The sequence below is a fragment of the Bradyrhizobium sp. U87765 SZCCT0048 genome (assembly GCF_018131225.1).
Taxonomy (GTDB): domain Bacteria; phylum Pseudomonadota; class Alphaproteobacteria; order Rhizobiales; family Xanthobacteraceae; genus Bradyrhizobium_A.
In genome coordinates, this window is the sequence record NZ_JAFCMM010000005.1 from 395,447 (window position 1) to 618,877 (window position 223,431).

Genomic DNA, 223,431 nt, shown 5'->3' on the forward strand with positions numbered 1-223,431 from the left:
CCCGCGCCGATGCCGATCGACGGCTTAAGACGAAACGGCATGAAAGCGATCTCCCGAAGTCAATTTCGCCGGCTGAATTCTGTGCAAAACCATTAAGATAGGCTGGCCATTCGACAGGCCGCCCGGCCGCCGGGAACTCGTTAGCAAGGCCAGCTTACACCCACCTTACAGGGCCCGTCCCCAGACCGGATTCGATGCCGGGCCTCGTTCGCTCATGCCCGCTCGCGCCGAGAACCGCAAGGGCTCTGGGCGCGGGCGGACGGGGGATGAACAAGCCTGAGCAGGGGTGTGACCCGCAGGTCACGTCCGCGGGCGGCGGTCAGGGCGTGACCGGCCAGCGCGGCTCCCGGGGGCCGCCATAATAGCGCAACTGGTCGTTGCTGATGGACGACGTCCCGAGCGGAATGCCGTCGCTGACACAGCCCGCCAGCAGGGCGGCGAGTGTCGTGGCGAGGAGGAGCAGGCCGAGGCGACGAGATGACGGTTTCATGACGATTCCCCCCTCGCTTCAGTCGCGCGCGATCACCGGCCCGCCAAACTTGTAGGCGAGGCCGACGGTGACGGTGGAGGCGGTGGCGCTGACGCGGTAGGGCAGCTGGCCGTTGGGCGTCAGCGGCGTGCCGTCGCGGCCGAAGCTGCCGAAATCATAGTAGCGATAGTCGAACGTGCCGATCAGTTGCGGGGTGAAGGCGTAGTCGAGGCCGCCGCCCGCGATCCAGCCGCTGCGGCTGGTCGTGAAGCTGTCCGTGCCGAGCACCGGATCGGTGTCGGTGTGGCGCAGGCCGCCATGGGCCCAGCCACCGGTGAAGAACACCAGGAAGCGATCGATCGCCCAGCCGGCGCGGGCGCGGACCGAGGCGGTCGAGCGCAGCGTGGTGGCGTCATTGGGGCCAAGCGCGAAGGCGTCGTTGCTGCGGCTGCTCGCCCAGGCACCATCGGCCTCGACGCCGAGCACCAGGCTGCCGAGCTGCCAGTTGGCGCCGATCGCGCCGCCGGCGGTGCCGCCGCTGCCGCCATAGTTCGCGCTGCCGCCGAAGTTGCTGATGTCGTGGTTGGTGAAACCGGCTCCGCCGAACACGCCGACATAGAAGCCGGACCAGTCGTAGGCGGGCGAGACCGGCGGCGCCTTGGTATAGGGCGCGACCGCGAGGTCCGCGGCGCCTGCCGACGTGGCCGCCGCAACGGCGAGCATGGCGGAGCTGAGAAGTGCGGTCTTCAGGATGTTCATGATGTCCTCTCGGGGCGCGAGGGACGCGCGCCCCCGAGGGGCGCGGTCCGGGCCGTCGTCAGAAGTGGATGATGGCGTCCATCGAGCCGATCAGCGCAAAGCTCTTGGTCGGGGCGATGCCGGCGTTGCTGTTGCCGTTGAACGCCGGTGCGTCGAGCGAGCGGTAGTAGCTGACCTCGGGGCGCAGCTCGATCTGCGGCGAGAACCAGTGCTGCAGGCCGATGCCGAACTCCAGATAGCGGGTCTTGACGCCGGTGCGCTGGCCTTCCTCGTCGTCGTAGAACTCGCCGCGGAACGACAGGTTGTCGAGCGGCGCGAACTTGTAGTTGAGGTAGGCGAGCGCGGCGAAGGCGCGCGCCGTGCACGTCACCGCCGTCGGATTGCTGCACACCGCAAGGCCTGGCGCGTTAAACGGCATCTGCTGTGGCGAGAACGGGAAGCCGTTGTTGGCGACGATGCCGAGCGGATCGGTGATGTTGAGCACGTTGCGCTGGAACAGCTCGTAGGCCTCGAACGAGATGTGCCACTGGTCGTTGAACTTGTGGTAGTACGTCAGGCCGTACCACTGCAGGTTGTTGTAGCCCCAGGTGCCGCTGTTGATGCCGTCGGCGACGATATTGATGTTGTCGTTGCCGCTGTCGCTGGTCAGGCGGATGCCGCCGGTGAAGGATGGAATGGCGCCCGGGTCCTTCTTCATCGTCGTGCCCGGGAATACCGGGTTCGGGAACGGGTTCGGAATGTTGGCGCCGACATGCCAGGGCATCGCCTCGGTGCCGACCGTGACGCCGAACTGCAGGATGACGTTCTTGTTCACCGCCAGCGTCGCCTGCACGCCGGTGTTGGTGTAGTTGTCGAACGTGTACGTCATCGAGTGCGAGTACATGTAGTTGTTGGGGGCGAGCTGGGCCTCGATATCGGGGATCGAGATGAAGCGGCCGACGCGGATGTTGAGGCCCTGCATCACCTGCGGGATGAATACCTCGCCATAGACCATCGGCATGTCGAAGCCGTTCACCGCGTTGCTCTTGAGCAACTGGTTGCTGAACAGGCCGTAGGCCGTGGTGTAGCGGTAGTTCTCGCCATAGATCGCCGAGACGCGGAAGCCCCAGTCGATATGGTCGCTCTGCACCGTGTCGGGCAGGCGCTCGAGATAGAGCACTGCCTGGTCGAGCTGCACGGTGTTCGGCGTGTAGCTGTAGGCCGCGGGCGCATTGCCGCCGGGTTTCACCGAGTTGGTGCTGAGGTTGCCGCCGACGTCGACCCAGCCGTAGAGCTGGATGTGGGCGTCGTTCATCACCCGCCCGAGCGGCGTGTTGGCGATGGCGGTCATCAGCGGGCTGTCGACCGAGCTCGGGCGCGTGACGCCGAGATTGGTGGTGCCGCCGTAGGGCCATTCGGTGAACGGCATCGGCGGCGTGGTTTGCGGCGTCGGCGGCCAGTCGGCACGCCGTCCTGCCGGCGCCTTCGGATCGGCCGGTGCTGCGTCGTGTCCCCATTCCAGCCGGTAGTAGTTCAGAAAGCGGCTGGCGACGTCGTCACCGAGATAGGCATCGAGACAGGAATAGTTCTTGTACGGATCGCAGCCTGCCGACGCTTTCGTGACAAGACTGTAGTCCGCCGCTCGTGCGCCGTCGATCAGGCCGATCGCGGCCAGCGACACACCTGCCAAAAGAATTCGTTTCATGACACGACCAACCCCGTTTGTCGCAGCGTCCCCAAGTTTGCGCTGCTCCGATTCCTGAACAATCGGTAACGAGGAGTTTTCCGGACCGCGTCGCAAAAAATCGATACGCGCTACGTTCGCAAAACATTAAGATAAAATAGCGCGCCGCGGCCGATGGCCCGCGTTTGCACATCAATCAGTCGATTGCCTGACGGTGTTGCCTGCTTTTCATGCGCCTGACGATGCGCGTTCGGCCTGCTCTCTTTCGCTTGCGCGCACAAACCTCGGCGCGTGGCGCACGCGCTTCACGCGTCGCGTCGAAAAGATATTTTATTTCTACGGTTTCGCGGCGCGATCATCATCGAAACCCTATCCCTTCACTCATTACATTGCGTGGTGCCGGGCTATCGAGACGACGCGCGTTCAGGACGTGCGTCTGCCACGAGACAGATTCATGCATGTGATATCGAACGCCGATCCCTGCGCACCGGACGCGGCGCGCGACGCCGTCGCCGCCGTGTCGTTCCCGTTTGTGCCTGACGCGCTGCGCGCGCAATGCCGCAACCTGGTGCAGACCTATCATGCGATGCACGGCCATGCGTGCCTGCCCGACATGCTGTGGAAGGCGGGGCTGCATGGCTTCATCGCCGCGCACGCCAATCTGCGCGATGCGCTGCGCAAGGCCTCGACGACGCGCAGCGCCCGCATCGCCAACGCGCTGTTCGCTGCGCTCGCGACCGAGATCCTGGCGCTGGAGGTGCTGGCCCGCGAATATGCGAGCTGGAGCGCGAGCCTGCCCGCCGCGAAGCTGAGGGCCATGGAGCTGCTCGAGCGCGGCACCCCGCCGGCGCGCACCTGGCTGATGGCCTACTATCTCTATCCACCGCGGTTCGACAGCCCGGCGGCGACCATCGTGCTGCCGCCGCCGGCCACCGCCGCGCCGGACGAGGTGGCGCGTGGCGGCGCGGATGCGACCGGCGCAGCGGAGGCGATGTCGTTCCGCGACATCGTGCTGGCGTGCCGCGCCGAGGATCTCGCGCGGCGGACGCGGCCTGCGATGGCCGTGGATCCGCACGGGTCGGCCGCGCGCTGATCGCGTGGCGCGCCGGCCAGGCGGCGAATGGCGGCCGTTCATGTTGGGCGCGGGCGCGCGGACTTATGGCATCCCTATATTTCAATGGCGGGGGGCGAATGGATTTCCTATGCTGTTCCGCGCAAGCGTTGCTTCCGCCGGGACAATTCGAGGTATCGTCGGAGCAGGAATCAGGTTCGCGCCGTAGGAGGAGCGCTGCGTTCATCGCAGCGCCCCGACGATGGCTGCGCCGCCGGGTTGCGACCGCGTTGCCACACCATGCTTGCTCCAGCGTCGCCCGTGTCGTCGCCATGTCGATGACGCGGCCGCGCCGTTCGGTTCTGAGCGTGCCGTTTCTTGGCGAGATCCCATTGACCAGCCTCGAGGTGATTGTGCGAAGTGGTAATGGCGGGGAAGACCCCGCCGGTGCCGCCATGTCGCCCGGCCGGCGCCTGCGCCGCTGGCTGGCCCTGCGGGTATCCGGTTTCATCCTGGCGGTGCTGCTGGCGGGGCTCGCCACGCTGGGGCTCTTGCTGCTCGACGCCGCGCTGTCGTTCAAGCTCAGTCCGGTGGTGTATCTCGTGCCGGTGGTGATCTCCGCGACGCGCTGGGGCTTCTGGCCGGCGATGGCGGCGGCGCTCACCGGCACGCTCGCGGCCGACTATTTCTTCCTGCCGCCGCTCTACAGCCTGCGCATCAGCGATCCGCAGGAGGGCATCAACCTCGCGCTATTCCTGCTGGTCGCCGTGGTCAGCAGCAATCTCGCCGCGCGGCTGCGCCGCGAGGCCGACCGGCTGCGCCAGAGCCGGCAGGCGGTGCAGGATCTCTACGAATTCTCGCGCCAGCTGGCGGTGTGCTTCACGGTGCGCGATCTCGTGGTCGCGATCCAGGCCTATGTCTCGACCACGCTCGGGCGGCACGCCGCGTTCGTCGCCGCGTCCGACGACGAGGACATCGAGGCCCTCGACGGCTCGTCGGTGCCGCCCGACATCCGCCGCGAGGCCCATGCCATGATCGCGCGTGGCGACCGCGACAGCCGCACCGCGTTCGACGGCGTCGGCAAGTCGTTCTGGATCATGCGCACGGTGTCGTCGGAGGCGATCGACCACGGCGTCATCGTGGTCGATATCGGCGGCCGCAGCACGGTGGCGATCGACGACGACCTGCGCCGCCTCGAGGCGGTGATCGACGAGGCCGCGGCGACACTGGCGCGAATCGATGTCGGCAAGGCGATGGGCGAGGCGCGGCTGCGGCTGCAGGAGGAACTGCTGCGCGACGCGCTGCATGGCGTGGTGTCGCACGAACTGCGCACGCCGCTGACCTCGATCCTCGGCGCTGCGAGCGTGCTGCAGGCCTCGCCCGGGATTGCCGCGGATGGTACCGTTCGCAGCCTGGTGGATGGCATTCACGAGGAGGCGGTGCAGCTCGACGGTTTCCTGCGCAACCTCGTCGATGCCTCCCGCGTTACCGCGCGCGGCGTACGGCCGCGGCGCGAATGGTGCGATCCGGCCGATATCGTCAATGCCGCGATCGAGCGCCGCTCGCAGCGCCTCGCGCGCCATCGCCTGCGCGTCGAGTTCGCGCCGCGGCTGCCGCTGATCCGGGTCGATGCCGTGCTTGTCGCGGAAGCCTGCGGGCAGTTGCTCGACAATGCCGCGAAATATTCGCCGGTCGGCAGCCAGATCATCGTCCGCGCCCGCGCCGAGACCGGCCGCGTGGTGCTTTCGGTGCTCGACGAGGGCGTCGGCCTGTCCGACGACGAGGCGCGCCAGCTCGGCCGCAAGAGTTTTCGCGGCGCGCGCCATGCCAATGTGCCGGGCTTTGGCCTTGGGCTGTGGATCGCCACCGCCTTCATCCGCGCCAATGGCGGCACGCTGGAACTGGCGAGCGGCGGCATCGCCGCCGGCACCGTCGCCGTGGTGACGCTGCCGGTGGGGCATGACGCCGATGTGCCGGCCGACGCAGCCGGCGACGCGTCATGAGCGAGCCCGTCAACACGGTCCTGGTGATCGATGACGAGCCGAAGATCCGCCGCTTCCTGCGCGCCGGCTTCGAGCTGCACGGCTATGCGGTGGTCGAGGCAGAGGCCGGCGAGGCCGGGCTGAAGGCGGCGATGTTCGATGCGCCGGACCTGATCATCCTCGATCTCGGGCTGCCCGACATCGCCGGCGACGAGGTGCTGGAGCGGCTGCGCGGCTGGTCGAACACGCCGGTGATCATGCTGTCGATCGAGGCGGACGAAGCCGAGAAGGTGCGGCTGCTGCGTGGCGGCGCCGACGACTATGTCGTCAAGCCGTTCGGCATCGCTGAGCTGCTGGCGCGCGGCGAGGCGGCGCTGCGCCGCTATTTCAAGAGCCGTACCGGCACGCCGGTGGTGACGGCAGGAGACCTGAGCATCGATCTCGTTGCCCGCAGCGTCACGGTCGGCGACAGCCGCATCAAGCTGACGCGCAAGGAGTACCGCCTGCTGCACGTGCTCGCCACCCATGTCGGCCTCGTGGTGACCCACGATCAGCTGCTGCGCGAGGTGTGGAGCGGGCGCCAGCGCGACAACGTGCAGTACCTGCGCATCCTGGTGCGCAAGCTGCGCCAGAAGATCGAGGCCGATCCCGACCGGCCGCGGCTGCTGGTGACGGAATCCGGCGTCGGCTACCGCCTGCAGGCCGACGCCGCGCCGCCACTTGCCGCGCGGCTGCCGAGCGTGTCGGACTCCTGAGAGGGCATCCGCCCACCATGTCGGCCGGCCAAACGCGAACGGGCGGCCCGAAGGCCGCCCGTCGACGAAGGCAGATGGCGCGTCGGCCTATTTCGAGGGCTCGAACGACAGCGGCGCCTGCTCGATGGTCGGGATCTCGATCTTGACCTTGGAGGTGTCGATCACCGTCTTGTCGAGCCAGTAGGTGACGGATTCCGGCCAGCCGATCACCACCACGACCAGGATGATCTGCATGAACACCCAGGGGATCGCGCCCCAGTAGATGTCCGAGCTCTTCACTTCCGGCGGCGCGATGCCGCGCAGGTAGAACAGCGCGAAGCCGAACGGCGGATGCATGAACGAGGTCTGCATGTTGACGCACAGCAGCACGCCGAACCACACGAGGTCGATGCCGAGCTTGCTGGCGACGGGCGCCAGCAGCGGGATGATGATGAAGGCGATCTCGAAGAAGTCGAGGAAGAACGCCAGGAAGAACACGAAGATGTTGACGAAGATCAGGAAGCCGATGGCGCCGCCGGGCAGGCCGGTCAGCATGTGCTCGATCCAGCGCGCGCCGTCCATGCCCTGGAACACGAGGCTGAAACAGGTCGAGCCGATCAGGATGTAGACCACCATCGAGGTCAGGCGCATGGTCGAGGTCATGCCCTGCTCGAGCAGCGTCCAGCTCAGGCGGCCGTGCATCGCCGCCAGCGCCATGGCGCCGACCGCGCCCATCGCGCCGGCTTCCGTCGGGGTGGCGAGGCCAAGGCCGATGGTGCCGAGCACCAGGAAGATCAGCACGATCGAGGGGATCATGCCCCACAGCACGCGGCGGATCAGCTTCCAGCTCATCGGCTCACGGGCATCCTCGGGGATCGGCGGCATCGCCTTGGGCCGCACGATCGACAGGATGACAATGTAGGCGATGAAGATCGCGACCTGCAGGATCGACGGGCCGATGGCGCCGAGATACATGTCGCCGACCGAGCGCCCGAGCTGGTCGGCGAGCACGATCAGCACCAGCGACGGCGGGATCAATTGCGTGATGGTGCCGGACGCCGCAATGACGCCGGTGGCGAGCTTCATGTCGTAGCCGTAGCGCATCATCACCGGCAGCGAGATCACGCCCATGGCGATGACCGAGGCGGCGACGGTGCCGGTGATGGCGCCGAGCACCGCGCCGACGATGATCACCGCGTAGGCGATGCCGCCGGGGATCTTGCCGAACAGCTGCCCGGTGCCTTCCAGCAGGTCCTCGGCGAGGCCGCAGCGCTCCAGGATCGCGCCCATGAAGGTGAAGAACGGGATCGACAGCAACAGGTCGTTGGAGATGATGCCGTAGAAGCGGAACGGCAGCGCCTGCAGGAACGACGGATCGAAGTGGCCGGTGGCGATGCCGATGACGCCGAAGAACAGACCGACGGCGGCGAGCGAGAAGGCCACCGGAAACCCGTACAGCATGAACAAGACCATGGTCCCGAACATGAGCGGGGGCATGATGCCGTGTGAAAACATGGAGCGTTATCCCGTCCCGAAAAGGATTGTGGCGCCTTACTGCAGCGGCGCTTCGTAGTGCGTGTCGATCTTCACCGCGCCGGTGAGGCCGGCGATGCGCTTGACGAGCTCGGCGGCGCCCTGCAGCCACAGCAGCACGAAGCCGGCGGGCAGCAAGAGCTTGGCGGGCCACAGAATGAGGCCGCCGGCGTTCGAGGAGTATTCCTGCGACACGTACGACTTGAGGAAGAACGGCCAGGTCAGGTTGATCAGATAGGCGGTGACCGGCAGCAGGAAAACGATGAAGCCGATGACGTCGATCCACAGCCGCGTGCGCTCGGAGACGGAGGAGTACAGGAGGTCGACGCGGACATGTTCGTTGAGGCGCAGCGTCTGCGCCGCGCCGAGCAGCACGATCCCGCCGAACATGTACCACTGGATTTCCAGCCAGCTGTTCGAGGAGTAGCTGAAGGCGTAGCGGACCATCGCATTGCCGGCGCTGACGAGGCACGCCAGCAGCACCAGCCATTTGGCGATAAAACCGGCGACGTCGCCGATGGCGTCGATGACGCGGGTCAGTTTGAGCAGCTGTTGCACGAGCCTGTCCTTGGATCCCTTGGGTCTGGGCGATCGGTGCCGGTTGGGCGGTTCTTCATTGCTTGGCGATTCACGCCGCTGCCGCGGACATTGCGGACGCGCCGTCAGCGGATGTTGACCGCGTCGGCGGGCCGTCCGGAACATGCGAAACTGAGGCCTAAAGTCGCAGAAACGTCCGTAAGCGGGTCGGACATGGCACAATTTTGACGCAAAAACAACACTGCGGGACCCTGTTGCAAGGGGTTGTGGACGCTACGAAAGTCTCATGCGGTCAACGGGTTGCGCAGCATCAGGGCCGGCGGCGGCCGCGCGCCTTTGCATTTATTGCGAGGCAGGCCGTGTTTTTGTCCGATCGTTGCGGCGGGCCGCTCTGGCACCCCGCCGGCCGCGCCGCGACAGCCCGCGCGGCGCCGCTTCGGTTCCGGCAACGGAACCCGCCAACCTTGATCCAGATCATGGTCGATTGTGACCGATGGATAAAATGACAGGCGGAATCGATCCCGTGCGCAGGTTGTGTCGTGGATCGCGCAAGCCCTTTGCATCAACCGCTTGGCCAGCATGTGCGCAGCTCATGGGGGATAGGATCATGTTGAGTTCGGTTCTCGACTGCCTGGACGTGGCCGTCGTGCTCACCGACGACAGTCGTGACCACATTCGTTTCGCCAACCGCGCGTTCCTGCGCCTCGTCGGCTGCTCCGCCGCCGAACTCGCCGACGATCACAAGTCGCTGCAGGACCTCGTCGACCCGGTGGACCGCGAACGCGAGGCGCCGCAGCGCGCGCTGCTCGCGCAAGGCAAGATCGACGGCTACACCATCCGCAAGCGCTACCTGCGCGCCGACGGATCGCGGGTGTGGGCCAACGTCACGCTGCGTGCGCTGCCCGGCAACGGCGCGGACGGCGAGAGCGTCGTGCGCACCATCGAGCCGGTGGCGCAGGACGACGGCGCGTGGCGCGACGGCCGGCCGCCGGTGTCCTCGATCGTGGTCGGCGAGGCCGTGTCCGACGGTTTCGCGCCGCTGGTCGCGATGCGCGACAGCGACGACGTGCCGCCGGCGATCCGCGCCGCGATCCAGCTCATCACCGACAACAGCGGCGGGCGTCTTGGCCTCTCGGAGGTGGCGCGCCGCTGCGGCACCAGCGTGCGGTCGCTGCAGCGCCACTTCGCGCGCCATGGCATGAGCGCGGCGCGCGTGCTCAAGCTGATGCGGTTGCGGCGGGCGCGCGCGCTGCTCGGCGGCAGCGAGGCGGCGTCCTCCGTCACCGGCGTCGCGTTCGCCTGCGGCTTTACCAATCTCGGGCATTTCGCCCGCGACTACCGCGCTGCGTTCGGCGAATTGCCGTCGGCGACGCTCGGCCGCGCGCGCATCGACGAACGCGCCGGCGTGTCGCGCGCTGAGTGCGCCTGACGCGAAACGGGCAAAACCGCGATTAAGCGCGGGCCGCTAACGATGGCTGCTGAAGATACCACACGGAGCGGCGCCGATGGCCGAGGCATCAGGAATTTCGCGTAGACTCGCGTTCAACATGATCGACGGCGAGATGCTCGCCGCGCTGCGCGAGGCGAAGCCGCTGATCGTCGCGCAGATGCCCGCGGTGCTCGACGATTTCTATGACCACGTCGCGCGGTTCGAGGAGACCGCGCGGTTCTTTCGCAGCCGCGAACACATGCAGCATGCCAAGACGATGCAGCTGCAGCACTGGGCGATCATCCTCGACGGCCGTTTCGACGATGCCTACGAGGCCTCGGTCACCAGGATCGGCGAGGTCCACAACCGGCTCGGCCTCGAGCCGCGCTGGTACATCGGCGGCTACAGTGTGCTGATCGCCGGCCTGCTGCGCGTCGTCGGCCGGCGCTCCACCGCCAATGGCCTGTTCGGACGGACCGGCGGCGATGCGCGCCGCAATGCGCTGCTGCAGCAGGCCATCGTCAAGGCCGCGCTGCTCGACATGGACATCGCCATCGACGTCTACATCGAGGCCGGCCGCCGCGACCGGCGCAGCACGCTGGACAAGCTCGCGGTCGATTTCGAGAAGACGATCGGCGGCGTCGTCAACATCGTGGCGTCGGCGGCGACGCAGCTGCAGTCGTCGGCGCAGGCGATGAGCCGCCTTGCGCAGCAGGCGACGTCGCAGGCGGCCGATGCCGACAGCGCCGCCAGCACCGCCAGCGCCAATGTCGAGGGCGTCGCGGTCGCGGCCGAGGAACTCACCAGCTCGATCCGCGAGATCTCGCGGCAGGTCAATGAATCGGCACGCGTCTCGACCGAGGCGGCGCGCGAGGCCGATCAGGCCGCCGACAAGATGCAGCGCCTGTCCGATGGCGCCGACCGCATCGGCGCGATCATCGAGCTGATCAACAACATCGCCTCGCAGACCCATCTGCTGGCGCTCAACGCCACCATCGAGGCGGCGCGCGCCGGCGAGGCCGGGCGCGGCTTCGCCGTGGTGGCGCAGGAGGTGAAATCGCTCGCCGAGCAGACCGCGAAGGCGACGTCCGATATCCGCGCGCAGATCGGCGGCATGCAGGGCGCGACCGCCGACTCGGTGTCGGCGATCGCCTCGATCACCTCGGTGATCCGCTCGATGAGCGACGTCTCGTCGGCGATCGCGGCGGCGGTCGAGCAGCAGGGCGCGGCGACCAACGAGATCTCGCGCAGCGTCCAGCTCGCCGCCAGCGGCACCGGCCAGGTGTCGCACAGCGTTTCCGGCATCACGGTGTCGGCGGGGGAGAGCGGCGCGGCCGCCGACGAGGTGCTGGCGGCGGCGTCCGAACTGTCGGCGCAGTCCGAGCAACTGCGGCTGGAAGTCGACACGTTTCTCGCCACCGTGCGCGCGGCCTGAGGCGCTGTCGGGCGAACGCGCCGCGTCGCGTGCGTGCGGCGCGTATGCGGGAGGCGCGCGCGGGACGCTGCCATTCGCCGTCCCTGTCTGGAAAAGCGCGCCGCGGCGGTGCATAGGCGTTGGCCTCGAGGCCAGGGAGTGCGCCATGACCGACACCGTCACCCGCCATTACGACACGCTGCTTGCGGAACACTACACATGGATGTTCGGGCTTCCGTTCGCCGCCAAGGTGGCGGAGCAGCGCGACACGCTCGCGGCCCTCGGGGTGGAAGCGGGCGTGCACGGGACGGCGATCGATCTCGGCTGTGGCCCCGGGTTTCAGTCGCTGGCGCTTGCAGACCTCGGTTTTCAGCGCGTCATCGCCGTCGATACCAGCCAGGCGTTGCTGCATGAGCTCGACGCCCACAAGGGCGATCGGACGGTCGAGACGGTGCTGGCGGACCTGCGGGATGTCGACCGCCTCGCCGGGCCGGGCAGCGTGGAGACGATCGTCTGCATGGGCGACACGCTCACCCATCTGGCAAGCCGGGCGGAGGTCTCCGGCGTTCTCGGCAAGGTGCGCGATCTGCTGCAGCCCGGCGGTCTGCTGGTGCTGACCTTCCGCGACCTGTCGGCCGCGCTGGCTGGCCTCGACCGCTTCCTGCCCGTCCGGGCCGATGCCGACCGCATCATGGTGTGCGTGCTGGACTACGAGCCGGAGACGGTCGTCGTCAGCGATCTCGTGCATGTGCGCACGGATGATGGCTGGACGCTGCGCAAGAGCAGCTACCGCAAGCTGCGCCTCGGCCCGGCCGCGCTCGCGGACGAACTGACCGGCCTCGGTCTTGCCGTCCGGCGCAACGAACCTGCGGGCCGCATGCACGCGATCGTCGCGGCACGATGACGCCGATGCGCCGGTGATGCCGGCGCCGGCCCGCGGGCGGCGCGCTCACACCGCGCGCATCGCCGTGGCATCCTCCGGCGCGACGATGCGGCGGTAGAGATGCCAGGTGGCGTGGCCGAGCACCGGCAGCGTCACCAGCAGGCCGAGGAAGGTCGGCAGCACCGACACCACCAGCACGACGATCACGACCAGCGCCCAGCCGAGCAGCGGCAGCGGATTGGTCGTCACCGCGCGCACGCTGGTGATCATCGCGGTGACGCAGTCGACATCGCGGTCGAGCAGCAGCGGGAACGACACCACCGTCAGCGAGAACAGCACGATCGACAGCAGCAGGCCGTCGAGATGGCCGATCAGCAGGAACAGCAGGCCCTCGCGGGTCGACAGCACCACGGTGACGAACTCGCTGAAGCTCGTGAACGAGGCGTTGACGCCGAGCAGCAGGGCGATCAGCAGCCGCACCTGATACATCCAGATCACGAACACGAACAGCGTCACGAATGCCATCCAGCCGATCTCGCCGCGGCTGCGCACCGTGCGCCAGACGGCGGCGAACGACAGCGGCTGGTCCTGCTCGATGCGGCGGCTGACGTCGTAGAGGCCGGCGGCGACGAACGGCCCGACCAGCGCAAAGCCGGCGGCGAGCGGATAGGCGAGATAGCCGAGGCCGAGCGCGCTGACGCAGGCGACGATGGCCATGCCGCCGAATGCATAGAGCGCGCCGAAGGCGAGGCCGAAGCGCGGCGCGGCCTTGAAGTCGCGAAAGCCGTCGCCAAGCGCCTCGGCGATGTCGGCGGCGCCGATCCTGCGCACCACCGGGTCGGTCTTGCCGGATATCGAGCTCATGCGTCGCCTCCTGCCGCCTGTTTTTGCCATTCCGGCCGACAACGGCAGGGCGCGCTTTGATCGATATCAATCCCCGGGGCTGCGCCCCGTGTCTTGGTTCCCGCCGCCGCGCACGACCGCGGAGCGCTCCGGATTGGAGCTGGGGGAAGAGGATGAAATGACCATTCAACGTCGTTCGATCTTGAAGGCCTTCGCCGGCCTCGCGCTGTGCCCGCTGTGCGCCACCGCAGGTCGCGCCGCCGACGGGCCGCACTGGAGCTATGAGGGAGCGGAGGGGCCCGGCCACTGGGGCGATCTCGACGCCGCGAGCAAGGTGTGCGGCGTCGGCGGCCAGCAGTCGCCGATCGACATCCGTTCGTCCGTGCGTGCGGAGCTGCCGCCGCTGGTCATCGACTGGAAGGGCGGCGTCGACACCATCGTCAACAACGGCCACACCATCCAGGTCAACGCCGCCGGTGGCAGCACCCTCAGGGTCGCCGACGCCACCTATCAACTGCTGCAGTTTCATTTCCATCGGCCGAGCGAGCACCTCATCGACGGCAAGAGCTATCCGATGGAGGTGCATTTCGTGCACCGGGACGCCTCCGGCGCGCTCGCGGTGGTCGGCGTGCTGATGGCCACGGGGGCGGCCAATGCGGCGTTCGCGGCGGTGACCGCGGCGATGCCGCAGGCGGCGGGGCCGGCGGTGAAGGCGCCGGCGGCGATCGATGCGGCGGCCTTGCTCCCGGCGGCCCGCAGCTACTACCGCTATCCCGGCTCGCTGACCACGCCGCCCTGCGCCGAGACCGTGGAGTGGCTGCTGCTGACGACGCCGGTCGAGGTCGCGGAGGCGGACGTCGCGAGCTTCGCCAAGCTCTACGCCATGAACGCGCGTCCCGCCCAGAAGGTGAACCGCCGCGACGTGCTGCGCTCGGGTTAGGGCGGTTGCGAAGCAACCATCGACCTTGATGTTTGTCGTGGCCGGGACAAGCCCGGCCACGACAGAGAAAGATAGAAAGCGCGTCTTTTCATGATGGCGTTACGTCGCGCGGCCCGTTGGTGACGGACCCGGAATCTTGACCTTTGATCTTGCTGAGCGCTGGAGATGGGATCGCCGCTTCGCGGTGTCCGGAATGACGTGGTGGATGATCGAGGCGCATCCGCCCCCATCGCTGTCGCGCGCGGGCATGACCTTCCTCATCCAGAGGAGCGGGCGCAGCCCGCGTCTCGAAGGATGAGGCCGGGGCGCCTCGCCCAGCGCGACGCGCGGGGCCTCATGGTTCGAGACGCGCGGCTTTGCCGCGCTCCTCACCATGAGGAGATGGGTTGGCGCCCACGTCTCAGTCCTTGCGGCCGTCGGCGTCGTAGAACGCTTTGGCGTCGGCGGTCAGCGCCGCGCGCGAGGCGGGGATGGTGTAGAGCATGTGGCCGCCGCGATAGAGTTTCAGCGACGTGCGGCCCTCGGCGAGCTCGCGCGGCAGGTGGTCGAGCACGTAGCGGCTGACGCCGTAGGGCGTGATCAGGTCGCTGTAGCCATGGGCGACCATCAAGCGGAACGAGGGATCGAGCGCCAGCAGTTCGCGGATGTCGTCGCTCGCATTAGCCTGGCGGCGCGAGCCGTCGCCGTCGCCCCACTTCCACTTGTTGTTCACCTCCATGCTGAGCAGCTGGTAGGTCATGTCGGTCTTGAAGCCGAGGGTTTCCCGGGCGTAGGCGGCGAACGCGCCGCCATAGGCGCGCGTGAAGCCTTCCAGCACGGGATCGGGGCCGCGGCCGTCGCTGTCGGGATAGGGATCGGGGGCGGCGAGCGCGGCGTCGTAGATGCTGACGACGGACTGGTCGCGCTCGCGCAGATGCTTGAGGAATGCATCACGCACGAAGCCGCGGGTGCGCGTCACCAGTTCCGGCGACAGGCCGCTGAGCGCGGCGACGCGGCCATAGAAGGCGCGCGCGGCATCGCCGGTCGGCGCCGCGCCGGCGAGGGTGGTGAGATAGTCGGTCATGGCGAAGCGCTCGGCATCGGCCTGCGCCTGCGGCGTGAACGCGCCGCGCCGCTCCAGTTCGGTGGCGGTGAGCGAGGGCAGCTGCAGCGCCGCGCCGAGCGGGTAGCGGTTGGAGCCGAAGATCAGCGAGCCGTCGATCAGCGGCGACAGCATGATCACGCCGGCGACGATCACGCCCTGGGACTGGCGCAGCGCCTGCGCGGTCTTGGCGGCGCGGAAGCCGCCATAGCTTTCGCCCAGCAGATATTTCGGCGCGCCGCTGCGGCCGTTGCGCGCCAGATACAGCGCGATCACCTTGGCCATCGCCTGGGCGTCGGGCTGCACGCCGAAGAAGCTGCTGTCGTCGGCCTTCGTGGTGCGGCTCCAGCCGGTGCCGACGGGATCGATGATCACGAGATCGGTGAAGGCGAGCCAGCTCTGCGGATTGTCGACGAGCGCGGCATGGGAGCCGTCGCGGCCGCTCGGGCCGAAGTCGAGCACCTTCGGCCCGACGAGGCCGAGATGCAGGTACGCCGACGCCGCGCCGGGCCCGCCGTTGAACACGAAGGTGATCGGGCGGTTGGCGGGCGCGTCCTTGGCGACATAAGAGGTGTAGAACACCGCCGCGGTGCGCTCGCCGGTCTGGCCATAGAGCGGGAAGGTGCCGGCGGTTGCGGTGTAGGCGAGGGCGCGGCCATTGATGGTGAGCGTATGGCTGGTCACCGCATCGGCGGGCAGCAGCGCCAGCACGCCCTGTGCGCCGGCGGCTTTGGTGTCGGCGCTCCTGGTGTCAGATGCCTTCGTGTCGGATGCCTTCGTCTCGGACGTCTTCGTCTCGGATGTTTTGGCGTCGCCGGTCCTGGCCTCGGCGGCCGCGGCATCGGCGGCCTTCGCCAGGGCGTCCTCGGCATGGACGGCGCGCGGCGTGCCGAGCAGCAGCGTGCTGCCGAGGGCGAGCGCGAGTGCGCCCGCGAGCCATCGATCTGCCTGGGTGCGGAGCGTCGTCGTCATGCCATGTCCTGTGCGGTCTTCCCGGGGATGCCGGGGCCGCCGCAACGGCGACGGCGCCGGCACCGTGGCGGCCGATTGCGGCGGATGTGGTGGCGCGGAACGGCCGCGGGAATCAGGGGCACGACCGGCGGTGCACGGTATCCCCGGCCGGCGCTTTCAATGACGGTCCGATGACGTGCCGCGGCCGGCGACAGGCGCCCCAAATTCATAAATTGTTAAATGTTATCAACGCCCAGCGAGTTCCATCGGCCGTTCCGAAACTGCGACGCTGTGGCGCAGCGGGCACAGCGCGCGGACGGCAATTGGCGTACGCTCCAGACACAGTGTTCGTCGACATTCGCTCATCAGTTCGGCCGGGATTGGGGGACCTTGTGATGAAAGCCGTGACGTCGACCCGCATCGTCGGGTCCGTGTTCGCCCTCGCAGGCGCCGCATTCGCCGCGGGTTCGGCGTCCGCCGCCGATCTGCCCGCCAAGGTCTACCGCAAGGCGCCGCCGATGGTGGTGCAGGCCTACAACTGGACCGGCTTCTACGCGGGCGTGAACGCCGGCGTCGGCTTCGGCCGCTCGACCACCCAGGCCGCGATCGGAGCGCCGCCGGTCGGCTTCCCGACCTCGCGCCTCGGCGGTCTCGGCGGCTTTGGCGGCGGCCAGATCGGCTACAACTGGCAGTACGGCGACCTGCTCGGCCTCGGCAACATCGTGCTCGGCGTCGAGACCGACATCCAGGGCGGCAGCCTCAAGGACAGCCGCACCTGCGAGGTGACCTGCCTCAACGGCACCGGCCTCGCCTTCAACCAGAAGCTCGACTGGTTCGGCACCGCGCGCGGCCGCATCGGCCTCGCCACCGGCTCGGTGCTGACCTACTTCACCGGCGGTTTCGCCTACGGCAACGTCAAGACCACGGTCACCGATCTCTCCAACCCGGCGCTCGCCACCACCTTCGGCAGCACCCGCACCGGCTGGACCGTCGGCTCCGGCGTCGAGGCCGCGCTCGGCGGCAACTGGACCGGCAAGATCGAATATCTCTATGTCGATCTCGGTACCCAGAACGGCGCCGCGCTGCTGCCGAACGCCTATGCCTACTCCTCGCAGATCCGCGAGCATATCTTCCGCGTCGGCCTGAACTACCGTATCGGCGGCGTCGGCCTGTACGCGCCGGAGCCGGTGGCCAACTGGTCGGGCGTCTATCTCGGCGGCAACGTCGGCGGCGCCACCGCGCTGAACCGCAGCACGCTGGCGGCGACCGCCCTCACCAACGAGAAGTTCAACCTGGCGCCGGACGGCTACCTCGGCGGCGTGCAGATCGGCTACAACTGGCAGGCGGGCGCCTGGGTCTATGGCCTGGAGACCGACATCCAGGGTTCGAGCCAGAAGGACGACAAGCCCTGCCAGCTCGGCTGCTTCCTCGGCATCCCGCAGCTCGCCACCTTCAATCAGAAAATGCAGTGGTTCGGCACCGCCCGCGGCCGCATCGGGTATTCGGTCGGCTCGACGCTGTTCTACGCCACCGGCGGCTTCGCCTACGGCAACGTCAAGACCGACGTCGCCGGCAGCTTCCTCGGCACCGCCTTCGCCCAGTCGTTCTCGCGGACCCGCACCGGCTACGCGGTGGGCGGCGGCATCGAATCGCCGTTCGATATCTTCGGCCTGTTCGGCAAGAACTGGACCTCCAAGACCGAGTACCTCTATGTCGACCTCGGCCGCTCGACCGATGTCATCACCGGCACCGGCCTGACCTTCTCGACCAAGGCCCAGGAGCACGTGTTCCGCACCGGCCTGAACTACCACTTCAACAGCCCGGTCGTGGCCCGGTACTGAGCCCTCCGGACCGTCGTTTGCTGCGAAAACCCCGGCCTTGCGCCGGGGTTTTTGCTGTTTTCAGCGCCCGGATGTTACGCCGCGACGTCTTTGTTGCGAGCTGTGTCGCCGAAACCACAGACAGCGCGGCCGGCAGCGGCTAGGAAAGTGGTCCGATTCCGTGAATTTGACCTCTGTTGGGGGCTTTGCCTTGAAATCCTACGCCATTGCCGCGGCCGTTGCTGTCGCCGCCGTCACCTCGGCCCAGGCCGCCGATCTTCCGGCCCGCACCTACACCAAGGCGCCCCCGCTGGTCGTCCAGGCCTATAACTGGACCGGCTTCTATGTCGGCGTGAACGCCGGCGTCGGCTTCGGCCGCAGCAAGACCGATATCAACGGCGGCATCTTCGATCCGCGCTCGCGCGTCGGTGGTCTCGGCGGCGTCGGCGGTGGCCAGATCGGCTACAACTGGCAGTACGGCAACTTCCTCGGCTTCGGCAACGTCGTGCTCGGCCTCGAGGCCGACATCCAGGGCGCCGGCCTCAACGACAACCGCACCTGCACGCTGGTGTGCGCGGCGGGCGCCGGCGTCAACGTCAACCAGAAGCTCGACTGGTTCGGCACCGCGCGCGGCCGCATCGGTGTCGCCACCGGCCCGGTCCTCAGCTACTTCACCGGCGGTTTCGCCTACGGCAACGTCAAGTCGCGCGTGACCGACTTCACCGGCGTGATCAACGACAGCTTCAGCAGCACCCGCACCGGCTGGACCATCGGCTCCGGCGTCGAGGCGGCGCTGGCCGGCAACTGGACCGGCAAGATCGAATATCTCTACGTCGACCTCGGCACCCAGCGCGGCGTCGGCACGCTCGGCGCCTACACCTTCAACTCGCAGGTGCGCGAGCATATCTTCCGCGCCGGCCTGAACTACCGCATCGGCGGCACCCCGTACGCGCCGGAGCCGGTCGCGAACTGGTCGGGCTGGTATGTCGGCGGCAACGGCGGCAGCGGCACCGCGCTCAACAAGAGCAGCATCCAGGGCGCCAACCTCGGCGAGCGCTTCAACCTCAGCCCCGATGGCTACTTCGGTGGCGTGCAGGCCGGTTACAACTGGCAGGCCGGCGCGATCGTGTACGGCCTCGAAGCCGACATCCAGGGCGGCTCGCTCAAGGACGACTATGCCTGCGGCGTGACCTGCACCGCGAATGCCTTTGTCAGCTACAATCAGAAGATGAACTGGTTCGGCACGGTGCGTGGCCGCGTCGGCTACTCGGTCGGCTCGACCCTGTTCTACGCCACCGGCGGTTTCGCCTATGGCGGCGTCAAGACCGACCTGAACTTCAGCAACGTCCTCGTTGCGTCCTACTCCAAGACCCGCACCGGCTACGCGGTGGGCGGCGGCATCGAATCGCCGTTCGACCTGTTCGGCCTGTTCGGCAAGAACTGGACCTCGAAGACCGAGTACCTGTTCATCGACCTCGGCAAGTCGACCGACACCGTCGCGGTGGGCACCACCTTCACCACCCGCGCCCAGGAGCACACGCTCCGCACCGGCCTGAACTATCACTTCAACACCCCGGTGGTGGCGAAGTACTGAGCCTTCCCCGGCACGCATCGCGTTCCGACAAAAACCCCGGCCTCGCGGCCGGGGTTTTTTGTTGCGGCGGTGGACGAAGCGGCCGGGTGTGCATCTTTGTCGCAGGGTGTGGCCCCGGTGGCACAGACAATCCTCCTGCCTGCGGATACGACTCCATCAACATTGCACAAGATTCAGTGTCCGGAATTGCAGGGGGGTCTTTTGAAGTACGTCATTGCCACGGCGCTTGCCGCCGCCACCGCCGTTTCCGCCGCCCAGGCCGCCGATCTTCCGGCCCGCACCTACACCAAGGCGCCGCCGCTGGTCGCGCAGGCCTACGACTGGACGGGCTTCTATCTCGGCGTCAACGCCGGCTTTGGCTTCGGCCGTGACAAGACCACCACCACCAGCGCCATCGGCGTCGGCGAGACCAACCGCCTGAGCCCGTTCGGTGCGCTCGGCGGCGGCCAGATCGGCTACAACTGGCAGGGTGGCAATTTCGGGCTCGGCAACGTCGTGCTCGGCGTCGAGGCCGACATCCAGGGCACCGGCCTCAAGGACGACCGCACCTGCGGCCTCGCCATCGCCGCGTGCACCCAGGCCGGCGGTCTGCAGTACAGCCAGAAGCTCGACTGGTTCGGCACCGCGCGCGGCCGTGTCGGCTTCGCCACCGGCCCGGTGCTCAGCTATTTCACCGGCGGTTTCGCCTATGGCAACGTCCAGACCGGCTACAGCAACGCGCTGCTCGGCAGCTCCAGCTTCAAGCAGTCCCGCTCCGGCTGGACGGTGGGCTCCGGCGTCGAGGCGGCGCTCGGCGGCAACTGGACCGGCAAGATCGAGTACCTCTATGTCGATCTCGGCAGCGTCAACAATCCCGGCATTCTGCCCGGGGCGGCCGGCTTTGCGTCGTCGTCGAACATCCGCGAGCACATCTTCCGCGTCGGCCTGAACTACCGCCTCGGCGGCAGCGGCCTTGTCGCGCCGCAGCCCGTGGCCAACTGGGGCGGCTGGTATGTCGGCGGCAACGCCGGCGGCGCGACCGCGCGCAACCCGAGCTCCATCGGCGGCATCCAGAACGGTGCGGCGCTCGCCGGTCCGGGCAAGCTCTTCCTCAGCCCCGATGGCTATCTCGGCGGCGCGCAGGTCGGCTACAACTGGCAGGCGGCCAACTGGGTCTATGGCCTGGTGGCCGATATCCAGGGGTCGTCGCAGCGTGACGACAAGCCGTGCATCCTGTGCAGCGCGCTGATCCAGACGATCACGTTCGACCAGAAGATGCAGTGGTTCGGCACCGTGCGCGGCCGGGTCGGCTATGGCGTCGGCTCGTCGCTGTTCTATGTCACCGGCGGTCTCGCCTATGGCGGCGTCAAGACCAGCGTGTCGCTGGTCAATGTCGGCACCGCGACCCAGTCCGACACCCGCACCGGCTGGACGGTGGGCGCCGGCCTCGAGTCGCCGTTCGAGTTCTTCGGCCTGTTTGGCAAGAACTGGACCTCGACGACCGAGTACCTCTACGTCGACCTCGGCAAGTCCAACGTCAACCTGCCGATCAACGCCAACTCCTCGCTGTTCGTGAACAGCCACGCCCAGGAGCACATCTTCCGCACCGGGCTGAACTATCACTTCAACACCCCGGTGGTGGCGAAGTACTGAGGCCCGCCGATCCCTTCGGGATCGCCCGCTCAAACCCCGGCCTCGCGGCCGGGGTTTTTGTTTGCGCGGCCATGCGCGTCCTGCACGGTTGCCGTTCCGGCGGCACGGTGCCGCCGTCAACGGAAATCGCTATAGTCCCGCGCGCATTGTTCGCACGTTGCAATCGCGCGTCGTGTGATGTCGATTGCGGCGGTGCCTCGGCGCTGCGCGGTCCTTGCGGTGGGAGTCCGGAATGCGATGGACGACGATGGTGGCTGCAGCCGCGGCGTGGCTCGCGGTGCTGGCGATCGCGCCGGCGTCGGCGCAGCAGCCGGCGCAGCAGAGCGAACAGGCGCGCCGCGCCGAAAGGGTCGCCGCCTGGCAGGCGGCGGAGAAGGCCGGCACCAGCGGCCCCGCCGACGTGATGCTGATCGACCAGGGCGTGCTGCAATTGCCGCGCGGCGAGCTGTTCGTGCCGAAGGCCGAGGCCTCGCGCGTGCTGCGCGCGCTCGGCAATCTGCCGGGTGACGCCACCCTGGTCGGCCTCGTGGTTGGCACCCATGCCAACGACCGCTGGATCGTCGTCATCCGCCACATCAAGGAAGGCTACATCAAGGACGACGAGGCGAAGACCTGGAATGCCGACGATCTCCTGAACAACATCAGGGATGGCGTCGAGGAGGCCAACAAGGATCGCGTCGCCCGCGGCTTTCCCGAGATGCAGGTGGTCGGCTGGGTCGAGCCGCCGGCCTATGACGCCAGGACCCACCGCCTGGTGTGGTCGCTGCTCGCCAAGGACAAGGGCACCCCCGACGGCGCGGCGACGGGCATCAACTACAACACCTACGCGCTCGGCCGCGACGGCTATTTCAGCCTCAACCTGCTGACCGGATCGGAGACCATCGCCACCGACAAGGCGGTGGCGCACGAGCTGCTCGCCGATCTCGTCTACAATGTCGGCAAGCGCTATGAGGATTTCAGCGCCGGCACCGATCGCGTCGCGCAGTACGGCCTGATGGCTCTGGTCGGCGGCGTCGCGGCCAAGAAGCTGGGGCTGCTCGCGCTGCTGGCGGCGACCGTGCTCAAGTTCGGCAAGATCATCCTGGTCGGCGTCGCGGTCGCCGGCGGTACCGTGCTGAAGCTGTTTCGCCGCAAGCCACGCCAGGACGGCGGCACGCCGGGCGGCACCGCCTGATGGCGCTGCGCCGCCGACTTGCCTGCGTCCGACGGTCGTTCGTCACAGCCGACTGTGCGCTGGACAACCGGTAATATGATAGCTATCACGCCCTCCTCTCAATCCAGAGGGGCTAGGGGAATACATGTTCATACGTCATGCACTGATGTCAGGGATCGCCGTCGGATTTCTGATGGCGTCTCTTCCGGCCGTTGCGGCCGACCGCAACGTCGATGTCGTCAACAACACCAAGAAGACGATCAAGGAATTCTACGCCTCGCGCACCAAGCTCGACAGCTGGCAGGAAAACATCATCAAGGGTGATCCGATCGAGCCGGGCGAAACCCAGCCGGTCGATATCGACGACGGCAGCGGCGGCTGCAAGTTCGATTTCAAGGCGGTGTTCTCGGACGGCGATGTCGCCATCAACGAGAACGTCGACGTCTGCAGCGTGAGCTCGGTCACCTACAAGTAACGCGTCCGAACAGCCGCTCGCATCACCAGCGGCTCGGCGAAAATTCCGGCCTCGCGCCGGAATTTTTGTTTCGGAACTGTACGATCTCCGGCGCGCGGCGGGGCCGTCACCATCCGAGGGGCGCGCGTCGATGGTTCAGAGCGGCCGTCGCGCGCGGCGCCGCGGCCTTGCAGCCCATGATCAGCAGCGACATCATCAGGACGTCGGCGGATTTCGTCGACAGCGCGTTGTTGCTGAGCGACAGGGTGAAGAAAATCACGGTCGCCGCGATCACGTTCCAGGGCGCATGCTTGAGCAGCGCCCGGAACAGGTTGGCCAGCAGCACGGCGAAGAGAATGGCGCCGACCAGGCCGAACTGCACCGTGAAGATCACCACCGAACTTTCGATGAAAGGCAGCCCGAACACGTCGAGCGCGATGCGCTGGATGCGCGTGATGTCGCCGCCGAACAGGAATTCGTTCCAGGTCAGGTAGTCGAACACGCCGTAGATGTTGACGCGGGCGAGGGCGCTCTGGTCGACGACGCCGCCGTCGAAACGACTGAGTGCGCCGGCAGCGAACATCACGGCAATCAGCGCCATCACCGCCAGCAGGCCGGCGAGCGCCAGCATGATCTTGCGCTGGAGCCCGTCGAGGGGCGTCGGTGCCGCCATCCGGACCGTGATCAGGAACACCAGGCACGACAGGCCGGCGAACAGCGTGGCGAAGCGCGCGCCGGAAGCCAGCACGCCGATCAACAGGACGGCGACAGCGGCGATCTTGAACGGCATGCGCCAGCGCGTCGCGCTGGCGAGGCAGATGCCGACCGCGCACCACTGGCCGAGCTCCAGCGGATGGTCGGACAGTCCGGTGGGACGAAACACCTCTTCGCCGCCGGGGTAGGGCAGCAGGCGCGTCTTCAGCGCGAACTCGGCGGTGCCGACCAGCGCGCTCAGCATCAGGAACGCGAGCAGCAACTCGGCGATCAGCGGGCGCCACGGGCGCGGCAGCGTGGTCATGATGAAGATGGCCATGCAGGCCACGATGTAGCTGTCGAGGATGTAGCCGAACGCAGCGTTGCGGCCGCCGACGACCAGCATGGTGGTCAACAGCACGATGCCGACGAGGAATGTCGCGATGGCCCGCAGCAACGATAGATCGACGGCATCGAGCTCGATGCGATAGCTGGCGAGCACCGTCGCCATGATCAGCACGATGCCATAGAACGCGGGATGGATCTTCTGGATCGTCGATCCCTCGAGCGTGGTGTAGTCCATGAACTGGTTGAGGATCAGCGAGTTCAGGCCGACGCGCAGCAGCACGAAAAACACGAAGGCCGCGTACAGCAGCCGCAGCATCAGCAGGCCGTCGTCCGATGCAGTGGCGTACGCGGGGCGGGTCATGGGTGGCTGGTGCTATTGCTCGGGGGCTTCAGCCTTAGCAGGGCAGTCTTAAGGTTTTGCTAACCTTGTTGCCACCGGCGGAACCGGCGATAGGCATGGAGCGTGCGGTATGAGTTTCATGCTTCACTAACCCCAGCCATGTCAGGGTCGGCGACAGGCGGCGCTGCCGCCGTCAGGTCACCACCCAGCAACATGCCGGCATCGGCCGCGTTGCCATGCGCCAGCAGAGATCGAGCCGTGACGGTCGCGAAATTCCGAGGAGGTGCCGAGAGCCTGTCGCGGGCGAGCTTCACCTATCTGCCGGCGCTCGACGGGATGCGCGCGGTTGCGATCCTCCTGGTCGTGCTGTCGCATTTCGGGCTCAACGTCGTGCTGCCCGGCGGCTTTGGCGTCACGCTGTTCTTCTTCATCAGCGGCTTTCTGATCACCCGTCTTCTGATCGCCGAGGTCAATGGTAACGGCGAGGTGGCGATCGGCGCGTTCTACGTGCGGCGCTTCATCCGTCTCGGTCCGGCGCTGCTGGTCAATATCGGCCTCGTGACGGTGCTCTACCTGCTGCTTGGCGAGCCGACCAGCAAATGGGAAGTGCTGGCCGGCCTGTTCTATGTCATGAACTACTATTACGTGCTCGGCGGCGCGATGCCGCTGCCGCTCGGCACGCTGTGGTCGCTCGCCGTCGAGGAGCACTATTACGCGGTCTATCCCTGGCTGTTCGCCCTCGGCTGGCGTCGGCCACTGCGCTTCCTGGCCGGGCTTGCGATCGCCTCGGTGGCTGTGCTGGCGTTGCGCGTTCTCTTTGCCGCGCTGTGGCCCGACACGATCTGGCAGCACTATTACCGCACCGATACGCGGATCGACTCGATCCTGTACGGCGCGATGTTCGCCTGCCTGCTCGAACTCGTGCGGTTCGATCGCTTCATTCGTGCGATCGGCGGCACCGCAGGTTTCGTCGCCGGCATCGTGCTGCTGCTGTTCACCTTCGTCTATCGCGATCCGGTGTTCCGCGAGACCGTGCGCTACTCCGTGCAGGGCGTGGCGCTGATTCCCGTGCTCTACGCCGTGCTGTTCAACCCGCGCTTTGCGCCGTTGCGGCGGCTGCTCGAGCTGCCGCCGATGGTGCTGCTCGGACGGCTCAGCTATTCGCTCTATCTGTGGCACGAGGTGGTGCTGTCGGTAATGCCGAAAGTCCTGCCGGATACGCTCTGGAGCCTCTATCTCGTCCAGTTGCCGCTGTGTTTTGTCATCGCCGCTGCGTCATACTATGGCGTCGAGCGTCCCTTCCTGACGCTGCGCAAGGCGTTTCGCCGTGAACGTCCGGCGCCGCCACCGCAGGCCGTGACCACCGCGGCGTAGTCCGCAGATGGGCCCGTGGCAACAGGCCGCGTGCGCTGTGGGTATCGGGGGCTCGCCGGCTTCCACTCCATATTGGCCGCTATCGTCTCAGCCCTTCTCACCATCAGGAAGAGGCGAAATATGGTCGATGTCAGTGCTTCGAGCTGGACGCAACTCACGACGACAGGCAGCGGCGGCACCGCGGCCCCCCCGCCCACCAGGACACTCAATCTCAACGACAAGCTGGCGCTGGCGGAGCTGAATTTCGGCGACTTCCAGGACCCGGATTTCCGCGGCGAGTGCAGCGCCATGCTGCAGGCCTTTCTCGACTACGCCGGCAGCTACGCGCTCGCGCTCAAGGAGCGGGGCCTCGACGATCAGAACCCGCGCAGCTACGTCCGCGCCAAGCTTCCACGCGGCTACGCATCGGTGGCCAACCAGATCGTCGTACCCGAATGGGTCGATCTCGACATGGAGGGCACGCTGATCCGCGCGCCCGGCGGATCGCTCGCCGCGAATCCGTTCCTGCCGATGATCGTCTACACGGCGAATGCCGGCGCCAGCCGGGTGAACCTGTACTGTGTGCTGGATGACGTCGTGCCCGGAGACGGATCGGGCGTTTGTTTCGGCAAGAGCTGGTCCATCGCGAGCGTCGCACTCGCTGCGGCGGGGCAGGGCTATCAGGTCGGCGATCTGATCTATCTGCCGCAGCCCTCCCGCAGCCCCTATCGGGCCGCGGTCGTGCGGGTCGATGCAGTCAACGGCAGCGGAGCGGTGACAGGATTCACCCTCACATCAGGCGGAGTCTACAGTCGTCGTCCTCCGACGGGCGTGACCGTGTCGGCCGCCGCCATCGCCGCGGTCGCACCGCAGGTGACGGCCCAGGTGCAGCCGACACTGTTCCCGCAGGCGTCGACGACTCATGCCAACGGCAACCCCGGGGCAGGGACTGGCGCGGCCTTCACGCCGACCTGGGAGGCCGACTTCAATGGCTCGGATGCCGACAACGGCATCTTCAACTACAACACCGGCGATGCCATCCTCACCGACATGGTCATCGGGCAGGTGCGGGTCAACGGCGTCGGGATCGACTTCGACGTGCAATATGGCGGCAAGTTCGGCGTGCTGTTGAACACCATCAACGCCGTGGTCGACAGCATCACCGTGAATGGCGGCTACTATGGTTTTCTCAGCAAGGCTGGCGACACGCGCATCAACTCGATCAATCCGGTGAATGCCATGATCGGGGTGATGATCGGAAACGGCAGTTCGCTCGAGTGTCCGAATGTCGTCGTTGATACGGCCTTCGGCGCTGCGATCCAGATCGACACCGGGTGCAGCGACATCCGACTCGGCGGCGTCTGCTTCTTCCCGGAGGGCAACAGCTATCTGCACAACGGGCTGGGGCCGACCAATACGGGCTATGCCATCATCGTCGGGCAGAAGGGCACCGACGCGGTGACCAGCAATCTTCATCTCGACTTCGTGCTGGATAACTGCGGCTCCGCCACCCAGAACGGCGGCAGCGGCGCGGGTGCGTTGTTCCTCGCCAACGTCAAGAACTCCTACTTCAACATCCTGGCTTCGAACCAGCAGACCAACCAGGGCGAGACGCACCGGCTAGCACTGCATACGGCCTACGGCCCCAACGTCGACGCGGCCTCGGTAGTTGTCCGCGGTGCCATCAACGGCACGACGACATCGCCCATCGTCGCCGGTGCCGCGATCACGGAAGTCAATATCGTGGCGGGCGGATCGGGCTATGCGCTTGGCGACGTGGTGCGGATCGATGTCAGCGGCCATGTCGTCGACGCGATGCTGCTGGTGGCGGGTGTCTCGGGCGGCGCGGTGACGGCGATCAAGGCGCTCGGACCGGGCCTCTATTCGACCCTGCCGTCGTCGACGGCGACCCTGCCGACAACGGCGACGTTCGGCAGCGGCACCGGCCTCACGGTGAAGGCGCGGACGATCCTGCCGGTCGGCAGCATTGCGGGCGGCCTTGCGCTCCGTGATGGCAGCCTGCCGGGCTGGCTCCGCGACTTCGGGGTTGCCGACGTCTACGGCTCCGGCGCACCGACCGCGGCGACGGGAGCGAAGAAGGCGCGGCCGGGAAGCCGCTACACCGACATCGGCTCCGGCGAGACCTACGTCAACAAGGGCACGGTCGCCGTGCCGTCGTGGCGCAAGATCACCACGGCCTGATCACGGCCGGTCGCCGCCGGACCGGGGGCTTGCCTCTGGTTCGGCGATGGCCACCCCCGCTGTCCCCGATGCTCTGTATTGGGACGATCGCGGCCGCCGCGATCTGTTCCGGAACGTGACACCGCTCCCCGGCACGGGCGCCGGCGGCCCAATACCGGGGTGGGAGCGGCGAAATACGCAGCCATCGGGCGGCTTGTGGCGCCAGCGCGGTCTGGCATCCGCCTTGCTTACCTGCCTGCGGTCGACCGTTCGACAGACAGGGGCATTCATGGCGCAGGCGCTCACCTACAAGCCGTTCGGTGCGTTTCGGCTGATGCTGGCGGCCTGCGTGGTGTTGCAGCACCTTCACCCCGTGCTGCCGTCTGCGATCGTCGCGCGCGAGGAGCATCTCGAGCTGGGATCGCTGGCGGTCGACGTGTTCTTTGTCGCCTCCGGCTACATCATCACCGAGGCGATCGCGCGGGTCTATCAGGGCCGTCCGTGGGCCTTTCTCGCCAACCGCGCGGTGCGGCTGCTGCCGGCGGTGGCGCTGGTGATCACGCTGACGGCGATGCTGTGGGCGGTGTTCATCGCGCAGGGCGATGATGTCTTGGCCCGCTCGGCGAAGCTGGTCGTCGTCTCGCTCGCCCATCTGTTTCCGCTGACCCGGGGCTTCACCTCGGAGTACGAGATCCTTGGCGTGATGTGGGCGCTGCGGGTCGAGTTCACGTTCTATCTCGTCTGCTTCCTGGCGTTGTTCGCGATGCCCTGGCTGGCCGCGCCGCGCCGCCAGGCCGCTGTCATCGTGCTCGGCTCCGTCGCGCTGACCGCCCTGTTCGTGTTCGACTGCCTGCGTGACACGCAGAGCATGCTGCGTTTCATTCCCTATTTCGTGTTCGGCGTCGGGCTCTATCTGGCATCGCACCTGGAGTCGCGCGCGCTGGCGCGCCTCGTCGGCGTCATCGCGGCGCTGGCGTTCGTCGGCATGCTGGTCGAGCAGACCAACCGCTCGGCCTTCCACGAGGCCGCGGGCTTCGCGCGGGACCGCCTGGCGCAGACCCTGATCCTGGTACTGCTGGTGGCGCTGTTCGCGGCGCTGTCGTTCATGCGGGTCGGCGGCCGGCTGGCGCGCATCGATCGCGCGCTGGGCGATCTGTCGTTCCCGCTCTATGTCGCGCATGATCCGGTGATCGTGTTCGCGGCGCTGTGCTGGACGCCGGGCGTGCCGGCCGCGATCGCCGCCGCGGGGCTGGCGCTGGTCGCGGCCTGGCTGCTCTATGTCGGGCTGGAACGGCCGCTGATGACCATGCGCACGCGCATCCGCAAGTCCGACATCCGCTTCGACGACGACGTCGCGCCGCGGGCACCGCCCGCCGTTGCGGCGACGCCGGTGGAGCTGCGGCCCCGCGCGGCGGCCTGAGCGGCGTTCGCCGACGGGCGGTGACGCAGGCGGTTGGCCGGCTCACGGCGATCTCTGGCGAAAGTTTTCGGGCGAAGCACCGCCTCAGGCGACGGCGGCTGTCCGCGCGTCGCCGGCCGCGGCGCGATCGGCATCGAGCAGGGCGCGGATCTCGGCAGACGGCCGGGCGGCGCTGAACAGGAAGCCCTGCATCTCGGTGCAGCCGAGGGTGCGCAGCAGCTCGCGCTGGCGCTCGGTCTCGACGCCCTCGGCAACCGTGGTCATGTTGCGCGAAGCGGCGATGTCGACCACCGCGCGCACGATCGACGACGAGGAATCGGCGCCGGTCATCTCGCGCACGAAGGCGCGGTCGATCTTGATCTTGTCGAACGGGAAGCGCTGCAGGTAGCTCAGCGACGAGTAGCCGGTGCCGAAATCGTCGAGCGCGATGCGCACGCCGATGGCGCGCAGGTGATGCAGGATCGACAGCGCGACGTCGTCGTCGCGGATCAGCACGGCCTCGGTGATCTCGAGTTCGAGGCGGCTCGCCGACAGCCCGGAGGTCGCGAGCGCGGTGGCGACGTTGAGCGCCAGGGTGTGGCTGCGGAATTGGATCGGCGAGACGTTGACGGCGAGGCGGATGCCGGCCGGCCAGTGCGCCGCCTCGCGGCACGCGGTCGCCAGCACCCATTCGCCGAGCGCGACGATCAGGCCGGTTTCTTCCGCCACCGGGATGAACTCCGCCGGCGAGATCGGGCCGCGCTGGGGATGATTCCAGCGCAGCAGCGCTTCGCAGCCGGTCACGGTGTCGCTGCGCAGGTCGAGCAGCGGCTGGTAGTGGATCTCGAAACCGCCCTCGGCGAAGGCATGCGCGCCGGCGATCTGGCGCAGGTCCTGCTCGATGAGCTGGCGCGCCTTGGCGCGGGCGTCCATCCGCGGCTCGAAGAAGCGCCAGGTGCGGCGGCCGTCGGCCTTGGCGGCGTACATCGCGAGGTCCGCATGCTTGAGCAACTGGTCGAGGTCGTTGCCGTCCTGCGGCGCGATCGCGATGCCGATCGAGGCGTCGGTGTCGATGCGGTGGCCCTGGCAGTCGCAGGGCCGGCGGATGGCGTCCTGGATGCGCATCGCCAGCTCGATGGCGTCACGCTGGGTGCGCACCGAGCTCTGCACCACGGCGAACTCGTCGCCGCCAAGGCGGGCGACAAAGTCATTGTCGCCGATACAGGCGCGCAGCCGCGCCGCGATTTCCTTGAGCAGCTCGTCGCCGACCGGGTGTCCCAGCGAGTCGTTGATGCTCTTGAACTCGTCGATGTCGAGATAGAACACCGCGAACTGATGCGATCCGGCGCGCCCCAGCTCAAGCTCCAGCCGCTCGCGGAACAGCACGCGGTTGGGCAGGTCGGTCAGCGCATCGTAGTGGGCGAGGTGGGCGATCTTGCGCTCGGCGTGGCGGCGCTCGGTGACGTCTTCCATGGTCGCCACCCAGCCGCCTTCGACCAGCGGCTGGTACTGGAACTGGATGACGCGGCCGTCATCGGTGTCGAGCTGCGAGTGGAAGGCGTTGCCCTGGGCGATGGTCGTGATGAAGGTGCGGCAGTATTCGTCGACGTCGCCGGTGAACGATCCCAGGTCCTTGCGGTGGGTGATCAGCTCGCGCAGCGTGCAGCCGGGCTTGATGACGTCGCGCGACAGCCCGAACATGTCGATGTAGCGCTGGTTGCAGACGATCAGGCGCTGGCTGCGGTCGAACAGCACGAGGCCGTGCTGCATGTTGTTGACGGCGGTGTCGAGCCGGCGCTTCTGCAGGGTGAGGCGGCGCTCCACCGAGTGGTGCTGGCGACGCATCTCGCGCACGATCATGGTCGCCATCACGGCAATGACGAGGGCGATGAGGCCGGCGGCGATGATCAGCGAGCGCATCTGCTCGCGCCAGTCGGTCAGCGCGGTCTCGACGGTGGTGGTGGCCATGATCACCAGCGGCGCCTTGCTGAGCGTGCGCACCGCGCCGATGCGATCCTGGTGGTCGACCGGGCTGTCGAAGCGCATGGTGCCGGCGCCGCCATTTTGCTCGGCGAGCGTCAGCAGCGGGCCGCCCGCGAAGTTGCGGCCGATTTGCGCTTCCATGTGCGGAAAGCGTGCCATCATGGTGCCGTCGCGGTGGAACAGCGAGATCGCCGACTTGTCGGCGAGCGACACCGAGGAGAAGAACTGTTCGATGGCGGCCGGCGCGACGCCGCGCGTCAGCATGCCGAGGAATTCGCCGTTGGGGCCCTCGATGCGGCGCGCCACCACGATCGCCCAGCTGCCGGACAGGCGGCTCTGCACCAGCTGGATCAGGGCCGGGTTCACGGTCGTGCCGGCCTTGAAGGCCTGGAAATAGCTGCGGTCGGTGACGCTGACGGGGCGCACCGGCCACACCACCGAGGAGTTGATCAGCGTGCCGCTGGCGTCGAACAGGTTGAGGCCGGCGACGTCGCCGCCGCCGTTGACCTTGGCCTTGAGCAGGTCATGCATCGCCTCGCTCGACATCACGGCGCGGAAGGTGTCCGGCGTGGTCAGCGCGACGGCGGGCAGGTGGGCGACGAGATCGGCCTGCAGGTTCTGCATGTCCTCGAACTGCTGGTCGAAATGGCGCGCCAGCAGCAGGATGGTGTTGTCGAGCTCGCGGGCGCTGTTGACCAGCGCGCGGTCGCGGAAGTGGCCGACGACCATGGTGGTGCCGAGCGCGATCCCGACGATCAGCAGGATGCTGCAGCCGACCAGCCAGTGAATCGGGCTGCGCCAGGCTGTGACGCGCGCGTCCGTCGCTTCGCTCGCGCTGGCGGCGTCACGACCTCTTGCTGCAGTCCCCGCGTTACGTCCCGAGAGCCGTTCCCACATAGCCCCACCTTGATCGCTACGTAGATACGCGGCAGTGATGGAGGTCCCGTTAGCAAGGTGGGTTACCCAAAGGTTTAGGCGGACGGCGCGATTGCACCAAAATGCGACAGGCCGTGGCTTCGGCTATGCGAATTCCACCATTCGGAAAATTCCGGCCGTCAGCCCGCCGCCTTGAGGCGATCGATCAGCGCGCGCAGGCCCGCCGACATGTGCCGGCGGCTGGGATAGTAGAGGTGGAGGCTGTCGTCCTCGGGACACCAGTCCTCCAGACAGCGCGCGAGGCGGCCGGCGGCGAGATCCGCTGCGGCCTGATGCTCCGAGACCATGGCGAGGCCGCAGCCGTCACGCGCGGCCTCGATCATCAGCGCCTGGTCGTCGAGGGTCAGCGGGCCGTCGACCTCGACCTGCAGCGCCTCGTCGCCGCGGGCGAACTCCCAGTTGAAGATCGCGCCGCTCGGGAAGCGATAGCGGATGCAGGCGTGATGGCGCAGATCGGCCGGCGTCAGCGGCGGCGGGTGCTCGCGAAAATAGGCCGGCGCGCCGACGACGGCGAAGCGCACCCGCGCCTTGAGGCGGACCGCCACCATGCCCTCGCTCAGCCGCTCGCCAAAACGGATGCCGGCGTCGAAACCGTCCTCGACGATGTCGAGCAGGCGGTCGGTGGCGACGATGTCGAGATGCAGCCCCGGGTTCTGCCGCAGCAGCGGCCCCATGACGTCGCGCATCACCACCGTGGCGAGCGAGCGCGGCAGCGTCAGCCGCACGGTGCCGAACGGCGTATCGCGGAAGGCGTTGAGGTCTTCCACCGCCTGGCCGATCTGGCCGAACGCCGGGGTGAGGCCGGCGAGCAGGCGCTCGCCCGCCTCGGTCAGCGACACGCTGCGGGTGGTGCGGTGGAGCAGCCGGACGCCGACGCGCGTTTCGAGGCTGCGGATGGTGTGGCTGATCGCCGACGGCGCGACGTTGCGGGCGATCGCCGCCTTGCGGAAGCTGCGGTGGCGCGCCACCGCGAGGAAGGTGGCGAGTTCGGCGAGCTCGGTTCCCTGCATGGCGTCGTCCGCAATTGATATTTTTAGTTCACTACTGTGCTCAGGATTGATTGTCTAATCTTATCTATCCCCCCGCCCCATATCCCGCCTGCTGGCCGTGCGCGGCAGGCGCGGCTCCCGCGCCGCCGCCGTCACCGCCTTCAGGCAACGGGAGATTCCATCATGACGGCATCACATGTGAGACGGCTCGGACGCGGCGGGCCCACGGTCTCGGCGCTCGGCCTCGGCTGCATGGGCATGAGCTGGGCCTATGGCCCCGCCGGCGACCCCGGCGAGATGATCGCGCTGATCCGCGAGGCGGTGGCGCGCGGCGTCACCCTGTTCGACACCGCCGAGGTCTATGGTCCGAAGATCAACGAGGAGCTGGTGGGCGAGGCGCTGGCGCCGCTGCGCGACGACGTCGTGATCGCCACCAAGTTCGGCTTCAGGCTCGATCCCGCCGGCGGTCCGTGGCCGATCGGCGTCGACAGCCGTCCCGCGCACATCAAGGAGGTCGCCGACGCGTCGCTGAAGCGGCTGCGCACCGATCGCATCGACCTGTTCTACCAGCACCGTGTCGATCCGGCGGTGCCGATCGAGGATGTCGCCGGCGCGGTGGCCGATCTTGTCCAGGCGGGCAAGGTCAAGCATTTCGGCCTGTCGGAGGCGAGCGCGGCGACCATCCGGCGTGCCCATGCGGTGCTGCCGGTGGCTGCGCTGCAGAGCGAGTATTCGCTGTGGTCGCGCGAGCCCGAGCACGAGGTGCTGCCGCTGCTGGAAGAGCTCGGCATCGGCTTCGTGGCATATAGTCCGCTTGGCCGCGGCTTCCTCGCCGGCACGTTCGATGGCGGCGCGGCGTTCGCGGCCGACGACTTTCGCGGCTCGCTGCCGCGCTTCCAGGCGCAGGCGCTGCAGACCAACCAGAGCGCGCTCGATCAGCTCAAGGCGATCGCCGCCGAGCACGATGCGACGCCGGCCCAGCTCGCGCTGGCGTGGCTGCTGGCGAAGAAGCCGTGGATCGTGCCGATCCCGGGCACGCGCCGCCGCACGCGCCTGATCGAGAACCTCGGCACGCTGGCGCTCGCGCTGACGCCGCAGACGCTGGCGGCGATCGAGGCGGCGGTGACGCCGGAGGGCATCGAAGGCCAGCGCTATGGCGAGCGCGAGCTGGGCCTGGTCAATCTCTGACAGGCCGGCGACTGCACGCGGGGCATGAGCGGTGACACGGTGCGGCGGCGCAGGGCCTGCGCCGCCGCGTCCCGTCAGGCGCCGGCCGTCTGCGGCACGGTCATGACCTCGATCTTGTTGCCGTCGGGGTCGCGAATGAAGGCGGCGTAGTAGGTCACGAGCGTCGCCTGCCGCGGGCCCGGCGCGCCGTCGTCGCGCCCGCCATGGGCAAGGGCGCGGGCATGGAATTCGTCCACCGCCTCGGCGCTGCGCGCCCGCAGGCAGATGTGGACGCCGGTGTCGTCGTCCACCGGCCGCATAGCCGGCCGGGCGTTGAGCCAGAACTCGGGATACTTCGTGCCGAAGCCGACGGTGGTCGGCCGCTCAGTGAGGCGGGTGAAGCCGAGCGGCGCCAGCACGGCCTCGTAGAACGCGGCGCTGGCGGCGAGATCGCGCACGGCGATCGAGATGTGGTCGATCATGGCCCCTCCGGAAACGGCATGCCGCGGCATGGTCCATCCAGCCGGGATGGACGGCGCATGATAGCGGGGCATGCGGGTGGCGACAGCCGGCAGGCTGGAGCAGACAGGCCGTTCGCCGGTTATTTTCATCCCGATCGGGATGATGGATCGCCGCCGGCGGAGGCTTCAGCGCCCGTCGACGGCCTCGGCCTGCGCCGCCTCCTTCAGCTTCTGCTTGGCTTCCGCCGCGGCCTTGGTCCATTCGGCGGTGAGGAAATCGATGAACGCCTCCCAGGCGTCCCAGCCGATCGCGGTGCCGAAGGCGAGCTTGACGAAATCCGTCAGCAACTCCTGGGCGTCCGGCCGCGTCGCCTCCTTGAGCAGTTTCTGGGCGTGGCGGATCCGCACCGGGTCCTCGTCCTTGATGGCGACCATCAGGCGATGCAGCGATTCCGAGGTGTAGAGCTTGAACTCGATGTCGGTCAGCTCCTTGCCCTTCCAGGCGATGTTGGCCAACGTCGCGCTGGTCCTGGCGGCGCTGAGCAGGCCCTTGGCGAGCGGCGCGAACACTTCCTTGGCCTCGGACTGCGCGACCTTCAGCGCGTCGGCCTCGAGCTGTTCGCTGACGCCGGCGATCTGCTTCTCCAGCGTCTTGAGGCGGGCCGGATCGCCGTTGACCAGCGACAGCTCGCCCTCGAGCTGCTTGAGCTCGCGCAGCTTGTCGCGCCAGAAGAACGACTCGTTGCGGTCGAAGCGCACGTTGATCCGTGCGTTGGGATACTTCTCCTGAAATTTCGCCTCCCACGCCTTCATCACCTGGTCCTTGCGGTCGAAGTGCTTGGCGCCGCCGTTGTCCGGGCTGGTCGAATAGTTGTCCATGCCGATCAGTTCGACCTCGGTAATCTTGCGGCCGGCCTTGGTGTAGCGCACGAACATCAGGTCGACATTGCGCTGGGCATTGATGCTCTCGCTGCCGACGATGACGGGATCGCCCGCCGCGGTGGTGCCGATCGGCTGGGCGATCCAGATCTCGGTGCCCTTGCTGGTCTTGAAGCCGTACTGGGCAATCTCCTCGCCAAGTCCCGTGGTCTGCATTTCCTTGGCCGCGCCGAGCGTGCTCAGCTTCTGCCACATCCCGACCTGGAACTGGTCGACGGTGAGGCCGGCCTTGGTCGCCAGATGCTTCTGCGCCAGCGCGTCGACTTCCATCATGGTTTCGAACGCACGCTCGGTGGCATTATCGCCCATGGTCCACTCCCTGACCTGTCCCGGTTCGGATCGGTTCGAGCGGCCGCAGCGGCCGGATGATCTCGACCCAGCTCTCCGCGACGACATGCCCGGCCGCGTCGACGGTGGTCTCCACCATCCACACGGCATGGTCCGCCGGCACGAAATTCTGCTGGGCGTCGAGGTAGACGGTGTGCGTGATCTGTCGTGGCATGGTCGGCCTCACAGCAGCTTGATGATCTCCTCGAGCTTCGCCTTCACGGCGGCGTCGAGCGGCTTGTCGTCGTAGTAGAGCTCGAAGCACACCGCGAATCCCTCGCCGGCGGTGTGGCCGGCATAGTCGTTGGGCATCTTGCCGCCCTTGGCCGCGGGCTTGCTGTTGGTGCCGTCGTTCCAGAACGCGTCCCACAGCGCCCGGCCGGTCTTGCCGTCGGCGTTGGTCTTGGCGGGATCGCCGAGCAGGCGCATCACGCGGTGGCCCATCTCGTGCTTGAGCAGCAGCATGAGCTCGGGCACGGACATCATGTCCTGCTTGTTGTTCCAGTCGTAGATGGTGATGACGTCCTGCTTGTCGTCGCCATCGCCCTCATAGACATAGGTGCCGCCGAGCTTCTTGTTCGGCTCGTAGGTCGGCGGCCGCGGCGGCTCCTTCGGGTCGAGCACGATCAGCGTGCCCCCCGTCGCCTTGCGGCCGAGCTTGAGCAGGATGGCGAGCGCGCGATACTGGCTGATGGTGAAGTCGTCGTCGGGATCGATCTGGATCTCGATGCCGTTGCCGAACGGCCAGCGATGCGTGCGTGGGCCGTCGCACAGCGTCTTGACCGCCTTGCGGGCCTTGTTGAAGGCGTCGTGCTTCTCCTTCACGTCGTTGCTGGCGGTCTCGATGCTGTCGGCGTTGCCGGAGGCGTCGGCGTCGATCAGCGCCTTGTACGCCTTGTTCAGTGCGATGATGGCGCTGGTCCAGACCAGCGCGGCCTCGTCGCAGGGATTCGTGGTGGTATCGCCGCCCATCGCCCGCCTCGCCAATCACTGGTCACAATCGCCGGTCTCAATCGCCGTTTTCGGCGGTTGCGGTTTCGCTCGTTGCCGTCGCCCGTGGTCGCTTCGCCCTTCGCCGTCCTTGCGCAGCCGTTTCGCGTGCTCAGCAGGTGCGCGGGCGCGGTAGAGTCGCGGATGCCGCAGTCGCACGCAGGCAACGACCTTTGGCGTCGCGCGCGTGTGACGGTCGCGTGACCCTGGTCGTCAGAACGGCGTGTCCTCTGCGAAAACGCGGAGCGTGCGGCTCCGAAAATCAATTCCGAATGAAATCACTGATCTGAAATATGAAAATGTGCCCGATCGATTGGCCGCGCCGTCGCGGCATCGCCGTGCGGCACGCACTCTAGCACATCGCCGCCGAGCGTGCATGTATCTTTGCGGATCGTGCGCGCGAAACGTCACGCGTCGCGGCTCACGGCGCGCGCGGCAGCGCCTTCAATGCGGCGAGCGTCTCGCGCAGGCCGCGATGCAGCGGCCGGTCGCGGCGGATGACGACGGCAAGCGTGCGCTGCAGTTTCGGCGACAGCGGCCGGATCACCAGCGATCGCGTCGCCGCGCTGCGCGCGCCGCCGTCGCGGCGCAGCGCCATGCCCGGCAGCACCGCGCAGCCGAGGCCCGCAGCGACCAGCTCCTTGATCGCCTCGACGCTGGCGAGCTGCATCACCGGGCGCAGGCTGACGCCGCTCGCCGCGAACCAGTCTTCCACCAGCCGCCGCGTGTTGCCGCCGGGCAGCAGCACCGGCAGCGCCGCCAGTGTCGCCGGCGTGACGCGTGCCGGCAGGGCCGTCTTCGGTGGCGCGATCACCATGAACGGATCGTCGAGCACCGGTGTCACGTCGAGGGCGCGGCCGGACGCCGGCAGGGCGACGAGGCCGATGTCGATGGCATTGTCCTCGACCGCCTTCACCACATCGCCGGCGTCGCCGGTGGTGACGGAGATGTCGAGGCCGGGCAGGCGGCGGCGCAGGTCGCGCAGCAGCGGCGGCAGCAGGAAAATGCAGGCGGTGGCGCCGGTGCCGAGCCGCACCCGGCCGAGCGCGCCGGTGGCGTGATGGGCCATCGCCTCGCAGGCGGCGGCGACCTCGGTCTCGATGCGCGCGGCGTGCGCCAGCAACTCCGCGCCCGCCGCGGTCGGCGTCGCGCGGCGGCCGACGCGTTCGATCAGCGTGACGCCGAGCCGCCGCTCCAGCGCGCGCACCTTGAGGCTCACTGCAGGCTGCGACAGCCCGGCGCGCTCTGCCGCGGCCGAGAAGCTGCCGAGCGCGACGACGTCGCGGAAGCTGCGAAGCTGGTCGAGGTTGAGGTCGGCGGCCGGAGCGGCGGGGCGGAGCGTGCGCATGCATAAGAATTTCTCATGCTGCGTATAATTTGGCAAAGCTTCATTTATGGCCGGGGTCGCGCCACAGTGGCGGCATGAACACGCCAACGCCCCCCGCCGCGCCGCACGCCGCCGTCACCGCCTCGTTGCCTGCAACGTTTCACCTCCGCGACGCCGTCGCGGCGGACATGGGGCAGGTCGCGGCGATCTACGCGTTTCACGTGCAACACAGCCTCGCCACCTTCGAGGAGACGCCGCCACCCGCCGCCGAGATGGCGCAGCGCCTCGCCGCCGTGCGCGCGCTCGGGCTGCCCTATCTCGTCGCCGAAACCGCCGACGGCATCGCCGGCTATGCCTATGCGTCGGCCTACCGGCCGCGCGCCGCCTACCGCTTCACGGTGGAGGATTCGGTCTATCTCGCCGACGGCCGCGGCGGGCAGGGGCTGGGGTCGGCGCTGCTGGCGGCGCTGATCGCGCGCTGCGAGGCGGGCCCGTGGCGGCAGATGATCGCAGTGATCGGCAACAGCGGCAACGCCGCCTCGCTGGCGCTGCACCGCCGCCATGGTTTTCGCGACGTCGGGACGCTGGCCGCGGTCGGCTTCAAGCTCGGCCGCTGGGTCGATACGGTGCTGATGGCGCGGGCGCTGGGCCCGGGCGATCGCGTCCTGCCGGACGCCGCCGGAGATGCACCGACGTGATCCCGCCCGTCACCGTCGTCTGCCTTGGCCTTGCGCAGCTGATCTCGTGGGGCACGTCGTACTATCTGATCGGCGGCTTCGGCGAGGCGATCGCCGCCGATCTCGGCATGTCGCGCGATCTCGCCTATGGCGGCTTCTCGGTGGCGCTGCTGGTGATGGGGCTGTGCTCGCCGCTGGCGGGGCGCCTGATCGACCGCCATGGCGGCCGCGCGGTGATGAACGCCGGTGCGCTGTTCAGCGCCGCCGGCTGCGTGATGCTGGCGCTGTGCCATGGCGTCGTCGTCTACCTCGCGGCCTGGATCTGCCTTGGCGTCGCGATGCGGCTGACGCTCTATGACGCGGCGTTCGCGGCGCTGGCGCGGCTCGGCGGCGTCGCCGCGCGGCGGGCGATGTCGCAGATCACGCTGCCAGGCGGGCTCGCCTCCACGGTGTTCTGGCCGCTCGGTCATCTCGTCGCCGACTACGCCACCTGGCGCGGCGCGGTGCTGGTCTATGCGGTGTTTGCGCTGCTGACCATTCCGCTGCATCTGTCGCTTCCTGCGGGCCGGCATGCGGCGGTCGTCGTGCCCGGCGCACCGCCGCCGTCCAAACCGCTGGCGCAGGGCGTGCGCGAGCGCCGTCTCGCCGGCGCGCTCTATGCGGCGATCGTGATGGGCACCAACGTCCTCAACGCGGCGATGTCGGCGCACATGATCGCGATCCTCGCCGGCCTTGGCCTTGCGGCGGCGACCGCGGTGTGGGTGGCGACGCTGCGCGGCATCGGCCAGTCGTCGGCACGTCTGATGGAGGTGCTGTTCGGCGCCGGGCTGCATCCGCTGGCGCTCAATCTTGTGGCCTGCGCGACGCTGCCGTTCGCCTTCGTCGCCGGGCTGTTCAGCGGCGAGGCCGGTCTCGCCGCGCTCGCCTTCGCCTTCGTCTATGGCGCCGCCAACGGCATCGTCACCATCACCCGCGGCACGCTGCCGCTCATGCTGTTCGATCCCGGCAGCTATGGCGCGCTGGTCGGCCGCCTGCTGGTGCCCGGCTTCATTGTCTCGGCCGCGGCGCCGCTCGCCTACGCCGCGGTGATCGGCCATTTCGGCGAGGCCGGCGCGCTGTGGCTGTCGGTCGCCGTCGCCGCCATCGTCGCCGCCGCCGCGGCCTGGCTGGTGGTCGCGTTTCGGCCGGCGCGGGCATGACCGCGATGCGGCGACCCTGAGCGGCGACATTTGCATTGCGCCCATGCAGGCAGTTGTGGTTTCCGGTGCGGCCGATCCCTTCTAGGTTCGTGACGGTTTTCGTTGGAGACCATGTGATTCATGCACTCCATTTCGTCCGGTCGCGCGCAGCTTGCGACCGAAGTCGTCGGCGGCGGCCGTGCCATCGTTTTTCTTCATGCCAATGTCTGCGACCGGCGGATGTGGCGGGACCAGTTGGACGGGATCGGCCCGGGCCACAAGGCCGTCGCCTATGACCGGCGCGGGTTCGGCGACACGCGCGCCGCGCCGGAGGATTTTTCCGCCCTCGCGGACCTCGTCGCCGTGCTGGACGCGACCGCGGATGGCCAGCCTGCCGTGCTCGTCGGCAGTTCTCTCGGCGGCCGCATTGCGCTCGATGCCGCCCTGCGGCACCCCGCGCGGGTGCGCGCCCTGGTCCTGATCGCGCCCAATGTGTCGGGGGCGCCCGATCCGGTTTATCCACCGGACGTCGCAGCCTTGATGGCGCAATCGCGGGCCATCGAGGCGTCCGGCGACCTCGACCGGGTGAACGCGATGAAGGCGCGCGTGCTGCTGGATGGTCCGCGGGCTCCCGAGGGGCGCGTCCCCGGCGCGGCGCGCGAGCTGTTCCTGGAGATGAACGGCAGGGCGCTGCGCGCGCCGCCGGTCGGCGCCGATGTCGACATCAAGCCGTTCTTCCATCGCCTCGGCGAGATCGCGGTGCCGACCCTCGTCGTCTGGGGCGATCTCGATTTTCCCCACGTCCAGCAGCGCTGCCGCGATGTCGTCGCGGCCGTGCCGGGCGCGGAGGGGCATGCCATGGCGGGCGTGGCGCATCTGCCGGGCCTGGAGCGCCCGGCGGAGATCACGGCCGTGATCGCCCGCTTCCTGGCGTCGGCAACCAACTAGGCGCGACGCGACAGGCTGGCGATGGGCTATGGCTGCCGGTCGCGCGATCGTCCAGGCAACGATGCCGCCATCGAATCCGCCGTCGCTGGTGATGGCCTCGCACTCGTCACGCGCGGATCCCGCGAGCGATTGGCCGGCGCCGAGATCGTCCCGCGTGGCGCTCGGCGCCGGTCGCGCGGCTCCCTCGCCGAAGCACGCCGCGCGACCGCGAGGCCATGGGCAAGACCGTGGCGACAATGTAGGATTCGGCCAAAAGATCGGACCGGGAGGAATTCATGAACGCCCCCTATGCGATGGAGGGGCTGGACCGGCTGCAGCTCGGCCATATCCGGCATTTCGACAACCTCTCGCGTCAGTTGCCCAATCAATGGCAGCTGATGAAAGGCAAGGGCTACGGGCAGGAGGATTTCGGCGGCTTCCGCTTTCAGCTCGCCTACATGGCCTATGCCCTGGCGCTGACCCACCGGCATCGGCTGCCGGCGGCTCCGGGGCTGTTCAAGCCGATCTTCGAGCGGTTGATCGACAAGATCCTGCTGCCGGAGGTGTGGATGTACTGGCGCGACGTCAGTCGCGGCGGCAGCATTTTCAACGCCCATCTGTCCGGCGACTATCAGGAGGAATGGAATCCGGTCGGCCGCGACAACATCATGTACAGCGCCTACGTCCAGTCGATGGCGCTGTTGTATCACTACCTCTTCGGCGACGATCGCTACGCACAATCCGGCGCGCTGACGTTCCGGTTCTGGTCCTATTTCTGGGGCGGCGAGGCGAAGAGTTTTGCGTACGACGAGAATTCGCTCAACGACCACATCTACTGGCAGATGGTGCAGTCCGGCTATCTCGGCGTTGCCTGCGAGCCGAACTGCATCTTCCAGATCTGCAATCAGCCGGCGATTCTCGGCTTCCGCATGCACGATCTGATCCATGGCGGATCGATTGCCGCGGAGGTGACGCGGAGCTACGAGCAGGCCTGGAAGGATTTCGGCCGCATCGGCGACAACGGGCACTATCACGTCATGCTGGCCCGGGACACCAGGGCGGTGCGCCAGAACATCGGCAAGGCCCCGTGGGTCGATGCATGGACGGGTGCGCTCCTCAACATGTGGAACCGTGATTTCGTCCACGCGCATTATCCCCGGCAGATCCGCGACCTCCTGAAGGCGGGCGCCGACGGCGCGCTGTCGATCAACGTGCCGGCGCGCCCTGAAGTCATGGGACAGCGCATCGTCACGGACGATTGCGATTTCGGCTGGGTCACCGCATGGGCGTCGGAAATGGGCGATGACGAAACGCTGCGCGGCCTGCTGGCGCACGCCGACCGCTACATGGCCCCGGCCTGGCTCGACGGCGGCTTGTATTACCCGCGCAACGATGGGGTCGAGAATGCGGACGGCATCCGGACGCTGGTCGAGCCGATGTCCGGCAACGTGCTCTTGGGATACGCGCGGCTCAATATTCCGGATGGGCTATGGCATCTGTACAACGAGCCCTGGGGGACGACGCATTTCGAGGAGCCGGCCATCGTCGCCATCGGGGCGGACATCGATCTCAGCCGCGCGGTCTTCGATCCGGCGCGCGGCAGGCTCGACTTCGCCATCGAGCGGCGGACGGATGTCGCTGGCGACGGCACGGTGCGGATCGCAAGGCTGCTGGGGCGCGGTCCGTGGGCGCTGAGCTGTGACGGAGCGAACATCGCGCAGGGTTCGGCAGCCGATGTGCAGATCGCGGGGGCGGTTGGCGTGGAGATCGAGGGCGATGACGTCCTCATTCACTGCCCGGAGGGCTTTGCCCATTCCTGCGTGATGACGTCCGCGGCCGCGGAGGCGCACCTCCGATGACACGCGTCGCGAACATGCCGCCGCCGGCGATCGGCGGCGCGTTCTCCCTGACCGATCATGATGGCCGCAGCGTTTCCAATGAAACGTATCGCGGCCGGCATGTGCTGATCTTCTTCGGCTTCACCCATTGCCGCGTGGTGTGTCCGCGCGCGCTCGCCAGGCTGTCCGCGGCACTGGATCGGCTCGGGCCGCTCGCCGACCGGATCCAGCCGCTTTATATCACCGTCGATCCGGAGCGCGACGCGCCGCATGTCATGCGCGCGTTCTTGCGATCATACCCCCGCTTTACCGGCCTGACCGGATCCCGTGCGCAGATCGATCAGGCCAAAACGGCCTTTCGTGTCTTTGCGGAGAGGGTGGATGATCCCGCCGGCGACGGATATGCGGTTCCGCACACCGCGATCGCCTATGTGTTGGACGGTGGCGGCGCATTTCGCTCCCACTTGACCGATGCGCTTTCGGCGGAAGAGATTGCGGTCCGTCTCGCGCAGCTTCTGGACGCTGACGGTGTGTCCCCGGGGGACGGCCCGATCAATCCCGCCTGACGCGGCCATGTCCGTCCGCCACCTCCCGGAGGCCGCAGGATGGCCACGAGAAATTTCGACACAATTGTGGTGTCGTCCTGGCGCGATGTGCCGGTGGCCAGATCCGCTCGCCATCGGGCTGCGCTGGCGTTGTCGCGTCCTGGAAGGTATAGTTTTTGAGCACTGGTCGGTCATGCGCATGTTCAGTTCCTCACGTTCCTCAGCTCTCGCCATCGCTCTTGCGGCGCTCTTCCTCGGCGGCACGGCGGCCCATGCCCAGACCGCGCCGCTGCGCTACTGGATTCCCGGCTGGCCGATCGGCTTCAGCGGGCTGATGCCGTCGGACAAGGGCGCCAACACCTACGGCAATTTCCCGAGCTTCGATTTCGGCAGCGCCGGCGGCGGGCTGTCCTACAGCCGGGTGAATTTCCCGACCGGCTTCTTCGCCGCCAGCGAGCGCGCGTCCTTGGGCTGGACCACCAGCGGCGCCGACCGCGGGCTGCTGCTCGGGCCGTTCAGCTCGTTCACCCACGACGCCGCCCTGGTCGGCTATGACCTGCAGGCCGAGCGCGGCGTGCCGCTGCAGTTCTATGCCGGCGTCAGCACGAGCCGGTTCCAGACCGGCGCGGGCGGCCCGTTCGCCGCCCTCGACCCGATGTCGGGCACGCTGCCGGTCTATACCGCGCGCGCCGGCGTCGCCTATCAACCGATGCCGAACCTCAATCTCTCGGTCGAGGTCGGCTACACCCAGCAGGGCGCGATCGAGAGCGACGGCAGCGCGCTGTCGGTGCTCGGCATGTCGCCGTCGGCGTTCGGCCCGCGGCGCTGAAACGTGGCCTGTGGCGAGGCCGCAGCAGCTTTTCATCCTGCCCTGGGCGCGCGCGTCCACAGCCAGTTCGACAGCGCAAGCGCCAGCGCCGCGCCGACAAGCTGGGCGGCGACGAACGCCGGCACGGCATGGGGAGCAATTCCGGCAAACGTATCGGACAACGATCGCGCGAGCGTGACCGCGGGATTGGCGAAGGATGTCGATGCGGTGAACCAGTATGCGGCGGTGATGTAGAGGCCGACGGCATACGGCACGGCTGACGGCGTGCGGGCCGCGACGCCGCGGATCGTCAGCATCAGGCCGAATGTTGCGACGGCTTCGGCAAGCCACTGTCCGGTCCCGGCGCGTTCCGTCCGGGACAGTTGCCAGATCGGAAGGTCGAACATGAGATGCGCCACCCAGACGCCGACAATGGCGCCTGCAAGCTGGGCGAGGACATAGATGGCCGTATCCGGCCGGCTCATCTCGCCGCGAACGGCGGATGCCAGCGTGACCGCTGGATTGAAATGGCCGCCGGAAACCGGCCCGAACAGCAGGATCAGGACAGGGAGGATCGCGCCGGTCGGCAGCGTATTGCACAACAGCGCCAGTGCGATGTTTCCGCCGGCCAGCTTCTGGGCCATGATTCCCGAGCCGACCACGGTGGCGAGCAGGAATGCCGTTCCCAGAAACTCGGCAAAGCCGCGTTTGGCGCGCTCGCCCATCAGCCGTTGCGCCCCAAGGAGACACGTTCGCCGTCTTCCTTGACGAACTCCCCCTGCTGCTCCGGCAGGAGCTGGAGGACGAGCTCCGAAGGACGGCAGAGCTTGACGCCCAGGGGCGTCACCACGATCGGCCGGTTGATCAGGATCGGGTGCGCCATCATGGCGTCGACAAGCTTCTCGTCGGGCAATGCCGGATCGTCGAGTCCGAGTTCGGCGTAGGGCGTTGCTTTTTCCCGGAGAAGCTCCCGCACCGATATGCCCATGCGCGCGATGAGCTGCAGCAGCAGCGCGCGCGCGGGCGGTGTCTTCAGGTATTCGATGACATGCGGCTCCAGACCGGCATTTCGGATCATTGCCAGTGTGTTGCGCGACGTGCCGCACTCGGGATTGTGATAGATGACGACGTCTGTCATCGCGGTCGCCTCAGCAGCAGGCCGAGGATGGTTTCGGCTCTGGACGCGGCGCGCAGCAGGCCGATCGCTCGTCATCGGCGGAAGGCTTGTCATCGGCAAAAGGCTTGTCATGGGCAGAAGGCCTGTCATGGGCAAGGCGCGCCTGGTTCTCACCGCTCCCGTCGCCATAGACAGTGCTTTCGCCGACGGTATGGAAGGTTTCCCAGGCGATGCCGGCCGGGTCATCGATCCATGATTTTTCCGATCTGGCGTAGCAGCATGTCGTCTGCCCCTGTTCGAGCACCGTGCCGCCGGCGCTGCGCAGACGGGCATAGATGTCGTGCAGTTCGTCGCTGCTTTCCGCCTGAATGCCGAGATGGTCGAGGCCGGGCGTCCGCCCGCGTGTCGAGATCGCAAAGTTCACGCGCGGGTCCTAGAGCATCCACTTCGCATAGTCGGATTTGATGACGGCGGGCTCGGCGGCAAACAGCGCCGAATAGAACCCGATCGATCTGGGAATATCGTCGACGGAAACATGGACGTGCAGGCGCTTCATGGCGGGTCCTCTCAGGCTGTGACGCTGGCGCGCTTGCGCGCCGGTTTGCAGGTCGGGGCGGGAGCGCATGGCGCTCCACCGCAACAGTTCTCGGTCAGAAAGCCGAGCAGTGCGTTCATGGTCTCGAATTGCGCCGTATAGATTTTCGAGCGGCCATCGCGCCTGACGGTCGCGAGGCCGGCAAGGCGCAGCCGGTCGAAATGAAACGTCAGCGTATTGGGAGGCAGATCCAGCGCCTGCGCGATCGCACCTGCCGTCATGCCTCCGGGGCCCGCCTGCACAAGCAGGCGAAAGACATCGAGGCGATTGTCCTGGGCAAGAGCGGCCAGCGCCGCGACCGCATCTGTCTTTTCCATATTTCAACGATTATCGAAATGAAGGGCTGTTGTCAAGATGCCAAGGCGCTGGGATCGCTCCGTGGCCGCCGAAACGTTCATCGACATCCGCGCGTTTCGCCGTGTTTCCATCGCCGGCAGCGAGGGGCCGGCGCGGGCGATCGCCTGGTGCTGGGGGCGTGGAATTCGTTGATCTGACGGCTGGGTACGGCTGTATGCTCATTGTCCAGCTTCGATCGGTGACGATCGCAGCTGCTGGCGGGGCGATGGCCGGTGCTGTTCATTTTCCGACACGCCATCCTGATATGTCATGACGATGGTCGATCGGCGTTGGTCCCGGCCGAAGTCGATTGGCGCGTTTGATGCATGAAAAGCCGCGGCGTCCAGTTCGACGGAAATACGACGTCTCGACGCGCCGAAGCATCCCGGACAAATCCTGAAATGCATTGAGGCCACAAGGGGCAGGTCGCAAATGGCTGAACTGGATGAGCAGAACCCGTCACCGGATCATGCGCGTCTCGCAGAAGTACTCAGTGCGCTTCTCGCCGCTGGACCCGACGAGAAGAAACGTCTGATCGAGGCCGAGCCCGATCTTCTCTTGGATCCCCTGGCGGAAGCCGCGTTGCGGGCCAATGCCGAAAGGCAGGGGCAGCCCGAGGCGAAGAGGTATTTTCTTGCTCATGCCAATATTCTCAGCGCTTGCCGCGAGCGCGGAGCGGCAACAGCATTCGCAGAGTTGCGAGCGCTTGCCGGCGCCACAAGAACGATCGAGGCGTTGAACGCCGAACTGCAGGTGCTGACATCCGAAGCCGAACATCGTCCGACCCGGGAAAACTTCGAACACCAGGTCGGGATCTGCGAGCGGATGCTGGACGTCGCGACTCCGGAGCGAGTTCCTGAAGCGTGGGCTGCGATCCAGGGGACACGAGGGCACGCGCTGGGAGGGCTGGGCACCCTGACACGGGACCCTGCGCGATTCGTGCAAGCGGAGGCAGCCTATCGCGAATCCCTGAAGATATTTACCCGTGAGCGCGCACCGACGGAATGGGCGACGACCCAGAACAATATCGGGACTATGCTGGCCATGCTCGGGGCGCTGACGGATGACCCGGTGCGGCTCGCGCAAGCGGAGATCGCCTATCGCGAGGCTCTGACAGAATTCACACGCGAGCGCGCGCCGGAACAGTGGCAGGCGATCCAGAACAAGCTCGGTACGTTGCTTGAGGCTCTCCGCGCGAGGACGGATGTGCCGGAAACGCCTGCACCGCCGTCTAACGATCAGAATCTCCTTCCCTTACCGGACCAGGAGCGCGTGGTCGCGCTCTTGAACGCGCTCATTGCGGCCGGGCGCGACGACAAGCGGATCTTGATCGAAACCGAGCAGGCGCTTCTGCTGCATCCTCTGGCAGAAGACATGTTGCGGGCCAACGCCGAACATGCCGCGTCCGGGAAACACGAGGAGGCGCGGCAACGCATTCTTGCCCATGCCGATCTTCTGGCCGCCTGCCGCGAACGCGGGATCGAGGCCGCGTTCGAAGAGTTTCACGCGCGCACCGGCTCCACCGTCGACATCATGGCTTTGAACGCCGAACTGCAGGCGCTGGTGGCCGAAGCCAAACGTCACCCGACCGGAGAGAATTTCGAACGCCAGATCGAACTCTGCGAGCAGATGTCGGAGATCGCGACCCGGGCAAGAGCGCCCGGAGCGTGGGCTGCCCTTCAGGGCATGCGCGGCGATGCGCTCGATGGGTTGGGTGATCTGACGAGCAGTCCGGCACGATACGAGCAGGCGGAAGCGGCTTATCGCGAAGCTCTGACGGAAATGCCCCGAGAACGCGAGCCGGCCGCCTGGGCGACGGCCCACAACAACCTCGGGCATGTTCTGGGAAAATTCGGTGAATTGACCGGTGACACGGCTCGGTTCGAGCAGGCGGAGGCGGCCTATCGCGAAGCCCTGAAGGAATTTACGCGTGAGCGCGAGCCGATGAAATGGGCGGAGATCCAGAACAGGATCGGTGTCGTGCTCGCGGTCCGTGGCGCGAGGACCGGTCAGCTCGGATGGCTCGAGGCGGCAGAGGCGGCCTGTCGCGAGGCTCTGCAGGAATTCACGCGCGAGCGCGAACCGATGTACTGGGCGCAGGTCCGGAACAATCTCGGCAGTGTGCTGAGGTCCATGGGGTTGCTGACGGGCGATCTGGCACGGCTCGCACAGGCTGAGGCTGCGTATTGCGACGCGCTGGAGGAACGTACGCGCGCGCGGGCGCCGAAGGAGTGGGCGACCACCCAGAACAACCTCGGCAACGTCCTCAAGGAAATCGGCTTGATGACAGGAGACCCGATACAGCTCGCACGGGCGGAAGCGGCCTATCGCCAGGCGCTGGACGAACGCACCAGTGAACGAGGGGGAGAGCGCTGGGCAACGCTGAACGATCTCGGGGATCTGTTGCAAAGGTTAGGCGGGCAAACGGGTGATCCGTCGCGGCTCGAGCTGGCGGAGGAAGCCTTTCGAGAAGCGTTGAAGGAGCGCACCCGCGAGCGAGCGCCGATGGATTGGGCGATGATCCAGAACAATCTCGGCAATGCATATTTTGTTCTCTGGCAACTGACCGACGACCCGGAGCGGCTGAGGCAGGCGGGGATGGCTTATCAGGACGCTTTGAGGGAGCGCACCCGCGAACGGACGCCGATGGAATGGGCGATGACCCAGACCAATCTTGGCAATGTGCTTCAGGACATCGGTGTTCTGACCGGTGACATCGCTCTGCTTGGACAGGCGGATGTGGTGTACCGCGAGGCGCTGGAAGAACGGACCCGCGAGCGGGCGCCGATGGACTGGGCGGCGACGCAGATCAATCTCGGAAATGTGCTTCGGCAACTCGGCAAACGATCCAGCGATCCGGAAGGCCTCGAACGGGCGGAGCTGGCGTACCGCGAGGCGCTGAAGGAGCGGACCCGCGAACGAGCGCCGATGGACTGGGCAGCGACCCAGGTCAATCTAGGCGGTGTGTTCGAGAGTCTCGGCACATTGACCGGCAATGCGGCAAGGTTCGAGCAGGCGGAAGCGGCCTATCGCGACGCGCTCGACGTGTATGCGGCGAGCGGCGATCTGAACACGCGCCAGGGCATCGCGGCAGCCCTGGCCTTGCTGCTCGTGCGCCTGAGCCGTCCTGACGATGCGATCGCCGTGATCGAGCCCGCGCTGGCGCTCAGCGATGCAGCGCTGATGGAGGCCTCACGCAGCCCTGCCGGGCGGGCTCGGGCGGTCGCGCAGGTCAGCGATCTCTACAGTCTGTTGAGCCTCTGCCGCTTGCGCCAGCCTGAGCCTGACGTGAGTGCCGCACTCATCGCCGCTGAGGCTGGCCGCACGCGGCTGCTGGCCGATGCGATGAACCAGTCCGCCGCGCGGCCGGAACAGCTCGACGATCCAGCGGCGCGCGAGTTGGTCGAGGCGGCGCGCGATCGTCGTCGCTTGCTCCGGATGCAGCTTGGCTTCGAGCCAGGCTCTGACACCATGCGCCGCGAACTCGAACCGGGAGAGCGCCAGCGTCTGCAGGCCGAACTGCAGAAGGCGAACGACGCTTATATCTCCCTTTGCCGGAAGCTCGGGCTTCTGCGCAGGCCCCAGCCCGCAACTGTAGCGGAAATCACCGCCGCCGTTCCTCCCGGTGGCGCCATCGTGCTGCCGGTTCTGACCCGGCGCGAGGCTTTTGCTTTTATTGTCGCGGACGGAGCCGCCGCGCCGGCTGTCGTCGCGTTGCCGCAGTTGAACCAGCAAGAGGTCAGTACGCATCTCGGCGGCGACAACGGCTGGTTCGGAGTTTACGACGATCACTTCCGTCAACATCGCGGCGAGGATCTCGCCGCCGCCGCCCGTTGGCGGACCCATGTGGTGGAAACGATGGCATGGCTCTGGGAGCGATTTCTGGCGCCGGTCGATGCTCATCTGCATGACGTTGCAAGACTGCAGTCCGATGCGCCGGTTGTTCTCCTGCCTTCGGGCCTGCTCGGTCTGCTGCCGTTGCATGCCGCGGGGCCAGGGCCGGATGGTCTGCATTTCGGCGATCGATGGATGGTGACCTACGCCCCGAGCGCTCGCACGCTGGCGGTCTGCCGGGATCGCACGCAGGAACGCGCAGGCCAGCCTGCCAGACTTCTTGCCGTGATCGATCCGGACGAAAGCCTGCCGGGGGCGCGTGCCGAAGCCGAGTTGCTCAGGCGACATCTCGTTCGTTCCGAGCCAGGGCCGGCGATCCTCGTCGGCAAGGAAGCGACGCTTTTCGCCGTGCTGGAGCAGCTGCCTGCGGCGAGCGTGTTTCATGTGTCGACCCATGGCCATCATCACGCACTACAGCCGGCGCTTTCCGGACTGAAGATGGCGGATGGAGAGCTGACGCTGGAGGATTTGCGTCACGCGCGCCTCGACAAGGCACGGCTCGTGTTTCTGTGCGCCTGCGAGAGCGGGCTGGCGGGCGTGTTCGATCTGCCGGAAGAGTTTATCGGCCTGCCCGTTGGCTTCGTGCAGGCGGGCGCGGCCTGTGTGATCGGAAGCCTGTGGCCCATCGAAGACGGTGCGAGCTTTCTGCTGGCCTCGCGCTTCTACAATGAATGGCTCGACGAGAAGGGCAACGAACGCACCAGGCCTGCCCATGCGATCCGTGCGGCGCTCGACTGGCTGCGGAACGTCACCTATGGCGAGCTGAAAGGCGCTTTTCCGGCGGGAACGGACGAGCAGGGCGCATTCCTGATGGTTGCCAACGATGCCCGGTCCATGAATGCGGCGGGCGATCCAGGCGCGCCGGCGCCTGTGTCCCCGGCTGTCGCAAGGTCAACGTCCGGCATTCGCCTTCCGCCGGGGTCTGACAATCGGCGTCCGTTCGAACATCCAGACTATTGGGCTGCGTTCACATGCTGGGGCGCCTGAAAGGGGAGGCGAGGCAGAACGTCTTTGATTCCACAGAACGTCTTTGACTTAACAGAACGTCCTGGATTTCGTTTGTCTCTGACGCGCTCAGCGCAGGTTCGTGTCGAAGAAGTCGCGCGCGAGGCGGATGGTCTCGTCGTGGATGGTGTCGCGGTCGACGCCGGTGGGATCGTTGCAGGCGGTGCGGAGAAAGAGGCGTCCCGTCGCGGTGCAGGCCGCGAAGAACACGAAGTGCCCGGCATCGCGAAACGTCGTGAGCGCGGCATGGGGGATTGCCCTGGCGAGCGCATCCGCGCCCGAGGCCGGCGGCGTGATGGCGTCGGCGCTGCCGATGGCGAGTGCGACGGGAATGGCGATCGCGCCAAGGCTTTCGGGGGTGAAGATCGGGCCCGGTCCCGGCGCCATGGCGAACACCGCGCGGATGCGCGGATCGCGATAGGAACGGCCGGCGTTGTCGTAGCGCTGCCGGAACGCGGGATCGGAGGCGAGGCGCGCGCGGCTCCGGTCACGCAGCTCCGCTGTTGCGCGCGTGGGCGTGCACAGCGCGTCGGCCGCAGGCGAGCGGCAGAACGCCAGCAGCCGTTCCGGATCGGCGATGCCGCCGGCGAGCAGGATCACGGTGTCGCCGCCATAGGAATGGCCGGCGGCGCCGATCCGCGCCGGATCGATCCGCGCACCGAGGGTGCCGTCGTCGCGCAGCGCATCGATGACCGCGGCGAGATCGACGGCGCGCAGCCACATCAGCGCATAACCCTCGACCGTTTCCGTCTCCAGCCCGTTGTTGCCGGGGTGGTTGACCGCCGCGACGATGAAGCCGTGCGCGGCGAGCGCGGTGCCGAGCCAGGCCAGGTCGGACGCGGTGCCGCCGAAGCCGTGCGACAGCACGATGAGCGGCCGTGGCGGCCCGGCCGCCGGCGCGGCATCGCGCGCGGCGCGGCCGGCATCGATGAACGGAAGCAGCGGTGGGCCGATCCATTGCGTCTCCTCGCGCGCATCGGCGGCGGCGGGGTACCAGACGGTCGTGCGCAGCGCGTGCAGCCCGGCGCCGCGCCAGTCGTAGGCGGCGGAGGGAACGAAATCGCGGCTGACGACGCCGACCTTGAACGCGGCCTCGTCGGCGCGGGCGAGGGACGCCGTGCCGAGAAGGAGCAGCAGCCACAGCATCTTCGCCCGGATGCCCGGTCGGGGGCGGGCGCGCGCGCATTCGCTGGTGATGGCATCGTGAACGCGCTTCGGCGTTTTGTCTGGACGCGACGGCGTCACCACGTCAACCGCCGCACGCTGCGCTCGAAAACGCCCTGGCGAGGAATCGCAACGCCGTGTCGGGTCACGCATCGTCGTTGTCGCCATCCACCGCACATGCGGCAAGAGGATAACAAGGGGGATGAGGCGGCAGGCGCCGCAACGTCAGGGGGAGCGCGTGGCGCAACGTGGCGCGCATGAACAGTGCGGCACGAGCGGCCGCCGCGATCGGGCAGGCGGGGCGCCTACCAGATCACGATCATCATGATCACCGCCAACGGCAGCACCGCGAGGCCGATATAGACCCAGCTCCGGTAGCCCTCCGCATCCTTCGGCAGGATGAACAGATGGACGAAGAACCAGGCGCACACCGCGAAGCCGATCAGCAGGCGGATGAGATCCGCCGGCGTATCGTACACCGACAGCAGCGTCTCGTTCTGCGGGCTGGCGACCCGCGCGGTGGCGACGATGAGAACGGCGATGAACAGGGTGCGAAACACCAGTCCCGCGATCCTGATGCCGATCGGCGTCTGGGTGCCGGCGGCCTGTTTGACCGGCGTGGTGTCCGGCTTGGTATTGACTTGCATGGCGTCGCTTCCGCTTCAGCCTGTGCGTCAAGCAGCGAGACCCGCGTTTGTCGTAAGCCCGAGTGCGAATCTCAAAGCCAACAATACAAGCAACTGGTGAAAAAGTTACCGCGCGTTGGGCAGGGCAGCAATGTCAGTTTCGCGTCAGTTTGTGCCCGAAAGGGCAGCACTGCTGGCTTGTCTTGCCGGTGGGCGCGGTCGACTGGCGACATCCGGCGGGAGCGGCGGGCGGCCCGGGGCGATGGCCGGGCAGGGCGCGCGGCGCGCGGACGGCACCGGGACGACGGGCCCGATGATCGATTTATGTACGGTACCGTACATTCACAAGATGAGGCGCCCGCGCGCATTCGGGCGCGCGGGCTGCCGCACCGGCCGTTCTGGAATTGGTCTAATCGCGCCCGGCCGGCGCCCTCAGCGCGGCGGCGGCGCCAGCGCCATGGCGAGGTCGATGACACGCCGCCGGTCGTCGGCCGACTGGATCCTGATGAACGCCTGCACGAGCTCAAGACTCTCCCCGGTGATGGCCGGACGCGCCGCCGGCAGCTCGCCGGATCCGCCATCAATCACTGTCAGTGACGCTTTTACGGAATCATCACCCATCACGCCCAACCCATGGTGATCCAAATGTCTGGGAATACGATCGCAATTGCCCCCGGGGATGCATGATCGATGCCGCCGGAGCCACGGCTTGCGAAGCTGGTCCTCCCCGACCGCTCCAGCGCACCGTAGGATTGAAATCTTGCAGCAAACGGGCCGAATACAAGCCCCTATTGCTGGTAACCGTATTCCCGCACCGGCGGTCCCTCGGCCATGCCGGCAGTTGCCCAATGGTGTCCAGTGTGTACGGTTGTTGACATAAGTTTTTATCGGCAGAACACTGCTCCTCAAACCGTAGCAGGCGCGTTCGCCCTCAAAAAATGCGGCGGAACTGCGGGTCTTCGCTTCCGGGTCGATTGGGCGCCTATGAACGGTTTCGGGCCGACATGAGATTGTCGCCACTCTAGATTGACAGGTCCCACAATCGCGCACCGCAGCTGCGCGTCTCATCAGCCTCGGGTGCAAGGCCCGCTCGATCGGACGAGGATCGACGTGAATTCGCCATCGTTGAGCCCCGTCGACAACAGGTTGCTCGCAGCGCTCCCCCGGGCGGACTTCGGCCTTCTGCAGCCGCATCTCAGCCTGCAGGTGCTCGATCAGGGCACGCGGCTGCTGGATGCCGGCGACGAGGTCGACGCGGTGTACTTTCCCCTCAACGGCATGCTGTCGCTGCTGGTGGTGATGCAGGACGGCCGCGCCATCGAAACCGCGACCGTCGGCCGCGAGGGTGTCGTCGGCGCCATGGCCGGGCTCGGGCTCTACGTCTCGCGGGTCAAAGTTGTCGTACAATTGCCGACAGTGATCGCGCGCGTCGCCGCGTCGCAGTTCCGCAAGGTGGTCGCGGCCAGCCCGGCGCTGCGCGACGTTTGCGTCCACTTCAACGAGGCGCTGCTGGCCCAGGCGCGCATCACTGCCGCCTGCAACGCGCTGCATCAGGTCGATGCGCGGTTCTGCCGCTGGCTGCTGCAGACCGTGGACCGCGCCGAGAGCGACACGCTGGCGCTGACCCAGGAACTGCTGTCGCAGATGCTGGGCGTGCGGCGCACCTCGGTCACCGAGGTCGCCGGCCGCTTCCAGGCGGAGGGGCTGATCAGCTACTCGCGCGGCGTCATCCGGATCCTCGACCGGCCGGCGCTCGAGGCGCGTAGCTGCGAGTGCTACGAGACCATGAAGCACGAGCTGAAGCCGCCGCGCCGCGGCTGACATTCGAACGCAGCGTGCGCGCGATTGGCGCGTTTCGGCGCGCGAGACGCTGAAAATTCACCACGGATTCGCCATCGCATGGTCGCAGGCCGGCGGAGGGACCGCGCGCGTTCGCGCCGACCGTTGCCGTGGACGATCAGATGGATAGGGGCAGCGGGCAACGCCGCCGAAACGTTTCCGGCGCCGTTGCGGCCACGCTGCCGCAGCGCCCCCAGAGCAGACCAGAGACAGACTCAGAGTCAGAACAGAAGCCGCGCGCGTTGCAGGCGCTGGCGAAGGGGGATTGCCGCGGCGGCGGGAACTTTCCGGTGGCGCCGGATGTTGGAGGGCGCAGGAGCGGGGTCCCATGCAGTCCACGAATGGTCGTTCGCGCGTCGTGCTTGTCACCGGCCTCGTCTGCGCGGTCCTGGGCCTTGCGCTCGCGGGCGGCGGGGTGTGGCTCGCCGCGCTCGGCGGCTCCCGGTACTACGTCCTGGCCGGCGCGGGCGTCATCGTCACGGGCGCGCTGCTGATTGCTCATCACCGCGCCGCGCTGTGGGTCTATGCCGCGGTGCTGATCGGTACGTTGGTGTGGGCGGTGGGCGAAGTGCGGTTCGACTGGTGGCCGCTGGCGGCGCGCGGCGACCTGCTGTTTCCGCTGGCGCTGTGGCTGCTGACGCCATGGGTGGCGGGGCGGCTGACGCGCGGCGGTGGCGTGCTCGCCCGTGCGCCGACTTTGCCGCTGTGGGCCGGCGTGGCGGCGAGCGTCGCGGTGCTGGCCGTCGGCCTTGCCTTCAATCTCGGCATCGGCGGCGCGCCCTATCACGAGCGCATCGGCGATCTCGCCGCGGCCGTCGCCGCGAAACCGGCCGCGCCGCAGGGCGAGGGCAGCCAGCCCGACGCCGACTGGCGCGCCTATGGCCGCGGCCAGGATGGCCTGCGCTACTCGCCGCTTCGCCAGATCACGCCGCAGAATGTCAGCCAGCTCAAGGTCGCCTGGACCTTTCGCACCGGCGACCTGCCGGGGCCGAACGATCCCGTCGAGACCACCTTCGAGGTGACGCCGATCAAGGTCGGCGACACGCTGTACCTGTGCACCCAGCACCAGAAGGTGTTCGCGCTGGATGCGGCGACCGGCAAGCCGCGCTGGACGTTCGATCCGCAGCTTAAGGATAACCCGACCTTCCAGCATCTCACCTGCCGCGGGGTGTCCTACGCGCAGACATCGCCGGGCGCGACCGACAGCGAAGGAAAGCCGGCGCCGGCGGAGTGTCCGCGCCGCATCTTCCTGCCGGTCAATGACGGCCGCCTGATCGCGCTCGATGCCGACACCGGCAAGCCGTGCGAGGGATTTGCCGACCATGGCACGCTCGACCTGCAGCAGGGCATGGGCATCAAGACGTCGGGCTTCTACGAGCCGACGTCGCCGCCGGTGATCGGCGAGCGCATCGTCGTGGTCAACGGCGCGGTGATCGACAACTACTCGACGGAAGAACCCTCGGGCGTCATCCGCGGCTTCGACCTCTACACCGGCCGCCTCGTCTGGGCGTGGGATTCCGGCGCGGCAGAGGAGAACGCGCTGCCGTCGCCGACCCACACCTACACCAACAACTCGCCGAACTCATGGATCACCGCGTCGTACGATCCGAAGCTGAAGCTCGTGTACATGCCGATGGGCGTGCGCACGCCTGATATTTGGGGCGGCAACCGCGATGCGCTGAGCGAGCGCTATGCCAGCGCGCTGGTGGCGCTCGACATCGACACCGGCAAGCGCGTGTGGTCGTACCAGACCGTGCACCACGATCTCTGGGACATGGACCTGCCGGCGCAGCCGAGCCTGATCGACTGGCCGGGCGAGGGCGGCGCGACGACGCCGGCGATCGTCATCCCGGCGAAGACCGGCAACCTGTTCGTGCTCGATCGCCGCACCGGCACGCCGATCGTGCCGGCGCCGGAGCGCGCCGTGCCGCAGGGCGCCGCGCCCGGCGATCATGTGGCGCCGACGCAGCCGTTCTCCGAACTGACGCTGCGTCCCGAAGAGCTGCTGACCGGCGCCGACATGTGGGGCGCCACCATCCTCGACCAGCTCGCCTGCCGCATCGTCTTCCACCGCCTGCGCTACGAAGGCACATTCACGCCACCGTCGCTGCAGGGCACGCTGGTGTTTCCCGGCAATCTCGGCATCTTCGAGTGGGGCGGCCTTGCGGTCGATCCCGAACGCGCCATCGCCATCGCCAATCCCATCAACATCCCGTTCGTGTCGAAGCTGATGCCGCGCGGGCCGGACAATCCGCCGGCGCCGACGGACAAGCATCCGCCCGGCAGCGAGGTCGGCGTGCAGCCGATGTATGGCGCGCCCTATGGTGTCGACCTGCACGCGTTTCTGTCGCCGATCGGCCTGCCATGCCTGCGCCCGCCGTGGGGCTACATCGCCGGCATCGACCTGCGCAGCCGCAAGGTCGTCTGGCTGCATCGCAACGGCACCATCCGGGACAGCGCGCCACTGCCGATCCCGATCCGCATGGGCGTGCCGAGCCTCGGCGGCCCGATCGCCACCGCTGGCGGCGTCGCGTTCTTCACCGGCACCGCCGATCACTTCATTCGCGCCTACAATGTCAACGACGGCCATCAGCTGTGGGAAGACCGCCTGCCTGCGGGCGCGCAGTCGACGCCGATGACCTATGCCGTCGGCGAGCGCCAGTTCGTCGTCACCGCTGCTGGCGGCCACGGCTCGTTCGGCACGCCGCCGGGCGATTACATCATCGCCTACGCCCTGGCGAAGTGACGTCTCCGCTGTGAAGCCTGCCGTATGTTCGCACCGCTGCATCCGGCGCATTGCTGGCTTGCCGCACGCGGGCGGCTGCATGGCGGACGGGACGATGTGTCTTTGAACGCAGGCGATTTTGCTCTGTCCGGAACCGACCTGCGCGCAGCGGTCGCAGGGCGCGCAACTCACGAAGCCGTGACGTTTTCTTGCATTTGCGAACAGCGTTCCGATGTCTGTCGTGTCAGATCTTCGAGCGCCCGGCCGGATACGCCCGATCACAACCACAAGGAATGGCATCATGTCCCGCAAGCCCGCCGCGACCGCCCGCGCCGCCGCCCTGCCGACCACTCATCACCGCCTGCTGCTGGCGTTTGCCGCCGCGCTCGCGCTGCTCGCCGCGATCCCGACCCTCGGCCATGCCGCGCCGGCGCCGGCCAGGGCGACGCCGGCGAAAAGTGTCATCGTCAAGCATGGCTATGCACGGTCGATGCCGACTGAATTCAGCAGCGCCGCGCGCCGCCATCATCATCAGCGTTATGTCGTGCGCGAGCGCGACAGCTTCCGCGGCGCCTATGGCTATGTCCCGGCCCCGGTGGTCACTGCGCCGTCCTATGGCTACGGCGGTTATGGCTACGGTTACGGCGACAACTCGCGCAACCAGACCTGGTAAGCGGCAAGCGTTCGACATGCGTGTGAGGGGCGTTCGTGTGTGAGTCGCGTTCCAGCATTGCGTTCGACAGTTGAGTCCCTGAGTTCAGTTCAAGCGTTTGGCGGCTGCGCCCTTCTTCTCGTTCCTCCCGAGACTCCCTGACGGGCGTGGCCGCCACCCTCTTGTTTCCCCCGTTTCGTGTTGCAGTCCTCCTCTCCGTGTCGCCTCCCGCCGCCGGCCTTCGTGCTGGCGGTTTTTTGTGTGCGCCTGGCCGGCGTTGTCTCCCTTGCGGTTTTGATCCAAGCTGCGGAGACAATCTGACAACGTCTGCCGGGAGAACGCTCATGTGTGTCGCCTGCAATCCCGGCCTGGCCGCGGTCCTGGAGTTCATGGCCTCGCGGCGCACGGTGCTGCAGACCAGTGCGGCATTGACGGCGTCGGCGTGGCTGCCATCGGTGCCGGCGCAGGCGCAGGGGGCCCACGCCGAGCTGCTGTTTCGCAACGGCACGGTGATGACCATGGATCCGGCGAAGCCGCGGGCGCAGGCCGTGGCGGTCAGCGGCGGCAGGATCGTGGCGGTCGGCTCCGACAGCGATCTCGACGGCTTGCGCAATGCCGACACGAAGGTGATCGATCTCGCCGGCGGCACGCTGCTGCCGGGCCTCATCGATCCGCACATGCACAGCGCGTTCGTCACCTTCGAGAGCTGGCTCGATGTCGGCCCGTTCGCGATGCGGAATATGGACGACGTGGTCGGCGCGCTGCGGACGGCGGCGGCACAAGCCGCGCCCGGGGCGTGGGTCAAGGCGTGGCAGTTCGATGCGACGATCACGCCGGGCACGACGGTGATCGACCTCGCGCTGCTCGACCGCATCGCGCCGGACCATCCGCTGTTCCTCTACGAGTCCAACGGCCACATCGCCCATGTCAACACCGCCGCGCTGAAGGCCGCCGGCGTCACCCGTGACACGCCGGATCCGCCGCAGGGACACTACGGCCGCGACGCCAATGGCGAGCTGACGGGCCGTGTCGACGAAACGCCGGCGCTGATGCCGTTCATGGCGAAGATCGGCATGCCGTCGGCCGACGAACTCGCCGCCGCGCTCGGACGCCTGTTCAGGACGGCCGCGAGCCGCGGCTGCACCGGCCTGTTCGACTGCGCGCTCGGCTTCCAGGGCCTCGGCGATCTCAAGCTGATCCAGAGCGTGATGGCGAGCAACCCGCCGGTCCGCTATGGCGGCACGCTGGTGTCGAGCCGCATGAAGGCCTGGCAGGACGCAGGCCTCAAGCCCGGCTTCGGCAACGACCGCTTCCGCGTCAGCGCGATCAAGGCGTGGGCCGACGGCTCCAACCAGGGCCGCAGCGGCTACCAGCGCCAGCCCTACCTCAATTCGGACAGCCGCGGCCTGCTGAACTACACCGCCGAGCAACTGACGCAGGCCATCCGCATCGCCCATGACGACGGCTGGCAGGTGTGCGTGCATGCCAATGGCGATGCCGCCATCGACACCACGATCGATGCCTATGACGCGGTGCTCAGGACGAAGCCGCGCGACGATCATCGCCACCGCATCGAGCACTGCTCGATCCTGCATGACGAGCAGATCGCGCGCATGAAGGCGCTGGGATTGTCGCCGTCGTTCCTCATCGGCCATGTCCATTACTGGGGCCGCGCGTTCCGCGACGACATCCTCGGACCCGAGCGGGCGAACCGCCTCGATCCCTGCGCCTCGGCGCTCAGGGGCGGCCTGCGCCCGACGCTGCACTCCGACTGGAGCGTCACCGAGATCGGCCCGCTGCGCATGGTGGAGAACGCGGTGACGCGGATCATGCGCGACGGCGGCGAGGTGCTCAATCCGGCGGAGTGCGTCCCCGTCGACGCGGCGCTGCGCATGGTCACGGCGGACGCGGCCTGGCAGTGCCGCTGGGATTTCACCGGCGTGCTGGCTGCGGGCAAGGCGGCCGACCTCGTCATCCTCGACAAGGATCCGACCACGGTCGACCCGACGACGCTGCGCGGCGTCCCGGTGCGCGAGACCTGGCTCGACGGCGAGCGGCGCTTTCAGGCGTAAGGGGCGGGGAGCGCCAGCGCGATGTGACGGCGCGGCGCCAGGCCGAATCCGTCACGTGACTGTTTGATCCGTCACGCCGAGCCTCTCACGCGTCACTCTGAGCCTCCAACCCGTCACCCTGAGGTGGCCATGCGAAGCATGGCCCTCGAAGAGCGACGGCCTGTGCGGTGGCGCCCCGGCGTTCATCCTTCGAGGCTCGCTTGCGCTCGCACCTCAGGATGAGGGGAGAGGAAGGCGGCGGAGGCGAATGACGCGGTGAGTGTGGTGTGCGTGAGCGCAGGTCCTTCATGCGCTGCATCCGCTCCGCGGCTCCCGGCTGTTTGATCCGTCCCCCGGAGTTTGCGTTTCCCCGAGCCTCCAACCCGTCACCCTGAGGTGGCCATGCGAAGCATGGCCCTCGAAGGGCGACGGCCTGGGCGGTGATGCCCTGGCGTTCATCCTTCGAGGCTTGCTTGCGCTCGCACCTCAGGATGACGGGAGGGGAAGGCGGCAGAGAAAAATGACGCGGTGAGTGTGGCGTGCGTGAGCGCAGGTCCTTCATGCGCTGCATCCGCTCCGCGGCTCCGGCTGTTTGATCCGTCCCCCGGAGTTTGCGATCCGTTACCCCGAGCCTCCAACCCGTCACCCTGAGGTGGCCATGCGAAGCATGGCCCTCGAAGGGCGACGGCCCGTGCGGCAACGCCCTGGCGTTCGTCCGTCGAGGCGCTCCGGCGCTTGCGCCTCGGGGGGACGGTTGGGCGCGCGCTTCGGCGCCATTGTCCGCCATCCGCTATCTGGTCCTTCCTCCCGTACCGCTTCCGACTGCGGAATGCCCGCGCCAACGGTTGTCCTGGTGGCCGGCCGCGTGGCCGGCCGCTGTCATGCGCTTGTCTTTTGTCGCGGGCAGGCTTTGGATAGAGGCGCGCGGCGCTGCCGCGTGATTGCCGACGATCCCTTTGACGATTTGTTTCAAGACATTCTTGGCGCCTTTTTCTCAAACCTGTTTCAATGACGGAGACGTTCGATGTCCAAGACGCTCGGGGCGGGGATCTATACCGCCTATCGCCAGAACGGAATCCTGCATGTGAAGGCCGTCGGCTGGAAGCCGACCGCGCAGACGAAAGTGTATCTCGAGCAATTGCCGTTCCTGATCTTCCCTCCGCAGGTGGCGCTGATCTTCGAGACGGAAGGCATCACCAGCCCCGTCGAGCTGCCGTTCGAGACCGAGAAGGCGTTTCCCGGTTATCCGGCATCGGCGAAGGTCGTCACCGTGGTCGATCGCAACGGCCATCATGCCATCCAGATCGACGAGCGGCCCGCGACCGCCGCGCCGCTGATGATTGGCAATCCGGCGGAGCCGCGTTTCGTGGTGTACCGGCAGATCGGCACCGATCTCTACCTGATCGCGCCGGCGGACGCGCCGGTGATCGCGATCTATGTCCGGGTGTTCGGCCCCGATACCTATGCCGCCTGCCAGGCCTATGTCGCGGCCCACAGTGCGCCGCCGCCGGTCGTCGAGCTGCTGCCGGGCTCGCTGCACGCCTGGATCGATGCGATGCCCGGCGGGCCGGCCCGGCTGGTGGTGACGGTCGACGCATTCGTCGAGGTCGACTGGACGGTGACGCTGGTCAGCGCAGTGCCGCAGGGCATCAATCCGCTGGTCAAGCTGTTGAGGCCCGAGGTGCAGCTGCCGCCGGGCCCGGTGCACAGCCATGCCATCGGCCTGCGCACGCTGCGCTACGAGGAGCCGCAGCCGCTCGCCTATACCGACGTCACCATCGAGAACGGACTGCTGTCGCTGTCGGCGAAGGTGACGACGACGCACTGACGGCGAGGGCCGGGGTTGCGCCGGGGCTGTTGATCCTTCGCGGCGCGCAACAGCGCGCACCTCAGAATAACGGGGTCAGCACAGCGCCGCTCCATTCTCTACGTCATCACCGGGCCGGCGCGCAGCGCCGTGACCCGGTGATCCAGCTATTGAGTTTCGTCGTGCGGTGAGCAAGCTGGATGGCCGGGTCGAGCCCGGCCATGACGCTGTGGGAGTGGTGCGTGCTGAAGACCAGACGCTCCGCTGTTTTTCCCCTCACGCCTTCAGCTGTGCCCGCACGGGCGCCGGCTGCAGCGCCGCGGCCCTGGCGAGGCGCGCCTGCCGCGCGTGCTCGAAGCCATGCATGCCGCTGTGCCACTGCAGCGCGACGATGGCGCCCTTGGTCGGTTGCAACAGCGCCAGCGACGAGAACAGCGTCAGCGGCAGCCAGATCAGAAAGTGCAGCCAGTACGGCGGCGTGTAGGCGACCTCGACGGCGAGGATCGCCGGCACGATGAGATGGCCGACCACCACGATGACGAGATACGCCGGAAAATCGTCGGCGCGCTGATGGGTGTAATCCTCGCCGCAGGCGCTGCAGCGGTCCACGACCTTGAGATAGCGGCCGAACAGGGCGCCCTTGCCGCAGCACGGGCACTTCATCGCGAAGCCGCGCAGGGTGGCCGTGGTCAGGGACACGTTCGGGTCCGTCATGGCGAAACCTCTTCTCGCTCTTTCCAATTGTTGATCCATACAATATGAATTAGCGACCTAACATTCAAAGACAATGCGCGCAATTGCATGGATTGGATCCCTACAATCTCGGAAGGCCACGGGCCGCTCTACCTGCGGATCGTCGAGGCCATCGCCACCGACGTCGCCATCGGCCGCCTGGTGCGCGGCCAGCAGTTGCCGACCCATCGCGCGCTGGCGAAGGCGCTCGGCGTCGACCTGACCACGGTGACGCGCGCCTATGGCGAGGCACGCAAGCGCGGCCTGATCGACGCCCAGGTCGGCCGCGGCAGTTTTGTGTCGGAGACGACAGCGCGCGCCACCGAGGGCCCGCCGCGCATCACCATCGATCTCTCCATGAACATCCCGCCGCAGCCGGTCGAGGCGAACCTCGACCTGCGCATCGCCCAGGGGCTCGCGGCGGTGCGCGGCGACGCCGGCTTCAGCGCCTTCCTCAGCTACGCGCGGCCGGGCGGCAGCGATGAGGAACGGCAGGCCGGCGCGGCGTGGCTGTCGCAACGCATCCCCGCAGCGCGCACCGATCGGCTCATCGTCTATCCCGGCGCGCAGGCGATCCTGTTCAACATCCTGCTGACGCGCACCTCGCCCGGCGACGTCGTGCTGACGGAGGCGGTGACTTATCCCGGCCTCAAGGCGGCCGCAGCGCGGCTCGGCGTGCGTCTCGTCGGCGTCGCCATGGACGAGGAGGGCGTGCGCCCCGATGCGCTGGCACGCGCCTGCGCGGCCCATCGGCCGAAGGCGGTGTATCTCGTGCCGACGCAGCACAACCCGACCACGGCGACGCTGAGCGCCGAACGCCGTCATGCGGTGGCGGAGATCGTCGACCGCGCCGATACCGTGCTGATCGAGGACGATGCCTATGGCGCGCTCGAGCCGCAGGTCGCGCCGATCGCCAGCCTCATTCCCGAGCGCACTTATTATGCCGCGAGCCTGTCCAAGGTGATCGCGCCGGCGCTGCGCGTCGCCTATCTCCTGGCGCCGCACGATGCCGCCGAGCAGGCGATGCGCGGCGCGCTGCAGGCGACCGTGCAGATGTCGGCGTCGCTGATGGTGGCGCTGGTGACGCAATGGATGACCAGCGGCGTCGCCGAGCAGATCATCCGCGCCATCCGTCACGAGGCGGCGGGACGCCAGCAGCTCGCGGCACGCTACCTCGCGGGCCTGCGCGTCGCGGCGCGGCCGCATGGCCATCACCTGTGGGTGCCGGTGCCGGCGCAGTGGAAGCGCGAGGATCTCATCGTGCACCTGCTGCGCCACGGCCTCGCGGTGGTCGGCGGCGATGCCTTCGCCGTGTCCGAGGATGCGCCGAACGGCATCCGCGTGTCGCTGGGCGCCGCCCGCAACCGCGCCGACCTTGCGCAAGCGCTGCAGGTGCTCGCCAGCGCGCTCAAGGCGCCGGGCAGCGGCGGGCAGATCGTGTAGGCGTGACGGGGAAGACGCGACGCGTCCACATTCTCGGCGTCATCACTGACGCTGCGTGCGCTAAACCCTCATGGTGAGGAGCGCGGCAACGCCGCGCGTCTCGAACCATGAGGTCGAGACGCCACGGCCTCATCCTTCGAAATGCCCGCGGTGCGGGCTCATCAGGATGAGGGGCAGGGTGTCGCGAATGAACCGTTGTGAGTAACTGAGCGCCATCCCACCATGCTGCGTCATCACCGGGCCGGCGCGTTAGCGCCGTGACCCGCTGATCCAGCTTCACAGCGCGCATGATGCGCGGCGCGTAAGCTGGATGGCCGGGGCTAGCCCACGGCTGTCCGGTTGGTTTTGGCGCCAACCACACCCACGCCGTCATTGCCGGGCGAAGACCCGGCCATCCAGCTTCCTCGCGACTCGACGTACGCTTTTTAAAGTTGGATCACCGGGTCACGGCGCTGCGCGCCGGCCCGGTGATGACGCTGAAAATATGGAAGCGCAGCGCGTCTCAGAGAACTGCTGCAACCATCGAGCTCAGCCTGTTCAAAGAGCTGTCGCTTCCACCTGCACGCTCAACCGGACAGCCGTGGGGCAAGCCCGGCCATGACGGAGCGAGTGAGGTTGGCATGCGTGGCGCGCCGCTGTCCTCACTCCGCTGCCTGTGTTGCCGGGCGCGGCGTGCCGAGCGGGCGGCGCAGCAGTTGCGCGCAGGCGACGCCGGCGAGGGTGATGCCGCCGCCGATCAGGTGATAGGCGCGGATCGGCTCGTGCAGCATCGCCACGGCAATCACGGCGGTGAGCACCGGCAGCAGGTTCATGAAGATCGCGCAGCGGCTTGGGCCGAGCTGCTCGACGCCGCGGATCCAGAAGAACGGCAGCACCACCGAGGCGAGGCCGCCGGCATAGGCGATCAGCGGCAGCGTCGTGGCGTCGAGCTGGCGCATCGGCACCGGTGTCGCGAGCAGCGCGGGGAACATGATGGCGAGCGCGCACAGCGCCTGCATGTAGGTCGACTGCCAGCCCGGCAGCGGCAGCGCCCAGCGCTTCAAGAGCACGCCATAGAGCGCGTAGACGAGGGCGGCGACGAACATCAGCGCATCGCCGAGATGCACGCCCTGCGCCAGCAGCGCTGAGGGATCGCCGCCGCTGACCAGCCAGATCAGCCCCGCGAATGACATCACGCCGCCGACCACCATGCCGAGCGTCGGTGCTTCGCCGAGCAGCGCGATGCTCAGCAGCACCGTAAGCAGCGGCGTCAGCGCGGTGAACACCGCCATGTTGGTCGCCGTGGTGCTTTCGGCGGCGAGATACGACAGGCTCTGGAACAGGCACATCGCGAGAAAGCCGAGGATCGCGAGCTTGCCGATCAGCGGCCAGATGGTGGCGCGGTTGCGCCACGCCGGCACCAGCACGAACGTGCTCATCAGCGCCACCGCCAGCACCAGGCGATAGAAGGTGATCGCCTGCGGCCCGATGACATGGGCCGACAGCCGCGAGGCGATGACATTGCCCGCCCACAGCACGATGGCGATCAGCGGATAGAGAAACGACAGGGCTTGCATGGTGACCTCTTGAGGGAAAGAGGCCGTTGCGTAGCGGCAGGCGCCGTGGTTTGTCTCTCGCACAAGATACGGGAATTATCGCGTTTGGGACATTTCGGTGCTGGACCGGTCGGAAGGGCCTCGCCGCAGCGGTGGTGGTCTCCGCCGATCGACCACAGGCGGGGACCGGAGCCGACGCGTCCAACAAAGGAAAGCCGAGCGATGGAGCAGGTGCCGACCGATGCGGCGATCGTCCGCAAGCATCTCGCCTATCACGCCACCGAGCGGCCGATCGCCGCGATGGAGGTCGACTATCGCCATGGCATGACCACGGGGCGGCACGCCCATCCGCGCGCGCAGCTGCTCTATGCCATCGCCGGCGTGATGATCGTGCAGTCCGATCTCGGCACGTGGGTGGTGCCGCCGAACCGCGCGGTGTGGCTCGCCGCCGGCGCCGAGCACGAGGTGCGGATGTGCGGCGAGGTCAAGATCCGCACGCTGTTCGTCGACCCCGCAGTGGCGTCCGGCCTGCCCGGCGAGAACTGCGTCATCGGCGTGTCGCCGCTGGTGCGCGAACTCCTGGTCGCCGCCGTGCGTATCCCGCGCGACTATGCCGCGGGATCGCGCGACGAGCGGCTGCTGCAGCTGCTGCTCGATGAACTCACCGTGCGCGACGTGCTGCCGCTGTATCTGCCGATGCCGGCCCATGCCGCCCTGCGGCGGGTGTGCGAGGCTTTGGTCGCCGCGCCCGACGACGACGCCACCGCCGCGCAATGGGGCCGCCGTCTTGGCGTCACGGCGAAGACCGTGCATCGCCTGTTCGCCAAGGAGACGGGGCTGACGTTCGCGGAGTGGCGTCGCCAGGCGCGTCTCCTCGCCGCGCTGGAGCGCCTCGCCGCCGGCGCGCGCATCATCGACGTCGCCCTCGATGCCGGCTACTTAAGCCAGAGCGCCTTCACCGCCATGTTCCGAAAACACTTCGGCATGCCGCCGAGCGCGTTCTACGCGGGGGAGTGAGGGGAGAGGCTGGCGGGTGACGGGGTGTTACCCATGTCCCCGACCTGTCGGCCATGTCCCCGAACGGGTGTCGGCGATGTCCCCGAACAGAGCGGCGGACCGATTTTCGACATCCACATTCGACGCCTGCAGCCGGTTTTCGACGCAGTCGGCGGTTGTTTATATATCGCTTATTTTGCTAAGTAATGCTAAGCAAAATATGGAATTTTCAAACTTGCATGAGGTTTGATATCTTGTTATTTTGCTCAGTATGGCTGAGCATTCCGGTGGAAAATTAAACCGACTGGAGCGGACCCTGCCGGCGGGGCTGCTGGTCGATGCCGCCTGGATGACGCGGAACGGTTATTCGACCAGCCTGCGCACGCAGTATGTTGCGGCGGGATGGCTGGTGCAGCCGACCCGCGGCACGTTCAAGCGGCCGCTGGGCTCCCTGACCTGGCAGAACGCGGTCGTCTCGCTGCAGACCCTGCTCGGTTATCCCCTGACGGTCGGCGGGCGAACGGCCCTCGAGCTGCATGGCTTCGCGCACTACCTGCGGGCCAATGGATCGACCGTCGTGCATCTTCATGGCGTCGACGCGCCGCCCGGCTGGCTGTTCAAGCTGCCGCTCGCGGAGCGGTTCGTCTTTCACAACAGCGGCGTGCTGTTCACGTCCGATCCCGTCACGTCCGATCCCGTCATGTCCGATCCCGTCATGTCCGATCCCGTCATGGCCGATGCCGGACAGCGCCTGCGCGAACACGGTGGTGTCACGGCCGACCTCCTGAAGTCGGGGGCGTTCAAATCGCTGCGGGAAGGCGAGTGGTCACTGGTCGTGTCGTCCCCCGAGCGCGCGCTGCTGGAACTGCTCGACGAGCTGCCGAACGATGAGAGCTTCCATCAGGTCGACATGCTGGTCGAAGGCCTGCGCAATCTCTCTCCCGGGCGGCTGCAGAGGCTGCTGGAAGACTGCAGGAGCGTGAAGGTCAAGCGGCTGCTGTTCTGGTTCGCGGAGCGTCACAACCACGCCTGGCTCGCCCGGCTCGATCGCAGCAGGGTCGATCTGGGCAAGGGCAAGCGCATGCTGGTGAAAGGCGGTAAGCTCGATCGCACGTACCTGATCACCGTGCCGGAGGACCTGAGTGCCCCTGTCTGAGCGGTTTCAGCGGCAGGTGACGCTGCTCATCGCGGCGATGCCGTTCGTCGCGGCGGAGCGGGACTTCGCCCTCAAGGGCGGCACCGCGATCAACCTGTTCGTGCGCGACATGCCGCGGCTGTCGGTCGATATCGATCTGACCTATCTGCCGGTCGCTCCGCGCGCAGCATCGCTGGCGGCCATCGATGCCGGGATGAAGCGCGTGGCGGCATCCATCCGGTCGGGATTGCGCAATGTCCGCGTTAATGAGGTCGTCAACCGGACGGAGGGCGTCGTCACCAAGCTGACGGTGCAGGGGCACGACGCGCAGATCAAGATCGAGGTGACGCCGGTGCTGCGTGGGTGTGTCTTCGATCCCGAGATCAGATCGGTCTCTTCCGCGGTGGAAGACTCGTTTGGCTTCGCCGAAATGCAGGTCGTGTCATTCGCCGATCTCTATGCAGGCAAGATCGTGGCGGCACTCGATCGCCAGCATCCGCGCGACCTGTTCGATGTCCGCGACCTGCTGGCGCGCGAGGGCATCGACGATGATCTGCGGCGCGCCTTTGTGGTCTATCTGATCAGCCATGACCGTCCAGTTGCGGAGGTCATCGCGCCGCGGCGCAAGGATATCCGTGGCGAGTTCGAGCGCGGCTTCGATGGCATGGCCGCCGATCCCGTCTCGCTCGAGGAACTGGTGGCAGCGCGCGAAGCGCTGATCGCCGAGGTGGCGGGCAGGATGCCCGAAGCGCATCGCGTGTTTCTGCTCGGCTTCAAGCGCGGTGAGCCGGACTGGGATCTTCTCGGCGTCGCCCACGCGGCCGATCTGCCGGCCGTGAAATGGAAGCAGCTCAATCTCGACAAGCTGGATGCGCCGGCGAGGGCGCAGCTCGTCGCGCGGCTGGAAGACATCTTCTCCCGATAGCGCGTTCTATGCCGGGGCGTGAAGGGAAGGCTGCGCAACGCTTTTGGCAAGAAGTTCGAGCGTTACCCTAATGAAGGAGCTTGGGCTTGCTGAGCGCTTGTGGACATTGCCGAGCTTGTTGACGGCACACGCTCTGTAACGCGCTTACCTGCCGTTGGTAGGTCCTCGGTAGTTTTCAAAGAGAGGCCGTGAGTCAAAATGACTCACGGGAGAAAGAAGGCTTCCTTAGCTTTATGATTCAGTTACTGTTTCTGATCGGAGGCCGAATCGATGGCAGACGCGACCTACAATCTGAACGGTGGGTTTAAACCCACAACGAAACGGTTCGCTGATCTTAGTGGGCCTGATTTTTTCCCGACGCCCCGGTGGGCGACGTTTGCGTTGATCGACAACGAAAAATTCAGTGGTGAGATTTGGGAAAGCGCGTGCGGCGACGGAACTATGTCGCGCGTTCTTGAGCAAACCGGCCAGCCGGTGCGTAGTTCAGATCTTTATGATCGCGGCTACGGTGAAGCGGGATACGATTTCCTTTCCCCACAGTGGAATGCCGAAAATATTGTGACCAATCCTCCCTACAATTGCGCAGAGGGATTTGTTGCTAGTGGCGTAAAGCACTCGCGGCGCAAATTTGCACTCTTGTTGAGGCTTGCCTTTCTGGAAGGAGCAAATCGAGCCAACACAATCTTTGCTAAAATTCCGCCGGCACGCGTCTGGGTCTTCAGCGAACGCATTACGTTTTATCCAAGCGGTGTCGAGCCGAAAGGCAGTGGCACGACAGCCTATGCTTGGTTTGTTTGGGACAAGGATGCGCCGACCTCAACCGAACTGAAATGGTTTAAGCCCGGCTATAAAGCGAAGTTCACTTAGAACCCCAATCGGGCCAAATAGGCAACGCCAGAGTCCGTTACGCGAATGCCATCCGGCAGGCGCACTGCGTATCCCATCGTAAAAATACTGGTCGACTGGTTTTGATGGGAAATAACGTTGCCCACTATCTGCCGCCACAAGGGCTCACCACCTCTGGTGTCTGACGGCTTCAAGTCCAATTCAGTCAGTTCAATGTAATCAGGTACGCGGTCCTTGATATAATCAGTCTCGGCTTCACGATTTGGCATGCTTGCCGCAATCCGCAAAGCCAAGATCCTAGCCTCGGGCTCCCTCAGTCGATCTCTTTCTCTTGGCATTTCAGCTCCACGCTTTTGACGGGAAGCGATTATGCAAAAGTAACCAAGGGTTGCAATAGAATGAACGGAGACCGGTCCCAGGCCGGTGCATTTTTTGCGCTCAGCGCGTCAGCACGACGTGGGTCGCCAGCTCCGTCGGGACCACTTCCGTCACCTTGTAGCCAAGGCCCGGCAGGTCGATGCCGGCGAACAGCGCTTCGCCGCGGCCGAGCACGATGGGCGACTGCACGAGGTGCAGCTCGTCGATCGCGCCGGCGAGCAGGTACTGGCGGACGGTGGCGACGCCGCCGCCGATCTTGACGTCGCGGTCGCCCGCAGCGGCCTTCGCCTGCGCGAGCGCCGCGTCGATGCCGTCGGTGACGAAATGGAAGGTCGTGCCGCCCTCCATCACGATCGGCGCGCGGGCATGGTGGGTGAGGATGTAAGTCGGCGCGTGATACGGCGGATTGTCGCCCCACCAGCCCTTCCAGTCGGGGCCGCCCCAGTTGTCGCCGGCGGGCCCGAACATGTTGCGGCCGAGGATGTAGGCGCCAAAGCCTTCCATGGCCGCGCGGGCGAAGCGATCGTCGGTGCCGCCGTCCTGCCCGATCATCGATCGAAAGGCCTTGGTCGGATAAAACCAGTTGTGCAGCTCCCGGCCACCCTTGCCGAGCGGATGCTCCAGGCCCTGGTCGGGGCCGGCCCCGAAACCATCGATCGACACTGCAAATCCCGCGACACGCACCTTGCCCATGACGATTCCATCTGCTTGTAAATTGCAACCAGTCGAGTGTGACTCAACTGATTTTGGTTTGCAACTGGTCAGGAGCGCGGCTCATCATTTTGGCAGCGTCGAACGCCTGCCCGCATGGCGCAGGCCGAATTGTCTGGCGGTGTGTTGATGAAATGGGTGTCGGGCTGACGGAGCATCTGGAGAAAGCGACACCGCTCGATCCCGGCGAACCCGGCGGCTCGAGGTTCAGACACATCACGTCCCCGGGAAGAACGCGACGAGTCGAACAGGCGAACCAGTCCAAGCGAGGAATACTTAACCATGCTCACCGTCTATGGCGAAGGTCGTGGCTTCCGTGTCGTCTGGCTGCTCGAGGAATTGGGGTTGGCTTTCCGGCTGCGCCCGGTCGATCTGCTTGCAGTCGAGAGCGATCGTGATTTCCTCGCGATCAACCCGGCGGGCTTCATTCCCGTCCTGCAGGACGGCGAGACGATCATGGTGGAATCGATCGCGATTCTTGAATATCTGCTCGCCCGCCATGACACAGGTTCGCTTGCCGTCGCTCCTGACGATCCCGCCTTCGCTTCCTATCTGCAATTTCTCCACCTGGGCGAGGCCGGACTTGCGGGGCCGATGAACGCCGTCTTTGTCGGTCGCGCACTGGCGCCCGAAGCCGAACGCAATGCGCGTGTGACCTGCTGGGCGCGCGGGACCTTCGAGAGCCGGCTGGGGTTGGTCATCCGCCGCCTCGCGGATTGCCCCTATCTCGCCGGCGACCGATTCACGGCGGCCGATATCTCGGTGAGCTATGCCCTCCTGCTTGGCCTGCGAACCGGCAACTATGTCCCGGGACCAGCCGAGCGCGACTATCTCGCCCGCACGACGGGACGCCCTGCCTACACCCGGGCGATGGAGAGCTGCCAGGCCACCAAGGCCTGGGCGGCGAGATCGCCGGGGTTGTGATGCCTGCTGCATCGAAGTGGGGCGGGGTCCTCGCCAGGGAAACGGTCAAGGCCGTCGCCAAGGAAGCAGCCAGGCGTTTGCCTTGGCCTGCGCACGACGTGATCCAAACTCATCACGCTCTCGCCGCTCTTTTCGCCGTCTCCGTGCCCGCCTTGGTCTTGGCCAGCCGCCGCTCGACCTCGCGCGCTTCGGCCTGCAGCAGCGGCACGAGTTCACGCTGGCGTTCGGGTGTCATGCGGTGCTCGATGGCGGCGATGGAGAGGGCGCCGATGGGGTGCTGGCGCGCATCGCGGATGGCGACGCCGATCGCCCACGAGCCGGCCAGCATCATGCCGGGGTTGAGGGCGTAGCCGCTCGCGCGCGTCTGCCGCACGAGGTCACGCAGCCGCGCCGCCGAATAGTTCGGATGGGGCTTGAGCGAGCCATCGGCGATGTTGGCGGCGATGATGGTCTCGACCTCGGCGTCGGTCATCGCCGCGAGCATGGCGAGGCTGCCGGCGCCGACGCCGAGAGGATGGCGGTCGCCGGCCTCCAGCGCCTGCACGCGGATGGGGTAGCCGCCGTCCTCGCGGTGCAGGCAGATGGCATAGACGTCGCGCGGCACCGACAGGAATGCAGTGTCGCCGGAATGCTCGCTGAGCCGCACCAGCGAGCGCAGCGCCGCGCCATGGATGCCGAAGCGCGTGCTCGCCAGCGTGCCCAGCGCATAGATCTCCGGGCCGATGTGATAGGCGCGCGTCGTCATATCCTGGTCGAGCAGGCCGGCGCGCACCAGCGCCAGCAGCATGCGCCGCACGGTGGGCTTGGCGAGCGCCGATTGCGCCACCAGATCGGACAGCCGCGCGCCCGCGCCGCCGGCGCGGCCGACCAGCAGCAACAGCGTCGCAGCGCGGTCGATGCTCTGCGCCCCGCCTTCGGAGGCGCGGGTCGAACTCTGCACCACCTTGCGGGCGGCGATCAGGCGCTGGTGATCCACCATATGGACCTCGTGATATCGTCCTGCCCCGATTTTGCCCGGATTCATGGGGTTTTCACAATGGGGTTGACGGGTACACACAAGCCTTTCCAATGCGGCCGCGATCAAGACAAAACAAGGTCCATTTGATGGACCGATTGGAAACGCTGACGTCAATGCCGGGAGAGCAATTCATGACACTGTCGCGCCGCACCTTCCTGTCGGGGGTGTCCACCGCCGTCGCCGCGGGCACGCTGGGAGCGCCGTTCGTCGCGCGCGCCGCGCAGCCCGATTTCACCTACAAGTACGCCAACAACCTGCCTGATACGCACCCCATGAACATCCGCGCCCGCGAGATGGCGGCGGCGATCCGCGCCGAGACCGACGGGCGTTTCGATCTGCAGGTGTTTCCCAACAACCAACTGGGCTCGGACACCGACACGCTGAGCCAGCTGCGCTCCGGCGGCGTCGAGTTCTTCACCCTGTCGGGCCTCATTCTCTCCACGCTGGTGCCGGCGGCGGCGATCAACGGCGTCGGCTTTGCCTTCCCCAACACCGACGCGGTGTGGAAGGCGATGGACGGCGCGCTCGGCGCCTTCGTGCGTGAGGAGATCGCGAAAGCCAATCTCGTCGCCATGGACAAGATCTGGGACAACGGCTTCCGCCAGATCACGTCGTCGACCAAACCGATCGTCGGCCCCGAGGATCTGAAAGGTTTCAAGATCCGCGTGCCGGTGTCGCCGCTGTGGACCTCGATGTTCAAGGCGTTCGAGGCCGCGCCGGCGTCGATCAACTTCAACGAGGTGTATTCCTCGCTGCAGACCAAGGTGGTCGAGGGCCAGGAGAACCCGCTGGCGCTGATCTCGACCGCAAAACTCTACGAGGTGCAGGTCTACTGCTCCGTCACCAACCACATGTGGGACGGCTTCTGGTTCCTCGCCAACCGCCGCGCCTGGGAGAAGATCCCGGCCGACATGCGCGCCGTCGTCGCCAAGCACATCAACGCCGCCGCAGAGCTCGAGCGCGCCGATGTGGCGGGCCTCAACGCCAGTGTCGAGAAGGAGCTGACCGCGCGCGGCCTCAAGTTCAACCAGCCCGATCCGGCGCCATTCCGCGACAAGCTGCGCAAGGCCGGCTTCTACAGCGAGTGGAAGGGCAAGTTCGGCGACAAGGGGTGGTCGACGCTCGAGGCCGCGGTGGGCCAGCTATCGTGAGCGTGATGGCCCACAGCCCGGGCCATGACGGCGTGCATGCCGGCGGCGCAGCCGTCGGCATCCGCGCCGTGCTCGCCCGGCTCGACGGCGGCCTCGGCCGCCTGGTCGAGCTCGCCGCCGCGGCGCTGGTGCTCGCCGAGGTGATCATCCTGTTCGCCGGCGTGGTCGCGCGCTATGGCCTGCAACGGCCGCTGATCTGGTCGGACGAGCTGGCCTCGATGCTGTTCCTGTGGCTCGCCATGCTGGGCTCGGCGATCGCGCTGCGCCGGGGCGAGCACATGCGGATGACCGCGCTGGTCGCGCGTCTCTCGCCGCCGGCGCGTGCCTTTCTCGATGTCGTCGCCATCGGCGCGGCGCTCGCGTTCCTTGCCTTCATCGCCTGGCCGGCGTTCGAATACGCCCAGGAAGAAACCTTCATCACCACGCCGGCGCTGGAGATCTCCAATGCATGGCGCGCCGCGGCGCTGCCCGTCGGCATCGGCGTCATGGTAATGTTCGCGCTGCTGCGCCTCGCCCGCGAGGCGAGTCTGATGCGCGTATTTGGTGCACTGGCGACGCTGGCAGCGATCGGCGCGGCGTTCTGGCTCGCCGAGCCGCTGTTCCGCGGCCTCGGCAACTTCAATCTCGTGATCTTCTTCGTCGGCGTCGTCGCGGTCGCGGTGTTCACCGGCGTGCCCATCGCCTTCGCGTTCGGCCTTGCGGTTTATGGCTATCTCGCGCTCACCACCCGCACGCCGATGATGGTGCTGGTCGGCCGCATGGACGAGGGCATGAGCCATCTCATCCTGCTGGCGGTGCCGCTGTTCGTGTTTCTGGGCCTGCTGATCGAGATGACCGGCATGGCGCGCGCCATGGTCGCGTGCCTTGCGAGCCTGCTCGGCCACGTCCGCGGTGGTCTCCAGTACGTCCTGATCGGCGCGATGTACCTGGTGTCCGGAATCTCCGGGGCCAAGGCCGCCGACATGGCGGCGGTGGCGCCGGTGCTGTTTCCGGAAATGATCAAGCGCGGGGCGAAGCCCGGCGATCTCGTTGCGCTGCTCGCCACCACCGGCGCGCAGACCGAGACCGTGCCGCCGAGCCTCGTGCTGATCACCATCGGCTCGGTCACCGGCGTGTCAATCGCCGCGCTGTTCACCGGCGGGCTTCTGCCCGGCGTGGTGCTGGCGCTGGCGCTCGGCCTCGTGGTGTGGTGGCGCGCCCGCCGCGCGGAGGTGACGCTGCCGCCGCGCGCCAGCGGACGGCAGATCGGCCGCGCGCTGCTGGTGGCCTTGCCGGCGCTGGCGCTGCCGTTCGTCATCCGTGCCGCCGTCGTCGAGGGCGTTGCGACCGCGACCGAAGTGTCGACCATCGGCATCGTCTATGCGGTGCTCGCGGGCCTTCTCATCTACCGCCAGTTCGACTGGTCGCGTCTCCTGCCGATGCTCGTCGACACCGCCTGTCTGTCCGGTGCGATCCTCCTGATCATCGGCACCGCCACCGGCATGGCGTGGGGGCTGACGCAATCCGGCTTCTCGCGCGCGCTGGCCGCGGCCATGACCGGCCTGCCGGGCGGCGCCGCCACCTTCATGGTGGTGTCGATCGCCGCCTTCGTGGTGCTGGGCTCGGTGCTGGAGGGCATTCCCGCCATCGTGCTGTTCGGGCCGCTGCTGTTCCCGATCGCCCGCGCGGTCGGCATCCACGAGGTGCACTATGCCATGGTGGTGATCCTCGCCATGGGCATCGGCCTGTTCGCGCCGCCGTTCGGTGTCGGCTATTATGCCGCCTGCGCCATCGCCCGCGTCGCGCCCCATGAAGGCATCAAGCCGATCTGGGGTTACATGCTGGCGCTGCTGATCGGCACGGCGGTGATCGCCGCGGTGCCGTGGATCTCCATCGGCTTCCTGCCATGACGTTTTCACTTTCGTAACGGAGAGACCTGATGACCCGCGCATCCATCGTCGGTTGGGCCCACAGCCCGTTCGGCAAGCTCGACGACCCCGATGTCGAAAGCCTGCTCGGCCGCGTCTCGACGACGGCCCTGGAGCATGCCGGCGTCGACGCCCATGAGGTCGACGGCGTCTATGTCGGCGTCATGAACAGCGGCTTCTCCAAGCAGGGCTTCGAGGGCGCGCAGGTCGCCTTGAGTGTGCCGGAGCTGGCCCATGTGCCGGCGACCCATCTGGAGAACGCCTGCGCCACCGGCTCGGCGGCGCTCTATGCCGCGCTCGACTTCGTCGACAGCGGCCGCGGCCGCATTGCCCTGGTCGTCGGCGCCGAGAAGATGACGGCCAAGCCCACCGCCGAGACCGGCGATATTCTCCTGAGCGCGTCCTACCGCAAGGAGGAGGGCGACATCCCCGGCGGCTTTGCCGGCGTGTTCGGCCGCATCGCCCAGAACTACTTTCAGCGCTACGGCGACCGCAGCGCCGAGCTCGCCCACATCGCCGCCAAGAACCATCGCAACGGCGTCGTCAATCCGTTCGCCCAGATGCGCCGCGATTTTGGCTTCGAGTTCTGCAACACCGTCAGCGACAAGAACCCCTATGTCGCCGCGCCCCTGCGCCGCACCGACTGCTCGCTGATTTCCGACGGCGCCGCCGCCATTGTCATCGCCGACGCGGAGACCGCGGCAACGCTGCAGCGTGCGGTGGGATTCCGCGCCCGCCAGCATGTCAACGACATCCTGCCGCTGTCGCGCCGCGATCCCACCGCGTTCGCCGGCGGCCGTCTCGCCTGGGACAAGGCGCGCGCCGAGGCCGGCGTCACCCTCGACGATCTCAGCCTGGTCGAGACCCATGACTGCTTCACCATCGCCGAGCTGATCGAGTACGAGGCGATGGGCCTCGCCGCGCCGGGCGAAGGTTATCGCGTGGTGCGCGACGGCATCGCCGAGAAGGGCGGGCGGCTGCCGATCAATCCGTCGGGCGGGCTCAAGTCCAAGGGCCACCCGGTCGGCGCCACCGGCGTCTCCATGCATGTCATGGCCTGTTTGCAGCTGATGGGCGAGGCCGGCGACATGCAGATCGATGGCGCGAAGCTCGCCGGCGTGTTCAACATGGGCGGCGCCGCGGTTGCCAACTATGTTTCGATCCTGGAGCGGCAGAAGTGAGCGGCGGCCTCGACCATTCGCCGAAGGGGGGTCTCGCGCCGGTGTCGCAGCGGGTGATGAACCTGTCGCATTTCGCGCGCCAGGCTGCCCGCCGCCACGGCGCCGACATCGCCTTCGTCTGGGGCGAGCAGCAGTGGACATGGACGGCGTTCGACCGCCGTGTCGACGCGATGGCGGCCGCGCTCGCCGCGCGCGGCATCGGCAAGGGCGACCGCGTGCTGGTGCAGTCGAAGAACTGCAACCAGATGTTCGAATCGATGTTCGCCTGCTTCCGCATCGGCGCGGTGTGGGTGCCGACCAACTTCCGCCAGACGCCGGATGACGTCGCCTATCTCGGCGCCGCGAGTGGCGCGGTGGCGATGATCTGCCACAGTGAATGCCCGGATCATGCCACGGCGGCGCGCGCCGCGGCGCCGGCGATCCGCGTGCTGATCGAGATCGGCGGGGCGACGTTCGGTGAGGATTACGATGCGCTGGTGCGCGCCCATGACGGCGCCGCCGTGACGGAAGCGGACGTGACGCGCGACGATCCCTGCTGGTTCTTCTTCACCTCCGGCACCACCGGCCGGCCGAAGGCCGCGGTGCTGACCCACGGCCAGATGGCGTTCGTCATCACCAATCATCTCTGCGACCTGATGCCGGGCACGACGTCCGCAGACGCTTCGCTGGTGGTGGCGCCGCTGTCCCACGGCGCCGGCATCCATGCGCTGGTGCAGACCGCGCGGGCCGTCAAGACCGTGCTGCCGGCGTCCGATCGCTTCGACGTCGACGAAGCGTGGCGGCTGGTCGAATGCTGTCGCATCACCAACATGTTCACCGTGCCGACCATCCTGAAAATGCTCGCCGAGCATCCGTCCGTCGACGCCTATGATCATTCCTCGCTGCGTTATGTCATCTACGCCGGCGCGCCGATGTACCGCGAGGACCAGAAGCGCGCGCTCGGCAAGCTCGGCAAGGTGCTGGTGCAGTATTTCGGCCTCGGCGAAGTCACGGGCAATATCACCGTGCTGCCGCCGGCGCTGCATGATGCGGAGGATCATCCGACCGCGCGCATCGGCACCTGCGGCTTCGCCCGCACCGGCATGCAGATTTCGATTCAGGACGATCAGGGGCACGAACGCGCGCCCGGCGAGACCGGCGAGATCTGTGTCTGCGGCCCGGCGGTGTTCGCCGGCTACTACGACAATCCCGAAGCCAACGCGAAGGCGTTCCGCGACGGCTGGTTCCGCACCGGCGATCTCGGCCATGTCGATGCGGAGGGCTTCCTCTACATCACCGGCCGCGCCTCGGACATGTACATTTCGGGTGGGTCGAACATCTATCCCCGCGAGATCGAGGAGAAGCTATTGACCCATCCGGCGCTCGCCGAGGTCGCGGTGGTCGGCGTGCCCGATCCGACCTGGGGCGAGGTCGGCGTCGCGGTGTGCGTGCTGGCGGAAGGGGCACAGCTCAACGAGCCGGAGCTGCTCGCCTGGGCCGACGGCAAGGTGGCGCGCTACAAGCTACCGAAGCGCGTGGTGTTCTGGGACGCGCTGCCGAAATCGGCCTATGGCAAGATCACCAAGAAAGCCGTCCGCGACGAACTCGCCGCCCGCGGCCTGCTGCCGCTCGACAAGCCGGCCGCGGCGGCGGGATAGCTTATTTCGTCATGGCCGGGCTTGACCCGGCCATCCACGTCTTTCTTGTTGCAAAGCTGCAAAGACGTGGATGCCCGGGACGAGCCCGGGCATGACGGAGAAGGTGGAACTGCCCTCTCCGCGGCTGCGCCTCTCTCCCCTCATGGTGAGGAGCGCGGCACGCGCGTCTTTTGCGTTTCGTCGTCGCCGGGCTTGTCCCGGCGACCCCGATCAGGAAGGCACTGCGTCCCTCAGCGGGGTGGCCGGGACAAGCCCGGCCACGACAGAAGAAGACCATGAGGCCGCTGCATCGCGGCCTCATCCTTCGAGACGGCGCGATGCGCCTCCTCAGGATGAGGCGTGAGGCCTGGACAGAGAATGGATCGGATGTTCGCACGTGTTATCCCCTGCCGCGCGCACCTCTCTCCTCATCGTGAGGAGCGCGGCACGCGCGTCTTTTGCGTTTTGTCGTCGCCGGGCTTGTCCCGGCGACCCCGATCAGGAAGGCACTGCGTCCCTCAGCGGGGTGGCCGGGACAAGCCCGACCACGACAGAAGAAGACCATGAGGCCGCTGCATCGCGGCCTCATCCTTCGAGACGGCGCGATGCGCCTCCTCAGGATGAGGAGTGAGGCCTGGACAGAGAATGGATCGGATGTTCGCACGTGTTATCCCCTGCCGCGCGCACCTCTCTCCTCATCGTGAGGGGCGCGGCACGCGCGTCTTTTGTGTTTTGTCGTCGCCGGGCTTGTCCCGGCGACCCCGATCAGGAAGGCACTGCGTCCCTCAGCGGGGTGGCCGGGACAAGCCCGGCCACGACAGAAGAAGACCATGAGGCCGCTGCGTCGCGGGCCTCATCCTTCGAGACGCGGCTGCGCCGCTCCTCAGGATGAGGGATAGCGTCGACCGGAGAGATGTGCGTCAACCGTTATCGATACGCAGCAACGCGAAGAAACTCGAAAACCAACCTCTGACCTGGAGACCTCCCACCATGACCCCCACCATTCTTGTCACCGGCGGCGCGTCCGGTATCGGCTTTGCGATCGCGCAGGGCATCGTGGCGCATGGCTGGCGCGTCGTCGTCGCCGATGTCGTCGAGACGAGCATCGCCAGGGCGCGCGAGGAACTGGCGGATGCCAAGGACCGCGTCCACTTCGTGCGCTTCGACGTCGCCGACGAGGCCGCGGTGGTCGGCGCCATCGAGGCGATCGAGCGTGATTTTGGCGCGCTCGACGGCGTCGTCAATTCCGCCGGCATCGGCCGCGACGTGCCGGCGCTGGAGACCAGTGCCGAGCTGTTCCGCAAAATTCTCGATATCAATCTCGTCGGCAGCTTCGTGGTGGCGCGCGAGGCGGGCAAGCGCATGGCGGCGCGCGGCCGCGGCGCCATCGTCAATATCTCATCGGTGTCGGGGCTGCGCGGCAATGCCGGCCGCGTCGCCTATGGCTCGTCCAAGGCCGGCGTCGTGATGATGACCCAGATCATGGCGGTGGAGCTTGCCGCGAAGGGCGTGCGCGTCAATGCGATCGCGCCGGGGCCGATCGAAACGCCGCTGGTCAAGGAGATGCACTCGGCGGGATCGCGCGCCGAGTGGATCGAGCGCGTGCCGCAGCGCCGCTACGCCGCGCCGGGCGAACTGGTCGGGGCGGCGCTGTTCCTGCTCGACCCGGCGCAGTCGAGCTTCGTCACCGGCCAGACGCTTGCGGTCGATGGCGGCTTCGTCGCCGGCGGCATGCTCGGCAAATGAGGCGCAACGCGCCGCGCGTCGCCGCGTCCGGCGTGCCGGCATCACCGCATCAGCAGCGGATCGACGGAGATGTCATGCTTCATGGCGCGCAGCGCGAACGTCGAGCGCGACTGGCGGATGCCGTCGATGCGGTACAGCGTCTCGCGCAGGAAGCGCTCGTAATGTTCAGTGCCGGCGACCGCGAGCTTGACCAGATAGTCGTAGTCGCCGGTGACGAGATGTGCCTCGATCACCTCCGGGCAGCGCGCCAGCGCGCTGCCGAATTTCTCCAGCACCTTGTCGTCGTGGCGGTCGAGCGTGATCTCGACGAATACGATGTTGGGCGCGCCGATCACCTTGTTGTCGAGCACGGCGACATAGCCGGCGATCGCGCCGGCCGCCTCCAGCCGCTTGACCCGCGTCCAGCACGGCGACGGCGACAGCCCGACCTTGTCGGCGAGCTCGCTCATGCTGAGGCGGCCGTCGGCGCGCAGCGCCGAAAGGATCTTGCGATCGATCAGGTCAAGGCCGTTGTCGGCGCCGGCTGTCCCGTTTTCGGATCGTTTATTCTGCCTTGCCATGTTCCGCCCATGAATCATTCTGTGATTGCTTGGTATGGCGGGTAATTCAGCAAGAAAATGCCCGTCGCGCCAGTAGAATGATCTGCAAGAGTGATGTCGGTGAGGAAACCGCTTCAGCAGGGAGGCCAGCCATGCTCGCGCTCGCAATGTCCACCGCGCCCCGTCCGCGCACCCTGATCCATCCCGGCCGCTTCGATCCCGTGCGCATCCGCAGCATGCATGCCGCGTCGGCGCGGCACTTCCGCCTCGCCTTGCAGCCCGGCCTCAGCCTGTTCGACGCGCTGGTGGGGCCGCTGGCGGCGGAAGGCGTCACCAGCGCCTCCACCACCATTCTCGGCGGCGCGTTCGCGCAGCTGCATTACTGCGTGGCGCCGCCGACGCCGGGGGGGCCCGCGGTGATCGCCTACAGCGCGCCGATCGACGCCGGTGCCGCGTTCCTGATCTTCGGCAACGCCACGCTCGGCAAGAGTATGCACGGCGCGCCGCTGGTGCATTGCCATGCCACGCTGCGCACCGCCGCGGGCGAGGTGAAGGGCGGCCATCTCATCCCCGAGGCGTGCATCGTCGGCGCCGAGCCGATCGGCGTGCTGGTGACGTCGCTCGATGCCTTCGAACTGCGCCAGGCGTTCGATCCGGAGACCAACATTCCACTGCTGCAGCCACGGGAGCGAGGCGATGACTGATACGATGAACGGAGCGACCGTGGTCGAGCGCGGCGCGATGGGCCGCGTCGCCTATGCGCGCATCGCGCCACACGAGGATCTCGTGCAGGGCGTCGAGAAGCTGTGTCTTGCTGAGGGCTTTCAGAATGCCTTCGTGCGCGGCGCGCTCGGCAGCCTGGTCGACGCCTGCGTCGGCACGCGCGACGGCCAGTATCGCCACATCCGCGGCCCGGCGGTGGAGATCGTCAGCCTCGCCGGCGAAGTCCGCGCCAGCGCCGACGGCTCGCTGAAAGCCGCGCTGACCGGCGTCGTCGCCGATCCCGACGGCAACGTCCATGGCGGCCCGTTCGTCGCCGGCCTCAATCCCGTGTGCATGACCTTCGAGGTCACGCTCGAGGAATGGCTGCCGGCGAGCTGAGGCTGTTTGTCGTCACGCCCGCCCGGCGATGAAGCGGTGGGCGTGGGACAGGAAGGCGATCGGGATCTGCAGCGTCAGGATGGCGTAGACCGCGAACAGGTCGTTCACGATGGTGCCGACGATGCCTTCATTGAGCGCGTCGGGGAGGCCCTGCAGCAGCAGCGGCGCGGCCTGTCCCAGTGCCCACGGCACGAGGCAGGCGGTGAGGCCGGCGAACAGTCGCCAACTGCTGCCGCGGCCGAATCGCCAGGCGCTGGCGATCGAGTGCGGGCGCTGGTCCGTCGCCAGGCCCGGCAGTGCGAGGCTGAGCCGCGCGCCGGCGAGCAGCGCGAGGCCACAGATCACCAGCACGCTTGCATAGACGCTCGCAGTGCTGACGGGATCCCACGAGAACAGGGACGGCGCGATCTTGATCGCAATCATGAACACGAGCGTGACGGCGACGCCGGCCGGCACGCACACGATGAGCGTGATCAGCAGGCCGGTGAGGATGTAGCGCCACAGCCGGCCGGACGCGAAATTGCCGGCGCTGAACGGCAGCATCCTGTCCAGCATCAGCAGGCGGTGCCAGGCGACAGCGATACTGGCGCTGCCCAGCAGCGCCACAGCCAGGAACGCCATCATGATGCGCCAGAGCGCAGACGCCTGATCCGGCGATCGTGCGGTGGTGGCCAATTCCTGTACGTCAGGAAGCCCGAACCATTGCCACAGCGGCAGCACCGCGATCAGCAGCCACACCCAGGAGATGCGCAGGAGGTCGACGAAGCGCGTGACGAACGAGGTGTAGGCGAGGGCGATGGTCGCGCCCAGCGGCATCTTGGCGGGAGTGGCTTCGGAGGTGAGGGCGATGCTCATGTCGGATGCCGGTCGATGCGTGTGTCAGGAAAAAGGTGACGGACAGTCTCACGTCCGCCCACTGAAATGGCGGTAGGCATGGGACAGGAATCCGACCGCGATCGGCAGGATGAGGAGGCCATAGACGGCGGACACGCCGTTGACGAGGGCGAACCAGACGGGATCGACGCCGTCGCCCCATGCGATGCTCAGGCTGGCCTTGCGAATGAACAGCAGCAAGGCCAGTTGCGCCAGCGCGGCGGCCGGGACGGTGCAGGCGAGGCCTCCCCAGAACAGCCGCCAGCTGTTGCCCTGTGTCGCGTTCCACGCAGCCTTGAGTGTCAGGCCGGTGTCGTCCACGGCCCGGGCCGGCAGCACCAGGCTGAGCCGCATGCCGACGAGCAGCGCCAGCAGGTAGACCGCCACGGTGACCACGAACAGCAGCGCCGGTGAAATCAGAAAGAACGGCACGATGACGAACAGCGACGGAATACCAAGCAACAGCACGATCAGCAGGGCATTACCGCAATAGCGCCAGAGGTTGCCGCTGGCGATGTTGGTGCCGCTCGCGCCGGGCGTTTCGTGCAGGATCAGGAGACGATGCCAGGCGACCGCGATGCTGAGGACGCCGAGAAGGGCTGTGATCGTCGCGAAGAAATCGGTCGCGAGCACTCCGACCGATTGGGGCGTGTCGTCGTCGGCGAGGGCAATGGCGGCGGTGACCGATGTCGCCTTCAGCCAGCCCGATGCGGCGCTGAGGAGGCCGGCGGCGACCAGCCAGACCCAGGAGATGCGCAGGATGTCGCCGAAGCGGTTGAAGAACGTCGCATAGGCGAGGTGGATTGTCTGGCGAAGCGGCAGCCTGGAGGGCGCGGCTTCGGACGCCGAGGAACTGGTCATGTCGAACCCGTAGTGGGACTTGATGGCTGGCGTGTTACGCCCGGCCGGTGAAATGGCGGTAGGCGTGGGACAGGAAGCCGATCGCGATCGGCAGCGTCAGCAGGTAGTAGGCGGTGAACACCACGCTGAGCACGGTTGCCTTGATGGCGAAGGAGCCGTCGAGCAGGGATTGCTGGTCCGGCACGCCGACAAGAAGCATGACCGCGAGCTGCGCCAGCACGGCGGTCGGTATGGTGCAGGCGATATAACCCCAGAACAGCCGCCAGCTGTTGCCGCGCGTGATGTCCCAGGCGGCTGAAAGCGTCATGGTACGGTCGTCGACTGCCTGCGCCGGCAGCATGATACTCAGCCGTCCTCCGACGAGCAGCGCGGCGATGTAGACACCGATCACGACGATCGCGAGCCAGCCCCAGAACAGCAGGAACACCGGTGCGATCGCGACCAGGGTCGGAACGAGAATCACGAGCGTGATCAGCAGCGCTGTGCCGAGGTAACGCCACACCCGGCCCGTCGTGATGTTGCTGCCGCTGGGCGGCGGTGCCTCGTGCAGGATGAGCAGGCGGTGCCAGGCGACCGCAATGCTGACGCCCGCCAGCAGGAAGGCAATGAAAAAGGCGCCATCGACCAGCCAGGATGTGATCGGCGTTCGCGGCACCATTTGATAGCGCAAGGTATCGACCGTCTGGTTCAGCTTGAGCCAGTTGGACATCGCGCCAAGCAGGGCGCAGGCCACGAGCCAGGCCGAGGAGATGCGCAGCACATCGCGGAAGCCATCGAAGAAGGTGGCGTAAGCGAGGCGGATGGTGGCGCGCAATGGCAGCTTCGGCAGGCGCGGCGCGGCGGTGGTCGCGAGGGTCATGGCAATCCTTTTGAGGCGGGGCGACTCACATCGGCGTGGCAGGGGGCCGGCGCGGGGTGATGGCGCGGGGGCAGGCGAAGTTGGAGCGCGCTCACGGCGCGAGCCTCCGACAAAGGTCTGTTGAAAAAAACACACGACGACAAAAGCAGCAGGTCACGCCGCAATCATATCGCGGATTCGCCTGCCGTCCATTTCATGAGCAACTGAGCGCACTCACCGCCCGCGATGCGCGCCACAAGGGTACTTCGGCACCGGTGGCGCTGGCGCCCGCGCAACCGCGCCATGCGTTTCCGGCCTCTCGCAGGTGAGTCCCCACACACTTATGTGATGCCGGCCGCCGTTGACTTGCCGCAGTGCCGCCTCGTATGTGAACGCATGTTTGCCAACACGCGTTTGCAGAAAGCGGAACGCCCTGAACCGCAAGGAGCGGGCATGCGACTGGACGACACCGCGGCGAGGCGGCTGGATTTTGACGACATCATGCTGCCTGAGCCGCAGGCCGCGACCATGCCGCTGGCGCTCGCCATCGGCGACCGGGTGCGCATGAGCGCGCTCGGGCAGGGCCGCCATCCGCGGTATGGCGACGTCGAGGGCGTCCTCATCCGCAAGGCCGCCGCCAGCGCCTGGCGCGTCAAGTTCGACGGACGAAACGCGCTGCAGACCATCCACCGCGATTATCTGGAAAAGGTGCCGGCCGACGAGTGAGACTGGGCGACGGGCCGTCGCCCTTCGAGGGCCGCTGCGCGGCTGCCTCAGGGTGACGGATCACAGCATGAACCATGCAAGATCGTGCGACACACTCTCTCCGTCATCCTGAGAGTCTGACCGAAAAAGCAATCACCGATCCAAATTTTTGTCGTCGCCGGGCTTGTCCCGGCGACCTCGATCAGGAAGGCACTGCGTCCCTAAGCGAGGTGGCCGGGACAAGCCCGGCCACGACAGAGAAATACGGAAAACGCCGTCACTTCACGGTCCCCTGACGCATTTTCGGTCAGACTCTGAGGTGCGTGCTCTTGGGCGCCTCGAAGGATGCACGGCCCCGGCGCTTGATGCCTGCGCGTCGCCCGCACGGGCCCGTCGCACGTGCCTCAGCGCCGTCCGCGCGGTGTCGGTCGAGCGGGTCGCTTGCGGGCTGCGGGCTTGGTCGGCGCGGTCTTGCGCGGCGGCGCGCGCTCGCCCGCCTCGACGCCGTCAGTCAGATAGGCCTGCAGCGTCGCGCCGACACGCTCGATCAGCGTGGAATGGGACAGCGCCGCCACCTGCGGCAGCACCAGCACGTAGCGTGTCATGGCAAGGCCGAGCATCTGCGTGCACATCAGCGCTGCGCGCTCGTCGGCGAGTGCCGGTCCGGTGATCGGCACGATCACCGGCAGCACCTGGGCGCGGAAGATTTCCTCCATCAGCTCGCGGCCGTCCTGGTGGGTGAGGCAGGCGCGCAGCAGTGCCGGCAGGTCGCCGTCGTCGGCTTCCCAGCGCTGGAGGAAGTGGCGCATCAGGGTGCGGCCGATCTCCGCGTGCGGCACCTGCGTCAGGTCCGGCATCGCGAGGTCGTAGGTCGCGGCGGCGGCGAACAGGCCTTCCTTGCTGCCGTAGTAGCGCATCACCATCGAGAAATGGATGCCGGCCGCGGCGGCGACGCTGCGGATGGTGGTGCGCTCGAAGCCCTCCTCGCCGAACAGCCGGCGCGCCGCCGCGAGGATGCGGTCGCGGGTCGGCTGGGAACGCAGCGGCTTGGCGGACGAGGCGGTCATGGCAGGAGTGTCGCTCATTCCCGTCGCAGGGTGCAAGCGGCGGATCGGGTCAAACGTGCGGCGATGCGCAGGTTTGGTTGACCTGACCTGTGTGCGATTTGTGCTGAGTGTTTCCTCACCTTCGGCCGCCACGCCTGGCGCGGCTTCGCCATGCACCGCGCGAACGATGGCGCGGCGATGCGCTGCATGCGGAGCGTTTCCTCGCCGCGACAGCGACGGCGGCGCATGCGGCGTGCACGACATCCGGTCCGTCACGCTGAGGCGGTCCCGCGCAGCGGGACCCTCGCAGGATAACGGTCCGCGCGATACGACGGTGATGGCGCGGAGCGCGTGGCATGAGGCCGAACATGACGATAGGCTCTGGAGTGTTTCCGCGGGAGTGCAACGATGACGCCTGATGCCGGTCCGACGATCTTTCTCAATGTCGATCTCGACCTGCGCTGTGCTGCAGGCCTCGACGACCTGCTGGCGGCGTTCGCGGCGGACACCATCGTTCTGAATCGCGCCGACGACTTCGCTTCGCTCGAAGCCGTCACGGATTCATCGACACTGGATGCCGCGGTGACGCGGCTGCTCGATGTCATCGCAGCGCTGCCGCCGGCGGCGCAGGCGCTGTGGCGCGCCTGCGAAACGCGGACCTTCAACATTGGCCTGCGCGCCGGCGTGTCGCCGGGCGGCATGATCTTCGATCTGCCGGCCGGCACGGTGCAGCGCCTCGCCGCTGCCGGAGCAGGCATCGCGATCACGGTCTATGCGTGAAGATTGCGCATCCCCGCGCGGTGGTGACGGACAGTGGGGCCACCGCGGCTGTCGCCGATGCCCGCCGCTTCATCGCCCGATGGTTGCGCTGCTCGCCTGGCACCTTGCTCCCGAATAATCCCGGCTCCTCTCTTTCTCTCCCGTTGCTGGGCAGACTTGCCGCCGTCTGCGCGGTCAGTGAATCCGGTTTCCGTCCTGGCGAGGGATCCCGGACGCCGAGCGGACGTGCTGCGCTGCGCCATAAATATGCATAAGCATATTATTTAATAGGCAATCTGCTGATGTGCGCTGCAGAAGCGAAAATTTTAGGTTTAAAGGATTGACAGGCATTCACCGAGAAATATGATTTTGCATATATCTCCCGGACAAGGGAGCAGAGACAGGGACGGGGAATGGCGGAGCGGTCGTTTGCACGCGAGGTCGAGGAGCTCAAGCTCGGCGCCGGCGAGGTGTTCCGCGGCGAGGGCATCCTCGCGCTCACCAAGGGTCTGCTGCAGGCCGGCGTCGCCTATGTCGGCGGCTACCAGGGCTCGCCGATTTCCCATCTGATGGACGTGCTCGCCGACGCCAAGGACGTCATGGCGGAGCTCGGCGTCCATTTCGAAACGTCCGCGTCGGAGGCGGCGGCCGCCGCGATGCTGTCGGCCTCGGTGATGTATCCGGTGCGCGGCGCGGTGACCTGGAAGTCCACCGCCGGCACCAATGTCGCGGCGGACGCGCTCTCCAACCTGTCGTCGGGCGGCGTCACCGGCGGCGCGCTGATCATCCTCGGCGAGGATTTTGGCGAGGGCTCCTCGATCATGCAGGAGCGCTCGCACGCCTTCGCGATGAAATCGCAGATCTGGCTGCTCGATCCCCGGCCGAACCTGCCGGCGATCGTACAGGCGGTGGCGGACGGTTTTGAGCTGTCGGAGGCCTCCAATACGCCGGTGATGCTGCAGGTGCGCATCCGCGCCTGCCATGTCCACGGCCAGTTCGTCGCCAAAGACAACCAGCGGCCGCGTCATACCCTGCGCGAGGCGCTGGAGAACCCGGTGCGCGACGTCAACCGCATCGTGCTGCCGCCGGCGAACTTCATGCACGAGAAGGACAAGCTGGAGCGGCGCTGGCCGGCGGCGGTGGAGTTCATCAGGGCGCGCAAGCTCAACGAGACCTTTGGCCCCACCGAGGGCGACGTCGGCATCGTCATGCTCGGCGGCCTCTACAACTCGGTGATGCGGACGCTGCAGCAGCTCGGCCTCGCCGATGTCTACGGCGTCTCGGCCATTCCGCTCTATGTCATGAACGTCGCCTATCCGCTGATCGACGACGAGCTCGTCACGTTCTGCAGCGGCAAGCGCGCGGTGCTGATGGTCGAGGAAGGCGCGCCGGAGTACATCGAGCAGGCGCTCAACACCCTGCTGCGCCGGCGCGATATTCAGACAGCGGTCGCCGGCAAGGACGTGCTGCCGCTCGGCGGCGAGTACACCGCGCCGGTGCTGCTCGACGGCGTCAGCCAGTTCCTGAAGCGATACGCGCCAACATTGCTCGGCAACCAGCCGCCGGTGCCTGACCCGCGCGCGGTGCTGAGCGATCCCAAGGTCAAGGCGCTCGCCGAAGTGGTGCCGCCGCGCCCCGCCGGCTTCTGCACCGGCTGTCCGGAGCGGCCGATCTTCGCGGCGATGAAGCTGGTGGAGAAGGAGCTCGGGCCCCACCACGTCTCCGCCGACATCGGCTGTCACCTGTTCTCGATCCTGCCGCCGTTCAACATCGGCGGCACCACCATGGGCTATGGCCTCGGGCCGGCGTCCGCGTCCGCCTTCAATGTCGAGGCCGGCAAGCGCGCCATCTCGGTGATGGGCGACGGCGGCTTCTGGCACAACGGCCTCACCACCTCGGTCGGCAACGCGGTGTTCAACAAGCAGGACGGCGTCATCCTTGTCGTCGACAACTTCTATTCGGCGGCGACCGGCGGCCAGGACGTCATGTCGTCGCGCGCGTTCAACCCGCGCCGCAAGACCAACAACTCCATCGTCAATGCGGTGCGCGGCATCGGCGCCACCTGGGTGCGCCAGATCGACCGCACCTATGACGTCGCGCGCATGCGCGACACCCTGCGCGAGGCGCTGACCACGAAGGACAAGGGGCCGAAGATCATCGTCGCCTCGTCCGAATGCATGCTCAACAAGCAGCGCCGGGTGAAGCCGCTGTTCGCCAAGGCGGTCAAGGACGGCCAGCGAATCGTCAAGGAACGCTTCGGCGTCGATGAGGACGTCTGCACCGGCGATCATGCCTGCATCCGCCTGTCGGGCTGCCCGTCGCTGTCGGTCAAGCACACGGACGATCCGCTCAAGGACGATCCGGTGGCGGCGATCGACAATTCCTGCGTCGGCTGCGGCAACTGCGGCGAGGTGTCGGAGGCCGCGGTGCTGTGCCCGTCGTTCTACCGCGCCGACATCATCCACAATCCGACGCGGTGGGACCGCCTGCTGCAGCGCGTGCGCGGCGCGGTGATCGGCGCCCTGCAGCGCCGCCGCGCGGCGCGCCGCATCGCGTTTGCGGAGTAGACCATGATGATCTCGCGTTCGATCTGCGTCATCGGTCTCCCGGAGAGCCTGACTGAACATGCAGTCCGCATTTTCAATGCCTTTGTTGGAGCGCGCGGCAAATCAGTTCTCTCCGTCATGCCCGGCCTTGTGCCGGGCATCCACGTCTTCACGGCCTGGCAATGCAGCAAGACGTGGATGGCCGGGACAAGCCCGGCCATGACGCGTTCGACAATGAACGCCCTGTTTCGTGGGCTTCTTTGTGAATCAAGCTCTGAGGTGGCCGCGCTCCTGCGCGGCCCTCGAAGGGTGGCGGCCCGAGCCGTGGCTCAGGGGCCGTTCATCCTTCGAGGCTCGCTGGGGCCGTCCTTGGATCGTGCTTCGTGCCCAGCCGTCCGCTCGCACCTCAGGATGACGGATGACTGCGCTCTTCAAACCCGTCACGCGTCAGGGGCGCGGCCATGAACCAGCACGTCACCAACGCTGCGCGTCTCGCCACCGTCAAGCCGCTGAGCATCGCCATCCTCGCCATGGGCGGGCAGGGCGGCGGCGTGCTCGCGGACTGGATCGTCGCGCTCGCCGAAGCGCAGGGTTTTGTGGCGCAGTCGACCTCGGTGCCCGGCGTCGCCCAGCGCACCGGCGCCACCATCTATTATGTCGAAATGCTGCCGGCCAAGGACGGCATCGCGCCGATCCTGTCGCTGATGCCGACGCCCGGCGACGTCGATGTCGTGCTGGCGGCGGAGCTGATGGAGGCGGGCCGCTCGGTGCTGCGCGGCCTCGTCACCCCGGACAGGACGCTGCTGATCGCCTCGACCCACCGCGCTTTTGCGGTCAGCGAGAAGGAGGCGCCGGGCGACGGCGCCGGCAATCCCGTGGTCGTCGTCGACGCCACCGACATCGCCGCGCGAAAAACCATCGCGTTCGACATGGAGGCGCTGGCGCAGCGCAATGGCAGCGTGATCTCGTCGGTGCTGTTCGGCGCGCTTGCTGCGTCCGGCGCGCTGCCGTTCGATCGCTCAGCCTTCGAGGCCACCATCCGCGGCGGCGGCAAGGGCGCGGACGCGAGTCTGAAGGCGTTCGCGGCCGCGTATGACCGCGCCCGCGACAAGCCGCGCGATGTCGTGGCGCTGCCCGCCAAGCGGCTCGATCCGCTGCCGGTGCGCGCCGGCCATCCGCTGCTCGACGCCCTCATCGATCGCATCCGCACGGGCTTTCCGGACGCCGCTCACGCCATGCTGTTCGCCGGCGTCAAGCGCCTGGTGGATTTCCAGGATGTTGCTTATGCGGACGAATATCTCGACCGCATGATGGATCTGCTCGCTTGCGACCGCGCTGGCGGTGGCGAGGCGCATGGCTTTGCCTTCACCACGCATGCCGCAAAGTATCTCGCGGTCGCCATGGCCTATGACGATGTCATCCGCGTCGCCGACCTGAAGGTGCGGGCGACGCGCTTCGCCCGGGTGCGCGCCGAGGTCGGCGCCAAGGACGATCAGATCGTCGCCACCACCGAATACATGCACCCGCGCATGGAGGAGGTCTGCGGCACGCTGCCGAAAGGCTTAGGTGAATGGATCGAGGCGCGGCCCAAACTGTTCGCGGCGCTCGACCGGCTGGTCAACAAGGGCCGGCGGGTGCGCACCAACACCATCTTCTGGTTCGTCGCGCTTTATGCCGTCTCGGCGTTGCGCGCGCGCCGGCGCGGCACGCTGCGCCATCATCGCGAAGGGCTCCACCGCGAGGCCTGGCTCGACCGCGCGGTCGCGCTGCTCGCCACCAACTACGACCTCGCGGTCGAGGTGCTGGATTGCCGGCGGCTGGTGAAGGGTTATTCCGATACCCACGCACGCGGACAGTCGAAGTTCGATCGCGTGCTGTCGGCGCTGCCGCAGCTCGCCGGCCGTGCCGACGGCGCGGCGTGGCTGAAGCGGTTGCGCCAGGCGGCGCTGATGGATGAAGGCGGCGTCGCGCTCGACGGCGCGCTGAAGACGATCGCGACCCTCTGAAGGCCGCCGCCCGCATGCACGGGCGGCCCCGGAGGGTGTGGACAGGACAACGTGAATGGACAGACTGGGAGGGCTGACATGACGAGTGTTGACGGAACGATGGCCAAAGCGGCGACAACGGCAGGCGGCTTTGCCGGTACGAGCGCGGTCTCGTCGCGTACCAGCGTGCTGGTGGTGGCGCTGTGCTGGATCGCGATCTTCTCCGAGGGCTATGACGTCGGCGTGCTCGGCGCCATCCTGCCGGCGCTGGCCACCGATGCCAGCTGGAAGCTGACGCCGCTCGAGCTCGGCGCGCTCGGCAGCTACACCCTGCTCGGCATGCTGGCGGGGGGCCTGCTCAGCGGCATGCTGAGCGATCTCTATGGCCGCAAGCCGCTGTTCGTCGGGTGCCTCACCCTGTTTGCCGCCTGCATGGTGGTCACCGCGTGGTCGCCGACGCCGGCATGGTTCGGCATCAGCCGGTTCATCGCCGGGCTTGGCCTCGGCGGCATCATTCCGGTGGCCGCGGCGCTGACCATCGAGTATTCGCCGTCTCACAGGAAGAGCCTGAACTACGGCATCATGTACTCCGGCTATTCCATCGGCATCCTCGTCGCCGCGCTAGTCGGCAAGGCGATACTGCCGGAGCACGGCTGGCGCCCGGTGGTGCTGGTTGGCGCGCTGCCGGTGGTGTTCGTGCCGCTGATGGCGTGGCTGCTGCCGGAATCGCTGGAGTCGCTGGTGGCGCGCGGCCGCACCGACGCGGCGCGCAAGCTCGCGGCCAGGCTCCGTGTCGCGGTGCCGTCGGCTCCAGCAAAAGTGCAGCAGGTCGGCTGGAAGACCGTGCTCGGCGAGATCTTCTCCCCGCGCAACGCCTTCGCCACCGTCTGCTTCTGGATCGCGCTGTTCATGGGCCTGCTGCTGGTCTATGGCATTGCGCAGTGGCTGCCGCAGATCATGCGCAAGAGCGGCTACAATCTCGGCGACGCGCTGCTGTTCCTCGCGGTGTTCAGCTTCACCTCGGCGATCGGCGGCATCGTGCTCGGCCAGTGGGCCGACCGCTTCGGCGTGCGTCTCACCGTGACGCTGGCGTATCTGCTCGGCGCCGTCGGCATCGCGGCGCTGGCGTTCAAGGGCCCGCTGTGGGTGAACTATGCCATGGTCGCGGTCGCCGGCTTCGGCACGGTGTCGGCATCGCTGATCCTCACCGGCTATCTCGCCGACTACCTCGCGCCGTTTGCGCGCTCCGCCGGCACCGGCTGGGCCCTGAGCTTCGCCCGCATCGGCGCGCTCACCGGCCCGCTGGTCGGCGGCTACATCGCCAGCCTCTCGGTCGGCCCGCAGTGGAATTTTTATGTGTTCGCGGTCATCGCGGCGATCGCGGCGGTGGCCACGGCGCTGATCCCGGCGAAGCGGGTGGGGTAGGGCGGCCGCGACAGTCTGTCCTCGTAGGCCCGCGAAGCTGCTTCATCCAATGCGTCATGGCCGGGCTTGTCCCGGCCATCCACGTCTTCCTTGCAGCGATACACTAAAGACGTGGATGCCCGGCACAAGGCCGGGCATGACGACGTTGGGTGGCGTGAGCGTCTCGACAAATACCGCGTCATTGCCGGGCTTGACCCGGCAATCCAGCTTGCTTGCCGCACGACGAGGAGTTCTTAAGCTGGATCACCGGGTCTCGGCGCTGCGCGCCGGCCCGGTGATGACGCAGAAAAGGACGAGGCGCCTCGTGTCTTTCGACGGAGACGACGCTATCACCAGTTCGTCCGGCGAACTTCGCCCCCGCCCTCACATATCGTGCTTGCGGATGTTGCGCAGGATCTTCTGCAGGGTGCCGAGGAAGGCGCGGTATTCGTCCTCGTCGACGCCGTCGAACATCTGGACGAGCATGCGGTACATGGTCGGCCATACCTTGTCGAAGGCGGCGCGGCCCTTGTCGGTGATGCTGACGTCGCGCACCCGCATGTCGTCGGGGCGGGGCTGGCGGCGGATGTAGCCCTGGTCCTCCAGCGACTCCACCGTGCGGCTCATGGTCGACTGCTCGGTGACCGCGAACACCGACAATTCATTGATGGTCATGCTCGACGACACGCTGAGCACCGCGAGCGCGCGCATCTTGGCGGTGGTCATGTCGAGGTCTTTCAGTTCCTCGGTGATGTTGGTGTTCCACCGCGCCATCACCCGGTTCATCAGGTAGGGCGCAAAACTGTTCAGCCCGATCTCGCCCATGCTCGGCAGATCGTCGTCGCCCGTGGCGCCGAACACGCTGCCCGCAAACCGCTCCGCCATGCCGTCTCCCGTGGTGTCGTCGGGGCGACTCAAACAGAAAAAGCCGCCGCGCCGCAAGCGTGGCGTGCGGGCGGACGGTTGGAAGAGATCACATTCCGCCGGCGCTGATCGGGTGCAAGTCACCACAGCTGCAGGCACGCTGCCCTTTCCCCGTCTTCCTGAGGTGCGGGCGCCAGCGCGCCGCGAAGGATGAACGGCAGGGTCGCTCGCGCCGCCTCGGTCAGCTCGCGGCGTGATGATGAGGCTGGAACAGGCGGCCCTTCTCGGCGACGGCGACGACGCCGAGCGCCGCGAGGGCGCAGATGAAGAAGCCGACGGCGAACGGCATCAAGGTGCCGTCGTAGCTCTGCCCGATGACCGCGCCGACGCAGATGCCGAGCAGCGTGGTGATCGAGCCATAGAACGACGACGCGGTGCCGGCGATGTGGCCCTGCGGCTCCATGGCGAGCGCGGTGAAGTTGGCGAAGGTGAGCCCGAAGGCGAACATCATGCAGGTCGACAGCGCCAGGAACAGCCACAGCGGCAGCGTGTGCAGCAGCTCGGCGCCGAGCATCACCGAGGAGATCGCGACGAAGCCGACCAGCGCGCCGTGGGACATCACGCGCATGCCGAGCCGGCCGACGACGCGGGCATTGAAAAAGCCGGCGCAGGCAACGCCCATGGCGCACAGCGCGAAGGCCAGCGGGAAGTAGTGGCCAAGGCCATAGATGCCGGTGAACACCTGCTGGGAGGCGAACACGAAGGCGAACAGCGTGCCCTGCACGCCGCCGGCGGCGAGCGCGTAGCCCAGCGTCTGGCGATTGGTGATGGTCTGGCGATAGGCGCCGAGCACCTGGCCGATCGCCAGCGACTTGCGTCGCGACGGCGGCAGCGTCTCGGGCATGCGCGCCGCGCTCCATGCCAGCACGAGCAGGCCATAGGCCAGCAGGATGATGAAGATGCCGCGCCACTGCGTCGCCAGCATCACCAATTGGCCGAACGACGGCGCCAGCACCGGCACGGCGATGAAGATCATGATGGTCAGCGACATCACGCCGGCCATGCGGCGGCCGGCATAGCAGTCGCGCACGATCGAGGTGGCGATGACGCGTGTCGCCGAGGTGGCGAAGCCCTGTACCGCGCGGGCGAGCAGCAGTGCGCCGAACGACGGCGCGACGATCGCCAGCACGCTGGCGATGGCATACAGCGTCAGCCCGCCGATCAGGATCGGGCGGCGGCCGAAGCGATCGGCGAGCGGCCCCATGATCAGCTGGCCGGCGCCGAAGCCGGTGAGGAACAGCGCCAGCACCGCCTGCAGATGGTTGCCGTCCGCGACCGCGAATGCCGCGCCGATGTTCGGCAGCGCCGGCAGCATCATGTCCATGGCGAGGGGGTTCAGCGCCATGACCGCGGCGATCGTCAGCACGAATTCGGCGAAGCCCATCGGCTGGTGCGCAGCCGACGCGGCGGCGTCGGCGTTGGTCTGGACATCGGTCACGTGCGGGGATCCTGTGAAACCCCAGAACTACGCCCATTCTGGTGCACCGCACAACCCATGTTCGGGCATGGACGGGCGCGGGAAACGCGGGGGACGTGCGTGCGGCGGGGCGGATTGTGTCGGCGCCGTGACGGCGGCGGCCGGGCGGGGCCTGGTGCTGCCCATGATGTGTGCGCCCGCGGTCAACGGCCGGGCAATGCGCGGCCTATTTCGTGGCCGAGGTGCGGATCGGCGTGTCCCTGAGGCCGTTGGCGTCGTAGGCGCGGCGCAGCAGGCCGTTCTGGATCGCGTCCCCATGAACTGCGTCACGAAGGCCAGCGCCCGGGCGTGGCCGGGTGGCACCGCCACCGCCGTCACCGTCTGCTTGAAGGTCTCGTCCAGCACCCGCGTGCCCGGGATCTTCGCCGCGATGGCGGTGAGCTGGTCGCGCGACAGCGCGAAGGCGTCGACCTTGCCGTCGCGGAGCAGGCCGAAGATCTCGTCATAGGTCGCATGGCCGGTGACATGGGCGGCCTTCAGATGGGCGACCGCGCCACGCATGGTCGTGGTGTTGTTGACCGCGGCGACCTCGACGCCGGGCTGGTCGAGCTGCGCGAACGTCGTCACGCGCGATCCCGCGCGCACGATGTAGGTGGCGTCGGCGACCTCGTAGATCGGGCCGAACGCCATCTTGGTCATGCGCTCGGCATCCTGCGGCAGGAAGGTGACATCCCAGGCGCCGCTCGCCGCAGCGTCGGTGATCTGGCCTGAGTTCTGGTAGGGGACATAGGCCACCGGCACATGCAGCGTCTCCGCCATGGCGCGGCCGAGATCGACCGGCACGCCGGCATAGCCGGTCGCCGTCTTCGTGCACCAGAACGCGCCGCCGGCAGGGCTGATGGCGATGGCGACGCGCAGCGTGCCCGTCGGCGCGATGTCGTCGCGCAGGGGATCGGCGGCGGCGGGCGTGAGGCTGGCCATGATCAATCCGTGAGGCAGGGGCAGGGGAAGGGCGATCAGCGCGGCGGCGCGCAGCAGCGAGCGGCGGCTCGGACGGGCGGAACGATGCGGCATGGCGAGGTCTCGCGGGGCGTGCAGGATGCTACACCATCCGCCCGCGCGCGCCATCACCGGCGACGCGCTCCGCGACAGGAGCGGGCGTGGCGACGTGCGGCAGGGCCGGCGTCGCGTCGCGCGCCGGGCGGCGCGGGGGCCGGTGTCGTGGCTCAGGCGGCACTGGTCGCGGGGGTGAACGCGGCGCGCTCCTGCGCCAGCACCGCGTCGGCATCGAGCGCGCGGATCGGAACCGACATGTCGGCGGGGATGCCGCCGGAGACCTGCAGCGACTGATAGCGCAGGCAGCACACCCGCAGGAACGAGGTGAAGTTGTCGATGCCGCCGCGCGCCTCGATGATCTCGTCGTAGAGCCTGGTGATCAGCTGGTTGACGCTCATGCCGTCGCGCCGGCCGATCTCGGCGAGCACCTGCCAGTACAGCTCCTCGAGGCGGATGCTGGTGACGACGCCATGCAGCCGCAGCGAGCGCGTGCTGGTGGCGTAGAGCGCGGGATCCGCGCCGATGAAGATCTTGCACATGGACACCTCGACGCAACGGCGGAGGACGCGACCGCCCGACGATAGCCGGGCCGCGCACGGGCGGCTACTGCTTTTGCGGCCGGGGGCTGGCGGTGACCACTGTTGCGTTCGTTCCGTCACCCTGAGGGGGTCCCGCGCAGCGGGACCCTCGAAGGGCGACGGCCCGGACGTCGATGAGCCCGGGCCGCTCATCCTTCGAGGCTCGCCTTGCTCGCACCTCAGGATGACGGGTTGAGAGGGAGCTGGTGATCGCGTGAGCCTTGCTGGGAAGCCGCGCAGCGGAGGCCCGATGCGTCGCGCGTCACGCTCGATCCGTCACCCTGAGGCGGTACCGCGCAGCGGGACCCTCGAAGGGCGACGCCGCTGCGCTGACGCCAGCAAACGCACGACTTCAGCGACAGACCTCCCTCCATTTTCAGCGTCATCACCGGGCCGGCGCGCAGCGCCGTGACCCGGTGATCCAGCTTTCTACTGACGCTCGTCGTGCGACGAGCAAGCTGGATGGTCGGATCAAGTCCGGCAATGACGCACTGGGTGTGGCGGGCTTCGAGCCCAGGTCGGAGCGGCGCAGCTTGTAGTAGTCCGCTACTACGCATGACGATCATCGTAGCACCCGGTTGTTACCCGCGGCGCGCCGGTTCGCCCTAGCGTGGCGTCATTCAACCAGCGCTGCGACCACGCGGCGCGTTCCGGGAGGCGGCCATGAATGCGACGACAAATCCGAAGACCACAGCGCTGGTGCTGATCGAATACCAGAACGACTTCACCACGCCGGGTGGCGTATTTCACGACGGCGTCAAGGATGTGATGGCGGACACCGGCATGCTCGCCAACACGGTGGCGACCGTGAATGCGGCCCGCGCCGCCGGCGTCGCCATCCTGCACACGCCGATCACCTTCGCGGAAGGCTATCGCGAGCTTACCGGCAGTCCCTATGGCATTCTCAAGGGCGTCGTCGACAATAACGCCTTTCGCAAGGGCAGCTGGGGTGCGGCGATCGTCGATGCGCTGACGCCGCAGGGCGACGACATCATCATCGAGGGCAAGCGCGGGCTCGATGCGTTCCCGAGCACCAACCTCGATTTCATCCTGCGCAGCAAGGGTATCCAGACCGTGGTGCTCGGCGGCTTCCTCACCAATTGCTGCGTCGAATCCACCATGCGCAGCGCCTACGAGCGCGGCTTCGACGTCGTCACGTTGAAGGACTGTACCGCGACGCTCAGCCGCGAGGCGCAGGAGATGGCGTTCGCACACAACTTCGGCATGTTTTCGCGCCCGATGGAGCACAAGGAGTTCCTGACGCTGCTGCAGTGAGACGGGACGGCGAGGCCCATTGCTAAACCTCTGTGTCATGGCCGGGCTCGTCCCGGCCATCCCGCTTAGGGGCGCAGTGCGTTCCTGATCGAGGTCGCCGGGACAAGCCCGGCGACGACAGTCGCTGAGATTGGTGACGACGTTTCAAGTGCGTAGCCCGGATGAGCGCAACGATATCCGGGGCCGTCCTCTCCGCCACTGTCGCCGCAGCGGCCTGCGTTTCCCCTCATGGCGAGGAGCGCGGCACCGCCGCGCGTCTCGAACCATGAGGCCGATGCGGTGCGGCATCGCCGTGTGCCATCGGTCACCGGCCTCGCTGCATCCGGGCCTCATCCTTCGAGACGCTCGCTGCGCGAGCTCCTCAGGATGAGGGAGAGGCGCGAGCCATGAATGAAGCTGGATGCGCGGGTCAAGCCCGCGCATGATGGTGGTGGGTGCCGCGACGAATCGCCCAACTCTGCGTCATGCTTGGACTCAGACAGTCTGCAGCCAGCCCCACCCCTCATGGCGAGGAGCGCGGCACGGCCGCGCGTCTCGAACCATGAGGCCGATGCGGCGCGGCGAGCAAAGCTGAATGAGCGGGGTCAAGCGCGCGCAGGACGGTGGTGTGTGTCGTGACGCACTACCAAACTCTGCGTCATGGCCGGGCTTGTCCCGGCCATCCACGTCTTCCTTGTTGAGACACCGCAAAGACGTGGACGCCCGGCACAAGGCCGGGCATGACGAGTTTAACAACAACTGCTCTGCTTCATGGGTTTCTTTTGGAGACAGGCTCCAGGATCGGGGGGAGGCGATATGCAGGAGGCGTATCGCCCTACTTTCTCACGCTCACATCCTTCACATCCGGCCGCGGGTCCGCGGTGAACCGCTCGCGGTTGGGCATGCGGATGGCGGCGAGGCTCTTGGCGTCGAGGCGGGCGTTGTCGGGCACGAGGCCGTTGAGGTTGAGCACATAGGCCGACACCGCATAGACCTCGTCGTCGGTCAGCGACTGCGGCGCGGTCAGCGGCATGGCGCGGCGGATGTAGTCGAACAGCGTCGGCGCGTACGGCCAGTAGCTGCCGACCGTCTTCACGGGCTTGGCGCTCGCCAGCGTGCCCTCGCCACCGGCAAGGCGGTCGCCGAGGCCGCCTTCGCCGCGGACGCCGTGGCATGACGCGCACTGTGCGTCGTACAGCGCGCGGCCCTGCGCCACCGTGCCGCCGCCGGGCGGCAGGCCCTCGCCATTGCGGCCGATGTCGATATCCCAGCCCTTGATCTCCTCGGCGGTCGCGGGATGGCCGAGGCCGTAGCGCCCCTGCTTTTGTCCTTGTTTTGGTTCCTGCGCTTGCGCCGGCATGACGAGCAGCAGCGCCAGCGCAGCGAGCGCCGCCACCACGAGCGCGGCGAAGATCAGCGCCGGCGGCGACTGCGACGGCGCGGGGCCCGGCCCGCGATACGGCCGCAAGCGCGTGGCGCCGTGCGACGCTCGATGCAGGCGCGGCGCGGAGGACGGCAACGCCGCGTGATGATCATGCCAGCGCATTGCTGATCTCCCCGTTCGCCGCGATCCGCCACGGCCAGATTGCGTTGTTGTGGTAGAACGAGTTGGTGCCTCGCACGGCGACGAGATCGGCGAGCGTCGGCTGCACATAGCCGGTCTCGTCGATTGCGCGGCTCTGGATCGTCGTCTCCTGGCCCTCCCAGCGCCACGGCATGCGGAAGCGGGTCAGCGCCCGTGTCAGCACCGGCGCCTGCAGCTCGGCGTCCTGCCACGATGCGCCGCCGTCCACCGACACCTCGACGCGGCTGACCTTGCCCCGCCCGCTCCAGGCAAGCCCGGTGATCTCGTGATAGCCGGTCGATGTCAGCCGCTGTCCGCCGGACGGGCGGGTGATAATCGACTTCGCCTCCATGACGAAGGTGAATTCGCGCGCGCTGCCGTCGGGCATCAGGTCGGTGTACTTCGAGGTCTCCTCGCGCGAGTAGGCCGGCTCGGCCACGGCCTTGAGCCGGCGCAGCCACTTCACGCTCATGTTGCCCTCGAAGCCCGGCAGGAACAGGCGCAGCGGATAGCCCTGCTGCGGCCGCAGCCGCTCGCCGTTCTGGCTGTAGGCGAGGAGCGCGTCGTCGAGGCACTTTTCGATCGGCACGCTGCGCGTCAGCGCGGCGGCGTCGGCACCCTCGGCGACGATCCATTTCGCCTCCGGTTTCAGCCCGGCTTCCTCGAGCACGAGGCGCAGCGGCACGCCGGTCCACTCGGCGCAACTGACAAGGCCGACGAGGTCCGACGCGGTCTTGCCATAAGGTTTGGTGTAGACCGGATTGCCCGAGCATTCGAGGAAGTGGATGCGCGACTGCGACGGAAAGCGGCGAAGCTCCTCCATGGTGAAGGTGAGGGGACGCTCGACGAGGCCGTGCAGCATCAGGCGATGCGTGGCGGGATCGATCGCCGGCACGCCGCCATGGTGGCGCTCATAGAACAGGCCGTTGGGCGTGATGATGCCATCGAGATCCTGCAGCGGCGTGCGGCTCGATGCCGAGATGTACTGTGGCAGGGTTTTGGAGATGTTTCTGACCACGTCCTTCTCGAACGGCGAGGGCAGGCCATAGGGCTGCTCGCCGGTCGGCGCGCCCGGCGCCTTCATCCATTCCGGCACATGCGGCGGCAGGTTGCCGGCGCCTTGCGCGGCCGGCTCTGCGGCGCGCGCGGTCGCGGCGAGGCTGCCAGCCGCAAGCCCGCCCGCCACCGCGCCGCGCAGCACGCTGCGGCGGGACGGCGCGGGATCGTCGGAGTGGTCGGCGCGCGGATGGTCCACGCCCGGGCGCGTGCGGATGCTCATGTCATCTCCTGTCGGATCGCGTCCTGTCGGATGACGGCGCCGCGGCACACGCAGCGTCGTCGCGGGCAGGCTGTCATGGCCCGCGCGGCGCACGCAAGCGGTGGCCGGTAGTTTGGAAGGCGTTGCTGGCCTGCCGGCCGCGCATGGCAGGAAATGGTCGGCGCTCGCGCCGGCGCAGGCAAATCATTTGTGCGTCATCGCGCGGGACCGCTGCAACGCAGCGCGAAGGTGCAGCGGTTGCGCGAAGATGATTCCGGTGCACGAGCGTCGTATCGTGACGCGGCACATCCTGCAGCTGTTCGGGTGGCTCAGCCCTTTGCCCTCATGGTGAGGAGCGCGGCACCGCCGCGTGTCTCGAACCATGAGGCCGGAGTGGTGCTGGGCGCGTGCACGTCGTCGGCACACGCGCCAGCGTTTGGGGCCTCATCCTTCGAGACGCGGCTTTCGCCGCTCCTCAGGATGAGGAGAGAGTACGCGAGGAAGAGGGAAGGGGCGCGCGGCCGACCAGATCGTAGCCCGGATGAGCGCAGCGATATCCGGGGCGATCCTCTCCGCCAGCTCTGCCGCATGGCGATCCCGTATGTCGCTTCGCTCATGCGCGCTACGTCGCTGCAGCTGTTCGGGTGGCTCAGCCCTTTGCCCTCATGGTGAGGAGCGCGGCACCGCCGCGCGTCTCGAACCATGAGGCCGGGGTGGTGCTGGGCGCGTGCACGTCGTCGGCACACGCGCCGGCGTTTGGGGCCTCATCCTTCGAGACGCGGCTTTCGTCGCTCCTCAGGATGAGGAGGGAGGGCCGCGCCGCGCGTTACGCCGCCCGCACCGTCGACAGGAAATTCTGCACCTCGCTCTTGAGGCGCTGGCTCTGCTGGGCGAGCGCCTGTGCAGACGCGTGGACCTGGGCGGAGGCCGCGCCGGTCTCGCCGGCGCCGCGGGTGACGTCGGCGATGTGGGCGGCGACGTCGGCGGTGCCGCTGGTCGCCTGCTGCACGTTGCGGGCGATCTCCTGCGTCGCCGCGCCCTGCTGCTGCACGGCGGCGGCGATCGAGGCGGCGATGTCGGACATCCGGCCGATGGTGCCGCCGATCGCCTCGATCGCGGCGACGGAGTCGCGCGTCGTGGTCTGCAGCGCGGTGATCTGCAGCGTGATGTCGGAGGTCGCCTGTGCGGTCTGGCCGGCGAGCTGCTTGACCTCGGAGGCGACCACCGCGAAGCCGCGGCCGGCGTTGCCGGCACGCGCCGCCTCGATGGTGGCGTTGAGCGCCAGCAGGTTGGTCTGGTGGGCGATCGCGGTGATCAGCCTGACGACGTCGCCGATGCGCTCGGCGGCGCGCGCCATCTCGGCGATGCGTGCATTGGTGTCGCCGGCCTGGCGCACCGCCTCGGTGGCGATGCGGGTGGATTCGCCGACCTGACGGCCGATCTCGCCGACCGACGACGACATCTCCTCGGTTGCCGCCGCCACCGAACGGACGTTGTCGGAAGCGAGCGTCGAGGCAGCGGCGACGGTGGTCGACAGCTGGCGGGTGCGGTCGGCGTTGTGGGTCAGCGTGTCGGCGGAGCCTTCGAGGCCGTCGGCGGCGTGCGACAGCGTCTCGATGACGTCGCCAACGGTGCGCTCGAAGCCATCGGCGAGGCGATCCATCTCGTGGCGGCGTTGGGCGGCGGCAAGGCGGTCCTGTTCGGCGCGCGCGTCGGCCTCGCGCTGCGCCTGCGCGACGACATGGGCCTTGAAGCCCTCGATCGCCTGCGCCATGTCGCCGATCTCGTCGTGGCGGCCAAGGCCCGGCAGCACGATGGAGAGATCACCGGCGGCAAGCTGCTGCATGGCGCGCGCCATCCGCGCGATGGCGCCGGCGACGCGGCTCGCCACCATGAAAATGGCGAGGCCCGTGACGAGGGTGGCGAGCGCGATGGTCCAGGTCAGCGTGCGGCGCAATTCCGCGGCGCTGCGCTCGGCGGCGGCGTAGCGCGCGTCGGCGGCGTTGAGCGCGGCCTGCAGCGCCGGGCGGTTGCGGCCATAGAGCGTGGCGAGGTCGTCGATCTCTTCCGTCAGCGAGCCCTGCGACACCAGCACCGCGGTGAAGGCGCCGTCGTAAGCCTGCACCAGCTTGTTCAGGTCGGCCTTGACGTCGTCGGGCAGCGCCGCGCCTGCGAGCTTGCCCTGGAACGCCTCGACATGGGCTTTCAGCGTGTCGCCGAACTTCTCGTTGCCGCTGAGCAGGAAATCCTTTTCGTCGCGGCGCATCGCCAGCATCTCGACCGCGAGCGCCGGCGCATCGAGCGGCGCGAGGCGGGCCTCGAGCGCGCGAGCCGCGGCGCCGAGCTTGCCGAGCAGGCCCTGCTCGGGCTTGAGGCCGAGCACGCGCTGTGCCGACACCACGTTCTGGAAGCGCACGGCATACTGGTTGATGCCCGGGCGCAGCATCGCCGCGGCCTTGAGCGGATCGTCCGCCGGCAGCGGCGCGATCGTCGCCTCGATGGTGGCGAGATCGTCGGCGGCGCGCGCCAGCGTGTCGGCATGGCTCTTGATGCGGGCGTCGTCGTGCTTGCGAAGGAATTCGTCGGCGATCTGCCCGGCCTCGAGATAGCTTTCCGACAGCCGCGTGACGGCGAGACGCAGCGCGACGCTGGACGCCGATTCGTCCTGCACGCGCGAGGCGACATGGAGGCCGGCGAGGCTGATGCCGCCGGCGATCACCGCGCCGGCAATGCCGAGGGTGACGATCTTCGAGCGCAATCCGAAGCGGAAGCGATCCGCGAGCGCGCGCGGGAAACGAGTCAGGCGCAGAAACTGGTGCATCGTACCAACGGTTGTTGTTGAAATGCGGCCCCCGCCACGCGCGCCGACTATCATTCGAGTCGTAACGAAAGCCTGAATATTGAATTCAGCATTGCATCTACGCTCAGAAAATCATGCGCGATGACTGCGACATGATCGCCGCGTGTCGCCGGCACGAAGCACGTGTGACAATACGATGAAGTGATGCGGCGTGCGTGCGCAATGGTGTCGGAAAGGTTGCAATGGCCGCTGTGATGTCGTGACACGTTGTGTGAGCTGATGATCGCGGAGTGTGCGATGATTTTGTGCTGATGTTCGGCGCGTCGACGCAAGATTCATTGCGCGCGGCGCGGTGTCAGGAGATGGTTTTCGCAGGCCTGGCTCAATCAAGTGATGCCGCGCCGCCGCCTCCGCATGTCGCTGCGTTCATTTGGGCGACGCGGGCGATGCTGTGGCGCGGATGATCCTGTGGCGCGGCTGAGCACGCACGACATGCCGACTCCACCCCGTCATCCTGAGGTGCGAGCGTCAGCGAGCCTCGAAGGATAAGCGGCCGAGGTGCCGCCGCGTGTGCACGCCTGTCACACACGGCGCCCCACGCGAGCTTTACCGCACGAACGAGAACAGCATGTGCCGGAGCATGCGCTCGACGCGCACGCCGTGGCGGGCGTGGTGGGCGTAGCGGCGGTGGCGGGAGGCGCGTGGCGCGGCGGCTTCGTCGGCATCCGTGCTGGCGGTCATGGTGCGCGGGCCGCCGAGGCTGTCGCCGATGGTGTCGAAGTTCGCCTTCTGCTCGTCGCTCAGCGTGCCATAGACGCTGTCGAGCGCGCCGCGCACGGTGGTCACCGCCTGCAGCATGGTGTCGAGCCGGCGGCCGATCGCGGCGAGGCGCGCCGGCGGCGTTACGGCATGATCGTCGGCGCAGGCCGATGCCTGGAGCAGGTCGGCGGCTTTCGCGGCCGCGGCCTGCAGGTCGTCGAAGCCCTTGTGCTGGGCGTCGGTCGGCTTGACGGTGGCGTTGATCTGCGCGGCGGGCCATGCGGTGAGGCCGGTGTCGGGCGCGGCGCCGGTGCAGCTCTTCGGTGCGGCCGGCGCGGCGGAGCCGACCGTGGTCGGCGTGCGGTGCCGGGCGGTGCGATCACCGGCGCCCGCAAGGCCAATGAGCTTCTCTTTCTGTTCGTCGCTGAGCTGGCCGTAGAACGCATCGAGCGGCGGCTGCACGGTCTTCACCGCGGAGACCATCGCCTCGATACGCTGCTGCATGATGGCAAGGCGGCGCGGCGCGGTGAGCGCGATGTCGGTGGGGCAGGCGGCCTTCAGCGTCTGCGCCGCCTGGGCGGAGGCGCCGGACAGCGTATCGAGCGCGCTCGCCTGCGTGTCGGTGAGCTGCAGGCTGGCGCGCACCTGGTCGAGCGGCAGGCCGGCGATGTCCCTGCTGTCCTCGCCGCACATCCGCGCGAGGCTCGCTTCGTCGTCGGCGGTCGCAGCGCCCGCGGCGTTGTTCGCCGCGGCCGTGGTGGCCGGCGTGCGCCGCGCCTGCGGCAGGTAGCCGGCATAGCCGGTGAGATCGTCATAGGCATAGGGCGAGAACAGCCCGGCATAGAGATCGGGATAGCCGTAGCCCCAGAAGGAATCGTCGTAGGTGTCGCCCCACAGCGCGTAGCCATAGAGATCGTCGTAGGCGAACGGCCAGAACAGCGGCCCGACCCAGCCATAGCCGCCATTGCCGTGGCGCCACCAGCCATGGCCGCCATGGTGCCAGGCGACGGTGGCGAGCGAGGACGCGATCATGGCGCGGGCGCGCGGATCGCGCAGCGCGCCGCCGGTGTGGAAGGCCTGATGAATCGGCTGCGACTGCAGTGCGCCGTGGACGGAAGCTGCGCTCCAGCGCATGTGCGTGGCCCGCATGTTCAGCGCCGCTGCGCCAGCGCCGCCGGCGATCGCCGCGGCGCGGCCGCCGTGGGCGGCGAAGCTTCGGGCGGTGCGGCCGCCGCGCGGGGCATGCACGGCGTGGCTGGCAAAGGCACGGCCGCCGCCCCGCGGGCCGGCGAAGCGCGCGCCGGGATGGAAGCCGCCACCACCGCGGAATCCGGCGCCACCGCGGAAGCCGCCGCCGGCGAAATGCGGCGCGCCGCCGCGGAAACCACCACCGCCGAAATGCGCTCCGCCGCCATGGAAGCCACCGCCATGGAAGCCACCGCCACCGCCGTGAAAGCCGCCACCGCCACCGCGGCCACCGCCGCCGGGCCCGCGTGGCGCGGCGCCCGCCGGCAGCGCGATCAGCGCCGCGGCGAGGATGGCCGCGAGCGTCCAGGTGACTGTCGATGTCCGTGAAACGGGCCGCATCAAGGTCAGCATGGCATCCCCCGCTGCGACATGGGAGTGCGACTTGGGAGACGGAAGCCTTTGAAGCGTGAGTCTCAATTCGTGGGGCGGAAAATGGTTCCGGGGTGCGCCGCGGGATCGCCGCAAAGATGGCCGGCGGGCGCCCCGGCGCCTTGCAACCATGGCCGTGCGGGGCCAAATGGCTGGAACCGGCGCATCATGCGCGACACAACCGGCCGCGATGACCGTGGCCGACAGGGGAGGTTTCGAGGTGGCTGACACGACCGGACTGCAACTGCGTTCGCTGATCACGACGGATGGCGAGCTTCAGCTCTCGCTGGCGCGCGTCGCCATTCCCGAGCCCGCCGCCGACGAGGTGGTGGTGCGCATCGAGGCGACGCCGATCAATCCCTCTGACCTCGGCCTGCTGATCGGTCCGGCCGATCCGGCGAGCTTCACCACCTCCGGCAGCGGCGACGACACCGTGGTGCGCGCGAAGGTGCCGCAGGCGGCGCTGGCCGGGCTCGCCGCGCGTCTCGGCGAGGCGATGCCGGTCGGCAACGAGGGCGCCGGCACGGTGATTGCGGCGGGCAGCAGTGCTGCCGCACAGGCGCTCAAGGGCAAGCTGGTGGCGATCATCGGCGGCGCGATGTACGCGCAGTACCGCGTCATCAAGGCGGCGGACTGCCTGCCGCTGCCGGCGGGCGCAAGCGCCGCCGACGGCGCGTCGTGCTTCGTCAATCCGCTGACCTCGCTCGGCATGGTCGAGACGATGCGCCGCGAGGGCCACACCGCGCTGGTGCACACGGCAGCCGCCTCCAATCTCGGCCAGATGCTCAACCGTATCTGCCTCAAGGACGGCATCGGCCTTGTCAACATCGTGCGCAGCGCGGAGCAGGAGAAAATCCTGCGCGACATCGGCGCGACGCATGTGGTGAATTCCACGGCGCCGACGTTCACGGCGGACCTGACACAGGCGCTGGTCGAGACCGGCGCGACGCTGGCGTTCGACGCCATCGGCGGCGGCCGGCTCGCCGGCCAGATCCTCAACGCCATGGAGACGGCGATCAACAGCCGCGCCAAGGCCTACAGCCGCTATGGCTCGAATGTGCACAAGCAGGTCTATGTCTATGGCAGCCTCGACACCGGCCCGATCGAACTGTCGCGCGGTTTCGGCATGGCCTGGGGCGTCGGCGGCTGGCTGCTGTTCCCGTTCCTGATGAAGGCCGGCGCGGAGACCGGCGCGCGTCTGCGCGCGCGGGTGCTGGCGGAATTGAAGACGACCTTCGCCAGCCACTACACCCGCGTGGTGTCGCTGCGCGAGGCGCTCGATCTCAACAACATCGCCGTCTACAACAAGCGCGCGACCGGCGAGAAATTCCTGATCGATCCGAGCAAGGGATAGTTCGCCGCGCGCGTGGTGATACGCGGGGCAGTCGATCGACCGTGTCACGCGTCACGTAAACCCTCATGGTGAGGAGCGCGGCACCGCCGCGCGTCTCGAACCATGAGGCCGTGGCATCGCGGCGACGATGCGATGGGGCCTCATCCTTCGAGACGCTGGCTGCGGCGCTTCCCAGAGTCTAGCCGGAAATGCAGTCGCCGACCTTAGTTTCGTCGTCGCCGGGCTTGTCACGGCGACCTCGATCAGGAAGGCAGCGGGGTGGCCGGGGCAAGCCCGGCCACGACAAGACAATGAAAGAGGGAGAGCGCTGTGGCGTCATCCTGATCTGAGTCTTAGTGTGCGATGATCCGGTGGCTGAAATGAGTGCTTGTGATGAGTTCCTGCAGTCCGTGCATGACAGCTTTCCGGTCGAGCCGGTGCCTGTGAAATTCTTCTGGCCGCAGAGCAAGCGTGCGCCGGGCGATGATCTGTCCTACGAACTGACGAGCCGGCTCGTCCTGCGTCGCTGGACCGACGTCGCGTTGCTGGACTGGACGATGATTGGGTCTCCCGGGGTGGCACGACAGTTCCTCGAACCGGCCGCGTTCGCCTACTATCTGCCCTCGGTTCTCGTCGGCGTCTTTTCGGATCTCGGCTATCGCGAGTTTGCCATCAATGCGGTGTTGCCGTTCAACCAGGATCGCCGCCCGCGGGACGCATGGTGGTTTGCGTTCGTTGCGTCGTTGTCGCCGGCTCAGCGCACGGCAATCGCACGGTTTCCTGCGGCCGCGCGCGAGGCGCTCGGTGCCACCCTCGACGAGTGGACCGAGATGGAATTGTCGACTGTGCAGGCCTTATGGCCGCGGTGATGGCGTGCCCTGTGCGTACCTGCCGCAACGGATACGCCGATATAGAGCGTGCGAGATCCCTCATGGTGAGGAGCGTGGCACCGCCGCGCGTCTCGAACCATGAGGCCGAGGCATCGCGGCGACGATGCGATGGGGCCTCATCCTTCGAGACGCGGCTTCGCCGCTCCTCAGGATGAAGGGCAGCGCTGTCGCGCCTGAGGCGTTGCCGCAGCTGAGAGCATATCGTTTTTCTCTCCGTCATCACCGGGCCGGCGCGCCAGCGCCGTGACCCGGTGATCCAACTTTAAAAAGCGTACGTCGAGTCGCGAGAAAGCTGGATTGCCGGGTCTTCGCCCGGCAATGACGGAGTGGGTGTGGTCGGCGCCAAAACCTACCGGACAGCCGTGGATCGAGTCCGGCAATGACGCTGAATGTGGAGCGGGTGGGGGCGCGCCTGACGCAGCGGGCGCCACGGATGCGCGCTGTGTTCATCCTCATGGTGAGGAGCGCGGCACCGCCGCGCGTCTCGAACCATGAGGCCGTGGCGTTGCGGCGACGATGGGATGGGGCCTCATCCTTCGAGACGCGGCTTCGCCGCTCCTCAGGATGAGGGGCAGTGCTGTCGCGCCTGAAGCGTTGCCGCAGCAGAGAGCATATCGTTTTTCTCTCCGTCATCACCGGGCCGGCGCGTCAGCGCCGTGACCCGGTGATCCAGCTTGCGGACGCCCGTCGTGTGGTGAGCCAGCTGGATTGCCGGATCGAGTCCGGCAATGACGCTGAGTATGGAGTGAGCGCGGTGCGATCCTGACAGCTGCCGACAGCGGCCGGCACACCCCTCAGCTCGCGCGCAGCACCGCGACGACGCCGCTGGCGAGCAGGCGCTCGTCGTGCTTCTTCCAGGCGAGGGCCCGCCGCTCGGGGGTGAGCAGACCGCGCGTCTCGGCGAGGATCATCCAGGTGAAACCCCACCAGTCGGACACCATGTCCTCGTAGTCGCCGAGGTCGTAGCCGTGCTTGAGCGCGAACACGTAGGCCTTCTTCGGCGTCAGCTTGTCCAGCCACTTGTGGTCGGCGGCGGTGAGATCGTCGTCGTCGAAATCGTCCAGCGTGTAGCCCCAGATGGTCTGGCAGACGCGATTGAACTCGCGGTCGATATCCTCGTCCGCGCCACTCCAGGCATGCACCCGCTCAAGCTCCCCGCAATAGAGACTGATACGCTTCAGGCATACAACATCTTGTTTCAGCGCGCCCATCGGTCCACCTGTGGTGTGAATCAGTTGAGAGCCCATCGTACATAAATCTTGATAATGTTCTATCTTTGTTCTTAAGTTCGGTTAACTTTTTTCAAACCTGGCGCCGGCGCGGACCGGCCCGCGGTTGCGGGCCGGTGGCGGGGCGCGGCAAGGAGACGGGCATGGACGGCGGCCACGACGGACGTCTGGCGAAACCGCTCGGGTTCAGGCTGCCGGTCACGGAGCGGCAGATCTCATCGCGGCGGCGCGACATCGCGCGGCTGCGCCATGACATCCGCCTGCAGCAGGCCGAGATGCAGCTGCTGATCGCCAACGATCTCGACTGCGCCAATGCTGCGACGCTGCTGCTGCGCATGCGCCGCCGTCTCGCCGATCTCATCGCCGAGCGCGACGCGATGATGATCGCTCTGCTGCAGCCCGGCGCCGGCGCGCCGCCGCGGCCGCATGGCTGATCGGAAACTGTGGCCGCCGCGCCTCTGGCGCTGCGGCGATCGCGCCCCTACATGCGCTCGCACCCGGTGGTGTCGAAGGCTGCGCCGTGCCGGCGCCGCGCGATCCCAATGCCGCCGAGGTCACAGAAACAGCCGGCCATGTGCCGGCGCAAGACGCAGGGAAACCCCATGTCGCTGTCCATCTACGATCTCACCGTGCCGACGCTGCAGCGCGGCCTGCGCACGCTGTCGTTCTATCTCGATCGCGCGCAGGCCTTCGCCGACGAGCGCAAGTTCGAGGTGTCGGTGCTGCTCAATGCGCGCCTTGCGCCGGACATGCTGCCGTTCACCGGCCAGGTGCAGCGCGCCAGCGACACGGCCAAGGGCGGCGTGGCGCGGCTCACCGGCGTCGAGGCGCCGGGCTTTCCCGACACCGAAACCACGGTAGCTGAACTCAAGGAACGTCTGGCGAAGACCATCGCGTTTCTCGATGGCGTGACGCGGGCGCAGTTCGAGGGCAGCGCCGAGCGCGTCATCGAGTTCCGCGCGCTGCCGACCATGCCGGGCGCGGCCCATCTCGTGGCGTTCGTGCTGCCGAACTTCTTCTTCCACCTCGCCACCGCCCACGACATCCTGCGTCACAATGGCGTCGCCATCGGCAAGCGCGACTATCTCGGCGCCAACAACCCTTGACGGGCGGGGCGCGAGCGCCGATAACGCCGTCATGATCGCTCGCGCCACCACCATGTGCCGCTATTACGCGCCCTCCCCATAGGAGCGGCGTGTTCGATCTGTTGTGACTGAACCATGCCGCCGCCGAGGCGGCATTGTTCTTTGTCCTCCGCCTCGTCGGCGGCGCCAATCGAGGTGCTGCCATGCCGACGCCGCCATCGCCTGTCATCGAAGTTCCACCACCGCCGCCGCTCATTCGCGCCGCGCGGCGCAAGGACATTGCCGCGCTCGTGGCGATGATCTCGGCGCTCGCCGCCCATCATGGCGATGCCTCGAGCATCGACGAGATGCGCCTCGAACGCGACGCGTTCTGCGCCACGCCATGGATTCATTTTCTGGTGGCGGAGGCCGATGGCGAGGTCGTTGGCTTCGCCGCGCTGCGGCCGTTCTACTCCGCGCCGCAAGGCGTGCGTGCCATGGAGCTGCACAATCTGTTCGTCGTGCCGTCCTGGCGCGGCCGCGCCGTCGGCCGCGCGCTGGTCGAGGCGGCGCTGCAGCATGCGCGCGGGCGCGGCTGCCGCAGCTTCAGCGTCGGCACGGCGACGGACAATGCGGCTGCGCGCGCATTCTACTGCCATCTCGGCTTCGAGGCCGCCCCCGTCCCGGGGCCACGCTTTCGCGTCGCCGTGGAGCCGGTGCCGCAGAAGGCGTGAAGCGTTCGTCGGATGGTGAGCAAGCTGGATTGCCGGATCGAGTCCGGCAATGACGCAGAACCTGGAATGGGCGCCGTGCACCGACCCCTCATGGTGAGGAGCGCGGCACCGCCGCGCGTCTCGAACCATGAGGCCGAAGCGTTGCAGAGACGATGCGATGGGGCCTCATCCTTCGAGACGCGGCTGCGCCGCTCCTCAGGATGAGGGGAGATGATGGCGCGCAAATAGTTGTGACGAGCGGAAGCGCCTCCACCCACTCTCCGTCATCACCGGGCCGGCGCGCAGCGCCGTGACCCGGTGATCCAGCTTTAACAGGCGCTCGTCGCGTGGTGAGCAAGCTGGATTGCCGGATCAAGTCCGGCAATGACGCAGAATATGGAGTGAGCGCCGTGCGTCTCTGATCCGATGTCATCGTCGACGCGCCGTGCATCCTCCCCTCATGGTGAGGAGCGCGGCACCGCCGCGCGTCTCGAAGCATCGGGCCGAAGCGTTGCGGTGATGATGCGATGCGGCCTCATCCTTCGAGGCGCGGCTGTGCCGCTCCTCAGGATGAGGAGGAAGGGTGTTGCGCATCAACCGTTGTGATGAGGGAAGCGCATCCCCTTGTTCAGCGTCATCACCGGGCCGGCGCGCAGCGCCGTGACCCGGTGATCCAGCTTTAACAGGCCCTCGTCGTGTGGTGAGCAAGCTGGATTGCCGGATCAAGTCAGGCAATGACGCAGAATATGGAGTGAGCGCCGTGCGTCTCTGATGCGATGTCATCGTCGACGCGCCGTGCATCCTCCCCTCATGGTGAGGAGCGCGGCACCGCCGCGCGTCTCGAACCATGAGGCCTAAGCGTTGCGGAGACGATGTGATGGGGCCTCATCCTTCGAGACGCGGCTGCGCTGCTCCTCAGGATGAGGATGATGGTGCAGAGGCGATTGCGGCGCGTGGTCCATAGCCAGCATGAGCGCAGCGACATGCGGGATGGGCGGTGTCGTGGATCCCGGGTGTCGTTTCGCGCTTCCGGGCGACCGTCATCCGTCGACGTCGCTATCCCGCCGGAGCGGGCACGGCCTTGGGCGCCGCAGCCGGCGGGGTCGGGGTCATGCCCATCAGCCAGCGTATCGGCGGCCACGGGCGGATCAGCCAGTGATAGACCACGAGCGAGATCACGGTCGACGACAGCGTGATCAGCGACACGGCGAGCCACACCGGCAGCGCCAGCGGCAGCAGCAGCGCACCGATGGCGAGCAGCGGCGCGTGGTGGACGATGTAGATCGGCAGCATCGCCTCGTTGATGTAGGTCACCGCCGGATGCGCCGGCGGCGCGAGGCGGGCGAAGCCGCCGAGGGCGGCGCCGACCGCGGACCAGCTGAGGATGCCGATGAACACGCGGCCCATGGTCGACTCGCCGCAGATCATGACGCCGATGAAGGCTGCGATCATCAGCAGCGCGAGGCGCGGCGCCTCGTTCTTCATCCCGGTCTCGAAGCCGGGCCAGGCGGCAATGCCGGCGCCGATGGCGACGCACAGCGTGAAGTAGGCGAAGTTGGTCCAGTCCTGGATCAGGTTCGGCAGGTACGGCCAGAAGCCGTTGAAGATCGCGAGCAGCGCCGCCATCGGCAGCGCCGGCAGGTAGACCATCCAGGCGGGCGGCACGCGCAGGTTCGGCGGGCGGCGCAGCAGCACCATCAAGAGCGGCAGCACCAGCACCGACATCAGGAACAGGTAGGCCAGGAAGTAGAGATGCGACCAGGTCACCTGCTTGATGAACTTGAGGTTGCGCGGGAAGAATTCGAAGAAGCTCTCCTGCAGCGGCTCGACGTAATGCAGCCCGGTGAGGCTGATGTCGCGGCCATGGCTGAGCTCGATGTACTTGATCATCGAGCCGAACACGACGACGCCGAAGATCAGCGGCACGAGGAGGCGCGTCGCGCGCTCGCTCAGGAAGCGCCAGGGGCCGCGTCCGCGCAGCGACTTCAGCGACGCCCAGCCGGCGAGCACGAACCAGCTCGTCATCAGGGTCGGGCGCAGGAATTCGTACATCGTCGAGGCCACCAGCGACGGCTCGGCGCTCTTGAGATGGTAGCGCGGCTCCACCGCGAAAATCAGCAGGGCATGGGCGAGGATCACGCCGAAGCACAGCACCACACGCAAGAGATCGATATCAGTCCGCCGCATGGGTCCCCGCATGCTGAAATCTGGAAGGCCGGAATCGCGACATTCCGGCGCGCCCCGGGCCGCCGACTAAGAGGGTGTTTGTGGCGGTCATGGGGCTGTCATCAACCTGCACCCGGAATGGGCCACACTGTCAAGCGGGGCGGGGCAGAGCCCGACGGGCGGTCTCGGGGCACGACGGACGCGTGTCCACGCGGCGGAGGGTGCGCGACCTGCTGTCGCGGGGCGCCCGGGGCTTGTGAACAGGGGTTGCAAACCGCAAAATTATCAGGTGATTCCGCGGCTCGACCCGACGGTATCGGGTGAGGGAAGAGCGGCGACGGCATGATCGCCGCCGGGTGACGCACAAAGCGACGGTTGAAGTTCGGACAATGGCGAAGTCGTCGAAACTGGTGGTGGCGAAACGGGGGCGGGTGCTGCTGGTGCGGCGCCGGCGTGATCGCCTGTGGATGTTCCCGGGCGGGCGGCGGCGGGGCACGGAGAGCGAGAAGGCCTGCCTGCGCCGCGAGATCAAGGAAGAGCTGCCCAAGCTCAAGCTGGGCCGGCTCAAGCTGTGGAAGGAAGTCACGACCCGCAACCGCATGTCCGGCCGCAAGATGAGCGATGCCATCTTCGTCGCCGACAAGGCGACGGGGGAGCTGGTCATCGGTGACAAGAAGGAAATCGATCGGGCGATCTGGCGCAAGCCGCGCGGCATCCGCCTGACGCCGACTTCGCGCTACATCCGCGACAAGCTGTTTCCCAAGCGGCCGAGCCGCTGAACGGCTGCGCCGGCCGGGCGCTGTTCGCCCCGGCAGGCGGGCCGCACCGGCCGCGCCGCGGCCGAAGGCGGATTCAGGGTTTCGCGGCCGCGTCGTCCTCGCCGCGCTCGCCGTCCGATCCGGCGGCAGGCTTGGTCTCGGACCTGGTCTCGGCCTTGCTTTCTATCTTGCTTTCCGTCTTGCCGGCCGGCCGGTCGCCGGCCCTGGCGGATTTGTCCGGGGCCTTCTCGGCCGCCTTGTCGCCGGGCTTGTCACCTGGTTTGGCCGGGCGCGGTGGCGTGTTCAGGTTCCAGATGTCTTCCGCCTTCGGCAGAACCTCGCTGGTTCTGGACATGGGTCGTCTCCTTCGCCGTCCCCCGGTGACCCCGGCGGTCCCCATAGCAAAGCCCAGTTTTGTTAAAGATCTTGTCCTTGTGCGGGCGGGAGGCTGGATCATCTCTCTGGATCATCTCTTGGGTGTACCGGCGATTTGTTCCCGAAAAGGTTGTGCCCGCGTCCCGCTAGATCGTCGCTGCGACGGCGCGCGCCACCTCCGCCAGCACCGCCTCCTGCGCCGCGGTCGTCCCCGGCGCGGCGGCGAGGTAGGCGGCGACCACGATCGGCCCGCGGCCGGGCGGCCAGATCACGCCGATGTCGTTGGTGGCCACACCCTCCCAGGTGCCGGGCTTGTTGGCGATGCGCCAGGCCGGCGGCAGGCCGACGCGCAGGCGCCGCGTCGCGGCGTCGCGCGCCGCGATCATCCAGCCGGTGAGGCGCGCGCGCGAGGTCGCCGACAGGGCGTCGCCGAGCACGATGCGCTGCAGTGTCCGCACCATCGCGGCCGGCGAGGTGGTGTCCCTGACATCGCCGGGCGCGACACGGTTGAGGTCGAGTTCGACACGGTCGAGCCGGGTGACATCGTCGCCGAGCGAACGCAGATAGACGGTGAGCGCCGCCGGGCCGCCAAAACTGTCGAGCATGAGATTGGCGGCGGTGCTGTCGCTCACGGTCACCATCACCTCGCAGAGTTCGGCGACCGTCATGCCGCCGGCGCCGGCGTGGGGTTTCGTCTCCGTGAACGGTGGCACCAGATCGCTTTCGCTGAAGACGATGCGGCGCTCCAGCCGCTCCTCGCCGCGATCGACCCGCGCCAGCACGCACGCCGCCGCCAGCGCCTTGAACGTGCTGCACAGCGCAAAGCGCTCGTCGATGCGGCGGCCATGGACCTCGTCGCTGGCGACATCGAGCACGGCGACGCCGAGCCGGCCGCCGCTCGCCGCCTCGATCTCGGCGAGGCGCGTGTCGAGCGCGCGTCGACCGGCCTCGGCGCGCGCGGGCGCCGGCAGCATCGGCGCCGCCAGCAAAGCCGGGGCCGCCAGCAGCGACGCGGCGAGCGCCCGGCGCGTGAGTGCGAGTGGCATGTCGTGAAGGTCTCCAGGCGGATGTCGGATCGATCAGTGGACGCTATAACGCCGCGCGTGCCGCATGGCCGAATGCGAAGATCTCGGGGCATGCCCTAGAAAATCTGATGGGTCGACCGCGGTGTTGGCTCCGGGCGCGCGTCAGCGGAAAAGCGCGCGGGGCCGTGTTTCCCGTTGCGGCGTTCCGTGCTGACGTCGGCACGGTGTTGATGTCCGTGTGATCGATATGATGTCTCGCTGCGTCGCCTGCGTCGTCGCCGGCATTCTCGCGCTCATGCCTCTTGCGGTCCGGACCGAACCAAGAGTCGCAGTGTGCATCCGTACGCTGCATCCGCAGGAATGCCGGCAGCGCTGCGGTGCAGACAACGAGTACCTTTCAGCGTGCATGCGAAGCATATCGAACGACGATGCGCGAGGCTTCGACAAGCCGCAGCAAGCCGAAATAACCGAAATCGAATCGTCTGCTATTGCCCGGTTCCCGGAAACTGCCGCAGATAGCTCGCGAGCTGCGCCTTGATCTCCACCATCTGCGCGCGGCAGCGCTCGTCCTGTTCCTGCAACTGGCGGCGCTGGAATGCCTGCGAGCGTTCGACATGCTGGCGCACCAGTTCGCGCTCGGAGATCTCGCCGATGAGCCGGCGCGTTTCCGGTTTCATCTCGCCTTGCTGTTCTGGTTTCATGGCGTTGCACTCCCGGCTGCGACCTGAAGTGTCGGCATGCGCGGCAAACGCGTCAATTCGTTGTCCCCATGGAACCCGGCGCCGCAGTCCAGCCATGCCGCATGCGCTGTTCCCGACCGCGGGGCGGCATGGGGTGCACGACGATTCGCGCGGCAGCACGGGCCGCATGCGGGTGCGCCGTGATGCGCGGCGCGTCAAAAGCAAAAAGCCCGGCGTCGGCCGGGCTTTTGCGAATCGGAGAATTCAGGCGCTGGAATCGCAGGCGGCGCGATGCGCGGTGGCCCGTTTGCGTTGGCGAGCGTCAGTTCGACGCGAGGTGTTCCTCGGCAGCCGGAAGCAGGGTGTAGATCACGTCGTTGGCGTTGGCCGGGGTGCCCTTGATCAGGCCAGCCTGTTCCAGGCGCTCGTAGCGGGCCCGGTTGATGTGACCGGCCGTGTACTTGCGGCCATCGGTACGCTTCATCGACTGCAGCAGCTTCAACGCGTCGTCTTCGAGCTTCATTTCAGTTCCCTGTCCAAAGCGTCACACGGACTCAAACATCCAGATGACGCTATGGTGACGTGGTTAACCAAAGGTTAACGCGCCGTCCAGCCACTGTCACGTGTGCGGGAGGCGCGGGACTCGCTGTGATTCGTGGCGGGGCGGAAAATACCGCCGCGAATCAGGTGGGGCGGCAAATGCCGAGGTCCGCGGCATGTTTGCCCCTCATCCTCATGGTGAGGAGGCGCACAAGCGCCGTCTCGAACCATGAGGCCGGGGCATTGCGGGCCATCGCGGAGTGTGGGCGGGCCTGATCCTTCGAGACGCAGGCTGCGCGTGCTCCTCAGGAGGAGGGGAGATGTTCCTGCTCGCCCCGGCGTTGCGCCAAACGCCCTACGCCTTGTGGCCGAGATAGGCCGCGACGTTGCGCTTGATGCGGGCGAGCGGGGCTTCGGAGGGATCTGGCAGCGGGAACGGGGTGCCGGTGATGCGCTCATAGGCGCTGACATAGATCGCGGCCGCTTCGAGAATCACCTCTTCGGGGATCGGCGGGATCGGATCCTTGTAGGGGTCGCAGCGCGCGGCGACCCAGCGGCGCACGAAGTCCTTGTCGAAGGTGTCGGGCGGCGCGCCGGCGTCGAACTTGATGGGATAGCTCTCGGCCAGCCAGTAGCGGCTGGAATCCGGCGTGTGGATCTCGTCGGCGAGCACGAGGCCGCCGCCCTCGTCGAAGCCGAACTCGTACTTGGTATCGACCAGGATGAGCCCGCGCGTCGCGGCGATCTCGCGGCCGCGCGCGAACAGCTTGAGCGCGACAGCCGAGACTTCGTCCCACTGCGCCTGCGTGAGCAGGCCACGCGACACCACCTCCGCGCCGCTGAGCGGCGCGTCATGGTCGCCATGGGCCGCCTTGGTGGTCGGGGTGATGATGGTCTGCGGCAGTCTTTCGTTGTCGCGCAGCCCGTCGGGGAACGCGTGGCCGTACATCGTGCGCTCGCCGTTGCGATACATCTGCAGGATCGAGGTCGAGGTGGTGCCGGCGAGGTAGTCGCGCACCACGATCTCCACCGGCATCATGGTCAGCCGCCGGCCGACCAGCACGTTGGGGTCGGGGTAGGCGACGACATGGTTGGGAACGATGTCGCGGGTCTGGTCGAACCAGTAGCGGGCGACGCCCGTCAGCACCTGGCCCTTGAGCGGGATCACCGCGAGGTTGACGTCGAACGCGCTGATGCGGTCGCTGGCGATCAGGATACGCCGGCCGTCGGGCAGGTCGTAGTTCTCGCGGACCTTGCCGGCGTAGTGGCCGGGCAGGTCGGGCAGATGGGCGTCGGCGAGGGTGTAGCGGGCGAAGGGTTTCAGGTCTGCGGCTGTCGTCATCCCGTCACTATAAGGAAGGAGGCGCGCGGCCGGAAGCGCCGCGTGCGCCGCTGTCCACCGGGCCCGGCGGCCAGGTTTCAGGCGAGCATCGCGGCGACGAGGGCGGCGCTGAGCAGCGCGATGCCGGACACCGCAAGGCTGAGGAAGCCGAGGATCCAGCTGTCGAGGGTCGGGCTGTCGAGGTCCGGGGTGTCGAAGTCGGCGGTGTTACGATGCGCTCCGGCGCGGCGCAATCGGGCTGGGACACGCATGTCACACTCTCCCATCGCTGAGAGCAGAGCTTGGCGCTCAATTGATTAAAACTTTCGGAATCGGCGGGAGGCCCGCTGTGGCGCGGCAGGATCGGCGTTGTCGCGCGACCGCGGGCCGGAAGGCGCGGGCGCGTCGCACTGCGTTGACAGCGCCACGCGCGCCGGGGTTGAGTGCGGTGGAACCGGGAGAGGACGCATGCGGCTCGTGGGAGCGATCGGAGTGATCATGATGCTGGCGACGCCGGCGTCGGCGACTTGCGTCTGCCGCTGCGTCGACGGCGAGATGCAGCCGCTGTGCAGCAACAGCATCGACATTCCGCCGGTGTGCATGCCCACCGTCTGCGCCATCGTGCCGCCGTCGATCACGCCGATCGCCCCGCCTTCGATCCCGCCGCTCGGCACCTCCGAATGCAGTCAGCGCCAGGTGCAGAACCCCGACACCGGGCGCTACGAGTGGCAGCGGGTGTGCGAGTGAGGGGGCGCGAGCCCTTGGGACAAACGCTCGCCATTCCCGCATGTCGCGGCGCTCATGCGGGCGAGGCCGCTCTATCGCAACGATTGTCGTAATGAGCGCACGCGGCGCGCGCCACATTCAGCGTGAGTGCCGGACTTGATCCGGCAATCCAGCTTGCTCACCGCGCGACGAACATCCCCAAGCTGGATCACCGGGTCTCGCCGCTGCGCGGCGGCCCGGTGATGACGCAGGGAGTGTAGAAGCGCATCGCGCGCGAACAAAAGCACGATCCTCTCCCCGTCATCCTGAGGCGCGAGCGTTAGCGAGCCTCGAAGGATGAGCGGCCGGAGCATCGAAGCCCGTGCAGTCGCATCGAAGGCTGCGCAGTCGCATCGACGTCCGGGCCGTCGCCCTTCGAGGGCCCTGCTGCGCATGGCCACCTCAGGGTGACGGATCACACCGGAAGATGCAGCGTGGTGATCATATGTCGTGAGTGCTCCTGCGCCGCAGCTGAGCGTCCACGACGCGTTGACTCCAACCCGTCATCCTGAGGTGCGAGCGTAGCGAGCCTCGAAGGATGAGCGGCCGGAGCATCGAAGCCCGCGCAGTCGCATCGAAGCCTGCGCAATCGCATCGACGTCCGGGGCCGTCGCCCTTCGAGGGCCCTGCTGCGCATGGCCGCCTCAGGGTGACGGATCACGCTTGAAACGGCTCACATTTAAAACGGGTCGCACCTTAAACGGACCACAGCTGAAGCACTTCCGCGCGGCAGCCCTACTTTCCATCCTCCGCCAGCACCTTGCACAGCCGCTGCGCGCTGGCAGCGACGGTGTCGATGCTGTCGGCATAGCCGCTGCGGATCCAGCTCTTGGCGATCTGCACCATGGCGCCGACGGCGCCGGCGCGCGCCAGCGCGGTGGCCTTGAGGCGGGCGTTGGCGTCGGGCGCGAAGGTGCGTGACAGCAGCTCGCCGAACGCGCGCAGCAGCGCGCTCCACACCTCGTCGACCGCCGGGCCGACGCGTGCGATCTCGATGACGAACAGCCGCGCGCCGTTGGGGTCGTCCTTGAGGATCTGGTAGTAGCCGCACAGCACCGCGCGGCCGCGCTCCTCCGCCGGGCCCTGATGCTCGCGGCGGATGGTGTCGAGGCAGTCGATCACGCGATGCGACACGGTGTCGAACGCCGCGATCAGCAGCGCCTCGCTGTTGGCGAAGGATTCGTAGAAGTAGCGCTCGGTGAGGCCGGCCGCCTCGCACACCGCCTTGACGGTGGTGGGATAGCCCTGCGAGCCGTACAGCGTGATCGCCGCCTCGATCAGCCGCTCGCGCCGCTCGCGCTGCCGCTCCTCGGCGGAAACCCCCGCGTACTGCCGTGCCCGTGCCGCCGTCGCCATGCCCGTCCGTCTCGTTCCCTGGCCATGTCGGTTCAAAACGGCCGAAACCGGCCTTGACATGGCGCATTGTCAGATGTTCAATTCTGACAATAACGCATGTCAGAAGACGTGTCCAAACAAAGCGAGCTGCAAAGCAAGCCAAGCCAAGCCAAGCCAAGCCAAGCCAAGCCAAGCCAAGCCAAGTCGGGCCGGGCGAACAGGCGGGCATCAAGGGAGTGACGAGATGGGTCCGGTGGGCAATGCGGCTGCGCGGCAGCAAACCGACAATGTCGTGACGTTCGAGACCCGCGCCGCCGATCCCGCAGCGCGCCGCGGCGAGCCCCAGCACTATGACGTGCTGGTGATCGGCGCCGGCATCTCGGGCATCGGCGTCGCCTATCACCTGCAGCGCGACTGCCCGAACAAGACCTTCGCCATCCTCGAGGCGCGCGACGCCATCGGCGGCACCTGGGACCTGTTCCGCTATCCCGGCATCCGCTCCGACAGCGACATGCACACGCTGGGCTATCGCTTCCGGCCCTGGCGCGGCGAGAAGGCGATCGCCGACGGCCCCTCGATCCTCGCCTATCTCAACGACACGGCGGCCGAATACGGCATCGACCGCAAGATCCGCTTCCGCCATCGTGTGACGCGCGCCGAATGGTCGTCGAGCGAGGCGCGCTGGACGCTCGACGTGACGACGCCGGACGGGCCGACGACGCTGACCTGCAATTTCCTGCAGATGTGCAGCGGCTATTACGACTACACCGCCGGCTACATGCCGGGCTGGCCGGGCATGGACAGTTTCAAGGGCACCATCGTCCATCCGCAGGCCTGGCCGAAGGATTTCAACTACGACGGCAAGCGCGTGGTGGTGATCGGCAGCGGCGCCACCGCGGTGACGCTGGTGCCGGCGATGGCCGAGCGCGCCGCTCATGTCACCATGCTGCAGCGTTCGCCGACCTACATCGTGTCGCGCCCGGCGAAGGACCCAATCGCCAACTGGCTGTATGCGAAGCTGCCCGAAGGGCTCGCCCATGGCCTCGCGCGCTGGAAGAACATCCTGCTGCAGATGTATTTCTACAACATCGCGCGTCGCAAGCCCGAGCAGGCGAAGAAAGCGATCATCGGCCTTGCGAAGCAGGAGCTCGGGCCCGACGTCGACGTCGAGAAGCATTTCACGCCGCGCTACAATCCGTGGGACCAGCGGCTGTGCCTCGTGCCCGACGGCGACATGTTCAAGGCGATCCGCGACAAGCGCGCCGACGTCGTCACCGACGAGATCGACACCTTCACCGCGACCGGCATCAAGCTGAAATCCGGCGAGGAACTGCCGGCCGACATCATCGTCACCGCCACCGGCCTCAACATGAAGCTGATGGGTAACGCCGACATCGTCGTCGACGGCAAGGAGTTCGATCCCGGACAGTCGCTGAGCTACAAGGGCATGATGTTCAGCGACGTGCCGAACTTCGCCTCGACCTTTGGCTATACCAACGCGTCGTGGACGCTGAAGGCCGACCTTACCGCCGAATATCTCTGCCGCATCCTCAACCGCATGGACCGCGGCGGCTATGCCTATTGCACGCCGCGGCGCGATCCGGCGATGGCCGAGGACACCACGCCGCCGCTCGCCTCCGGCTACATCCAGCGGGCGCAGGCGCATCTGCCCAAGCAGGGCGCACAGGTGCCGTGGAAGCTTTATCAGAACTACGCGAAGGACATGCTGGCGCTGCGCTTCGGCAGGATCGACGACGGCACGCTGGTGTTTTCGAAAGCGCCGCAGGCGGCTGCCCGGCCGCTGGCGAAGCAGGCGTGATGGCCGCGGGGATGGTCTGTCTTGCTCCGCACCTTTCCCTCATGGTGAGGAGCGCGGCAAAGCCGCGCGTCTCGAACCATGAGGCCGAAGTCGTGCCCCACACGCATCCTTCGAGGCACCCGCTGCGCGGGCTCCTCAGGATGAGGCGGAATAAGGCCCCCAGACTTTCATGTGTCGTCGCCGGACTTGTTCCGGCGACCCCGATAAGGGGCGCACGGCGTCCCCAAGCGAGGTGGCCGGGACGAGCCCGGCCACGACAAAGAGACGCGAAGCGAACCGACGAAGGTCGTCTGACGATTCAAGCCCTGCCATGACGACCTGATCAATCACCTGCATTCAAAGGAAACGTCCTCCATGTCCAGCCGCATGAACCTTGCCGACCGCACGGCGGTGATCACCGGCGCCGGCAGTGGCATCGGGCGGGGCATCGCGCTGGCGCTGGCGCAGCGCGGCTGCCATCTCGCGCTCGCCGACATCAGCGAGGCCGGCCTCGCCGAAACCGTGGCGCAGCTCACGGCGCTCGGCAACAGGAAGCTGCGCATCAGCCGCCACAAGCTCGACGTCGCCGACCGCGACGCCACCGCGGCTTTGCCGCAGCAGGTCAGCGCGCAGCATCCCGGCGTCGATCTCCTGTTCAACAACGCTGGGGTCGCGCTCGGCGGCACCTTCGAACGCGTCTCCGAGGAGAACTTCGAATGGCTGTTCGAGATCAATTTCTGGGCGGTGGTGCGCCTCAGCCGTGCCTTCCTGCCGCTGCTGCGCGCCAGCTCGGATGCGCGCCTCGTCAACGTGTCGTCGATCTACGGCATTATCTCGCCGCCGGGGCAGGCGGCATATTCCGCCAGCAAGTTCGCGGTGCGCGGTTTCTCCAATGCGCTGCGCCATGAACTCGCCGGCAGCAATGTCGGCGTCACGGTGGTGCATCCCGGTGGCGTCGCCACGCGCATCGCCGACAGCGCCCGCCATGCGGATGATGCCACCAACGAGGAGATCGAGCAGGGGCTCGCCCGCGCGAAGCGGATGCTGACCTTGCCACCGGAGCGCGCCGGTGAGATCATCGTCAGCGGCGTCGAGCGCCGCGCCGCCCGCATCCTTGTCGGCAACGACGCCAGGATCATCGCGCTGCTGGAGCGGCTCGCTCCGGTGTCATATTGGAACACGCTGCAGAAACTGCTGGTGCGCTCATGACCGTGCTTGTCATTCTCGTCGTCGTCCTCGGCCTCATCATTGCGGCTCTGGTGTCGTTCTCCGCCAGCATGGCGCGCAAGGTCGAGGCGGCGCTGCCGCCGCCCGGCCGCTTCATCGATGTCGATGGCTGTCGCCTGCACTATGTCGACACCGGTGGCGACAAGCCTCCGCTGGTGATGATTCACGGCCTCGGCGGCACGCTGTTCAACTACCGCTATGCGCTGATCGATCGCCTGTCCGCCGACTTCCGCGTCATCGCGGTCGATCGTCCGGGCTCGGGCTATTCCGAGCGGCCGGCGGACCGCTCCGCCGCGCTCGGCACGCAGGCGACGACGCTGGCCGCCTTCATCCGCGCGCTCAAGCTCGACAAGCCGCTGCTGGTCGGCCACTCGCTCGGCGGCGCGCTGTCGCTGGCGATCGCGCTGGGACATCCGGACTGCGCCGGCGCGCTGGCGCTGATCGCGCCGCTGACTCATGCGCAGGACGAGGTGCCCGAACCGTTCCGCGGCCTCGTGGTGCCTTCGCCGCTGGTGCGACGGATCATCGCCGCGACGCTGGCGGTGCCGCTGTCGATCCGCCGCGCGCAGGCCACACTTGCGGTGGTGTTCGGGCCGGACGCCGCGCCCGCCGACTATGCGACGCGCGGCGGCGGCCTGCTGGGCCTGCGGCCGAAGAGTTTCTACAACACATCGACCGATCTCGTCGCCGTCAACGACGACCTGCCGGCCATGATGGCGCGCTACGCCACCACGCTGACGCTGCCGATGGCGATGCTCTACGCCAAAGGCGACCGCATCCTCGACTATCGCGCCCAGGGCGAGGCGATGAAGCGCGTCTGCCCGGCGCTCGACCTGACGCTGCTGGACGAGCACGGCCACATGCTGCCGATCACCGCGCCCGAGCGCTGCGATCAGCTGATCCGCGCCGTCGCCGCCCGCATGCCGGCGGCGCGCGCGGTGGCGTGAGAGGCGAGGTCAGGCATCCTTCTTTGAAACCGGCTTGCGTCGGCGCTCTCGAACAACCATCAAATATCTGTCGACGAGATCCTGGGGAATCAGCCCGGGTGGTGCTCGATCGAGAAAGTCGCGCTCGAAGCCGAAGTCGGGAACTCCCTGGAGCGGTTCGAGCGCGATCATGTCCTCCAGCGTTTGCGCCAACTCTTCTCCGCGCTTGAGCCGGACGAGTATTCTTGCCTTGAGACGCAGCGCTTCCGATACGCGTCGGTTCGTGCGTTTCGCGCGTTCCGCTGCCAGTTCGGCAGCCTTCAGTGCCTCATCCTGATCTTCGGTGAAAAAGTGAAGCCGACCGGCGCGTTCGATCGGGAGGCGAACGTCGTCGGGAAACATGGGGATCGTGCGATCGAGGAGAGCCAGAGCTTCAGCGTCGCGTCGGATGTGGCACAGTTCGCTCGCCTGGATGGAAACGAGATCGAGATAGTCGAACTCAGTTTCGAGGACTTCCTCTTCGATTCTTCCGATGACGTCTTCAGGTGCATATACGGACTTCAACTCAAGAAGCCACTCGTGGCGCTTGAACATTCGGTCGTCGCGCCGCCGCCATTTTTCGTCCGCCATCGCCGTCTCCGCTCGCTATTCCATCCCTATTTGTTCGGCTACAGCTTCCGCGTCCTGCGTGCCTTGTCCTCTTTTAGGCGTTGACGTGTGAATTGCCGTTGCTTCTTGTCGATCGCTGCGTCAAGCCAGTCGCAGAGTTCCCAGTGGAAGTCGAGCCCATCTGCCCAGGGAAGCACCCTGGGGAAGACGGCCTCGTACGGAAGGGCCCCCGGTACCATCCATCGCCTTCGCCTATCGAGCCATTTTCGCAGTGCGGCCGCGGCGATGAGCGTGACTTGCAAACCGTCCATGCCAAGAGCCAAATAGATGCTGTCGTCTCCGACACCGGCGAGTTGGAATGCACACGCCCAACCTGGTGTCTCACTCGTTCGGTACGGAATTCCCATTCGCGCCGTGACGGCTTTGCGGGCCTTCCCGACCAGAACGGTATACTCAACCAACAGAGGCTCGTCCCACACGGTCTTTGGCGTTTTAGCCATATCGAGCGTCCCTGCCTGTCTCAGCCCGTTCGTAAAATCCAACGTATCCGGAACAGTTGCTTAGCGGGCGGCCAGCGAAGCATCGTCTGATGGACGTGCGGATGCAAGCAATGCAGGCGACACCATCATAGTGCGCCGTTGCTGTCGAGCACGCCCTTCTCGCATCATCGGTGGCCGTCGATCGTCATCATCGTTGCCGCGCCGGGCGGCCGAACAGTGTCACGCAGGCCTGCCGCAGCCAGCGATGGCCGGCGTCTTGGCTTTTACTTCTGCTGACGAAGTCCAAGGGTCTTCTCCAGGTCCCTGGAGTCTTGTGACGCGGGTTTGCCGCCTGCGCTACAGTCGGACCGCCCGGGGATGTCCTTGAGGTCGATCGCGACGCCTGCGAACATCACGGGCACGACAAAGTCTGCGGTGCGTTCGCGTATCTCCTGCGGAAATGGCGGTAGTGGCACGGCGCGATCGAGCATGTCGAGGGCCTCCTGGTCGAGCACGCTCCGACAGGACGAAGCGTTGATGCTCTTCTTGAGGAGCCGGCCGCTCGCATCGAGGGTAAATGCAATTCTCACCGTCCCGCGTGGCAATCCGGAATCGTTCGGGAAGTGTTTGAACCTGGCGATGTGGGCGTGCAATTCCAGAACATAAGCTTCTTTTGCGCTTCTCTCTGTTGCGTCCGCGAGGGAGGAAGGAAGAGCGGTGAGACTGGCCAGGATCGCTAGCATGCGAAGCACATGCCTGCCGCGCGTATGTGTTCGCCGTTCAGTGAGGGCAGAGCTGGCCCGATCATCTTCCGCGCGCGCGGCGGAAGCCAGCGGGACGGTGGTTGTGACAAATGCAATCAGTCGCACCATCGTCACTCCGGCGGATGCAGTCCGATCGCGCGATCGCGTTCGCGGTCTTTCTGCCGCGGCGTCTGACAATCCAGCCGAGGATTGGGCTGGTTGCCTCCGAAGACGACCGGAACAATGTATGAAACTCCTCTTGGAACGTCGGCCGGAAATGGGGAGGCACGCTCCAGTGCGGCCAGGACTTCCCGATCAAGTGCTTCCGAACAGGAGCCGATGAGGATGTTGCTGTTCAGAATGCGCCCTTCATGGTCCAGCTTGAAACGCAAGACGACGGATCCCGAGGCGCCCCGGATGTCAGGGGAATTCCGCATGGATTGCACGATGCGCGTGACGGCTTCATCTGGAAGGCGCTTGTGTTCCGCCTGCCTGAAAGTGAAGGGGACCACAAACAGGCCGTCATGGCCTGGCGGTGGAGCGGGAAACGGCGAAGCGCGCAAAATCGCATCCATGGCGGCAAGATCGATGATCTCGTATCCCGATGATTGGCGCACGCGCTGGCTCACAAGGGCGCCGTCTGGAGCGAGCCGAAACTCGATCTGTGCTGTCGCGGGGGGGCCTGACCAGCCGCTCGGGAAGCTGGCGAAGCGGGACGCGTGCGCATGAATTGCCTGGAGCTCTTTCCAATGCGGTTCTTCCTGGGCAACCGCAGAGCACGTGAGGAGCAGGGCAATAGGCAGCGGCAAGAATGAGCGAAACATCATCTGACTGAAATTGCTGAAGCACGGAACAGCTCGACACCATCACGGCGCGCCTCCGCAGTCGAGGGCGCGCTTTGTCGCGTTCAGCGAGCGCCGTCGATCGTCATCATCGTTGCCGCGCCGGGCGGCCGAACAGTGTCACGCACGCCTGCCGCAGCCAGCGATGGCCGGCGTCGCGGTGGTAGCGCTCGTGCCAGTACTGCGCTACCGCGATCGGCGGCATCGCCAGCGGCGGGCGGAAAGTCGCAAGGCCAAGCCGCGGGCCGATGGCCTCCGCGAGGTTGGCGGGCAGGGTCGCGACGCCGTCGCTGTCGGCGGCGGCCACCGCTGCGGCGACGAAGCTCGGCAGCCGCAGCAGCACATGGTCGGGCGCGATCGCGGTCTCGATCGCGTGCTGCGCCATGGCGTGCGCGGCATGGCCGGTGTCCGACGCAGTGACCAGGATGTGGCGCGCGGCGCAGAAGTCAGCGAGGCGCGGCAGCCGCGCGCGGCGCGGATGATCACTGCGCACCACGGCGAGATAGCCGTCGGTGTAGAGCAATTGCCGCCGCAGGTCGCCGGGGGCCCTCGCATAGGCGCCGAGCGCGAGGTCGGCGTCGCCGCTGGCGAGGCGCGCCTCCATGGCGCGGGCATCGAGCGGCAGCGCCTCGAGCTGCAGGTGCGGCCCGGCCGCCGCTATCTGTCGTCCGCCATCGCCGTCTCCGCTCGCTATTCCATCGCTATTTGTTCGGCTACAGCTTCCGCGTCCTGCGTGCCTTGTCCTCTTTTAGGCGTTGACGTGTGAATTGCCGTTGCTTCTTGTCGATCGCTGCGTCAAGCCAGTCGCAGAGCTCCCAGTGGAAGTCGAGCCCATCTGCCCAGGGAAGCACTCTGGGGAAGACGGCCTCGTACGGTAGGGGCCCCGGTATCATCCATCGCCTTCGCTTATCGAGCCACCTTCGGAGTGCCGTCGCGGCGATGAGCGTGGCCTGCAAACCGTGCCTGCCAAGAGCCAAATGGATGGCGTCGTCTCCGACGCCGGCCAATTGGAATGCACATGCCCAACCAGGCACTTCATTCGTTTGATAAGGAATGCCCATCCGCGCCGTGACGGCTTTGCGGGTCTTCCCCACCAGAACGGTATACTCAACCAACAGAGGCTCATCCCACACGGTCTTTCGTGTTTTAGCCATATCGAGCGTCCCTGCCTGTCTCACCCCGTTCGTAAAATCCAACGTACCCGGAACAGTTGCTTAGCGGGCGGCTAGCGAAGCATCGTCTGATGGACGTGCGGATACAAGCAATGCAGGCGACGCCATCACAGTGCGCCGTTGCTGTCGAGCACGCCCTTCTCGCATCATCGGTGGCCGTCGATCGTCATCATCGTTGCCGCGCCGGGCGGCCGAACAGTGTCACGCACGCCTGCCGCAGCCAGCGATGGCCGGCGTCGCGGTGGTAGCGCTCGTGCCAGTATTGGGCCACCGCAATCGGCGGCATCGTGAGCGGCGGGCGGAAGGTCGCGAGGCCGAGCCGCGGGCCGATGGCGTCGGCGAGGTTGGCGGGCAGGATGGCGACGCCGTCGCTGTCGGCGGCGGCGACTGCCGCGGCGACGAAGCTCGGCAGCCGCAGCAGCACATGGTCAGGCGCGATCGCGGTCTCGATCGCGTGCTGGGCGATGGCATGGGCGGCATGACCGGTGTCGGACGCGGTGACCAGGATGTGGCGGGCAGCGCGAAAGTCGGCCAGCCGTGTCAGGCGGGCGCGGCGCGGATGGTTCGCGCGCACCACGGCAAGATAGCCATCGGTGTAGAGCAACTGCCGCCGCAGGTCGGCCGGCGCGCGGGCGTAGGCGCCGAGGGCGAGGTCGGCGTCGCCGCTGGCGAGGCGCGCCTCCATGGCGCGCGCGTCGAGCGGCAGCGCCTCGAGCTGCAGGTGCGGTCCGGCCGCGGCGAGATGGGCGGTCAGCGCCGGCAGGAAGCGGATCATGCCGACATCGCTCAGCAGCAGGCGGAAGCGACGGTGCGACGCGCGCGGCTCGAACGGCAGCGTCGCCGGCGCGGCGAGGCTGTCGGCGGCGCTGAGCAGATCGCGCAAGGGCGCCAGCAGCGCCGCGCCCTTCGGCGTCGGGCGCATCGCCTGGCCGTCGCGCACCAGCAGCGGATCGTCGAAATGGCGGCGCAATCGCGCCAGCGCCTTGCTCAGCGTCGGCTGGGTGGTGTCGAGCCGCGCCGCGGCGCGCGTCAGCGAGCCCTCGCTCAGCATCGCCTGCAGCAGGCGCAGGTCGCGCAAGTCGGGCGATGGATCATTCCCGATCGGCATGGTCACCATTCTCCGGACGGCATCGCCAGCACAATGGCGGCAGGTCTAGCCTGCGGTCAAGACGGCGCGAACAGCCCGCCGGACAACGACAACAGAGGATGTGGAGGAGCGCGATGGCGAAGTTCAGGATCGAGCCGCATTTCCGGCTGCAGGAGTGGGTTGCCGAGGAAAAGGGCTATTTCCGCGACGAGGGCCTTGACTACGAGTTCCGCGAATTCATCCGGTCCACCGCCGGTGCGCATCATGTGACGCACGGCGCCAGCGGTGCGTTCCAGAGCATCGAGAAGGGCCGCGACGCCAACATCACCTGTGCCTGCCACTGGACGGTCAACGTCGCGGCGTCGCGCGGCCACACCAAGCTGTTCGCGGATGCCTATTCGGTGGCGCCGTCGGGCATCTTCGTGCGGGCGGAGTCGCCGATCAGGACGCCGGCCGATCTCGCCGGGGTGCCGATCTCGGTCGGCTTTCAGTCCGGCAGCCACTACGCCACTATCCAGGCGCTGGAATCCTACATGCCGGCGGACCAGATCAAGCTGTCCTATGACGAGGGCATGCTGTTCAGCCGCATGGAGGCGTTCTTCGAGGGACGCGCGCAGGCGGCGACGCTGTTCGGCGGTCCCTATTACTTTGCCGAGCAGCTCGGCTACCGCAAGATCATCGACACCACCTTCATGATCGGCGCGATGATCAACGGCGATCCCGACATGGCCGACGTGCGCAAGTATTTCGAGGCGCTGCGCCGCGCCCAGCGCGACATCGACCTGCGGCCCGAGCTCTACACCCACTACTACAAGATGGAATTCCCGGAGCGCTTCCACGCCGCGATGGATACCCGCCGCTGGGGCCCGGGGGAGCGCATCGTGTTCGAGCCCTACAGCCGCGCGGTGTTCGAGCAGTCGTTCGACTGGATCGCGCGCCACGAGATCTTCGAGGCCGGCAGCATGGGCTCGGGCAACTATGACGACGCCACCGTGTCGATGGCGCTGACGTGAGCCATCGCCGCCGCGCGGATGCTCAATCGCCGGCGCGGCGGCACAGCACCGCGGTCGACACCTTGAGCGGTTCGCCCTGCACCGTGAAGGCGAGGTTGCGCAGCGCGACCTCCGAGTGATTGGCGAGCACCTCGGAGATCTCGCGGATGTCGGTGGTGAAGCGCACCTTGCGCAGGCAGGCGGCGGCGTCGAAGTCCGGCGCGATGCGGAACAGTTTGACCACCATGTCGTCGACCTTCAGCCCGCCGCTGACGAGCTTGCCGGCCGAGTCGAAGGTCGCGTCCTGCTGCCAGTAGCGATCGCGATCGAAGAAGATCATCGGCGTGAACGCCGCGGCGTCGCCGGCGTAGTAGTTACGCTCGGCGTCCTCGAAGATCTCGCGCACCGTGCCGCCGCTGCCGCGGGCATAGACGATGCCGGCACGCGAGTTGGTGATCAGCGCCTCCTCGCGCAGGCTGTTCTGGAAGAATTTCGCATAGTGGCTGGCGAGCGGCACTGTCGGCTCGTGGCCGTAGCGCCAGGTCGGCACGCCAAGGCTCTCGGCGCCATCGCGTGGCGCCAGATCGCGCGCCTCGAGCGCGACATTCATCCAGTGCTGCGCGGCGGCGAGGTCGGCGGCGCGGCTGCCGACGATCTCGCCATCCTCGGCGATGACGCCGATGAGGTTCGGCAGCGCCGGTGCCTGGCGCAGCAGCGCCATCGCCTTCTGCAGCACGGCGTCGTCGGCGCCGGCGAACAGCGCGCCGAGATGGGCTGCCTCCATCGCGCCGGGGCCGCCGCCGCTGACGATGAGATAGCCCTGGTCGGTCAGCGCCCGCGCCAGCTCGACGACGTCGCCATAGGCGGCGTCGGCCCGCGTCAGGCCGTGGCCGCCCATGATGCCGACGAGCCGCGGCGTGCGGTGGTCGAGGAAGCGCTTGAGTGCGTCGCTGATATAGGCGTCGTGCTCGGCCTGGCCGCGACGGATCGCCAGCGTTCGCGGGCTGGTGGCGCCGTCGGCGATATAGCGGCGGTAGATGCGGAAATCCCAGGAGTGCGAGAAGCCCATCGGCTGGTTCGGCTCATAGCCCTTCAGCAGGTCCGAGGCGCGGTACAATTCCTTGGGCGTGGGATAGGTCATGATCGGCTCCCTGACGGGTGAGGCGCTTGAAAAAAGCGAACGTGATCGGAAAAGGCCTGCGAGGAAAAATGCATGGAACGGCGCCGGGGCGCGGGCCCGATGCTGTCGCGAGTGTGCCGCTGCGATGTGACAGCCGGACGACCGGTGGTGGCTCCGGCGACGGCGGCCTCAGAGGCCGAGAAACTTGAATGGCTCGGCATCCCTGAATTGGGCGGTGGCGTTGCCGGAATACGTGTGGTCCTGGTTGACGCCGAGGTCGAGCTTCCTGACCGTGCCGGTCTCGGCCGAGAAGTCGATCGCCTTGAGGTCGACCCAGAAGGTGTTGGGCGTCAGCGCCGACTCGAAGAAGTAGAGTTTGCGCTTGTGGTCGACCACGGTGCGCCAGCGCGTCGAGGAGATGTTGGGCTGGTCCGGCGTCGTCAGGCCGAACGGCACCGAAGCATTGCGGATGACGCTGAACACGCTGGCAAGGGCGCGGTTGGGATCCTCGAACTTCGGGATGGCGTTGACATAGAACGAGGCGCGGGCGAAGCGGTCTGAAGCGCGGTTGGTGCCCGGCAGCATCACGGTGCCGCCGATCTGCTGCCAGTAGGTGTTGAGTGCGAGCTGCTCGTCGAAGGTCGGCGAATTGGTCATCACCTGGTACTGCCGGCCGTGGTGGATCACCTGCCGCCCCTTGATGTACTCGACGATGGCGCTGTCGCCGCTGGCGTCGGACAGCGACAGGTGCAGCGTCGCGAGCCGCTGCTCGCCGGGCACGTTGGCGGTGACGATGGTGAAGGGCTCGCGCGCGAGCGCGTCGACGGCCTCCTGCACGGTCGCGAAATTGTCGAGCACGTACTGTGCCCAGGCCGAGATCGCGAGGCCCGGTTTGCCATTGCCATCGAATGCCGGATACTCGGACTCGACCAGCCACAGCAGGTTGGCGTTGAGCCCGGCCTCGTTGACCCCGTCGGTGGTCGAGACGTCGTAGCCGGTGGCGACGACGCTGCCGTATTTGGCGGTCCACTTGATCGAGTTGGGTCCGGCCTCGCCGCTGCGCGCGATGCCGCGCGGCAGGATCCACAGGTTGGTGGCAATGTCGTTCTTCCAGTCCATCGAGCGCGCGGTGATGACGGTGCCGTCGTTGCCGAGATAGACGAGCCGCGTGCAGGCCTGCGCCACGCCGTGCATCGCCAGGAGCGCGGCGGTGGCGAGCGCGAGGGCGGAGCGGGCGAGGGAGGTCGGGCGCGGCATGGCAGGGCTCCTCGAAGGATGGCGGGCGCCATGATGCTGGCACGAAATGCGCGCGTATGCGAGGGGCCGCATCATGCGGCAGTCAGCGCCGTCTTCAGCCGTCGCCCGAGAAAGGGCGGTCGCGCAGCAGGCCGTCCGCGCGAAGACGCGGGCGGCCCGTAATGCGATGTCGTCGTTCAGTAACCGATCAGCGCGAGAGCGACCCATGCCGCCATGCTCATCGGCACGCCGACGATGGCGATCGCGACCGAATACAGCGAGATCTTCAGACCTGTCTTCAGCATTGTTCGATGCCCCGAATTTTCGTCTTCTGTTTTTTGTTGTCTGTAGCGCGTGGGCGCGCGCAGGCAAGTCGAAACACGAGATAGCGCGACGAGACCGCTGATGTCGGTTTGCAAATTGCAAACGCGCGTTTCACGCCTCGTTTACGCTTGCGGCGATGCGGCGCGATTTGGAAAACGGCAGGTAAAGATCGGTGGCCCGCGCGACGCTTCGCGGATGATGCGCGGCATCATCGGCTGGATCGGCGCGGCGATGGCGCATCGTGCCATGTCTGGCGCGTCGTCCCGATGTGCTGCCGTGTCGACGACGCGCCAGCGACGGGACGTCGGTTGCGATGCCGTGTCTGGACCGGCGCCACGGTGGGCAATGGCCCCGCCGATGATGCGACGCCGGTAATACGTCGCCCGTGATATGCAGCCGGTGAAATGGGTGAAATAGCGCGGCCGATGACGGCGCCATCAGGTTGCGCGGGCGGTTCCGCGCGCCGGCGGACCGAGGCATGCTCATACCGCAGCCTTCAACGTGCCGCGGCGGGCGGCAAACCTCGATTTTTCGTCCTGGTATTTCTGAACCGTTTACCAATTCCACAATGTTCATGACGTGGAGCTGAAGCGGCCATTCCGCATGCGGGTCTTCCCCGATGCGGCGGAAGCGCGGCGTGACACAGTGCGATCGACGCCGGGCATGGTCGTCCGGTGCACGCGGTCAGCTCTCCCCGCCGGTCGTTCCGGTATTGATTTCGCGAGGAAAATCGACACGCACGGCCCCTCGTGCGGGGCGCTCCAGGCTGTCCGGGGCGCAGCCGCGACGCCTCGGCATGCCGGCTTGCACGCGCACGCGGCGGCGGCATCGCTGCGGATCAGAAACATCTGGAAATATTGCCTGTGCGACCGCTTTTACCGCTCGTTATCGGGCAAGGCTTATGGGGTGGCTGAATACCGCAGGATCCTGGGCATGACACGGGTGTCGACATCAGCGGGGCTGCAACGCGTGGTGGCGCTTTTTCGCCGCTCCGAGCGCGGCAACGTCGCCATTACATTCGCGATCGCGGTGCTGCCGATCCTCGGCTGCGTCGGCGCGGCCGTTGACTATTCGCGGGTCAACAGCGCGCGCACGGCGCTGCAGGATGCGCTCGACGCCGCGGTGCTGATGATCGCCAAGGACGACAGCACGGGCACGCTGACCCAGTCGCAGCTCAACGCCAAGGCGCAGGCTTATGTCACGGCGCTGTACGGCTCCCATCCCGAAGTCACCACCAGCAACATCACCGTGAGCTACAGCGGCGGCAATGGTACGCCATCGACGCTGCTGCTCAACGGCGCTGGCTCGCTCTCGACCCAGTTCGCCAGTCTGCTCGGCTTCCCGTCCATGACGTTCAACGCCTCGTCGACCGCGACCTGGGGCCTGACCAAGCTGCGCGTCGCCATGGTGCTCGACAACACCGGCTCGATGAACGATGCCGGCAAGCTTACCGCGCTGCAGGGCGCCGCCAACACGCTGATCGACCAGCTCAGCGCCAGCGCACAGAACCCCGGCGATGTCTATATTTCGGTGGTGCCGTTTGCGGCCGTGGTCAATGTCGGCGCCAGCAACAATGCGCAGCCCTGGTTGAAGTGGAGCGGCGCCTCCGACACCTGGAACGAGAACAACGGCACCTGCAAGAACTATTCTTGGGGGTACAACAATGCCTGGACCCAGAACCAGAGCACCTGCCAGTATTACGGCGGCACCTGGACCGCCTCGAACCACAGCAAATGGACTGGTTGCGTGATGGACCGCGACCAGAGCTACGACACCACCAACACCGCGCCGACCTCGTCGGCGACCTACTTCCCGACCACCGAGTATTACGAGAACGGTCAGTATTACTGCAAGCCGGGCAACAACCCGCAGCTCCAGCCGATCACGCCGCTGTCCTACAACTGGACCGCGCTCAAGAGCAGCATCAACGCGATGCAGGCGACCGGCGGCACCAACCAGGCCATCGGCCTCGCCTGGGGCTGGATGTCGCTGACGCAGTCGAGCCCGCTCAACGCGCCGGCGCTCGATCCCAACTACAACTACGTGCAGGCGATCATCCTGCTGTCGGACGGCCTCAACACCGAGGACCGCTGGTATGGCGACGGCTCCAGCTGGTCGTCGCAGGTCGACACGCGCCAGCAGACGCTGTGCGACAACATCAAGGCGGCCGGCATCACCATCTACGCCATCCAGGTCAACACCGACGGCGAGGCGCAGTCCGCGGTGATGGCTTACTGCGCTTCGGATGCCAGCAAGTTCTTCTACCTGACCTCGTCGTCCCAGGTGCTCTCCACCTTCAACACCATCGGTGCGTCGCTGGCGCAGCTGCGCATCGCGAAGTAGCCGCGGCCGGGTGGTTTCATCCATCGAACTGATGCCGCGCGCCGCGGTGTGCGCTGCCGCCGGTGCGGCGTCCGTGCGTTGACAGGCGGCGGGCGAAGCGGTCATGACTCCAGCAAAAGGGCACGCGCCCATTTGGGGAGGACAGCCATGATCGAACGGCAGCAGGACGTCACGCCGGCGGTGCTCGCGGCGATGCAGCGCACGGCCGATCCGCGGCTGCGCCAGATCATGCTGTCGCTGGTGACGCACCTGCACGCCTTCGTGCGCGACGTCCGCCTCACCGAGGCGGAATTCCGCGAGGCCACCGCCATCCTCAACGAGATCGGCCAGCGCACCACCGACAGCCACAACGAGGCCGTGCTGATGGCCGGCTCGCTCGGCGTGTCGTCGCTGGTGTGCCTGCTCAACAACGGCGATCGCGGCAACACCGAGACGTCGCAGTCATTGCTCGGGCCGTTCTGGCGGCTGAATTCTCCACGCGTCGCCAATGGCGGCAGCATCGTGCGCTCGGACACGCCGGGGCCGGCGCTGTTCGTGCGCGGCCGCGTCGTGGACAAGGCCGGCCGGCCGATCGCGGGCGCGGAGATCGACATCTGGCATGCCTCGCCGGTCGGTCTCTACGAGAACCAGGATCCCGAGCAGGCCGAGATGAACCTGCGCGGCAAGTTCACCTCGGACGCCGACGGCCGGTTCTCCTTTCGCACGGTGAAGATGATCGGCTACCCGATCCCGACCGACGGCGTCGTCGGCCGGCTGCTGCGGGCGCAGGATCGCCATCCCTTTCGTCCGGCGCATCTCCATGCGCTGATCGTCAAGGACGGCTTCAATGTGCTGATCTCCCAGGTCTACGATCCGGCCGATCCGCACATCGCCAGCGACGTGCAGTTCGGTGTGACGCAGGCGCTGCTCGGCGACTTCGTGCGCCATGACGGGCCGCATCCCGAGGCTGCCGACGTCACCGCGCCGTGGTACGCGCTCGACTACACTTACGTGATGGAGGAGGGCGAGACGGTGCTGCCACGCCCGCCGATCAGGTAGAGCGCCCGCGGGCGTTTGATCCAGCGCAATGACCCTTCGCACCCGCGCCGCCACAGTCGGCAGCGGAAGCGAGGAGGACATCATGGCTGCGACCGACATCGTCACCACCCTGAAGGCGCGCGTCAGCGACTGGCTGTTGCAGCGCCGGCAGTTGCGTGAGCTTGCGGAGTGCGAGGCTGATCCCGCCGATTTCGCCCGCATGGCCCATGAGTTCAGCATGACGCCGGACGCGCTCGATGCACTGGTGCGCCAGGGGCCGCACAGCGCCGACGAGCTTCCGCACATGCTCGACGCCGTGGGCGTCAACGCCAACGAAGTGCGGCGCGAGCATACCGCGCTGCTCAGCGACATGGAGCGGGTCTGCGCGTTCTGCCAGGAGAAGCGTCGCTGCCGCCAGGACATCGCCGCCGGCGCGGTCGCCGAGCACTATCGCGACTACTGCGGCAACGCGGCGACCATCGGTGAATTGAAGGCCGCCAACGAGGGCTGAGCGGCCATGTGGCGGCGCGCCGGAAACGGTGCTAGATCGGCCGCATGTGTGCAGACCTCGCTTCTTCCGCCTCGCAGCCCCGCGCCCTCGTGGTCGGAGGCACCGGCATGATCGGCCGTTACATGATGCGCCATCTCGCGGCCCGCGGCATTCAGCCGGTCGGCCTCGTGCGCTCGCCGCCCGCGGGGGAAGACGGCTGGATCGCCGGCGACGTCCGCACGCCGCAGGCCTGGGCGGCGCAGATGCCGCCATGCGATCTGGTGCTGGCGACCGCGGAGCTGCATCTGGTGGTGCCGGCGATCGAAACCTTCGCGCACAACGGCGTGCGCCGTCTGGTCGCGATCTCGACCACCAGCCTTCTGACCAAGCGCGATTCCGTGATCGATGCCGAACGCGACAAGCTGGCGCGGATCGCCGCGGCGGAGACGCAGCTCGCCGCCGATTGCGAGCGCCTCGGCATCGGCTGGACGATCCTGCGGCCGACGCTGATCTACGACGAGGGCCGCGACATCAACGTCTCGCGGCTGGCCAACCTGATCCGCCGCTTCGGTTTCATTCCGCTCGCCGGCTCGGGGAAGGGGTTGCGCCAGCCGGTGCACGCGGAGGATCTCGCGACCGGGGCGATCGACGCCGCGCACAGCGCCGCGGCGATCAACAAGGCCTATGTGGTGCCCGGCGGCGACACGCTGAGTTATCGCGACATGGTCGGGCGCATCTTCGAGGGGCTGGGACGGCGGCGGATGATCGTGGCGGTGCCGGCGTCGCTGTGGCGGCTCGCCTTCCGCCTGGCGCAGCCGCTGTTCCCCAACGCCAATTTCGCCATGGGCGATCGCATGAGCATGGACATGGTGTTCGATGCGGGGCCGGCGCAGCGCGATTTCGGCTGGCGGCCGCGCGGGTTCCGGCCGCGCTTTCCCGAGACGATGAAACCCTGAAGGGTCAAGACCTTGCGGCACAACGCAGGGTATGCGGCCACCGCGGAACGCGGCGACATGAATTTTTTGAGGGCCGTTTTCCACAGCCGGCGTGCCTGATAAGCTCCTGGCGGGACGCGGCATCGGAGTGCAGTGTCATTTTTCGGCGTGCCGGCACGCCTGCCGGCGGTGGACCATGGGCCAGGAAATCGAGATCAAGCTGGAGCTGCCGCCCGCGCATGCGCCGCGGCTGCAGCAGATTCCGCAGCTGCGCCGTGTCAACGGCGCGGCAGAGACCGCGACACAGGTCTCGACCTATTTCGACACCAAGGATTTCAAGCTGCGCCGCAACGGCATCGTGCTGCGCGTCCGGCGCGACGGCGCCCATCATGTGCAGACCATCAAGGCCGAGGGCGCCGGGCTGATCGATCGCCGCGAATGGGAGACCGAGCTCGCCGACGGCACGCCGGATCTCGCCGCGGCGGAGGGCACCGCGCTGGCGCCGCTCGTCACCAAGAAGCTGCGCCGCCAGTTGCGTCCGGTGTTCGAGACGCGGGTGCGCCGCACCACCTATCCGCTGCACACCCGCAGCGCCGAGATCGAGGTAACGCTCGATCGCGGCCACATCATCGCCGGCCGCCAGTCGGCGCCGCTGTGCGAGGTCGAGATCGAGCTCAAGCGCGGCGACGATCGCAACGGCCTGTTCCGCATCGCGCGCAGCGTCGCGCGCGCCACCGCCGCGGAGCTTGCGGTCAAGACCAAGTCGCAGCGCGGCTACGCGCTGCTTGCGAGCGACGAGGGGCTGGCGGCAAAGGCCGAGCCGATCGTGCTTGCGCCGGAACTGCCGGCCGCCGATGCGTTCCGCACCATCGCCGCGTCGTGCCTGCGCCAGATCGTCGGCAACAAGGCCGCGGTGGCCGCGGGCGATCCCGATGGGGTGCACCAGATGCGCATCGGCCTGCGCCGGCTGCGCGCAGCGATGTCGCTGTTCGGCGCACTGCTCGACACCGAAGAGGCGGACGCCGTCAAGGGCAAGCTGCGCTGGCTCGCCGGCGAATTGACCCAGGCGCGTGAGTTCGAGGTGTTCCTGGCGAGCGTGGTGACGCCGGTGCGTCAGCTTCATACCCGCCTCGCCGGCATGCGCTCGCTGTCCGACGATCTCGTCGCGCAGCATGCGGCCGCGGTGGCGCGCGCCAGCGAGGCGGTGCGCTCCGATCGTTTCCGCTCGCTGTGCCTCGACGTCGCAGCCTTCCTGGAGACCGGCGCATGGCGCCGGCCGGCGGATGCGGCGGGGCGCATCGCCGCCGCGCAGCCGATCGCGCAGATGGCGGCGGCGGAGCTGTCGCGGCGCTGGAAGGCGGTGCGCAAGCGCGCGCGCACCATGGAGAAGCTCGATCCCTATCGTCGCCACAAGCTGCGTATCCAGGCCAAGAAGCTGCGCTATGCCGCCGAGTTCTTCGAGACGGTGTTTCCCGGGCGCAAGGCCAACCGCCGCCGCGGCATCTTCCTTGCCGCGATGCGCGCGCTGCAGGACAGTCTCGGCGACCTCAACGACATCGCCGTGCACGAAACGCTGATGGCGGAGATGGCGAGCGTGTCCAAACCGGCGAAGCCGAGCGCGCGCCCGGAGGCGCCGACGCGGGCCTATGCGGCTGGGCTTCTGTCCGGCCACGAGGACGCCCGTCATGCCACCGCCATGGCGGCCGCGTGCGCGGCCTGCGCCGCCCTCGACAAGGCGCCGCGGTTCTGGGCGTAAGCCGGTGTGCAATTCGGTTCGCTATCTTGGTCGCGTCCATGCAACTGCCGCCGAGCTTGCGCAGCTTGTCGGCGGGCAGGATCGCATTGTCTGGGAAAATGGTATTGCCGGGGACGCGAGCGGCTGTCTTTGTTCGGTCGATGTGAAGGCCACGCTTGAACGGGCAGGTTTCGACTGGCAACGCGGTCGCGATCCGATGGAATGGACTGCGTTCAGGGCGAAGTAGGCCGCGTTCCGATCGCGCTTTTTGCATCTTGAATTGCATCCATTGCAGGATTTTCGTGGCGCCGGAGGGAGCGCATGGTGGCGCTGTTCAACCCGCCGCGCCCGCTCGGCGGCGATCCACCGTCGCGACCTCGCGGCAGGATCGATGGCCGGGATTCAGGGTCCGTCGCTGCGCGACATCGGGCAATGGGAGAGGGGCGCTTCAGCGCGGCGTGGCGACGTGGAACGTCACGCAGTCAGCTTGCGCACGTCGATGGTGCGCGCGGTCGCCGACACCGTGATCTCGTAGTGATCGGTCTGCACGATCGCGGTGACGTTGCGCGGGCGGTGGGCGACAACATTGACGCCGCCGCGCAGTCGCACGCTGTCATAGACGATGCCGGCGCCGCCGGCGGCGCGCAACTCCTCGCCGAACGCCTGCGACGCCGTGTAACTGTCGCTGGCGTAGAGTGGCGCGTGCGCCGCCTGCTGGCCGCGGATATCGCGGTAGCGGCCGCGCAGCGTCGCGCTGAACGCGCGATAGGTGCGGCGCATCGCGGGGATGCCGCGCGCCACGGTCTCGCGGCGCAGGTGATGGCCGACCTCGGCGGCGGCGGTGCGCAGGTGATCTGCGGCGTACCAGGCGCCGAGATCGGGACCGTTGAAGCGCATGCCGCCAGGCGCGACGTGCAGGAACGCGGCCATCACGATGCTGGCGTTGGGCACGCCAAAAACCCATTCGCTCTGCGGCAGGCGATGAATGCGCTCGGCGACGAGGCGATCATTGGTCCAGCCGACGAGATCCATCACCGCGTCGAGATCGGCTGCCGTCGCCACCGTGTCGAACAGGCCGATCGGCGGAAACTGCGACGGGATCAGGCGATGGGCCGGCTGCGGCGCGGCGGCGAGGGCGTCGGTCACCGCAGCACGATGTCGCTGTCGTCGTAGGGCGCGAATGCGGCGTCGATGCTGTTCGGCGCCATGTAGACGCCGCCGCGCGCGCCGTCGAGGAAGCGCCGCACGGTGAGGAGGCCATCCTGTGCGCCGCTGGTGATGAGGTCGAGTGGCGGCCGGCCGCCGAACACCAGCGCGTCGTGCGGCCCGCGCAGCCATGCGATGCCGTCCTGCTCGGTCGGAAACAGGATGCCGAGTGCCTGATGGATGCCGAGCACTGCGGAGATGCGCGTCAGCACGTCGACGTCGAGAGTGATGGCGCCATGCTCGCGCGCCTGCTTGCACCAGTTGTGATAGGTCGACCGCGACGGATAGCCGAGGATCAGGCGGCGCTGTTCTTCGCTCAGGCTCCACAGGTCGGCGATGGCCAGGAACGTGCGCAGCGCCGGCGCGCTCAGCCGCTTGCGGTTGGCCGGGGCGAAGCGCGAGAGGTCGAGGCGCTGTGGCGCTTCGCGGAGGTCGAGATGGGCAGGGTGCGGCAGCATGGTTTGGCCTCTTGTTCCGGATATGGATATAGTCCAAATATGGACTTTCGGCAAGGCCGCCATCCATCGCCGCCGCAGGGCTGCGCAGGGAACCCGCGCGGGCGCAAAAAGCCGAGGTATTTCGAGGGCTTCTAAGGCGCGGGCGGGTCTCGCCCGTCGCCGGGACGGGGCGAAGCGGCTAGAACCGGCGGCGTCGCCAAGGCCTGTCGCCGCCTGCCCCATCGCCCGCCCCATGGACCGCCAGGAGCTTTCTCGCCATGACCGCCCCAACGCGGCGCCAGACCACGAGCCAGATCTTCCTCATCCCGGCCATCATCGCGGTGTTCACCGCGGTCGGCCTCGTCTCCGCGCTGCTCGGCGACGGCGTGTGGGATGCGGTGTCCTGGGTCGCGCTCGGCCTGCCGATCGTGGTGCTCGGCTATTGCCTGCTCCGCCGCATGCCGGCGCCGACGCGGGGCTGACGCCTCACCCCTTCAATGCCGCGCGGCCATGCGGCGCTGAAAAGTCCTGCGCCGGGCCGACGGGCACGATGCCGCTGGGGTTGATCGTGCGGTGGCTCTGGTAGTAGTGGCCCTTGATGTGTTCGAAATTCACCGTCGCGGCGATGCCCGGCCACTGGAAGATGTCGCGGGTGTAGGCCGACAAATTGGGATAGTCGGCGATGCGGCGGATGTTGCACTTGAAGTGCCCGACATACACCGCGTCGAACCGGATCAGTGTCGTGAACAGGCGGATGTCCGCTTCGGTGAGCTCGCCGCCCATCAGGAAGCGCCGCGTCGCAAGGCGGCTCTCCAGCCAGTCGAGCGTGTCGAACAGCGGGCCGATCGCCTCCTCGTAAGCGCCCTGCGTGGTGGCGAAGCCGGCCTTGTAGACGCCATTGTTGAGCGTGTCGTAGACGCGGGCGTTGACCGCGTCGATCTCGCCGCGCAGCGCCGCGGGATAGTAGTCGCCGGCCGCGGCGCTGAGGCCGTCGAACGCGCTGCCCAGCATCCGGATGATCTCGGACGACTCGTTGTTGACGATGGTGCGGCGCGCCTTGTCCCACAGCACCGGCACGGTGACGCGGCCGGTGTAGGTCGGGTCCGCGGCCTGGTAGACCTGATACAGCACCTCGGCATGGTTGATGCTGTCGGCGATGACGCCGGGGCCGTCAGCGAAGGTCCAGCCGCGCTCGAGCATCAGCCAGTTCACCACCGACAGCGAGATCACGCCGTCGAGTTTTTTGAGCGCGCGCATGATCAGCGTGCGGTGCGCCCACGGGCAGGCAAGGCTGACATAGAGGTGGTAGCGGCCGGCTTCGGCCTTGAAGCCGCCGTCGCCACCCGGTCCGGGACTGCCGTCGGCGGTCACCCAGTTGCGGAACGACGACGCCTTGCGCTCGAAACGGCCGCCGCTCGCCTTGGTGTCGTACCACTTGTCCTGCCATTGGCCGTCGACCAGCAGTCCCATATCCGTCGTCCTTCCATTCACTTCGTCGTCGTCACGTGCGGGTGATCGACAGGCCGCCATCGACCAGCGATGCCGTTCCCGTGACGAATGCCGCATCATCGGACGCCAAGTAAAGCACCGATCGCGCCAGTTCGTCAGGCTGCGCCACCCGCTTCAGCGCATGCAGGCTGGTGACGAAGCCGGCCTTTTCCGGGGTGTCGTTCGCGGCGCGGAACATGTCGGTCTCGACCGCGCCCGGCAGGATGGCGTTGACCCGTACGTTCTGCGCGCCGAATTCGGCGGCGAGCGTCTGGGTCAGGCCGATCAGGCCGGACTTGCTCGCGGCATAGGCCGCCATGCCCGGGAATGACAGGGTGTGCCCGACGAATGTCGAGGTGAAGATCACCGAGCCGCCGCCATGCCTGACCATCTCGGCGATCTGGTGCTTGGCGCCGAGAAACGCGCCGGTGAGATTGATGGCGATGGCGTCGTTCCAGCCCGCCTCGGAGATGGCTGTGGAGGGGCCGGCCTCGCCGATGACGCCGGCATTGTTGTAGGCGATGTCGAGACGGCCGTAGGCCTTCACCGCCAGCGCGACCAGCGCCCGGGCGTAGTCCTCGGACCGCACGTCGCCAGCCAGCGCCACGGCGCGGCCACCGGCGGCGGCGATCTCGGCGACGAGGCTGTCGAGCTCGGCCTGGCGCCGCGCGCCGACCACCACGCTCGCGCCTTCGGCGGCGAACAGGCGGGCCGTGGCGCGGCCGATGCCGGCGCTGGCGCCGGTGACGATGGCGACCTTGTCCTGAAGGCGCCCGTGATGCTGCTGGGTGGTCATGTTCGTTCTCCCTCGTTGTCGTCGGCGGCGTCGATCGCGGCCGGTGACGCTGACGTAGCCCCGCCGCGGACTTGGAAGAAGGAGCGGAAACTGGTTAGATCATTCAGTTTTTATGAATGATGATGGAGGAAGCCGGATGGATCGCCTGCGCGCCTTCGAGGTGTTCGCCGCCGTCGTCGCCCAGGGCAGCTTCACCCGCGCCGCCGACAAGCTGGAGACGTCGCCGGCCAACGTCACCCGCTATGTCAACGACCTCGAGGAACTGCTCGGCGCGCGCCTGCTCAACCGCACGTCGCGGCGGCTGTCGCTGACCGACACCGGCAGGACGCTGCACGAGCGCGTCTCGGCCATCCTGGAGGAGGTCGCGGAGGCCGAGGCAGTGGCGTCGTCGGCGTCGGTGCAGCCGCGTGGCCGGCTGCGGATCAACGCGCCGCTGACCTTCGGCATCGCCCATCTCGCGCCGCTGTGGCCGCGCTTCATGGCGCGCTATCCCGAGATCGAGCTCGACGTCAGCCTGACCGATCGTGTCGTCGATCTCGTCGAGGAGGGCTACGATCTCGCGGTGCGCATCGCGCGCGGCGGCTCGACCAGCCTGATCGGCCGCAAGCTTGCGGCCTCGCGCAATATCGTCTGCGCCGCGCCGGACTATCTCGCGCGCCACGGCGCGCCGCAGACCCCGCGCGACCTGCGGCAGCACGCCTGCATCGGCTACACTTATTCCGCGACGGCCGACGAATGGGTACTGCTCGACGCGGCCGGCAAGCCCCACTCCGTCACGGTGCGCAGCTGCATGCACACCAACAACGCCGACACCGCCCGCGCGGCGGCGCTGGCCGGCCGCGGCATCATCTGGCAGCCGACCTTCCTGATCGGCGCGGACCTGCGCCGCGGTGGCCTTGTCCGGGTATTGCCCGACTATCGTCTTGCTGACATCGACATCATGGCGGTGTATCCGAGCCGCCGCCATGTCAGCGCCAAGGTGCGGGTGATGGTCGAATTCCTCGCGGAGGCGTTTCGCGGCACGCCGGGGTGGGATCTCGACGCATCGCGCGTCAAGGCGCGAACAGGATCAACGCCGCGAGGGCGGCAATCAGCGCCGGCGGCATCACGACGATCCCGAGCCTGAGGAATTCCAGCGCCGAGACATGCTCGTTCTCCCGCCGCAGCGCGATCAGCCACAGGATGGTGGCGAGCGAACCGGTGACCGAGAGATTGGGGCCGAGGTCGACGCCGATCAGGATGGCGCCGGTGACATGCGGCGGCACCTGCGCCGCCTGGCTGGTGGTGGCGGCGATCAGGCCCATCGGCAGATTGTTGACGAGGTTGCTGGCGATGGCGACGCCGAGGCCCGACAGCCATGCGGTCGCCTGCGGCGCCTCGCTGACGCCCTGGCGCAGGAGGTCGGCGAGCGCCGGGAGCGCGCCGGTGCGGTTGAGCGCTTCCACCAGGATGAACAGGCCGGCGACCAGCGGCAGCACCGACCAGGCGACGTTGCGCAGGATCGGCAGCGGCGACTGGCGGCCGACCAGCACCACCAGCACCGTCACGATCGCGCCGGCGACGAAGGTCGGCAGGCCAAGCTCGGTATCGCGCGCGGAGGCGACGAGCAGCACCACGGCGGTGGCGGCGATGCCGAGCGCGGCGAGCTTGCCGCCGAGCGACAGCGGCGCGATATCGCCGGCGTCGGCAACCTTCGCCGCAGCCAGTGCGCGGCGCTGGGTGAAGCGCAGCGCCATGTAGGTGACGACGATGGCGAGCAGCGAGGGCAGTGCGAACACCCGCAGCCATACCGTCAGCGGCGGCATCTGCGCGCCGAACACCACGAGGTTGGCCGGATTTGAGATCGGCAGCACGAAGCTCGCGGCGTTGGCGATGAAGGCGCACACCAGAAGATAGGGCAGCGGCTCGACCTTCGCGGCGCGCGTTGCCGCGTACACCGCCGGCGTCAGCACCACGGCGGTGGCATCGTTCGACAGGAACACGGTCACCAGCGTGCCGACGCCGTAGACGATCAGGAACAGCCGTGTTGCCGAGCCCCTGGCGTGGCGCACGGCAAACGCGGCGAGCCAGTCGAACAGGCCTTCCTGGCGCGCGACCTCGGCGAGCAGCATCATGCCGACAAGGAAGAAGTAGACGTCGAGGCCCTTGCCGGCGGCGTCGAGCGCGGCGCGCCATGGCAGCAGCTGCAGCGCCACCAGCAGCGCCGCGCCGGCCACCGCCCAGATGAACTCCGGCAGCCGCCAAGGCCGCACGATCACGCCAAAGGTGGCGAGCGCGGCGATCGCCCAGGTCGCGATGTTGGCGGTATTGGTCATGGCGATCGGCAGCATCGTCGGTCGGTCACTCCGCGCCGGCCGCGAGCGCGGTGGCGCCTGCCGATGTGCCCGATTCAGCGTCGCCGGCGCAAGCCGGCCGCAGCACGCCGGCGAAGCCGGCCCAGAGGGCGATGGAGACGAGGGCGAAGGCGCCGAGCGCCAGGAACATGGCGGCATAGCCGACCTCCTGGGCGATCCAGCCGCCGATCGCCGGGCTGAGCGCCGCGCCGATGCCCTGCGCCGTCAGCACCGCGCCCTGGCCGGCATTGACGCGGCCGGTGCCGTCGAGGATGCGTGCCACGAGGCTGGGCACCGCGACGCTCTGAAGGCCGGCGCCGATGCCATCGAGGATCTGCACGGGATAGACGCCCCACCACGACAGCAGGCCGGCGGCGAGCACGGCGCGCAGCGGCAGCGCCGCGAACGAGATCAGCAGCACCAGCCAGACGCCGCGGCTCTCCGCCAACCGCATCGCCACCAGCGCGGCGATGATCATCGTGCCCTGCGCCACCACGATGGTGATGGCGACGAAGCCGGCGGGATCGCCCTGGTGGCTGGCGACCACGGCGAGACCATAGAGCGGGAGCATGGCGGCGTTGCCGAGATGGAAGCAGGCAAGGGCACCAGCGAGAATGAGGAGCGGGCGGCACGACAGCAGCACCGCGAGACCGCTGACCTTGCCACCATCGCCGCGCTCTGGATGCAGTCCGCGCGCGGCGTCGTCGTCGATCGCGGCGCGCGGGATCATCAGCACGCAGGCGATCGACAGCGCGCCGAACAGCGCGGCCAGCCAGAACACCGCGGCGAAGCCATAGAGCCAGCCGAGCAGGCCGGAGAGGCCGGCGCCAACCATGTTGCCGGCATGGTTGAACGCCTGGTTGCGGCCATTCTGGCGGTTGAAGCCGCGCTGGCGCACGATGCCGAGCGTGATGCCGGTGACCGCCGGGCCGATCGCGGCGCCGGCGATGGCGCTCGCGACCTGCGACAGCGTGACGACGGCGGGATGCTGCGACAGCAGCACGATGCCGGAGGCCAGCACGGCGCAGATGCCGGGCACGATGACGAACAGCTTCTTGTGGCTGGTGGCGTCGACGAGGGCGCCGGCCGGCGTGGTGACCGCCACGCCGGCGATGCCGCCGAGCGTCATCACCGTGCCGATTGCTCCGCTCTGCCAGCCATGGGCCAGCAGGAAGACGCCGAGAAACGGGCCGATGCCGGCCTGCATGTCGGCCATGAAGAAGTTGAGGGCGGCGAGGGGGCCGAGGGCGCGCGCCGCCGGAGAGGCGGTGGCCGTGGCGGCCCCTGCGTTTGCGCTGTGCGTTTCACCCACGGCTTCGCCGTCTCCGACCCGAGCTGACACCGGACGTGTGCGTCCGGCGCGGGTGGCGTCCGGTCTCGCGGGGCCGACAACGTGCGAGGGCGGCAAAGGTTCACTCGCGGGTGCCCGGCACGCGGGGCCCGGCACTGATGCAGATTCGCACCAGCGGCGCGCGAAACCGCCTCCTGCGACAAAAAGGCCACTTCCCGCGGAGGCGGGATCGGCAAAAGTCGCGGCGCCGCATGGACTCGGCCGCCTGGGGGCGGCGCCGTCGCGGCAATGGGGCGGCAGGGCGCGCTGTGGGCGCGGGGCCGGGAAGCGGGGCAACGTGGCGTTGGCGCGTCGCAGATCGTGGCTGAGGCAGGTGGTGGCGTTCGCCGCCGCCCATGCGCTCGCGCTGCAGCTGCTGTTCGCCGGCGTCGTCGCGACGCAGATGGCCGTCGCGCAGGCCGCCGACGGCAGTGTGTTCTGTCTCGACGGTGGTCATGGCGCCGCGCCGGGCTCCGGCCAGCCGGCGACCGATCTGCATCACGTCCCCTGCGCGATCTGCGCCTTCGCCGCCACCGCCGCGCCGTTGCCGCAGACGGCGGCGATCGCGGCGCCGCGTCTCCTCGCGCACACCATCGTCCCTCGCGCGGACGATCTTTCCGTCGCGGCCGCGCGACGCCATGATCCTCGCTCGTCGCAAGGGCCTCCACGCCACGTGTAGCCGACCTCGTTGCAGCTTCACGTTTCTTCTGGAGTTTCTTGTCATGTCACGTTCTCTGCCCGCGCTGTGCGCGGCGGCGGCGCTCGCCGCCATGCCCGATCTGTCGTTCGCCCAGCAGGCGACGTCGTCCTCCTCCACTGCGCCGCTGCCGCCCGTCGTGGTCGATGCCGCCAAGCCGCGCACCGTCCGTGCGTCGCGGCCGGCGGCCGAGCGCGCCAGCGCGCGGTCGCGGACCGCGCGAAGTGCGCGCCAGCCGCAGCAACCTGCCGTGCCGACCGCGCCGGCCGGCCCGGCGCCGAGCCTCGTGGTGCCGACCACCCAGGCGGCGACCGCCGCGATCGAGCGCACGCCGGGCGGCGTCGCGCTGGTGCCGGACACCGCGTTCAAGACCGCGCCGGCGCAGACGCTGAAGGACATCGTCGACTACACGCCGGGCGTGCTGGCGCAGCCGAAATGGGGCGACGACACCCGCCTGTCGATCCGCGGCTCGGGGCTGTCGCGCAACTTCCATCTGCGCGGCACCCAGCTCTATCTCGACGGCATTCCCGTCAACACGTCGGACGGCTACGGCGATTTCCAGGAGATCGACCCGACCGCCTATCGCTACGTCCAGATCTACAAGGGCTCCAACGCGCTGCTGTATGGCGGCAACGGCCTCGGCGGCGCCATCAACTTCGTGACGCCGACCGGCCGCGATGCCTACGGCTTCGACGCCCGCATCGACGGCGGTGCGTTCGGCTATGTCCGGGGCCAGATGAGCTCCGGCGGCGCCTATGGCCCGGCGGACTATTTCGTGTCGGGCTCGGGCTGGCGCCAGGACGGTTACCGCGCGCACAGCAGCGGCGAGGGCCAGCGCGGCAGCGCCAACATCGGCTACCAGTTCTCGCCGGATTTCGAGACGCGCTTCTACCTCAACGCCAACACCGTGCGCCAACGCATCCCCGGCGAGGTGACGAAGGACAGCGCGCTGAATTCGCCGAAGACCGCGGCGGTCAACAACGTCATGAACGACTGGCAGCGCAACATCGACACGCTGCGCATCGCCAACAAGTCGACGCTGCGGCTCGACAACACCGTGATCGACTTCGGCGTGTTCGGCGTCGACCGACACCTGATGCACCCGATCTTCCAGTGGCTGGACTACCACTATGTCGACTACGGCGGCTTCGTGCGCGCGGTCGACGATCGTGTCATCGGCGGCCACCGCAACCGCCTGACCGTCGGCTTCAACATCCTCAACGGCTCGATCGACGCCAACCAGTACAGCAATGTCGGCGGCCTGAAGGGCGCGCAGCAGTCCTCGGTGCTGCAAAAGCCCGAGAATTACACCGCGTATCTCGAGAACGCCTGGTACCTGACGCCGGCGGTGTCGCTGGTGGCGGGCACGCAGTATCTCTACGCGGTGCGCGCCCAGCAGGTGAACTTTTCGCTCAACGGCGACAAGGACGGCCGCAGCGCGTTCAGCCTGTGGAGCCCGAAGGCCGGCGTGGTGTGGGACGTCGATCCGACCTGGCAGGTGTTCGGCAACGTGTCGCGCAGCGCCGAGGCGCCGAGCTTCGGCGAGAGCGTGGCGCCGAACTTCATGAACCCGCTGTTCCCGACCATTCCGTTCTTCGACATCAAGGCGCAGACCGCGACCACCTACGAGATCGGCACCCGCGGCCGGCGGCCGGACCTGACCTTCGACCTGTCGCTGTACCGCTCGGAGATCCGCAACGAACTGATGTGCTTCTACAGCTCGTTCGGCAACTGCAACGTCACCAACGCCGATCGTACCGTGCACCAGGGCGTCGAGGCGGGCTTCGGCGTCGCGCTGTTCAAGGGGCTTGCGGTCAAGTCGGACAATCCCGACCGCATCTGGCTGAATGTCGCCTACACCTACAGCGACTTCCGCTACGATGGCGACAGGACGTTCGGCAACAACCGCCTGCCGGGCGCGCCGCCGCACTACCTGCGCGCGGAGCTGCTGTACAAGCATCCGAGCGGCGTATCGTTCGGCCCGAATGTCGAGTGGGTGCCGCAGGCGTACTATGTCGACAGCGCCAACACCCTGAGCACCGCGGCCTATGCGCTGTGGGGCGTGCGCGCCGCCTATGACGACGGCAAGCACTTCTCGGCCTATATCGAAGGGCGGAACCTCGCCAAAACCGCCTACATCGCGACCACCAGCATCATCGACCGCGCGACGCCGACCTCGACGCTGTTCAACCCGGGCACCGGGCGGGCAGTGTATGCCGGCATCCGCTATCGGATGTAGCGGCGCGCGGCGTGACGGCCGGAGGCCTGTGCCCATGCAGGCCTCCGGTTGCGCCGGCGGCGCAAGATGCAGGCCACCGTTCGGCTGCGGGCGATGCGTGATGCCAATTTTGTTTCGTTTTGTTTCGCAGGCTCAGGGCGAACGCGTTGAGGTTGTCGACGTCACGCGTCTCGCTCAAGCCTGGCGCTTGTCATGCGGCACCACTCAACCCAAGCGCGCGCGAATCTGCTGAAATTGCCGGCAAATGCCGTCGCAAGTGACATCGCGCACTCATGCTTAACCCAATCTTAGAGGGCAATTGAAATGTTGAGCGTCATTGCATGCGCGCAATGACGCGCGCATTCCGGGGCCACTCCATGAAGCTTCGCGTTTCGATTTCGACCTCGATCATCGCCTTCGGCATCATCACCGCGCTCGGCCTCGCCGCCATCCTGATCGTCAGCGACTACGCCAATCGCCAGCTGCGGGTAGGCGGGCCGCTGTATTCGCAGATCAAGCTCGGCAACGATCTCGTCGCCGATATCCTGCCGCCGCCGGAGTACGTGGTCGAAGCCTACCTCGAGACGACGCTGGCGCTGCGTGATCCGCAGCATGCCGCCGATCACAAGGCGCGCCTCGCCCAGCTCCACAAGGACTACGACGAACGCCGCGCCTACTGGATCAAGTCCGATCTCGATCCGGCGCTCAAGAACGAATTGACGCGCGATTCCGATGCGCAGGTGCAGGCGTTCTGGACGGCGACCGAGCAGGAGTTGCTGCCGGCGCTGGCGAAGAACGACACCGCGGCGGCCGAGGCCGCCTATGGCAAGCTGCAGGTGGCCTATGACAAGCATCGCGCTGTCATCGACAGCATCGTCAGGAAGGCCAACGACGCCAACGCGGCTCTCGAGGTCTCGGCGGCAAGCCAGGTGTCGACCTTCGCCGCGGTGGTGTGGAGCGTGTCGGGCATCGTCGTGCTGATCATCATCGCCGGCATTCTCGGCATCGCGCTCGGCGTCATTCGCCCGATGGTGCGGATGACCGCAGCGATGGAGAAGATGGCCGGCGGCGAACTCGGCGTCGTGATCCCCGGCGCCAGCCGCCACGACGAGATCGGCGACATGGCGCAGGCCATCGTGACCATTCGCGACAACGCGGAGAAGAAAGCGCGCGACGAAGCCGAGGCGCGCATGCAGCAGGACCAGGTCGCCGCCGACCAGCGCCGGCGCGAACTGCATGCCCTCGCCGACAGCTTCGAGGGCGCGGTCGGCCAGATCGTCGACACCGTGTCGAGCGCGGCCTCCGAGCTCGAACTCTCCGCCGGCGTACTGACCTCGACCGCAGCGCGCTCCGAAGAACTGACCACGCTCGTCACCGCGGCGTCGGAAGAAGCCTCCACCAACGTGCAGTCGGTGGCTTCCGCCACCGAGGAGATGTCGTCGTCGGTCACCGAGATCAGCCGTCAGGTGCAGGAATCGGCGCGTATCGCCAGCGAGGCGGTCGAGCAGGCACAAACCAGCAACGAGCGTGTCGGCGAATTGTCAAAGGCGGCGAGCCGCATCGGCGACGTCGTCGAGCTGATCAACACCATCGCGGCGCAGACCAACCTCCTGGCGCTCAACGCCACCATCGAGGCGGCGCGCGCCGGCGAGGCCGGCCGCGGCTTTGCGGTCGTGGCGTCCGAGGTCAAGGCGCTGGCCGAGCAGACAGCGAAGGCGACCGGCGAGATCAGCGTGCAGATCTCCGGCATCCAGGCCGCGACCCACGAGTCGGTGGTGGCGATCGAGGGCGTCGGCGAGACCATCCGGCGGATGTCGGAAATCTCGGCGGTGATCGCCTCGGCGGTCGAGGAGCAGGGCGCCGCGACCCAGGAGATCGCCCGCAACGTCCAGCAGGCGGCGCAGGGCACCCGCGAGGTCAGCGCCAACATCACCGACGTGCAGCGCGGCGCCAGCGAGACCGGCTCGGCGTCGGGCCAGGTGCTGTCGGCGGCGCAGTCGCTGTCCGGCGAGAGCAACCGCCTCAAGCGCGAGGTCGGCAAGTTCCTGGAGTCGGTGCGGACGGCGTAGGCCACGCGCGCCGCGCAAAGCTCGCCCCGATGACAGGCTCCGAGAGCGTCGAAGGATGGACGTCCGGGGCGTCGCCGCGGATCAGGCGCTGCCGGAAGGCGGCGCCTCTTTCTTTTCCAGCATGCGGTTGGCGCGCTCGCGGATCATCGCCTGGGCGCCATGGGCGAGGCCGGCGAGCAGCCAGGGCAGCACGACCTCGAGCTTCACATGGTCGTCGGCGACATCGACGGTGCCGCTCGCCTGCTGCTTCATGGCGGTGATGCGGAAGGCGAGGCGGTCGCCGCTCCAGATCTCCTCGTTGACCTGCAGCAACTGGCCATACTGCGACTTGACGCTGGCGAGCCCTGCCTTCATGCGGCGCAAGGCTTCGTCCTTGCCGAGCTTGTGGGGGATCGAGACGATGAAGGGCTGGGCCATGGCGGGCTCCTCAACCGTTCGGGTTGCGGCTGCGCGGCGGCAGGCGCGGCGCCGGGGAGGGCGACGGCGGCTGGGCCGCGGGCGGAACCTGCCGGGATTCCTGCAGTCGGCGATCGTAGCCCGGCGATACCGACACGGTCGGGGGCCGGGCGAATGCCGGCGCGGCCACGGCGCCAGCCGCGGCGGCGAGCAGCGCGAGGCGGAGGAGCGTCCGGACGGGGAGCGGCATGGGCATGGTTCCTGGCGGCGCGACCGTGCGGCGCGCCGCGACCATGCCCCAGATCGCAGTCGGCCTCAACCGCGGCGCGACGGGTGCGCGCGGTGTGCACAGCGAATGGAAACCCAGGGTTTCGCGGAGCGGCCTTGGCGCGGCGCGGTTTCCACCTTACCTGCGGGGGGACACTTCCGCACTTTTCACCCCGGGCGTCGGGTGGCCGTGGCCGCCCCTCGCTCCCCGCATGCCGCGTGACGCGCTCTTCCTTGCGTCGGACGCAGGCGCCAACGGACAGACCATGACGACGCGACCTCTCGAATTCGGCCTCGACACCTTCGGCGATGTGACGGTCGGCCCCGACGGCCAGCCGCTCGCCCATGCGCAGGTCATCCGCAATGTCATCGACGAGGCAGTGCTGGCCGATCAGCTCGGCATCGACTTCATCGGGCTCGGCGAGCATCACCGCGCCGACTTCGCCATTTCCGCGCCGGAGGTGGTGCTGGCGGCGATCGCGGCGCGCACCGAGCACATCCGTCTCGGCTCCGCGGTGACGGTGCTGTCCTCCGACGATCCGATCCGCGTGTTCCAGCGCTTCGCCACGGTGGATGCGGCGTCGAACGGCCGCGCCGAGGTCATCCTCGGCCGTGGCTCGTTCACCGAGTCGTTCCCGCTGTTCGGCTTCGATCTCAGCCAGTACGAAGAGCTGTTCGAGGAGAAGCTCGACCTGTTCGCCGCGCTTCTGAAGCAGGAGCCGGTGACCTGGGAGGGCAAGCTGCGGCCGCCGCTGCGCAACCAGCTGGTCTATCCGCCGGCGGAGAAGGCGCCGCTCAAGACCTGGATCGGCGTCGGCGGCAGCCCGGAATCGGTGGTGCGCGCGGCGCATTACGACCTGCCGCTGATGCTCGCCATCATTGGCGGCGATCCCAAGCGCTTCGCGCCCTATGTCGATCTGCATCACCGCGCCTACCAGCAGTTCGGCCGGCCGGCGCAGCCGCTCGGCGTGCACTCGCCGGGCTATGTTGCGGACACCGATGAACAGGCGCGCGAGGAGCTGTGGCCGCACTACAAGCTGATGCGTGACCGCATCGGCAAGGAGCGGGGCTGGCCGCCGATGGGCCGCGACGAGTTCGTGCACGAGGCCGACAACGGCTCGCTCTATGTCGGCTCGCCGGAAACGGTGGCGCGCAAGATCGCCGCGACCGTCAAGGCGCTCGGCGTCTCGCGCTTCCAGCTCAAGTACAGTGCGGGCCCGATGCCGCACGACAAGCTGATGCGCAGTATCGAGCTCTACGGCCGCAAGGTCATGCCGCTGGTGCAGCAGATGCTGGCCGACAAGGCGGCGTGAGGCGACCCTGCGAACGTGGTGGCACGGGCCGGTTGCACCGGACAGGCGATGTGCTGCCATTCATTTCGACGTCATCACCGGGCCGGCGCGCGAGCGCCGTGACCCGGTGATCCAGCTTCAGGATGCGTTCGCTGTCTGGCGAGCAAGCTGAATTGCCGGGTCAAGCCCGGCGATGACGCAGTGGGCCTGGCGTGGGCGTCGCCCTTCAGCGCTCGCGGCGGGTGGTGCGGGACTGGCTGACGCGATGGTCGCGGGCGAGGCGGCTTTCGGCGCGGCCACGGCCGAGGTCGGCGGTGCGGCCGCTCGCCTGCATGTCCTCGAAGGTCACGGGCCGCGAGAAATAGTAGCCCTGGGCATAGCGGATGCGGCTCGCGCCCTGGAGATAGGCGAGCTCCTCGTAGGATTCGACGCCCTCGGCGATCACCGTCATGCCGAGTGCCTCGCTCAGCGACTCGATGGCGCGCAGGACGGCCTGGCTGCGCGGCCGCTTGTGGATATCGGTCACGAACGAGCGGTCGATCTTGATCTCGTCGGCGGTGATGTCGGTCAGCGCCGACAGCGACGAATAGCCGGTGCCGAAATCGTCGATCGACACCCGCACGCCGAGCTCGCGCAGGCCCGGCAGCACGTCGGTCTGGAACTGGCTCTTGTTGACGAAGGCATCCTCGGTGACCTCGATCATGAAGCGCTCGGGGCAGTTGGTCGCCGCCAGCGCCGCGGCGAAGGCGCGCATGAACAGGGGATCGTTGGCCTGCTTGGCCGCGACGTTGAGGCTGATGCTGACGCCGGCGCCGAAATAGTCGTCGATCAGATCGATCGAATCCATCACCTCGTCGAGCACGAGATGGGTGAGTTCGTCGATCAGGCCGAGCTCGACCGCAAGGTCGATGAACGTGCCCGGCGCCTGCATCACGCCCTTCTCGTTGTACAGCCGCACCAGCGCCTCGACGCCGATCACCTCCTGGGAGCGAATGTCGACCTTGGGCTGGAACGCGCAGTGGAAGCGCTTCTCGAGAATGGCGAGGCGCAGGTTTTGCTCGAGCTCGGTGCGGGCGCTGGCCTCGCGCGCCATGCCGCTGTCGAACACAGCGAAGCCGCCCTTGGTGGCGCTCTTGACGCTGTACATGGCGATGTCGGCGTGGTGGCGCAGCACGTCGTAGGTCGCGCCATGGTCGGGATAAAGACTGGCGCCGACGGAGGCGGAGGCGAAGATCTCGAAGTCGTCGATCAGCATCGGCGCCTTGAGGCGCTGGATCAACTGGTCGACGGTGCTGATGAGGTCGACCTCGCTGCGCACCGGATGGAGCAGCAGCAGGAATTCGTCGCCGCTGATGCGCGCCAGCATGTCGCCCGGGCGCAGGTCTGCGCTCAGCCGCTTGGCGATCTTCTGCAGCAGCGCATCGCCCGCAGCATGGCCGTAGTAGTCGTTGATGTGCTTGAAATTGTCGATGTCGAAGAACACCAGCGCGAAGCAGTCCTGGGCGCCGGCGCCGGCGAGCACGGCGTTGACATGGGATTCGATCAGGTTGCGCTTGGGCAGCCCGGTCAGTTCGTCGAAATAGGCGCGGCGGGACAGTTCGTCCTCGGTTGCCTTCTGCGAAGTGACATCGATGGAGGTCGACAGCACCAGCGTGCGGTCGGCGACGCGAATGGGGCTGCGGGTGGTCAGCAGCACGCGGTCGCCGCGCTCTTCCTCGGAGACCGCGGCCGCAGGAAGCGCGGGGGCGAAGGAGGCGTCGTCGCCCGTGGTGGTGGTGGTGAGCGCCTTCGTCCTGGTGCCGAAATGGCCGGCGGCGGCGTCGTTGACCAGCAGCAAGTTGCCGCGCTCGTCCTGCACGGTCAGGCCGACCGGCAACTGGCGCACGATGGCCTCGAGCAGGTGGCGTTCCGCGAGGGCGTCGGCGGCGGCATCATCATGCCGCCGGTTGTCCGCAGACTGCTGGTTCAATGCACTCAACATTATCGCACTTTCGCGGGGCTTCGATGCGCTTGCCGGGCAGGGCCATAATGGCGTCCCGCCGGCCGATCGGCCCGCCTTCAATGGTTACTTCGGAAATACGGTATGGGACGCGGTGCCGGGCGCCGTGGCGCCTTCGAGCGGTCGTTTCAGCAACTTGTAGCGGTCGGGATCCAGGGTGCGCGGCTGCAGCGGCGGCGATGCGGTGGCGGGCATGGCGCGGCCGCCATCGGCGGCCGTCGTCAGCGCCTTCTGCCTGGCGATGCCGCGCCAGCGCTGGATGACGGCGCCGAGCGAAGGATCGGCCGCGGCGGTATCGAGGCCGTTGGGTCCGGTGGCCTCGCTGCGTGGGATCATGTGCGAGGGCAGCAGGCGGAAGCGGAAGCGGCTCGGCAGGGACACGCCCTCGCCGAACACGAACACCTCGCCGGTGCCCAGCGACGGCAGGAACGACAGCAGGTTGGCGGCGGTGTCGGACACGGCCGAGCGCAGCAGTTCCTGGTCGCGGTCGTTGGTCAGGCGCATCGCGAACAGCGTCGAGCACTGCGACAGGATGGTGGCGTCGAGCTCGGCGGGACGCTGCGTGACAAGGCCGAGGAAGACGTTGTACTTGCGGCCTTCCTTGGCGATGCGCGCAACCGCGCGGCGGGTCGGGCCGAAGCCGGCGGTCTTGTCGGCCGAGATATAGCGGTGCGCTTCCTCGCACACGACGAGCAGCGGATCGCGGCCGTCGCTCCACAATCCGAGATCGAAGGCGAGGCGGCAGATCACCGACACCACGGCGTCGATTACTTCGGAGGGAAAGCCGGCGAGCTGCATGACCGAGATCGGCACGCCGTTGAGCGGCAGCCGGAACAGCGCCGAAAGGACCTCCTCCATGATGTCGCCGCCGACATTGGCGTTCTCGAACATGAAGGCGTAGCGCGGATCGTTGCAGGCGGTTTCGATGCGCGTGATCAGCTTGTGGTAGACCATGCGCGACGAACGGTTTTCGAGCTTGCCCATGCGGCTGTCGAGCAGCGACACGAGATCGGCGACACGATAGGGCAGCGGCACGTCGGCGGTGTAGCGCACGTGGCCGTCGGCGCCGGCAGCGCGGTCGGCCCCGACATACTGGGCGTAGGCGGCTTTGGCCAGCGGGATGACCTCGGAGAGCAGGTCGACCTCCTCGTCCACCGGCGGCCGGCCGCCGAAGAACACGTCGACGATCTCCTCGAAATTGAACAGCCAGAACGGCAGGCGGATGTTGGCCGGATTGAGCACCTGCGCGCGGTTGCCGAACGAGCGGCCGTATTCGTTGTGGACGTCGAGGATCAGCACGCGCAGATCCGGCCGCACCCGCACGACCTGGTCGACGAGATAGGCGACGCCGCTCGACTTGCCGACGCCGGTGGTGCCGAGCACCGCGAAGTGCTTGCTCAGCATGTCGTTGACGTCGACATGGGCGGCAATGGCGCTGCCCTGCTGCAGCTCGCCGACCTCGACGACGCTGGCGCCGGAGACGTTGAAGATCAGCCGCAATTCGGCCGAGCCGATCGAGCCGACCTGGTCGCCGATCGCGGGATAGTCGATCACGCCGCGATGAAATTGCGGCGTCTGCGTGCCGTGGCCACGGATTTCGCCGATCATGTCGAGACGCGCGACTGAGATGACGTCATGGGTTCCGGATGCCGGGCTGCCCTCGAGCGAGATGTTGGTGACGACGCCGACCAGCAGCGAACCGCCGACGCGCAGGCCGAGGAATTTGCCGACGGTCGCGCGCATCGCACCCGGCGCCTGGGATGGCGAGGGCAGCATCACGCTGACGGTCGAGCCCGACACGGCAATGACCCGGCCGCAGGTTTCGGTCGCTCGCGTCCAGTCTTCTGCTGTGAGAGGCGCTTGCAGCACGACGTTTTCATCCATTCTGGGTGATGACGAATTCGGCCGGGAGCCTAGCCGCGATGCCGTCCACGTCGTGTTAAATGTCAGGGTAAACGTCGTCTTGTCCGCACCTGCTGCCGCTTATTGTTAGCGACTGGTGAATCGGCCCCGCGGGATTTGCATCGCGGTGCACCGGCGCGGGAGCTGCCGGTCGCGCGGCAAAAGCCATGGATGTGCACGGGCTTGCCGGGCCTTGCAGCGGCCGCTCGGCGGCGAGCGCAAGGTGGACGGCGGATCATGGTGCCGGTGGGACTGTGATTGTGACGTAGGCCCATGCGCGGCGGGCGCGCCGCGTCCGGGGCGGGCGGCCGTCGGCGCCGTGTTTCCAAATATGAACAGGGGAGTGGCCGGCGGCCGGATTGTCGCCGCCACCGCGGCACGTTAGGGTTGCGCGCCAATTGCGCCGGGCTTCGCCATGGCGCCCCCTCGATGGAGCGCCGCATGCCCGTGCTTCCGATCGACCGTCGCCGTTTCCTGCATCATGCCGCGCTCGCCGGCGCCGCACTGCCGCTGCTGTCTGCCTGGCTGGCAGGGCGGGCGCAGGCGGCAGCCGAACTGGTGCCGCGCAGCGTGTTCTTCGACAATCCCGATGTCGGCAGCGTCAGTGTCAGCCCGGACGGCTGGACGGTGGCGTGGCTCGCGCCCGTGGACGGCGTGCGCAACCTGTTCGTGGCGCGCATCGACGACCTGAAGTCGGCGCGGCCGGTCACCCGTGTCACCGACCGCAACCTCGCGCCATTCTATCGCTGGGCCCAGACCAACCGTCACCTGGTCTTCTTCCAGGAACGCGACGGCGACGAGAACTGGCGTGCCTCGAGCGTCAACATCCACTCGGGTGCGATCGTGCCGTTGACCCCGCCGCAGGGCGTGCGGTCATTCGTGCAGGAGATCGACCGCAAGTTTCCGACCGACATGCTGATGCGGCACAACCAGCGCGACAAGCGCTACTTCGACCTCTACCGCGTCAACATCGTCAACGGCAGCAGCGACCTGCTGTATGAGAACACCGAATACACCGGCCTCATCACCGACGGCGACTTCCAGCTCAGGCTCGGCGTGCGGTTTGCGAAGGACGGCAGCGCCGAGGTGCTGGAGCGCCACGCCACGGGCAGCTGGTCGCCGTTCGCTACCATTCCTGTCGGCGATATCGACGGCACGCGACTGCTCGACTTCAGCCCCGACGGCCATACGCTCTATTTCATCGATGCCCGCGGCCGCGACAAGGCCGCGCTGTTCGCCATGGACATGGCGAGCCGCAAGACCACGCTGCTGGCGTCGGACGACGAGGCCGACATCGTCGGCGTCAACTGGTTCAACCGTCGTCCGGTCGCGGCGATGTCCTACCGCGAGCGGGCGCGCTGGCACGTGGTCGACACGAGCATGGTGCAGGATCTCGCCGATCTCGGCGCGAGCAGCGGCGGCGGCGACATCGAGATTCTCGGCCGCACCTACGGCAACCGTATCGTGACGGCCTATTTCGAGCACGACACCGCGAGCGGCGAGTACGCACTGCTCGACCGCGAGACGCATGAGGTGCGGCCGCTGTTCAAGCAGCGCAAGGCGCTCGCCGGCCTGCCGCTGCAGAAGCTCGAGCCGGTGGTCATTCCTGCGCGCGACGGCTTGAAGCTGAACGGCTACCTGACGCGCCCGGCGGATGCGCCGTCCGGCAAGGCGCCGATGGTGCTGGTGATCCACGGCGGGCCCTATGCCCGCGATGCGTGGGGCTTCAATCCCACCCATCAATGGCTCGCCAATCGCGGCTACGCGGTGCTCAGCGTCAACTACCGGGGCTCGACCGGCTTCGGCAAGGCGTTCGTCACCGCCGCTGATCGCGAGTGGGGCGGACGCATGCACGACGACCTCATCGACGCGGTCGACTGGGCGGTGGCGCAGGGCATCGCCGATCCCGCGCGCGTCGGCTTCTATGGCGCGAGCTATGGCGGCTATTCGGCGCTGATGGCGGCGACCAAGACGCCGGACAAGTTCGCCTGCATCGTCGATCTCTTCGGCATTTCCAATCTGAAGACGTTCATGGCGACGATCCCGTCCTACTGGGGGCCGTGGTTCAGCATCTGGAAGCAGCGTCTCGGCGATCCGGCGACGGACGAAGGCCGCGCCTTCCTCACCGACCGCTCGCCGCTCACCCATATCGACCGCGCATCGAAGCCGATCCTGATCGCGCAGGGCCTCAAGGACGTGCGGGTGGTGGCGGCGGAGTCCGAGCAGATGGTGGCGGCGCTCAAGGCACGCAGCGTGCCAGTGACCTATGTCAGCTTCAGCGACGAGGGCCACGGCTTCGCGCGGCCAGCCAATCGCCTCGCGTTCTATGCCGTCGCCGAGGCGTTTCTCGGCAAGCATCTCGGCGGCCGTTACGAGCCCGTCGGCGATGATTTCAAGGGCTCGACGCTCAAGGTCGAAACCGGTGGCGAACTGGTGCCCGGCCTTGCCGGTTGATTTGGAACCAGAGGGCGCGCAGCCAGTTTTCCGCGAGGGCTATATCCGCCTTGCGCCAGACGTGTATCCTTCGGGGGCTGCTGGGGGCGGTCGCGCGGCAATCTGCGTTGCCGTCGGAACTGTGACAGTGGAAGGACATCATGGGCAGTCGTACAGGGTGGGGTGGTTGGCTGACGGGTTTGGCGATTGTCGGCAGTGTTGCGGTGTCGACGGGCGCATGGGCGCAGGGAACCACGCAGGAGCGTGAGGCCTGCCAGCCGGACGTGCTGCGGCTGTGCAGCCGCTTCATTCCCGACGTCGACGGCATCGTGTCATGCCTGCACAACAGCGAGCCGCAGCTCAGCCCGGCCTGTCATGAGGTGATGTTTCCACGCCAGCCCGATCCGCCGCCGAAGCCGCGGCGCAAGTCCAAGCACAAGCGCGTCAAGACCTGAACGGTTCGGCCGCGACGGGTCAACGCTGCGAAGCGGCCAGCCGTTGCCGCGCTTCCTGCATCGGCAGGTCGTAGCTCGGATACTCCGGCTGCATCCGGGAGACGATGTCCCATTGCGTCCGGGCATCGCGCAGGCGGCCGGCGCCATACAGCGCCTCGGCAAGCATCAGCCGCGCATCCGCCTCGCAATAATGCGGCTTGAGCGCGATGCCGCGCGTCAGCGCCCTGATCGCCTCGTCCCAGTGGTGGAGCTCCGACAGGCACTGGCCGAAGGCGATCCAGAAGCGTGGATCGGTGGCATCGAGATCGATCGCCGTCCTGTAGTGGGTGATGGCGGCGGGCCGATCGCCCGCAGCCTGCAGGTCGCAGCCGCGCCTGAAGGCGCTCACCGCGGCTTCGTTCGTGGACAGGGCGGGCCGGGAGCGGTCGATCATCTGTGCATCAGCCGGCGAGGGTTGCCGCGGCGTTCGGCGCCGGCCGCACCACGCATTCGGCGAGACGGTCGGCCTCGTTCAGCGCCGCGGCATGCTGCTGGCCCCACTGGCACAACGCCAGCAGCAGCGGCCGCAGGCTGTGGCCGAGCGGCGTCGCGGAGTATTCCACCCGTGGCGGCACCTGGCGGTACACTTCGCGGTGGACGAGGCCGTGCTCCTCCATCTCGCGCAACTGCTGGATCATCACCTTCTGGCTGACATCGGGCACCAGCCGCTGCAGCTCCGACAGCCGGCGCGGCTGGTCGAACACGTGATACAGCAGCGTCGATTTCCAGCGCCCGGCGATGACGCGCAGCGCGCGTTCGGCGGGCAGCAGGGGCAGACGTTTGGCGATCCCGGGCATGCTGACCTGCAGGTGAGTATGGAACGAAGGAGTGCGTAGCGCCGCTCAGAGGACAACAGTTAAGCCGTTTTCCGGATTTGACAACAACTCGATCGAGTGACCGGAGACGCTTCCCATGCGTGCAGTGCAGTTCAGCCGCTTCGGCGGGCCCGAGGTTCTCGTCGCCATCGAGGCGCCGACGCCGAAACCACAGCCCGGCGAGGTGCTGGTGCGGGTGCGCGCGGCCGGCGTCAATTTCTTCGAGGCGCTGATGCGCGCCGATCGCTATGCCGTGACGCCGCTCCTGCCGATGATCCCCGGCGTCGAGGTCGCCGGTGAGATCGCGGCGCTCGGCGAGGGCGTGTCCGGCATAGCCGTCGGCGCGCGGGTCGCGGTGCCGCTGTTCGCATTCGGCCGCGGCGATGGCGGCTATGCCGAATTCGTCGTGGTGGCGGCGGCTGCCGTCGTGCCGCTGCCGGAAGCGGTGTCGTTCGAGGCCGCGGTGGCGCTGCTGGTGCAGGGCCTCACTGCCCTGCAGCTCGTGCGCCATGCGGCCCTGCGCGGCCGCCGCGTGGTGGTGACGGCGGCTGCCGGCGGCGTCGGCTCCCTCCTGCTGCAGCTCGCGAAAGCCGAGGGCGCGGCGACGCTGATCGGCGCCGCCAGCACCGCCGACAAGCGCGCACTTGCGCAGCGCCTCGGCGCCGATGTCACGGTGGACGCCGCCGCGCCGGACTGGGATGCGGCGGTGCGCGCCGCCACCGGCGGCGCCGGCGCGGATGTCGTCATCGACATGGTCGGTGGCGATCAGTCGGCGATCGCGCGCCGCGCGCTGGCGCCGCGCGGCGAACTGGTGTTCGGCGCCATGGGGCGTTTCGCGCTGGCGCCGGCGGATGTCGCGGCACTGCTCGTCGACAATCAGGCGCTGCGCGGCTTCGCGCTCCTGCCATTGCTGACGCCGCAGAACGTGCGCGCCGATCTCGCGGCGTTGTTCGCGCAGGTCGCCGGCAGGCGCCTTGAGGTGATCATCGGCGGGCGCTTCGCGCTGGCGGATGCGGCGCAGGCGCACCGCGCGCTGGAGAGCCGCGGCAGTGTCGGCAAGCTGGTGCTGATGCCGTGACGATGGACACGGCGGCCGGCGGATATCCTCCTCGCGGCTTTCCGTGTGACGAAACGACATGGTCATGGTCTTGCCATCGAGCGTGGCTAGTGACGTGTCACTCCTGGAACAGTGCCGCGCCCCATGCCGATGTCGTTCGTCTCCATCCGCCGCCTCCTGCTCGCCCTTTGTCTGCCGTTCACCTTTGTCTTGCTCGCCGCTCCGCCCGCGGCTGTCGCCGCGCCGGACGAGGATATTCTCGGCAAGGCCGACGGCTATCCGGTCGCGCCGAGCATGGCCGAGAGCCGCCGGGAGCGCTATCTCGTCGGCTCGTTCAGCGCGCTGGATACGCTCGGGCCGTCCTGCACGCTGGCGCCGGCGTCGCAGCCGCTGCCGTTGCCGGCCGACACACCGGTCAATTTCAGCTATCGCTTTCATGGCACGTCGTACTCGCTCGACGATTACCTCCAGCGCCAGCGCGTCACTGCCATCCTGGTGCTGCACGAGGGGCGGATCGTCGCGGAGCGCTACAATTACGACCGGACGCCGGACATGCGCATGCTGTCGAATTCGATGGGCAAGACGATTACGGCGCTGGGCCTCGTCAAGGCGCTGGAAGACGGATCGATCCGTTCATTCGACGACACTGCCGCGACCTACGTGCCGGAGCTTGACGGCACGCTCTATGGCGGCACCCGGATCGTCGACCTCATGCGCATGGCGTCCGGGGCGCGGTTCGTCGAGAGCTATACGGCGGACGATGACCGGGCACGCTACAACAGGCTGACGCGCGAGCGCGGTAATATCGCGGCCGCCCGAAGCATCACCGAGCGGGCCGATCCCGCCGGCGAGCGCTTCAACTATGCCGGCGCGCAGACGCAGGTGCTGGGCCTCGTGCTGCGCGCGGCGACGCACACATCGCTCTGCGACTATGTCGACGCCAGGATCTGGCAGCCGATCGGCGCCGAGGCGAAGGCGACCTGGCTCTTGAACCCGTCGGACGGTCTCGAGATCGCACAAGGCGACTTCAACGCGACCGTGCGCGACTATGGCCGCCTCGGCCTGATGCTGGCCAATGACGGCATGGCCGCCGGCCGCCGGGTCGTCACTGCCGAGCACCTGCTCGACATGACCGATGCCGCCCGTCAGCCGCCGTCGTTTCGTCCCGGCCTGATGCGCTGGCATGACAGCACCTATCTCGGCTACGGCCTGCAGGTCTGGCTGCTGCCGGGCAGCCACCGCCGCTTCGCGTTGCTCGGCGTCTATGGCCAGGCGATCTTTGTCGATCCCGAGCTGAAGCTCGTCATGGTCCACATGGCGGTGGGCCGCGATGCGGCGGGCGATGCCAGCGGCACGCATCTCGGTGCGGAACGCGATGCGCTGTTCCGCGGCGTCGTCGCGCGCTACGGCTCGTGGTGACGCGGACCGCCGCGCCTCACACCGCGCCGCGGGTGTTGAGATAGATCGCATACAGCGAGGTCTGGCCGCAGATGTAGAGGCGGTTGCGACGCGGCCCGCCGAAGCAGACATTGGCGACGATCTCGCCGATCGCGATGGTGCCGATGTGGGCGCCGTCGGGAGCGTAGCAGAACACGTTGCGCCCCGCCGAGGTCCAGATGTTGCCATGGATGTCGCAGCGGAAGCCGTCGAAGAAGCCTTCCGGGCAAGTCGCGAACGTCGACGACGCGCCGAGCGTGCGACCGTCGCCACCGACCGCATAGGCCGTGATGGTGACGGGGAGATCGCGCTGGTGCGATGCGCCGGTGTCGACGACATAGAGGGTCTTTTCGTCCGGCGAGAACGCGAGGCCGTTCGGTTGCACCCGGTCGGTGACCACGGCGGTGAGCGTGCCGCTGTCGGGATCGAGGCGGTACACGTTGGAGCGGCCGATCTCCGACGGCGCGGCGATGCCCTCATAGTCGCTGTCGATGCCGTAGGTCGGATCCGTGAACCAGATCGAGCCGTCGGATTTCACCACCACGTCGTTGGGCGAGTTCAGCCGCTTGCCTTCGAAACGGTCGGCGAGCACCGTGATCGTGCCGTCGTGCTCGGTGCGGGTGACGCGGCGGGTAAGATGCTCGCAGGTGACGAGGCGGCCCTGGCGGTCGGTGGTGTTGCCGTTGGCATTGTTGCTGGGCTGGCGGAACACCGACACCGAGCCGTTGGTTTCGTCGAAGCGCATCAGACGGTCGTTGGGGATGTCGGACCACACGAGGTAACGCCCGGCGGCGAAGTAGGCCGGCCCTTCCGCCCAGCGGCAGCCGGTGAACAGCTTCTCCAGCAGCGCATGGCCGATGACGCGGGCGTTGAAGCGGGGATCGTGGCTGACGAACGGTCTCATGGCTGTGCTCCGTGGCGCGGCGCCGGGTGCCCCCAGATGGCGCGGTAGGTATCGGTCCAGCGCCCGGTGCAGGCGCAATGGACGACGGCGGCGAGATGCAGGCCGATCAGCCCGCCGAGCGCCGCGAGGGCGAGATCGGGCGCATCGGCCAGCACCATGCCTGATATCAGGGCGACGACCGCGAGCGCCAGTGTCAGCCAGCCACCGGTCTTGTGCAGGGCTTCGAACAGCCGCCGGCGCGGCGTCATGTCATAGTGATCGCCGCGCAGCCGCGCGTCGGTCGGCCCGCCCATGGTGCCACGTAGCAGCGCGCCGGCGACCTGCAGCCAGCCGAGCGCCAGCGCGGTGAGCCCGAGGCGGCCATGCGCCGTCATCGCGCCGGCACCGCCGGCGGTGGAGATCGACCAGATGGTGGCGAGGCCGAGCGTTGCGAGCAGCAGGCCGGCGGTCTGCAGCACGCGGTGCCAGGTCCACCAGAAACGGTTGTCGGTCTCGCGCGGGAAATCCTGGTCGCGCGTGACCTTGAAATAGCGGGCGACGATGGCGCCGGCCGGCAGCAGGATGCCCCAGGCATAGATCATCAGCGCGGCATGGGCGGCGTGGGCCGGTGACAGCGCGCCGGCCGCGAGTCTGCCGAGGCCGGCCGCGAGGCCGCCGCCGCCGGCCACGATCAGCAGCATCACGCAGGTTCGCCGCCGCCGCGCGCGATCGTCCATCCCCGCCGCCGCCTCCATGCGTGTGCGCGCCGCGACCCGGGGCGCGATTTGTGTTATCGATAACATCATAGAGGTTTCGGCCCGGGCGGTGCAATGGCCGCGTGGCGGGGACGGGGATCAGGCGCGGGTGGTGCCGCGCGGCGCCAGCGCCGTGTCGATGCGGATGCGGCGCGGCTTGCGATCCCCGGTCGCCGCGCCGCGGTCGTCATGCGGGGCGTGGCCGAGCAGCTCCAGCAGCAACTGCCCGGTCTCGCGGCCGATGCGCGGGCCGTCGACCACCGTGGTGGTCAGCGCCGGCAGGCAGCAGCGCGACACCTCGAAGTCGCCGAAGCCGACCACGGCGAGACGGCCGGGCACGTCGATGCCCATCGCCTGCGCCTCGGTGAGCACGCCAAACGCCGCCGGATCGGACACGCAGACGATGGCGTCGAGGTCCGGCCACTGCGCCAGCATGCGCGGCAGCGCGGCGCGGCCCTGCAGCATGCTGATCGGCGGGGCGGCCTCATCGTGCAGCAGCGCCGGCAGGCCGAGGTCCTCCATGGCGCGGACGAAGCCTTGGCGGCGGCGCGCGCCGCGGGTGCCGCGGTCGTTGGTTTCGCCGAGATAGGCGATGTGGCGGTGGCCGTGCGCGGCGAGGAAATGCACCGTGCGGGCGATGGCATCGGCGTTGGAGAAGCCGACCACGTGCTCGATCGGATGGCTCGGCCAGTCCCAGATCTCGACCACCGGAATCGCGGCCTTGCGCAACAGCGTGCGCGACCGCGCCGAATGACCGTCCGACACCAGCACCACCGCCTCCGGGCGGCGCTGCAGCAGCGTGGCGAGCAGCGGTTCCTCGCGATCGCTCTCGTAGTTGGTATAGCCGATCAGGATCTGCAGCCCGGCGGTCTGCAGCGTGTCGGCGAGCGCGTGCGCGGTTTCGGCGAAATGCGGATTGTTGAGCGAGGGCACCAGCAGCGCCACGAAGCCCGAGCGCTGCGACGACAGGCTGCCCGCGATCTGGTCCGGGACGTAGCCGATCTCCCTGACGATGCCGAGGATGCGCTGGCGCGTTTCCGGCGACACCGCGCTGTCCTGCTTGAGCGCCCGCGACACCGTCATGGCGGAAACGCCGGCGATCCGGGCGACGTCGGACATCTTGGGGCGGCGCGTCATGGCTTCGTGCAATCGTTTGAGTCGGGTTCCCGCGAGGGTAGCGACTTGTCGCGGGCCGTCATCGATGTTATCGATAACATAAGAAGAAAGCCAGAGGCGCAAACGCCCGGGGCGCGCATTGCAGCGATCGCCCGGATTATCGGCGAGCGGACGGCGGGCATCACCGCCATGCGCGCGTCAGGAGAAGACCACAGGGGAGGACGAGATGGGCATTTCACGTCGCACGGCTCTCAAGGCTTCACTCGGATCGGCGGTGGCGGCGTTCGCCGCGCCCGTCGTGGCCCGCGCCGCGGACAGTGGCTGGGCGGCCCTGAAAGGCCAGACCATCGTCGTCAACTGGCCGGCGCATCCGCACTACGAGGTCGCCAAGAAGCTGCTGCCCGACTTCACCGCCGCCACCGGCATCAAGGTCGAGCTCGACGAGATGCAGTACCTGCGGATGAAGGACGCGCAGGTGCTGCAGATGAGCAAGCCGCAGGGCGACTACGACGTCGTCGTCTATGTCATCATGTGGAAGACCGAGTATGTCCAGCGTCAGTTCCTGACCGAGCTGGAGCCGCTGTTCGCCGACGAGCGGCTGGCGATGAAGGACTACGACCGCGCCGGCATCATCAAGGCCTACTATGAAGGGCTCGGCCTCGTCGGCGGCCCGCGCGGCTATCTGCCCGGGCCGGGCGCGAAGCTCTACGGCATTCCCTACGGCGCCGAGTGCAGCGTGCTGGCCTATCGCAAGGACGTCTTCGCCAGACACGACCTGACGCCGCCGCGCACCTATGACGAGATGCTGGCCGCCGCGCGCGTCATCAAGGACAAGGAAGCCGGCATGGGCGGCCTCGCGCAGCGCGCGCAGGCCGGCCACCAGGTGACGGCGGGCTGGCTCAACCATCTGTCGCCCTATGGCGGCGAGGTTATCGACGACCGCTTCATGCCGCAGGTCGCGGCCGCCCCGGCGATCCGCGCCACCGAGGTCTACAAGACGTTCATCGACACTGGCCCCGCCGGCGGCGCCGCGTTCGATTTCGGCCAGTGCATGAATGCCTTCCTGCAGGGGCAGGCGGCGATGTACTGCGACACCATCTCGATCTTCGGGCCGGCGCGCGATCCGGCGCGCTCGAAGGTCGCGGACACCGTCGGCTATCTCGTGCATCCCAAGGCGGTGCGCCATTCCGGCGAACTCGGCGGTTTCGGCATGGCGATCCCGAGGAATTCGGGCCGGCGCGACGCAGCGTTCGCCTTCATCCAGTGGATGACGGCGGCGGCGCAGGATGTGCGGGTGACGGCGCAGGGCGGCCAGCCGACGCGCTGGGCGACGCTCGATCATCCGGATGTGAAGAAGATCTATCCGGTCGATGTCTATCGCCAGTGCCTGGAAATCTCCAATCCCGACTGGCGCCCGATCATCAACGAATGGACCGAGATTTCCGAGAAGGTGCTGGGCCTGCGGCTCTCGGAGATTGCGACCGGCAAGGCGCAGATCGGGCCCGCGATGGAGACCGCCGCATCGGAGATCAAGGCGGTCCTGACGCGCGCCGGCTACCACAAGACCTGAGGGCGGCGATGCTCGGGCGTCTCGGTTTCGACCGCAGGCTGGCGCCGTATGTGTTTGCGGCGCCGGCCGTGCTGATCATGCTGTTCGGCCTGTTCTATCCGGTGGTCGAGGCGGTCCGGCTGTCGTTCTACGAGGTGCGGCTCGGCGAGACGCCGACGCCCCAGGCGTTCCGTGGTCTTGCGATCCTCGCCGAGGCGCTGGCGGATGCCTCGGTCCGCACCTCGATGCTGGTGACGCTGCAGTTCGCAGCCGTCGTCGTCGCCGTGGAGATGGGGCTCGGCGTCGCGCTGGCGTTGCTGCTGGAGAAGCCGATCCGTGGCATGAGCGTGTTCCGCACGCTGTTCGTGCTGCCGATGATGATCGCGCCGATCTGCGTCGGGCTGATCTGGCGCTACATGTTCGATGTCAATGTCGGCCCGGTCAACGCGCTGCTCGGGTTCGCCGGATGGAAGCCGGCATGGCTCGCCGAGCCGGACCTCGCCTTTGCCGCGCTGTGCATCACCGACATTTGGCAATTCACGCCGTTCGTGTTCATCCTGGCGCTGGCCGGTCTGCAGGGGCTGGATCCGTCCGCGGTCGAGGCGGCACGCATCGACGGCGCCTCGCCACTGCAGATCATCCGCTACATCAAGCTGCCACTGCTGATGCCGATCCTGATGATCACCGTGCTGATGCGGCTGATCGATGCGCTGCGCGGGCTGGAGGTGGTCTACGCCCTCACCAACGGCGGGCCGGGGCTCGCGACCGAGCTGTTCTCGCTGCACATTTACAAGTCGGCGTTCGTCACCCAGCGCATGGGACATTCGGCGGCGCTGTCGGTGTGCCTGCTGGTGGTGACCACGGTGCTCAGCGCGCTGCTGCTGGCATGGCGCCATCCGATGCGGCGCAGGGGAGGCTGAGATGCAGGACGCCGCCGTCCGCGAGCTGCCTGTCGTCCTCGATGCGCCCGTGGCGCGGTTCACCGTGCCGCGCCCCGGCGATGCGCTGCGCTTCGCGGTGCTGGCGCTGCTCGCCGCGTTCTCGGTGCTGCCGATCCTGGTGATGCTGTCGACCTCGCTCAAGACCCAGAGCCAGACTTTCGGAGGCTTCACCTTCCTCGCGGTGCCGACGCTGGAAAACTATCGCAGTGTGCTTGAGGGCCGTTTCCTCGGCTATCTCGCCAACAGCGTGATCGTCAGCATCGCCGCGACGCTGCTGACGCTGGTGTTCGGCACCATGTGCGCCTATGCGCTGTCGCGTTTCCGCTTTCGCGGCCGTTCCTCGCTCGCCATCGGCACGCTGCTGCTGCGCACCGTGCCGCCGGCGGTGCTGGCCATTCCCGCCTATTTCATCCTGACGCCGCTCCATCTCGACGGCCTTACCGGCCTCGTCATCTCGTATGTCGCGCTCAACCTGCCGTTCACCATCTGGCTGGTGTACGGTTTCGTCGAGCAGGTGCCGGTCGAGCTCGAAGAGGCGGCGACCGTGGATGGCTGCGGGCCGTACCGGCTGTTCTTCACGCTGATCCTGCCGCTGCTCCGGCCCGGCCTCGCCGCGGCGGCGATCTTCACATTCCGCATCGGCTGGAACGAGCTGGTGCTGGCCTCGATCCTGACCAACCGCGCCAGCCGCACGCTGCCCTACGGGGTCTACCTCTACATCACCGACGTCGGCGTCGACTGGGGCCGGCTGATGGCCGCGGGCATGCTGGTGGCGCTGCCGCCGCTGATCTTCACCTTCGTCGCCGCCCGCCAGATCATCACCGGCCTGACGGCGGGAGCGGTGAAGGGATGATGTTGCAACGCTTCTCGAACCGACGGAAAGGACGACCCTCATGGAGATCAAGGGCGATCGCAAGGAACTCGCGGTAAACTACGACACCGCCATCGGCGCCTGGTTCGGCCGCTCGCGGATGATCTCGCGCGACGAGATGCTGGCGCGGGTGTTCCGCTTCGACGAGTTGCCGTCGAGCGATCTGGCGTTCATCGATGCGGCGATTCCCGGGCACACCCGTACGCTGCTCGGCGCGCTGGGCCGCGGCACCGCCGAGGAGGATCTCAAGCACAAGGTCGAGAAGGCGGAGAACTATCACATCGACTTCATCCGCGCCGCGCCCGGCAACGGCGCGGCGCTGCACTCCCACGACACCGAGGAGACCTTCATCTGTCTCACTGGCCGCTGGCGGGTGTCGTGGGGCACCGATGGCGGCGAGAGCGTCGAGCTCGACTATCTCGACGGCATCTGCTGCCCGCCGGGTGTGATGCGCGCGTTCGAAAATCTCGACGACAGGCCGGCGCTGCTGCTGTCGATCCTCGGGGGGCGCGATCCCGGCAACGTGGTATGGTCGGAAGCGATTCAGTCGCGGATCGCGGCCGGACAGCGCCGCATCGCCGGAACGGCCGCGCCGCATCACAACGGCAGGGTCAACAGTCCGCGATGATCCGCCGGCGCGCGGCGGCATGGTGAAGGAGGGCGCCGATGGTGATCGACCACAGGGATATCGACCCGCGTGAGGAACAGGCGACCGCGGTGCAGATGCTGCGCCTCATCAAGGCCTTCGAAAAAGTGAGCGATCCGGCGTTGCGCGAGGCGCTGCTGGTTCTGGTCGAGGCGGCCGGACGGCGGCGCGATGTCCGGCACTGAGGCGGCTCGCCAGCCTGGCCGTCGCGACGTATCGTGCGCATGACCGCGGCCGCTGCCGGCCGCGCGCATCTCACGAGAGGACCTGCGATGACCGAGGACACCAGCGCCGCCCCGTTCGATCCCGACGCCCACCGTGTCGTGCCGACACGTCCGGCGCGCGATTTCGCGGTCGGCGAGGTGTTCCGCCTGCCGAGTCGCACGGTGACGGAGGCGAATTTCGCCGCCTTCCAGGTGGTGTCCGGCGACAACCATCCCATTCACTACGATGTCGAATATTGTCGCCGCCAGGGCCATCCCGGCCTGCTCGCCCACGGCCTGCAGGTGCTCAGCTTCACCGCCGCCGGCGCCGGGCTGTTTCCCCATGTCATCGGCGAGGCGCTGATCGGCTTCATCAGCCAGTCGTCGCAGTTTCTCAAACCCGTCTATGCCGGCGACACGCTCTATCCCGCGCTGACGGTGGCAAGCATCAAGCCGCAGCGCTCGACGGCCGTGCTCACCCTCGCATCCACCGTGCACAACCAGCGCGGCGAATGCGTGCTGAGTGGCGAGCAGAGTTATCTCGTGCGGCTGTAGTTATCTGAAATGCACTGCATCCACATTTTCAGCGTCATCACCGGGCCGACGCGAAGCGTCGTGACCCGGTGATCCAGCTTGAGACTGTCCGTCGTGTCATGAGCAAGCTGGATTGCCGGGTCAAGCCCGGCAAGGACGAAGTGGGTGTGGTTGGCACCTGAAGCCACAGTCCAGGGACAAGCCCGGCCACGACGCATTCGACAACATCGGCGCATGATGGTTCAGGTTGATCGGGCTTGAAACCATTACACGCTCACGTCCGCGGCCCGCGCCTCAGCGCCGCGTGCGCTGCTTCGGCTTCTTGCCATGGCCGCCCTTGGCCGGGGCGGACTTGTCGCGGTGCGGCTTCTTGCCGAACGAAGGCTTCTTCTTGCCGAAGGACGGCTTGTCCGAAACCACGGCGTCGCCGTCGCGATGCTTCTTCTTGAAGGCAGGCTTCTCCGCGAACGCGGCATTGCCATCGTCGTGCTTCTTCTTCCCGAAGGCCGGCCTGTCGGAGAATGCCGCGTTGCCGTCGCGACGTGGCTTGTCACGGTAGGGCTTGCCACGGGGGGCCTCGTCGACAGGCGACCAGCTCTTGCGCAGCGGCTTGTCGCCGCGGGACCTGTCGCCGCCGGATCTGTCGTCACGAAACTTGTCGTCGCGAAACGTGTCGTCACGGAATTTGGCGCGCTGGGGCTTGTCGTCGCGGAAGGTGTCGCCGCGCGGCTTGTCCCTGTAGGGCTTGTCGCCGTGAGGCTTGTCGCTATGGCGCTTGTCACCAAAGGATTTGTCACCAAAGGATTTGCCGCGGTGCTTCGGCCGCGCCGCATCCCGCTCGCCATCGTGGCGGCGTTCGCCGTCGCCGCGGTCCTCAGGCGCATGTCGCGGCGCGTCGGACTGCCCCGCCCACGGCACGACGTCATCGACCACCGGATGCGCCGGCGCCACGGCGGGCGCGCCCGCCAGCGGTTCGATGCGGATGCTGTCTTCCTTGTCGGGGCGTCGGACCTTGGCGGCAAAGTCCTCGGCGACGCGCTCGGAAATCTCGAACTCGGTGGTGGTGTCGTGAATGCGGATGGCGCCGATGTCCTGGCGGTCGATGCCGCCGCGGCGGCAGATCATCGGCAGCAGCCAGCGCGCCTCGGCGTTCTTGCGCCATCCGATGGCGGCGCGGAACCAGACGGTCGCCTCGGTCATGCCATGACGCGCCTTGCCGGCTTTCGGCCGGGGGCGGTCCTCCCGATCGTCGCCGCGCGGCGGGCGATCGTCGCGCGGGCGGTCGCGGTCCCTGGTGCGCTCCTTGCCACGGTCCTTGCCGCGTCCCTCGCCGGGGTCGAGCACGTCCTCGGGGGCGGGCAGGCGCGCGCGATAGAGCCGTGCCAGCGCGGTCGCGATGTCCTCGGCCGAGCGCTCGGCGAGCAGCGCCTGCGCGAGGGCGAGATCGTCGGGCGTGGTCTCGTCGGTGAACATCGCGTCCTGCAGCATGCGCTCCTGATCGCGCCGGCGGATCTCGTCGGCCTGGGGCGCGGCGCCCCAGATCGCCTCGACGCCGGAGAGATCCAGCAGCAGCTCGGCGCGGCGCCGCCGTGCCGGCGGCACCAGCAGCACGCTGACGCCCTTGCGGCCGGCACGGCCGGTGCGGCCGGAGCGATGCTGCATCACTTCCGGATCGTTCGGCAGGTCGGCATGGATGACGAGGTCGAGGCTTGGCAGGTCGATGCCGCGCGCGGCGACGTCGGTCGCAACGCAGACGCGCGAGCGGCCGTCGCGCAGTGCCTGCAGCGCCCGCGTGCGCTCGTTCTGCGTCAGCTCGCCGGACAGGGCGACGACGGAGAATCCGCGCTCCAGCAGCGCCGCCTGCAGATGGCGCACCGCCTCGCGGGTGTTGCAGAACACCAGCGCGCTCGGCGACTCGAAATAGCGCAGCACGTTGACGACGCCGTGCTCGACATCGCCCGGCGCGATGCGCAGCGCGCGATATTCGATGTCGGCATGGCCGCCTTCGTCGCCGGCGACCTCGATGCGGAAGGCGTCGCGCTGATACTGCCTGGCCAGCGCGACGATGCCGCGCGGGAAGGTCGCGGAGAACAGCAGGGTGCGGCGCGTCTCCGGCGTCGCCTGCAGGATGAATTCGAGATCCTCGCGGAAGCCGAGGTTGAGCATCTCGTCGGCCTCGTCGAGAACGAGGGCCGCGAGTTCGGAGGTGTCGAGGCGGCCGCGCCGCAGGTGGTCGCACAGCCGGCCCGGCGTGCCGACGACGATGTGGGCGCCGGCGGCGAGCTCGCGCTGCTCGCGGCGCGGATCCATGCCGCCGACACAGGCGACGATGCGGCCCCCGGCATGCTGATAGAGCCAGGACAGCTCGCGCTGGACCTGCATGGCGAGTTCGCGCGTCGGCGCGACGATCAGGGCGCGCGGCGCGCCGGCGGCCTCGAAGCGCTCGGCGTCGCCGAGCAGGTTGCTGGCCATCGCAAGGCCATAGGCGACGGTCTTGCCCGAGCCGGTCTGGGCCGAGACCAGGAGATCGTGGCCGGCGGCGTCGTCCGCGAGCACGGCGGCCTGGACGGGGGTGGGCTGGTCGTAGTTGCGCTCGGCGAGCGCGCGGGCGAGCGACGGACTGGTGGTCGAAAATGACAAGAGATGAAAACCCTAAGACTGGTTCAGGCCGTGAACGTCGTGCCAGGGGGCCTGAGGCTGCGAGCCCGGAACACGGATGGCCGCACGTGGTGGCGGCTGGATTCGCCTCCTTTACGGCAATGGCGGCGAAATCGCCATGCCCAGCTGCGCATGGCCGGACACGAAGTGACGTTTCGAGCCGCCCAGCCGGGCCATGAGCCTACTATATCCAGCGTGTCGCCCCCTCCAGAGGCATAGCGGGGGCTGTTTCGCGGGCGTCGGGGCCCCGGTGACGGCGGGCCCAACAAATCTGCCGGGCCGCCTGCCGAGCGGAATATCCCGTCTTGCGCCCGGGCCGGGTGGCCCGCAAAGTCCCGAAAACTTCAGGTTTCACCACGGGAATTTCAGGCCAATGCAGTTCGATGACGTGATTCTCGGTCGCCGGAGCATCCGCGGCTACAAGCCAGACCCGGTTCCCCGCGCGCTGATCGAGGAAATCATTACCCTGGCGATGCGCGCGCCGTCGTCGATGAACACCCAGCCGTGGAATTTCTATGTCGTCACCGGCGAGCCGCTCGACCGCATCCGCGCCGGAAATACCGAGCGCATGGTGGCGGGCATCCCGCAGTCGCGCGAGTTCCGCACCGGGCAGGCGTTCACCGGCCCGCACCGCGACCGCCAGGTCGGCGTCGCCAAACAGCTGTTCTCGGCGATGGGGATCGCGCGCGACGACAAGGAGATGCGGCAAGACTGGGTGCTGCGCGGCTTCCGCCAGTTCGACGCGCCGGTTTGCATTATCGTGACCTACGACCGCGTGCTCGACGGCAGCGACGATACGCCGTTCGATTGCGGCGCGGTGGCCACCGCGCTGGTCAATGCCGCGTGGTCGCGCGGGCTTGGCGCGGTGATCAACAGCCAGGGCATCATGCAGTCGCCGGTGGTGCGCGAGCATGCCGGCATCGCCGACGACCAGGTCATCATGAAGAGCATCGCGCTGGGATGGCCGGACGACACGTTTCCCGCCAATGCGGTGGTGTCCGAGCGCAAGTCGGTCGAGGAAGCCACGGTGTTCGTCGGGTTCGACGGGTAGTCTCGGGCAGGTCACGTGGTTTTTCGAGCCGGTCACGGTTATCAGAGACGTGCTGCGCTTCCGCATTTTTCAGCGTCATCACCGGGCCGACGCGAAGCGTCGAGCCCCGGTGATCCAGCTTAAGGACCTCTCGCTATGCGGTGAGAAAGCTGGATTGCCGGGTCAATGACGGAGTGAGTACGACCCGCGCTCAAAGCCCGCTGGACAGCCGTGGCTCGGTTGCGTCAACGCCAGGCGGGGAAGGAGCGTGGTCCCTCCGTCCCAGCGCGTTGGCCGGAGCTGATCACGGCACGACCGCAGACCTCGCCAGACGTGCGGACTGCCACAAGGCTCAAGCTCGATCTTGGCGCGGCCCCAATCTATGATGGCTCCCTGGCTGCAGTTTGGGCCGGCGGAATAGTCAGTTGGGTCTTTGCATGCGCTTTCCGAGCTCGCCAGGTTGCATTGCCTCGATCACCGTATCGGTCACCAGCCTGAGCGACACGATGGCGTTCTGGCGTGCGCTGCTTCATCCTCTTGGCTTTGGAAGGATCGGTGAATGGCCCGGATGTGTGCTGTGGGCTGGCGATCAGGCACAACTGCTGGTGCAGGAGGCGGCCGAAGCGTCGCGGGGGCTCGTCGTCATGCTCCGCGCTGGCTCGCGCCAGGTCGTTGATGCGATCCACGCGACGGCGCTGCAGGCGGGATGGCCGGTTGTCGAAAAGCCCGCGTCCAAGTTCATCGCTCCCGGATACTATGGGTGTGTGCTCGCCGTTCCCGGTGCGCCGGGCATCTGGATCAGCATTGCGCACGCATGGGACGATCTGCCCGAACGGTCCGATGCAACCCTTGTGCGCGCTGCCGGAGCCGATCCGGATGTCGTCCTGGGCGGCTATCTGTTTCGGCCCGAGGCTGCGTCGCGCGGAGCGGTCATTGTGCTGCACGGTTACGCCAGCAGCGCGGTCGACACGGTTGGTACTGGCAAACAGCTAGCCGCTGCCGGCTGGACCGCCTTGTGCTTGTCTCAGCGTGGATGGCTCGGCTCGACCGGTCGGGAGGATCAGGGGCTGCGCCAGCAGGATGACGTTTTGTGCGCCGCCGATTGGCTTCAACGCGAGACCGGGCTGACACGCATCGGCGTGCTGGGCTATTCGCAGGGCGGCCAGGTCGCGCTGCTGGCTGCGGCGCGAGACCGGCCTTTCGCATTCGTCATTGCCTACTTTCCTTGCACCGATCTCCAGGCCTGGCCGCAACAGGCGGAGGGAAATGGCATCAGGGATTATCTCGAAGACTTCGTGACGCCTGACAACATTGCGCGCTGCTCACCGGTGTCTTGCGCCAGCCGCATCGTCGCGCCGACCCTGCTGATCCATGGGGAGGAGGACCGCATCGTCCCCATCGCCCAGAGCGAAGCCATGGTCGCCGCCAACCCGGCCATTCAGCTTCTGCGCGTTCCCGGCGGCGACCACGGGCTCTGGGAGCAACACGACGCCATCTGGCCGGAGGTTCTCGCCTTCATCAATCGAGAACAGGGCACGACCGATTGATCGCGTCGATTTTGGATCACGTGCGGAAATGCTCAGACTGACTTGCGTCAACGCCAGGCGGGGACGGAGCGTGGTCCCTCCGTCCCCGCGGCGTCGGCCGGGGATCACGACGCATGCTGGGGAATGCGCACCACATTGGCGGAGGGAACGCCGGTGTGGTCGCGCTCATGCGTGCGATGGTCCCTGGCGAGCAGGACGTAGAAGGTCGGCAGCACGAACAGCGTGAACAGCGTGCCGATCAGCATGCCCATCACCACCACGATGCCGATGGCGAAGCGGCTGGCCGCGCCGGCGCCGTCGGCGAACAGCAGCGGCACGAGGCCGGCGACCATCGCTGCCGTCGTCATCAGCACCGGCCGCATCCGCACCATCGCGGCCTTGCGGATCGCGGCGGCGCGATCCAACCCTTCGTGGTGCTGGATCTCGTTGGCGAACGACACCATCAGGATGCCGTGCTTGGAGATCAGGCCGATCAGGGTGACGAGACCGATCTGGGTGTAGATGTTGAGCGTGGTGAAACCGAGATAGAGCGGCAGCAGCGCGCCGCACACCGCGAGCGGCACCGTGACCAGGATCACCAGCGGATCGCGAAAGCTCTCGAACTGCGCCGCGAGCACCAGGAAGATCACGATCAGCGCGAGGCCGAACGACACGGTCAGCCGATTGCCTTCCTCGACGAACTGGCGGCTGTCCGACAGCCAGTCGATGGTGATGCCGGGGGAGAGCTGCTGCGCCTTCATGAAGGCGACCGCCTGGCCCATGGTGACGCCGGGCTTGAGCACCGCCGACAGCGTCGCCGAATTCATCTGGTTGAATTGCGGCAATCGGTTCGCCTGCGGCCGGACGTCGACCTTGACCACCGTGGACAGCGGGATCATCTCGCCGGAGCGGGCGCGCACCTGGAAGCGGCCGAGGCTGTCGGGCGTGAGGCGGTCCTGCCGGCGCACCTGCGGGATGACGTCGTAGGAGCGCTCGAAGAAATTGAAGCGGTTGACGTAGTTCTCGCCGACCAGCACCGCGAGCGTATCGGCGATCGCCTGCATGGTCAGGCCGACCTCGCCGGCCTTGGCCTGGTCGATGCGGATCTGCGCCGCCGGGCTGTCGAAGGCGAGGTCGCTGTCGACGAACACGAACAGTCCACTTTGCCACGCGGCGCGCTTGAGCGCCTCGAGATCGCTGTAGATCACGCTGAAGTCGGCCGGCGAGCGCAGCACCATCTGGAATGGCAGGCCGCCGGTCGAGGCCGGCAGCGCCGCCGGCTGGAATGGCGTCACCGAGGTGCCGAGCACGCCGCCCGCCGCGCCATAGAGCTGGTTCTGGATGTCGGTGGCGCTGCGCGTGCGCCTGGTCCAGTCGGTCAGCATGACGCCGCCGAAGGCGTTGTTCTGGCCGTCCGTGCCGTTGATGAAGAAGCTGTTCTCGTACTCCGGCAGGCTCTTGTAGATGCGGATGATGTCGGCGGTGTACGACGAGGTGTAGTCGATGTTGGCGTATTGCGGCGCGCGTGCCGCGGTGAACACGAAGCCCTGGTCCTCCTGCGGCGCCAGCTCGCGCTTGCTGCCGAGGAACAGCACGACGATGGCGCCCATCACTACGACCGCCACCGTCAGCACCAGCGGGCGCAGCTCGAGTGTCGCGGCGAGGGCGCGGCCATAGGCCTGCGACCACACCGTGAAGCGATGCTCGACCGCGCGGGCGAAGCGGCCCGACGTGATGTCGGCGCTGAGCAGCCGCGAGCTCATCATCGGTGACAGCGTCAGGGCGACGACGCCGGAGACGATGACCGAGCCGGCCAGCGTAAAGGCGAACTCGCGGAACAGCGAGCCGGTGAGGCCGCCCATCATGCCGATCGGCGCGTACACAGCCGCCAGCGTGATGGTCATGGCGATCACCGGGCCCACGATCTCGCGCGCGCCGACGAGTGCGGCCTGGAGCGGCGACAGGCCTTCCTCGATGTGACGATGGATATTCTCCACCACCACGATGGCGTCGTCGACCACGAGGCCGATCGCCAGCACCATGGCGAGCAGCGTCAGCAGGTTGATCGAGAAGCCGAACGCCAGCATCAGCGCCGCCGAGCCGACCAGCGACAGCGGAATCGTCACCACCGGGATGACCACGGCGCGGAACGAGCCCAGGAACAGCAGGATCACCACGATGACGATGGCGATGGCTTCGATGAGCGTGTGCTGGACCTCGGCGATCGAAGCATTGACGAAATGGGTGATGTCGAAGCCGGGAGTGACCTCGAGGCCGGGAGGGGCCGACGCCTGGATGGTCTTGATCAGCGCGTTCGAGGCCTTGACGATCTCCAGCGGATTGCCGTCCGGCGTCGGCTGCAGGCCGATGTAGACGGTCGGGCGGCCGTTGTCGCGGGCGCTCATGTCGTAGTTCTGGCCGCCGATCTCGACGGTGGCGATATCGCTCAGGCGCACGAGGCCTTCTGTGCCGGTCTTCACCACCATGCGGCGGAAGCCCTCGATGTCGGTGACGTCGGTGGTCGCGGTGATGTTGGTGACGGTGCGCTCGCCCTTGAGCTGGCCGGGCGCGGCCTGAACGTTGTTGGCGCGCAGCGCCGCGGCGATGTCGCCGGCGGTCATGCCGCGGGCGGCGAGCTTGACCGGATCGATCCACACCCGCATCGCCAGCGCCTGGGCGCCGAACAGGTCGGCCGAGGCGACGCCGGGGATCGAGGTGAACAGCGGCTGCGCCACGCGCGTGGCGTAGTCCGTGATCTGCGGGATCGACAGCGTGTCGCTGGTGAAGGCGATGTACTGCACCGCCGAGGCGCCGTCGGTGATCTTGCTGATGACGGGATCGAACACGCCGGCGGGCAGGCGGTACTTGACCTGCTGCACCTTGGCGAGCACCTCGGTCATGGCGCGGTCGGCGTTGGCGTTGAGCACCAGCTTGGCCTTGATCTGGCTCTTGCCCTGCGTCGAGCTCGACGTCAGGTAGGCGATGCCGTTGGCGGTGGCGATCGACTGGGCGATCGGCGTCGTGACGAAGCCCTGCATTACCTCCTGCGTCGCGCCGGGGAAGGCAGTGTCGATGACGATGGTGGCGCTCTCGAGATTGGGATACTGCCGCACCGGCAGCAGCACCAGCGCGCTGCCGCCCACCAGCAGGATGAGCAGGCTGACGACGGTCGACAGGATCGGCCGGCGGATGAACAGGTCGGTGAAGGCCATGGCCGGCGATCCTCAGCGCGCGGACTGCGCGGCGGGGGCCGCGTCGGCGACCTGCACGGCGCCGCCCGGCTGCACGCGCAACTGGCCGGCGGTGACGATGGTGTCGCCGGCCTTGAGGCCGCGCTCGACCACGATGCGCTCGCCGACGCGCTGGCCGGTGACGATCGGCACCGCGACGGCCTTGCCGTCGCGCACGAGGAGCGCGCTCTCGCCGGACGCACCGGTCTGGATCGCGGTCGCCGGCACCACGATGGCGTCGGGGCGCGGCGCCAGCTCGACATTGGCGGTGACATAGAGGCCGGGGCGCAGCAGGCGGTCGGGGTTGGCGAAGGTCGCCTGCACCGCGACGTTGCGGGTATCCGCGGCGACGACCGGCTCGATGGCGTTGATCTTTGCGTCGAACGTGCGGTCGGGATAGGCATCGGTGCGTACGGCAACGGCGCCGCCGACATGCAGCCTCGACAGCTCCTGCTGCGGCACGCTGAAGTTGACATAGAGCGTGTCGAGCGCAGTCAGCGTTGCCAGCGCGTCGCCGGCATTGACATACTGCCCGAGGTTGACGCGGCGCAGCCCGATCTCGCCGGCGAATGGCGCGCGGATGACGCGCTGGGCGATCTGGGCATCGAGCTGGGCGATCGCGGCCTTGGCCTGGTTCAATTCCTCCTCGCGCTGCTGCAGCACCTCCTGGCTGACGAAGCCGGATGGCGCGAGCCCGCGCGAGCGGCTGCTCTGCAGCTCGGCGAAGCGGTTGCGCGAAAGCGCGGCGGCGCGGTCGGCGCGCTGCGGCGCGTCGTAGAGCTGCACCAGCGGCGCGCCTTCGGCGACGGTGATGCCGGCCTCGAAATGGATCGCGACGACGCGGCCGGCGACCTCGGGGGCGAGGGTGACCTGGCGCACCGCCTGCAGCGCGCCGATCGCCTCGACCGATTGCGGCAGCGTCTCCGGCCTGATCACCATGGCGGCGACCGGCGTCGGCGGCCTCGCGTAGCCGGCGTGGCCGCTGTCGCGGCCCATGCGCCAGGCGAACACCGCGCCGAACACGCCGGTGAGCAGCGTCAGCGTCATGGCATAGGGAAACAGCCGGCGCAGCGGCGAGCGGGGATGAGGCAGGACGGATAGCATGTCGGCTCCGGTCGGGCGCCCGCCGGCCGCGACAAGCGGCTCGCACGATCCGGCGCCGTTGAACGATTTCACGGGTCTCCGCGCGAGCGGAGAGCTTGCGCAACACAAGCCGACAGGAGATATAGAACCTCAACGATGGTTGAGGTCAAGCCAGTTCCGAGGATGGGCCATGACACGGGATTGTAATGTATCCAGGAAGCCGGCGCGCGAATTGTCGGTCGGCGAGGTGGCGATGCGCAGCGGGGTCGCGGTGTCGACGCTGCACTTCTACGAGTCCAAGGGGCTGATCACGAGCCGGCGCACGAGCGGCAACCAGCGCCGCTACGACCGTGGCATCCTGCGCAAGGTCGCGATCATCCGCATCGCCCAGCGCGCCGGCATCCCGCTCGCCGACGTCAAGGCCGCCTTCGCCGCGATCCCGCTCGACCGCACGCCGAGCGCGCGCGACTGGGCGAAGGCGATGACGGCGTGGGCGGCGACGCTGGCCGCGCGCATCGAGGCGCTGACGCAGCTGCGCGACCAGCTCAACGGCTGCATCGGCTGCGGCTGCCTGTCGCTGAAAGATTGCCCGTTGCGTAACCCGGACGACCGTCTTGCTGCCGAAGGCGCGGGCCCGCGCATCCTGCTCAAGGCGCGCAAAGTGAAGGAGCCGGCGTAACGCCACTGACGGTACTCCGCTGCGGTTCGCGATGAGCGCTGGCCATGCGCCGCAGGCCGCCATAGTGTCGGCGCGCTCCGTCGTTGTCTGCCATTGATGTCGTTGGTTCGAAGCGGGGCATGGAGGCATGTTCATGCGCGCAATGCAGGGCGTCGTTGGAGCTCCGTTGAAGCCCGTGGCGCGTATATTGGCTGCTGTTGCGTCGCTGGCCCTTGTTGCATTGTCGTCCGCCGTCGCCGAGCCATCGCTCGCTTATGGTCCTTGGCAGAAGACATGCTTCGCCGATCGCGAGGGGGGCGCGAACTGCTGGGTTACGATTGACGCATCGGGCGCGTGCATTCCGTCGGGCGGGGTCGTCATGGTCGGTGAGCGGCTGGATAATGGCATGACGCGCCAGCTCGCGCTCATGATCGCCGCGCGCAAGACGCCTCTTCGGCGCATGCGTGTCCTCGTCGACGGGGCGAACATGTCCGACATCGCCAACCCCGGATGTCGCGCGGGCACGTGCAGCGGGCGCTCGGAGCTGACCGCGGACGATGTCGTCCGGCTGCGCAAAGGCCACGTGCTGAGTGTCGAGAGCGAAGACGCGGGCGGACATGCCTCGCGTCTCGTGTTTCCGCTCGACGGCTTTGCGGTCGCGTACGACAAGGCTGAACCGCCACAGGCGCCTCTCGGGCAGATCGAGCTGACGCCGCGACAGCGGAAGCATGCGCAAAGGCTGGCGAAAGCACATGCCGAGCGCAATCGCATCGCTTGCGCCGCTGAGTAGAAATACCGAGAAACAAGCGCTCGCGCGCGATCGGTGAGCAAAGTTTGATCTGACAGCTTGCGCCGATTTGGCTACCAATGCCGCTGGAGGGGCATAGCAGGCATGGAGCATCGCGCATGAACATGTGGACCCGGTCGAGACGTTTCGCAGCCGCAGCATTGACGGCGGGAAGCCTCATCGCACCGCTGAGCCCGGCGTCGGCGACGCCGGTGATGGCCGGCCATCCGGCGCTGTCGGCTGCGTCGTCGGATCTCGTCGAGCACGTCTATTGGCGCGGTCGCGGCTGGGGGCATGGCGGTTGGGGATGGGGCGCGCCGGTCGCCGGAGGCATCATTGCCGGCGCGCTGATCGGCGGCGCGCTCGCCGCGCCGTATGGCTATGGCTACGGCCCGTACGGCTATCCGCCGGGCTATTACGCGCCGGGACCGGCCTATTATGGTGCGCCGCCGCCGCCATCCGGCGCCGAGGAGTACTGCATGCGCCGCTTCCGCTCGTACGATCCGGAGAGCGGCACATATCTCGGCAACGACGGCCGCCGGCATCCTTGCCCGTAACGGCCGTGCAATCGGCGGTCGCGCGGCGATGCCGCGCGGCGGCCGCGCTCAGCCCTTCATCCGCTCCGCCAGCACCGAAGGCGCTGCCGTGGCGCCGTCAGCGCGCTGCAGGTTGCGGAAGATCACCAGCAGCGACAGCCCGACCAGCATCATCGCTGCGGCGAACAGCACCGGGGCGGTGGTGGTGCCGCTGAAATCGCGCAGCGAGCCGGCGAAGGCCGGCAGCACGGCCATGCCGCCATAGTAGCAGCTGAAGAAGATGCCCATGCCGACGGCGCGGTTCTCCGGCCGCAGCACCTCGACCGGCAGCGTCATGATCGGCCCGGCGGGCAGGCCCGCGGCAATGGCGATGATGACGAACAGCAGCGCCGGCAGGGTTGCGACCGGCAGCGCCGCGGCGGTGATCGCGGCGATGATGAAGCCGCCGGCCATCAGCAGGTTGGGGCGGCCGGTGCGGGCGGTGAGCACGCCGCCGACCACGATCATCGGCACCAGGAACCAGCCCAGCAGGCTGACGAGGCCGCTCGCCTGCCCGAGGCTATAGCCGCGCGCGGCGAAGAATTCCGGCGCGAAGCTGATCAGCACGATGAAGCCGACATTGTAGACCGCCCAGATCGCGCCGGAGATCAGCGCCATCGTCAGCTCATAACCGTTCAGGCGTGGCCGCAGCGTCGCGGCCGGCGCCGTTTCGGCTTGCGGCGGCGCGCGGTAGACCGCAACCACCAGCAGTAGGCTCGCGAGCGCGAACGCGGCGGCGGCGTACATCAGCACCGGCCAGCCGAACGCGGTGGCGATGACATGGCCGCCGGCGAGGCCGGCGCCGATGCCGAGCGGCCAGCTCGTCACCAGCAGGGCGAGGGCGGTGGTGACGCTGCGGTCGACGAACCAGTCGGCGACCAGCTTGGTCAGCAGCACGTTGAGCAGCACCGCGCCGACGCCGCTGACGAGGCGGCCGAACGCCAGCATGGCAAAGGACGTGCCGACGGCGGTGATCACGCCGCCGACCACCATCAGCACCAGGCCGCCGAGCACGACATTGATGCCGAAGCGCTGGCCGAGCAGGCCGCCGGGCAGCGCGATGAACACGCCCGGCAGCAGATAGAGACCGATCAGCGTGCCGATATCCGCATAGGAGAAGCCGAGGCCGCCGACGAGGAGAGGTGCACTCGATCCGACCGTTTGGAATTGCAGGGCCATCGCCGTGCGCGCGATGAAGAGCACAGCGAGCATAGTCCAGCGCGTTCGGAGCATGATGCCTCGACGATCAGCGGAAGCAGGCGTTGATGGGATAAACCAAACACAACTCGGCGGCGTTTTTCAAGCCAAGCGCCATCCGCAGGTTGCAGAGAGGGTCGTCTCTCGTCGTTCATGGCGGCGGATTCGGCCATGGCCAGTTCTTGCTATTGACCGCCCGTCATGAACGTTAAGGGAAATTTTTCTCCACGGCTCGCCAGAACGCCCCGCCTGCGGCGGGTTGGCGCCCGCGCGGGAGATGGTTGTGCCGGCCTCGATGAACGCGGACGGCCGAACGCCATCCGGCGCCGATTGTGGGGATGGTGAATAAAGGGTTGCGCCGCGGCCGCGGGCGTCAGTGCTTGACCGTGCTGTCGGCGGACGGATCGAACAGGGCTTCGGAGAACGGAAATTCCAGCACGAGGCGGCCGTCGTCGTCGGTGACCTCGAGCGAGGCGGCGAGCAGATGGCGCGGCTGGCCCTCGCCATGAAGCAGTTCGCGGATGGTGGTCCGCGCCACCTCCCAGGCCTGATCGGCGTCACGCAGCACGAGGCCTTCGGGATCGCGGACGATGTCGGCGCCGATCCGGGTGTTGAAGAAGAACTTCGGCATGGTTCCTTGTGCTCCGATCGCGACGGCGGGGTGACGGGGCTGATTCCACCCGCTCGCGCGGGCGCGCCGTCGTGATGTCCGGCTTTGAGGGTCGAAGTAACGTTTCGCGCGTCGGGGTCGCAAGGCCGCGCGTTGTCGCAATTGGCAACGAACGGTGGTGATGACGCGATTACCCGGCGCTTACCTGGTTTCTTCGCCCTGTCTTGACGTCCGCGGGGCGGCGTCGCAAGCAACAACTTCGTGAGCGGTGGCCATCCGCGCACGCTGTCGCCGGCAACGGCTCTGCAGGAGATCACCATGACGCGCACGCTCATCATTGCCGCCGCTCTCGCCCTGTTCGCCGGCCAGGCCGCCGTCGCGCCCGCACGCGCGGCCGACGCGGCGCAGCTCGAGGCCAACAAGAAAGCCGTGGTCGAATTCTACGAGAAGGGCCTCAACCAGAAGGACTTCGACGCCGCCGCGAAATATTTCGGCGCGCAGTACATCCAGCACAATCCCGGTGCGCCGGACGGCATCGCCGGCTTCAAGACCTTCGTCGAGATGCTGCGCAGCAAGTTCCCGAACTCGCACAGCGAGATCAAGCGCGTGTTCGCCGACGGCGACTATGTCATCCTGCATGTCCATGCCGTGCGCGAGCCCGGCACGCGCGGAACCGCGATCGTCGACATCTTCCGCCTCGACAATGGCAAGATCGTCGAGCACTGGGACGTGCGCCAGGACGTGCCGGAGACCGCGGCCAACACCAACACGATGTTCTGAGCCGCGGCGTTCTGAACCGCTGCGTTCCGAGCCGCGACGGCAGCGGCGGCCGGCGCTGGACTTGCCGGCCGTGCGTCCTACATTGCCGGCATGATCGAAACCCGTTTGCTCCGGCAGTTCATCGCCGTCGCCGAGGAACTGCATTTCCATCGCGCCGCGCAGCGCCTCAACATGGCGCAGCCGCCGCTCAGCCAGGCGATCCGCCGGCTCGAGGACGAACTGCGGGTGCGCCTGTTCGTGCGCAGCCGCCGCGATGTCGCGCTGACGCCGGCGGGCGTCGCGTTCCTCGACACCGCGCGGCGGACGCTGGCGCAGCTCAGCGAGGGCGCGGACCATGCCCGCCGCGTCGCCGCGGGCGTCGCCGGCCGTCTCGCCGTGGCGTTCGTCGATTCCGCCAACTACGATCTGCTGCCCGTGCTGCTGCGCAGCTTCCGTGAGCAGTCGCCGGATGTCACGCTGGTGCTGCAGGAGGCGACGAGCCTGGAGCAGGTCGAGGCGCTGCGCGAGGGCGTCGCCGATCTCGGCCTGATGCGCTGGCCGGGCGTGCCGACGCCGGGCCTTGCGTTCGAGCGCCTCGCGCAGGAGCCGATCGTGGCGGCGCTGCCGGACGATCATCCGCTGGCGCGGCTGCGCACGGTGCCGCTGGCGCACCTTGCGGGCGAGGGGTTCGTGTTCTGGCCGCGCCACAAGGGCGTCGGCTTTCATGATCAGGTCGTCGGCCTGTGCCGCCATGCCGGCTTCTCGCCCCGCATCGTGCAGGAGGCGCGGCAGATGCCGACCATCGTCGGCCTCGTCGCCGGCGGCCTCGGCGTCGCGCTGGTGCCGGCCTCGCTGCGCCAGGCGCGCCGCGACGGCGTCGCGTTCCGGCCGCTCGCGGTCGATGCGCCGCGCAGCGTCAGCCATGTCGACACGGTCGCGGCGTGGATGGCGGCGCGTGCCTCGCCGGTGCGCGAGGCCTTTCTCGCGGTCGCGCGCCAGGTCGTCGCCGGTGAGACGCTGAAGGTCTCACTGGCGATCGCATAAGGTATTTTACAGACGGCGGCAGCCGCGCGAGCTTCGCGTCCGGGATCACGCCCCCGGACACGTTCACCCATGCCGCCCTGCCACGCCGTCTTCACCCGTCGTGCTCTCGCGCCCGTCCTGATCGGGCTGGCGCAGCTTGTCCGCGCGCGCGTTGCGGCGGCGGCCAACGACACGGCTTTCGCTCCCATGGTTCATCAGCTTCGCATCTACGAGATCTTCGAGCACAACAAGGCGGCGTTCCACGCCCGCTTCCGCGATCATGCGGCGCGCATCATGGCGCGCCACGGCTTTCACATTGTCGCGATGTGGGAGGCGCGTGCCGACGCGCGCACGGAGTTCGTCTACCTGCTGCAATGGCCCGACGAGGCGACGCTCAAGGCGCGCTGGGCCGATTTCATGGCCGACGGCGAGTGGATCGCGATCAAGGAGCGCACGGCTGCGGGCGGCGCCATGGTTGGCGGCATCCAGGATCGCGTGCTGCATCCGACCGACTACTCGCCGCCGCTCTGATCTGCGCGGCGCGCAGTTGACGGCCCCCTCGGTCGGACCCACATCTTGCAATGTGGTCTGCTGAGTTGAGGAGGCCGCTGACATGAAAGACCCGAACCGCGCCGGCGGCGCCGTCGAACCGACGGATGCTGCGGCGCCCACGGCCGGCACCGCAGCGCCCGCCCTCGATGCGGATGCGGTGGCCGGCGCCGATCCCGGCGCCCATCCCGATGTCTGTGCCGACGTCGGTGCCGAACTCGACCATGTCTGGTTCGCGAAGAATCCGACCCGCGTCCATCGCCTGCGCGATCTCGTGCCGTTCGAGTCCCGCGAACCGCTGGGCGCGCCGCCGCTTGGCATGACCTGGCGCATTCTGGTCACGCGCGTGCCCGGTGGCGGGCGATTGCGTCTGCCGGTGCCGCTGGCGCGCGAGGTGCCCAACGACGCCATGGACGGAGCGCAGCTCGCGCGGCTGTTCGATCGACTCGCGCCGCCGGACGCAGTCAAGATCTGCCGCCACGGCACGCCGCCCCGGCACTGAGCCGGGCGCGCCGCCGCGGCCGTCGTGTGCCGCGCCGATGTCGCCGTATCCCTTGGCGTGTACTGTCGGGCGCGTCTTCTCAACCGCACAGCGCGGTGCCATAGTCCGGCGCGCCGGGCGCAGGGCTGGCGGATGCCGCGCGCCATCGTGCCGGCCTGCGGATGGCGTCATGCGCATCGATCGTCGGACGTTTCTCGGTGGGATGACGGCGCTGGCCGCATCGGGACAGCGCGGCGTCGCGGCGCCGGCTGCGGCGGATTTCGAGCGGCGGCTCGCGCTGGTCGCTGACCGCGAAACATTGTCCGGGCTTCATTCCGTGCTGGTGTCGCAGCATGGCAGACTCATTCTTGAGCACTATCAACCGGGCGAGGATCAGGATCGTACCGGGCGCGACCTCGGCACGGTGGTGTTCGGGCCCGATGTGCCGCACGATCTGCGCTCGGTCTCCAAGGGCGTGGTCGGGCTGCTCTATGGCATCGCGCTCGCCGACGGCAAGGTGCCGCCGCCCGAGGCCAGGCTCTACGACCAGTTTTCGCAATACGCCGATCTTGCGGCGCAGCCCGGCCGCGACCGCATCACCGTCGCCCATGTGCTGAGCATGACGCTGGGGTTGCAGTGGGATGAACTGACCATTCCCTACGGCGATCCCCGCAACAGCGAGAACGCCATGGACGACGCGCCGGATCGCTATCGCTACATCCTGTCGCTGCCGATCACCGCCGAGCCCGGCCGCACCTGGCTCTATTGCGGCGGGGCAACCGCGCTGCTCGGCCACCTGATCGCGCGCGGCACCGGCATGCCGCTGCTCGACTATGCGCGCCAGCGGCTGTTCGCGCCGATGGGGTTTGGTCCGGTGGTGTGGACGCCGGGGCGCGACGGCACGCCGATCGCGGCGTCGGGCCTGCGGCTGCTGCCGCGCGACATGCTTCGGATCGGCCAGCTGGTGCTCGCGGGCGGCGACTGGCAGGGCCGGCGGCTGGTGCCCGAGGCCTGGGTCAAGACGATTACGACACCGTCCGTCGTCATCAGTCCGTCCCGCAGCTATGGCTATCACTGGTACATGGGCGATATCGCGGCGCAGGGCCAGACGCAGCCGCATCACTGGACCGGTGGCATCGGCTGGGGCGGCCAGCGGCTGTTCGTGATGCCGGATCTCGATCTCGTGGTCGGCATCACCTGCGGCAACTACCGCAAGAGCGGCGCGGAGCAGAGCCGCGTCGCGATGACGGTGCTCACGGGGGTCGTGCTGCCGCTCGTCGCTTCCGCCTGATGGCGGATGGTTGCGTCGCAGCGGCGGCGCACGGAAGTTTTGACACAATTGCGGTGTCGTTTGCTCACCATTGCTGCTTCCGTTTTCGTTCATGGCGTCGAGGGGGCGACGGTGATGTCCAAGGCCTTGTGGGCTTGTGCGATCCTGTGGTGTTGCCTGATCGCGCGTGCACCCGCCGCCGGCATCCAGCTCCTCGATTCCGATCCGCGCCTGACCGGGGCGATCTGGTATCCCTGCGCCGGTGAAGTCAGGGACATCCCGCTCGGGCCGCTCGCGGTGTCGCCGGAGATCAAGCTGGCCGGTGTCCGGGATTGTCCGGTCACCGGCGCGAAGCTTCCGCTGATCGTGATCTCCCATGGCCGCGGCAGCTGGTTCACGATGCATCAGGACACGGCCGAAGCGCTCGCCGACGCCGGCTTCGTCGTCGCCGCGATCAATCATCCCGGCGACAACGGCCGCGATCGCTCGCAGAGCGAGGGGCTGGCCGTGTGGGCCACGCGTCCGGCGGACATGGTGCGGCTTGTCGACTTCATGCTGAACGACTGGAAGGACCGCGCGGCGATCGATCCCGCGCGTATCGGTTTCTTCGGCTTTTCCAAGGGCGCTTTCACCGGGCTGCTGCTCGTCGGAGCGACGCCGGACTACCAGCGGCAGGCGTCGCGATGCACCAATGATACGCCATTCTGCGTGCAGCTTCGCAGCGGCGACGTGCCGCACAACCTGCCGCAGGACGCACGGATCAAGGCGGCGGTGCTTGCCGACCCCGCCCACAGCGGCGTGTTCACCGGGGCGACGCTGGCGGGCATTCATGTCCCGCTGCAGGTCTGGCGATCAGAACTCGCCACCGAGGGGACCGGCGTCGATCCCGAAGGCGTCGCGCGCGTCTTCGCGGCCCTGCCGGGGACGCCGGAGATTCATGTCGTGCCGGCCGGCCACTTCGCCTTCCTGACGCCGTGCTCGCCTGCATTCGCCGCGGCGCTGCCGCGCTTCTGCACCGATCCGCCGGGCTTCGACCGCGTCGCCTTCCACCGCGGCTTCGATGCCAGCGTCGTGCGGTTCTTTCGCGCGCAGCTCGCGGGGGAGCGTGACATGCGCTGAAGCTGCTGTCGTCCGGTCGTCTCCTCCCCGCTCGCCGCTTATCCCGATCACCCGATCAGCAAAGGACCGCGCCGTCGTGCCCAACCCCCATGATTTTCACACCCCGCAATCGTCCTATACCAAGGAGGAGCTGCTGCGATCGAGCGAAGGCGGCTATTTCGGCCCGGGCAATGCGCAACTGCCGGCGCCGCCGATGCTGATGATGGATCGCATCACCGCGATCACCATGGATGGCGGCGCGTTCGGCAAGGGCCATGTCGTCGGTGAGCTCGATGTTTCCCCTGGCCTGTGGTTCTTCGGCTGTCACTTCGCCGGCGATCCGGTGATGCCGGGCTGTCTCGGCCTCGATGCGATGTGGCAGATGGTCGGCTACTGGCTCGGCTGGTCGGGATCGCCGGGCAAGGGCCGCGCCCTTGGCGTTGGCGAGGTGAAGCTGAGGGGGCATATCACGCCGGACATCCGGCGCGTGCGCTATGAGGTCGACATGCGCCAGGTGAGGCGCGGCCGCCTGGTGCTCGGCATCGCGGACGGCCGCGTGTTCGCCGACGACGCCTGCGTCTATGTCGCCGCGGAGATGCGGGTTGGCCTCGTCGCGCCGCAGGCGTGAGCGGGATGACTTCCTCATGGTGAGCGCGGCAACGCCGCGCGTCTCGAACCATGAGGCGGATGCGCTGAAGGCCCGGGCCGCATCCTTCGAGACGGCTGCTGCGCAGCCTCCTCACGATGCGGGGAAAAGTTGTCCCGCATGAGCCCGGAAACATGCGGGGATGACCGTTCACGCCGCCCCGGATATCGCTACGCTCATCCAGGCGACAGGCTGTCTCATCAGAAGATGAGCGTTCAAGTCACGCCCATCCGCCTCAGTGCGGATTCTCCAGGCTGAACATTTCCTGCTGCTCGTCATAGGCGAACAGCTCGCCGTAGCGGCCCCAGGAGACGATGGTCTTCAGCGTTTCGTCGGCGTAGTCCTCGGACATGTAGTCCTCGAGCTCGTTGCGGAAACGCGCGACCGGGGCGGTGTGCGAGGGGCGCTCGTCGAGCACGCGGCGGATCAGGCCGATCAGCGGCACGTAGGTGACGAGGTGTTCGGCGAACAGGCGCTTGCGCGCATCGGTCTCCAGGTGGGCGAAATGCTTGCCGGCCTCGGTCAGCGTGACGTCGCCCTCGCTGAGCTGGGCGAAGCGCAGCAGCTGCAGCGCTTCCGCGAGGTGGAACAGCTCGTCGGCCTCCAGCTGCAGGCTCTCGGCGAGCACGGGAAGGTCGGCGTGGCCGTTGTAGGGCGGGCCGGCGAGCGTCTCGACGAGACCCGAGATCAGGTTCGACGACACATGGTTGAGCGCCATGCCGACGCCGGCGCCGTGGAAGCCTTCCACCGTCGGCGCGCGCGGCTCGGCGCGCTGGGTCATGCGCGCATAGATGCTGTCGACGAGGGCGCGGAACACCGGGTCGAGGCGGTTGCGCGGATGCGGCAGGTCGACCTTGATCTCGGCGGCGACGCGGCCGGGGTTGGACGAGAACACCAGGATGCGGTCGCACATCAGCACCGCTTCCTCGATGTTGTGGGTGACGATCAGCACCGACTTGATCGGCAGGCGGCCCTCGATCCAGAGGTCGACGAGGTCGGTGCGCAGCGTCTCGGCGGTCAGCACGTCGAGCGCCGAGAACGGCTCGTCCATCAGCAGCAGGTCGGGATGGACGACGAGGGCGCGGGCGAAGCCGACGCGCTGGCGCATGCCGCCGGACAATTCCTTGGGATAGGCCGACTCGAAGCCGTCGAGGCCGATCAGGTCGATGGCCGCGAGCGCGCGCTTGCGCCGTTCGCTGCGCTCGACGCCGAGCGCTTCGAGCCCGAGCTCGACGTTCTGCAGCACGGTGAGCCAGGGAAACAGCGCGAACGACTGGAACACCATGGAGACGCCGTGCGGCGGCCCCTTGATGGTCTCGCCGCGGCACAGCGCGTCGCCGGACGACGGCGAGGTGAGGCCGGCGATGATGCGCAGCAGCGTCGACTTGCCCGAGCCGGAACGGCCGAGCAGCCCGACGATCTCGCCGGAGCGGATGGCGAGATCGACGTTCTCCAGCACCAGGAGATCCTCGCCGCTGCCCTTGGGGAACGAGCGCGAGACGTTGCGGATGTCGATCAGGTACGGGACGGTGGGATCGAGCATTTCGGATCTCCTGTCAGCCGAGACGCAGGCGGCGTTCGCCGAACGCATACAGCGGGCGCCACAGCAGGCGATTGAACAGCGTGACGAACACGCACATCACGGTGATGCCGAGCACCACGCGGGGAAAGTCGCCGGCCTCGGTGGCCTTGGCGATGTAGGCGCCGAGCCCGGTGGCGGTCAGCTTCTCGTCGCCCCAGCTCGCCACTTCGGCGACGATGGACGCGTTCCACGAACCGCCGGACGCGGTGATGGCGCCGGTGATGTAATAGGGGAAGATGCCGGGCAGGATGACCTTGACCCACCAGCGCCAGCCGCGCAGGTGCAGGCTGTCGGCGGCCTCGCGCATGTCGGTCGGGAAGGCGCTGGCGCCGGCGATGACGTTGAACAGGATGTACCACTGTGTGCCGAGGATCATCAGCGGGCTCAGCCAGACATCGGCGTTGAGCCCGAAATGCACGATCAGCACCACGAACACCGGGAAGGCGAGGTTGGCGGGAAACGCGGCGAGAAACTGCGCCAGTGGCTGGATGCGCTCCGCAAGGCGCGGCCGAAGGCCGACCCAGACGCCGATCGGCACCCACACGAGGCTCGCCAGCGCCATCAGCACGATGACGCGCAGCAGGGTCAGCACGCCGTCGCCGATCGCCACTGCGACGTCCGCCCAGCCGAGGGTTGTCGCGAGATAGTCGACGATGCGCCAGCCGGCATAGATGGTGCCGGCGAGGATCAGCGCCAGCCACAGCGCATCGAGGGCGCGCGACGGCTCGCGCCGGATCACCGGGCGGCGCGGCCGCTGCGGCAGGCGGATCTGGATCGAGGCCACCCACCGCCGCACCGCGACGAAAGGCACGGTCAGCATGCGCAGCGCCCGGGTGCGGCGGAACAGGTCGAGCACCCAGGATTCAGGCGCGGTCTGCGATGCGGTCTGCTCGAAGCGGAACTTGTCGGCCCACGCCACCACCGGGCGGAACAGCAACTGGTCGTAGGCGATGATCACCGCCAGCATGGTCAGCACGGCATAGCCGATCGCCGGCAGGTTCTGCTCCTTGATCGCCAGCGCGACATAGGAGCCGACGCCGGGCAGCGTCACGGTGGTGTCGCCGACGGTGATCGCCTCCGATGCCACCACGAAGAACCAGCCGCCGGACATCGACATCATCGCATTCCAGACGAGACCGGGCACCGCGAACGGCACGTCGAGGCGCCAGAAGCGCTGCCATGCCGAGAGGTGGAAGCTCTGCGACGCCTCGTCGAGATCCTTCGGAACGTTGCGCAGCGACTGGTACATGCTGAAGGTCATGTTCCAGGCTTGGCTGGTGAAGATCGCGAACACGCAGGCGAGCTCGGCGCCCAGCACCCGGCCCGGAAACAGGTTCATGAAGAACACGACCGTGAAGGTGAGGAAGCCGAGGATCGGCACCGACTGCAGGATGTCCAGCATCGGGATCAGCACCATCTCGGCGCGCCGGCTCTTGGCCGCCAGCGCGGCGTAGATGAACGTGAACACCAGCGAGCAGGCCATCGCCAGCAGCATGCGCAACGTGGTGCGCAGCGCGTAGAGCGGCAGGTGCCAGGGATCGAGCGACAGCGGCGGCGCGTCCAGCGTCGACAGCGGCGCGTTGGTCTGTCGCGCGCCATAGGCGATCAGCACCAGCGTGCCGATCACCAGCACCAGCGCGACGACGTCCCAGACGTTCGGCGCCAGCGTCCGGCCGAGGGCGGGAGGGGAGAGCTTGCGGGACGTCATGCGGCGGGGCCCTGGGGACGGACGTAGGATGCGGGACACAGAGGTATTGCCCTGCAACATATGACATTGTTGTGACGGCGAGGCGAGCGGTTCGCCAATCCGCGTGGGCTGAACAAAAGACGACGCCCCCGCCCGCGGGGCGGGCAGGGGCGTCGGCCGATCTGAGGTGAGGCAGGGTCAGGCCGCGCGGGCGGCCGGCGGGTGGCGGACCTCGATGGTGACGTGGGAGAGGTCGGCGAAGCGGGCGAGACGGCCGCGGTAGTAGTCGCCGTCGCGCATGGTGGCCGTCATGATCGAGACGATGGCGCCGAGATGGCCGGGGCCGAGCCGCCACAGGTGCAGGTCGGTGAGCTCGTCGCCGTCGGCCTCGATGGTGCGGCGGACCTTGTCGGCGATCTGCCGGTCGGCGGTGCGGTCGAGCAGGATGCTGCCGGTGTCGCGCACCAGGCCATAGGACCAGTTGGCGATCACGAGGGCGCCAACGAGGCCGGCGAGCGGATCCATCCACAGCCAGCCGAAGGCACGCGCCAGCACCAGGCCGAGGATCACCAGCACCGACACCGCCGCATCGGCGATGACATGCACCAGCGCCGCGCGCATGTTGTTGTCGCGGTGGTGGGCGCCGCCGCCATGGTCGTGCTCGGCGAATGCGATGGCATGGTCGTGGTCGCGGCCGGCAATGCGCCAGCGCACCCGGGCAGTGAAGGCATGCGGCTCGGGGATGTCGTCGCGGGATTCGAGATAGCCGCCGCGGTTCTCGAAGGCGAACAGCTGGCGGGCGCCGTCCGGCCGCACCGTCTCGATGGTCAGCGCGGCGGCGTCCGGCAGCGCGCCGGCGTCGGTCGTGATGCGAAAGCGCGGCGGCACGCCGTCCTCGAACACCGCGACGGTGAGGCGGTCGTCGCCGTCGCCAACGGCGAAGCTCTCCTCGTCATGGTCGTGGTTGGCGTGGTCATGGCTGTGGCCATGACCGTGACCAGGGCCGTGGTGATGACCGTGGCTGTGGCCGTGGTCATGGCCGCCGGACAGCAGCCAGGCGCTGGCAACGTTAACGGCAAGGCCGAGCACCGCGATCGGAATCGCCTCGCGGAAGCTGATCGGCACCGGGTTGAGGAAGCGCTCGATCGCCTCGTAGGCGATCAGCAGCGCGATCATCGCCAGGATGATGGCGCTGGTGTAGCCGGCGAGGTCGCCGAATTTTCCGGTGCCGAAGGTGAAGCTGTCGTCGTTGGCATGGCGGCGGGCGTAGGTGTAGGCCAGCGCCGCCAGCAGCAGCGCGCCGGCATGGGTCGACATGTGCAGGCCATCGGCGATCAGCGCCAGCGATCCGAACATCGCGCCGCCGGCGATCTCTGCGACCATCATCGCGGCGCACAGCCAGATCACCGCCCAGGTGCGGCGCTCGGCGCGGGCGTGATCGGGGCCGAGGAAGACATGGTTGTGACGGGCGGAGAGGGCTGCGGCCTGCAGGTCGGTCATGGAAGCACCCTTGCGCTTACTTCATGTAGGTGTGGACGACTTCGATCAGTTGCTCGGCGGCATCGGCATCGAGGGCGCCGGGATTCTTGTGGGGATCGACGAGATGGGTGCGGATGTGATCCTCCACCACCTCGGCCATCAGGCCGGCGACGCCGCCGCGCACGCCGGCGATCATGTGCATGATGCGCTCGCAGCCGGCCTCTTCCTCGAGCGCGCGCTCGATGGCCTCGACCTGGCCGCGGATGCGGCGCACCCGCGCCAGCAGCTTCTTCTTCTCGCGAATGGTATGGCTCATGGCACGCTATATAGCCTACCCCCCTATCCTAAGCTAGCCCTAAAAAGCGACGGCCATGCCACGGCCTGCGCCGGGGGGAGGCAAGGGATTGGGAAGGCATGATCGGGGCGCCGGGCGCGTCAGGTCCGCTGCGCACGGCGCCAGGTCAGGTCCGCGTGCGGCGCGCCGTGGCGGTGCGCCGGGGCGGGCGGGGCGTCGGCGCGGACGGGGATGCCGCCGCCGTGGCCTTCGACCGCGCCACCGGCTTCGGCGCCAGCGCACGATGGCGCACGGTCATCAGCAGGCGCAAATAGCCCGAGGCGGTCAGCTTGAGGCTTCCGTCGGGCAGGCCGAGCACGCGGTCGAGCGCGACCTCATAAAGACGGACACGCTGCTCCAGCGCGCGGATCGCGCCTTTGGTCGGCGCGTGGCCGGCGCGGATGTGGCTGACGATGTCGGCGACGAGGCCGCGCGTCGCGCCGCCGAGCTGGAGGATCATGTCGGCGACGCCAGCGGGATCGAACGTCCTGAATACCCCCTCCGTGACGCCCTGGCTGATGATGGCGGTGAGCAGGGGATGGAACGCGGCGCTGCTGGCGAGATTGATGCGGTGGAACAGAACCTGGTTCTCGGGCCGGAACAGCGTCTCGAACAGCGCCCACTGCGTCACGGCGTGCTCGATCTTGTTCTGCCGCAGCCGCGCCATCAGCGTGTTGAGGCGCGTCAGCGCGTCGAGGTCCGGCGCATCGATGATGTCCCGCACGCTGGCGAGCGCGGCGGCGGTGAAGCGCTCGGCCAGCGCCTCGAGCAGCGCCTCCTTGGACGAGAAGTAATGGTAGAACGCGCCCTTGGAGACGCCGGCGGCGGCGATGACGTCGTTGAGGCTCGCCTGGTCGTAGCCGCGGGCGAGGAACAGCGCCTGGGCGCAGTCGAGCAGCTCGTTGCGGCGCACCTCCGGATGCTTGACGACGCGGGGCAAGGCCTCTCCTCGGTTGTCCGATCCGTGGCGCCACGGATCGCGGGGTTGTCTGACCGACCATTGGTCGGTATAATAGACTGATGGTCGGTCTGCGGCAATGCTGCAATGACTATTGTCGCCCGATAATGGCGCCGATGGTCCGGGCATCCGCACCGACCGCAGATCGGCAGACGCGTCCGCGTCCGGTCTGCAAAGGGTCCCGCAAGAGACGGCCGGCCGGATGCGCCGGACCGTCGGGCAAGAGGTGCTTCATGAGCACGACGTCGTTGATCGGCAGGATTATCGTTCAGACCGTGGTGTGGTTCGGCGCGATGGGCGCGCTGCTGTTCGCCGGCGCCGGCACGGTGCGCTGGCCCGCCGCCTGGGTGTTCATGGTCGGCATGTGCGCATTCGGGGTGTGGCGCGGCATCGTCATGGTGCGGCGCGACCCGGCGCTCGTCGCCGAACGCACGCGATCGATGATGCAGCCCGGACAGCCGCGTGCCGACAAGATCTTCGTCGTCGTGCTCTGCTGCATGATGATGGCGTGGCTGGTGGTGATGGGCGTCGATGTCATGCGCGTGCAGTGGTCGCATATGCCGCTGTGGCTGCAGGCCGCGGGCGGCGCACTGCTGTTCGCCGGTGGCTGGCTCGCCGATCGCGTGATGCGCGAGAACAGTTTTGCCGCCGCGGTGGTCAAGATCCAGAGCGAGCGCAGGCAGACGGTGATTTCGAGCGGTCCTTATGCGGTCGTGCGCCATCCGATGTATTCGGGCATGGTGTTCGTGTTTCTCGGCATCGCGCTGCTGCTCGGGTCGTGGTGGGGCGCCGTGATCGCCATCGTGCTGTCGCTGATGTTCTGTATCCGCATTGCGATCGAGGAGAAGGCGCTGCGCGAAGGGCTCGCCGGCTATGGCGACTATGCCGTGCGCGTGCCGTGGCGCCTCATTCCCCATGTCTGGTAATCCCACGTCTGGTAATCCCATGTCTGGTAATTTATCCGGTCCGATCTCTCACTGGGCGGGCATGACACTCACGATCGACAAGGCCCCGGCGATGCCGGCGGTGATCCGGCGGCTGGTCGCCGCCGACGCGCAGGACTATCGCACCATCCGCCTTGCGGCGCTGGCGCGCGATCCCGATGCGTTCGGCTCGGTCTATGATATCGAGGTGGCGCGGCCGCTGTCGGCGTTCGCCGAGCGGCTGGCGAGCTCGACGGTGTTCGGCGCGTTTCTCGGCGAACGCATTGTTGGCATGGCCGGCTTCAAGACCGAGAGCGGTCCGAAGGACTGCCACAAGGCGTTCGTGTGGGGGCTCTATGTGCGCCCGTCGGCGCGCGGGCAGGGCGTCGCGGCGGCGCTGATGGCGGCGCTGATCGCCGAGGCGCGGCTGTCGGTCGAGCAACTCACGCTCGCGGTGGTCGAAGGCAACGCCGCCGCGATCGCGCTCTATCGCCGCTTCGGCTTTGCCGCCTACGGCGTCGAGCCGCGCGCGCTCAAGACCGAGACCGGCTATCGCAACGAAGTGCTGATGGCGCGGGTGCTGTGACTGCGCTTTCCGCCGCTCCCTGCGGCGACGGGGCTTGTCCCTGCCATCGTGTTTGCTCGGCCTGACTCCTCTCTCGTCCTAAGCCGCCGCGTCCAGCATCATGGCCTTGAGCATTTCGGCAAGCACGCTCGCCAGCGCGCCGATGCCGCGCTCATGGCCGATCAGCATCAAGGTTTGCGCCTCCTGCGCGAGCTCGCGCACCGGTACGTAGACGAGGCGTCCGGCGCGCCGCTCGAACTCGATGTCGAACGGGGTGAGGAAGGTGATGCCGTTGTCGAGGATGGCGGCGTGGCGCATGATCTCGATGGCGTTGGTCTCGATGATCGGCATCGGCTCGAGCGATACCTTGGCGAACGCCGTGTCGAGATAGGGCCGGATCGCGGTCGAGCCGTCGGCGACCACCAGCGGATAGTCGATGCAGTCGCTGAGCCGCACCTGGCTGCGCTTGGCCAGCGGATGGTTTGGCGCCATCACCGCGCCGAGGCGGCCGGCGGCGCGCGCCAGCACCTTGAGCTGGCTGTTGCGGCTGAAGTCGAAGCCGATGCCGAGATCGGCCTCGCCGCTCGCCACCGCGGCCTGGATGTCCTCGCCGGTGGTCAGCAGCGTCAGATAGAGCCGCACCCGCGGATTGGTCTGGCGGAACTGCTTGACCGTGCCGGGCACGAGGTTGGACGCGAGGCCGCTCATCATCGCCACCGTGATCTCGCCGCGGCGCAGGCCCTTGAGTTCCTCGATCTTGGCCTGCGCGCGCGTCAGGTCCTTCATGGTGTGGCGGATGTGGTTGATCAGCACCTCGCCGGCGGCGGTGAGCAGCAGCTTGCGCGGCAGGCGCTGGAAGATCGGCGTGCCGAGATCGGTCTCCAGCGCCAGGATCTGGCGGCTGATGGCGGAGGCGGCGACGTTGAGATGGCTGGCGGCCTTGCGGATCGACCCGGTCCGGGCGACCTCGTCCACATAGGTCAGCAGGCGGCTGTGCAGCATGGGTGGGCTCCGGTGGCTCCGCTCCGGCGGGCTCGGGGCCGTTGCCGGAAAGGCAACGGCCGGGGCGAAATAAAGCGCTTTTATGCAAGGCTCGGGCCATGCTGAATCGGGCCGGCAGGGCGTGGCGGCGTGCCGCCAGCGCCCCGCATCGCCGTCGGCCGGGGCCGGGGGATATTGAGGAGAGCCGTGCCATGGCATTCGCCGTCGAGGACCTCACGCATGCGAAGGCGTTCCGCATCTCGCCGGGGGACACCAACTATTTCGTGATGCTGTTCGACCGGGAAACCGACGGCATCGACAACATCTTCGTCATCGAGATCTTCCGGCCGGGGGGCGCCACCCCGCCGAACGAGCATGCAGGGGCCCACGAGTTCTTCCATGTGCTGCATGGCGAGGGCATCGCGCGCTGCGACGGCGTGGCGCGGCCGATCCGCAGGGGCGACTCGCTGCTGCTGCATCCCGGGTCCGAGCATGTCATCGAGAACACAGGGGCCGGCAAGCTCTACACGCTGACGGTGATGACGCCGAACGAAGGCTTTGCCGAGCTGATCCGCAGCGGCGAGGCGGTCGCGCTCGAAGCGGACGACATCGCGGTGCTGCGGGGCCTGGCATGACGGCGTCGCCCGCAGCCGTCGTCGCCGACGACTTGAGGCCGCTCGGGCCGAGCGCCCGCAACCGCTGGGCGGTGTCGGCGACGCAGGCCAACCTGCTGCGGCCGGCAATCGAGCCTCGCCCGGTCACGGTCGCCGCAGGCGGCAAGCAGGTGACGCTCGATCTCGCCCGCACCGCGATCGTCGTCATCGATATGCAGAACGATTTCTGTCATCCCGGCGGCTGGCTCAGCCATATCGGCGTCGACGTCGCGCCGGCGCGAGCACCGATCGCACCGCTGCAGCGGCTGCTGCCATGGCTGCGCCGGCGCGAGGTGCCGGTGATCTGGCTGAACTGGGGCAACCGGCCGGACCGGCTCAACCTCAGTCCGGCGCTGCTGCATGTCTACAATCCCTCCGGCGCGGGCGTCGGCCTCGGCGACGCGCTGCCGGGCTCGGGCGCCCGGGTGCTGGAGCGCGGCAGCTGGTCGGCGGCGATCGTCGACGAATTGCCGGTGGCTCCCGGCGACATCCATATCGCCAAGTACCGCATGTCCGGCTTCCAGGATACCGAGCTCGACAGCGTCCTGCGCAACCTCGGCCTCACCACGCTGCTGTTCGCCGGCGTCAATGCCGACCAGTGCGTGCTGTGCACCCTGCAGGATGCCAATTTCCGCGGCTACGACTGCCTGCTGCTGCGCGATTGCACCGCGACCACCTCGCCGGACTACTGCATGGCGGCGACGGTCTACAACGTCAACCAGTGCTTCGGCTTCGTGCTGGAATCCGCTGACCTGATCGCGGCCGGCGGATAGCCCCGCGCGGCCAGGCCGTCCGCGCCTCACGCCCGGCGTACGCAGGGCCGCCGATACCCGCTCATCGGACCGCCGCCGCTTTTGTTATCAGCATCTGCCCAAGGACCGGTCAGGGCCCGTGCCTTGCGTCCGCGCGCATCCGCGCACCGCGCCGGCGTTGCCGCAAAGGCAACGCATCTCTCGAAACAAAATGCTTTTCCGATCACAGCGACGCCGTCATCGTCGCAGGCGCCGGGACACGATCAGCTTGTCAAATGAGGTCGCCGTGAACTTCCTGTCGCGCTCAATCGCCGTCGCCGGTCTCGCCGCCGCCTGGGGCCTCGCATCGCTCGCCTCCGCCACGGCGGCGGAGAAGGTGACGTTCCTCACCAGCTGGTTCGCCCAGGCCGAGCATGGCGGCTTCTACCAGGCGAAGGCCACCGGCCTCTACGACAAGGCCGGACTCGACGTCACCATCAAGATGGGCGGTCCGCAGGTCAACGGTTCGCAGCTGCTGCTCGCCGGGGAGACCGATTTCCTGATGGGCTACGACATCCAGGTGCTGAAGGGGCGCGAGCAGGGCCTGCCGCTGGTGACGGTGGCGTCCTCGTTCCAGTTCGACCCGCAGGGCATCATGGCCCATGACGATGTGCCCGACCTCGCCGCGCTCAAAGGCAAGCCGATCCTGATCGCCGGCTCGTCGCGCACCACGTTCTGGCCGTGGCTCAAGGCCAGGTACGGCTTCACCGACGACCAGATCCGTCCCTACACTTTCAACCTGCAGCCGTTCTTCGCTGATCCCGCCGCCTCGCAGCAGGCGTACCTGTCGTCCGAGCCGTTCGCCGCCCAGCAGCAGGGCGTCAAGGTGAAGTTCTTCCTGTTCGCCGACGGCGGCTATCCGCCCTATGGCGCGGCGATCGTCACCACCGACAAGATGGTGGCGGAGAAGCCGGACGTGGTGGCGCGTTTCGTCAAGGCGTCGCTCGAGGGCTGGCGCGACTATCTGAAGAACCCAGCGCCCGGCAACGCGCTGATCAAGGTCGACAATCCGAAGATGACCGATGCGCAGATCGCATTCGCGATCGAGAAGCTGAAGGAGACCAAGGCGCTCGACGGCGGCGATGCGGCGGCCGGCGGCATCGGCATCATGACCGGAACGCGCTGGAAGGCGACTTACGACTTCCTGGTCGCGGCCGGCCTGCTCGATGCCAAGACCGACTGGCAGAAGGCGTTCACCGACCGCTTCGTCAAGGATCTCAAGATCGCGTTCTGACCATGACCGTGATGGATGACCTGTCGCCGCACCGGCTGGACACGTTGATCGCCGATCTCGGCGACATGCCGGTCATCACCGATCCCACGATCGTGCGCCGCCGCTCACGCGACTTCTTCTGGTACAGCCCGCTCCTCAACGAGGCGCTGAACGGCAAGGCGGCCGACCTGATCGTGGCGCCGCGCGACGAGGCCGAGGTGATCCGCGTCGCGGCGGCCTGCGCGCGCCACCGCGTGCCGCTGACCGTGCGCGCCGGCGGCACCGGCAACTACGGCCAGGCGGTGCCGCTCCAGGGCGGCGTGCTCCTCGACATCACCGCGCTGAACGCCATCGCGTGGATCCGGCCAGGCCTCATCCGGGTCGGCGCCGGCGCCCGGATGAACGCCATCGATGCAGCGACGCAGCCGACGGGATGGGAGCTACGCATGCATCCCTCCACCAAGCGCACCGCGACCATCGGCGGCTTCGTCGCCGGCGGCTCGGGCGGCGTCGGCTCGGTGACCTATGGTGGTCTGCGCGAGCGCGGCAACATCATCGCCGCGCGCATCGTCACGCTCGAGCCGGAGCCGCGGGTCATCGAGCTGCGCGGCGACGCGGCGCAGAAGATCAACCGTGCCTACGGCACCACGGGCATCATCACCGCGCTGGAGATGCCGCTGGCGCCGGCGTGGCGCTGGATCGACGTGGTGGTGGCGTTCGACGATTTCCTCGCCGCGGCGGCGTTCGGTCATGAGGCGGCGCGTGCCGACGGCATCGTCAAGAAGCTGCTCTCGCCGGTGACCTGGCCGCTGCCGTCGTATTTCGGCGCCCTGAAACCCGCATGTCCCGAGGGCAAGAGCGTCCTGCTCGCGATGATCGCTGAGCCGTCGCTGGAGAGCTTCAAGGCGCTGCTCGGCGGCCGCGGCACCATCACGCTGGAGACGCCGACCGACGAGACGCCGGGCAAGGTGCCGCTCTACGAATACACCTGGAACCACACCACGCTGCAGGTGCTCAAGAGCGACCGCTCGGTGACCTACCTGCAGTGCCTCTATCCGCACGACCGCCTGCTGGACAAGGTGGCGGAGATGCGCCGGCTGTTTCCTGACGAAGTGTTGCAGCATCTCGAATTCATCCGCTTCAACGGCGATGTCACCTGCAGCGGACTGCCGGTGGTGCGCTATCGCGATCCGCAACGGCTCGACGAGATCATCCGCCTGCACGAGGCGAACGGCGTCTACATCGCCAATCCCCATGTCTATACGGTCGAGGATGGCAGCCGCTACAAGCGGGTCGATGTCGACCAGCTCGGCTTCAAGCAGGAGGTCGATCCGCAGGGGCTGCTCAATCCCGGCAAGATGCGCAGCTTCGTCGCCGGCGCCTGACATGCGCGTGCTCTATGTCTACTGCCATCCCCTCGACGACAGCTTTCATGCGGCGATCCGGCGGGAGGCGCTGGCGGGCCTCACGGAGGCTGGGCATGCGGTTGATCTGCTCGATCTCTATGCCGAGGGCTTCGACCCGGTGCTGACCGCCGAGCGGCGGCGCGGCTACCACGATCCCATCCGCAATCGCGCCGAGAACCAGGCGCATGTCGACCGCCTGATGGCGGCGCAGGCGCTGGTCGTGCAGTTTCCGACCTGGTCGTTCGGCCCGCCCGCCATGCTCAAGGGTTGGTTCGACCGCATGTTCGGGCCTGGCATCGCCATGGACCTGTCCGATCCGGCGCATGTCAAGCCGCTCCTGACCCACCTGCGACGCATCGCCGGCATCTCGACCTACGGCCGGCCGCGCTGGAAAGCCATCGCCATGGCCGATCCGCCGCGCAAGATCGTCAAGCGCTACCTGCCATGGTTCACCGGCTTCCGGGCGCGGGCGCGCTACCTCGCGCTCTACCACATGAACGTCGCCACCTCCGCGCAACGCACGCGCTTCCTCGGCCGCGTGCGGCGCGAGATGGCGAGGTTGTGAGGCAGATTGAGAATGAGTCTCCGCATCCTCAGCGTCATCACCGGGCCGACGCGCAGCGTCGAGACCCGGTGATCCAGCTTCAAAAGCACATGTCGAGTGGTGAACAAGCTGGATTGCCGGGGCAAGCCCGGCAATGACGAGTGGGTGTGGTGTGCGCTGAGAATGAGCCGGACGGCCCTGGATCAAGTCGGGCAATGACGCAGTGGGAATGCAGCGCCGCGGAAAAAGTCGGATAGCTCCAAACTGGGACAGTCGCGGCCATGATGCACGCCTCGCCTCACTCTGGCAGCTTCGCCGCCTTGACGTCGGCGAGCAGCCTGATGAATTCGTCCGCCGCGTGCTCGGCGGTGCGGCGGCCCTTGTCGGCGGTGGCCTTGTGGGCTTCGCCGACCGCGCCCTCGGGATTGAGGTCGCCGGCGATCCAGGCATAGGCGGAGAGGCCGGTCGGCCGCAGATGGGCGAACGTCGCCTCGTCCTGCTCTGCGACCGAGGGAAAATCCTTCGCGCTGGCCATGTCGACGAGCTCGGGGCGGAAGTGCAGCATCAGCGACGTCTCGACGTCGCCGCCATGGATGCCGAACTTCAACTCGCGCTCGCTGTAGAGCCCCGCCGGCTTGCCGAGGCGCGACCACGCCGCCTTGACCACCAGCATGTTGGCCTGCACGCGCAGTTCGCGCGCGACGATACCCATCACGTCCTCGTTGCCGCCGTGGGAATTGACCATGACCAGCTTGCGCACGCCGGCGCGGGCGACCGACAGGCCAAGCTCGGTCCAGCTCTCGATCAGCGTGCGTGCGGGCAGGGTGAGCGTGCCGGGCATGCGCAGGTGCTCGTTGGACTTGCCGACCTCCTGCACCGGCAGGATGCGGATGTCGAGATCGTCCGGCAGCCGCGCGATCAGCGTCGCCAGCATGCCGCGGTTGATCGCGGCATCGACGCACACCGGCAGGTGCGGGCCGTGCTGCTCGATGGCCGCGATCGGCAGGATCGCGATGGTGGTGCGGGGATCGCACGCCCGGAATTCGTGCGAGGCGTACTCGCCCCACCAGGCGCGGCGGCGCGGGGTGTCCATGTCAATCTCCCTGTTGTGGGGGTGCGGCCGCGATCACTTCGATCTCGACCATGAATTCCGGCCGGGTGAACCCGCCGACGATCATCAGCGTCGAGGCCGGCGGCGTTCCCTGAAACTGGCGATCGCGGCAGCGCATGTAGGCGGCCATGTGGGCGCGATCGGTGACATAGGCGTTGACGCGGATGACGTCGGCGAGCGTCATGCCGTCCTCGGCGAGAATGGCGGCGATGTTGGCGAAGCACAGCTCGGCCTGCGCCTCGCAATCCGGCGGGATGGAGTCGTCGGCCGCGATGCCGAGCTGGCCCGACACCACCGCGAGGCGGTGGCCCGCGGGCACCGCGATGCCGTGGCTGTAGCGGGCGAAAGGCGGCCTGATCGATGATGGGGACAGTGCGCGCAAGACCGTCGAACCCTGCTGGATATGCGATGGCCTGCATTTGCGAGAGGCTGACGGCAAAAATCAATGCGTTGCCGAAAAGGCAACGCATGCCGCGAATTAAAGTGTTTTTCGGCGACGCAATCGCCGTGCATTATTTTTAGAGGGCGCCGGGTTCGACGCGGCATCCGGAACGGAATTTGCTTCGCCCGGGAGATACGCATTGGACGTTTGTCGGAACACGCCATGAATGCCCTGATGTCGAGCGACGCGATCGACCATGCCGCGCCGGTGTCCTCCACCGCGACCGGCGCCACCCCGCGACTGCCCGCGGTCGAGGTGCTGTCGGCCGAGAAAGTCTTCGCCAACGGCACGCGTGCGCTGGCGCCGATCGACCTCACCATCGCCGACGGCGAGTTCCTCACTCTGATCGGGCCATCCGGCTGCGGCAAGAGCACGCTGCTCAAGATGATCGCCAACCTGTTGCAGCCGTCCGACGGGCGGCTGTTGTGGTGGCGCGGTGACTTCAGCCAGGTCGGGCAGGAGGGGCGCCGCTTCGCCTTCGTGTTCCAGGAGCCGACCCTGATGCCCTGGGCGCGGGTCGACACCAATGTCCGCCTGCCGCTCGATCTCGCCGACATGCCGCGCAGCGGCGCCGAGCCTCTCGTCGCCGACGCGCTGGCGCGGGTCGGGCTGTCGGCGTTCGCCCGCCACTATCCGCGCCAGCTCTCGGGCGGCATGAAGATGCGGGTCTCGATCGCCCGTGCGCTCGCCACCCAGCCCAACCTGCTGCTGATGGACGAGCCGTTCGGCGCACTCGACGAGTTCACTCGCAACAAGCTCGACGACGACCTGGTGCGGCTGTGGTGGGAGCGCAAGCTGACCACCGTGTTCGTGACGCACTCGATCTACGAGGCCGTGTTCCTGTCGACGCGGATCGTCGTGCTGGCCGCCCATCCCGGCCGCATCTTCCGCACCATGACCATCGACGAGCCGCAGCCGCGCGGCGAGAGCTTCCGCGACAGCCCGCGGTTTGCCGCCTACTGCCGCGAACTGTCGACCTGGCTCGCCGAAGCATCGCTGCCCGCCGCAACGGGAGGAAAGACATGAGGCCGCTGCTGCAGTCGGAGACCTTCGTGCGCATCGCGGCCCCCCTCGCGGTCGGCGTCGTGCTGATGGGCGTGTGGGAGATCGGCTGCCGCATCGGCGGCATCCCCGTCTATCTCTTTCCCAAGCCGAGCGACATCTTCGCCAGCCTCGTGCACAATGCGCCATCGCTGCTGCGTGCGCTGCTGGTGACGCTGCGGGTGACGCTGCAGGCCTTCGTCGTGGCGGTGGTGCTCGGCACGCTGATCGCCTTCATGTTCGTGCAGAGCCGCGCCATCGAGGTCAGCCTGTTTCCCTACGCGGTGCTGCTGCAGGTGACGCCGATCGTCGCCATCGCGCCGCTGATCATCATCCTGGTCAAGAACACCCAGGCGTCGCTGACGATCTGCGCCACGCTGGTGGCGCTGTTCCCGATCATCTCCAACACCACGCTCGGCCTGCGCAGCGTCGATCCCGGGCTTGCCAGCTATTTTCGCATGAACCGCGCCAGCCGGCTGAAGACGCTGCTGCGCCTGCGCATCCCCGGGGCGCTGCCGTACTTCTTCGGCGGCCTGCGCATCTCCTCGGGCCTTGCGCTGATCGGCGCGGTGGTGGCCGAGTTCGTCGCCGGCACCGGCGGGCGCTCGTCGGGCCTCGCCTACGAGATCCTGGACGCCGGCTTCCAGCTCGACATCCCCCGCATGTTCGCCGCGCTGTTCCTTATCACCATCACCGGCGTCGTGCTGTTCGCCGCCATGGTCGGGCTGTCGCGCGCCGCGCTCGCGGGCTGGCACGAAAGCGAAATGGGAATCGAGACATGACCGCGCTGCTGATCGAGAACGCCGAGGGGATCTTCACCGGCCTCGGCGGCGCGGCGATGCGCACGCGCGGCGCGATCCGCATCCGCGACGGCCTCATCGCCGCGATCGGCGCGCTCGACGCCGAGCCGGGCGAACGGCGGCTCGACGCCCGCGGCTGCGTGATCTATCCCGGATTGATCTCCACCCACCATCACCTGTTCCAGAGCGTCCTGAAGGGGGTACAGGCCGGCATCGACCTGCCGCTGAGCGGCTGGTTGCGCTCGGTGCCCTATGCCTACTGGTCGCGCATCGATGAGGAGGCGCTGGCGGTGGCGGCGCGGATCGGCCTTGCCGAGATGTTGCTGTCAGGCACCACCACGGTCGCCGACCATCATTATCTGTTCAGCGACAGCTACCGTTTCGATCCGGCTGCGGTGATCTTCGAGGTGGCGCGCAGCCTCGGCGTCCGCCTCGTGCTGTGCCGCGGCGGCGGCACGGTGACGCGCCATGTCAGCGACGGCAGCGGCGCGCCGACGCCGGTCGAGCCGCTCGACCGCATGCTGGCCTCGGTCGAGGCTTGTGCGGCCCGCTTCCACGACGCCTCGCCCGGCGGTCTCACCCAGGTGGCGATGGCGCCGACGACGCCGACCTGGTCGCTCGATCCGGGCGAACTGCGGGAGGTGATCGGCGCGGCGCGGCGCATGCGGCTGCGGGTGCACAGCCATCTGTCGGAGACCGCAGACTATGTGACCTTCTGCCAGTCGGTGCACGGCAAGCGCCCGGTGCACTGGCTCGCCGACCATGACTGGCTCGGGCCCGACGTGTGGTTCGCCCATCTCGTGCATCTCGATGCCGACGAGGTCCAACTACTCGCCGACACCGGCACCGGCATGGCGCACTGTCCACAGTCCAACTGCCGCCTCGGCTCCGGCATCGCGCCGGCGGATAGGCTCGCCGCGCTCGGTGGTGCGGTGTCGCTCGCGGTCGACGGCGCGGCATCGAACGAGGCCGCCGACATGGTCAGCGAGATGCACAGTTGCTGGCACACCCATCGCGCCGTGAAAGGCGCGGGCGCCGTCACCGCCGACGAGGTGGTGCGCTGGGCCACCGCCGGCGGCGCGCGGGTGCTCGGCCTGCCGCAGGTCGGCACGCTCGCGGTCGGCCAACAGGCGGATATCGCGGTGTTCGACCTCGACCAGCCGCGCCATTTCGGCATGCATGATGCGCTGGTCGCGCCGGTGACCTGCGGCGGCGCGCGCGTGCGCTATCTTCTGGTTGGCGGCCGCATCGTGGTCGACGACGGCGCCATCCCGGGACTCGATCTGGCCCATCTGCGATCCGCCGCGGCGGGCGTCGTGCGACGCCTCGCGGCCTGACTTCTTCAAGGGGAGACCACCATGCTGGTGACGAAACAACCGGTGCTGCGCCGCTTCTGGTACGCGATCATGCCGCTCGAGAATCTGAAGGAGGGGCCGAAGCCCTTCACGCTGCTCGGCGAGCCGATCGTGCTGTTCCTCGATGCGCAGGGGCAGCCGGCGGCGCTGGAGGATCGCTGCTGTCATCGTACGGCCAAGCTCTCCAAGGGCTGGTGCCGCAACGGCAACATCGTCTGCGGCTATCACGGCTGGGAGTACGATCGCGACGGCAAGCTGGTGATGATTCCGCAGTTTCCTTTCGAGCAGCCGATTCCCGACGCCAAGGCGAAGTCATTCCGCACGCAGACGCGCTACGGCTATGTCTGGGTCGCGCTCGACGAGCCGCTGGCGGATATCCCCGATATCCCGGAGGATCGCGATGCCGGCTATCGCCGCATCTTCCAGTTCTACGATACGTGGAACACGGCGGCGCTGCGGTTGATGGAGAATTCGTTCGACAACGCCCACTTCGCCTTCGTGCACAAGAACACGTTCGGCGACATCGATCAGCCGCGCCCCGAGAAATACGAGATCGTCGAGACCGACTACGGCTTCGAGGCCGAGACCATCGTGACCGTGAAGAACCCGCCGATGGCGGCGCGCATCTCCGGGACCTCCGAGCCGTATACGAAGCGCCACATGCGCAACAAGTGGTACATGCCGTTCTGCCGTCGCCTCGACATGGAATACCCCTCCGGCATCCGGCACATCATCTTCAACTGCGCGACGCCGGTCGCCGACGGCAAGATCCAGGTGGTGCAGCTGTTGTTCCGCAACGACACCGAGGCGGACTGCTCGGCGCAGGAGCTGATCGACTGGGATGCCGCGATCATCGCCGAGGACCGCGACATCCTGGAGTCTACCGATCCCGACGCCATCGTCGACATGGGACGCAAGATCGAGAAGCACATGCCGTCCGATCGGCCGGGCATGCTGATGCGCAAGCGTCTGCTCGACCTGCTGCAGCAGTACGGCGAGGCGGAAATTCCGCGCGACGTGGCGTAGATGATTTAAGCGGTGATAGAGCGTGGCCAGCGCAGCTGCGGTGGCGGCTGGAGGCTCTTCCGGAAAGAAGTGACCGCCGGCCACGGCCTCGCCGCGAGGTCGTCGGCGTCATGAGCGCGGTCGAGACTTGCGGCGCCGGCGCGCGATCGCGAGGCGTTCGGTTCGGTCTGTGATCCCGATGTGGCGCGGCCGTTGTCGGCGTTCGCCGAGCGGCTGGCGAGCGCGGCGGTGTTCGGCGCGTTTCCTGGCGAACGCATGGTCGGCACGGCCGACTTCAAGACCGGGAGCGGTCCGATAGACCGCCACCAGGCCCCTCGTGTGCTCTACGCGCGCCTGTTTTTTGCCGGCGCTCATCGATCATCCATGCATCGAATGTGGCTGCGCCCCGCGTGCATTGCCCTTCGTTCGGGGCGTTCTCGTTCGGGCGTCCGTCGTGCCCGGGCGACGCATCGGACAATACTTAGGGATTGACCTAAGTATTGTCCGGCGCTAGGGAGAGGGCATCGGCGGCCTCGAGGCGTGGATCGGCTGCGCAGCGCCTCCCGGTCCTTGCCGTGAACCCGACGGAGCCTGCCATGCGTGCTCAACCAGGAGGAGGCCCGCCGCGGGGCCAGGTCTCGCCCGCGGTGATCGATGGCGTGTTTCGCGCGCTGTCCGATCCGACGCGGCGCGATGTCGTCGGTCGCCTCAGCGCACGGTCGGCGACCGTCAGCGATCTCGCCGCCACCTACGACATGGCGCTGTCGTCGTTCGTCGAGCATCTCAACGTGCTGGAGCGCAGCGGCCTCGTGCGCTCCCACAAGACCGGGCGTGTGCGTACCTACGAGCTCATCCCGGAGCAGTTGAGGATGGCGGAGGACTGGCTGACGCGGCAGCGTACTCTGTGGGAGCGTCGTCTCGATCAGCTCGATAGCTATCTCATGAAGATGAAACAGGAGCGAACGAAGTGACTTCATCCGTGATCAAGATCGACCCGAAACTCGACCTCGTGCTCGAAAGAGAAATCGACGTGCCCGTCGAACTCGTCTGGGAAGCCTGGACCACGGCGGAGCATCTGCGCCACTGGTTCGCGCCGAAACCGTTTTCCATCACCGCCTGCAATCTCGATCTGCGGCCCGGCGGCGCCATCAACTTCACCATGCGCACGCCCGACGGACATGAATTTCCGAACACCCAGTGCTACCTCGAAGTGTCGCCGTTCGAGCGGCTGATCATCACCGATACGCTGCTCGGCGGTTATCGTCCGTCGCCCAATCCGTTCTTCACCGCGGTTCTCGAACTGGCGAAGAATGGCAACGGCACGCGTTACAAGGCGATTGCCATGCATGGCAACGACGAGGCGCGCAGGAAGCACGAGGAGATGGGCTTCCATGACGGCTGGGGAACGGTCCTGGCCCAGATGGTCGATTACATCAAGGCGGGACACATGCGATCCTGACCGCGCGCCCTTCGGCCGTCGTCGATGTCATCGGCGACGGTCGGGCGACCCAGGCCGCCGGGCGTTGCGCCGTCCGTGCAGCTGGCGTCTCACGCCGCGGGCGGAGCGACGGCGGCGTGATGGCGGCGCGGGGCCGGCGGCGGCGTGTGTTCCTGAAGGGTGGTGCCGGCGATCCAGCGTGACACCTGCACGAACGGCGAACCGGTCACCGGCGCGCGGCTCGCCTCGCGAAACACCGCGATCTGGCCGTCGGCGGCCGTGCCGTCGCGGGCAATGAGGCGGCAGTGCTCGACTTCGTCGACGCAGTCGAGCGCAATGGCGTCCATGGCGACGAGCGCGAGGACGTCGTCGACGAGGTCGCCGACCGCGACCGCGCCGCTGCGGGTGACGAACGTGCCCTGCACGCCGAAGCGCTGCGCCCGCCATTTGTTCTCGACGGCGAGGGCGCGGTCGACCGACGTCAGGTCGGCGTTGATCTCAGGATCGAGCGTGAGCCGCCGTGCCAGCGCGCGGTACAGCGCGGCGAGCGCGATGGCGTCCTCGATGCGGGTGCAGCAGTCGCAGGCGCGCAGCTCCAGTGTCGGCCGCCGCGCCGACGGCCGCACCATCCACCAGATGTAGCTGCCATCGCCAATCGCGCCGCCGTGCACCAGGGCATCGACATAATCGGCATACGCCTGCTCGCTCTCGAACAGGTCGGGGATGCCGCTGCGCGGCAGCTCGTCATAGGCGGCGAGGCGATAGGCCTTCAGGCCAGTGTCGCGGCCGTGCCAGAACGGCGACGACGCCGACAGCGCCAGAAACAGTGGCAGGAACGGCGTCATGCGCCGCATCACCTCGACGCGGCGCGAAGCATCCGGCAACTGGACATGGACATGCATGCCGCACACGAGGTCGCGCCGGCCGATCATCTGCAGGTCGTCCATCATGTCGACATAGCGCGCCTTGGCCGTCGGCTGCATCCGGCTCCACATCGCGGTCGGGTTGGTGCCGCAGGCCATGATTGCGAGGCCGTATTCGGCGGCGACCCGCCCGACTTCCTGGCGCAGGAAGGCGAGCTCGGCGCGGGCGTCGCGGAACGAGGCGTGGACGTTGGTCGCGACCTCGACCTGGGCCTGGATGAACTCGCGGGTGCTCTGGCCGCCGGTGGCGAGGCCGGCCGCCTCGAACAGGCCGTCGGGCGTGAACTCCGGGGTCTCGAAGGTCCGGGCATCGGCCAGGAAGTATTCCTCCTCGATCCCGAACGTGAACTCGGCATCCGGACCGCGCCAGGGCGCGTCGGTGCGCAGCACGATGTGCTTGCGGTCGGCGCTCGCGCCCAGCATCAGGGCCTTGAGATCATGAAATGCCATGTCCGAACCCCTTCCACGTGCCTGGCGATGCCAGCTTTTGCGGGCGACAACGCCGCCGGGCGGGGTGCGGTTCCGGCCAGGAGGGCCCCGCTGCCGTTTAATTCATTGAATCTCCGGCATTTCTTTCATCCAGCAGGGGGCGGCGGGATGGCGGCGGAGGCTGGCGCCGGGGGATGTGTCCGGATCGCGCCGGAGTGGTGGCCGCGGCGCGGCCGGCTGGCCTCGACCCGGCGGCCATGCCATTGAGATGCTTATAATCATTCTAAGCGAAAGCGGTCACATCCCGCGGCGCGGTGCTTGACCGGCAACGGTGCGGCTGCGACGTACACGCCATGACGGACGATCGACACGACAGGCCGCGCAGCCGGCTCGGCGATGCGGCGCGCGGCTTCACCGGCGTGGTCGCGGCGCTGGAAGCCTCCGCGGCGTCCTCGGCGCTGGACGCGCAGGAGCTCGAGCAGCGCCTGATCGAGTTCGGCTTCGTCGAGGGGGCGGCGATCGAGATCCTGCATGAAGGCGCGATCGGCCGCGACCCGATCGCGGTGCGGATCAACAATGTCACCGTGGCGCTGCGCCGGCGCGAGGCGATGGCCGTGGTCGTGGAATGAACTGATGCGGATCGATGGGGCCGGCTCCCTGCACCTTGCCCTAGTGGGGACCCCGAACAGCGGCAAGACCTCGCTCTTCAACGCGCTGACCGGCAGCCGCCAGAAGGTTGCGAACTATCCCGGCGTCACGGTCGAGCGCAAGTCCGGCGGCTTCATCACGCCGGCCGGCCGCCACATCACCCTGGTCGACCTGCCCGGCACCTATTCGCTGCGCGGCCGCAGCCCCGACGAGGAAATCACCCGCGACGTCGTGCTCGGCCGCTTCGCCGGCGAGGCGCAGCCGGATCTTGCGGTGTGCGTCGCCGATTCCACCAGCATGCGCCTCGCCATCCGCCTCGTGCTGGAGATGAAGCGCACCGGCCGCCCGCTGGTGCTGGTGCTCAACATGGTGGACATCGCGCGCCGCCGCGGCATTACCATCGATCTCGACAAGCTGTCGGCGCGCCTCGGCGTGCCGGTGGTGACCGCGATCGCGGTGCGCAAGGGCGGCACCGACGACCTGCTCAAGCTGATCGACACTGCCGCGGCACAGGCCTCGCCGGCGGCCGCGAGCGCGTGGGCCCCGCCGAGTATCGCCGACATGCGCGCCGCCCAGCGCGAGGCCGACCGCATCATCGCCGACTGTGTCGGCGCGCCGGCCAGGCCCGACACCCTGACCACGAAGGTCGACGCGGTGGTGCTGCACCCGGTGTTCGGCCTCGTCGTGCTGATCGCGATCCTGTTCGTCATGTTCCAGGCGGTGTTCGCCTGGGCGCAGCCCTTGATGCAACTGCTGTCGTCCGGCTTCGATGCGCTCGGCGGCCTGGTGCATGACTATCTGCCCGAGGGGCTGCTGCAGAGCTTCCTGCAGAACGGCGTCATCTCCGGCGTCGGCAGCGTCATCGTGTTCCTGCCGCAGATCATCATCATCTTCCTGTTCATCCTGCTGCTGGAAGACTTCGGCTACATGGCGCGCGCCGCGTTCCTGATGGACCGCATCATGGGCGGTGCCGGGCTGCATGGCCGCGCCTTCATTCCGCTGCTGTCGAGCTTCGCCTGCGCCATTCCCGGCATCATGGCGACGCGGGTGATCGACAACCGCCGCGACCGCCTCACCACCATCCTGATCGCGCCGCTGATGACCTGCTCTGCGCGCATTCCCGTCTACACCCTGATCATCTCGGCGTTCATTCCGCCGAAGCTGGTGTGGGGCTTCGTCAACCTGCAGGGGCTCGTCATGTTCGGGCTCTATGCGGTCGGCATCTTCAGCGCGCTCGGCGTCTCCTTCCTGATCAAGTTCTTCATGCTGCGCGACTACGCGCCGGCGCCGTTCATGCTGGAGCTGCCGGACTACAAGCTGCCGCGGCTCAAGAGCGTCGCCATCGGCATCTTCACCCGGGTGAAGATGTTCCTTTACCGCGCCGGCACGACCATCTTCTCGATGATGGTGCTGATCTGGTTCCTGGCCTCGTTCCCGCGGCCGCCGGCGGGGGCCACCGAGCCGGCCATCGACTTCAGCCTTGCCGCCATCATCGGCCATGCGCTGCAGCCGCTGCTGGCGCCGCTCGGCTTCAACTGGCAGATCGCGGTGGCTCTGATCCCGGGCATGGCGGCGCGCGAGGTCGCGGTGGCTTCGCTCGGCACCGTCTACGCCATCGAGGGCGGCAAGGAAGCCGCCGAGCAGATCGGCCAGGTGCTGGCGGGCCAATGGAGCCTCGCCACCGCGCTGTCGCTGCTCGCCTGGTACATCTTCGCGCCGCAATGCGCCTCGACGCTGGCGGTGATCAAGCGCGAGACCGGGGGCTGGCGCTGGATGGCGCTGACCTTCGGCTACATGTTCGCGCTCGCCTATCTCGCCAGCCTCATCACCTACAACGTCGCGGTGGCGCTCGGCGCAGGGTAGGGCGCGACGGGTTCGGATCGCGTGCCGTCGCCGCGATGAACCGGCGGCGGTGCCATGAGCATCCCGGGAAAGATATACGCGATCGCGTATAAGGCCGAACCGGCTGCGGCGCGTCAGGCAGCGTCCCCGTCGGGGAGGTTGCCGGTTGTTGCTCCCCGGTCGATCGGCTGGCTGCTGCCGTCCTTGGCTTTCACACGCCCGCGGGCGTAGCCCTTCGAGACAGCCGTAAACATCTGGCACAGCTCGTATTCGAGGTATTCATTGGCGAGGATCAGCGCGCGAATCGCGCTGCGCATGTCGCCGTTGCAGGCCGCGATGGCCTGGTCGGCCGCGGCCTCGAGACGATCGCTCTCGTCCGATGGGGGTGACGACAGGGAATGGCGCTTGGCGCCGGACAAAGCGGCTGCGGACATGACGATGGCTCTGGTGAGGGGTTGTTGGCGGGTTATAGTGTTCTTGTTTTGTTCGATCGTCAATCGCCGCGTTCGCTCGTCCACAGGGTCGGATCATGGCGTCATCGGCACCGTCGGGAACGCAGCCAACGGGCCGCAGGTTCAGTCGGTTAGAGCGCCGGCCTGTCACGCCGGAGGTCGCTGTCATCGGTGCGCGGCAGGCCGGGATGCCGGCGCTTTTGGCAGGATACTCCCCCGCGCCTCGCGAAGGCGCGGCGACCGCTTTCATGCCGCAGGCCGTCTTCGGCACCGTTCAGCGCTGCGGGCGCGCCGGCGCCAGATGGGCGAAGCGCTTGTAGACCTCGGCATCCGCCATCCACAGCGGGCAGGCGAAATTCAGCACGGCCCCGGCTGGAGCATGTTTGCGGTACCACGCTTCGCCGGCGATCTCGCCCAGCCGCTTCAGCAGTTCGGCGGCGCGGCGGTTCACCTCCAGCGCGAACGCATGGGGATGCATGGCGCCCGTCACAAGATCGGCGTCGAGGTGGAGCTTGTCGACAAGGCAGGCAGCGACGGCGTCCTCCACGGCCGCGGGGTTGGCGTCCGTGGCTGCGGGATCGTTCAGGATGAAGTGCGCGATGACTGGCCTTCGCAACGCGATGTCCGCGCCGCGCGTGAAATGGACGTCGAGCAGGTGTGTCTCGACGTCGAGGATGCTGTCCGCCTGACGGCCGCTGTAGCGCTGTTCCACGGTCTGCCAGAATACATCGATGTTGAGGCCGAGAGGGCCGTAAAGCAGCCAGCTCAGGATTCCGGTGGGAAACGGCTGGGTGACGAACGTCCTTGCGGGATCGATCGCGCATCGACCGTCGACGCAGCCGTTGGTGGCCGCGAGAATGCGGTTGGCTGCCTGATGGCAAACGCCGGTCAGTCCGTAGAGAATGCCGCTGGATTGGCCCATCGTCCACCCGCCCTCTGGGGCGGCACAGCCTGTGTTGGTCGTGCAGTCGTAGTTCACGAGCCACTTGTACGGATCAGTCTCTCTGATGCCGGTGCACACGAGAATGGCCAGCACCATGTCGACGTCGATGGACGATGACTGGATCTGCTTCATGTCGCTCAGGCGGAACAGCGAGGCGGGATTGGCGCAGTAGCTCGTGCCGGGATAACACTCGGCCCCCTGCGGACCGCCGAAGCAGGGAAACTTGTGCGAGGTCGCGCCATAGGTCGCGGTCGCCCAGGCGTGCTGGACCCAGAAGTCGATGCCGCCGAGGTTGAGGTATCCGTTGTCCCAGCCGCCGCCGGCGGAGCCGATCAGTGCGGCGTCGGTGCGGGCCGGTGTGGACGTGGTGGCAGGCTGGTGCAGGTCAGTCATGGGTGGTCTCCCCAAAGCTGAACTTGTCCAAGGCTTGATCAAGGCTTGATCAAGGCTTGATCAAGGCTCAATGTCGTCGCGGCTGAACTTGTTCGACGCTACACGCCATGGCTGTCGAACGTTGTGCCCTGCGTCTCACGGCCGTGCGAAATCTGCTCGACGTTGCGTCTCGCCGGGGATGGCGGGCCGACGCCGACATCGATGCCGACGCTGATGCGCGGGGAATCACGGGCCTGTCGTTCGGCCAGTGCTGCGCGCCGAGATTGTTGACGTCAGGTCATTTTGGCAGGATGGCCGCGGGGACATTCTCGTCGCTCTGTCATGGCAGAGGAGGACTGCATGAAGTCTCTGATTGCCGTCGTTATGTTCACCGCGGGTCTGGTTATCGCCGCCGCGTCCGCGCAGGCGCTGCCGCGCGCGCCACTGTCGTCAGATGCATCCGTCATCACTGTCGCTGGCGGCTGCGGGCCGGGGTGGCACCGCGGTCCGTATGGCGGCTGCCGTCCAATGTACAACTGCCCGCCGGGCTGGCACTCCGGCCCCTACGGCCGGCACTGTTTCCGCAACTGGTGAGCACTCGCCGGATCGCTCGCTTCTGGTGTCACGCCGCCCGGTCGGGAGCGTCGTCCGGCGGGCAGCGCTGGATGGTGTAGCCCTGGTCGAGCACGCGTTTCGCCGGACTGGTGTCGTCGGTGACTTCGTCGATGACGAGGCCGGCCTCCTCGGCGTGCGCCCACACATCTTCCCGGGTCGGAAACGTGCGGCTGATCTTGTCGTTGTTGCTGAACAGCGCGTAGGCCATCACCCACCTCCACCCCGGGGCAACGCTGCAGCGCTGCCGTCGTTCCGGTATGCTGCGCCGACGCGGGCGTCAGCCGTTGCGGGTGTTGTAGGCCGCCAGCAGGTCCTCGATGGCGATGCCGTTGATGCGCATGCCGTCGACGCGGCAGTCGGTGAAGTTGGCGCCGGCCATGTTGGCGTTGTTGACCTGCAGGCCGGCGAGATTGGCATAGTCGATGCGCAGTCCGCTGAGATTGATGTCGTGGGCCGTGCAACCAGACATGTTGACGTCCTCGAAGGTCGAGCCGGAGAGGTCGGCGCCCTCGACAGTGAGGCGGGTGCGGGTGCCCTTGGGAATGTCGATCGGCGCCATGCAAGCTCCTTGGGGATGCAACGTGTCTGGTTGCGGTTTGATCAGCCGTCCGCCGACAGCACGCGGCCGCGGGTTTCCGGCAACGCGTAGGCGGCGAGGAAGAACAGCGCATAGGCCGCGACCGCGAAGATCGCAATGGCATTGGCGAGCGTCGTGCTCTGCGACAGGAAGCCGACCAGGAACGGGAACAGCGCACCGATGCCGCGGCCGAAATTGTAGCAGAAGCCCTGACCCGAGCCGCGCAGCCGGGTCGGATAGAGCTCGGTGAGGAAGGCGCCGATGCCGGAGAAGTAGCCGGAGGCGAAGAAGCCAAGCGGGAATCCCAGCACCCAGAGCAACTCGTTGCTCAGCGCCATCTGGGTATAGAGCAGCACCACGGCGATGGCGCCGAGCGAGAAGATCAGGAACAGGTTGCGCCGGCCGATGCGGTCGGCAAGCCAGGCGCCGACGAGATAGCCGATGAACGAGCCGACGATCAGCGCGGCGAGATAGCCGGTGGAAGAGACGATCGACAGCTTGCGTTCGGTGGTGAGGAAGCGCGGCACCCAGAAGGTGATGGCGTAGTAGCCGCCCTGGCAGCCTGTGGCGACCAGCGAGGCGAGGATGGTGGTCTTGAGGATCGGGCCGGAGAAGATCTCCCACATCGCGGGGCGGTCGCCGGCCGCGGTCTGTCGCGCCAGTGTCTCGGCGGCGACCTTCGGCTCCTCGACATAGCGGCGCAGGTAGAACACCAGCAGCGCCGGCAGCACGCCGAGCGCAAACATCCAGCGCCACGCCTGCTCGGCCGGCAGCAGGCTGAACAGCAGCGCCTGCGCCAGCACCGCAAGGCCCCAGCCGATCGCCCAGCCGGACTGCACCGAGCCGACCGCGCGGCCGCGGTACTGCGCGCGGATGGTCTCGCCCATCAGCACCGCGCCGGCCGCCCATTCGCCGCCGAAGCCGAAGCCGAGCAGGGCGCGCGCGATCAGCAACTGGTCGAAGTTTTGCACGAAGGCGCAGACCAGCGAGAACAGCGAGAACCAGACGATGGTGATCTGCAGGGTGCGCACCCGCCCGATGCGGTCGCACAGGAAGCCCGCGACCCAGCCGCCGATGGCCGAGGCGAGCAGGGTGACGGTGCCGGCGAGCCCCGCGAGCCCGGCGTCGACATTCCACAGCTTGATGATGGTGCCGATCACCAGCGGATAGATCATGAAGTCCATGCCGTCGAGGGCCCAGCCGGTGGCGCAGGCCCAGAACGTGCGGCGCTCGGCGACGTTCATGTCGCGGTAGAAGGCGGTGAGGCTGGTATCGTCCGGCAGGACGACGCGGCTGGTTTCGGTGCTCATGTTTCCCCCGGGATCGCGGCGGCTTCTGCGAGCCGCCTTGGGCGACAGTGCAGCGGCGCCGTCGCGGGGAGAACACTAGCGGGGATCCGCACGGCCGCCTAGGGCGTCCACCGACAATTGCCCCGGAGCGCCCCGCCGCGGGGCGCGCCGATGTCGTTGATGCAACGCGGCAGCGCAAAGCCTCAGGCGTATTGCGCGAGGCCGTGGCCGAACGACCAGTTCTCCTTCCTGACCTCGACGAGGTTGATGAACACGTCGTCGGGGCGGATGCCGGGGTTGTCGCCAAGCAGCCCCGCGATGCGCTGGAATAGCGCCTTCTTCTGTTCGAGGGTGCGGGTGTCGTTGGCGGTGATCTGGATGATCACGAGGTCGTCGCTGCGCGAGACGTTCATGTACGAGGCGTTGTAGTGGAAATTCGCCGCGTCATATTCGGTGGCGGTCATGAATTGGTCGTTCTCGGGAACGTTGAAGGTCTCGCGCATCGCGCGATAGACGCCGTCGAAGATCGCCTGCCGGTACGCCTCCGGCTTGCCGCGGCGCAATGAGATCTGGATGAGGGGCATCGGTCGTCCTTTCCTTGCTGTCCGGTCGAAATGTCGAAGGCGCGCTCACGCGTCGCCGGCGATGGCGTCGGCGAAGGTCGCCGCGGCATCCTTGAGCTGCTTGCGGCTGTAGCCGGCGCGCTCCATCACCGCGAGGCCGCGCGTGAAGGTGACGACGATGCGGGCGAGGCGGCCGGCGTCGCGCGCAGCGTCCTTGCCCGGCGCGGCGGTGAGGGCGTCGGCGATCAGCCGCTCGAGCCGGGCCAGCAGTTGCAGCACGCGAGCGCGGACATCGTCGCCGGAGATCGCGGCGTCGAGGGCCGTGCGTGTGGTCAGGCAGCCCCGTGGCGGTGAGCCGCTGGTCATGTTGGTGACGATCATGTCGAGGAAGGTCCTGAGCCGCGTCAGGGCGTCGCCATGGGCCAGCGCTTCGCCCGCGGACGCCAGGAACTGCTCGGCATAACGGTCGAACGCGCGCAGGAAGATCGCTTCCTTGTCGCCATAGGCGTTGTAGAGGCTGCCGCGCTGCACGCCGGTGGCGCTGGCGAGGTCCTGCATCGTCGCGTCGTGCAGGCCCTTGTGCCAGAACACGTCGAGCGCGATGGCGATCACTTCCTGCTCGTCGAACTGCCGCGCGCCCACCATCCGGCCTAACTCCCTTTCATTCTTGACATCATCGTCAAGTTTGACGTTCATGTCAAGAATGGCTTCGGTTGAATGGGTCGCCAGGGAGAGTGGATCATGACGGAGAGAAATGGCGGCTGCCTGTGTGGCGCGGTCCGCTATGGGGTGAAGGGCGAGTTGCGCGGGGTGACGATCTGTCACTGCACCCACTGCCAGAAGCTGAGCGGCAGCCTGTTCTCGTTCAACGCCGTGGCGCGCGAGGCGGACTACGTGCAGTCGGGCGCAACCACGGTCTACATCGACAGCGGCGACAGCGGCCAGCCGGTCGAGCGCCATTTCTGCGGTCGCTGCGGATCGCCCATCCTTGCGAAGATCGCGGCGGCGCCGGGCAAGGTCGTGATCAAGGCCGGCACGCTCGACGACATCGCCGGGCTGCAGCCGAAGATCGAGATCTACACCGATCACGCGGCGGCATGGCTCGCGCCGTTCGAGGGCGCCACGCGGTTCGCGCGCAACATGTGACGGGACGATGCAGATGCGCCGGTCCCCGCCCATCCGACGCCGGCGTATTCCAGTGTGACGTGTGTCCGTTGAGACGCGGGCGTCAGGCCTGCGGGCTGTCGATGATCGGATCGTACACCAGCAGCAGTTCGACGAGGGCAAGGAACGCCACCGTGATGCCGGCGGCGACGGCGACGAAGGTCGCGGCGTGATGGGTGAAACCGAGCGCCCAGGGCGAGGCGATGAGCCAGGCGCCAAGCAGCACGTTCAGCCATTCCTTCCAGTTGGCATAGGCGAGGATCGCCGCGAGCGCGGTGACGCCGATGGCCGCGCCGCTGAACCAGATGTCGATGCGTGTGGTCTCGCGGCTGATGGTGAACAGCCAGGGCGAGGCGAACACGAACGCGGCGATCGCGATGTTGTAGATGTCGAGCACCGATTCCTGGCGCCAGCGCGACGGGCGTGACGTCGATCGGGGCGAAATGGTCGGCATGGCCTGCTCCTTGTTGGCGTGCCGGGCAGGCGCTGGGGGAAGCGTCGCCCGGCACGCAACATGATCGCGCCGCGCCGCGGCAAATGCCGCTTACAAATCGGACAGATCGATCAATCAGCCGTGAACGCGCCGGCGCGAGTCATCTGTCAACGGCCCATCTGCTTGGGGTCGTAGAAGAACTTCTCGGTGATGATGCGCTCGCCCTGCCAGATCTGATGCGCCATCTCGTCCATCACCATGACGCCGCCGTCCGGCCGCTTGAACTCGAAACGCCAGCGCAGGGCGACGGCGTCGCCGTTGACCATCGGCTCGGCGAGGCGGCGCGCGGTGATCGAGGGAAACGTCGCCATGACGCGCTTCTCGCCGGCCACCAGCAGGTCGCGGCCGACGCGCGGCGCATCCTCGTTTTCCTGCATCGAGGCTTCCGGGTGATAGAACCGCTCGATGGCGCCGACATAGTCGCCGCTCTCCACGGTGGTGACGAAGTCCCGTAGCGTCTGCTCGCTCGGCATGGTCCGCACTCCTTGTCGCATCGACTGATAAAACAGACTTGCGGTCGGTAAATAACCGACTGATAGTCGGTAAGTCAAGACGCGCTTGCGCTGTCCGCAGGGCGCGATGCTATAGAGCGGACACGGTGCGGGAGGGCAGGGATGGCGAAGCAGGCGGAGCGGCGGGAGGCGACACGGGGCGCGATCGTGCGCGCCGCGACCGGGCTGTTCGGCCGCGATGGCTTCGCCGCGACCACCGTCGACGATCTGGCGGCGCAAGCCGGCGTCGCCAAGGGCGCGGTCTACCATCACTACGCCACCAAGGAGCTGCTGTTCGAGGCGGTGCTGGAGGAGGTGTCGGCCGAGGTGGTGCACAAGGTCGCGATAGCGGCGCGCAAGGCGCCGGACGTGCTCGCCGGCATCACCGTCGGCACGCGCGCCTATTTTCGCATCTGCTCCGAAGGTGCCACCGGGCGCATCGTGCTGCGCGACGGGCCGGTGGTGCTGGGCTGGCAGCGCTGGCGCGAGATCGACGGAAAACACTTCGGCGCGATGATGCCGCGCGCGGTCGAACTTGCGATCGCGCACAAGCTGATCGCGCCGCAGCCGGTCGAGCCGCTGGCGCGGCTGCTGCTCGGCGCCGTGACGGAGGCAGCAGTGGCCTGCGCGACCAGCGATCAGCCGGCCGAGACCGGACGCATCTATGCGGAAGCGCTGGAGCGCTTGCTCGCGGGCCTGCGCGTTCGTGGGGCGACTTCAGCGTGACGGATCACAGATGTCCCACACTCCGTCATGGTCGGGCCTGAAGCTTGACCCGGCCATCCAGCTTGTTCGCACCACAGCGCGGCTGTTGAAGCTGGATCACCGGGGCAAGCCCGGTGACGACGCAGAGAATGCCGAAGCGTGGTGCCTCTCGTCCAGTCGCGCTGACGCAGCAAAGCGAAATTGCCTCAACCACGTCATCCCGAGGTGGGCGTCCTTGCGCGCCTCGAAGGATGAACGGCCACTGAGCTGCCGCCCGGGCCGTCGCCCTTCGAGGGCCCCGCTTTGCGGGGCCACCTCAGGGTGACGGATGAGGTCGATCTCCAACCGCGCAGCGCGTCAGTCAGGTTCTGTGGACTCACCCCGTCATCCTGAGGTGCGCGCTCTTGCGCGCCTCGAAGGATGAGCGGCCGCTGAGTTGCGGCGCCGCCCCGGCCTGTCGCTGTTCGCGGGCCATGCGTCATCACAAGTCGGGCTTGCCCGACCTGTGACCTTTCAGGGGACGATGGCCGCTTCAGGGCGACGGACAAGATCGATCCGCAAGCGCACGCAGCCCCAAAACGACATGACCCGGCGGAGCCGGGTCACGAAGCGTCGACGGAGGATGTCGCGGAAGGTCAGGTGATGTTGGCGACGACCAGCAGGCGCTTGATCTCGCCGCGGTTGAAGGCGCGCAGGAAGGCGTCGTAGTTGCGGAACGAGACGCAGCCGTTGGAGTC

Annotated in this window: 208 protein-coding genes, 1 tRNA gene and 1 pseudogene (2 of these 210 only partly in view); 112 read left to right on the plus strand and 98 right to left on the minus strand. The window is 67.7% G+C overall.

Annotated elements, in window-relative coordinates; all coding sequences use genetic code 11:
• The 4 genes from JQ639_RS28495 to JQ639_RS28510 form a co-directional block, all read right to left on the minus strand.
• Nucleotides 1-41, minus strand: partial view of an efflux RND transporter periplasmic adaptor subunit gene (locus JQ639_RS28495; protein WP_211962732.1) — the 5' end (the start) only. It extends 1,162 nt beyond the left edge of the window; 41 of the gene's 1,203 nt are visible here — the first part of the coding sequence; it begins with the start codon at nt 39-41; the stop codon falls past the left edge of the window.
• A gap of 278 nt (nt 42-319) precedes the next feature.
• Complete coding sequence (locus JQ639_RS28500) at nt 320-490, minus strand: hypothetical protein (protein ID WP_211962734.1); 171 nt, start codon at nt 488-490, stop codon at nt 320-322.
• Nucleotides 491-508: 18 nt separating this feature from the next.
• The gene (locus JQ639_RS28505; protein WP_211962736.1) at nt 509-1,228 is read right to left on the minus strand and encodes an outer membrane protein; all 720 of its coding nucleotides are present in this window, start codon (nt 1,226-1,228) and stop codon (nt 509-511) included.
• Between the two features lie 58 nt (nt 1,229-1,286).
• Nucleotides 1,287-2,912, minus strand: coding sequence for an outer membrane beta-barrel protein (locus tag JQ639_RS28510; RefSeq protein ID WP_211962738.1), 1,626 nt, complete (start codon nt 2,910-2,912; stop codon nt 1,287-1,289).
• 433 nt (nt 2,913-3,345) lie between these two features.
• Between JQ639_RS28510 and JQ639_RS28515 the strand changes: the two genes are divergently transcribed.
• The 3 genes from JQ639_RS28515 to JQ639_RS28525 all read left to right on the plus strand — a co-directional run bounded on the left by JQ639_RS28515 (nt 3,346) and on the right by JQ639_RS28525 (nt 6,679).
• Complete coding sequence (locus JQ639_RS28515; RefSeq protein WP_211962740.1) at nt 3,346-3,984, plus strand: hypothetical protein; 639 nt, start codon at nt 3,346-3,348, stop codon at nt 3,982-3,984.
• 413 nt (nt 3,985-4,397) lie between these two features.
• Nucleotides 4,398-5,945 carry a sensor histidine kinase gene (locus JQ639_RS28520; RefSeq protein ID WP_211962742.1) on the plus strand — a complete coding sequence of 516 codons (1,548 nt, stop codon included), beginning with the start codon at nt 4,398-4,400 and terminating at the stop codon, nt 5,943-5,945.
• A complete protein-coding gene (locus JQ639_RS28525; RefSeq protein WP_211962744.1) occupies nt 5,942-6,679 on the plus strand; it encodes a response regulator in 738 nt (245 codons plus the stop codon). Before JQ639_RS28520 ends, JQ639_RS28525 begins: the two co-directional genes overlap by 4 nt.
• A gap of 87 nt (nt 6,680-6,766) precedes the next feature.
• On the opposite strand, the gene JQ639_RS28530 is transcribed toward JQ639_RS28525, so the two are convergent.
• From JQ639_RS28530 to JQ639_RS28540, 3 genes are all read right to left on the minus strand, one after another.
• A complete protein-coding gene (locus JQ639_RS28530) occupies nt 6,767-8,173 on the minus strand; it encodes a TRAP transporter large permease (RefSeq protein WP_211962746.1) in 1,407 nt (468 codons plus the stop codon).
• A gap of 36 nt (nt 8,174-8,209) precedes the next feature.
• Nucleotides 8,210-8,749, minus strand: a complete 540-nt coding sequence (locus JQ639_RS28535; protein ID WP_211962747.1) for a TRAP transporter small permease subunit — start codon at nt 8,747-8,749, stop codon at nt 8,210-8,212.
• 263 nt (nt 8,750-9,012) lie between these two features.
• Complete coding sequence (locus tag JQ639_RS28540) at nt 9,013-9,309, minus strand: hypothetical protein (RefSeq protein ID WP_211962748.1); 297 nt, start codon at nt 9,307-9,309, stop codon at nt 9,013-9,015.
• 26 nt (nt 9,310-9,335) lie between these two features.
• Between JQ639_RS28540 and JQ639_RS28545 the strand changes: the two genes are divergently transcribed.
• The 3 genes from JQ639_RS28545 to JQ639_RS28555 all read left to right on the plus strand — a co-directional run bounded on the left by JQ639_RS28545 (nt 9,336) and on the right by JQ639_RS28555 (nt 12,475).
• Nucleotides 9,336-10,157, plus strand: coding sequence for a helix-turn-helix domain-containing protein (locus JQ639_RS28545; RefSeq protein ID WP_211962749.1), 822 nt, complete (start codon nt 9,336-9,338; stop codon nt 10,155-10,157).
• Between the two features lie 76 nt (nt 10,158-10,233).
• Nucleotides 10,234-11,592, plus strand: coding sequence for a globin-coupled sensor protein (locus JQ639_RS28550; RefSeq protein WP_211962750.1), 1,359 nt, complete (start codon nt 10,234-10,236; stop codon nt 11,590-11,592).
• Between the two features lie 145 nt (nt 11,593-11,737).
• Nucleotides 11,738-12,475, plus strand: coding sequence for a class I SAM-dependent methyltransferase (locus JQ639_RS28555; protein ID WP_211962751.1), 738 nt, complete (start codon nt 11,738-11,740; stop codon nt 12,473-12,475).
• 45 nt (nt 12,476-12,520) lie between these two features.
• Here JQ639_RS28555 and JQ639_RS28560 read toward each other — a convergent pair whose 3' ends face one another.
• Entirely contained in the window at nt 12,521-13,318 is a 798-nt protein-coding gene (locus JQ639_RS28560) for a DUF2189 domain-containing protein (protein WP_211962752.1), read from the minus strand.
• A 163-nt stretch (nt 13,319-13,481) separates the two neighbouring features.
• On the opposite strand from JQ639_RS28560, the gene JQ639_RS28565 reads away from it, so the two are divergent.
• On the plus strand, nt 13,482-14,237 hold the full coding sequence (locus tag JQ639_RS28565; protein WP_211964918.1) for a carbonic anhydrase: 756 nt from the start codon (nt 13,482-13,484) through the stop codon (nt 14,235-14,237).
• Nucleotides 14,238-14,637: 400 nt separating this feature from the next.
• Here JQ639_RS28565 and JQ639_RS28570 read toward each other — a convergent pair whose 3' ends face one another.
• Nucleotides 14,638-16,290, minus strand: a complete 1,653-nt coding sequence (locus JQ639_RS28570; RefSeq protein WP_211962754.1) for a S10 family peptidase — start codon at nt 16,288-16,290, stop codon at nt 14,638-14,640.
• A gap of 374 nt (nt 16,291-16,664) precedes the next feature.
• Here JQ639_RS28570 and JQ639_RS28575 point away from each other — a divergent pair, with 374 nt between their 5' ends.
• The 5 genes from JQ639_RS28575 to JQ639_RS28595 all read left to right on the plus strand — a co-directional run bounded on the left by JQ639_RS28575 (nt 16,665) and on the right by JQ639_RS28595 (nt 22,943).
• The gene (locus tag JQ639_RS28575; RefSeq protein WP_211962756.1) at nt 16,665-18,110 is read left to right on the plus strand and encodes an outer membrane protein; all 1,446 of its coding nucleotides are present in this window, start codon (nt 16,665-16,667) and stop codon (nt 18,108-18,110) included.
• Nucleotides 18,111-18,300: 190 nt separating this feature from the next.
• On the plus strand, nt 18,301-19,683 hold the full coding sequence (locus JQ639_RS28580) for an outer membrane protein (RefSeq protein WP_211962758.1): 1,383 nt from the start codon (nt 18,301-18,303) through the stop codon (nt 19,681-19,683).
• 201 nt (nt 19,684-19,884) lie between these two features.
• Entirely contained in the window at nt 19,885-21,315 is a 1,431-nt protein-coding gene (locus JQ639_RS28585; protein ID WP_211962760.1) for an outer membrane protein, read from the plus strand.
• A 232-nt stretch (nt 21,316-21,547) separates the two neighbouring features.
• Nucleotides 21,548-22,489 carry a DUF2167 domain-containing protein gene (locus tag JQ639_RS28590; protein ID WP_249122833.1) on the plus strand — a complete coding sequence of 314 codons (942 nt, stop codon included), beginning with the start codon at nt 21,548-21,550 and terminating at the stop codon, nt 22,487-22,489.
• 172 nt (nt 22,490-22,661) lie between these two features.
• Nucleotides 22,662-22,943 (plus strand): hypothetical protein, encoded by a 282-nt coding sequence (locus JQ639_RS28595; protein ID WP_249122834.1) that lies wholly within the window; start codon nt 22,662-22,664, stop codon nt 22,941-22,943.
• Between the two features lie 106 nt (nt 22,944-23,049).
• Here the strand turns inward: JQ639_RS28595 and JQ639_RS28600 are convergent, their stop codons facing one another.
• Nucleotides 23,050-24,324: a VpsF family polysaccharide biosynthesis protein gene (locus JQ639_RS28600; protein WP_211962762.1), complete on the minus strand. Its 1,275-nt coding sequence runs from the start codon at nt 24,322-24,324 to the stop codon at nt 23,050-23,052.
• Between the two features lie 237 nt (nt 24,325-24,561).
• Here JQ639_RS28600 and JQ639_RS28605 point away from each other — a divergent pair, with 237 nt between their 5' ends.
• The 3 genes from JQ639_RS28605 (at nt 24,562) to JQ639_RS28615 (ending at nt 29,257) form a co-directional block, all read left to right on the plus strand.
• Nucleotides 24,562-25,677 carry an acyltransferase family protein gene (locus tag JQ639_RS28605; protein ID WP_211962764.1) on the plus strand — a complete coding sequence of 372 codons (1,116 nt, stop codon included), beginning with the start codon at nt 24,562-24,564 and terminating at the stop codon, nt 25,675-25,677.
• Nucleotides 25,678-25,797: 120 nt separating this feature from the next.
• The gene (locus JQ639_RS28610) at nt 25,798-27,858 is read left to right on the plus strand and encodes a hypothetical protein (protein WP_211962766.1); all 2,061 of its coding nucleotides are present in this window, start codon (nt 25,798-25,800) and stop codon (nt 27,856-27,858) included.
• Nucleotides 27,859-28,126: 268 nt separating this feature from the next.
• The gene (locus JQ639_RS28615; protein ID WP_211962768.1) at nt 28,127-29,257 is read left to right on the plus strand and encodes an acyltransferase family protein; all 1,131 of its coding nucleotides are present in this window, start codon (nt 28,127-28,129) and stop codon (nt 29,255-29,257) included.
• An 84-nt stretch (nt 29,258-29,341) separates the two neighbouring features.
• On the opposite strand, the gene JQ639_RS28620 is transcribed toward JQ639_RS28615, so the two are convergent.
• On the minus strand, nt 29,342-32,116 hold the full coding sequence (locus tag JQ639_RS28620) for a bifunctional diguanylate cyclase/phosphodiesterase (RefSeq protein ID WP_211962769.1): 2,775 nt from the start codon (nt 32,114-32,116) through the stop codon (nt 29,342-29,344).
• A 158-nt stretch (nt 32,117-32,274) separates the two neighbouring features.
• Nucleotides 32,275-33,165, minus strand: a complete 891-nt coding sequence (locus JQ639_RS28625) for a LysR family transcriptional regulator (RefSeq protein ID WP_211962770.1) — start codon at nt 33,163-33,165, stop codon at nt 32,275-32,277.
• 162 nt (nt 33,166-33,327) lie between these two features.
• Between JQ639_RS28625 and JQ639_RS28630 the strand changes: the two genes are divergently transcribed.
• A complete protein-coding gene (locus JQ639_RS28630) occupies nt 33,328-34,332 on the plus strand; it encodes an aldo/keto reductase (RefSeq protein WP_211962771.1) in 1,005 nt (334 codons plus the stop codon).
• 74 nt (nt 34,333-34,406) lie between these two features.
• Here the strand turns inward: JQ639_RS28630 and JQ639_RS28635 are convergent, their stop codons facing one another.
• The 5 genes from JQ639_RS28635 to JQ639_RS28655 all read right to left on the minus strand — a co-directional run bounded on the left by JQ639_RS28635 (nt 34,407) and on the right by JQ639_RS28655 (nt 38,376).
• Nucleotides 34,407-34,793, minus strand: coding sequence for a VOC family protein (locus JQ639_RS28635; RefSeq protein ID WP_211962772.1), 387 nt, complete (start codon nt 34,791-34,793; stop codon nt 34,407-34,409).
• A gap of 165 nt (nt 34,794-34,958) precedes the next feature.
• Nucleotides 34,959-36,020 carry a hypothetical protein gene (locus JQ639_RS28640; protein ID WP_211962773.1) on the minus strand — a complete coding sequence of 354 codons (1,062 nt, stop codon included), beginning with the start codon at nt 36,018-36,020 and terminating at the stop codon, nt 34,959-34,961.
• A complete protein-coding gene (locus tag JQ639_RS28645; RefSeq protein WP_211962774.1) occupies nt 36,010-36,213 on the minus strand; it encodes a hypothetical protein in 204 nt (67 codons plus the stop codon). Before JQ639_RS28645 ends, JQ639_RS28640 begins: the two co-directional genes overlap by 11 nt.
• Nucleotides 36,214-36,221: 8 nt before the next feature.
• Entirely contained in the window at nt 36,222-37,010 is a 789-nt protein-coding gene (locus JQ639_RS28650) for a hypothetical protein (RefSeq protein ID WP_211962775.1), read from the minus strand.
• A gap of 439 nt (nt 37,011-37,449) precedes the next feature.
• Nucleotides 37,450-38,376, minus strand: coding sequence for a LysR family transcriptional regulator (locus tag JQ639_RS28655; RefSeq protein WP_211962776.1), 927 nt, complete (start codon nt 38,374-38,376; stop codon nt 37,450-37,452).
• A gap of 74 nt (nt 38,377-38,450) precedes the next feature.
• On the opposite strand from JQ639_RS28655, the gene JQ639_RS28660 reads away from it, so the two are divergent.
• The 6 genes from JQ639_RS28660 to JQ639_RS28685 all read left to right on the plus strand — a co-directional run bounded on the left by JQ639_RS28660 (nt 38,451) and on the right by JQ639_RS28685 (nt 44,349).
• Nucleotides 38,451-39,053, plus strand: coding sequence for a GNAT family N-acetyltransferase (locus JQ639_RS28660; protein WP_211962778.1), 603 nt, complete (start codon nt 38,451-38,453; stop codon nt 39,051-39,053).
• Nucleotides 39,050-40,231, plus strand: a complete 1,182-nt coding sequence (locus JQ639_RS28665; RefSeq protein ID WP_211962779.1) for an MFS transporter — start codon at nt 39,050-39,052, stop codon at nt 40,229-40,231. The genes JQ639_RS28660 and JQ639_RS28665 overlap by 4 nt, the downstream gene beginning before the upstream one ends.
• A gap of 120 nt (nt 40,232-40,351) precedes the next feature.
• A complete protein-coding gene (locus tag JQ639_RS28670; protein ID WP_211962780.1) occupies nt 40,352-41,158 on the plus strand; it encodes an alpha/beta fold hydrolase in 807 nt (268 codons plus the stop codon).
• A gap of 275 nt (nt 41,159-41,433) precedes the next feature.
• Nucleotides 41,434-42,996 carry a linalool dehydratase/isomerase domain-containing protein gene (locus tag JQ639_RS28675; protein WP_211962781.1) on the plus strand — a complete coding sequence of 521 codons (1,563 nt, stop codon included), beginning with the start codon at nt 41,434-41,436 and terminating at the stop codon, nt 42,994-42,996.
• Nucleotides 42,993-43,541: an SCO family protein gene (locus JQ639_RS28680; protein ID WP_249122835.1), complete on the plus strand. Its 549-nt coding sequence runs from the start codon at nt 42,993-42,995 to the stop codon at nt 43,539-43,541. Before JQ639_RS28675 ends, JQ639_RS28680 begins: the two co-directional genes overlap by 4 nt.
• A 178-nt stretch (nt 43,542-43,719) precedes the next feature.
• Entirely contained in the window at nt 43,720-44,349 is a 630-nt protein-coding gene (locus tag JQ639_RS28685) for a hypothetical protein (RefSeq protein WP_211962782.1), read from the plus strand.
• A 32-nt stretch (nt 44,350-44,381) separates the two neighbouring features.
• Here JQ639_RS28685 and JQ639_RS28690 read toward each other — a convergent pair whose 3' ends face one another.
• The 5 genes from JQ639_RS28690 to JQ639_RS28705 are packed head-to-tail and all read right to left on the minus strand — an operon-like array spanning nt 44,382 to nt 46,357.
• Entirely contained in the window at nt 44,382-45,053 is a 672-nt protein-coding gene (locus tag JQ639_RS28690; RefSeq protein ID WP_211962783.1) for an aquaporin, read from the minus strand.
• Entirely contained in the window at nt 45,053-45,466 is a 414-nt protein-coding gene (gene arsC, locus JQ639_RS28695; RefSeq protein ID WP_211962784.1) for an arsenate reductase (glutaredoxin), read from the minus strand. The genes JQ639_RS28690 and arsC overlap by 1 nt, the downstream gene beginning before the upstream one ends.
• Nucleotides 45,467-45,476: 10 nt before the next feature.
• Nucleotides 45,477-45,869, minus strand: a complete 393-nt coding sequence (locus JQ639_RS28700; protein WP_502748181.1) for a VOC family protein — start codon at nt 45,867-45,869, stop codon at nt 45,477-45,479.
• A 9-nt stretch (nt 45,870-45,878) separates the two neighbouring features.
• A complete protein-coding gene (locus tag JQ639_RS35850; RefSeq protein ID WP_502748182.1) occupies nt 45,879-46,001 on the minus strand; it encodes a hypothetical protein in 123 nt (40 codons plus the stop codon).
• 11 nt (nt 46,002-46,012) lie between these two features.
• Entirely contained in the window at nt 46,013-46,357 is a 345-nt protein-coding gene (locus tag JQ639_RS28705; RefSeq protein WP_211962785.1) for an ArsR/SmtB family transcription factor, read from the minus strand.
• 451 nt (nt 46,358-46,808) lie between these two features.
• On the opposite strand from JQ639_RS28705, the gene JQ639_RS28710 reads away from it, so the two are divergent.
• On the plus strand, nt 46,809-51,257 hold the full coding sequence (locus tag JQ639_RS28710; RefSeq protein ID WP_211962787.1) for a CHAT domain-containing protein: 4,449 nt from the start codon (nt 46,809-46,811) through the stop codon (nt 51,255-51,257).
• A gap of 87 nt (nt 51,258-51,344) precedes the next feature.
• Here the strand turns inward: JQ639_RS28710 and JQ639_RS28715 are convergent, their stop codons facing one another.
• The 3 genes from JQ639_RS28715 to JQ639_RS28725 form a co-directional block, all read right to left on the minus strand.
• Complete coding sequence (locus JQ639_RS28715) at nt 51,345-52,421, minus strand: alpha/beta hydrolase family protein (protein WP_211962789.1); 1,077 nt, start codon at nt 52,419-52,421, stop codon at nt 51,345-51,347.
• A gap of 323 nt (nt 52,422-52,744) precedes the next feature.
• Entirely contained in the window at nt 52,745-53,086 is a 342-nt protein-coding gene (locus tag JQ639_RS28720; protein ID WP_211962791.1) for a hypothetical protein, read from the minus strand.
• 411 nt (nt 53,087-53,497) lie between these two features.
• On the minus strand, nt 53,498-53,695 hold the full coding sequence (locus JQ639_RS28725; protein WP_211962793.1) for a hypothetical protein: 198 nt from the start codon (nt 53,693-53,695) through the stop codon (nt 53,498-53,500).
• Nucleotides 53,696-54,175: 480 nt separating this feature from the next.
• Between JQ639_RS28725 and JQ639_RS28730 the strand changes: the two genes are divergently transcribed.
• From JQ639_RS28730 to JQ639_RS28755, 6 genes are all read left to right on the plus strand, one after another.
• Nucleotides 54,176-54,886 carry a Crp/Fnr family transcriptional regulator gene (locus JQ639_RS28730; protein WP_211962795.1) on the plus strand — a complete coding sequence of 237 codons (711 nt, stop codon included), beginning with the start codon at nt 54,176-54,178 and terminating at the stop codon, nt 54,884-54,886.
• A gap of 346 nt (nt 54,887-55,232) precedes the next feature.
• Complete coding sequence (locus tag JQ639_RS28735) at nt 55,233-57,650, plus strand: glucose/quinate/shikimate family membrane-bound PQQ-dependent dehydrogenase (protein WP_211962797.1); 2,418 nt, start codon at nt 55,233-55,235, stop codon at nt 57,648-57,650.
• A 280-nt stretch (nt 57,651-57,930) separates the two neighbouring features.
• On the plus strand, nt 57,931-58,302 hold the full coding sequence (locus JQ639_RS28740; protein ID WP_211962799.1) for a hypothetical protein: 372 nt from the start codon (nt 57,931-57,933) through the stop codon (nt 58,300-58,302).
• A gap of 323 nt (nt 58,303-58,625) precedes the next feature.
• Entirely contained in the window at nt 58,626-60,353 is a 1,728-nt protein-coding gene (locus JQ639_RS28745) for an amidohydrolase (protein ID WP_211962800.1), read from the plus strand.
• Between the two features lie 808 nt (nt 60,354-61,161).
• Nucleotides 61,162-61,344, plus strand: a complete 183-nt coding sequence (locus JQ639_RS28750) for a hypothetical protein (protein WP_211962801.1) — start codon at nt 61,162-61,164, stop codon at nt 61,342-61,344.
• A gap of 12 nt (nt 61,345-61,356) precedes the next feature.
• On the plus strand, nt 61,357-62,160 hold the full coding sequence (locus JQ639_RS28755) for a hypothetical protein (RefSeq protein ID WP_211962802.1): 804 nt from the start codon (nt 61,357-61,359) through the stop codon (nt 62,158-62,160).
• 255 nt (nt 62,161-62,415) lie between these two features.
• Here the strand turns inward: JQ639_RS28755 and JQ639_RS28760 are convergent, their stop codons facing one another.
• Complete coding sequence (locus tag JQ639_RS28760; protein WP_211962803.1) at nt 62,416-62,892, minus strand: DUF983 domain-containing protein; 477 nt, start codon at nt 62,890-62,892, stop codon at nt 62,416-62,418.
• Between the two features lie 48 nt (nt 62,893-62,940).
• On the opposite strand from JQ639_RS28760, the gene JQ639_RS28765 reads away from it, so the two are divergent.
• On the plus strand, nt 62,941-64,314 hold the full coding sequence (locus tag JQ639_RS28765) for an aminotransferase-like domain-containing protein (protein ID WP_211962814.1): 1,374 nt from the start codon (nt 62,941-62,943) through the stop codon (nt 64,312-64,314).
• 641 nt (nt 64,315-64,955) lie between these two features.
• Here JQ639_RS28765 and JQ639_RS28770 read toward each other — a convergent pair.
• Nucleotides 64,956-65,870, minus strand: coding sequence for a DMT family transporter (locus JQ639_RS28770; RefSeq protein WP_211962816.1), 915 nt, complete (start codon nt 65,868-65,870; stop codon nt 64,956-64,958).
• A 201-nt stretch (nt 65,871-66,071) separates the two neighbouring features.
• On the opposite strand from JQ639_RS28770, the gene JQ639_RS28775 reads away from it, so the two are divergent.
• From JQ639_RS28775 to JQ639_RS28790, 4 genes are all read left to right on the plus strand, one after another.
• Nucleotides 66,072-66,866, plus strand: coding sequence for an AraC family transcriptional regulator (locus JQ639_RS28775; protein ID WP_211962818.1), 795 nt, complete (start codon nt 66,072-66,074; stop codon nt 66,864-66,866).
• 250 nt (nt 66,867-67,116) lie between these two features.
• Nucleotides 67,117-68,001 carry a type IV toxin-antitoxin system AbiEi family antitoxin domain-containing protein gene (locus tag JQ639_RS28780; protein WP_211962820.1) on the plus strand — a complete coding sequence of 295 codons (885 nt, stop codon included), beginning with the start codon at nt 67,117-67,119 and terminating at the stop codon, nt 67,999-68,001.
• Nucleotides 67,988-68,905 carry a nucleotidyl transferase AbiEii/AbiGii toxin family protein gene (locus JQ639_RS28785; protein ID WP_211962821.1) on the plus strand — a complete coding sequence of 306 codons (918 nt, stop codon included), beginning with the start codon at nt 67,988-67,990 and terminating at the stop codon, nt 68,903-68,905. Before JQ639_RS28780 ends, JQ639_RS28785 begins: the two co-directional genes overlap by 14 nt.
• Nucleotides 68,906-69,175: 270 nt before the next feature.
• On the plus strand, nt 69,176-69,772 hold the full coding sequence (locus JQ639_RS28790; RefSeq protein WP_211962822.1) for a hypothetical protein: 597 nt from the start codon (nt 69,176-69,178) through the stop codon (nt 69,770-69,772).
• Between the two features lie 417 nt (nt 69,773-70,189).
• Here JQ639_RS28790 and JQ639_RS28795 read toward each other — a convergent pair whose 3' ends face one another.
• Entirely contained in the window at nt 70,190-70,822 is a 633-nt protein-coding gene (locus JQ639_RS28795; RefSeq protein ID WP_211962823.1) for a dihydrofolate reductase family protein, read from the minus strand.
• A gap of 300 nt (nt 70,823-71,122) precedes the next feature.
• Here JQ639_RS28795 and JQ639_RS28800 point away from each other — a divergent pair, with 300 nt between their 5' ends.
• Entirely contained in the window at nt 71,123-71,764 is a 642-nt protein-coding gene (locus JQ639_RS28800) for a glutathione S-transferase family protein (RefSeq protein ID WP_211962824.1), read from the plus strand.
• Nucleotides 71,765-71,876: 112 nt separating this feature from the next.
• Here JQ639_RS28800 and JQ639_RS28805 read toward each other — a convergent pair whose 3' ends face one another.
• The gene (locus JQ639_RS28805; protein WP_211962829.1) at nt 71,877-72,743 is read right to left on the minus strand and encodes an IclR family transcriptional regulator; all 867 of its coding nucleotides are present in this window, start codon (nt 72,741-72,743) and stop codon (nt 71,877-71,879) included.
• Nucleotides 72,744-72,913: 170 nt separating this feature from the next.
• On the opposite strand from JQ639_RS28805, the gene JQ639_RS28810 reads away from it, so the two are divergent.
• From JQ639_RS28810 to JQ639_RS28830, 5 genes are all read left to right on the plus strand, one after another.
• Complete coding sequence (locus tag JQ639_RS28810) at nt 72,914-73,933, plus strand: TRAP transporter substrate-binding protein (RefSeq protein WP_211962831.1); 1,020 nt, start codon at nt 72,914-72,916, stop codon at nt 73,931-73,933.
• A 5-nt stretch (nt 73,934-73,938) separates the two neighbouring features.
• A complete protein-coding gene (locus JQ639_RS28815) occupies nt 73,939-75,822 on the plus strand; it encodes a TRAP transporter large permease (RefSeq protein WP_211962833.1) in 1,884 nt (627 codons plus the stop codon).
• 29 nt (nt 75,823-75,851) lie between these two features.
• Nucleotides 75,852-77,021, plus strand: coding sequence for an acetyl-CoA acetyltransferase (locus tag JQ639_RS28820; protein WP_211962835.1), 1,170 nt, complete (start codon nt 75,852-75,854; stop codon nt 77,019-77,021).
• On the plus strand, nt 77,018-78,658 hold the full coding sequence (locus JQ639_RS28825; RefSeq protein ID WP_349644651.1) for an acyl-CoA synthetase: 1,641 nt from the start codon (nt 77,018-77,020) through the stop codon (nt 78,656-78,658). The genes JQ639_RS28820 and JQ639_RS28825 overlap by 4 nt, the downstream gene beginning before the upstream one ends.
• A 969-nt stretch (nt 78,659-79,627) precedes the next feature.
• The gene (locus tag JQ639_RS28830; protein ID WP_211962837.1) at nt 79,628-80,383 is read left to right on the plus strand and encodes an SDR family NAD(P)-dependent oxidoreductase; all 756 of its coding nucleotides are present in this window, start codon (nt 79,628-79,630) and stop codon (nt 80,381-80,383) included.
• Between the two features lie 41 nt (nt 80,384-80,424).
• Here JQ639_RS28830 and JQ639_RS28835 read toward each other — a convergent pair whose 3' ends face one another.
• Nucleotides 80,425-80,943: an Lrp/AsnC family transcriptional regulator gene (locus JQ639_RS28835; RefSeq protein ID WP_211962839.1), complete on the minus strand. Its 519-nt coding sequence runs from the start codon at nt 80,941-80,943 to the stop codon at nt 80,425-80,427.
• Between the two features lie 131 nt (nt 80,944-81,074).
• On the opposite strand from JQ639_RS28835, the gene JQ639_RS28840 reads away from it, so the two are divergent.
• Both JQ639_RS28840 and JQ639_RS28845 read left to right on the plus strand, forming a co-directional pair.
• On the plus strand, nt 81,075-81,626 hold the full coding sequence (locus JQ639_RS28840; RefSeq protein WP_211962841.1) for a PPC domain-containing DNA-binding protein: 552 nt from the start codon (nt 81,075-81,077) through the stop codon (nt 81,624-81,626).
• Nucleotides 81,627-81,630: 4 nt separating this feature from the next.
• Nucleotides 81,631-82,023 carry a PPC domain-containing DNA-binding protein gene (locus JQ639_RS28845; protein ID WP_211964928.1) on the plus strand — a complete coding sequence of 131 codons (393 nt, stop codon included), beginning with the start codon at nt 81,631-81,633 and terminating at the stop codon, nt 82,021-82,023.
• A 12-nt stretch (nt 82,024-82,035) separates the two neighbouring features.
• Here JQ639_RS28845 and JQ639_RS28850 read toward each other — a convergent pair whose 3' ends face one another.
• The 3 genes from JQ639_RS28850 to JQ639_RS28860 are packed head-to-tail and all read right to left on the minus strand — an operon-like array spanning nt 82,036 to nt 84,616.
• Entirely contained in the window at nt 82,036-82,878 is an 843-nt protein-coding gene (locus JQ639_RS28850) for a hypothetical protein (RefSeq protein WP_211962843.1), read from the minus strand.
• Nucleotides 82,879-82,926: 48 nt separating this feature from the next.
• Nucleotides 82,927-83,757 carry a hypothetical protein gene (locus tag JQ639_RS28855; protein ID WP_211962845.1) on the minus strand — a complete coding sequence of 277 codons (831 nt, stop codon included), beginning with the start codon at nt 83,755-83,757 and terminating at the stop codon, nt 82,927-82,929.
• A 34-nt stretch (nt 83,758-83,791) separates the two neighbouring features.
• On the minus strand, nt 83,792-84,616 hold the full coding sequence (locus JQ639_RS28860; protein ID WP_211962847.1) for a hypothetical protein: 825 nt from the start codon (nt 84,614-84,616) through the stop codon (nt 83,792-83,794).
• 375 nt (nt 84,617-84,991) lie between these two features.
• On the opposite strand from JQ639_RS28860, the gene JQ639_RS28865 reads away from it, so the two are divergent.
• Entirely contained in the window at nt 84,992-85,321 is a 330-nt protein-coding gene (locus tag JQ639_RS28865; protein ID WP_211962850.1) for a hypothetical protein, read from the plus strand.
• A gap of 383 nt (nt 85,322-85,704) precedes the next feature.
• Here the strand turns inward: JQ639_RS28865 and JQ639_RS28870 are convergent, their stop codons facing one another.
• Nucleotides 85,705-86,367: a TetR/AcrR family transcriptional regulator gene (locus JQ639_RS28870; protein ID WP_211962852.1), complete on the minus strand. Its 663-nt coding sequence runs from the start codon at nt 86,365-86,367 to the stop codon at nt 85,705-85,707.
• 387 nt (nt 86,368-86,754) lie between these two features.
• Between JQ639_RS28870 and JQ639_RS28875 the strand changes: the two genes are divergently transcribed.
• From JQ639_RS28875 to JQ639_RS28890, 4 genes are all read left to right on the plus strand, one after another.
• Nucleotides 86,755-87,126, plus strand: a complete 372-nt coding sequence (locus JQ639_RS28875) for a hypothetical protein (protein ID WP_211962853.1) — start codon at nt 86,755-86,757, stop codon at nt 87,124-87,126.
• Between the two features lie 392 nt (nt 87,127-87,518).
• Nucleotides 87,519-89,672, plus strand: coding sequence for a ferredoxin family protein (locus tag JQ639_RS28880; RefSeq protein WP_211962854.1), 2,154 nt, complete (start codon nt 87,519-87,521; stop codon nt 89,670-89,672).
• Nucleotides 89,673-90,112: 440 nt separating this feature from the next.
• Nucleotides 90,113-91,657: an indolepyruvate oxidoreductase subunit beta family protein gene (locus JQ639_RS28885; protein WP_211962856.1), complete on the plus strand. Its 1,545-nt coding sequence runs from the start codon at nt 90,113-90,115 to the stop codon at nt 91,655-91,657.
• Between the two features lie 78 nt (nt 91,658-91,735).
• Nucleotides 91,736-93,061: an MFS transporter gene (locus tag JQ639_RS28890; protein WP_249122837.1), complete on the plus strand. Its 1,326-nt coding sequence runs from the start codon at nt 91,736-91,738 to the stop codon at nt 93,059-93,061.
• A gap of 363 nt (nt 93,062-93,424) precedes the next feature.
• Here the strand turns inward: JQ639_RS28890 and JQ639_RS28895 are convergent, their stop codons facing one another.
• The 4 genes and pseudogenes from JQ639_RS28895 to JQ639_RS28910 form a co-directional block, all read right to left on the minus strand.
• Nucleotides 93,425-93,925 carry a MarR family winged helix-turn-helix transcriptional regulator gene (locus JQ639_RS28895; protein ID WP_211962857.1) on the minus strand — a complete coding sequence of 167 codons (501 nt, stop codon included), beginning with the start codon at nt 93,923-93,925 and terminating at the stop codon, nt 93,425-93,427.
• Between the two features lie 220 nt (nt 93,926-94,145).
• On the minus strand, nt 94,146-95,402 hold the full coding sequence (locus JQ639_RS28900) for a multidrug effflux MFS transporter (RefSeq protein WP_211962859.1): 1,257 nt from the start codon (nt 95,400-95,402) through the stop codon (nt 94,146-94,148).
• A gap of 205 nt (nt 95,403-95,607) precedes the next feature.
• A pseudogene (locus JQ639_RS28905) lies at nt 95,608-96,362 on the minus strand (transporter substrate-binding domain-containing protein).
• Between the two features lie 245 nt (nt 96,363-96,607).
• Nucleotides 96,608-96,976 (minus strand): ribbon-helix-helix domain-containing protein, encoded by a 369-nt coding sequence (locus JQ639_RS28910; RefSeq protein WP_211962861.1) that lies wholly within the window; start codon nt 96,974-96,976, stop codon nt 96,608-96,610.
• 702 nt (nt 96,977-97,678) lie between these two features.
• Between JQ639_RS28910 and JQ639_RS28915 the strand changes: the two genes are divergently transcribed.
• A complete protein-coding gene (locus tag JQ639_RS28915) occupies nt 97,679-98,290 on the plus strand; it encodes a cysteine hydrolase family protein (protein ID WP_211962863.1) in 612 nt (203 codons plus the stop codon).
• 814 nt (nt 98,291-99,104) lie between these two features.
• Here JQ639_RS28915 and JQ639_RS28920 read toward each other — a convergent pair.
• The 4 genes from JQ639_RS28920 to JQ639_RS28935 all read right to left on the minus strand — a co-directional run bounded on the left by JQ639_RS28920 (nt 99,105) and on the right by JQ639_RS28935 (nt 106,249).
• The gene (locus JQ639_RS28920; RefSeq protein ID WP_211964937.1) at nt 99,105-99,629 is read right to left on the minus strand and encodes a c-type cytochrome; all 525 of its coding nucleotides are present in this window, start codon (nt 99,627-99,629) and stop codon (nt 99,105-99,107) included.
• Between the two features lie 172 nt (nt 99,630-99,801).
• Nucleotides 99,802-101,112: a sulfite dehydrogenase gene (gene soxC / locus JQ639_RS28925; RefSeq protein ID WP_211962865.1), complete on the minus strand. Its 1,311-nt coding sequence runs from the start codon at nt 101,110-101,112 to the stop codon at nt 99,802-99,804.
• An 805-nt stretch (nt 101,113-101,917) separates the two neighbouring features.
• Nucleotides 101,918-103,912, minus strand: a complete 1,995-nt coding sequence (locus tag JQ639_RS28930; protein ID WP_211962867.1) for a methyl-accepting chemotaxis protein — start codon at nt 103,910-103,912, stop codon at nt 101,918-101,920.
• A gap of 585 nt (nt 103,913-104,497) precedes the next feature.
• Nucleotides 104,498-106,249 carry a Spy/CpxP family protein refolding chaperone gene (locus tag JQ639_RS28935; RefSeq protein ID WP_249122838.1) on the minus strand — a complete coding sequence of 584 codons (1,752 nt, stop codon included), beginning with the start codon at nt 106,247-106,249 and terminating at the stop codon, nt 104,498-104,500.
• A 238-nt stretch (nt 106,250-106,487) separates the two neighbouring features.
• Between JQ639_RS28935 and JQ639_RS28940 the strand changes: the two genes are divergently transcribed.
• The 3 genes from JQ639_RS28940 to JQ639_RS28950 all read left to right on the plus strand — a co-directional run bounded on the left by JQ639_RS28940 (nt 106,488) and on the right by JQ639_RS28950 (nt 109,256).
• Nucleotides 106,488-107,621 (plus strand): zinc-binding dehydrogenase, encoded by a 1,134-nt coding sequence (locus JQ639_RS28940; protein ID WP_211962869.1) that lies wholly within the window; start codon nt 106,488-106,490, stop codon nt 107,619-107,621.
• A 350-nt stretch (nt 107,622-107,971) separates the two neighbouring features.
• The gene (locus JQ639_RS28945) at nt 107,972-108,469 is read left to right on the plus strand and encodes a hypothetical protein (RefSeq protein ID WP_211962871.1); all 498 of its coding nucleotides are present in this window, start codon (nt 107,972-107,974) and stop codon (nt 108,467-108,469) included.
• A 595-nt stretch (nt 108,470-109,064) separates the two neighbouring features.
• A complete protein-coding gene (locus tag JQ639_RS28950; RefSeq protein ID WP_211962875.1) occupies nt 109,065-109,256 on the plus strand; it encodes a hypothetical protein in 192 nt (63 codons plus the stop codon).
• Between the two features lie 28 nt (nt 109,257-109,284).
• Here the strand turns inward: JQ639_RS28950 and JQ639_RS28955 are convergent, their stop codons facing one another.
• Nucleotides 109,285-109,632 carry a hypothetical protein gene (locus tag JQ639_RS28955; RefSeq protein ID WP_349644652.1) on the minus strand — a complete coding sequence of 116 codons (348 nt, stop codon included), beginning with the start codon at nt 109,630-109,632 and terminating at the stop codon, nt 109,285-109,287.
• Nucleotides 109,633-109,862: 230 nt separating this feature from the next.
• Between JQ639_RS28955 and JQ639_RS28960 the strand changes: the two genes are divergently transcribed.
• From JQ639_RS28960 to JQ639_RS28970, 3 genes are all read left to right on the plus strand, one after another.
• Nucleotides 109,863-110,153 (plus strand): hypothetical protein, encoded by a 291-nt coding sequence (locus JQ639_RS28960; RefSeq protein ID WP_211962877.1) that lies wholly within the window; start codon nt 109,863-109,865, stop codon nt 110,151-110,153.
• A gap of 168 nt (nt 110,154-110,321) precedes the next feature.
• On the plus strand, nt 110,322-110,825 hold the full coding sequence (locus tag JQ639_RS28965; RefSeq protein WP_211962879.1) for a DUF1993 domain-containing protein: 504 nt from the start codon (nt 110,322-110,324) through the stop codon (nt 110,823-110,825).
• A gap of 182 nt (nt 110,826-111,007) precedes the next feature.
• Nucleotides 111,008-111,517: a GNAT family N-acetyltransferase gene (locus JQ639_RS28970; protein WP_211962881.1), complete on the plus strand. Its 510-nt coding sequence runs from the start codon at nt 111,008-111,010 to the stop codon at nt 111,515-111,517.
• A 1,035-nt stretch (nt 111,518-112,552) separates the two neighbouring features.
• Here the strand turns inward: JQ639_RS28970 and JQ639_RS28975 are convergent.
• Entirely contained in the window at nt 112,553-113,683 is a 1,131-nt protein-coding gene (locus JQ639_RS28975; protein WP_211962882.1) for an acyltransferase family protein, read from the minus strand.
• Between the two features lie 368 nt (nt 113,684-114,051).
• Between JQ639_RS28975 and JQ639_RS28980 the strand changes: the two genes are divergently transcribed.
• Nucleotides 114,052-114,441 (plus strand): NUDIX hydrolase, encoded by a 390-nt coding sequence (locus tag JQ639_RS28980; RefSeq protein ID WP_211962884.1) that lies wholly within the window; start codon nt 114,052-114,054, stop codon nt 114,439-114,441.
• Nucleotides 114,442-114,514: 73 nt separating this feature from the next.
• Here the strand turns inward: JQ639_RS28980 and JQ639_RS28985 are convergent, their stop codons facing one another.
• The 6 genes from JQ639_RS28985 to JQ639_RS29010 form a co-directional block, all read right to left on the minus strand.
• The gene (locus JQ639_RS28985) at nt 114,515-114,775 is read right to left on the minus strand and encodes a hypothetical protein (protein ID WP_211962886.1); all 261 of its coding nucleotides are present in this window, start codon (nt 114,773-114,775) and stop codon (nt 114,515-114,517) included.
• A 166-nt stretch (nt 114,776-114,941) separates the two neighbouring features.
• On the minus strand, nt 114,942-115,841 hold the full coding sequence (gene bla, locus JQ639_RS28990; RefSeq protein ID WP_211962888.1) for a class A beta-lactamase: 900 nt from the start codon (nt 115,839-115,841) through the stop codon (nt 114,942-114,944).
• A 464-nt stretch (nt 115,842-116,305) separates the two neighbouring features.
• Nucleotides 116,306-116,617, minus strand: a complete 312-nt coding sequence (locus JQ639_RS28995) for a hypothetical protein (RefSeq protein ID WP_211962895.1) — start codon at nt 116,615-116,617, stop codon at nt 116,306-116,308.
• Between the two features lie 205 nt (nt 116,618-116,822).
• Nucleotides 116,823-117,023 (minus strand): hypothetical protein, encoded by a 201-nt coding sequence (locus tag JQ639_RS29000; protein ID WP_211962897.1) that lies wholly within the window; start codon nt 117,021-117,023, stop codon nt 116,823-116,825.
• Between the two features lie 372 nt (nt 117,024-117,395).
• Nucleotides 117,396-118,382, minus strand: a complete 987-nt coding sequence (locus JQ639_RS29005; RefSeq protein ID WP_211962899.1) for a phosphoribosylaminoimidazolesuccinocarboxamide synthase — start codon at nt 118,380-118,382, stop codon at nt 117,396-117,398.
• A 77-nt stretch (nt 118,383-118,459) separates the two neighbouring features.
• Entirely contained in the window at nt 118,460-118,633 is a 174-nt protein-coding gene (locus JQ639_RS29010) for a hypothetical protein (RefSeq protein ID WP_211962901.1), read from the minus strand.
• A gap of 196 nt (nt 118,634-118,829) precedes the next feature.
• On the opposite strand from JQ639_RS29010, the gene JQ639_RS29015 reads away from it, so the two are divergent.
• The gene (locus JQ639_RS29015; RefSeq protein WP_211962903.1) at nt 118,830-119,108 is read left to right on the plus strand and encodes a hypothetical protein; all 279 of its coding nucleotides are present in this window, start codon (nt 118,830-118,832) and stop codon (nt 119,106-119,108) included.
• 753 nt (nt 119,109-119,861) lie between these two features.
• On the opposite strand, the gene JQ639_RS29020 is transcribed toward JQ639_RS29015, so the two are convergent.
• The gene (locus JQ639_RS29020) at nt 119,862-120,482 is read right to left on the minus strand and encodes a TetR/AcrR family transcriptional regulator (protein WP_211962905.1); all 621 of its coding nucleotides are present in this window, start codon (nt 120,480-120,482) and stop codon (nt 119,862-119,864) included.
• 223 nt (nt 120,483-120,705) lie between these two features.
• Here JQ639_RS29020 and JQ639_RS29025 point away from each other — a divergent pair, with 223 nt between their 5' ends.
• From JQ639_RS29025 to JQ639_RS29035, 3 genes are all read left to right on the plus strand, one after another.
• The gene (locus tag JQ639_RS29025; RefSeq protein ID WP_211962907.1) at nt 120,706-122,280 is read left to right on the plus strand and encodes a flavin-containing monooxygenase; all 1,575 of its coding nucleotides are present in this window, start codon (nt 120,706-120,708) and stop codon (nt 122,278-122,280) included.
• A gap of 354 nt (nt 122,281-122,634) precedes the next feature.
• On the plus strand, nt 122,635-123,468 hold the full coding sequence (locus JQ639_RS29030; protein ID WP_211962909.1) for an SDR family NAD(P)-dependent oxidoreductase: 834 nt from the start codon (nt 122,635-122,637) through the stop codon (nt 123,466-123,468).
• Complete coding sequence (locus JQ639_RS29035) at nt 123,465-124,433, plus strand: alpha/beta fold hydrolase (RefSeq protein ID WP_211962911.1); 969 nt, start codon at nt 123,465-123,467, stop codon at nt 124,431-124,433. Before JQ639_RS29030 ends, JQ639_RS29035 begins: the two co-directional genes overlap by 4 nt.
• Before the next feature lie 9 nt (nt 124,434-124,442).
• Here JQ639_RS29035 and JQ639_RS29040 read toward each other — a convergent pair whose 3' ends face one another.
• The 5 genes from JQ639_RS29040 to JQ639_RS29060 all read right to left on the minus strand — a co-directional run bounded on the left by JQ639_RS29040 (nt 124,443) and on the right by JQ639_RS29060 (nt 129,365).
• The gene (locus JQ639_RS29040) at nt 124,443-125,042 is read right to left on the minus strand and encodes a hypothetical protein (RefSeq protein ID WP_211962913.1); all 600 of its coding nucleotides are present in this window, start codon (nt 125,040-125,042) and stop codon (nt 124,443-124,445) included.
• Between the two features lie 742 nt (nt 125,043-125,784).
• Nucleotides 125,785-126,372 (minus strand): TonB family protein, encoded by a 588-nt coding sequence (locus tag JQ639_RS29045; RefSeq protein ID WP_211962915.1) that lies wholly within the window; start codon nt 126,370-126,372, stop codon nt 125,785-125,787.
• 2 nt (nt 126,373-126,374) lie between these two features.
• A complete protein-coding gene (locus tag JQ639_RS29050) occupies nt 126,375-127,070 on the minus strand; it encodes a TonB family protein (protein WP_211962917.1) in 696 nt (231 codons plus the stop codon).
• Between the two features lie 103 nt (nt 127,071-127,173).
• Nucleotides 127,174-127,779 (minus strand): LysR substrate-binding domain-containing protein, encoded by a 606-nt coding sequence (locus tag JQ639_RS29055; protein ID WP_211964943.1) that lies wholly within the window; start codon nt 127,777-127,779, stop codon nt 127,174-127,176.
• Between the two features lie 647 nt (nt 127,780-128,426).
• Nucleotides 128,427-129,365 carry a LysR family transcriptional regulator gene (locus tag JQ639_RS29060; protein ID WP_211962919.1) on the minus strand — a complete coding sequence of 313 codons (939 nt, stop codon included), beginning with the start codon at nt 129,363-129,365 and terminating at the stop codon, nt 128,427-128,429.
• Nucleotides 129,366-129,478: 113 nt separating this feature from the next.
• Here JQ639_RS29060 and JQ639_RS29065 point away from each other — a divergent pair, with 113 nt between their 5' ends.
• Nucleotides 129,479-130,357, plus strand: coding sequence for an ABC transporter substrate-binding protein (locus tag JQ639_RS29065; protein WP_211962921.1), 879 nt, complete (start codon nt 129,479-129,481; stop codon nt 130,355-130,357).
• 22 nt (nt 130,358-130,379) lie between these two features.
• Here JQ639_RS29065 and JQ639_RS29070 read toward each other — a convergent pair whose 3' ends face one another.
• The 3 genes from JQ639_RS29070 to JQ639_RS35580 all read right to left on the minus strand — a co-directional run bounded on the left by JQ639_RS29070 (nt 130,380) and on the right by JQ639_RS35580 (nt 133,256).
• Nucleotides 130,380-131,477: a hypothetical protein gene (locus JQ639_RS29070; RefSeq protein WP_211962922.1), complete on the minus strand. Its 1,098-nt coding sequence runs from the start codon at nt 131,475-131,477 to the stop codon at nt 130,380-130,382.
• Nucleotides 131,478-131,645: 168 nt separating this feature from the next.
• Nucleotides 131,646-132,650, minus strand: a complete 1,005-nt coding sequence (locus tag JQ639_RS29075; RefSeq protein ID WP_249122916.1) for a linear amide C-N hydrolase — start codon at nt 132,648-132,650, stop codon at nt 131,646-131,648.
• A gap of 477 nt (nt 132,651-133,127) precedes the next feature.
• Entirely contained in the window at nt 133,128-133,256 is a 129-nt protein-coding gene (locus JQ639_RS35580; RefSeq protein WP_256442913.1) for a hypothetical protein, read from the minus strand.
• 693 nt (nt 133,257-133,949) lie between these two features.
• Between JQ639_RS35580 and JQ639_RS29080 the strand changes: the two genes are divergently transcribed.
• The 5 genes from JQ639_RS29080 to JQ639_RS29100 all read left to right on the plus strand — a co-directional run bounded on the left by JQ639_RS29080 (nt 133,950) and on the right by JQ639_RS29100 (nt 139,557).
• Complete coding sequence (locus JQ639_RS29080; RefSeq protein WP_211962926.1) at nt 133,950-135,359, plus strand: TadE/TadG family type IV pilus assembly protein; 1,410 nt, start codon at nt 133,950-133,952, stop codon at nt 135,357-135,359.
• A gap of 147 nt (nt 135,360-135,506) precedes the next feature.
• Nucleotides 135,507-136,397 carry a dioxygenase family protein gene (locus JQ639_RS29085; protein WP_211962928.1) on the plus strand — a complete coding sequence of 297 codons (891 nt, stop codon included), beginning with the start codon at nt 135,507-135,509 and terminating at the stop codon, nt 136,395-136,397.
• An 82-nt stretch (nt 136,398-136,479) separates the two neighbouring features.
• Nucleotides 136,480-136,887, plus strand: coding sequence for a hypothetical protein (locus JQ639_RS29090; protein WP_211962930.1), 408 nt, complete (start codon nt 136,480-136,482; stop codon nt 136,885-136,887).
• A 44-nt stretch (nt 136,888-136,931) separates the two neighbouring features.
• Nucleotides 136,932-137,822, plus strand: coding sequence for an NAD-dependent epimerase/dehydratase family protein (locus JQ639_RS29095; protein WP_211962931.1), 891 nt, complete (start codon nt 136,932-136,934; stop codon nt 137,820-137,822).
• A 175-nt stretch (nt 137,823-137,997) separates the two neighbouring features.
• A complete protein-coding gene (locus JQ639_RS29100; protein WP_211962932.1) occupies nt 137,998-139,557 on the plus strand; it encodes a CYTH and CHAD domain-containing protein in 1,560 nt (519 codons plus the stop codon).
• Nucleotides 139,558-140,010: 453 nt separating this feature from the next.
• Here the strand turns inward: JQ639_RS29100 and JQ639_RS29105 are convergent, their stop codons facing one another.
• Nucleotides 140,011-140,682, minus strand: a complete 672-nt coding sequence (locus JQ639_RS29105; protein ID WP_211962933.1) for an RES family NAD+ phosphorylase — start codon at nt 140,680-140,682, stop codon at nt 140,011-140,013.
• On the minus strand, nt 140,679-141,200 hold the full coding sequence (locus JQ639_RS29110; protein ID WP_211962934.1) for an MbcA/ParS/Xre antitoxin family protein: 522 nt from the start codon (nt 141,198-141,200) through the stop codon (nt 140,679-140,681). The genes JQ639_RS29105 and JQ639_RS29110 overlap by 4 nt, the downstream gene beginning before the upstream one ends.
• Nucleotides 141,201-141,457: 257 nt before the next feature.
• Here JQ639_RS29110 and JQ639_RS29115 point away from each other — a divergent pair, with 257 nt between their 5' ends.
• Nucleotides 141,458-141,661: a hypothetical protein gene (locus JQ639_RS29115; RefSeq protein ID WP_211962935.1), complete on the plus strand. Its 204-nt coding sequence runs from the start codon at nt 141,458-141,460 to the stop codon at nt 141,659-141,661.
• A gap of 4 nt (nt 141,662-141,665) precedes the next feature.
• Here JQ639_RS29115 and JQ639_RS29120 read toward each other — a convergent pair whose 3' ends face one another.
• Together JQ639_RS29120 and JQ639_RS29125 are read right to left on the minus strand one after the other, a co-directional pair.
• Nucleotides 141,666-142,649 (minus strand): glutathione S-transferase family protein, encoded by a 984-nt coding sequence (locus tag JQ639_RS29120; protein ID WP_211962937.1) that lies wholly within the window; start codon nt 142,647-142,649, stop codon nt 141,666-141,668.
• A 31-nt stretch (nt 142,650-142,680) separates the two neighbouring features.
• On the minus strand, nt 142,681-143,463 hold the full coding sequence (locus JQ639_RS29125; RefSeq protein ID WP_211962939.1) for an SDR family oxidoreductase: 783 nt from the start codon (nt 143,461-143,463) through the stop codon (nt 142,681-142,683).
• Nucleotides 143,464-143,599: 136 nt separating this feature from the next.
• Between JQ639_RS29125 and JQ639_RS29130 the strand changes: the two genes are divergently transcribed.
• The gene (locus JQ639_RS29130) at nt 143,600-144,589 is read left to right on the plus strand and encodes a LysR family transcriptional regulator (protein WP_211962941.1); all 990 of its coding nucleotides are present in this window, start codon (nt 143,600-143,602) and stop codon (nt 144,587-144,589) included.
• On the opposite strand, the gene JQ639_RS29135 is transcribed toward JQ639_RS29130, so the two are convergent.
• Together JQ639_RS29135 and JQ639_RS29140 are read right to left on the minus strand one after the other, a co-directional pair.
• Nucleotides 144,516-145,793, minus strand: a complete 1,278-nt coding sequence (locus JQ639_RS29135) for an arsenic transporter (protein WP_211962943.1) — start codon at nt 145,791-145,793, stop codon at nt 144,516-144,518. The genes JQ639_RS29130 and JQ639_RS29135 overlap by 74 nt on opposite strands.
• A gap of 10 nt (nt 145,794-145,803) precedes the next feature.
• Nucleotides 145,804-147,108: an MFS transporter gene (locus JQ639_RS29140; RefSeq protein WP_349644653.1), complete on the minus strand. Its 1,305-nt coding sequence runs from the start codon at nt 147,106-147,108 to the stop codon at nt 145,804-145,806.
• A gap of 355 nt (nt 147,109-147,463) precedes the next feature.
• Between JQ639_RS29140 and JQ639_RS29145 the strand changes: the two genes are divergently transcribed.
• The 3 genes from JQ639_RS29145 to JQ639_RS29155 all read left to right on the plus strand — a co-directional run bounded on the left by JQ639_RS29145 (nt 147,464) and on the right by JQ639_RS29155 (nt 152,110).
• On the plus strand, nt 147,464-147,805 hold the full coding sequence (locus JQ639_RS29145; protein ID WP_211962945.1) for a hypothetical protein: 342 nt from the start codon (nt 147,464-147,466) through the stop codon (nt 147,803-147,805).
• A 43-nt stretch (nt 147,806-147,848) separates the two neighbouring features.
• Nucleotides 147,849-150,062, plus strand: a complete 2,214-nt coding sequence (locus JQ639_RS29150; protein WP_211962947.1) for a TonB-dependent receptor family protein — start codon at nt 147,849-147,851, stop codon at nt 150,060-150,062.
• A gap of 356 nt (nt 150,063-150,418) precedes the next feature.
• Nucleotides 150,419-152,110: a methyl-accepting chemotaxis protein gene (locus JQ639_RS29155; protein WP_211962949.1), complete on the plus strand. Its 1,692-nt coding sequence runs from the start codon at nt 150,419-150,421 to the stop codon at nt 152,108-152,110.
• Nucleotides 152,111-152,191: 81 nt separating this feature from the next.
• Here the strand turns inward: JQ639_RS29155 and JQ639_RS29160 are convergent, their stop codons facing one another.
• Nucleotides 152,192-152,527, minus strand: a complete 336-nt coding sequence (locus JQ639_RS29160) for a polyhydroxyalkanoic acid system family protein (RefSeq protein ID WP_211962951.1) — start codon at nt 152,525-152,527, stop codon at nt 152,192-152,194.
• Between the two features lie 512 nt (nt 152,528-153,039).
• Here JQ639_RS29160 and JQ639_RS29165 point away from each other — a divergent pair.
• Nucleotides 153,040-154,086: an LLM class flavin-dependent oxidoreductase gene (locus JQ639_RS29165; RefSeq protein WP_211962953.1), complete on the plus strand. Its 1,047-nt coding sequence runs from the start codon at nt 153,040-153,042 to the stop codon at nt 154,084-154,086.
• 205 nt (nt 154,087-154,291) lie between these two features.
• Here the strand turns inward: JQ639_RS29165 and JQ639_RS29170 are convergent, their stop codons facing one another.
• Nucleotides 154,292-156,046, minus strand: coding sequence for a putative bifunctional diguanylate cyclase/phosphodiesterase (locus JQ639_RS29170; protein ID WP_211962955.1), 1,755 nt, complete (start codon nt 156,044-156,046; stop codon nt 154,292-154,294).
• An 84-nt stretch (nt 156,047-156,130) separates the two neighbouring features.
• The gene (locus JQ639_RS29175) at nt 156,131-157,840 is read right to left on the minus strand and encodes an ATP-binding protein (RefSeq protein ID WP_249122918.1); all 1,710 of its coding nucleotides are present in this window, start codon (nt 157,838-157,840) and stop codon (nt 156,131-156,133) included.
• A 567-nt stretch (nt 157,841-158,407) separates the two neighbouring features.
• Here JQ639_RS29175 and JQ639_RS29180 point away from each other — a divergent pair.
• Together JQ639_RS29180 and JQ639_RS29185 are read left to right on the plus strand one after the other, a co-directional pair.
• Entirely contained in the window at nt 158,408-160,420 is a 2,013-nt protein-coding gene (locus JQ639_RS29180; RefSeq protein WP_211962959.1) for a S9 family peptidase, read from the plus strand.
• A gap of 140 nt (nt 160,421-160,560) precedes the next feature.
• The gene (locus JQ639_RS29185) at nt 160,561-160,854 is read left to right on the plus strand and encodes a hypothetical protein (RefSeq protein ID WP_211962961.1); all 294 of its coding nucleotides are present in this window, start codon (nt 160,561-160,563) and stop codon (nt 160,852-160,854) included.
• Between the two features lie 19 nt (nt 160,855-160,873).
• Here the strand turns inward: JQ639_RS29185 and JQ639_RS29190 are convergent, their stop codons facing one another.
• On the minus strand, nt 160,874-161,287 hold the full coding sequence (locus JQ639_RS29190; protein WP_211962962.1) for a tetratricopeptide repeat protein: 414 nt from the start codon (nt 161,285-161,287) through the stop codon (nt 160,874-160,876).
• 7 nt (nt 161,288-161,294) lie between these two features.
• Nucleotides 161,295-161,690: a winged helix-turn-helix transcriptional regulator gene (locus tag JQ639_RS29195; RefSeq protein WP_211962964.1), complete on the minus strand. Its 396-nt coding sequence runs from the start codon at nt 161,688-161,690 to the stop codon at nt 161,295-161,297.
• 115 nt (nt 161,691-161,805) lie between these two features.
• Here JQ639_RS29195 and JQ639_RS29200 point away from each other — a divergent pair, with 115 nt between their 5' ends.
• Both JQ639_RS29200 and JQ639_RS29205 read left to right on the plus strand, forming a co-directional pair.
• Nucleotides 161,806-162,786 carry a quinone oxidoreductase family protein gene (locus tag JQ639_RS29200; protein ID WP_211962966.1) on the plus strand — a complete coding sequence of 327 codons (981 nt, stop codon included), beginning with the start codon at nt 161,806-161,808 and terminating at the stop codon, nt 162,784-162,786.
• 123 nt (nt 162,787-162,909) lie between these two features.
• Nucleotides 162,910-164,184, plus strand: coding sequence for a serine hydrolase domain-containing protein (locus JQ639_RS29205; protein WP_211962968.1), 1,275 nt, complete (start codon nt 162,910-162,912; stop codon nt 164,182-164,184).
• Nucleotides 164,185-164,200: 16 nt separating this feature from the next.
• Here the strand turns inward: JQ639_RS29205 and JQ639_RS29210 are convergent, their stop codons facing one another.
• From JQ639_RS29210 to JQ639_RS29220, 3 genes are all read right to left on the minus strand, one after another.
• Nucleotides 164,201-165,106, minus strand: coding sequence for an SMP-30/gluconolactonase/LRE family protein (locus JQ639_RS29210; protein ID WP_211962970.1), 906 nt, complete (start codon nt 165,104-165,106; stop codon nt 164,201-164,203).
• The gene (locus tag JQ639_RS29215; RefSeq protein ID WP_211962972.1) at nt 165,103-165,822 is read right to left on the minus strand and encodes a cytochrome b561 domain-containing protein; all 720 of its coding nucleotides are present in this window, start codon (nt 165,820-165,822) and stop codon (nt 165,103-165,105) included. Before JQ639_RS29215 ends, JQ639_RS29210 begins: the two co-directional genes overlap by 4 nt.
• A 117-nt stretch (nt 165,823-165,939) precedes the next feature.
• Complete coding sequence (locus JQ639_RS29220) at nt 165,940-166,977, minus strand: LacI family DNA-binding transcriptional regulator (RefSeq protein WP_211962974.1); 1,038 nt, start codon at nt 166,975-166,977, stop codon at nt 165,940-165,942.
• 205 nt (nt 166,978-167,182) lie between these two features.
• Here JQ639_RS29220 and JQ639_RS29225 point away from each other — a divergent pair, with 205 nt between their 5' ends.
• From JQ639_RS29225 to JQ639_RS29250, 6 genes are all read left to right on the plus strand, one after another.
• Nucleotides 167,183-168,526, plus strand: a complete 1,344-nt coding sequence (locus JQ639_RS29225; RefSeq protein WP_211962976.1) for an ABC transporter substrate-binding protein — start codon at nt 167,183-167,185, stop codon at nt 168,524-168,526.
• 8 nt (nt 168,527-168,534) lie between these two features.
• The gene (locus JQ639_RS29230; RefSeq protein ID WP_211962978.1) at nt 168,535-169,425 is read left to right on the plus strand and encodes a carbohydrate ABC transporter permease; all 891 of its coding nucleotides are present in this window, start codon (nt 168,535-168,537) and stop codon (nt 169,423-169,425) included.
• Nucleotide 169,426: 1 nt separating this feature from the next.
• Nucleotides 169,427-170,299 carry a carbohydrate ABC transporter permease gene (locus JQ639_RS29235; RefSeq protein ID WP_211962980.1) on the plus strand — a complete coding sequence of 291 codons (873 nt, stop codon included), beginning with the start codon at nt 169,427-169,429 and terminating at the stop codon, nt 170,297-170,299.
• A gap of 40 nt (nt 170,300-170,339) precedes the next feature.
• Nucleotides 170,340-170,945, plus strand: coding sequence for a cupin domain-containing protein (locus JQ639_RS29240; protein WP_211962982.1), 606 nt, complete (start codon nt 170,340-170,342; stop codon nt 170,943-170,945).
• Between the two features lie 38 nt (nt 170,946-170,983).
• Nucleotides 170,984-171,148, plus strand: a complete 165-nt coding sequence (locus tag JQ639_RS29245; protein ID WP_211962984.1) for a hypothetical protein — start codon at nt 170,984-170,986, stop codon at nt 171,146-171,148.
• 87 nt (nt 171,149-171,235) lie between these two features.
• Entirely contained in the window at nt 171,236-171,721 is a 486-nt protein-coding gene (locus JQ639_RS29250) for a MaoC family dehydratase (protein ID WP_211962986.1), read from the plus strand.
• Nucleotides 171,722-171,994: 273 nt separating this feature from the next.
• On the opposite strand, the gene JQ639_RS29255 is transcribed toward JQ639_RS29250, so the two are convergent.
• Nucleotides 171,995-174,340: a DEAD/DEAH box helicase gene (locus JQ639_RS29255; protein ID WP_211962988.1), complete on the minus strand. Its 2,346-nt coding sequence runs from the start codon at nt 174,338-174,340 to the stop codon at nt 171,995-171,997.
• 391 nt (nt 174,341-174,731) lie between these two features.
• Between JQ639_RS29255 and JQ639_RS29260 the strand changes: the two genes are divergently transcribed.
• Together JQ639_RS29260 and JQ639_RS29265 are read left to right on the plus strand one after the other, a co-directional pair.
• On the plus strand, nt 174,732-175,409 hold the full coding sequence (locus JQ639_RS29260; RefSeq protein ID WP_211962989.1) for a nitroreductase: 678 nt from the start codon (nt 174,732-174,734) through the stop codon (nt 175,407-175,409).
• A 416-nt stretch (nt 175,410-175,825) separates the two neighbouring features.
• Nucleotides 175,826-176,935: an alpha/beta fold hydrolase gene (locus JQ639_RS29265; RefSeq protein ID WP_211962991.1), complete on the plus strand. Its 1,110-nt coding sequence runs from the start codon at nt 175,826-175,828 to the stop codon at nt 176,933-176,935.
• Between the two features lie 104 nt (nt 176,936-177,039).
• Here the strand turns inward: JQ639_RS29265 and JQ639_RS29270 are convergent, their stop codons facing one another.
• Nucleotides 177,040-180,126, minus strand: coding sequence for an efflux RND transporter permease subunit (locus JQ639_RS29270; protein WP_211962992.1), 3,087 nt, complete (start codon nt 180,124-180,126; stop codon nt 177,040-177,042).
• 12 nt (nt 180,127-180,138) lie between these two features.
• Complete coding sequence (locus JQ639_RS29275; RefSeq protein ID WP_211962994.1) at nt 180,139-181,248, minus strand: efflux RND transporter periplasmic adaptor subunit; 1,110 nt, start codon at nt 181,246-181,248, stop codon at nt 180,139-180,141.
• Nucleotides 181,249-181,417: 169 nt separating this feature from the next.
• Between JQ639_RS29275 and soxR the strand changes: the two genes are divergently transcribed.
• The 3 genes from soxR (at nt 181,418) to JQ639_RS29290 (ending at nt 183,229) form a co-directional block, all read left to right on the plus strand.
• The gene (soxR, locus tag JQ639_RS29280) at nt 181,418-181,906 is read left to right on the plus strand and encodes a redox-sensitive transcriptional activator SoxR (protein ID WP_211962995.1); all 489 of its coding nucleotides are present in this window, start codon (nt 181,418-181,420) and stop codon (nt 181,904-181,906) included.
• A 133-nt stretch (nt 181,907-182,039) separates the two neighbouring features.
• Nucleotides 182,040-182,675 (plus strand): invasion associated locus B family protein, encoded by a 636-nt coding sequence (locus JQ639_RS29285; RefSeq protein WP_211962997.1) that lies wholly within the window; start codon nt 182,040-182,042, stop codon nt 182,673-182,675.
• 122 nt (nt 182,676-182,797) lie between these two features.
• Nucleotides 182,798-183,229: a BA14K family protein gene (locus JQ639_RS29290; RefSeq protein ID WP_211964947.1), complete on the plus strand. Its 432-nt coding sequence runs from the start codon at nt 182,798-182,800 to the stop codon at nt 183,227-183,229.
• Nucleotides 183,230-183,277: 48 nt separating this feature from the next.
• On the opposite strand, the gene JQ639_RS29295 is transcribed toward JQ639_RS29290, so the two are convergent.
• Both JQ639_RS29295 and JQ639_RS29300 read right to left on the minus strand, forming a co-directional pair.
• On the minus strand, nt 183,278-184,459 hold the full coding sequence (locus JQ639_RS29295) for an MFS transporter (RefSeq protein ID WP_211962998.1): 1,182 nt from the start codon (nt 184,457-184,459) through the stop codon (nt 183,278-183,280).
• 358 nt (nt 184,460-184,817) lie between these two features.
• Nucleotides 184,818-185,075 carry a DUF6894 family protein gene (locus tag JQ639_RS29300; protein ID WP_211963000.1) on the minus strand — a complete coding sequence of 86 codons (258 nt, stop codon included), beginning with the start codon at nt 185,073-185,075 and terminating at the stop codon, nt 184,818-184,820.
• Between the two features lie 297 nt (nt 185,076-185,372).
• Between JQ639_RS29300 and JQ639_RS29305 the strand changes: the two genes are divergently transcribed.
• From JQ639_RS29305 to fabA, 7 genes are all read left to right on the plus strand, one after another.
• Nucleotides 185,373-185,834, plus strand: a complete 462-nt coding sequence (locus tag JQ639_RS29305; protein ID WP_211963002.1) for a nuclear transport factor 2 family protein — start codon at nt 185,373-185,375, stop codon at nt 185,832-185,834.
• Nucleotides 185,835-185,924: 90 nt separating this feature from the next.
• A complete protein-coding gene (locus tag JQ639_RS29310; RefSeq protein ID WP_211963004.1) occupies nt 185,925-186,857 on the plus strand; it encodes a LysR family transcriptional regulator in 933 nt (310 codons plus the stop codon).
• A gap of 69 nt (nt 186,858-186,926) precedes the next feature.
• Entirely contained in the window at nt 186,927-187,367 is a 441-nt protein-coding gene (locus JQ639_RS29315) for an NIPSNAP family protein (protein WP_249122842.1), read from the plus strand.
• A gap of 82 nt (nt 187,368-187,449) precedes the next feature.
• The gene (locus JQ639_RS29320; protein WP_211963006.1) at nt 187,450-187,887 is read left to right on the plus strand and encodes a hypothetical protein; all 438 of its coding nucleotides are present in this window, start codon (nt 187,450-187,452) and stop codon (nt 187,885-187,887) included.
• Between the two features lie 169 nt (nt 187,888-188,056).
• Nucleotides 188,057-189,157: a serine hydrolase domain-containing protein gene (locus JQ639_RS29325; RefSeq protein ID WP_211963008.1), complete on the plus strand. Its 1,101-nt coding sequence runs from the start codon at nt 188,057-188,059 to the stop codon at nt 189,155-189,157.
• Between the two features lie 114 nt (nt 189,158-189,271).
• A complete protein-coding gene (locus JQ639_RS29330; protein ID WP_211963010.1) occupies nt 189,272-190,255 on the plus strand; it encodes an alpha/beta hydrolase family protein in 984 nt (327 codons plus the stop codon).
• 76 nt (nt 190,256-190,331) lie between these two features.
• Nucleotides 190,332-190,862, plus strand: a complete 531-nt coding sequence (fabA, locus tag JQ639_RS29335) for a bifunctional 3-hydroxydecanoyl-ACP dehydratase/trans-2-decenoyl-ACP isomerase (RefSeq protein WP_211963012.1) — start codon at nt 190,332-190,334, stop codon at nt 190,860-190,862.
• 253 nt (nt 190,863-191,115) lie between these two features.
• Here fabA and JQ639_RS29340 read toward each other — a convergent pair whose 3' ends face one another.
• From JQ639_RS29340 to JQ639_RS29360, 5 genes are all read right to left on the minus strand, one after another.
• A complete protein-coding gene (locus tag JQ639_RS29340) occupies nt 191,116-192,423 on the minus strand; it encodes an ABC transporter ATP-binding protein (RefSeq protein WP_211963014.1) in 1,308 nt (435 codons plus the stop codon).
• A 13-nt stretch (nt 192,424-192,436) separates the two neighbouring features.
• Nucleotides 192,437-194,170: an ABC transporter permease gene (locus tag JQ639_RS29345; protein WP_211963022.1), complete on the minus strand. Its 1,734-nt coding sequence runs from the start codon at nt 194,168-194,170 to the stop codon at nt 192,437-192,439.
• A 177-nt stretch (nt 194,171-194,347) separates the two neighbouring features.
• Nucleotides 194,348-195,649 (minus strand): CDF family Co(II)/Ni(II) efflux transporter DmeF, encoded by a 1,302-nt coding sequence (gene dmeF / locus JQ639_RS29350; protein WP_211963024.1) that lies wholly within the window; start codon nt 195,647-195,649, stop codon nt 194,348-194,350.
• 16 nt (nt 195,650-195,665) lie between these two features.
• Nucleotides 195,666-195,944: a metal/formaldehyde-sensitive transcriptional repressor gene (locus JQ639_RS29355; protein ID WP_211963025.1), complete on the minus strand. Its 279-nt coding sequence runs from the start codon at nt 195,942-195,944 to the stop codon at nt 195,666-195,668.
• Between the two features lie 145 nt (nt 195,945-196,089).
• On the minus strand, nt 196,090-196,902 hold the full coding sequence (locus JQ639_RS29360) for a TetR/AcrR family transcriptional regulator (RefSeq protein ID WP_211963026.1): 813 nt from the start codon (nt 196,900-196,902) through the stop codon (nt 196,090-196,092).
• A 251-nt stretch (nt 196,903-197,153) separates the two neighbouring features.
• Between JQ639_RS29360 and JQ639_RS29365 the strand changes: the two genes are divergently transcribed.
• Together JQ639_RS29365 and JQ639_RS29370 are read left to right on the plus strand one after the other, a co-directional pair.
• Nucleotides 197,154-197,846, plus strand: a complete 693-nt coding sequence (locus JQ639_RS29365) for a methyltransferase family protein (protein ID WP_249122843.1) — start codon at nt 197,154-197,156, stop codon at nt 197,844-197,846.
• Nucleotides 197,847-197,907: 61 nt separating this feature from the next.
• Nucleotides 197,908-198,429, plus strand: a complete 522-nt coding sequence (locus JQ639_RS29370) for a GNAT family N-acetyltransferase (protein WP_211963027.1) — start codon at nt 197,908-197,910, stop codon at nt 198,427-198,429.
• 78 nt (nt 198,430-198,507) lie between these two features.
• On the opposite strand, the gene JQ639_RS29375 is transcribed toward JQ639_RS29370, so the two are convergent.
• Nucleotides 198,508-199,410 carry a LysR family transcriptional regulator gene (locus tag JQ639_RS29375; RefSeq protein WP_211963028.1) on the minus strand — a complete coding sequence of 301 codons (903 nt, stop codon included), beginning with the start codon at nt 199,408-199,410 and terminating at the stop codon, nt 198,508-198,510.
• A gap of 191 nt (nt 199,411-199,601) precedes the next feature.
• On the opposite strand from JQ639_RS29375, the gene JQ639_RS29380 reads away from it, so the two are divergent.
• The 5 genes from JQ639_RS29380 to JQ639_RS29400 all read left to right on the plus strand — a co-directional run bounded on the left by JQ639_RS29380 (nt 199,602) and on the right by JQ639_RS29400 (nt 204,017).
• The gene (locus JQ639_RS29380) at nt 199,602-200,024 is read left to right on the plus strand and encodes a cupin domain-containing protein (RefSeq protein WP_211963029.1); all 423 of its coding nucleotides are present in this window, start codon (nt 199,602-199,604) and stop codon (nt 200,022-200,024) included.
• Nucleotides 200,021-200,815 carry a cysteine hydrolase family protein gene (locus JQ639_RS29385; protein WP_211963030.1) on the plus strand — a complete coding sequence of 265 codons (795 nt, stop codon included), beginning with the start codon at nt 200,021-200,023 and terminating at the stop codon, nt 200,813-200,815. Before JQ639_RS29380 ends, JQ639_RS29385 begins: the two co-directional genes overlap by 4 nt.
• A 265-nt stretch (nt 200,816-201,080) precedes the next feature.
• Nucleotides 201,081-202,067 carry an ABC transporter substrate-binding protein gene (locus tag JQ639_RS29390; RefSeq protein WP_349644654.1) on the plus strand — a complete coding sequence of 329 codons (987 nt, stop codon included), beginning with the start codon at nt 201,081-201,083 and terminating at the stop codon, nt 202,065-202,067.
• A gap of 2 nt (nt 202,068-202,069) precedes the next feature.
• Nucleotides 202,070-203,431: an FAD-binding oxidoreductase gene (locus JQ639_RS29395; protein ID WP_371744990.1), complete on the plus strand. Its 1,362-nt coding sequence runs from the start codon at nt 202,070-202,072 to the stop codon at nt 203,429-203,431.
• Nucleotide 203,432: 1 nt separating this feature from the next.
• Entirely contained in the window at nt 203,433-204,017 is a 585-nt protein-coding gene (locus JQ639_RS29400) for an NAD(P)H-dependent oxidoreductase (protein WP_211963033.1), read from the plus strand.
• 277 nt (nt 204,018-204,294) lie between these two features.
• On the opposite strand, the gene JQ639_RS29405 is transcribed toward JQ639_RS29400, so the two are convergent.
• Together JQ639_RS29405 and JQ639_RS29410 are read right to left on the minus strand one after the other, a co-directional pair.
• A complete protein-coding gene (locus JQ639_RS29405) occupies nt 204,295-205,089 on the minus strand; it encodes a creatininase family protein (protein ID WP_211963034.1) in 795 nt (264 codons plus the stop codon).
• A 1-nt stretch (nt 205,090) separates the two neighbouring features.
• On the minus strand, nt 205,091-205,489 hold the full coding sequence (locus JQ639_RS29410) for a RidA family protein (RefSeq protein ID WP_211963035.1): 399 nt from the start codon (nt 205,487-205,489) through the stop codon (nt 205,091-205,093).
• A 222-nt stretch (nt 205,490-205,711) separates the two neighbouring features.
• Between JQ639_RS29410 and JQ639_RS29415 the strand changes: the two genes are divergently transcribed.
• From JQ639_RS29415 to JQ639_RS29430, 4 genes are read left to right on the plus strand one after another with little or no spacing between them, the layout of a single operon-like run.
• Entirely contained in the window at nt 205,712-206,575 is an 864-nt protein-coding gene (locus JQ639_RS29415; RefSeq protein ID WP_249122845.1) for an ABC transporter ATP-binding protein, read from the plus strand.
• Nucleotides 206,572-207,372 carry an ABC transporter permease gene (locus JQ639_RS29420; RefSeq protein ID WP_211963036.1) on the plus strand — a complete coding sequence of 267 codons (801 nt, stop codon included), beginning with the start codon at nt 206,572-206,574 and terminating at the stop codon, nt 207,370-207,372. The genes JQ639_RS29415 and JQ639_RS29420 overlap by 4 nt, the downstream gene beginning before the upstream one ends.
• Entirely contained in the window at nt 207,369-208,727 is a 1,359-nt protein-coding gene (locus tag JQ639_RS29425) for an amidohydrolase family protein (protein WP_211963037.1), read from the plus strand. The genes JQ639_RS29420 and JQ639_RS29425 overlap by 4 nt, the downstream gene beginning before the upstream one ends.
• A 21-nt stretch (nt 208,728-208,748) precedes the next feature.
• Nucleotides 208,749-209,771, plus strand: a complete 1,023-nt coding sequence (locus tag JQ639_RS29430; protein WP_211963038.1) for an aromatic ring-hydroxylating dioxygenase subunit alpha — start codon at nt 208,749-208,751, stop codon at nt 209,769-209,771.
• A gap of 108 nt (nt 209,772-209,879) precedes the next feature.
• On the opposite strand, the gene JQ639_RS29435 is transcribed toward JQ639_RS29430, so the two are convergent.
• Complete coding sequence (locus JQ639_RS29435) at nt 209,880-210,125, minus strand: hypothetical protein (RefSeq protein WP_211963040.1); 246 nt, start codon at nt 210,123-210,125, stop codon at nt 209,880-209,882.
• 221 nt (nt 210,126-210,346) lie between these two features.
• Between JQ639_RS29435 and JQ639_RS29440 the strand changes: the two genes are divergently transcribed.
• Together JQ639_RS29440 and JQ639_RS29445 are read left to right on the plus strand one after the other, a co-directional pair.
• Entirely contained in the window at nt 210,347-210,721 is a 375-nt protein-coding gene (locus tag JQ639_RS29440; RefSeq protein WP_211963042.1) for an ArsR/SmtB family transcription factor, read from the plus strand.
• A complete protein-coding gene (locus JQ639_RS29445; protein WP_211963044.1) occupies nt 210,718-211,209 on the plus strand; it encodes an SRPBCC family protein in 492 nt (163 codons plus the stop codon). The genes JQ639_RS29440 and JQ639_RS29445 overlap by 4 nt, the downstream gene beginning before the upstream one ends.
• Before the next feature lie 89 nt (nt 211,210-211,298).
• On the opposite strand, the gene JQ639_RS29450 is transcribed toward JQ639_RS29445, so the two are convergent.
• Entirely contained in the window at nt 211,299-212,561 is a 1,263-nt protein-coding gene (locus JQ639_RS29450; RefSeq protein ID WP_211963046.1) for a carboxylate-amine ligase, read from the minus strand.
• Nucleotides 212,562-212,893: 332 nt separating this feature from the next.
• On the opposite strand from JQ639_RS29450, the gene JQ639_RS29455 reads away from it, so the two are divergent.
• Together JQ639_RS29455 and feoB are read left to right on the plus strand one after the other, a co-directional pair.
• Nucleotides 212,894-213,169, plus strand: coding sequence for a FeoA family protein (locus JQ639_RS29455; protein WP_211963048.1), 276 nt, complete (start codon nt 212,894-212,896; stop codon nt 213,167-213,169).
• Nucleotides 213,170-213,173: 4 nt separating this feature from the next.
• A complete protein-coding gene (gene feoB / locus JQ639_RS29460; RefSeq protein ID WP_211963050.1) occupies nt 213,174-215,051 on the plus strand; it encodes a ferrous iron transporter B in 1,878 nt (625 codons plus the stop codon).
• A 113-nt stretch (nt 215,052-215,164) separates the two neighbouring features.
• Here feoB and JQ639_RS29465 read toward each other — a convergent pair whose 3' ends face one another.
• Nucleotides 215,165-215,464, minus strand: a complete 300-nt coding sequence (locus JQ639_RS29465; protein ID WP_249122920.1) for a hypothetical protein — start codon at nt 215,462-215,464, stop codon at nt 215,165-215,167.
• 132 nt (nt 215,465-215,596) lie between these two features.
• Here JQ639_RS29465 and JQ639_RS29470 point away from each other — a divergent pair.
• Nucleotides 215,597-215,663: transfer RNA gene (locus tag JQ639_RS29470), tRNA-Asp, on the plus strand.
• Between the two features lie 93 nt (nt 215,664-215,756).
• Here JQ639_RS29470 and JQ639_RS29475 read toward each other — a convergent pair.
• Nucleotides 215,757-216,818, minus strand: a complete 1,062-nt coding sequence (locus tag JQ639_RS29475) for a hypothetical protein (RefSeq protein ID WP_211963052.1) — start codon at nt 216,816-216,818, stop codon at nt 215,757-215,759.
• 339 nt (nt 216,819-217,157) lie between these two features.
• Between JQ639_RS29475 and JQ639_RS29480 the strand changes: the two genes are divergently transcribed.
• Nucleotides 217,158-217,391, plus strand: a complete 234-nt coding sequence (locus JQ639_RS29480) for a GCG_CRPN prefix-to-repeats domain-containing protein (RefSeq protein WP_211963054.1) — start codon at nt 217,158-217,160, stop codon at nt 217,389-217,391.
• 28 nt (nt 217,392-217,419) lie between these two features.
• Here JQ639_RS29480 and JQ639_RS29485 read toward each other — a convergent pair whose 3' ends face one another.
• The 5 genes from JQ639_RS29485 to JQ639_RS29505 all read right to left on the minus strand — a co-directional run bounded on the left by JQ639_RS29485 (nt 217,420) and on the right by JQ639_RS29505 (nt 220,486).
• Nucleotides 217,420-217,620 (minus strand): hypothetical protein, encoded by a 201-nt coding sequence (locus JQ639_RS29485; protein WP_211963056.1) that lies wholly within the window; start codon nt 217,618-217,620, stop codon nt 217,420-217,422.
• A gap of 69 nt (nt 217,621-217,689) precedes the next feature.
• On the minus strand, nt 217,690-217,971 hold the full coding sequence (locus JQ639_RS29490; protein ID WP_249122846.1) for a pentapeptide repeat-containing protein: 282 nt from the start codon (nt 217,969-217,971) through the stop codon (nt 217,690-217,692).
• Nucleotides 217,972-218,012: 41 nt separating this feature from the next.
• Complete coding sequence (locus tag JQ639_RS29495; RefSeq protein WP_211963058.1) at nt 218,013-219,299, minus strand: MFS transporter; 1,287 nt, start codon at nt 219,297-219,299, stop codon at nt 218,013-218,015.
• Nucleotides 219,300-219,481: 182 nt separating this feature from the next.
• Nucleotides 219,482-219,862: a tautomerase family protein gene (locus JQ639_RS29500; RefSeq protein ID WP_211963060.1), complete on the minus strand. Its 381-nt coding sequence runs from the start codon at nt 219,860-219,862 to the stop codon at nt 219,482-219,484.
• A gap of 45 nt (nt 219,863-219,907) precedes the next feature.
• Complete coding sequence (locus tag JQ639_RS29505) at nt 219,908-220,486, minus strand: TetR/AcrR family transcriptional regulator (protein ID WP_211963062.1); 579 nt, start codon at nt 220,484-220,486, stop codon at nt 219,908-219,910.
• A gap of 96 nt (nt 220,487-220,582) precedes the next feature.
• Here JQ639_RS29505 and JQ639_RS29510 point away from each other — a divergent pair, with 96 nt between their 5' ends.
• A complete protein-coding gene (locus JQ639_RS29510) occupies nt 220,583-220,987 on the plus strand; it encodes a GFA family protein (RefSeq protein WP_211963064.1) in 405 nt (134 codons plus the stop codon).
• 82 nt (nt 220,988-221,069) lie between these two features.
• Here JQ639_RS29510 and JQ639_RS29515 read toward each other — a convergent pair whose 3' ends face one another.
• Nucleotides 221,070-221,459, minus strand: coding sequence for an SPW repeat protein (locus JQ639_RS29515; RefSeq protein ID WP_211963070.1), 390 nt, complete (start codon nt 221,457-221,459; stop codon nt 221,070-221,072).
• A 146-nt stretch (nt 221,460-221,605) separates the two neighbouring features.
• Nucleotides 221,606-221,971, minus strand: coding sequence for a nuclear transport factor 2 family protein (locus JQ639_RS29520; RefSeq protein ID WP_211963071.1), 366 nt, complete (start codon nt 221,969-221,971; stop codon nt 221,606-221,608).
• Nucleotides 221,972-222,112: 141 nt separating this feature from the next.
• Here JQ639_RS29520 and JQ639_RS29525 point away from each other — a divergent pair, with 141 nt between their 5' ends.
• The gene (locus JQ639_RS29525) at nt 222,113-222,715 is read left to right on the plus strand and encodes a TetR/AcrR family transcriptional regulator (RefSeq protein ID WP_211963074.1); all 603 of its coding nucleotides are present in this window, start codon (nt 222,113-222,115) and stop codon (nt 222,713-222,715) included.
• A 614-nt stretch (nt 222,716-223,329) separates the two neighbouring features.
• Here JQ639_RS29525 and JQ639_RS29530 read toward each other — a convergent pair.
• On the minus strand, nt 223,330-223,431 hold the end of the coding sequence (locus JQ639_RS29530; protein ID WP_249122847.1) for a DUF2778 domain-containing protein. It continues 1,017 nt past the right edge of the window; only the last 102 of its 1,119 coding nucleotides appear in the window; its start codon lies beyond the right edge, outside the window — the gene reads right to left on this strand; it ends in the stop codon at nt 223,330-223,332.

What these genes read in the sequence shown, in the direction of transcription:
- JQ639_RS28500 (WP_211962734.1), bottom strand. Translation starts at nt 490, where the DNA reads ATGAAACCGTCATCTCGTCGCCTCGGCCTGCTCCTCCTCGCCACGACA.
- JQ639_RS28505 (WP_211962736.1), bottom strand. Translation starts at nt 1,228, where the DNA reads ATGAACATCCTGAAGACCGCACTTCTCAGCTCCGCCATGCTCGCCGTT.
- JQ639_RS28510 (WP_211962738.1), bottom strand. Translation starts at nt 2,912, where the DNA reads ATGAAACGAATTCTTTTGGCAGGTGTGTCGCTGGCCGCGATCGGCCTG.
- JQ639_RS28515 (WP_211962740.1), top strand. Translation starts at nt 3,346, where the DNA reads ATGCATGTGATATCGAACGCCGATCCCTGCGCACCGGACGCGGCGCGC.
- JQ639_RS28520 (WP_211962742.1), top strand. Translation starts at nt 4,398, where the DNA reads ATGTCGCCCGGCCGGCGCCTGCGCCGCTGGCTGGCCCTGCGGGTATCC.
- JQ639_RS28525 (WP_211962744.1), top strand. Translation starts at nt 5,942, where the DNA reads ATGAGCGAGCCCGTCAACACGGTCCTGGTGATCGATGACGAGCCGAAG.
- JQ639_RS28530 (WP_211962746.1), bottom strand. Translation starts at nt 8,173, where the DNA reads ATGTTTTCACACGGCATCATGCCCCCGCTCATGTTCGGGACCATGGTC.
- JQ639_RS28540 (WP_211962748.1), bottom strand. Translation starts at nt 9,309, where the DNA reads ATGCTGGCCAAGCGGTTGATGCAAAGGGCTTGCGCGATCCACGACACA.
- JQ639_RS28545 (WP_211962749.1), top strand. Translation starts at nt 9,336, where the DNA reads ATGTTGAGTTCGGTTCTCGACTGCCTGGACGTGGCCGTCGTGCTCACC.
- JQ639_RS28550 (WP_211962750.1), top strand. Translation starts at nt 10,234, where the DNA reads ATGGCCGAGGCATCAGGAATTTCGCGTAGACTCGCGTTCAACATGATC.
- JQ639_RS28555 (WP_211962751.1), top strand. Translation starts at nt 11,738, where the DNA reads ATGACCGACACCGTCACCCGCCATTACGACACGCTGCTTGCGGAACAC.
- JQ639_RS28560 (WP_211962752.1), bottom strand. Translation starts at nt 13,318, where the DNA reads ATGAGCTCGATATCCGGCAAGACCGACCCGGTGGTGCGCAGGATCGGC.
- JQ639_RS28570 (WP_211962754.1), bottom strand. Translation starts at nt 16,290, where the DNA reads ATGACGACGACGCTCCGCACCCAGGCAGATCGATGGCTCGCGGGCGCA.
- JQ639_RS28575 (WP_211962756.1), top strand. Translation starts at nt 16,665, where the DNA reads ATGAAAGCCGTGACGTCGACCCGCATCGTCGGGTCCGTGTTCGCCCTC.
- JQ639_RS28590 (WP_249122833.1), top strand. Translation starts at nt 21,548, where the DNA reads ATGCGATGGACGACGATGGTGGCTGCAGCCGCGGCGTGGCTCGCGGTG.
- JQ639_RS28595 (WP_249122834.1), top strand. Translation starts at nt 22,662, where the DNA reads ATGGCGTCTCTTCCGGCCGTTGCGGCCGACCGCAACGTCGATGTCGTC.
- JQ639_RS28600 (WP_211962762.1), bottom strand. Translation starts at nt 24,324, where the DNA reads ATGACCCGCCCCGCGTACGCCACTGCATCGGACGACGGCCTGCTGATG.
- JQ639_RS28610 (WP_211962766.1), top strand. Translation starts at nt 25,798, where the DNA reads ATGGTCGATGTCAGTGCTTCGAGCTGGACGCAACTCACGACGACAGGC.
- JQ639_RS28615 (WP_211962768.1), top strand. Translation starts at nt 28,127, where the DNA reads ATGGCGCAGGCGCTCACCTACAAGCCGTTCGGTGCGTTTCGGCTGATG.
- JQ639_RS28620 (WP_211962769.1), bottom strand. Translation starts at nt 32,116, where the DNA reads ATGTGGGAACGGCTCTCGGGACGTAACGCGGGGACTGCAGCAAGAGGT.
- JQ639_RS28625 (WP_211962770.1), bottom strand. Translation starts at nt 33,165, where the DNA reads ATGCAGGGAACCGAGCTCGCCGAACTCGCCACCTTCCTCGCGGTGGCG.
- JQ639_RS28630 (WP_211962771.1), top strand. Translation starts at nt 33,328, where the DNA reads ATGACGGCATCACATGTGAGACGGCTCGGACGCGGCGGGCCCACGGTC.
- JQ639_RS28635 (WP_211962772.1), bottom strand. Translation starts at nt 34,793, where the DNA reads ATGATCGACCACATCTCGATCGCCGTGCGCGATCTCGCCGCCAGCGCC.
- JQ639_RS28640 (WP_211962773.1), bottom strand. Translation starts at nt 36,020, where the DNA reads ATGGGCGATAATGCCACCGAGCGTGCGTTCGAAACCATGATGGAAGTC.
- JQ639_RS28645 (WP_211962774.1), bottom strand. Translation starts at nt 36,213, where the DNA reads ATGCCACGACAGATCACGCACACCGTCTACCTCGACGCCCAGCAGAAT.
- JQ639_RS28650 (WP_211962775.1), bottom strand. Translation starts at nt 37,010, where the DNA reads ATGGGCGGCGATACCACCACGAATCCCTGCGACGAGGCCGCGCTGGTC.
- JQ639_RS28655 (WP_211962776.1), bottom strand. Translation starts at nt 38,376, where the DNA reads ATGCGCACGCTCCGCCCCGCCGCTCCGGCCGCCGACCTCAACCTCGAC.
- JQ639_RS28660 (WP_211962778.1), top strand. Translation starts at nt 38,451, where the DNA reads ATGAACACGCCAACGCCCCCCGCCGCGCCGCACGCCGCCGTCACCGCC.
- JQ639_RS28670 (WP_211962780.1), top strand. Translation starts at nt 40,352, where the DNA reads ATGCACTCCATTTCGTCCGGTCGCGCGCAGCTTGCGACCGAAGTCGTC.
- JQ639_RS28675 (WP_211962781.1), top strand. Translation starts at nt 41,434, where the DNA reads ATGAACGCCCCCTATGCGATGGAGGGGCTGGACCGGCTGCAGCTCGGC.
- JQ639_RS28680 (WP_249122835.1), top strand. Translation starts at nt 42,993, where the DNA reads ATGACACGCGTCGCGAACATGCCGCCGCCGGCGATCGGCGGCGCGTTC.
- JQ639_RS28685 (WP_211962782.1), top strand. Translation starts at nt 43,720, where the DNA reads ATGTTCAGTTCCTCACGTTCCTCAGCTCTCGCCATCGCTCTTGCGGCG.
- JQ639_RS28690 (WP_211962783.1), bottom strand. Translation starts at nt 45,053, where the DNA reads ATGGGCGAGCGCGCCAAACGCGGCTTTGCCGAGTTTCTGGGAACGGCA.
- arsC (WP_211962784.1), bottom strand. Translation starts at nt 45,466, where the DNA reads ATGACAGACGTCGTCATCTATCACAATCCCGAGTGCGGCACGTCGCGC.
- JQ639_RS35850 (WP_502748182.1), bottom strand. Translation starts at nt 46,001, where the DNA reads ATGAAGCGCCTGCACGTCCATGTTTCCGTCGACGATATTCCCAGATCG.
- JQ639_RS28705 (WP_211962785.1), bottom strand. Translation starts at nt 46,357, where the DNA reads ATGGAAAAGACAGATGCGGTCGCGGCGCTGGCCGCTCTTGCCCAGGAC.
- JQ639_RS28710 (WP_211962787.1), top strand. Translation starts at nt 46,809, where the DNA reads ATGGCTGAACTGGATGAGCAGAACCCGTCACCGGATCATGCGCGTCTC.
- JQ639_RS28715 (WP_211962789.1), bottom strand. Translation starts at nt 52,421, where the DNA reads ATGCTGTGGCTGCTGCTCCTTCTCGGCACGGCGTCCCTCGCCCGCGCC.
- JQ639_RS28720 (WP_211962791.1), bottom strand. Translation starts at nt 53,086, where the DNA reads ATGCAAGTCAATACCAAGCCGGACACCACGCCGGTCAAACAGGCCGCC.
- JQ639_RS28735 (WP_211962797.1), top strand. Translation starts at nt 55,233, where the DNA reads ATGCAGTCCACGAATGGTCGTTCGCGCGTCGTGCTTGTCACCGGCCTC.
- JQ639_RS28740 (WP_211962799.1), top strand. Translation starts at nt 57,931, where the DNA reads ATGTCCCGCAAGCCCGCCGCGACCGCCCGCGCCGCCGCCCTGCCGACC.
- JQ639_RS28745 (WP_211962800.1), top strand. Translation starts at nt 58,626, where the DNA reads ATGTGTGTCGCCTGCAATCCCGGCCTGGCCGCGGTCCTGGAGTTCATG.
- JQ639_RS28750 (WP_211962801.1), top strand. Translation starts at nt 61,162, where the DNA reads ATGCCCGCGCCAACGGTTGTCCTGGTGGCCGGCCGCGTGGCCGGCCGC.
- JQ639_RS28755 (WP_211962802.1), top strand. Translation starts at nt 61,357, where the DNA reads ATGTCCAAGACGCTCGGGGCGGGGATCTATACCGCCTATCGCCAGAAC.
- JQ639_RS28760 (WP_211962803.1), bottom strand. Translation starts at nt 62,892, where the DNA reads ATGGATCAACAATTGGAAAGAGCGAGAAGAGGTTTCGCCATGACGGAC.
- JQ639_RS28765 (WP_211962814.1), top strand. Translation starts at nt 62,941, where the DNA reads ATGGATTGGATCCCTACAATCTCGGAAGGCCACGGGCCGCTCTACCTG.
- JQ639_RS28770 (WP_211962816.1), bottom strand. Translation starts at nt 65,870, where the DNA reads ATGCAAGCCCTGTCGTTTCTCTATCCGCTGATCGCCATCGTGCTGTGG.
- JQ639_RS28775 (WP_211962818.1), top strand. Translation starts at nt 66,072, where the DNA reads ATGGAGCAGGTGCCGACCGATGCGGCGATCGTCCGCAAGCATCTCGCC.
- JQ639_RS28780 (WP_211962820.1), top strand. Translation starts at nt 67,117, where the DNA reads ATGGCTGAGCATTCCGGTGGAAAATTAAACCGACTGGAGCGGACCCTG.
- JQ639_RS28790 (WP_211962822.1), top strand. Translation starts at nt 69,176, where the DNA reads ATGGCAGACGCGACCTACAATCTGAACGGTGGGTTTAAACCCACAACG.
- JQ639_RS28795 (WP_211962823.1), bottom strand. Translation starts at nt 70,822, where the DNA reads ATGGGCAAGGTGCGTGTCGCGGGATTTGCAGTGTCGATCGATGGTTTC.
- JQ639_RS28800 (WP_211962824.1), top strand. Translation starts at nt 71,123, where the DNA reads ATGCTCACCGTCTATGGCGAAGGTCGTGGCTTCCGTGTCGTCTGGCTG.
- JQ639_RS28805 (WP_211962829.1), bottom strand. Translation starts at nt 72,743, where the DNA reads ATGGTGGATCACCAGCGCCTGATCGCCGCCCGCAAGGTGGTGCAGAGT.
- JQ639_RS28810 (WP_211962831.1), top strand. Translation starts at nt 72,914, where the DNA reads ATGACACTGTCGCGCCGCACCTTCCTGTCGGGGGTGTCCACCGCCGTC.
- JQ639_RS28815 (WP_211962833.1), top strand. Translation starts at nt 73,939, where the DNA reads ATGGCCCACAGCCCGGGCCATGACGGCGTGCATGCCGGCGGCGCAGCC.
- JQ639_RS28820 (WP_211962835.1), top strand. Translation starts at nt 75,852, where the DNA reads ATGACCCGCGCATCCATCGTCGGTTGGGCCCACAGCCCGTTCGGCAAG.
- JQ639_RS28830 (WP_211962837.1), top strand. Translation starts at nt 79,628, where the DNA reads ATGACCCCCACCATTCTTGTCACCGGCGGCGCGTCCGGTATCGGCTTT.
- JQ639_RS28835 (WP_211962839.1), bottom strand. Translation starts at nt 80,943, where the DNA reads ATGGCAAGGCAGAATAAACGATCCGAAAACGGGACAGCCGGCGCCGAC.
- JQ639_RS28840 (WP_211962841.1), top strand. Translation starts at nt 81,075, where the DNA reads ATGCTCGCGCTCGCAATGTCCACCGCGCCCCGTCCGCGCACCCTGATC.
- JQ639_RS28845 (WP_211964928.1), top strand. Translation starts at nt 81,631, where the DNA reads ATGAACGGAGCGACCGTGGTCGAGCGCGGCGCGATGGGCCGCGTCGCC.
- JQ639_RS28850 (WP_211962843.1), bottom strand. Translation starts at nt 82,878, where the DNA reads ATGAGCATCGCCCTCACCTCCGAAGCCACTCCCGCCAAGATGCCGCTG.
- JQ639_RS28855 (WP_211962845.1), bottom strand. Translation starts at nt 83,757, where the DNA reads ATGACCAGTTCCTCGGCGTCCGAAGCCGCGCCCTCCAGGCTGCCGCTT.
- JQ639_RS28860 (WP_211962847.1), bottom strand. Translation starts at nt 84,616, where the DNA reads ATGACCCTCGCGACCACCGCCGCGCCGCGCCTGCCGAAGCTGCCATTG.
- JQ639_RS28865 (WP_211962850.1), top strand. Translation starts at nt 84,992, where the DNA reads ATGTTTGCCAACACGCGTTTGCAGAAAGCGGAACGCCCTGAACCGCAA.
- JQ639_RS28870 (WP_211962852.1), bottom strand. Translation starts at nt 86,367, where the DNA reads ATGACCGCCTCGTCCGCCAAGCCGCTGCGTTCCCAGCCGACCCGCGAC.
- JQ639_RS28875 (WP_211962853.1), top strand. Translation starts at nt 86,755, where the DNA reads ATGACGCCTGATGCCGGTCCGACGATCTTTCTCAATGTCGATCTCGAC.
- JQ639_RS28880 (WP_211962854.1), top strand. Translation starts at nt 87,519, where the DNA reads ATGGCGGAGCGGTCGTTTGCACGCGAGGTCGAGGAGCTCAAGCTCGGC.
- JQ639_RS28885 (WP_211962856.1), top strand. Translation starts at nt 90,113, where the DNA reads ATGAACCAGCACGTCACCAACGCTGCGCGTCTCGCCACCGTCAAGCCG.
- JQ639_RS28890 (WP_249122837.1), top strand. Translation starts at nt 91,736, where the DNA reads ATGACGAGTGTTGACGGAACGATGGCCAAAGCGGCGACAACGGCAGGC.
- JQ639_RS28895 (WP_211962857.1), bottom strand. Translation starts at nt 93,925, where the DNA reads ATGGCGGAGCGGTTTGCGGGCAGCGTGTTCGGCGCCACGGGCGACGAC.
- JQ639_RS28910 (WP_211962861.1), bottom strand. Translation starts at nt 96,976, where the DNA reads ATGTGCAAGATCTTCATCGGCGCGGATCCCGCGCTCTACGCCACCAGC.
- JQ639_RS28915 (WP_211962863.1), top strand. Translation starts at nt 97,679, where the DNA reads ATGAATGCGACGACAAATCCGAAGACCACAGCGCTGGTGCTGATCGAA.
- JQ639_RS28920 (WP_211964937.1), bottom strand. Translation starts at nt 99,629, where the DNA reads ATGCCGGCGCAAGCGCAGGAACCAAAACAAGGACAAAAGCAGGGGCGC.
- soxC (WP_211962865.1), bottom strand. Translation starts at nt 101,112, where the DNA reads ATGAGCATCCGCACGCGCCCGGGCGTGGACCATCCGCGCGCCGACCAC.
- JQ639_RS28930 (WP_211962867.1), bottom strand. Translation starts at nt 103,912, where the DNA reads ATGCACCAGTTTCTGCGCCTGACTCGTTTCCCGCGCGCGCTCGCGGAT.
- JQ639_RS28935 (WP_249122838.1), bottom strand. Translation starts at nt 106,249, where the DNA reads ATGCTGACCTTGATGCGGCCCGTTTCACGGACATCGACAGTCACCTGG.
- JQ639_RS28960 (WP_211962877.1), top strand. Translation starts at nt 109,863, where the DNA reads ATGGACGGCGGCCACGACGGACGTCTGGCGAAACCGCTCGGGTTCAGG.
- JQ639_RS28965 (WP_211962879.1), top strand. Translation starts at nt 110,322, where the DNA reads ATGTCGCTGTCCATCTACGATCTCACCGTGCCGACGCTGCAGCGCGGC.
- JQ639_RS28970 (WP_211962881.1), top strand. Translation starts at nt 111,008, where the DNA reads ATGCCGACGCCGCCATCGCCTGTCATCGAAGTTCCACCACCGCCGCCG.
- JQ639_RS28975 (WP_211962882.1), bottom strand. Translation starts at nt 113,683, where the DNA reads ATGCGGCGGACTGATATCGATCTCTTGCGTGTGGTGCTGTGCTTCGGC.
- JQ639_RS28980 (WP_211962884.1), top strand. Translation starts at nt 114,052, where the DNA reads ATGGCGAAGTCGTCGAAACTGGTGGTGGCGAAACGGGGGCGGGTGCTG.
- JQ639_RS28985 (WP_211962886.1), bottom strand. Translation starts at nt 114,775, where the DNA reads ATGTCCAGAACCAGCGAGGTTCTGCCGAAGGCGGAAGACATCTGGAAC.
- bla (WP_211962888.1), bottom strand. Translation starts at nt 115,841, where the DNA reads ATGCCACTCGCACTCACGCGCCGGGCGCTCGCCGCGTCGCTGCTGGCG.
- JQ639_RS28995 (WP_211962895.1), bottom strand. Translation starts at nt 116,617, where the DNA reads ATGGCTGGACTGCGGCGCCGGGTTCCATGGGGACAACGAATTGACGCG.
- JQ639_RS29000 (WP_211962897.1), bottom strand. Translation starts at nt 117,023, where the DNA reads ATGAAGCTCGAAGACGACGCGTTGAAGCTGCTGCAGTCGATGAAGCGT.
- JQ639_RS29005 (WP_211962899.1), bottom strand. Translation starts at nt 118,382, where the DNA reads ATGACGACAGCCGCAGACCTGAAACCCTTCGCCCGCTACACCCTCGCC.
- JQ639_RS29010 (WP_211962901.1), bottom strand. Translation starts at nt 118,633, where the DNA reads ATGCGTGTCCCAGCCCGATTGCGCCGCGCCGGAGCGCATCGTAACACC.
- JQ639_RS29015 (WP_211962903.1), top strand. Translation starts at nt 118,830, where the DNA reads ATGCGGCTCGTGGGAGCGATCGGAGTGATCATGATGCTGGCGACGCCG.
- JQ639_RS29020 (WP_211962905.1), bottom strand. Translation starts at nt 120,482, where the DNA reads ATGGCGACGGCGGCACGGGCACGGCAGTACGCGGGGGTTTCCGCCGAG.
- JQ639_RS29025 (WP_211962907.1), top strand. Translation starts at nt 120,706, where the DNA reads ATGGGTCCGGTGGGCAATGCGGCTGCGCGGCAGCAAACCGACAATGTC.
- JQ639_RS29030 (WP_211962909.1), top strand. Translation starts at nt 122,635, where the DNA reads ATGTCCAGCCGCATGAACCTTGCCGACCGCACGGCGGTGATCACCGGC.
- JQ639_RS29035 (WP_211962911.1), top strand. Translation starts at nt 123,465, where the DNA reads ATGACCGTGCTTGTCATTCTCGTCGTCGTCCTCGGCCTCATCATTGCG.
- JQ639_RS29040 (WP_211962913.1), bottom strand. Translation starts at nt 125,042, where the DNA reads ATGGCGGACGAAAAATGGCGGCGGCGCGACGACCGAATGTTCAAGCGC.
- JQ639_RS29045 (WP_211962915.1), bottom strand. Translation starts at nt 126,372, where the DNA reads ATGGTGCGACTGATTGCATTTGTCACAACCACCGTCCCGCTGGCTTCC.
- JQ639_RS29050 (WP_211962917.1), bottom strand. Translation starts at nt 127,070, where the DNA reads ATGATGTTTCGCTCATTCTTGCCGCTGCCTATTGCCCTGCTCCTCACG.
- JQ639_RS29060 (WP_211962919.1), bottom strand. Translation starts at nt 129,365, where the DNA reads ATGCCGATCGGGAATGATCCATCGCCCGACTTGCGCGACCTGCGCCTG.
- JQ639_RS29065 (WP_211962921.1), top strand. Translation starts at nt 129,479, where the DNA reads ATGGCGAAGTTCAGGATCGAGCCGCATTTCCGGCTGCAGGAGTGGGTT.
- JQ639_RS29070 (WP_211962922.1), bottom strand. Translation starts at nt 131,477, where the DNA reads ATGACCTATCCCACGCCCAAGGAATTGTACCGCGCCTCGGACCTGCTG.
- JQ639_RS29075 (WP_249122916.1), bottom strand. Translation starts at nt 132,650, where the DNA reads ATGCACGGCGTGGCGCAGGCCTGCACGCGGCTCGTCTATCTCGGCAAC.
- JQ639_RS35580 (WP_256442913.1), bottom strand. Translation starts at nt 133,256, where the DNA reads ATGCGCCATCGCCGCGCCGATCCAGCCGATGATGCCGCGCATCATCCG.
- JQ639_RS29080 (WP_211962926.1), top strand. Translation starts at nt 133,950, where the DNA reads ATGACACGGGTGTCGACATCAGCGGGGCTGCAACGCGTGGTGGCGCTT.
- JQ639_RS29085 (WP_211962928.1), top strand. Translation starts at nt 135,507, where the DNA reads ATGATCGAACGGCAGCAGGACGTCACGCCGGCGGTGCTCGCGGCGATG.
- JQ639_RS29090 (WP_211962930.1), top strand. Translation starts at nt 136,480, where the DNA reads ATGGCTGCGACCGACATCGTCACCACCCTGAAGGCGCGCGTCAGCGAC.
- JQ639_RS29095 (WP_211962931.1), top strand. Translation starts at nt 136,932, where the DNA reads ATGTGTGCAGACCTCGCTTCTTCCGCCTCGCAGCCCCGCGCCCTCGTG.
- JQ639_RS29100 (WP_211962932.1), top strand. Translation starts at nt 137,998, where the DNA reads ATGGGCCAGGAAATCGAGATCAAGCTGGAGCTGCCGCCCGCGCATGCG.
- JQ639_RS29110 (WP_211962934.1), bottom strand. Translation starts at nt 141,200, where the DNA reads ATGCTGCCGCACCCTGCCCATCTCGACCTCCGCGAAGCGCCACAGCGC.
- JQ639_RS29115 (WP_211962935.1), top strand. Translation starts at nt 141,458, where the DNA reads ATGACCGCCCCAACGCGGCGCCAGACCACGAGCCAGATCTTCCTCATC.
- JQ639_RS29120 (WP_211962937.1), bottom strand. Translation starts at nt 142,649, where the DNA reads ATGGGACTGCTGGTCGACGGCCAATGGCAGGACAAGTGGTACGACACC.
- JQ639_RS29125 (WP_211962939.1), bottom strand. Translation starts at nt 143,463, where the DNA reads ATGACCACCCAGCAGCATCACGGGCGCCTTCAGGACAAGGTCGCCATC.
- JQ639_RS29130 (WP_211962941.1), top strand. Translation starts at nt 143,600, where the DNA reads ATGGATCGCCTGCGCGCCTTCGAGGTGTTCGCCGCCGTCGTCGCCCAG.
- JQ639_RS29135 (WP_211962943.1), bottom strand. Translation starts at nt 145,793, where the DNA reads ATGCTGCCGATCGCCATGACCAATACCGCCAACATCGCGACCTGGGCG.
- JQ639_RS29150 (WP_211962947.1), top strand. Translation starts at nt 147,849, where the DNA reads ATGTCACGTTCTCTGCCCGCGCTGTGCGCGGCGGCGGCGCTCGCCGCC.
- JQ639_RS29155 (WP_211962949.1), top strand. Translation starts at nt 150,419, where the DNA reads ATGAAGCTTCGCGTTTCGATTTCGACCTCGATCATCGCCTTCGGCATC.
- JQ639_RS29160 (WP_211962951.1), bottom strand. Translation starts at nt 152,527, where the DNA reads ATGGCCCAGCCCTTCATCGTCTCGATCCCCCACAAGCTCGGCAAGGAC.
- JQ639_RS29165 (WP_211962953.1), top strand. Translation starts at nt 153,040, where the DNA reads ATGACGACGCGACCTCTCGAATTCGGCCTCGACACCTTCGGCGATGTG.
- JQ639_RS29170 (WP_211962955.1), bottom strand. Translation starts at nt 156,046, where the DNA reads ATGTTGAGTGCATTGAACCAGCAGTCTGCGGACAACCGGCGGCATGAT.
- JQ639_RS29175 (WP_249122918.1), bottom strand. Translation starts at nt 157,840, where the DNA reads ATGCTGCCCTCGCCATCCCAGGCGCCGGGTGCGATGCGCGCGACCGTC.
- JQ639_RS29180 (WP_211962959.1), top strand. Translation starts at nt 158,408, where the DNA reads ATGCCCGTGCTTCCGATCGACCGTCGCCGTTTCCTGCATCATGCCGCG.
- JQ639_RS29185 (WP_211962961.1), top strand. Translation starts at nt 160,561, where the DNA reads ATGGGCAGTCGTACAGGGTGGGGTGGTTGGCTGACGGGTTTGGCGATT.
- JQ639_RS29190 (WP_211962962.1), bottom strand. Translation starts at nt 161,287, where the DNA reads ATGATCGACCGCTCCCGGCCCGCCCTGTCCACGAACGAAGCCGCGGTG.
- JQ639_RS29195 (WP_211962964.1), bottom strand. Translation starts at nt 161,690, where the DNA reads ATGCCCGGGATCGCCAAACGTCTGCCCCTGCTGCCCGCCGAACGCGCG.
- JQ639_RS29200 (WP_211962966.1), top strand. Translation starts at nt 161,806, where the DNA reads ATGCGTGCAGTGCAGTTCAGCCGCTTCGGCGGGCCCGAGGTTCTCGTC.
- JQ639_RS29205 (WP_211962968.1), top strand. Translation starts at nt 162,910, where the DNA reads ATGCCGATGTCGTTCGTCTCCATCCGCCGCCTCCTGCTCGCCCTTTGT.
- JQ639_RS29210 (WP_211962970.1), bottom strand. Translation starts at nt 165,106, where the DNA reads ATGAGACCGTTCGTCAGCCACGATCCCCGCTTCAACGCCCGCGTCATC.
- JQ639_RS29215 (WP_211962972.1), bottom strand. Translation starts at nt 165,822, where the DNA reads ATGGACGATCGCGCGCGGCGGCGGCGAACCTGCGTGATGCTGCTGATC.
- JQ639_RS29220 (WP_211962974.1), bottom strand. Translation starts at nt 166,977, where the DNA reads ATGACGCGCCGCCCCAAGATGTCCGACGTCGCCCGGATCGCCGGCGTT.
- JQ639_RS29225 (WP_211962976.1), top strand. Translation starts at nt 167,183, where the DNA reads ATGGGCATTTCACGTCGCACGGCTCTCAAGGCTTCACTCGGATCGGCG.
- JQ639_RS29230 (WP_211962978.1), top strand. Translation starts at nt 168,535, where the DNA reads ATGCTCGGGCGTCTCGGTTTCGACCGCAGGCTGGCGCCGTATGTGTTT.
- JQ639_RS29235 (WP_211962980.1), top strand. Translation starts at nt 169,427, where the DNA reads ATGCAGGACGCCGCCGTCCGCGAGCTGCCTGTCGTCCTCGATGCGCCC.
- JQ639_RS29240 (WP_211962982.1), top strand. Translation starts at nt 170,340, where the DNA reads ATGGAGATCAAGGGCGATCGCAAGGAACTCGCGGTAAACTACGACACC.
- JQ639_RS29245 (WP_211962984.1), top strand. Translation starts at nt 170,984, where the DNA reads ATGGTGATCGACCACAGGGATATCGACCCGCGTGAGGAACAGGCGACC.
- JQ639_RS29250 (WP_211962986.1), top strand. Translation starts at nt 171,236, where the DNA reads ATGACCGAGGACACCAGCGCCGCCCCGTTCGATCCCGACGCCCACCGT.
- JQ639_RS29260 (WP_211962989.1), top strand. Translation starts at nt 174,732, where the DNA reads ATGCAGTTCGATGACGTGATTCTCGGTCGCCGGAGCATCCGCGGCTAC.
- JQ639_RS29265 (WP_211962991.1), top strand. Translation starts at nt 175,826, where the DNA reads ATGCGCTTTCCGAGCTCGCCAGGTTGCATTGCCTCGATCACCGTATCG.
- JQ639_RS29270 (WP_211962992.1), bottom strand. Translation starts at nt 180,126, where the DNA reads ATGGCCTTCACCGACCTGTTCATCCGCCGGCCGATCCTGTCGACCGTC.
- JQ639_RS29275 (WP_211962994.1), bottom strand. Translation starts at nt 181,248, where the DNA reads ATGCTATCCGTCCTGCCTCATCCCCGCTCGCCGCTGCGCCGGCTGTTT.
- soxR (WP_211962995.1), top strand. Translation starts at nt 181,418, where the DNA reads ATGACACGGGATTGTAATGTATCCAGGAAGCCGGCGCGCGAATTGTCG.
- JQ639_RS29285 (WP_211962997.1), top strand. Translation starts at nt 182,040, where the DNA reads ATGCGCGCAATGCAGGGCGTCGTTGGAGCTCCGTTGAAGCCCGTGGCG.
- JQ639_RS29290 (WP_211964947.1), top strand. Translation starts at nt 182,798, where the DNA reads ATGTGGACCCGGTCGAGACGTTTCGCAGCCGCAGCATTGACGGCGGGA.
- JQ639_RS29295 (WP_211962998.1), bottom strand. Translation starts at nt 184,459, where the DNA reads ATGCTCGCTGTGCTCTTCATCGCGCGCACGGCGATGGCCCTGCAATTC.
- JQ639_RS29300 (WP_211963000.1), bottom strand. Translation starts at nt 185,075, where the DNA reads ATGCCGAAGTTCTTCTTCAACACCCGGATCGGCGCCGACATCGTCCGC.
- JQ639_RS29305 (WP_211963002.1), top strand. Translation starts at nt 185,373, where the DNA reads ATGACGCGCACGCTCATCATTGCCGCCGCTCTCGCCCTGTTCGCCGGC.
- JQ639_RS29310 (WP_211963004.1), top strand. Translation starts at nt 185,925, where the DNA reads ATGATCGAAACCCGTTTGCTCCGGCAGTTCATCGCCGTCGCCGAGGAA.
- JQ639_RS29315 (WP_249122842.1), top strand. Translation starts at nt 186,927, where the DNA reads ATGCCGCCCTGCCACGCCGTCTTCACCCGTCGTGCTCTCGCGCCCGTC.
- JQ639_RS29320 (WP_211963006.1), top strand. Translation starts at nt 187,450, where the DNA reads ATGAAAGACCCGAACCGCGCCGGCGGCGCCGTCGAACCGACGGATGCT.
- JQ639_RS29325 (WP_211963008.1), top strand. Translation starts at nt 188,057, where the DNA reads ATGCGCATCGATCGTCGGACGTTTCTCGGTGGGATGACGGCGCTGGCC.
- JQ639_RS29330 (WP_211963010.1), top strand. Translation starts at nt 189,272, where the DNA reads ATGTCCAAGGCCTTGTGGGCTTGTGCGATCCTGTGGTGTTGCCTGATC.
- JQ639_RS29340 (WP_211963014.1), bottom strand. Translation starts at nt 192,423, where the DNA reads ATGCTCGATCCCACCGTCCCGTACCTGATCGACATCCGCAACGTCTCG.
- JQ639_RS29345 (WP_211963022.1), bottom strand. Translation starts at nt 194,170, where the DNA reads ATGACGTCCCGCAAGCTCTCCCCTCCCGCCCTCGGCCGGACGCTGGCG.
- dmeF (WP_211963024.1), bottom strand. Translation starts at nt 195,649, where the DNA reads ATGACCGACCTGCAGGCCGCAGCCCTCTCCGCCCGTCACAACCATGTC.
- JQ639_RS29355 (WP_211963025.1), bottom strand. Translation starts at nt 195,944, where the DNA reads ATGAGCCATACCATTCGCGAGAAGAAGAAGCTGCTGGCGCGGGTGCGC.
- JQ639_RS29365 (WP_249122843.1), top strand. Translation starts at nt 197,154, where the DNA reads ATGAGCACGACGTCGTTGATCGGCAGGATTATCGTTCAGACCGTGGTG.
- JQ639_RS29370 (WP_211963027.1), top strand. Translation starts at nt 197,908, where the DNA reads ATGACACTCACGATCGACAAGGCCCCGGCGATGCCGGCGGTGATCCGG.
- JQ639_RS29375 (WP_211963028.1), bottom strand. Translation starts at nt 199,410, where the DNA reads ATGCTGCACAGCCGCCTGCTGACCTATGTGGACGAGGTCGCCCGGACC.
- JQ639_RS29380 (WP_211963029.1), top strand. Translation starts at nt 199,602, where the DNA reads ATGGCATTCGCCGTCGAGGACCTCACGCATGCGAAGGCGTTCCGCATC.
- JQ639_RS29385 (WP_211963030.1), top strand. Translation starts at nt 200,021, where the DNA reads ATGACGGCGTCGCCCGCAGCCGTCGTCGCCGACGACTTGAGGCCGCTC.
- JQ639_RS29395 (WP_371744990.1), top strand. Translation starts at nt 202,070, where the DNA reads ATGACCGTGATGGATGACCTGTCGCCGCACCGGCTGGACACGTTGATC.
- JQ639_RS29400 (WP_211963033.1), top strand. Translation starts at nt 203,433, where the DNA reads ATGCGCGTGCTCTATGTCTACTGCCATCCCCTCGACGACAGCTTTCAT.
- JQ639_RS29405 (WP_211963034.1), bottom strand. Translation starts at nt 205,089, where the DNA reads ATGGACACCCCGCGCCGCCGCGCCTGGTGGGGCGAGTACGCCTCGCAC.
- JQ639_RS29415 (WP_249122845.1), top strand. Translation starts at nt 205,712, where the DNA reads ATGAATGCCCTGATGTCGAGCGACGCGATCGACCATGCCGCGCCGGTG.
- JQ639_RS29420 (WP_211963036.1), top strand. Translation starts at nt 206,572, where the DNA reads ATGAGGCCGCTGCTGCAGTCGGAGACCTTCGTGCGCATCGCGGCCCCC.
- JQ639_RS29425 (WP_211963037.1), top strand. Translation starts at nt 207,369, where the DNA reads ATGACCGCGCTGCTGATCGAGAACGCCGAGGGGATCTTCACCGGCCTC.
- JQ639_RS29430 (WP_211963038.1), top strand. Translation starts at nt 208,749, where the DNA reads ATGCTGGTGACGAAACAACCGGTGCTGCGCCGCTTCTGGTACGCGATC.
- JQ639_RS29435 (WP_211963040.1), bottom strand. Translation starts at nt 210,125, where the DNA reads ATGAGCGCCGGCAAAAAACAGGCGCGCGTAGAGCACACGAGGGGCCTG.
- JQ639_RS29440 (WP_211963042.1), top strand. Translation starts at nt 210,347, where the DNA reads ATGCGTGCTCAACCAGGAGGAGGCCCGCCGCGGGGCCAGGTCTCGCCC.
- JQ639_RS29450 (WP_211963046.1), bottom strand. Translation starts at nt 212,561, where the DNA reads ATGGCATTTCATGATCTCAAGGCCCTGATGCTGGGCGCGAGCGCCGAC.
- JQ639_RS29455 (WP_211963048.1), top strand. Translation starts at nt 212,894, where the DNA reads ATGACGGACGATCGACACGACAGGCCGCGCAGCCGGCTCGGCGATGCG.
- feoB (WP_211963050.1), top strand. Translation starts at nt 213,174, where the DNA reads ATGCGGATCGATGGGGCCGGCTCCCTGCACCTTGCCCTAGTGGGGACC.
- JQ639_RS29465 (WP_249122920.1), bottom strand. Translation starts at nt 215,464, where the DNA reads ATGTCCGCAGCCGCTTTGTCCGGCGCCAAGCGCCATTCCCTGTCGTCA.
- JQ639_RS29475 (WP_211963052.1), bottom strand. Translation starts at nt 216,818, where the DNA reads ATGACTGACCTGCACCAGCCTGCCACCACGTCCACACCGGCCCGCACC.
- JQ639_RS29480 (WP_211963054.1), top strand. Translation starts at nt 217,158, where the DNA reads ATGAAGTCTCTGATTGCCGTCGTTATGTTCACCGCGGGTCTGGTTATC.
- JQ639_RS29485 (WP_211963056.1), bottom strand. Translation starts at nt 217,620, where the DNA reads ATGGCCTACGCGCTGTTCAGCAACAACGACAAGATCAGCCGCACGTTT.
- JQ639_RS29490 (WP_249122846.1), bottom strand. Translation starts at nt 217,971, where the DNA reads ATGGCGCCGATCGACATTCCCAAGGGCACCCGCACCCGCCTCACTGTC.
- JQ639_RS29495 (WP_211963058.1), bottom strand. Translation starts at nt 219,299, where the DNA reads ATGAGCACCGAAACCAGCCGCGTCGTCCTGCCGGACGATACCAGCCTC.
- JQ639_RS29500 (WP_211963060.1), bottom strand. Translation starts at nt 219,862, where the DNA reads ATGCCCCTCATCCAGATCTCATTGCGCCGCGGCAAGCCGGAGGCGTAC.
- JQ639_RS29505 (WP_211963062.1), bottom strand. Translation starts at nt 220,486, where the DNA reads ATGGTGGGCGCGCGGCAGTTCGACGAGCAGGAAGTGATCGCCATCGCG.
- JQ639_RS29510 (WP_211963064.1), top strand. Translation starts at nt 220,583, where the DNA reads ATGACGGAGAGAAATGGCGGCTGCCTGTGTGGCGCGGTCCGCTATGGG.
- JQ639_RS29515 (WP_211963070.1), bottom strand. Translation starts at nt 221,459, where the DNA reads ATGCCGACCATTTCGCCCCGATCGACGTCACGCCCGTCGCGCTGGCGC.
- JQ639_RS29520 (WP_211963071.1), bottom strand. Translation starts at nt 221,971, where the DNA reads ATGCCGAGCGAGCAGACGCTACGGGACTTCGTCACCACCGTGGAGAGC.
- JQ639_RS29525 (WP_211963074.1), top strand. Translation starts at nt 222,113, where the DNA reads ATGGCGAAGCAGGCGGAGCGGCGGGAGGCGACACGGGGCGCGATCGTG.